164 protein-coding genes and 1 tRNA gene are annotated in these 177456 nt (G+C 55.1%); 84 read left to right on the plus strand and 81 right to left on the minus strand.

What is annotated here, in order from left to right:
• Positions 1-478: 478 nt before the first annotated feature.
• Positions 479-820 (minus strand): zinc ribbon domain-containing protein YjdM, encoded by a 342-nt coding sequence (locus C2U68_RS14825; RefSeq protein ID WP_140913253.1) that lies wholly within the window; start codon positions 818-820, stop codon positions 479-481.
• A gap of 165 nt (positions 821-985) precedes the next feature.
• Positions 986-2026, minus strand: coding sequence for a phosphoribosylformylglycinamidine cyclo-ligase (purM, locus tag C2U68_RS14830; protein ID WP_140913254.1), 1041 nt, complete (start codon positions 2024-2026; stop codon positions 986-988).
• A gap of 96 nt (positions 2027-2122) precedes the next feature.
• Between purM and C2U68_RS14835 the strand changes: the two genes are divergently transcribed.
• Positions 2123-2932, plus strand: a complete 810-nt coding sequence (locus C2U68_RS14835; protein ID WP_260839365.1) for a DUF2066 domain-containing protein — start codon at positions 2123-2125, stop codon at positions 2930-2932.
• Here the strand turns inward: C2U68_RS14835 and C2U68_RS14840 are convergent.
• The 7 genes from C2U68_RS14840 to C2U68_RS14870 form a co-directional block, all read right to left on the minus strand.
• Positions 2918-3418: a hypothetical protein gene (locus tag C2U68_RS14840; protein WP_140913256.1), complete on the minus strand. Its 501-nt coding sequence runs from the start codon at positions 3416-3418 to the stop codon at positions 2918-2920. The two genes, C2U68_RS14835 and C2U68_RS14840, sit on opposite strands and share 15 nt — an antisense overlap.
• Positions 3419-3444: 26 nt before the next feature.
• Positions 3445-4809 carry a hypothetical protein gene (locus C2U68_RS14845; protein ID WP_140913257.1) on the minus strand — a complete coding sequence of 455 codons (1365 nt, stop codon included), beginning with the start codon at positions 4807-4809 and terminating at the stop codon, positions 3445-3447.
• 147 nt (positions 4810-4956) lie between these two features.
• Entirely contained in the window at positions 4957-6378 is a 1422-nt protein-coding gene (gene ntrC / locus C2U68_RS14850) for a nitrogen regulation protein NR(I) (protein WP_140913258.1), read from the minus strand.
• The gene (gene glnL, locus C2U68_RS14855) at positions 6365-7420 is read right to left on the minus strand and encodes a nitrogen regulation protein NR(II) (RefSeq protein WP_140913259.1); all 1056 of its coding nucleotides are present in this window, start codon (positions 7418-7420) and stop codon (positions 6365-6367) included. Before glnL ends, ntrC begins: the two co-directional genes overlap by 14 nt.
• 280 nt (positions 7421-7700) lie before the next feature.
• A complete protein-coding gene (locus tag C2U68_RS14860) occupies positions 7701-8477 on the minus strand; it encodes an exodeoxyribonuclease III (RefSeq protein ID WP_140913260.1) in 777 nt (258 codons plus the stop codon).
• A 114-nt stretch (positions 8478-8591) separates the two neighbouring features.
• Positions 8592-10001, minus strand: coding sequence for a glutamate--ammonia ligase (gene glnA / locus C2U68_RS14865; protein ID WP_140913261.1), 1410 nt, complete (start codon positions 9999-10001; stop codon positions 8592-8594).
• Positions 10002-10162: 161 nt separating this feature from the next.
• Positions 10163-11518, minus strand: a complete 1356-nt coding sequence (locus C2U68_RS14870; protein ID WP_222101918.1) for a porin — start codon at positions 11516-11518, stop codon at positions 10163-10165.
• A gap of 396 nt (positions 11519-11914) precedes the next feature.
• On the opposite strand from C2U68_RS14870, the gene C2U68_RS14875 reads away from it, so the two are divergent.
• The 5 genes from C2U68_RS14875 to C2U68_RS14895 all read left to right on the plus strand — a co-directional run bounded on the left by C2U68_RS14875 (position 11915) and on the right by C2U68_RS14895 (position 16482).
• On the plus strand, positions 11915-12253 hold the full coding sequence (locus C2U68_RS14875) for a P-II family nitrogen regulator (RefSeq protein ID WP_064024325.1): 339 nt from the start codon (positions 11915-11917) through the stop codon (positions 12251-12253).
• Between the two features lie 22 nt (positions 12254-12275).
• The gene (locus C2U68_RS14880) at positions 12276-13679 is read left to right on the plus strand and encodes an ammonium transporter (protein WP_140913262.1); all 1404 of its coding nucleotides are present in this window, start codon (positions 12276-12278) and stop codon (positions 13677-13679) included.
• Positions 13680-13862: 183 nt separating this feature from the next.
• Positions 13863-14201: a P-II family nitrogen regulator gene (gene glnK / locus C2U68_RS14885; RefSeq protein WP_140913263.1), complete on the plus strand. Its 339-nt coding sequence runs from the start codon at positions 13863-13865 to the stop codon at positions 14199-14201.
• Between the two features lie 134 nt (positions 14202-14335).
• Positions 14336-15628: an ammonium transporter gene (locus C2U68_RS14890; protein WP_140913264.1), complete on the plus strand. Its 1293-nt coding sequence runs from the start codon at positions 14336-14338 to the stop codon at positions 15626-15628.
• An 89-nt stretch (positions 15629-15717) separates the two neighbouring features.
• Positions 15718-16482: an inositol monophosphatase family protein gene (locus C2U68_RS14895; RefSeq protein WP_140913265.1), complete on the plus strand. Its 765-nt coding sequence runs from the start codon at positions 15718-15720 to the stop codon at positions 16480-16482.
• Between the two features lie 33 nt (positions 16483-16515).
• Here the strand turns inward: C2U68_RS14895 and C2U68_RS14900 are convergent, their stop codons facing one another.
• The 5 genes from C2U68_RS14900 to C2U68_RS21255 form a co-directional block, all read right to left on the minus strand.
• A complete protein-coding gene (locus C2U68_RS14900) occupies positions 16516-17307 on the minus strand; it encodes an elongation factor-1 alpha (RefSeq protein ID WP_186289627.1) in 792 nt (263 codons plus the stop codon).
• 75 nt (positions 17308-17382) lie between these two features.
• Positions 17383-18030 (minus strand): c-type cytochrome, encoded by a 648-nt coding sequence (locus C2U68_RS14905; RefSeq protein ID WP_186289628.1) that lies wholly within the window; start codon positions 18028-18030, stop codon positions 17383-17385.
• Positions 18031-18032: 2 nt separating this feature from the next.
• Positions 18033-19652, minus strand: a complete 1620-nt coding sequence (locus tag C2U68_RS14910; protein ID WP_140913267.1) for a b(o/a)3-type cytochrome-c oxidase subunit 1 — start codon at positions 19650-19652, stop codon at positions 18033-18035.
• On the minus strand, positions 19645-20169 hold the full coding sequence (locus C2U68_RS14915; protein WP_140913268.1) for a cytochrome C oxidase subunit II: 525 nt from the start codon (positions 20167-20169) through the stop codon (positions 19645-19647). Before C2U68_RS14915 ends, C2U68_RS14910 begins: the two co-directional genes overlap by 8 nt.
• Before the next feature lie 9 nt (positions 20170-20178).
• On the minus strand, positions 20179-20331 hold the full coding sequence (locus C2U68_RS21255) for a hypothetical protein (RefSeq protein ID WP_054758538.1): 153 nt from the start codon (positions 20329-20331) through the stop codon (positions 20179-20181).
• A gap of 299 nt (positions 20332-20630) precedes the next feature.
• Here C2U68_RS21255 and C2U68_RS14920 point away from each other — a divergent pair, with 299 nt between their 5' ends.
• The 5 genes from C2U68_RS14920 to C2U68_RS14940 all read left to right on the plus strand — a co-directional run bounded on the left by C2U68_RS14920 (position 20631) and on the right by C2U68_RS14940 (position 24833).
• Positions 20631-21887, plus strand: coding sequence for a glutamate-5-semialdehyde dehydrogenase (locus C2U68_RS14920; RefSeq protein ID WP_140913269.1), 1257 nt, complete (start codon positions 20631-20633; stop codon positions 21885-21887).
• Complete coding sequence (gene nadD / locus C2U68_RS14925) at positions 21888-22523, plus strand: nicotinate-nucleotide adenylyltransferase (protein WP_140913270.1); 636 nt, start codon at positions 21888-21890, stop codon at positions 22521-22523.
• Positions 22524-22531: 8 nt separating this feature from the next.
• Positions 22532-22873 carry a ribosome silencing factor gene (gene rsfS / locus C2U68_RS14930; RefSeq protein ID WP_140913271.1) on the plus strand — a complete coding sequence of 114 codons (342 nt, stop codon included), beginning with the start codon at positions 22532-22534 and terminating at the stop codon, positions 22871-22873.
• A 108-nt stretch (positions 22874-22981) separates the two neighbouring features.
• The gene (locus tag C2U68_RS14935) at positions 22982-23665 is read left to right on the plus strand and encodes a hypothetical protein (RefSeq protein WP_140913272.1); all 684 of its coding nucleotides are present in this window, start codon (positions 22982-22984) and stop codon (positions 23663-23665) included.
• A 16-nt stretch (positions 23666-23681) separates the two neighbouring features.
• Positions 23682-24833 (plus strand): flagella assembly protein FlgT middle domain-containing protein, encoded by a 1152-nt coding sequence (locus C2U68_RS14940; RefSeq protein ID WP_260839366.1) that lies wholly within the window; start codon positions 23682-23684, stop codon positions 24831-24833.
• A gap of 3 nt (positions 24834-24836) precedes the next feature.
• On the opposite strand, the gene C2U68_RS14945 is transcribed toward C2U68_RS14940, so the two are convergent.
• Positions 24837-25325, minus strand: coding sequence for a glutathione peroxidase (locus tag C2U68_RS14945; RefSeq protein WP_140913273.1), 489 nt, complete (start codon positions 25323-25325; stop codon positions 24837-24839).
• 199 nt (positions 25326-25524) lie between these two features.
• Positions 25525-26109 (minus strand): hypothetical protein, encoded by a 585-nt coding sequence (locus C2U68_RS14950; protein ID WP_140913274.1) that lies wholly within the window; start codon positions 26107-26109, stop codon positions 25525-25527.
• A gap of 289 nt (positions 26110-26398) precedes the next feature.
• Here C2U68_RS14950 and C2U68_RS14955 point away from each other — a divergent pair, with 289 nt between their 5' ends.
• On the plus strand, positions 26399-27175 hold the full coding sequence (locus C2U68_RS14955) for an HAD family hydrolase (protein ID WP_140913275.1): 777 nt from the start codon (positions 26399-26401) through the stop codon (positions 27173-27175).
• A 7-nt stretch (positions 27176-27182) separates the two neighbouring features.
• Here the strand turns inward: C2U68_RS14955 and C2U68_RS14960 are convergent, their stop codons facing one another.
• A complete protein-coding gene (locus C2U68_RS14960; RefSeq protein WP_140913276.1) occupies positions 27183-28670 on the minus strand; it encodes an alginate export family protein in 1488 nt (495 codons plus the stop codon).
• A 644-nt stretch (positions 28671-29314) separates the two neighbouring features.
• On the opposite strand from C2U68_RS14960, the gene C2U68_RS14965 reads away from it, so the two are divergent.
• The 3 genes from C2U68_RS14965 to C2U68_RS14975 are packed head-to-tail and all read left to right on the plus strand — an operon-like array spanning position 29315 to position 30945.
• Positions 29315-29890 (plus strand): hypothetical protein, encoded by a 576-nt coding sequence (locus tag C2U68_RS14965; protein WP_140913277.1) that lies wholly within the window; start codon positions 29315-29317, stop codon positions 29888-29890.
• 28 nt (positions 29891-29918) lie between these two features.
• Positions 29919-30227: a rhodanese-like domain-containing protein gene (locus C2U68_RS14970; RefSeq protein ID WP_140913278.1), complete on the plus strand. Its 309-nt coding sequence runs from the start codon at positions 29919-29921 to the stop codon at positions 30225-30227.
• A 10-nt stretch (positions 30228-30237) separates the two neighbouring features.
• Positions 30238-30945, plus strand: a complete 708-nt coding sequence (locus C2U68_RS14975; RefSeq protein ID WP_140913279.1) for a dinitrogenase iron-molybdenum cofactor biosynthesis protein — start codon at positions 30238-30240, stop codon at positions 30943-30945.
• A gap of 25 nt (positions 30946-30970) precedes the next feature.
• On the opposite strand, the gene C2U68_RS14980 is transcribed toward C2U68_RS14975, so the two are convergent.
• From C2U68_RS14980 to C2U68_RS14990, 3 genes are all read right to left on the minus strand, one after another.
• On the minus strand, positions 30971-32296 hold the full coding sequence (locus C2U68_RS14980; RefSeq protein WP_140913280.1) for a sensor histidine kinase: 1326 nt from the start codon (positions 32294-32296) through the stop codon (positions 30971-30973).
• Positions 32297-32362: 66 nt separating this feature from the next.
• Positions 32363-33586: a SpoIIE family protein phosphatase gene (locus C2U68_RS14985; RefSeq protein ID WP_140913281.1), complete on the minus strand. Its 1224-nt coding sequence runs from the start codon at positions 33584-33586 to the stop codon at positions 32363-32365.
• A gap of 9 nt (positions 33587-33595) precedes the next feature.
• Complete coding sequence (locus C2U68_RS14990; RefSeq protein ID WP_140913282.1) at positions 33596-34822, minus strand: response regulator; 1227 nt, start codon at positions 34820-34822, stop codon at positions 33596-33598.
• A 324-nt stretch (positions 34823-35146) separates the two neighbouring features.
• On the opposite strand from C2U68_RS14990, the gene hrcA reads away from it, so the two are divergent.
• From hrcA to dapB, 5 genes are all read left to right on the plus strand, one after another.
• Positions 35147-36187, plus strand: coding sequence for a heat-inducible transcriptional repressor HrcA (gene hrcA, locus C2U68_RS14995; protein WP_140913408.1), 1041 nt, complete (start codon positions 35147-35149; stop codon positions 36185-36187).
• A 49-nt stretch (positions 36188-36236) separates the two neighbouring features.
• Complete coding sequence (gene grpE / locus C2U68_RS15000; protein ID WP_140913283.1) at positions 36237-36875, plus strand: nucleotide exchange factor GrpE; 639 nt, start codon at positions 36237-36239, stop codon at positions 36873-36875.
• 71 nt (positions 36876-36946) lie between these two features.
• Positions 36947-38884: a molecular chaperone DnaK gene (gene dnaK / locus C2U68_RS15005; protein WP_140913284.1), complete on the plus strand. Its 1938-nt coding sequence runs from the start codon at positions 36947-36949 to the stop codon at positions 38882-38884.
• A gap of 128 nt (positions 38885-39012) precedes the next feature.
• A complete protein-coding gene (gene dnaJ / locus C2U68_RS15010) occupies positions 39013-40149 on the plus strand; it encodes a molecular chaperone DnaJ (protein ID WP_140913285.1) in 1137 nt (378 codons plus the stop codon).
• Positions 40150-40152: 3 nt separating this feature from the next.
• On the plus strand, positions 40153-40959 hold the full coding sequence (dapB, locus tag C2U68_RS15015) for a 4-hydroxy-tetrahydrodipicolinate reductase (RefSeq protein WP_140913286.1): 807 nt from the start codon (positions 40153-40155) through the stop codon (positions 40957-40959).
• Between the two features lie 60 nt (positions 40960-41019).
• Here the strand turns inward: dapB and C2U68_RS15020 are convergent, their stop codons facing one another.
• Positions 41020-41457 carry an NUDIX domain-containing protein gene (locus tag C2U68_RS15020; protein ID WP_140913287.1) on the minus strand — a complete coding sequence of 146 codons (438 nt, stop codon included), beginning with the start codon at positions 41455-41457 and terminating at the stop codon, positions 41020-41022.
• Positions 41458-41658: 201 nt separating this feature from the next.
• Between C2U68_RS15020 and rapA the strand changes: the two genes are divergently transcribed.
• A complete protein-coding gene (gene rapA / locus C2U68_RS15025) occupies positions 41659-44424 on the plus strand; it encodes an RNA polymerase-associated protein RapA (RefSeq protein ID WP_140913288.1) in 2766 nt (921 codons plus the stop codon).
• Positions 44425-44427: 3 nt separating this feature from the next.
• On the opposite strand, the gene C2U68_RS15030 is transcribed toward rapA, so the two are convergent.
• Positions 44428-44784, minus strand: a complete 357-nt coding sequence (locus C2U68_RS15030; RefSeq protein WP_140913289.1) for a PilZ domain-containing protein — start codon at positions 44782-44784, stop codon at positions 44428-44430.
• Positions 44785-44933: 149 nt separating this feature from the next.
• Here C2U68_RS15030 and C2U68_RS15035 point away from each other — a divergent pair, with 149 nt between their 5' ends.
• Complete coding sequence (locus C2U68_RS15035) at positions 44934-46238, plus strand: DEAD/DEAH box helicase (protein ID WP_140913290.1); 1305 nt, start codon at positions 44934-44936, stop codon at positions 46236-46238.
• On the opposite strand, the gene C2U68_RS15040 is transcribed toward C2U68_RS15035, so the two are convergent.
• Entirely contained in the window at positions 46225-46527 is a 303-nt protein-coding gene (locus tag C2U68_RS15040; protein WP_260839367.1) for a cupin domain-containing protein, read from the minus strand. The genes C2U68_RS15035 and C2U68_RS15040 overlap by 14 nt on opposite strands.
• A gap of 83 nt (positions 46528-46610) precedes the next feature.
• On the opposite strand from C2U68_RS15040, the gene C2U68_RS15045 reads away from it, so the two are divergent.
• Positions 46611-47255, plus strand: coding sequence for a DoxX family protein (locus C2U68_RS15045; RefSeq protein ID WP_222101919.1), 645 nt, complete (start codon positions 46611-46613; stop codon positions 47253-47255).
• 57 nt (positions 47256-47312) lie between these two features.
• Here the strand turns inward: C2U68_RS15045 and C2U68_RS15050 are convergent, their stop codons facing one another.
• Positions 47313-47618 carry a DUF2288 domain-containing protein gene (locus C2U68_RS15050; protein ID WP_140913292.1) on the minus strand — a complete coding sequence of 102 codons (306 nt, stop codon included), beginning with the start codon at positions 47616-47618 and terminating at the stop codon, positions 47313-47315.
• Between the two features lie 86 nt (positions 47619-47704).
• Here C2U68_RS15050 and C2U68_RS15055 point away from each other — a divergent pair, with 86 nt between their 5' ends.
• A complete protein-coding gene (locus C2U68_RS15055) occupies positions 47705-48412 on the plus strand; it encodes a TPR end-of-group domain-containing protein (RefSeq protein WP_140913293.1) in 708 nt (235 codons plus the stop codon).
• An 83-nt stretch (positions 48413-48495) separates the two neighbouring features.
• Here the strand turns inward: C2U68_RS15055 and grxD are convergent, their stop codons facing one another.
• From grxD to C2U68_RS15075, 4 genes are all read right to left on the minus strand, one after another.
• Positions 48496-48810, minus strand: coding sequence for a Grx4 family monothiol glutaredoxin (gene grxD / locus C2U68_RS15060; RefSeq protein ID WP_140913294.1), 315 nt, complete (start codon positions 48808-48810; stop codon positions 48496-48498).
• Positions 48811-49080: 270 nt separating this feature from the next.
• A complete protein-coding gene (gene rpe, locus C2U68_RS15065) occupies positions 49081-49752 on the minus strand; it encodes a ribulose-phosphate 3-epimerase (RefSeq protein ID WP_140913295.1) in 672 nt (223 codons plus the stop codon).
• Between the two features lie 85 nt (positions 49753-49837).
• Positions 49838-52219 (minus strand): EAL domain-containing protein, encoded by a 2382-nt coding sequence (locus C2U68_RS15070; protein WP_140913296.1) that lies wholly within the window; start codon positions 52217-52219, stop codon positions 49838-49840.
• Between the two features lie 15 nt (positions 52220-52234).
• Positions 52235-52537: a hypothetical protein gene (locus C2U68_RS15075; protein WP_140913297.1), complete on the minus strand. Its 303-nt coding sequence runs from the start codon at positions 52535-52537 to the stop codon at positions 52235-52237.
• A 217-nt stretch (positions 52538-52754) separates the two neighbouring features.
• Between C2U68_RS15075 and C2U68_RS15080 the strand changes: the two genes are divergently transcribed.
• From C2U68_RS15080 to C2U68_RS15095, 4 genes are all read left to right on the plus strand, one after another.
• Entirely contained in the window at positions 52755-53321 is a 567-nt protein-coding gene (locus C2U68_RS15080) for a thioredoxin family protein (RefSeq protein WP_140913298.1), read from the plus strand.
• A 111-nt stretch (positions 53322-53432) separates the two neighbouring features.
• Complete coding sequence (locus C2U68_RS15085; protein WP_140913299.1) at positions 53433-54470, plus strand: YjgN family protein; 1038 nt, start codon at positions 53433-53435, stop codon at positions 54468-54470.
• Positions 54471-55472 (plus strand): M48 family metallopeptidase, encoded by a 1002-nt coding sequence (locus tag C2U68_RS15090; protein WP_140913300.1) that lies wholly within the window; start codon positions 54471-54473, stop codon positions 55470-55472.
• Positions 55473-55507: 35 nt separating this feature from the next.
• Entirely contained in the window at positions 55508-55936 is a 429-nt protein-coding gene (locus C2U68_RS15095) for a Dabb family protein (protein ID WP_140913301.1), read from the plus strand.
• 62 nt (positions 55937-55998) lie between these two features.
• Here the strand turns inward: C2U68_RS15095 and C2U68_RS15100 are convergent, their stop codons facing one another.
• From C2U68_RS15100 to amrB, 7 genes are all read right to left on the minus strand, one after another.
• Positions 55999-56628: a bifunctional 4-hydroxy-2-oxoglutarate aldolase/2-dehydro-3-deoxy-phosphogluconate aldolase gene (locus tag C2U68_RS15100; protein ID WP_140913302.1), complete on the minus strand. Its 630-nt coding sequence runs from the start codon at positions 56626-56628 to the stop codon at positions 55999-56001.
• Positions 56629-56737: 109 nt separating this feature from the next.
• A complete protein-coding gene (gene edd, locus C2U68_RS15105) occupies positions 56738-58558 on the minus strand; it encodes a phosphogluconate dehydratase (RefSeq protein WP_140913303.1) in 1821 nt (606 codons plus the stop codon).
• Positions 58559-58630: 72 nt separating this feature from the next.
• Positions 58631-59560 (minus strand): methyltransferase domain-containing protein, encoded by a 930-nt coding sequence (locus C2U68_RS15110; protein ID WP_186289629.1) that lies wholly within the window; start codon positions 59558-59560, stop codon positions 58631-58633.
• 45 nt (positions 59561-59605) lie between these two features.
• Positions 59606-60316, minus strand: coding sequence for a 6-phosphogluconolactonase (gene pgl, locus C2U68_RS15115; RefSeq protein WP_140913305.1), 711 nt, complete (start codon positions 60314-60316; stop codon positions 59606-59608).
• A gap of 30 nt (positions 60317-60346) precedes the next feature.
• Positions 60347-61813: a glucose-6-phosphate dehydrogenase gene (zwf, locus tag C2U68_RS15120; RefSeq protein ID WP_140913306.1), complete on the minus strand. Its 1467-nt coding sequence runs from the start codon at positions 61811-61813 to the stop codon at positions 60347-60349.
• 177 nt (positions 61814-61990) lie between these two features.
• A complete protein-coding gene (amrA, locus tag C2U68_RS15125) occupies positions 61991-62548 on the minus strand; it encodes an AmmeMemoRadiSam system protein A (protein WP_140913307.1) in 558 nt (185 codons plus the stop codon).
• Entirely contained in the window at positions 62535-63314 is a 780-nt protein-coding gene (amrB, locus tag C2U68_RS15130; RefSeq protein ID WP_140913308.1) for an AmmeMemoRadiSam system protein B, read from the minus strand. The genes amrA and amrB overlap by 14 nt, the downstream gene beginning before the upstream one ends.
• Before the next feature lie 154 nt (positions 63315-63468).
• Here amrB and amrS point away from each other — a divergent pair, with 154 nt between their 5' ends.
• The 5 genes from amrS to C2U68_RS15155 all read left to right on the plus strand — a co-directional run bounded on the left by amrS (position 63469) and on the right by C2U68_RS15155 (position 67026).
• Complete coding sequence (gene amrS, locus C2U68_RS15135) at positions 63469-64551, plus strand: AmmeMemoRadiSam system radical SAM enzyme (protein ID WP_140913309.1); 1083 nt, start codon at positions 63469-63471, stop codon at positions 64549-64551.
• 184 nt (positions 64552-64735) lie between these two features.
• Entirely contained in the window at positions 64736-65542 is an 807-nt protein-coding gene (locus C2U68_RS15140; protein ID WP_140913310.1) for an OmpA family protein, read from the plus strand.
• 22 nt (positions 65543-65564) lie between these two features.
• A complete protein-coding gene (locus tag C2U68_RS15145; RefSeq protein WP_082877652.1) occupies positions 65565-66113 on the plus strand; it encodes a V4R domain-containing protein in 549 nt (182 codons plus the stop codon).
• A gap of 35 nt (positions 66114-66148) precedes the next feature.
• Entirely contained in the window at positions 66149-66562 is a 414-nt protein-coding gene (locus tag C2U68_RS15150; protein WP_140913311.1) for a roadblock/LC7 domain-containing protein, read from the plus strand.
• Between the two features lie 20 nt (positions 66563-66582).
• The gene (locus C2U68_RS15155) at positions 66583-67026 is read left to right on the plus strand and encodes a roadblock/LC7 domain-containing protein (protein ID WP_140913312.1); all 444 of its coding nucleotides are present in this window, start codon (positions 66583-66585) and stop codon (positions 67024-67026) included.
• Positions 67027-67056: 30 nt separating this feature from the next.
• On the opposite strand, the gene rnt is transcribed toward C2U68_RS15155, so the two are convergent.
• Positions 67057-67746: a ribonuclease T gene (rnt, locus tag C2U68_RS15160; RefSeq protein WP_140913313.1), complete on the minus strand. Its 690-nt coding sequence runs from the start codon at positions 67744-67746 to the stop codon at positions 67057-67059.
• A gap of 92 nt (positions 67747-67838) precedes the next feature.
• Here rnt and C2U68_RS15165 point away from each other — a divergent pair, with 92 nt between their 5' ends.
• Positions 67839-68621 carry a VacJ family lipoprotein gene (locus C2U68_RS15165; RefSeq protein WP_140913314.1) on the plus strand — a complete coding sequence of 261 codons (783 nt, stop codon included), beginning with the start codon at positions 67839-67841 and terminating at the stop codon, positions 68619-68621.
• A 52-nt stretch (positions 68622-68673) separates the two neighbouring features.
• Here C2U68_RS15165 and mtaB read toward each other — a convergent pair whose 3' ends face one another.
• From mtaB to C2U68_RS15205, 8 genes are all read right to left on the minus strand, one after another.
• The gene (mtaB, locus tag C2U68_RS15170) at positions 68674-69963 is read right to left on the minus strand and encodes a tRNA (N(6)-L-threonylcarbamoyladenosine(37)-C(2))-methylthiotransferase MtaB (RefSeq protein ID WP_140913315.1); all 1290 of its coding nucleotides are present in this window, start codon (positions 69961-69963) and stop codon (positions 68674-68676) included.
• Positions 69964-70013: 50 nt separating this feature from the next.
• Entirely contained in the window at positions 70014-71243 is a 1230-nt protein-coding gene (locus C2U68_RS15175) for a nucleoside recognition domain-containing protein (protein WP_140913316.1), read from the minus strand.
• 110 nt (positions 71244-71353) lie between these two features.
• Positions 71354-73081: an NAD-dependent malic enzyme gene (locus tag C2U68_RS15180; RefSeq protein ID WP_140913317.1), complete on the minus strand. Its 1728-nt coding sequence runs from the start codon at positions 73079-73081 to the stop codon at positions 71354-71356.
• 418 nt (positions 73082-73499) lie between these two features.
• Positions 73500-74855 (minus strand): adenylosuccinate lyase, encoded by a 1356-nt coding sequence (purB, locus tag C2U68_RS15185; protein ID WP_140913318.1) that lies wholly within the window; start codon positions 74853-74855, stop codon positions 73500-73502.
• Positions 74856-74905: 50 nt separating this feature from the next.
• Positions 74906-75598 carry an HNH endonuclease gene (locus C2U68_RS15190; protein ID WP_140913319.1) on the minus strand — a complete coding sequence of 231 codons (693 nt, stop codon included), beginning with the start codon at positions 75596-75598 and terminating at the stop codon, positions 74906-74908.
• A gap of 2 nt (positions 75599-75600) precedes the next feature.
• On the minus strand, positions 75601-76899 hold the full coding sequence (locus C2U68_RS15195) for an AAA family ATPase (RefSeq protein ID WP_140913320.1): 1299 nt from the start codon (positions 76897-76899) through the stop codon (positions 75601-75603).
• On the minus strand, positions 76889-77986 hold the full coding sequence (gene mnmA, locus C2U68_RS15200; RefSeq protein WP_140913321.1) for a tRNA 2-thiouridine(34) synthase MnmA: 1098 nt from the start codon (positions 77984-77986) through the stop codon (positions 76889-76891). The genes C2U68_RS15195 and mnmA overlap by 11 nt, the downstream gene beginning before the upstream one ends.
• A complete protein-coding gene (locus C2U68_RS15205) occupies positions 77983-78438 on the minus strand; it encodes an NUDIX hydrolase (protein ID WP_140913322.1) in 456 nt (151 codons plus the stop codon). Before C2U68_RS15205 ends, mnmA begins: the two co-directional genes overlap by 4 nt.
• A gap of 126 nt (positions 78439-78564) precedes the next feature.
• Here C2U68_RS15205 and clpS point away from each other — a divergent pair, with 126 nt between their 5' ends.
• Both clpS and clpA read left to right on the plus strand, forming a co-directional pair.
• Positions 78565-78888, plus strand: a complete 324-nt coding sequence (gene clpS, locus C2U68_RS15210) for an ATP-dependent Clp protease adapter ClpS (RefSeq protein ID WP_054761148.1) — start codon at positions 78565-78567, stop codon at positions 78886-78888.
• A gap of 10 nt (positions 78889-78898) precedes the next feature.
• Complete coding sequence (gene clpA, locus C2U68_RS15215; RefSeq protein WP_140913323.1) at positions 78899-81175, plus strand: ATP-dependent Clp protease ATP-binding subunit ClpA; 2277 nt, start codon at positions 78899-78901, stop codon at positions 81173-81175.
• A 31-nt stretch (positions 81176-81206) separates the two neighbouring features.
• On the opposite strand, the gene infA is transcribed toward clpA, so the two are convergent.
• The 5 genes from infA to C2U68_RS15240 form a co-directional block, all read right to left on the minus strand.
• On the minus strand, positions 81207-81425 hold the full coding sequence (infA, locus tag C2U68_RS15220; protein ID WP_013819653.1) for a translation initiation factor IF-1: 219 nt from the start codon (positions 81423-81425) through the stop codon (positions 81207-81209).
• A gap of 91 nt (positions 81426-81516) precedes the next feature.
• Positions 81517-83631 (minus strand): RelA/SpoT family protein, encoded by a 2115-nt coding sequence (locus C2U68_RS15225; RefSeq protein ID WP_140913324.1) that lies wholly within the window; start codon positions 83629-83631, stop codon positions 81517-81519.
• Positions 83632-84037: 406 nt separating this feature from the next.
• On the minus strand, positions 84038-84499 hold the full coding sequence (locus tag C2U68_RS15230) for a hypothetical protein (protein ID WP_140913325.1): 462 nt from the start codon (positions 84497-84499) through the stop codon (positions 84038-84040).
• 110 nt (positions 84500-84609) lie between these two features.
• Positions 84610-86496, minus strand: coding sequence for a proton-conducting transporter membrane subunit (locus tag C2U68_RS15235; RefSeq protein WP_140913326.1), 1887 nt, complete (start codon positions 86494-86496; stop codon positions 84610-84612).
• The gene (locus C2U68_RS15240; RefSeq protein ID WP_140913327.1) at positions 86493-89102 is read right to left on the minus strand and encodes a YbcC family protein; all 2610 of its coding nucleotides are present in this window, start codon (positions 89100-89102) and stop codon (positions 86493-86495) included. The genes C2U68_RS15235 and C2U68_RS15240 overlap by 4 nt, the downstream gene beginning before the upstream one ends.
• 402 nt (positions 89103-89504) lie before the next feature.
• Between C2U68_RS15240 and C2U68_RS15245 the strand changes: the two genes are divergently transcribed.
• The 5 genes from C2U68_RS15245 (at position 89505) to C2U68_RS15265 (ending at position 95972) form a co-directional block, all read left to right on the plus strand.
• Positions 89505-90968, plus strand: a complete 1464-nt coding sequence (locus tag C2U68_RS15245) for a carbohydrate porin (RefSeq protein ID WP_260839368.1) — start codon at positions 89505-89507, stop codon at positions 90966-90968.
• Positions 90969-91176: 208 nt separating this feature from the next.
• Complete coding sequence (locus C2U68_RS15250; RefSeq protein WP_140913328.1) at positions 91177-92823, plus strand: SulP family inorganic anion transporter; 1647 nt, start codon at positions 91177-91179, stop codon at positions 92821-92823.
• Positions 92824-92990: 167 nt separating this feature from the next.
• Positions 92991-93710: a DUF2490 domain-containing protein gene (locus C2U68_RS15255; RefSeq protein ID WP_313901416.1), complete on the plus strand. Its 720-nt coding sequence runs from the start codon at positions 92991-92993 to the stop codon at positions 93708-93710.
• Positions 93711-93738: 28 nt separating this feature from the next.
• The gene (locus tag C2U68_RS15260) at positions 93739-95124 is read left to right on the plus strand and encodes a cytochrome C (protein WP_260839369.1); all 1386 of its coding nucleotides are present in this window, start codon (positions 93739-93741) and stop codon (positions 95122-95124) included.
• Positions 95125-95240: 116 nt separating this feature from the next.
• Positions 95241-95972 carry a hypothetical protein gene (locus C2U68_RS15265; RefSeq protein ID WP_140913329.1) on the plus strand — a complete coding sequence of 244 codons (732 nt, stop codon included), beginning with the start codon at positions 95241-95243 and terminating at the stop codon, positions 95970-95972.
• Between the two features lie 410 nt (positions 95973-96382).
• On the opposite strand, the gene C2U68_RS15270 is transcribed toward C2U68_RS15265, so the two are convergent.
• The 10 genes from C2U68_RS15270 to C2U68_RS15315 form a co-directional block, all read right to left on the minus strand.
• Entirely contained in the window at positions 96383-96952 is a 570-nt protein-coding gene (locus C2U68_RS15270; protein WP_140913330.1) for a hypothetical protein, read from the minus strand.
• 198 nt (positions 96953-97150) lie between these two features.
• Positions 97151-97603 carry a D-aminoacyl-tRNA deacylase gene (dtd, locus tag C2U68_RS15275; RefSeq protein WP_140913331.1) on the minus strand — a complete coding sequence of 151 codons (453 nt, stop codon included), beginning with the start codon at positions 97601-97603 and terminating at the stop codon, positions 97151-97153.
• Positions 97600-98013: a gamma-glutamylcyclotransferase gene (locus C2U68_RS15280; protein ID WP_186289630.1), complete on the minus strand. Its 414-nt coding sequence runs from the start codon at positions 98011-98013 to the stop codon at positions 97600-97602. Before C2U68_RS15280 ends, dtd begins: the two co-directional genes overlap by 4 nt.
• Before the next feature lie 19 nt (positions 98014-98032).
• Positions 98033-98671 (minus strand): sulfite oxidase heme-binding subunit YedZ, encoded by a 639-nt coding sequence (locus C2U68_RS15285; RefSeq protein ID WP_140913333.1) that lies wholly within the window; start codon positions 98669-98671, stop codon positions 98033-98035.
• A 3-nt stretch (positions 98672-98674) separates the two neighbouring features.
• Positions 98675-99607: a protein-methionine-sulfoxide reductase catalytic subunit MsrP gene (gene msrP / locus C2U68_RS15290; protein WP_140913334.1), complete on the minus strand. Its 933-nt coding sequence runs from the start codon at positions 99605-99607 to the stop codon at positions 98675-98677.
• Positions 99608-99685: 78 nt separating this feature from the next.
• Positions 99686-100096: an SDR family NAD(P)-dependent oxidoreductase gene (locus C2U68_RS15295; protein WP_140913335.1), complete on the minus strand. Its 411-nt coding sequence runs from the start codon at positions 100094-100096 to the stop codon at positions 99686-99688.
• 3 nt (positions 100097-100099) lie between these two features.
• Positions 100100-100576, minus strand: a complete 477-nt coding sequence (locus C2U68_RS15300) for a DoxX family protein (RefSeq protein WP_140913336.1) — start codon at positions 100574-100576, stop codon at positions 100100-100102.
• A gap of 14 nt (positions 100577-100590) precedes the next feature.
• A complete protein-coding gene (locus C2U68_RS15305) occupies positions 100591-101361 on the minus strand; it encodes a DNA-binding domain-containing protein (RefSeq protein WP_140913337.1) in 771 nt (256 codons plus the stop codon).
• On the minus strand, positions 101345-102226 hold the full coding sequence (locus tag C2U68_RS15310; RefSeq protein WP_140913338.1) for a DUF692 domain-containing protein: 882 nt from the start codon (positions 102224-102226) through the stop codon (positions 101345-101347). The genes C2U68_RS15305 and C2U68_RS15310 overlap by 17 nt, the downstream gene beginning before the upstream one ends.
• Before the next feature lie 12 nt (positions 102227-102238).
• Positions 102239-102514, minus strand: coding sequence for a DUF2282 domain-containing protein (locus C2U68_RS15315; protein ID WP_140913339.1), 276 nt, complete (start codon positions 102512-102514; stop codon positions 102239-102241).
• A 279-nt stretch (positions 102515-102793) separates the two neighbouring features.
• On the opposite strand from C2U68_RS15315, the gene C2U68_RS15320 reads away from it, so the two are divergent.
• The 5 genes from C2U68_RS15320 (at position 102794) to C2U68_RS15340 (ending at position 108081) form a co-directional block, all read left to right on the plus strand.
• On the plus strand, positions 102794-104659 hold the full coding sequence (locus tag C2U68_RS15320) for a sigma 54-interacting transcriptional regulator (protein ID WP_140913340.1): 1866 nt from the start codon (positions 102794-102796) through the stop codon (positions 104657-104659).
• Between the two features lie 112 nt (positions 104660-104771).
• Positions 104772-105314 (plus strand): D-alanyl-D-alanine carboxypeptidase family protein, encoded by a 543-nt coding sequence (locus C2U68_RS15325; protein ID WP_140913341.1) that lies wholly within the window; start codon positions 104772-104774, stop codon positions 105312-105314.
• Positions 105315-105489: 175 nt separating this feature from the next.
• Positions 105490-106863 carry an aminodeoxychorismate synthase component I gene (pabB, locus tag C2U68_RS15330; protein ID WP_140913342.1) on the plus strand — a complete coding sequence of 458 codons (1374 nt, stop codon included), beginning with the start codon at positions 105490-105492 and terminating at the stop codon, positions 106861-106863.
• Positions 106860-107423: a uridylate kinase gene (locus C2U68_RS15335; RefSeq protein ID WP_140913343.1), complete on the plus strand. Its 564-nt coding sequence runs from the start codon at positions 106860-106862 to the stop codon at positions 107421-107423. The genes pabB and C2U68_RS15335 overlap by 4 nt, the downstream gene beginning before the upstream one ends.
• Positions 107416-108081: a DUF2959 domain-containing protein gene (locus C2U68_RS15340; protein ID WP_140913344.1), complete on the plus strand. Its 666-nt coding sequence runs from the start codon at positions 107416-107418 to the stop codon at positions 108079-108081. Before C2U68_RS15335 ends, C2U68_RS15340 begins: the two co-directional genes overlap by 8 nt.
• Here the strand turns inward: C2U68_RS15340 and C2U68_RS15345 are convergent, their stop codons facing one another.
• Positions 108082-108516, minus strand: a complete 435-nt coding sequence (locus C2U68_RS15345; protein ID WP_140913345.1) for a DUF6694 family lipoprotein — start codon at positions 108514-108516, stop codon at positions 108082-108084.
• Positions 108517-108631: 115 nt separating this feature from the next.
• Between C2U68_RS15345 and C2U68_RS15350 the strand changes: the two genes are divergently transcribed.
• Both C2U68_RS15350 and C2U68_RS15355 read left to right on the plus strand, forming a co-directional pair.
• Positions 108632-110374: a GTPase gene (locus C2U68_RS15350; RefSeq protein ID WP_140913346.1), complete on the plus strand. Its 1743-nt coding sequence runs from the start codon at positions 108632-108634 to the stop codon at positions 110372-110374.
• A complete protein-coding gene (locus C2U68_RS15355) occupies positions 110355-111941 on the plus strand; it encodes a GTPase (RefSeq protein WP_140913347.1) in 1587 nt (528 codons plus the stop codon). Before C2U68_RS15350 ends, C2U68_RS15355 begins: the two co-directional genes overlap by 20 nt.
• 98 nt (positions 111942-112039) lie before the next feature.
• Here C2U68_RS15355 and C2U68_RS15360 read toward each other — a convergent pair whose 3' ends face one another.
• From C2U68_RS15360 to C2U68_RS15380, 5 genes are all read right to left on the minus strand, one after another.
• On the minus strand, positions 112040-113521 hold the full coding sequence (locus C2U68_RS15360) for an efflux transporter outer membrane subunit (protein WP_140913348.1): 1482 nt from the start codon (positions 113519-113521) through the stop codon (positions 112040-112042).
• 4 nt (positions 113522-113525) lie between these two features.
• Entirely contained in the window at positions 113526-116654 is a 3129-nt protein-coding gene (locus tag C2U68_RS15365) for an efflux RND transporter permease subunit (protein ID WP_140913349.1), read from the minus strand.
• Positions 116651-119782, minus strand: a complete 3132-nt coding sequence (locus C2U68_RS15370; RefSeq protein ID WP_140913350.1) for an MdtB/MuxB family multidrug efflux RND transporter permease subunit — start codon at positions 119780-119782, stop codon at positions 116651-116653. The genes C2U68_RS15365 and C2U68_RS15370 overlap by 4 nt, the downstream gene beginning before the upstream one ends.
• Positions 119783-119785: 3 nt before the next feature.
• The gene (locus tag C2U68_RS15375; protein WP_140913351.1) at positions 119786-121051 is read right to left on the minus strand and encodes an MdtA/MuxA family multidrug efflux RND transporter periplasmic adaptor subunit; all 1266 of its coding nucleotides are present in this window, start codon (positions 121049-121051) and stop codon (positions 119786-119788) included.
• Between the two features lie 392 nt (positions 121052-121443).
• Complete coding sequence (locus C2U68_RS15380) at positions 121444-122304, minus strand: PilZ domain-containing protein (RefSeq protein WP_140913352.1); 861 nt, start codon at positions 122302-122304, stop codon at positions 121444-121446.
• A gap of 166 nt (positions 122305-122470) precedes the next feature.
• On the opposite strand from C2U68_RS15380, the gene C2U68_RS15385 reads away from it, so the two are divergent.
• The 5 genes from C2U68_RS15385 to C2U68_RS15405 all read left to right on the plus strand — a co-directional run bounded on the left by C2U68_RS15385 (position 122471) and on the right by C2U68_RS15405 (position 128420).
• Positions 122471-123688, plus strand: a complete 1218-nt coding sequence (locus C2U68_RS15385; protein WP_140913353.1) for an MFS transporter — start codon at positions 122471-122473, stop codon at positions 123686-123688.
• A gap of 40 nt (positions 123689-123728) precedes the next feature.
• Positions 123729-124202 (plus strand): transcription elongation factor GreB, encoded by a 474-nt coding sequence (gene greB / locus C2U68_RS15390; protein ID WP_140913354.1) that lies wholly within the window; start codon positions 123729-123731, stop codon positions 124200-124202.
• Between the two features lie 59 nt (positions 124203-124261).
• Positions 124262-124738 carry a peptidylprolyl isomerase gene (locus C2U68_RS15395; RefSeq protein ID WP_140913355.1) on the plus strand — a complete coding sequence of 159 codons (477 nt, stop codon included), beginning with the start codon at positions 124262-124264 and terminating at the stop codon, positions 124736-124738.
• A 299-nt stretch (positions 124739-125037) separates the two neighbouring features.
• A complete protein-coding gene (locus C2U68_RS15400) occupies positions 125038-125247 on the plus strand; it encodes a hypothetical protein (protein WP_140913356.1) in 210 nt (69 codons plus the stop codon).
• Positions 125244-128420, plus strand: coding sequence for an EAL domain-containing protein (locus tag C2U68_RS15405; RefSeq protein ID WP_140913357.1), 3177 nt, complete (start codon positions 125244-125246; stop codon positions 128418-128420). Before C2U68_RS15400 ends, C2U68_RS15405 begins: the two co-directional genes overlap by 4 nt.
• Before the next feature lie 26 nt (positions 128421-128446).
• Here C2U68_RS15405 and mepA read toward each other — a convergent pair whose 3' ends face one another.
• Both mepA and C2U68_RS15415 read right to left on the minus strand, forming a co-directional pair.
• The gene (gene mepA / locus C2U68_RS15410) at positions 128447-129319 is read right to left on the minus strand and encodes a penicillin-insensitive murein endopeptidase (protein ID WP_140913358.1); all 873 of its coding nucleotides are present in this window, start codon (positions 129317-129319) and stop codon (positions 128447-128449) included.
• The gene (locus tag C2U68_RS15415; RefSeq protein ID WP_186289631.1) at positions 129316-130485 is read right to left on the minus strand and encodes an acyltransferase; all 1170 of its coding nucleotides are present in this window, start codon (positions 130483-130485) and stop codon (positions 129316-129318) included. Before C2U68_RS15415 ends, mepA begins: the two co-directional genes overlap by 4 nt.
• A 367-nt stretch (positions 130486-130852) precedes the next feature.
• Between C2U68_RS15415 and pgaB the strand changes: the two genes are divergently transcribed.
• The 20 genes from pgaB (at position 130853) to C2U68_RS15515 (ending at position 151670) form a co-directional block, all read left to right on the plus strand.
• A complete protein-coding gene (gene pgaB / locus C2U68_RS15420) occupies positions 130853-132775 on the plus strand; it encodes a poly-beta-1,6-N-acetyl-D-glucosamine N-deacetylase PgaB (RefSeq protein WP_140913360.1) in 1923 nt (640 codons plus the stop codon).
• Positions 132776-132782: 7 nt separating this feature from the next.
• On the plus strand, positions 132783-134129 hold the full coding sequence (gene pgaC, locus C2U68_RS15425; RefSeq protein WP_140913361.1) for a poly-beta-1,6-N-acetyl-D-glucosamine synthase: 1347 nt from the start codon (positions 132783-132785) through the stop codon (positions 134127-134129).
• Entirely contained in the window at positions 134126-134563 is a 438-nt protein-coding gene (gene pgaD / locus C2U68_RS15430; RefSeq protein ID WP_140913362.1) for a poly-beta-1,6-N-acetyl-D-glucosamine biosynthesis protein PgaD, read from the plus strand. The genes pgaC and pgaD overlap by 4 nt, the downstream gene beginning before the upstream one ends.
• A gap of 78 nt (positions 134564-134641) precedes the next feature.
• The gene (locus tag C2U68_RS15435) at positions 134642-135166 is read left to right on the plus strand and encodes a glycine cleavage system protein R (protein ID WP_140913363.1); all 525 of its coding nucleotides are present in this window, start codon (positions 134642-134644) and stop codon (positions 135164-135166) included.
• A 4-nt stretch (positions 135167-135170) separates the two neighbouring features.
• Complete coding sequence (locus C2U68_RS15440) at positions 135171-135638, plus strand: peroxiredoxin (protein ID WP_140913364.1); 468 nt, start codon at positions 135171-135173, stop codon at positions 135636-135638.
• Positions 135639-135845: 207 nt separating this feature from the next.
• On the plus strand, positions 135846-136085 hold the full coding sequence (locus C2U68_RS15445) for an OadG family protein (protein ID WP_140913365.1): 240 nt from the start codon (positions 135846-135848) through the stop codon (positions 136083-136085).
• A 55-nt stretch (positions 136086-136140) separates the two neighbouring features.
• The gene (gene oadA, locus C2U68_RS15450) at positions 136141-137937 is read left to right on the plus strand and encodes a sodium-extruding oxaloacetate decarboxylase subunit alpha (protein WP_140913366.1); all 1797 of its coding nucleotides are present in this window, start codon (positions 136141-136143) and stop codon (positions 137935-137937) included.
• Between the two features lie 116 nt (positions 137938-138053).
• Positions 138054-139181 carry a sodium ion-translocating decarboxylase subunit beta gene (locus tag C2U68_RS15455; protein ID WP_140913367.1) on the plus strand — a complete coding sequence of 376 codons (1128 nt, stop codon included), beginning with the start codon at positions 138054-138056 and terminating at the stop codon, positions 139179-139181.
• A 182-nt stretch (positions 139182-139363) separates the two neighbouring features.
• Positions 139364-140575, plus strand: a complete 1212-nt coding sequence (locus C2U68_RS15460) for a glycosyltransferase (RefSeq protein WP_140913368.1) — start codon at positions 139364-139366, stop codon at positions 140573-140575.
• Positions 140576-140598: 23 nt separating this feature from the next.
• Positions 140599-141672, plus strand: coding sequence for a glycosyltransferase (locus C2U68_RS15465; RefSeq protein ID WP_140913369.1), 1074 nt, complete (start codon positions 140599-140601; stop codon positions 141670-141672).
• Positions 141669-142538, plus strand: a complete 870-nt coding sequence (locus C2U68_RS15470; RefSeq protein WP_140913370.1) for a glycosyltransferase family 2 protein — start codon at positions 141669-141671, stop codon at positions 142536-142538. Before C2U68_RS15465 ends, C2U68_RS15470 begins: the two co-directional genes overlap by 4 nt.
• Before the next feature lie 59 nt (positions 142539-142597).
• Positions 142598-143878, plus strand: a complete 1281-nt coding sequence (locus tag C2U68_RS15475) for a lipopolysaccharide biosynthesis protein (RefSeq protein WP_140913371.1) — start codon at positions 142598-142600, stop codon at positions 143876-143878.
• The gene (locus C2U68_RS15480) at positions 143845-144597 is read left to right on the plus strand and encodes a hypothetical protein (protein ID WP_140913372.1); all 753 of its coding nucleotides are present in this window, start codon (positions 143845-143847) and stop codon (positions 144595-144597) included. The genes C2U68_RS15475 and C2U68_RS15480 overlap by 34 nt, the downstream gene beginning before the upstream one ends.
• 5 nt (positions 144598-144602) lie before the next feature.
• Positions 144603-145469: an FkbM family methyltransferase gene (locus C2U68_RS15485; protein ID WP_186289632.1), complete on the plus strand. Its 867-nt coding sequence runs from the start codon at positions 144603-144605 to the stop codon at positions 145467-145469.
• 61 nt (positions 145470-145530) lie between these two features.
• On the plus strand, positions 145531-146715 hold the full coding sequence (locus C2U68_RS15490) for a glycosyltransferase family 4 protein (RefSeq protein WP_140913374.1): 1185 nt from the start codon (positions 145531-145533) through the stop codon (positions 146713-146715).
• Positions 146716-146821: 106 nt separating this feature from the next.
• Positions 146822-147640: a methyltransferase, TIGR04325 family gene (locus C2U68_RS15495; RefSeq protein WP_186289633.1), complete on the plus strand. Its 819-nt coding sequence runs from the start codon at positions 146822-146824 to the stop codon at positions 147638-147640.
• Positions 147637-148599 carry a hypothetical protein gene (locus tag C2U68_RS15500; protein ID WP_140913376.1) on the plus strand — a complete coding sequence of 321 codons (963 nt, stop codon included), beginning with the start codon at positions 147637-147639 and terminating at the stop codon, positions 148597-148599. Before C2U68_RS15495 ends, C2U68_RS15500 begins: the two co-directional genes overlap by 4 nt.
• Positions 148592-149590 (plus strand): NAD-dependent epimerase/dehydratase family protein, encoded by a 999-nt coding sequence (locus tag C2U68_RS15505; protein ID WP_222101920.1) that lies wholly within the window; start codon positions 148592-148594, stop codon positions 149588-149590. The genes C2U68_RS15500 and C2U68_RS15505 overlap by 8 nt, the downstream gene beginning before the upstream one ends.
• Positions 149587-150690, plus strand: a complete 1104-nt coding sequence (locus C2U68_RS15510) for a DegT/DnrJ/EryC1/StrS family aminotransferase (RefSeq protein ID WP_140913378.1) — start codon at positions 149587-149589, stop codon at positions 150688-150690. Before C2U68_RS15505 ends, C2U68_RS15510 begins: the two co-directional genes overlap by 4 nt.
• Positions 150690-151670, plus strand: a complete 981-nt coding sequence (locus tag C2U68_RS15515; protein WP_186289634.1) for a glycosyl transferase — start codon at positions 150690-150692, stop codon at positions 151668-151670. Before C2U68_RS15510 ends, C2U68_RS15515 begins: the two co-directional genes overlap by 1 nt.
• A gap of 29 nt (positions 151671-151699) precedes the next feature.
• Here C2U68_RS15515 and C2U68_RS15520 read toward each other — a convergent pair whose 3' ends face one another.
• The 4 genes from C2U68_RS15520 to lexA are packed head-to-tail and all read right to left on the minus strand — an operon-like array spanning position 151700 to position 157523.
• Positions 151700-154825, minus strand: a complete 3126-nt coding sequence (locus C2U68_RS15520; RefSeq protein ID WP_140913379.1) for an error-prone DNA polymerase — start codon at positions 154823-154825, stop codon at positions 151700-151702.
• A complete protein-coding gene (locus C2U68_RS15525) occupies positions 154809-156299 on the minus strand; it encodes a Y-family DNA polymerase (protein ID WP_140913380.1) in 1491 nt (496 codons plus the stop codon). The genes C2U68_RS15520 and C2U68_RS15525 overlap by 17 nt, the downstream gene beginning before the upstream one ends.
• A 7-nt stretch (positions 156300-156306) precedes the next feature.
• Complete coding sequence (imuA, locus tag C2U68_RS15530) at positions 156307-156918, minus strand: translesion DNA synthesis-associated protein ImuA (RefSeq protein WP_140913381.1); 612 nt, start codon at positions 156916-156918, stop codon at positions 156307-156309.
• Positions 156915-157523, minus strand: a complete 609-nt coding sequence (lexA, locus tag C2U68_RS15535) for a transcriptional repressor LexA (protein ID WP_140913382.1) — start codon at positions 157521-157523, stop codon at positions 156915-156917. Before lexA ends, imuA begins: the two co-directional genes overlap by 4 nt.
• Before the next feature lie 240 nt (positions 157524-157763).
• On the opposite strand from lexA, the gene C2U68_RS15540 reads away from it, so the two are divergent.
• From C2U68_RS15540 to C2U68_RS15550, 3 genes are read left to right on the plus strand one after another with little or no spacing between them, the layout of a single operon-like run.
• Positions 157764-159314, plus strand: coding sequence for an MBOAT family O-acyltransferase (locus C2U68_RS15540; protein WP_140913383.1), 1551 nt, complete (start codon positions 157764-157766; stop codon positions 159312-159314).
• A gap of 3 nt (positions 159315-159317) precedes the next feature.
• Entirely contained in the window at positions 159318-160568 is a 1251-nt protein-coding gene (locus C2U68_RS15545) for a hypothetical protein (protein ID WP_140913384.1), read from the plus strand.
• A gap of 5 nt (positions 160569-160573) precedes the next feature.
• Positions 160574-161560, plus strand: a complete 987-nt coding sequence (locus C2U68_RS15550) for an alpha/beta hydrolase family protein (RefSeq protein ID WP_140913385.1) — start codon at positions 160574-160576, stop codon at positions 161558-161560.
• 55 nt (positions 161561-161615) lie between these two features.
• On the opposite strand, the gene C2U68_RS15555 is transcribed toward C2U68_RS15550, so the two are convergent.
• Positions 161616-162425, minus strand: coding sequence for a response regulator (locus C2U68_RS15555; protein WP_140913386.1), 810 nt, complete (start codon positions 162423-162425; stop codon positions 161616-161618).
• Between the two features lie 139 nt (positions 162426-162564).
• Between C2U68_RS15555 and C2U68_RS15560 the strand changes: the two genes are divergently transcribed.
• Positions 162565-163128 carry a DUF447 domain-containing protein gene (locus tag C2U68_RS15560; RefSeq protein WP_140913387.1) on the plus strand — a complete coding sequence of 188 codons (564 nt, stop codon included), beginning with the start codon at positions 162565-162567 and terminating at the stop codon, positions 163126-163128.
• Positions 163125-163823, plus strand: a complete 699-nt coding sequence (locus C2U68_RS15565) for a (5-formylfuran-3-yl)methyl phosphate synthase (RefSeq protein WP_140913388.1) — start codon at positions 163125-163127, stop codon at positions 163821-163823. Before C2U68_RS15560 ends, C2U68_RS15565 begins: the two co-directional genes overlap by 4 nt.
• Positions 163824-163826: 3 nt before the next feature.
• Here the strand turns inward: C2U68_RS15565 and C2U68_RS15570 are convergent, their stop codons facing one another.
• Entirely contained in the window at positions 163827-164099 is a 273-nt protein-coding gene (locus C2U68_RS15570) for a hypothetical protein (RefSeq protein WP_140913389.1), read from the minus strand.
• Positions 164100-164715: 616 nt separating this feature from the next.
• Here C2U68_RS15570 and C2U68_RS15575 point away from each other — a divergent pair.
• Positions 164716-165543, plus strand: coding sequence for a methyl-accepting chemotaxis protein (locus C2U68_RS15575; protein ID WP_409563860.1), 828 nt, complete (start codon positions 164716-164718; stop codon positions 165541-165543).
• A gap of 120 nt (positions 165544-165663) precedes the next feature.
• Here the strand turns inward: C2U68_RS15575 and C2U68_RS15580 are convergent, their stop codons facing one another.
• Both C2U68_RS15580 and C2U68_RS15585 read right to left on the minus strand, forming a co-directional pair.
• Positions 165664-166740, minus strand: a complete 1077-nt coding sequence (locus tag C2U68_RS15580) for a hydantoinase/oxoprolinase family protein (protein ID WP_140913391.1) — start codon at positions 166738-166740, stop codon at positions 165664-165666.
• Positions 166737-167729, minus strand: a complete 993-nt coding sequence (locus tag C2U68_RS15585) for an ATP-grasp domain-containing protein (protein ID WP_140913392.1) — start codon at positions 167727-167729, stop codon at positions 166737-166739. The genes C2U68_RS15580 and C2U68_RS15585 overlap by 4 nt, the downstream gene beginning before the upstream one ends.
• A gap of 11 nt (positions 167730-167740) precedes the next feature.
• Here C2U68_RS15585 and C2U68_RS15590 point away from each other — a divergent pair, with 11 nt between their 5' ends.
• Positions 167741-168421 (plus strand): HisA/HisF-related TIM barrel protein, encoded by a 681-nt coding sequence (locus tag C2U68_RS15590; protein ID WP_140913393.1) that lies wholly within the window; start codon positions 167741-167743, stop codon positions 168419-168421.
• A gap of 56 nt (positions 168422-168477) precedes the next feature.
• On the opposite strand, the gene fae is transcribed toward C2U68_RS15590, so the two are convergent.
• The 5 genes from fae to C2U68_RS15615 form a co-directional block, all read right to left on the minus strand.
• On the minus strand, positions 168478-168993 hold the full coding sequence (fae, locus tag C2U68_RS15595) for a formaldehyde-activating enzyme (RefSeq protein WP_140913394.1): 516 nt from the start codon (positions 168991-168993) through the stop codon (positions 168478-168480).
• A gap of 83 nt (positions 168994-169076) precedes the next feature.
• A complete protein-coding gene (locus C2U68_RS15600; RefSeq protein ID WP_140913395.1) occupies positions 169077-169946 on the minus strand; it encodes a triphosphoribosyl-dephospho-CoA synthase in 870 nt (289 codons plus the stop codon).
• A complete protein-coding gene (locus C2U68_RS15605; RefSeq protein ID WP_140913396.1) occupies positions 169940-170836 on the minus strand; it encodes a RimK family alpha-L-glutamate ligase in 897 nt (298 codons plus the stop codon). The genes C2U68_RS15600 and C2U68_RS15605 overlap by 7 nt, the downstream gene beginning before the upstream one ends.
• Positions 170837-170920: 84 nt before the next feature.
• Positions 170921-171904, minus strand: a complete 984-nt coding sequence (mch, locus tag C2U68_RS15610; RefSeq protein ID WP_140913398.1) for a methenyltetrahydromethanopterin cyclohydrolase — start codon at positions 171902-171904, stop codon at positions 170921-170923.
• A gap of 3 nt (positions 171905-171907) precedes the next feature.
• A complete protein-coding gene (locus C2U68_RS15615; protein ID WP_140913399.1) occupies positions 171908-173011 on the minus strand; it encodes an ATP-grasp domain-containing protein in 1104 nt (367 codons plus the stop codon).
• A gap of 75 nt (positions 173012-173086) precedes the next feature.
• Here C2U68_RS15615 and C2U68_RS15620 point away from each other — a divergent pair.
• A tRNA-Ser gene (locus C2U68_RS15620) sits at positions 173087-173177 on the plus strand.
• A gap of 115 nt (positions 173178-173292) precedes the next feature.
• On the opposite strand, the gene C2U68_RS15625 is transcribed toward C2U68_RS15620, so the two are convergent.
• Positions 173293-174069, minus strand: a complete 777-nt coding sequence (locus tag C2U68_RS15625) for a polysaccharide deacetylase family protein (RefSeq protein WP_140913400.1) — start codon at positions 174067-174069, stop codon at positions 173293-173295.
• A 212-nt stretch (positions 174070-174281) separates the two neighbouring features.
• Between C2U68_RS15625 and C2U68_RS15630 the strand changes: the two genes are divergently transcribed.
• The 3 genes from C2U68_RS15630 (at position 174282) to C2U68_RS15640 (ending at position 177155) form a co-directional block, all read left to right on the plus strand.
• The gene (locus tag C2U68_RS15630) at positions 174282-174731 is read left to right on the plus strand and encodes an SUF system Fe-S cluster assembly regulator (RefSeq protein WP_140913401.1); all 450 of its coding nucleotides are present in this window, start codon (positions 174282-174284) and stop codon (positions 174729-174731) included.
• Positions 174732-174745: 14 nt separating this feature from the next.
• Positions 174746-176194: a Fe-S cluster assembly protein SufB gene (gene sufB, locus C2U68_RS15635; RefSeq protein ID WP_140913402.1), complete on the plus strand. Its 1449-nt coding sequence runs from the start codon at positions 174746-174748 to the stop codon at positions 176192-176194.
• Positions 176195-176693: 499 nt separating this feature from the next.
• Positions 176694-177155 (plus strand): hypothetical protein, encoded by a 462-nt coding sequence (locus C2U68_RS15640; RefSeq protein WP_140913404.1) that lies wholly within the window; start codon positions 176694-176696, stop codon positions 177153-177155.
• Positions 177156-177456 lie beyond the last annotated feature (301 nt).

The following is a 177456-nucleotide window of genomic DNA, read 5'->3' on the forward strand; positions in this document are numbered from 1 at the left end:
ATGGAGCCACTTCTGGCTGGTAAAACTGGGCTAGGCCATCTCTGAGGCTCCAGGCGGATACAGCGCGTCTAAGGCCGAAGCGGCGAACACTCCGCCCTGTTCAGCAGTCAAGGGCAAGCGAAATTTATTGACTGTCGGAATAGCCTAATCGGAGAGCTGCCGAACATGTATTCGACCGAATGATGGCGGCTGATCGACGTCGGTTCGACAAGTTTGGCGATTCGGCTCACGGTGAAGCTTGTTTTTGGTGCAATTTTGCCCGGCATTGCGTGGTTTTGGTGCGTTTTCCGAGTTGGTTCATCGCGCAAAGGAGCAAAAAAGGCTTGGAGCGACGTGTTTTTGACTTGGCATTAACTTTGCTTTAACTAAAGCGTGTGTTGTTACTCCTACCTGTTCTCAAGTGTGGACATTACGCCCTAGTTGGAAATCCAAGCAGGGCGTTTTTTTTGCGCGTCACAACTCGATTTGACCGGCCGAATTAAGCTTTTTTAACGAATTCGGATTTCAACTTCATCGCGCCGATGCCGTCGATCTTGCAATCGATGTCGTGGTCGCCTTCCACCAAGCGGATGTTTTTGACACGGGTGCCGACTTTGACCACCAGCGACGAACCTTTGACTTTCAGGTCCTTGATTACGGTGACCGTGTCGCCGTCTTGCAGCGGGTTGCCGTTGGCGTCTTTGATGACCTTGAGGTCGTCACTATGGGCGTCGGCGGCGTCCTGAGTCCATTCGTGAGCGCATAACGAGCAGACGAAATTGTTACCGTCGTGATAGGTGTATTCGGACCCGCACTGCGGGCAATTGGGTAAATCGTTCATTGATTTCGGTCGTTCCGTTCTTGATAAAAGCTGAGCACAGCCGTATTGAGTTAGTCCTGTGCCTGTGCCTGTGGCAGATTGGCCTAGGCCGTTCTTCGGTATGGCCGGGGCAGGGGCGGGTGCCGCGCGCCAGCAGACATCACTGCCAGCGACGGCATCGATTGGTCAGCGGTATTTGACGTGTGGTTTGCCGTTGCCCACGCCAATCTCGCCGATGGTAAATGCGGTTTCGCCTTGCTGTTGCAATATTTGTAACGTGGCCGCTTCGTCGGCGGCGGCGATGCAAACGATCATGCCGATGCCGCAGTTGAATGTCACCAGCATGTCTTCCAAGGCAACGTTGCCTTGTTGCTGTAGCCACTGAAAGATTTCCGGCAATTGCCAACTGCTCAGGTCGATATTGGCTTGCAGGCCTTCAGGCAATACTCGCGGCAAGTTCTCGGTGATACCGCCGCCGGTGATATGGGCCATGGCATGGACCGGAATCGTTTTTAGCAACTCCAGCAGCGGTTTGACGTATATCCGGGTCGGGGTCAGCAAGGTCTCGCCGAGCGGTCTGCCGTTTACCTCGTCGGTCCAGGCGAGTCCGCTGCGTGCCACGATTTTACGGATTAGAGAGTAGCCGTTCGAGTGCGGACCGGAAGCGGCCAGGGCAATCAGTTTGTCGCCGGCTTGAACCAAGCTGCCGTCTATGATGCGGTCTTTTTCGACGATGCCGACGCAAAAGCCGGCCAAGTCGTAGTCGCCATCGGCGTACATGCCCGGCATTTCCGCGGTTTCGCCACCGACCAGAGCGGCGCCGGCCTGCTCGCAACCCAGGCCTATGCCTTCGATAACGCTGGCTGCGGTATCGACCGCCAATTTGCCGGTTGCGAAATAGTCCAGAAAGAACAGCGGTTCCGCGCCTTGCACGACGATGTCGTTGACGCACATTGCCACCAAGTCGATACCGACGCTGTTGTGGATATTTAAATCCAGGGCCAGTTTCAATTTGGTGCCGACGCCGTCGGTGCCGGAAACCAGTACCGGTTGTTTGTAGCGGTCCAGAGGCAATTCGAATAGCGAACCAAAGCCGCCAAGGCCGGCCATCACGCCTGCATTACGGGTTCTGGCAGCGATGGGTTTGATGCGTTCCACCAAAGCGTTGCCCGCTTCGATATCGACACCGGCACTCTTGTAATCCAGGCGGTCTTGTTGTTCGCTCAATGTTGGCCTCTTGTTAAAGTTCAGGTTGAATCGACCGATATTGTACTATATTCCGAATTAATGCTGAGTCAGGGTAGGCGAGTGAGCAAGGTTTTTATGAAACGTAAATCCGTGAGTTGGGGCTTGCTGGTATGGGGTTTGTTGGGCGGAGTCGTAACTGCCGATGCCGTTGAGGTCAAGGGACTTTATGAAATCGAACTGGTGGCCCGCAGCCAATCGGCCGAGGACAGGCTGCAAGCTATCAAACAGGCTATGTATGCGGTATTGAGCCGGGTGTTGGTAGCGGACGACATTTCCAAAATTCCGGCGGTGCAGCAAGCGTTGGCCAGTGCGCAAAACTATGTCAAACAATCGCAATTTTCGCTGATTGCGGCTGACGAGCAACCGGACAATGAGGCGCGCTTGATTCGGGTGCAATTCGACGAAGATCAATTGATGCAAGTCATGCGCGATAGCCATGTCGGGATCTGGAGTGAGATCCGGCCGGAAACCTTGGTCTGGCTGGTAGTCGACGAAGACGGCGTACGCCAGTTTTATAACGCCGACGCCATGCCGGAAGTGGAAAGCGCATTGGCCTTTGCCGCCAAAATCAAAGGTATTCCGATGATTTATCCGATGTTGGATCTGGAAGAGCAGCAAAAGATTTCGGTTAGCGAAGTCCTCAGTGCCGATTCGCGTAATTTACTGGCCGTTTCCGCACGTTACGAAGTGACCTCGGTCATGGCCGGGCGCATCGCCAAAAAAGGCGGTTGCTGGCAAGGCGAGTGGGCGTTTTATTTCGACGGTAAGATCAAGCAGTGGAATGGCGAATGCTTGCCTTTGAAAGCGGCCGCCGTTACCGGCGCCGAAGGCGCTTATCGAGTGCTGTCCAATTATTACGGCGTTAAGCCGTCAGCCAATCAATAAGCTGTAAAGGCCGTAGGCGCCGCCGTAGCTGATCAAAAAATAGAAAAGAGACATCACCAAGCCGGCCGTATTGTTGATGCGCAAAGCGTCTTTGAAAATCCTGCCGATAATGATCAAGTCCCACAGTAAAAACAAGCTTAGCGTCATGTAGCTGGGCGTATCTTCGGCAACGGTCACCCAAAACAGAATTGGCGCCAGGAACAGCGCCACTACGTTCTCGCAGAACAATATCGCCGACGACACTTTAATAAAATCGCCGAAAGTGCCGTTGGTTAGCAATACCAGCGCAATAAAGGCTAAAGTCAGCAAAGTCTCCAGCATCACCTCGAAAATCGAATCGATATCGTCAACCATGTTGAATTGGACGAAGAACACGATTGAGAAATAGAAAATCAGATTGTGCTTAAAGAAACGAGGTGAGGCCGGCAGATTGAGGACCGAGACATTGAGCCAGCACAGCAGAAAATACTGTCTGATGATGTCCATCGTCTCGGTGTCCTAACAGTTGTGGTTTATTCTTCCGTTTCGGAATACGGGTAGGCGTCGTAAGGGCCTCGGTAATCCTGTTGTTGTAAGTGGCTGAACTGGTCGTTCAGCGCTTGGATCAGATCCTTGCTCTGCTCAATCAGGCCGAGCAGGCGTTTCCGGTTCTTTTTGTTTCTGCCGACTGGATCGGTGATCGGCAGCAAAGTTCTCCAGAATCCCAGGCTCTTCTCGAATAAGCCGACAAGATCTTCGCTCAAGTTAAGTTGAGCCTGGCGCTTCAGCAGTTGTTTTATGACGAATTTGGCATTAACCCGGCTGACAATCATATGCAGTGGCGTCATGATCGCGAGCAAAGCCAGGACCATGATCGGGCCGATGATGGGGTCGAATACCAAGTCGAGTATGCCGACTGCGATTTCGGCAAACAGCAATAGCATGATAATGAAGCTCAACACGATCAAGCTCGAAGCATTGGAGCGCTCTTTCCAGGTATTCAGCGCTTCTTCCACTTCAGGCATTATCACTTGATCGATAGCGAGGATGCTGTTTTCCAGCGAATCCAAAATTCGGTAAGAGCGGTCATTGTTGATGTTAGCGAACCGATGATCGAACGGGGTGGTATCTCCGGATTGCGAGAGCACCACAAACTGGCCGGTGTGGATGCCAAGGTTTGCCAACCGGCGTTGCCAGGACGCGGCGATTTCCTGGCTTTTGGCTGGGTCGATACTGATCTCGGAATGATCGACGACAAACAGAAACTTATTGGAATCCTGATGGGCAACGATGGTACTGAGGGTGTCTTTGATCAATTCGGCGTCGGCTTCGAACAAATCCGTAAATACCAAAACCAGATCCGAAATACCAATTACGTAATTCCGTAACAAAGCCGAAATCTGGGATTCCTGATTGGGGTTCAGTACCGGAGCGTCTATGACTAATTTGTTTTTCAATTTGGCGCTATTGGCGGTGACTAGCTCCAAATAAGCGTTGACTTTACCGCCCTCTCCAGTCGCAGTTTGTTCGAGTACGCGGCTGATCTGGTAAAACGGCAGGCGGTGGTCGGCGTCCAGCGCGGTACCCGGTAAAGTGGCTGTGGTCGCTTGCGGCGTATATTGTAGTACTGTGAATTTGTGGCGAGAGGTATTCAGTTGCACGCCAAGATAGCGGTTGATGAATTCGGATTTGGCTGGTGAGTAGCCGCCCAGGGTGCTGACGATAGGCCACCAACTGGTTTTGCGCGCAGTGGTTTCGTCGTTGTCGATCAGGCCCAACTCGAACTCGATTTCATCCAAGTCCTGAAATATTTTTGCGGTTTTCTGCAATATCGGGTCGTTGGCGGCGAATTGCCGCTCGAGATTGATCAGGTGCTTGCTTACCGTTTTCTCCGCCATGATACATGAACCTTATTCTACTAGTTGTGGGGTGTTCATCAGACGGCGGGAGTATACACCGATGGCTTTAATCGGAGTAAAAAAACCTGCCGCCCCAGCAACGGCAGGTCCGGGAGGATGCGGGATGTACGAGTCGGGCGCGGTGGCTTATTCCTTGATATCCAGCTCTTTGATTTTGCGCGTCAGCGTATTACGGCCGTAACCCAGAAGTAAGGCCGCTTCGTGTTTGCGGCCGTGGGTATGGTTCAGCGCCGCCTCGATTAATAAGGTTTCCACCGACGGAATCGCATGTTTAGCGATATCGACTTTACCCGACGAGAGCTGTTGTTTGACCCAGGTTTTGAATTGGTTTTCCCAGTCGCCATTACCGGGCTCATTTACGCTGGTCTCGGCGTGGCTCTGGCTGAGCTCCGGCGGTAGATCCTCGATATGGATTTCCCGGCCCGATGCCATAACTGTGAGCCAGCGGCAAATGTTTTCCAATTGTCTGACGTTGCCCGGCCAACGCAAGGAACTCAGAAACGCTTCGGTATCCGGTCGCAATACTTTGATCTCGGTGTTCAGCTCTTTCGCACTTTGGTAGAGGTAATGCCGCATCAGCAAACCGATATCCTGCCGCCGCTCGCGCAACGGCGGAATATGGATGCGGATTACATTCAAACGGTGAAATAAGTCCTCCCTGAACCGGCCTTGGGCGACCAGTGCCTCCAGATCCTGGTGGGTGGCGGCAATGATGCGGACGTTGACCTTGACCGAGGTGTGGGCGCCGACCGGATAAAACTCGTTATCCGCCAACACTCGCAATAGCCGGGTTTGCAATTCGGCCGGCATGTCGCCGATTTCGTCCAGAAACAAGGTGCCGTTGTTGGCCTGTTCGAAGCGGCCGATGCGGCGGGCTTGGGCGCCGGTAAAGGCACCTTTTTCGTGGCCGAATAGTTCCGACTCCATCAAGTCCTTGGGAATCGCCGCCATGTTTAAGGCGATGAAAGGCTGGTCGGCACGCGGGCTGTGGCGGTGCAGCGCCTTCGCTACCAACTCTTTGCCGGTGCCGGATTCACCGTTGATCAGTACGGTGATATGGGAACGCGCCAAACGGCCTATGGCGCGAAAAACCTCTTGCATCGCCGGGGCTTCGCCGATGATTTCCGGCGTTTCCTGCACCCTTTCCTGTTCCTGAGTGTTGTCGCTATGACGTTGCCGGCTGTGGGCGCAGGCGCGCTGTACGGTTTCGACGACTTCGGTCACGTCGAAGGGTTTGGGCAGGTATTCGAAGGCGCCGCCGTGGAATGCCGATACCGCGCTTTCCAGATCCGAGTGCGCGGTCATCACGATCACCGGCAGCTCGGGGTAGCTGTTTTGAATGTTGCGCAGCAGCTCGAAACCGTCCATGCCGGGCATCCTGATGTCGGTGATCAACACGTGCGGCAAGCCGTGGGGCAGCGATTTCAACAAATCGCCGGCATTGGAGAAGCTCTGCGTGTTGGCTCCGGCTTTCTGCAAGGCTTTTTCGAGTACCCAGCGAATGGATTTGTCATCATCGACAATCCAGACCTTGTCAGGAATTTGCATGATTTTGCTCCAAGGGTAGGTAGATGGAAAACACGGTGTGGCCGGGTTCGCTTTCGCATTCGATCAGGCCGTTGTGTTGATTGATCAAGGATTGCGCGATCGATAGCCCCAGCCCGGTTCCTTCGGCGCGGCCGGTGATCATCGGGTAAAAAATTTGTCCCATCAGCTCGGGTTTGATGCCGGGGCCGTTGTCGATGATGTCTATTTTTACCGTCAGCCGGTAGCGTTTACGGCCGATCGTCATATGCCGTTGTACCCGGGTCTTGATGGTGATCTCGCCGTCGCTCTGTAACGCTTGCACCGCGTTGCGGACGATGTTCAGAATCGCCTGAATCAGCTGGTTTTTGTCGGCGAAAATCTCTGGAATGCTGGGGTCGTAGTTGGTTTCCAAGACGATGCCTTTGGTCGATTCCGCCGCAACCAGGTGGCGGACGCGTTCCAGGACTTCGTGGATGTTCAGCTGGCTCTTATTCGCCGGCTTGTTCGGGCCCAGCATTTTGTCCATCAGGTCTTGCAAGCGATCGGATTCGGCAATGATGATTTGGGTGTATTCCTTCAATTCCGGGTCTTGTAACTCCAAATCCAGCAATTGCGCCGCACCGCGCAGCCCGCCCAGCGGGTTCTTGATCTCATGAGCCAGACCGCGGACCAGCATCCGACTGGTGTTTTGCTGGGCCAGCAATTGCTCTTCCTTGGTAATGCGCAGATGGCGGTCCACTTGCTGTAGCTCAATTAATATCTCGCTGAGTTCGCCGTCTTCCAGTAACGGCGTCGCGCTGAGATTTACGGTAATCGACTGGTTAAGCCGTTCTAGGATCAGCTCTCTATCGACCAGGGGTTCCAGCATGTACAGACGCGGCAATAATTCATTAAACAAGCTGCTGTGTGCGGTTTTGAATAGTTTGTGCGCCGTGTGGCCAAGCAAATGCTTGGCGCTGTCTGCTAACAGCATTTCGCCTGCCGGGTTAATGTAGATTAATCGCAAATCCTTATCGAACAGCAGGATTGCTTCGTTTAAGTGATCGAGTATTTTTTTGTGCACTGGAAACGGATATCCTTAAAAGTCCTGTTTAGCTAAAGCAATATGTACGCCAATGTCCGGATTCTCAGGGCGGATGCACCTTGCCGGGCGAAGTTGCCTATGGTGCGCTTATTTTAGTGCATATGCTGGAGCAAAAGCACCAAAGTGGTGCGCTGTATTGCGGTCGCCGGTTTTCAGGGTGCCCGGCTTTTAAGGCTAACTGGACTTGGGAGGGGGTTACCGATCATCTCGGTGCGACTTAAATAACAAGGTTGATGCTGTTGAGTTGCCTTGTGGCCGATCAGAGTCGATAGTCAATGGTCAGCGGTGCGTGGTCGCTGAACCGCTGTTGTTTGTATATCTGCGCTGCGGCTGCCTTGTTGCCGATTCCTGGCGTGGCGATCTGGTAATCGATGCGCCATCCGACATTCTTAGCCCAAGCTTGGCCACGATTGCTCCACCACGTGTAACATTCGTCTGTGGTGTCGGGATATAAATAACGGTAGGTATCTACCCAACCGAGTTCTGCCAACACCTGTGTCATCCAGTTTCTTTCTTCCGGTAAAAATCCGGAATTTTTCTGATTGCCGCGCCAGTTTTTTAAATCGGCCGGGCGGTGGGCGATGTTCCAGTCGCCGCACACGACGACTTCGCGGCCGCTGCCGATCAAGTCGGCTAAATGGGGAAGAAATCGCTCCATGACACTGAACTTGACAGCCTGGCGCTCTGCGCTGCTGGAACCGGACGGCAGGTACAGCGAGACAATCGATAGATTGCCGACTCGAATTTCCAGATAACGGCCTTCGCTGTCGATATCAAGGTGGCCCAGGCCCTCGATGACCGTATCGGCCGGCACCTTGCTATAGATGCCGACACCGCTGTAACCCTTTTTCTCGGCGTAATGAAAGTAACCGTATAGCCCGGCGGGCCTTAACATCTCGGCGGTCAGGTTTTGGGCTTGGGCCTTGAGTTCTTGTAAGCAGACGAAATCGGCGTTTTGGTCTGCCAGCCAGTCGTAGAAACCTTTGTTGGCTGCGGAGCGAATGCCGTTCAAGTTGGCGGAAATAATGCGAAGCATGGGGATACTTTGGGATGGGTTCCGGTCGTAACGAGCGACATAAAAAACCCCGCTAAGCCTTGAAGCTTGCGGGGTTTTGAGCCGGTTTCGGCCTGCGCGAGACAGGCTTAACCTTTACAGGCTGTAGTACATATCCAGCTCAACCGGGTGAGTGCTCATGCGCAGGCGAGTTACATCTTGTTTTTTCAGTTCGATGTAGCCGTCGATCACGTCGTCGGTGAATACGCCGCCGCGGGTCAGGAACTCGCGGTCTTTGTCCAAAGCATCCAGCGCTTCGTCGAAAGAGAAGGCCACTTGCGGGATGGCTTTTTCTTCTTCTGGCGGCAAGTCGTACAGGTCTTTATCCATCGCTTCACCTGGGTGAATTTTGTTTTGGATACCGTCAAGACCGGCCATCAGCATGGCGGAGAACGCCAGGTATGGGTTAGCGGTGGAGTCAGGGAAGCGGACTTCGATACGGCGACCTTTTGGGTTGGTGACGTAAGGAATCCGGATGGACGCAGAGCGGTTACGTGCTGAGTAAGCCAGCATCACCGGTGCTTCGAAGCCTGGTACCAAGCGTTTGTAGCTGTTGGTTGACGCGTTAGTAATCGCGTTCAGGGCTTTAGCGTGTTTGATGATACCGCCGATGTAGTACAGAGCGGTTTCTGACAGGCCGCCATACAGGTTGCCGGTGAACAGGTTGACGCCGCCTTTGGCCAGAGATTGGTGGACGTGCATGCCGCTGCCGTTGTCGCCGACCAGTGGTTTCGGCATGAAAGTAGCGGTTTTGCCGTAAGCGTGAGCGATGTTGGCGATGACGTATTTCAATTCCAACACTTCGTCGGCTTTTTTAACCAGGGTGTTGAATTTGGAACCGATTTCGCATTGACCGGCAGTGGCCACTTCGTGGTGGTGCACTTCGATGGTTTGACCCATTTCTTCCAGCACCAAGCACATGGCGGAACGCATGTCTTGGAATGAATCGACTGGCGGAACCGGGAAATAACCGCCTTTTACGCCAGGACGGTGGCCGATGTTGCCGTTTTCGTAAACTTTTTCCGAGTTCCAGCCGGCTTCTTCGGAGTCGATTTGGTAAGAGCAGCCGCCCATGCCGGCGCTCCAGCGTACGTCGTCGAAAATGAAGAATTCGTTTTCAGGGCCGAACAATGCGGTGTCGGCGATGCCGGTAGATTGCATGTAAGCTTCTGCGCGTTTGGCGATGGAACGCGGGTCGCGGGCGTAACCTTGCATGTCTTTCGGTTCGATGATATCGCAACGCAAGATCAGCGTTTTGTCGTCGAAGAACGGATCGATTTTGGCGGTGCTGGGATCCGGCATCAGAATCATGTCGGATTCGTTAATGTGTTTCCAACCGGCGATGGAAGAGCCATCGAACATGTTGCCTTCTTCAAAGGTGTCTTCGTCGATGGTGTGCGCAGGGAAAGTGACGTGTTGTTCCTTGCCGCGGGTATCGCAGAAGCGGAAATCGACGAATTTAATGTCGTTTTCCTGAATCATTTTTAGTACGTTATCTACTGACATCGGCCAAAATCTCCTAGTGGATGGTTATTGTTTTAGGTTTAAAAAACCGGCGCTTACCATAGCATCAATTGCTAACAAGAGCCAGAAAAATCAAAGCTTCCAGCGTGCCTAAATCACCCTGGAAGCGTCTTGTGATTGCTTGTCGGCGAGCGGGGTAGAGCTTAGAAAGTCACGACCACATCGGCGGTAAACAGAAACTGGCTTTGCCGAGTGCCGTTATCGAACGCTCTGGCGTCGTCGGTAAAGTCATAACGCAAGTTTGGTCTCAGATTCAGCCATTTTGCCGGCTTGTAACTCATGCCGGCAGTTACGGCATAGTAGCTTGAGCCTTCTTGGGTATAGCTGGCAAGGTAGTTGCCGCCGCAGGCGAAGTTGTCGCCTTGGTTAGCGGATGCAGCATAGCAGCGGCCTGGGCCGTAAACTCTGATGCCGTTGTGGTCGCGGAACCATTCGGCTCTTAAACCGGCCGATACTTTGTCGTTGACGTCGTAAATCAAATATTGGTTGATGCCATACCATTCCGCGTCGCCGTTGCCGCTGGCATCAGCTGGTAGCCAAATGTTTTGGGCGAAGCCGTGGTCATGCTGAATGATGTAATGCAGCTTGTCGGTGAAATTGTGTTTGCCGACCACGCTATACATTGACCAGCTATCGTTAACATGCTCGGCACGTTTGCCTGCGGTAGACGTAATCGCTAGAGAGGTGCCTGCGTCGTCGCTTGTCCAGGTTACGCCTCCCAGCCAGGCCCAGTTACCCAAATCGCGGTCCCAGTTACCGTCCCAGCCGCCAGTGCTGCTACCGGTAACGGCGCCACCCATTACGGTCCAGTTTGGATTGAACGCATAGGTCGCTAATACCCCTGTATGGGTGAAAGGCTCGCCGTACTGCATCGTATAAGGTTTGGTGATGAAGAAATTGTCCGGCGCGGTTACGACTTCGTAACCAATGGGGGTGTAAAAGTGACCGAGTTTGACGTCGATACCGTTACCAAACGGCAGGTTGATTTCCGCATAGGCCTGGGGTAAGGCTAAGCCGTAAAAGCGCTCGCCGTTACCACTCAAGCCCAAATCCCAGCTGCCGCGTTCGCTGGCTTCAAGCGTTTTAGGATCAAATCCCGGGGAGCCGTATGCTTGAGTGAAAATCGCGTCGGTTCCGTACATGGCGTCGACTCGTCCGCCGATATCGAAAGCATCGCCGCCGACAGTAACGGCTTTTTGGAAATATAGGTAGAACTGGTTGACCTGGAATTCGCCACTGCGGTCGTTGAACGTGACCGGGCCGTTAAAACCATCGCCGTTGCTGCTCATGTTCGCGCCAATGCTGGCGTTAAACCATCCGCCCAACTTCAGATTGTGGTCCTGCATGAATTTGCTTTCGTTGGGATCGATGCCGGCTGCGCTGAGCAAACCGGGAGCTTGGCTCCAGGTTTCGGCAGTGGCGCTACCGCAGCACAGCGCGATGACGGCCGCCAACGAAGTGTTCGCAGTAAGTTTGAGTGATGGAAGGATTATTTTCATAGGTTTACCTCTTGGTGTGTGACTACTGCATTAAGAATAGCATTTTTGGGGCCAATTTCATTTTAATAAAAAATCAATAAGATACGTTTGTTTGTTCCGGTTTTTTTGAACCTAAACGGTGCAATTCCGATTTTGTGATTTATTTTGGTGCGGAGGAAGTTTGCTTAGACTAATCAATCAGATGAAGAGACTTATCGTCAATGTTTGAGTTTGTGCTTGAAGAGATGGGTCGTGGTGGTGCATGTCTGTGCCGGATGCACCATCTGAGTGCGAATCTATTTGGTTTCGGCGGGGGATTTGTAACAACCGCTTATAAATCACGGACATAAATAGTGGCATGCATCATGCTTCGTCGGTTTCGGGATTTTACTAACTGAAGCAACGAGGTGTTGAACTATGAAACTGATCACAGCGGTGGTTAAGCCGTTCAAGCTGGACGACGTGCGCGAAGCGCTGTCGGATATCGGCGTGTCGGGCGTAACGGTGACCGAGGTTAAGGGTTTCGGCAGGCAGAAGGGCCATACCGAACTGTATCGCGGCGCCGAATACGTCGTCGACTTTTTACCGAAGGCCAAGATCGAAGTTGCGGTGGCCGATGCGTTGCTCGATCAAGCAGTGGAAGCCATCGTCAAGGTCGCCAATACCGGCAAGATCGGCGACGGCAAGATTTTTGTCACTAATCTGGAACAGGTGGTTCGGATCAGAACCGGCGAATCCGGCGAAGAAGCTCTTTAACATCAAGATGGGGAAACAAACAATGAGATATTTAACAAGCATGGCGCTGTTAGCGCTGTTTGGGCTATCCGGCGCGGCGTTTGCGCAAGAAGCGGCCGCACCGGCGGTACAAGCCACGATTAACAAAGGCGACACCGCTTGGATGATAGTGGCCACAGTGTTGGTGGCGTTGATGGTAATTCCGGGGCTGGCTTTGTTCTACGGCGGTATGGTGCGAGCAAAAAACATGCTGTCGATTTTGATGCAGGTTTTCGTGATTTTCTCGTTGACGGCGATCTTGTGGGCCACCTACGGCTACAGTATCGCCTTCACCGAGGGCAATGCGTTCTTCGGTGGATTCAGCAAGGCCTTCCTGAGCGGTATCACGCCGGATTCGATGGCGGCGACCTTTAGCAAAGGCGTTTACGTGCCTGAGTATATTTACGTCGCGTTCCAGTTGACGTTTTCGGCAATTACCCCGGCTTTGATCGTCGGTGCTTTTGCCGAACGGGTTAAATTCTCTGCAGTGCTGTTGTTTACCGTATTGTGGTTTAGCTTCTGCTACCTGCCGATGGCGCATATGGTTTGGTACTGGGCCGGCCCGGATGCATACACCGATGCCGCAGCGGCGGAAACGGCAGGCGCTACAGCCGGGTTTCTGTTCCAAAAAGGTGCGCTGGATTTCGCCGGCGGTACCGTGGTGCACATTAACGCCGGTATTGCCGGCCTAGTCGGTTGTTTGATGATCGGCAAACGTATCGGCTATGGCAAAGAATTCATCGCGCCGCATAGCGTAACGATGAACATGATCGGTGCGTCGTTGCTGTGGATAGGCTGGTTCGGCTTCAACGCCGGTTCCAACCTGGAAGCCAACGGCTTGGCGGCGATGGTGTTCTTGAACACTCTGCTGGCTGCCGCCGCCGCGACCCTGGCCTGGATGGCCGCAGAATGGCTGGTACGCGGTAAACCCAGCATGTTGGGCGCCACCTCCGGCGCGGTAGCCGGCTTGGTTGCAATTACCCCGGCTTGCGGATGGGCTGGTCCAATGGGATCGATCGCGCTGGGTCTGGTGGTGGGCGCCGTGTGTTTCTGGTCTGTCACTTACCTTAAACACGCTTTGAGCTACGACGATTCGTTGGATGCCTTCGGCGTGCACGGTATCGGCGGCATCATCGGCGCGTTGGGTACTGCCGTTGTCGCCAGTCCGGCGTTGGGCGGTTCCGGAGTATGGGATTACGTTACCAATGCTACGGCACCGGACTACAGCATTCTGACCCAGCTCGGCAGCCAAGCCTGGGGTGTTGGTGTCGCCATTGTCTGGTCCGGCGTCGTATCGTTCATCGCGTTCAAAATTGCCGATGTGGCACTGGGTTTGCGAGTCAGCGAAGCCACCGAACGCGAGGGTCTGGACGTTACCGAGCACGGCGAGACCGCTTACCACAGTTAATTGCTACGCGTACCGAAATGCTTGAGGGAACGGGCGATCAATTACAGGTCGCCCGTTTCAGTTAGCTCGGGATGTCTTGTCAGTAACGCGGCTGGCTAAATTGTAGGTTGCGGCGGAATTCTTTATCATTGGCCGCAACTGTCACGAAACAGCACGTTAACCATTCGATTTTTTGGGGATAGCATGAAACTAATTACAGCAATCATTAAACCGTTCAAATTGGACGACGTTAGAGAGGCCTTGTCCGAAATCGGCGTGGCCGGTGTGACGGCGACCGAAGTCAAAGGCTTCGGCCGGCAAAAAGGCCACACCGAACTGTACCGCGGTGCCGAGTACGTGGTGGATTTTCTGCCGAAGGTGAAATTGGAGATTGCGGTGGCCGACCAGATTGTCGACCAGGCCGTGGAAACCATCGTCAAGGCTGCCAATACCGGCAAAATCGGCGACGGTAAAATCTTCGTTACCAATCTGGAGCAAATCATTCGCATCAGAACCGGCGAGACCGGGGAAGACGCGATTTGATGCACCGATAATAATCAGAAAGTCGGGCGTAAGATCGGCAAAAATCGCCCTGGTCTGCGGGTAAAACGTAGACCAGGGCGATTTTGTTGTTTATAGCCCGTCAAAAAACAACACAACAATATTCGTGATAGACCATGACAACAATTATAAGAGCGTTAACGCTCATCGCCTCCACCTGGGCATTACCCGTTTCGGCGTTCGCCGATGAATTAAACCAGGCCAACACCGCCTGGGTTCTCACCTCCACCGCGTTGGTCTTGTTCATGACCATACCGGGCTTGTCGCTGTTTTACGGCGGTCTGGTCAGAAGCAAAAACGTGCTGTCGGTGTTAATGCAGTGTTTTTCGATTACCTGTTTGGTTTCTTTGCTCTGGCTGGCCGGTGTTTACAGCTTTATCTTCGCCGACGGCGGCGATTGGCAGCCGTGGTTGGGTGGCGCCTCCAAGATCTTTCTGCCGGATATGGGCATCCGCAGTTTGACCGGCGACATCCCGGAAACCGTGTTTTTCATGTTCCAAATGACGTTCGCGATCATCACGCCGGCACTGATCGTCGGCGCCTTTGCCGAACGCATGAAATTTTCGGCGATGCTCTGGTTCAGCGGGTTGTGGCTGGTTTTCGTCTACATGCCGATTTGCCACTGGATTTGGGGTAACGGCTGGTTGGCGGCGCTGGGCGCTAAGGACTTCGCCGGCGGCATCGTGATTCATGTCAATGCCGGGGTTGCGTCGCTGGTTGCGGCATTGGTGTTGGGCCGGCGCAAAGGTTTTCCGACCGTGGCGATGCCGCCGCACAATATGACGATGGTGGTTACCGGCGCCGGCATGCTTTGGTTCGGTTGGTTCGGTTTCAACGGCGGTAGTGCGCTGAAGTCGGACGGGTCGGCCGGAATGGCGATTGTCGTGACCCATATCGCGGCGGCGGCCGGCGCCTTGACCTGGATGACGATCGAATGGCTGCGCTATAGTAAACCCAGCGTTTTGGGCATCGTTACCGGCATGGTGGCCGGGTTGGGCACCATTACGCCGGCCTCCGGCTTCGTTGGGCCTATCGGCGGCTTGATAATCGGCGTGGTCGCGGGCGGCGTCTGCTTCTATGCCACCCAATTCGTCAAGCGTCGCTTGAAAATCGATGATTCGTTGGACGTGTTTCCGGTACACGGCGTCGGCGGCTGCGTCGGCTCCGTTCTCACCGGCGTGTTTGCGGCCGAGAGTTTCGGTGGGCTGGGGCTGAACGGCGTCAGCATCGGTCACCAAGTGGCAATCCAGACCCTGGCGGTGCTGGTGACCGCCGCCTGGAGCGGTGTTTTCAGTTACGGCTTGTTGAAGATTTTGGATGTGCTGATCGGTCTGCGGGTCACAGACGATGAAGAGCAGCAAGGCCTGGATATCGTGCTGCACGAAGAGACCGGCTACCACAATCTGTAAACTGCGGCATTGCAGGTTAGAATAACCGGCTGACTCAACAGGCGGGGTGTGCCAACACCCCGCTACCGCTATTTTAAGCCGAGATTTCCATGCCAATCACACTCCAAGCTCTGGAACCCATCATTCGCGCCGCCGGCAGTGTGGCGATGAATTATTTCAACGATCTGCCCAATCTGGCCGTCAACAAAAAAAGCGCGCGCGATTTAGTGACCGACGCTGACGTTGCCGTCGAAAATTATCTGAAACAAGCGCTGACCGAACATTGCCCGGAATACGGTTTCTGGGGCGAGGAGAGCGGTCAGACCGCCAATCAAACCAGTCGCTGGATCGTCGATCCGATTGATGGCACCCATTCCTTTTCCAAGGGCCAATATTTCTGGGGCATCAGCGTTGCGTTGGAAATCGACGGCGAACTGATCATGGGCGTAGTCTACGGCCCTGCTTTAGACGACTATTACTGCGCCGAGAAAGGCAAGGGCGCCTGGAAAAACGGCAAACCGATCCGGGTCTCCGACGAAACCGATCTCGGCGCCAGCATGGTTTCGACCGGCTTTGCCTGCCTGCGCCAATATCTTACCGACAACAATCTGGCGCGCTTCGCCCGCATCGCCCAAGCTACCACCGGCCAACGCCGTCTGGGTTCGGCCGCATTGGATTTATGCACCGTCGCCGATGGCCAAGTCGATGCGTTTTGGGAGCAGGAATTGAATCTGTACGACGTCGCCGGCGGCGCCCTGGTCGTGATGGAAGCCGGCGGCACCGTCACCGATTTCGCCGGCAATCCCGGCGTGTTTCCCAAACAAATCCTGGCCACCAACGGCAAATTGCTCGATCAAATCTTGCCGTTGATGTAGCTAGCGGTGACGGTCAGGCTGGTTTGGTATCGGCTAATCCCGCAATACCGCATTGCGCCGGTCGGCTTGTTTCAGTACGCCGCCCAGGATCCACATCTGGTACATCGACACGGTCCACATGAAGGCGAAGGAGATGCCAAGCCCGGCGCCGGCGACGATGATCAGCCAGGCGAAGTGCGGGTTTAACTTGGTCAGCCACCAGGAGGCGATGTCGACCAGCAAAAACAAATAGGGCATGACGATGGCCGGATACTTGTATTTGCACGGTACGCCGGTGCTGAAGCTAAAGATCAGGCCGACGAACATGAAAATAAAACTGATGCCGAACAAATGAATGTGGGACAGCCGGGTCAACGAGGCAAAGGTGGCGCCTTCGTTGGATTCGGATACCTTTTTCAGGTTTTCGAATTTGGAAAAATCCGGTAACGAGCCCGCATTGGCGTTGTGACACATCACGCAGTTCTTTTCGACGATGGGTTTGATGTCGGCGTTATAAGACGCTTCGGCGGCCCCGTCGCGCACCCACTGGATAATCTTGAACCGATCCTGGTCCGGTGCGTTCATTTTCATCGAGCCGTTCAGTTTCGATTCCAGTACCGAACCCGAGCGATCGCCGTAGTAACTGTAGACGATGTCGTCCAGCGACAAGCCGAACTTGCCGTCGGCCATGCCGTGAGTGAACAAGATTTGGGTCAGCGCCATCAAGTAACCGGCGCCGATGGTGACCAGATAGCCGGTGAACAGCAACTTGATACATGTGCCGAAGCTGACTAGATTCGCGCCTTTGTAGGCATATTTAACGGGAATATTGGGTTCGGTCGACATAGGTTGTCCGGTCGCTGAGTTGACGGAGCAGGCGTGAATGGGCGGCCGCGATTTGCGGCCGCCCGGCCAGCCTGGTTACTTTTTGACGTTTTGGTAGAAAAAGCCTAGTTCATTGATCTCGTCTTCGCTGAGCGATTCGGCTAGCAAACGCATCCTGCTGTAGATGTCGTTACGGCGGCTACCGGTTTTAAAAGCCTTTAAGGTCGCGACCAAATATTCGGCATTTTGGCCGGCCAGGGCCGGGATATCCATTTCCTGGCCTTGACCGTTACCGCCGTGGCAAACTTCGCATGGCGGCAAAATCCGGTCGCTGCTGCCTGCCGAAACCAGCTTTTCCGCCAGTTCATAGACCATCGGGCTGCGCGATTTGAATGCCGGCGGCCGGGTAGAAAACCACGCCGCCAAGTCGGCCGCATCCTGCTTGCTTAGCGATTTGGCCAAGCCCGACATCATCGGATTGTCGCGGCTGCCGTCGGCGTAATCGCGCAACTGCTTGTACAGGTAGGTCGGTAGCTGGCCGGCCAGCGATGGCGTGCCGGGCATCGTGCTGATGCCGTTTTCGCCGTGGCAAGCCGCACAGGTTTTGGCCAGTTCCTGGCCTTTCTGCGGGTTGCCGGCTTTGGCAAAGTTCAGCTCCGCGGCGGTCCAGGCCACTTGCGACGACGGTTGCGCCGCCAATGCGCTCGGCAACAGCAAGACTGTAGTGAGTATCAGTTTTTTCATGATCAGACCCCCCATCTGCCTGAACCAAAGGTTTCCATCAAGAAAAATTGCAGAATCGGATAACCGAAGGCAATCAGCATGAATACGGCGATGATGGCGTTCCACAAGCCGAAGCTGTTCAGGTAGCCGGGTAATTCCTTGACGGCATGGATCGGTTCGGCGTATTCGACCTCGCCCTTATAGCTTTCCTGGCTGGTTTGGGTTTTATACAGGATATAGATCAGCAAACCGGCCGAGCCCAGTAGAATCAGGCCGCCGAATATCATCGTCACCTCGTACGGTTCCCAGGACAGCGTCAACAAGTTGTTGTAGTGCACGCTGTCGATCCGGCGCGGTTGGCCGAGCAGGCCCAAAATGTGCCAGGGCGTGGTCATGATGATCATGCCGATAAACCAGCTCCACAGTTGGGCGATCGCCAGCGACGGGCAATACAGCGGTTTGCCGCTCAACACCGGCCAGAAGTAATAGGCGATACCGAAGTACATGATGATGGTGGTGCCGCCGAAGATCAGATGGAAATGGCCGGAAATCCAGGCAGTGTTATGTACCATCGCGTTCATCGCGTAACTGGCGTTGATCAAGCCGCCGAAGCCGCCGAAGATCAGCATCAGTAGGCCCAGTATCAAGGCCAGAACCATCGGGTTGTTCCAGGGCAGCGCCGCGATCCAGCCGAACAGTCCTTTGCCGCCACGCAAACGGCCGGCGATTTCCAGCGAGGCAATCACGGTAAAGCCGGTAATGAAGGTCGGTAAGGTCACGACGAAGGTGCCGACCGCGTGCAGCAGTTTCCAGCCGTGGCCTTGTTCCGGGTCCATATACAGATGATGGAAGCCGATAGGCAAGCTGAATACCACCAACAGGATGAAGGCGGCGCGGGCCATTTCGTCGCTGAACAAAAAGCCGCCGGCTTGTTTCGGTACCAGACAGTAAAACGCGGTGTAGGTCGGAATCAGCCAGAAGTAGACGATAGGATGCAGGGTCCAGGCGAAAAGGGTGCGGGCCAAGCCGGCGTCGATGGTGTCGATCCAACCCAATGCCCACGGGATTAACTGGAACAACACTTCTGCAGCGACGCCGACGCTGGTCCACAACCACAGGATCGCATTGCCGGTGGTGGCGAACATCGCCAGCGGCACCGGTACGCCGGGGTTGGCCTTTTTCCATTGCATATACATGACGATCATCGACACGCACCAGAACCAGGAGCCGACCACCAACAAGGTGGCGCCGATATAGAACAACGGGTGCGCCTTCAACGGCGGATAAAAGGTAAACAGCACCGAAGCCTGGCCAAATAGCAAGGGCAGCGCCGCCATGACCACGCCGGCCAAGGCTACGCCGAAACCGGTCCAGGCGAAGGTTTTATTCCACACCGGCAATTTCAGCGTGCTGGTGGCGACGTAATAGCCGAAGCCCATGATGAAAAAGGTGGTCAACACAAAGCCCATCAGCACGCCGTGGGTACTGACCGAGGCGTAATAAACCTCGCGCGATTCCAGAAAGCTAAAGAAGCCGCTGCGTTCGATGACTTGATACAGGCCCATCACCGCGGCCAAGCCGAAGGCGCCGAAGGCGACCCAGAAATGGGTCAGCGCCAATTTTTTTTCTACGCTGTTATCCATGGTTTGCTCCCCCTTGTTTGTTGAGCGCTTCCCATTGCGCCTTGCTGACCACCTTGATGTTGCTCCACATATGGGCGTGGCCCATGCCGCAATATTCGTTGCACAGCAGCGGATAGTCGCCGGCATGATGCAGTTCGGTTTGGACTTGAGCGACATAACCCGGCACGATCATCGTGCTCATGTTCGTCATCGGGATGTGCACACCGTGGATCACGTCCAGACTGACCCAGCGAAAGGTGATTTTGGTTTCCGCCGGCAGGGTCAGGGTTTTCGGATAAAAGCCGTACCGTCCGGCCACCATCCGCACCGTGACGCTGCCGTCCGGGTTGATACTGGCGCCTAATTTGTCTTCGGCAAATTCTGCGGACAAATGCAGTTTTGCCGAATCGATGGTCTCCACGTTACTCGGGGCGTGGATACCGTGGACCAAGGCGGAACCCAGAATCACCGCAACAAAAAGGCCGGCGATGCCCAAGGCAATGCCGGCCCATCTTTTTTCCAGTCGGTCGATATGCATGGCAGCCTCCTAGCCGATATGGCCGCGGGGCAGAAATACCCCGTAATACATCAGCAGCCACGCAATCACCATGCCGCCGCCGACGATCAACATCAAAGCCCAGGTGCCGACCGGCGAGCTCTCCAGGATTTTTTTGCGTTCTTCTTCAGTGAGATTGTTCATATCCTTCCTTTCTTGTATGCGTTTGTGACAGGAGTTGAGTTGGCAACCAACGGCATGAACAGCACAGGCTCCGTCATTCTTGCTGATGACTTAACCAGCCGATTGCTGTGGTAATCATAACCTTAGCCCCCGTCGGATCGAAAGCGAAAATTCAATGTAATTAATTGGTTGTAATCCAAAGTTACTATCAATCTCAGTATTGGGTCCCGGTATTGGCTGCAGTATTTCGCGATGGTCGCGGTGCTTGGCTTCGGCTTGGTATAATGGCCGACTTTTTCCAAATGACTGGGTTTGTCAAGATGAACATCACTGACTATATGCAGCAGTTAGGGCGACAGGCCAGGCGCGCCGGCCGCGAGATCAGTAAGGCCGATAGCGGTCGTAAAAACAACGCGCTGCTGAATATCGCCGCCATGCTCGAGGCCGACAGCGGCACATTAGCCAGCGAAAACCGCAAGGATCTTGATGTCGGCCGGGCTAACGGCATGGATGCGGCCACGTTGGATAGGCTGGAACTGACGCCGGCCCGCATCGGAGCGATGGTCGAGGGTTTGAAGCAAGTCGCGGCGTTGCCGGACCCGGTAGGTGAAATTAGCAATCTCGGGTATCGGCCCAGCGGTATTCAGGTCGGCCAGATGCGAGTGCCCTTGGGCGTGATCGGCATCATCTACGAGTCGCGGCCCAACGTTACCGTCGATGCGGCGGCCTTGTGCTTGAAATCCGGCAATGCCTGTATTTTGCGCGGCGGCTCGGAATCGATTCACTCCAATCGGGCGATTGCCGCCTGCATCGCCAAGGGTTTGGCCGCGGCCGGCCTGCCGGAACAGGTGGTACAGGTAGTCGAAACCACCGATCGGGCCGCGGTTGGCGAATTGATCCGGCTGCAGCAATATGTTGACGTGATTGTACCGCGCGGCGGCAAGAGCCTGATCGAGCGGATCAGCGCCGAAGCGACGATCCCGGTGATCAAGCATTTGGATGGGATTTGCCACGTCTATATCGACGGTAAAGCCGACATCGACAAGGCCGTAGCGATTGCGATGAACGCCAAAACCCACCGCTATGGTGTCTGCAATGCGATGGAAACCCTGCTCGTCGCCGAGAGCATCGCTCCGGCGGTACTGCCGGTTTTGGCCGAAAAATACGCGGAGCAGGGCGTCGAATTGCGAGGTTGCCTGAAAACCTGTTCCTTAGTGAAACAGGCCGTCCGCGCCAGCGAAGCAGACTGGCATACCGAATATCTGGCGCCGATTTTGTCGATCAAGATCGTGGCCGATATCGACGAAGCGATAGACCACATCAATACCTATAGCTCGGCCCACACCGAAGCCATCGTCACAGAGGACTACACCTTGGCGCGGCGCTTTTTGCGCGAGGTGGATTCCAGCTCGGTGATGGTCAACGCCTCCACCCGCTTTGCCGACGGTTTCGAATACGGTTTGGGCGCCGAAATCGGCATCAGCACCGACAAACTGCACGCCCGCGGACCGGTAGGATTGCACGGCCTGACGTCATTGAAATACATCGTGCTTGGCGACGGCCATATTCGCCAGTAAATGATCGGCGTTTACGGCGGCACTTTCAATCCGGTCCATTTCGGCCATTTACGCACGGCGCTGGAAGTCAAGGAGCGGTTCAAACTGCAGCGCCTGCACCTGATTCCATGCCGGCTGCCGGCCCATCGCGGCCAACCCGAGGCCGACGCCGAGATTCGGATGCAGATGCTGGCCGCCGCGGTGGCGGATACGCCTGGGTTTTACGCCGACAGGCGCGAGCTGGAGCGCGACGGGCCTTCGTATATGGTCGATACTTTGGCGGCATTGCGGAGCGAGTTAGCGGGCGATACGCCATTAGTGCTGTTCATCGGTGCCGATGCCTTTGCCGGTTTGGAGCGCTGGTACCGATGGCAGCACCTGTTCGAGTTCGCCCACATCGTCGTGATGACCAGACCCGGTTTTCAACCCGGGCCGTTACCGGTTTTTTTGCAACAGCGGGTCGTCGACGATGCCGGTGTGTTGAGCGTCGAAGCGGCCGGACGGGTGTTCTTTCAACCGGTGACGGCCTTGGCGATTTCCGCAACTGAAATCCGTCGTTTAATCGCGGCTGGCCGCAGTCCGCAGTTTTTATTGCCTGATCGGGTTATTGCTTTGATCCGTCAGCATCAACTTTATCAAGCAACTACTGATCAATAGGAATTGGAATGCAATCAGAAGATTTAGTGAAACTGGTCGAAACCGAACTCGACCTCCGCAAAGGCCTGAATATCAAAACCATCGATGTGCGGGGTAAGACCAGTATCACCGATTTTATGGTGATCGCTACCGGTACCTCATCGCGGCATGCCAAATCGTTGTGCGATTACGTGCTCGAAAAGGTGAAAGAGAGCGGGCTGCAAGCTTTGGGTATGGAAGGCGACCAAAGTTCGGATTGGATCTTGCTGGATTTGGGCGACGTGATCGTACACGTGATGACGGGACAGGCGCGTGAACTTTATCAATTAGAGAAGTTGTGGTCGGTAGCCGGCGATGCGGCCAGGGCCTGACCTCGCCGGCGCGTAAGCAAATTGCTTGCCGGGTCGAGCTAAACTTTCAGGCTGATCCTAAAGAATAATTCTGCTCTGCCGATGACTCAGGCATAGAGTGGAGGGTTTATGAAAGCATTGCGAATAATCGGTTTAGCGGCATGTTTGGGATTAGCGGCGTGTACCAGCCTGAGCGGCAAGAATGCGGAGTCGGTGCAGCAGACTAAAACCTTGCGCGCCAGCGGTTTCAGCAGTTTCGACAACAGCGGTCGGCTTTCGGTCAACCAGCGTTGGTTGCAAGCGCAACAGGCGGCCAAGCTTGAGGCATTCCGCGGTTTGGCGGACCAGTTGTACCGGGAGCCGCTCGACAACGGCGATACGGTCGGCGCAAAAGTGATGCGCGATGAAACCTATCGTGTCTATCTCGATACCTATCTACGCGGCGCTGCCGCCTCGGATTACCGCACCGTAAAGGACAACTTGAAAGCAACATTGGAGTTGCAACTCAGTCCGCGGTTTTACCGGTGCATGAGTGGCGGTGCCGGTAACGTCAATCAATGTTTGCAGGAAGAAAATAAGGTTCCGTTTACCCGATTGGGTTATAAGGAAGCGACGGTCACATCCGCCAATCTGGCTTGCGGTGTGCGTGACTGTAATGATCTGTATTACGTCAGCGGTTTCTCTAAACAACCGAACCTGCTGGACGACGTTTTGTTGGATGCCGGCTTTTACGACGCGCAAGGTATCGTCAATACCGGTGCTCGCGGATTTCTGCAATACTTTCTATTCAATGGCTTCTTTAATACGCTTTAACAGTCTGATTGCACCGATGTTGGCGATCCTATTGGTCGCCTGCGACGGCTCGTTGATGCGTAAATACGGCGCCGGCGACGGGGCGGTTGACGCATCGGGCCGCCAAACCACAGTGCAAGGGGCTGCGCAAATCGGCGTCGGCGGTGTCGAGGAAGCCCGGCGTGCAGCGATCGACGACGCAGTGATGCGCGCTTCTTCGCATTTGAAACGCAGCAATGCCGGGTCGGTCATCAGTGACGTCAAGGTGGTTGACGAATGGCAAGACGGCGAGGTCTACCGGGTTCAGGCCTTGGCAGTATTGTCCGAGCGTCAGCATTGTGCTTCGCCTTACCGCAAAAAGATCGTTGCTACCGGTTTTCCGATCATGAACGCCGAACAGGTGAGTAGCAGCGAAAGCCAGGATTTGTTTAGCGGTATCCCGCGCGAAATCAATAATCGCTTAATGGAAACCGGCGATTTTATCGGCCGTAATCTGACCAACGCCGTATTGTATTCCCGCCCCGACATCGCGCCGGAAATCCTGTCGCCGACAGGCTCGGCCGAGTCGGTGATCGTTAACGTCGCCCGCCAATACAATGCCCAGTTCGTGTTGTCCGGCGTGATACGCGGGTTTCGCACCGAATCGACCGAATATGTGCGGGGTACGGGGGTGTTGGCGGAAATCAAATCCATGACCAGGGAATTTATCGGTCGACGCAGTATCGATTTCGACGTCTTCGTCCACGATGGTTTCAGCGGCGCGCTGTTATTCCAGCAGCGTTACAGTGCCTCTATCCTGGGCGACGTGTCGCTGCCGAACGGCTATAACGTCGGCAGCGAGCGTTTCAACGACACGCCGTCCGGGCATAAAATCGACGAATTGATTCAGCAGGCCAGTGCGGATTTGCATCGGCTATTCGGCTGTTACCCATTCACGACCCGCGTGCTGGAGTCGACCCATAACCGAATCGTGATCGCGGCCGGTGCTCAGGACAAAATCAAAGCGGGAGACAAGTTGATGATATTTTCCGCTGCCGGGATTGCGCCGGATGGACGCGGAATGAGCGAGTCGATCGGAATTTTGACCGTCTCGGAAGTTAGTGCCAACACGGCGGCCGGTAGTCTGGACTCGGGGGCGACTCGGGTGGTTCGACCGGGAGACTGGGTGAAAAGTTTTGCTTCGCCGTAAGGTCTAAGACCTAGCCAGAAGTCGCTCAATATCCTTACTTAGCGTGGACGGCGGTATAAAAGGTGCGTAACGGCGGTGGACGGTACCGTCGCGACCAATCAAAAATTTACAAAAATTCCATTTGATCGACTGGCTGCCCAAGAAACCGGGCGCCTTAGCTTTGAGGTATTGAAACAAGGGCTCAGCCGTGGCACCGTTAACATCAACTTTTGCAAATAGCGGAAAACTGACGCCGTAGTTTGCTTCACAAAAATCGGCTATCTCGCGGTTGGAACCCGGCTCCTGTTGGCCGAATTGATTGCACGGAAATCCCAGTATCTCGAGTCCGCGGCTTTTGTAGGTCTGGTATAACGCTTCCAAACCACGGTATTGCGGCGTAAAGCCGCAACGGCTGGCAGTATTGACCACTATCAGGACTTTGCCGCGAAATTGCTCCAGAGACACGCTTTCGCCGCGAATATTCAAGACGGAAAATTGGTAGATATCGCTCATAGGGGAAACTTCGCTGGTAGATGTCGGTGATTTAGTGGGCGGAGCCATGTTGGCATGATACCGGGTTTGGAAGTGTGCGGGTTTTCCGAAAATTTGCCGATGGCGGAAACGATATTTTCGTTAGTCGGTTGAGTGCGCCGCGGCGCTAACGGCGAAAGCTTACCGTTGGCCGCGGATTTGTCAAAACAAAACCTGTCGCTTAAACCGATTGCAACCGTGCCAGATATTGTTGCAGCTTGTGGGCGACCATGGCCTCGTAATGCCTTTTCAGGACAGAGTCAGCCGGTTTGGCAGGTAGTTCGCTTTCAATCTCGCGAGTGATGTGTGCCAAAAAATGCCTTCTCAGGACAGAATCCTGCGGTAAGGCAGATGCGGATGCCAATGCTGCGACCGCCGGTGTTGCTATGGCGGCGGTCTGGATGGGTGGAATATCCGAATGGGTTTCGGCCGCGGAGGCGAGCGAATGCATGGCGTCGTAATGACGGTGCAAAACCGAGTCTTCGGGCGGCTGCTCGACATATGCCGTGTCTGCTGGCTTAGCGGCGGCCGTGTTTGCCACTTCCGGCTCGGTTTTTGTAAATGTTGCCGGTTCTACGGCCGCGGTTGCTGGAGCCGTTTGCGCTTGTTGCGGCGCTGTATCAACGGTTGCCGACGTCGTCTGCGTCGCCGACGATATTAACCCCGCCGCGGCCGCATTGTTTTTTTTGCGACGGCGGAGCAAAGCCCAGGCCAGAATGCCCAATACCAGCAGCGAAATACCCAGAATCGATAAAGTTACCAACATGACGGTCCTCCTTTGAAAGAGTGTTGTTATTTTCCCAGCCGACCCGGCGTCCACTTTGGGCAGCTTTGATTTTTATAATGGCCGCCAAGCCTCCTTCAGCGACCGGATAACCTTCGGCGTCGCGACAAAACCCGCGGTGCTGTGACGGTTACCTGGTTCGACTTATAACATAATTCGTTGAAATTGTTGACTTTGGCCTGGTTTTTTCCGGCTTGGTGATGTGGTCGCGTTTATCGGCGGCTGGGTCCGGTACAATATGCGCCTCTTTTCTGTATTTCCTGATGTATTGATGACTGATTCAACGATCTATGCGCTGGATTTCGACGGCGTGATTTGCGATAGCGCGCTGGAAACCGCGCTGACTGGCTGGAAGGCTGCTGCCACAATTTGGAGCGGCATGACTGGCATTGCGCCGCCGGAAATCGTCAAACGTTTTCGCGCCGTGCGTCCCATCATAGAAACCGGCTACGAGGCGATTCTGGTGATTCGTTTGTTGTATGCGGGAGAGAGCATAGAGTCGATTTATGCTGGCTACAGCGAAAAAGCCAATCAAATAATGACGGCGGCCGGATTGACGGTCGAAGGTTTGAAGCAGTTGTTTGGAGACACTCGCGACCAATGGATCGCGCAGGATAAGGCCGGTTGGATTGCCGTAAATCCGTTGTTTTCAGGTATCGCCGACAAGTTGCGTCGGTTGGGTTCGAACCATGACTGGTATGTGGTTACGACCAAACAAGAACGTTTTGTGAAAAAAATCTTAAACGCGAATCACATCGAGCTCGCTGCCGAACGTATTTTTGGTCTGGACCGGAATATGAGCAAACCGGAAGTATTGAAAGGTCTGAAGCGTTCGTACCCCGGTCGGCCGATTTATTTTGTCGAAGACCGTCTGCCTTCATTGCAGAACGTTTTGCAGCATGCGGAACTTGCCGACTTGCGTCTCGGCTTTGCCTTGTGGGGCTACAACCTGCCGCAGGACAAAGTGCTGGCCGAGGCGGAAGGGTGTTTGCCGCTAGAGCTCGAATACTTTTTGGCAGACGACTTATCGCCGCTCGGCGCAGCCTGAGGCCGGCCTAAAATCTCAACAAGCTTTGCACGTAGAAATAATCCGTATCCGGTGTCCGTGGCGCGGATGGGGCAATTCTGGCGAATTCGCCTTTGAACAAGTGAGTCCAGCCGGTTTCGAAATTCAGGCTGCTGTTTAAATCCCAACGCGCCGTCATTTCCAACTGTTGGCCGACCGAATCGCCGCTGCGGCCGGTTTTGTCCTGCAAGCCGGTGCCGGCCCAACTGTCAGTCGGCGAGGCCAGCCAGAACAAGCGATGGGAAACCGATGCTTGCAGGTCGCTTCGCGGCGAAAAGGTGATGCGGGCGCCGGGCGAGTTGATGTTGGTGCGGGCAAACGCGCCGTAGATGCCGGTGGCGCCGAACTCGAAGCGGCGGGCGCCGTATAAGGTATCGAACCTCTGGTCTTTATTGTCGTGGGGATTGTCGTCGCCGCTAGCATAATCGTATTCCAGTGTCAGATGCGGGGACCAGGCTGTGTCAAAGCTATAACCGATGTCGGCATGTTGGTACCAAGCCGAGTGGTTCTGGTCAAGTCCGTCTCGACTGCCGCTGCTGGCTCTTACGGTGCCGAACTGGCCGATAGTTTCCAGTTGAAAGTCGAACTGCGACTTGGCCGGTTTGATAAACCAGCGGGCGCCGGGCGTAAAATAGCGCCGGTTGCGAGTCTGATTGCGGATGCTGTCGCCTTCGTCCAGATGGTACAAATAAACTTCGGCGCTGGTGCGCCAAGCTAAATTGTAAAGTTCAAAAAAGCCTCCGGAAAACCAAGTGTGGCTGTCTTCCTCGTCGAATTCATGAGTTTCCGCCAACAAATCGGTCGCTGCCGTCGGGTAGCGGTTGACCGGCATTGTCACAAATCCGGTGAATTGCCAGGTGTCGTAATCTAACAAGCGCAATTTGATGCCGGTAAAGCTGTTGATGGTATTGCGCATGGCGTTGCGAGCAATCAGGCGTCGGCTGCCCAAATTCAGCGTTTGCCGACCGGCGACCATTTCAAAGCCGAGTCCGCTGTAGAACATATTCTGCCTGGCCCAGGCCAGATAGCCTTGGAGAAAGTCTGCCTGGTCGGCGTGGGTATTGTTGACGCCGGAACCGCCGTCGGCAGCCAAGGCTCTGGCATCCAGAAATTCCGCGCCGAGGCGAAAGGCGTTGAAACTGGCTTGTAGCCAAAGATCGCTTTGCAGCGCAATTTGCTGGTCGCCGCCTTTGCCGTTGGCTTTGAAGGCATTGTCCAAGGTTTCGTAGCGTGTGCGCTGTTCCAAGCCGATTGCCAGCCATTTCGGTAATCCAAGGCTATCGTGCAAATTCCAAACCGGCTTTTCGTATTTATCGTTTCCCAGCAAGGCATCGGGCATTTGACTGGAAAACGGAGCGAATGGCGGCCGGCTGTAGGTTTTCTGTTCCGCAGCTCCGACTGCAGTTGCCGCGCTGGCCAAGTAAAGACTGCCGGCCGCCAATGTTGTCAGTGGGTTACAGATGGGTAGTGGTTTCATCTTTAAACCTTATTCATCGAAGTTGATCCGTTGCCCGATCAAACGTACGTCTAAGTCAATTTGTTTCGGGCGCCCTGTTTGTGGCTCTGGTTCGGTTAAGTACGGTATTAGCTTACTCATCGTTATATCTTTGCGTAAATAACGAAGAATGAGAATAGTATGTTTCCGGCTTGGTAATAATCACCGCCGGATCAAAGAAATCGGGCCCGAGGCCGGTTAGGCGAGATAGTCGTTGCGGCGGCCTCATCGGTCGTTTGGGAGGGGCTCTTTATTTTGATATTCCATGTTGGAACAGCTGCTGACCGGGCTAGATCCCGCAGGCAGGGCCCAAGAAGTTGCCGTCGCAGTGTCGGTAATCGAAGCCGAGTAAACGACATCAAGCTGGCCGGGCCCCGGCTGTTGCCACAGCGGTTTGATGCAAAACCTGGTCGCAAACCTTACATAAACTTCGGCAAAGGTTCTGGTGTGATGTCGTGTTTGCGACAATGTCGGTCATAGGCCGGCTGAATTGGCTTGTTTTTCCGCTGCAGAAATGCGGCTGTCTTTGAATAATCCTAAGAATGATAAGGATTTGGCAAGCTGGCAAGCCTCTTGCTTCGCAGCACAGTAATACGATTTCATTCATCCGACAGGAGATTTTCCCGATGTTACTCGAGAGCTACGACAGCCAAGGCCTTTTGACTATTACTTCCGTGCTCGGCAAAACCAGTACGGCCGGAGTATCCGCCTGGCGCGGCGATCTGGTGTTGGTAGAAGGCGCTATGCGCGAAGGCGCCACCAATCTTAACGATCGTAATCCGCCGAAGTTGTTGATTCATCAAGCGGCGATGCTGGCTGATAACGAGAAGATCTTGTTCGTCAACGGCGTGGTTTATAAGCTCGACTCACTGCAAGTGTTCGTAGAAAAGTACAAAGCGGGTTTGACTCCTGAAACCCTGGCTTTGGTGTACGTCGAAAATATTGGCAGCAATTTGGAAGTCGAAATCGGCGGTGTCAAATTCAAATTAGTGCCCTACAGCGAAGGCATGGTCTGGAACGAAACCATGGAATTGCTGTACATCGAAAAGGCCGACCTGAAAGGTCAATCTGCCGAAGACAAGGTGGTGACGGTATATGAAGCCGCCAAAGATTTTAAATTTAAGGCGGAAGCGGTGGACTACCAAACGGCTTTAAGCAAAACCATCGAAGTCAAGCGCGAAGCCAGCTACGGACCGGTGTAAACCGGCTTTATCCAGGTCGGGAGCGAGCATGAAAAACTTTAAAACGGTTTCGGTTGCCGAATCGGAACATTTGATAGCCGAACAGCAACCGATGATTTTAGATTGCCGCGATCTGAAGGATTACCGGGCCGGTCATATCGATAACGCCATGCATGTACACGAACAATTGCGCGATTCCCTGCTCAGAAAGGGCGATAAGACCAAGCCCTTGCTGATTTACTGCTATTACGGCCACGCCAGCGAACATTTGGCGGAAATGTTCGGCGATTTCGGCTTTCAAGCGGTTTACAGTCTGGCCGGTGGTTACGCCGACTGGAAAGAGCAGCACAAACTATAAAGGTAAGGCTATGGAACAATTATCACGAGATTTGGCGTTGCGGATTGCGTTGGCGTCGCGGGTGCTGCCTGGAGTCGATATCGCAACGCTAATCGGCATCTTGCACGAAAAGGCCGGCTCGCCGCTGTCGGACGAGAAATTGAAGACGATCACCGTCACCAATTTAAAGACCGGAATCGGCAGCCACGACGGCGAGGAGGACGGCGAGGACATTGATATCGGCTTGGCCAATATCAAACTGGCCGTGCGTTATCTTTGGGGCGAAGAAGATGGTGACGAGGGCTTGCCGGAAATTCAACCGTACAAAGACGGTGATTTGCCGGAGTCGATTCGGGTCGCGATTGCTTCCAACAGCGGCGCTTCATTGAACGGCCATTTCGGCTCCTGCATCCGCTTCCTGGTATACCAATTGTCGCGCGACGATATGCGTTTGGTCGATATCCGTTCCACCGTCGATGCCGACGCAGCCGAGGATAAAAACCTGTTTCGCGCCGAACTGATCAAGGATTGCCACGTGCTGTTCGTGCAATCGATCGGTGGTCCGGCAGCGGCTAAAGTGATCCGCGCCGACATTTACCCGATCAAGATTCCGGACGTGATCGAAGCGACCGATCAATTGCGCGAGTTTCAGAAAGTGTTCGACGCGCCGCCGCCTTGGATGGCTAAGGCATTGGGCAAAACTGCCGAAGAACGCAAACGCTTCGTATTGCAGGAATAATCAAGCAAACCGGCCGGCAATCAGCTTACTTGGGCAGTTGCCGGTTCAGTCGGATCAGGAAGGTGGTACCTTGGCCGGCTGCGCTGACGAAACTCAGCGAGCCGCCGTGCTGCTGATTTATGATGCGATGAGCGATATACAAACCTTGGCCGCTGCCTTTGCCGACATCTTTGGTCGTAAAAAACGGATCGAATATTCGGTCTTGAAGCGGCTCAGGAATGCCTGGCCCGTTATCCGCGATCCGGATTTCGACGCCATCGGTGACGCTTGCCGTGCTGACCCGAATCCGGCCATCGCCGCTGCCGCCATCCTCGATCGCTTGGGCTGCGTTAATAAGGACGTTTAAAAACACCTGGTTTAGTTCGCCGGGGAAGCATTCTATATTCGGCACCTCGGCAAAATCGGTTTCGATCTCGGCGATATATTTGTAGCTGTTGCGGGCGATCAGCAACGTATTCTCCAGCGCCAGATTGACGTTAATCCAGCCGGCATTACTTTGGCCGCTGTGAGAAAACCCTTTCATCGCTTGGACGATACGGACGATTTGCGATATTCCCTCCAATGATTGTTCGATGGCTAACGGTGCGTCTTCCAGAATAAACGCCAGATCTTCTTTCCGCTCCAGGGCATCGATCAGCGGCCTATGGTTTGCCTGGGCCGACAGTAGTTTGCGGTACTGTTCCAGTAGACGGGTGATGCTGCCGAAAAAATCGCCGATGGCTTTGATGTTGTCGCCGACGTATTGGGCCGGCGTGTTGATTTCATGGGCGATGCCGGCGGCAAGCTGGCCTACCGCCGCCAGTTTTTCGGCTTGCAGCAGGTTTTTGTTGGCTTGCTCGATCGCTTGGGTGCGCAGCTCGATTTGTTGGTCCATGTAGCGCATGATGTGTTGCGATTGCCGGTTCAATTGCCACTTGCGTAACACGGCGTGAACTATCTGGCGCAACTCCAGCGCACTGAACGGTTTTTCCAAGATCAATAACTGGTCGCTTTCGCCGAGTTTGGCGACCACTTGCTGCCAATTCAAGGTTGGTCCGCTACTACAGAGTACCGCGTGCAAATTGGGATCGATTAGCCACAGACGGCGGATTAACTCGATGCCTTCGCCATCCGGCAATTCGTTTTCGACAAAGATCAATTGGTAAGGCTTGTCCGATTCCAGGCCGAGACAAATATCCGCTTCAGCCGCGGTTCCGCAGGTACGGCCCTGAAAAATGTAGCTCAGGGTTTCGGTAGCGTTCTGCAGCGACGCGGCCGCGTCGCCATTGAACATCAAGTCGAGCCTGTCGCGTAAAGCAGGATCGGGGTCCACGATCAAAATTCTGGAATGGTCTTCGGTTTCGATAAACATACTTACAATCCGAATTGGCTTAGATTCAGTTTAATCCGCAACGCGGCCGGCAGGCGCTATCGGTCGTTAGCGGGTCAGTGCCCGTTGGATGCTTGGCAGATGGATGTCAACCATCGATATGTCATCGGTTTGCGACTGTTGCTGGCGATGTAGGCGCAAGCGTTCGGCTACATGGTCGATCCGGCGCATGCCGGGCGGGGTGTCGGTCAATGCCTGTTGCAGCCTGTCGGCACCGAACAAACTCAGATCGTTGCCGATTTGGTCGGTGACCCCGTCGCTGTAGGCAAAAATCGATTCGATTCCGCTGATATCGTATTCGGAGATGTTGTCGGTCAAGCCGCTGCCGGAGACAATGCCGAGCGGCAGATTGGCGGAATGCAAGTTTTCTATGAGCTTGCCGTAGCTGTCGAACAGGAAGATATCGGGCATGCCGCCATTCCATACCCGAAACCGGCCGGTTGCCAAATCCAGTTTAATCAGCGATGCCGCGCAGAATAAACCGGTCGGCAATTTGCGGCACATTTTCCGGTTAATGATGCCGACGAGTTCTTCCAATGGCGGATGATCCAAACATTGCTGGTCGAAAATCTCGGTGACCAGCAAACCGCCCAGGGCCGATTGCAGACCGTGGCCGGTCAAATCGCCCAGCATCAGGTAAAAAGCCTGGCCGTCCCGGCTGACGGCGTTCAAGATAAAATCGCCGCCGACCCCGTCTTTGGCCGATAGAAAAAACTCCAATCCGTCCGGTACTTGGTAGCCGTATTTACCGAACTTGCTGCAGACGATTTTGGCTGCTTCCAGTTCGTGTTCCAGCAGCGCCTGTTTTTCCGCCAATTCGGCATTTCGTTGCTGCAATTCCTGATTTTTCTGCTCGAGTTGAATGCTTAACTGGCGTCTGGAAATGACCAGATTGTATTGTGCAATTGCGTCGCCGATGACCTTTCTAGTCACTTCCAGCGGGCAGGGTTTCGGTAAGTAGCGAAAGACATGGGTGTCGTTAATCGCTTTGATCGCGATGTCGAGTTCGATATTACCGGTCAGTATGATTTGCACGCTGTCGGGCGACAATTCCCCGGCCTGCTTCAGAAAATCCAAACCGTTGATTCCGGGCATGGCGTAATCCGACATGATCACAGCGATATCGGATTCGCGGCGCAGTATCGCCAAAGCTTCTGTGGCCGAGCTGGCGGTATATAAGTCGAACTGGCGGCCCAAAGTGCGTTTAAACAATTGGAGCATGTTGTTTTCGTCGTCGACGCACAGAATTTTTTCCGGTGTATTGTCCGCCATTGCTCGCTCCTATTTTTTTTCGAAGAACGCGGTTACTTTTTCGGCCAGCGTCTGCCAATCGGCGAGGCGATGCAGTCGGCCGATTCGCTGCAGGTAGCTTTGGTCCAACTGCATCTCGAACAAGCGGTCGTTGCCCGGCCGTTCTGTCGGATTTGCCAGGCAAGCCGCGACATGCACTGCGGTTAACTCATTGACCGTCTGGTATTCGGATTCGCTTGGCGCGTTTTGCCACAGGATCGATTCCACGATCAGGGCAGGAATTTTCCATAAACTCAAGACGTAAGCTGCCGCAGCTGAGCGGGTAAAACCGAAAATCTCAGTTTCCAGTGCGGCCACGGGGGTGTTGCTGCGGGTTGTTTGCTCCCGGAGCATTTTGAATTTGTCCCCGCCGCGCGACATGAAAATAAGCAAACCCATGTTGTGCAATAACCCGCCGACATAGGCCTGATCCGGCTTGTCGCCGGTTTGCTGTTCCGATAGTGAGATCAGCCTTGCCAGTTCTGCAACCCGGCTGGCGTCTTGCCACAGGTATTCCATGTAGCGCTCCATTTCCGGGTCGCTGACGGGGAAGGCGGTCTTGATATGGACCGATAACACCAGGCTGTTGAGTTTTTTCAGGCCGATCAGATTAATTGCGTCGGTCAGATTCGAGACGGTGCGTTGCAGACCGAAATACGGCGAATTGACCAGATGCAGCAGCTTGGCGGAAAGCACCATGTCCTTGGCGAAGATTTCGGCGATTTGCAAGTTGGTGACGCGTTCGTCGGCAATAGCGGCGTTCAGGTCGTGGTAGATTTTCGGCAAACTCGGTAAATGGCTGGCTTCGCCGACTTCCGCCGCGATCCGCGGGTTATTGACGTAATCCTGGGTTTTGAAAACTTGGGTGATTGCTTCCCGCAATACTTCGGCACTACAGGGTTTGGTCAAGTACTGGTGGGCCACTTCCAGGCCGCGGCTCAAGGTTTCTTCGTCGGCGTAGCCGCTAAGGATCATACGCACCGTAGCAGGGTAGATGTCGGCCACCCGTTTCAACAACACGTCGCCGCGCATTTCCGGCATCATCATGTCGCTGACGATCAAATCGATGGGTTGATGCTGCATGATCTCCAAGGCTTGTTTGCCGCAGGTGGCGAAATACACGCTCCATTGTTCGCGGTAAGGTCGCAGTTGACGTTGAATGCCGCTAATCACATTTTCGTTGTCATCGACAAATAGGATGTGTTTTTTGGCGTCCACGCGTTTTCCTTAAGTCGGCCCAGTGGTTCCGCTCGCAGCCGGGTGTCGCGAACAGTGCAAGCGATAATCGGTTTGGCGTTTCGGAATGAAAGGCATCGGTCGGGGCGAGTCAGCAGTCAGGAGCGCTAAGTTTAGATAAGAGCGGCCACTTTGTCTGACGCCAATCGGCTGGAAATCGACGCTGCCGCCAAAAATGCCGTCCACCGCCGGTTCTGTCGGGTGTCGGCGAGGATTTAGCGACATTGACAAGGTTTTGGGCAACTGATAGCTTTGCTGCTGGCACTCGGCAATGTGGAGTGCTAACGAATTTTGAAGGTATCGAATGTGGCTGGCGGACAGGATTTAAACGAACGATCGCTTTATTTGCTAAAAACCCTGGTGGAGCGTTATATCCAAGACGGCCAACCGGTCGGCTCGCGCTTGCTCTCCAAGGACCCGAATTTGAAATTGAGTCCGGCCAGCATCCGCAACGTGATGGCGGATTTGGAGGAGATGGGCTTGATCCATTCGCCGCATACCTCCGCCGGGCGGGTGCCGACGGTCAGCGGCTACCGTCTGTTCGTCGACAGTCTGCTGACTGTCAGACCTTTGGCTTCCAACGAACTCGACCAGTTACAGGCCGGGTTGCATAGCGAGACCGAGACGGCCAGCGATCTATTGGGCAAGGCCTCCAAGCTGTTGTCCGACGTCACCAAAATGGCCGGGGTGGTCACTTTGCCGCGGCGCGACAGCGTTTCCTTGCGGCACATCGAATTTTTGCCGATGTCCAGCACCCGGATTCTGGTGATTTTTGTCACCGACACCGAAGAAGTTCATAACAAGATCATCCACACCGAAAAACAATTCTCTGCGGCCGAATTGCAGCAGGCTGCCAATTATTTGAACTCGGTTTTCTCCGGCCGCAGTCTGGCCAAGATTCGGGAATTGGTGGTGAAGGACCTGGAAAAAGATCGGCATTCGGTCAACCAGGGCATGATCGATGCGGTGAATATGGCGCAATTGGCCTTCGCGCAGCAGCCCGACGACGATTATGTGTTGAGCGGCGAAACCAATTTGATGGGTTTTTCCGAGCTGTCAGATATGGAGCGGCTCAAACAGTTATTCGAAGCCTTCAGCCAAAAACACGGCGTAATCCACTTGTTGGACCAATGTCTGCAGGCTGACGGCGTCCAAATTTTTATCGGCGAAGAGTCCGGCTACAGCGTGTTCGAGCGTTGCAGCCTGGTGACCGCGCCGTATTCGGTCAACGACGAAGTGGTCGGCGTGCTCGGCGTGATCGGCCCGACCCGGATGGCTTACGAAAAGGTGATTCCGTTCGTCGACGTAACCGCAAAATTATTGGGCGCGGCCTTGAATCCGAAATAAAAGCCCTTATCGTTAGCCCAACTCAAAAAATTAGAACCATGGAGAAACTATGAGTCACCAGCAATCGAGTCACGAACAGCAACCCGATAGCGAATTGATCGCCGAAGTATTGGAGCAAACCAAACCTGCCTTCGAAGAAGCGGCGGCAGAAGAAACGGCAGGCGAAGAGACGGTTGGCATCGAGTCCTTACGCCAGCAATTGGAACAAGCTCAGCAACAGGCGGCGGCTAATCTGGATAAAGCGTTGCGGACCCAAGCCGAAATGGAGAATTTGAAAAAACGGGTACAAAAGGATTTGGACGACGAACGTAAATACGGCTTGGCCAAATTCGCTAAAGAATTGCTCAGTGTGCTGGACAGTCTGGAATTGGGCATTCAGGCCGCCAGCGGCGACAGCCCGGAAGTGGTCAAGTTGCGCGAGGGCAGTTTGCTGACCGTCAAACAATTCGAATCGGTGTTTGCCAAGTTCAATATCGAAACCATCGATCCGTTAGGCCAGCCGTTCAATCCTGAATTCCATCAGGCCATGGTGATGCAGCCCAGCGAAACGGCCGAACCGAATTCGGTATTGAACGTATTTCAAAAAGGTTACGTTTTAAACGGCCGGTTGTTACGCCCGGCCATGGTGGTGGTGGCCAAGGCCGCCGACAAACCCGCCGATAGTGCAAAAATCGATGAGCAGGCTTGAAAATCCAACGATCAACCGCATATCGCTAACAACTTTTTAACTTACCTCTTATTCAAGTCTGGAGAATTTCAATGGGCAAAATGATCGGTATCGATTTAGGAACCACCAACTCCTGCGTCGCCGTACTGGAAAACGGCACCGCGCGGGTCATCGAAAATAGCGAGGGCGCCCGCACCACGCCTTCCATTATCGCCTTTACCAACGATAACGAAGTCTTGGTCGGCCAATCCGCCAAGCGTCAGGCGGTCACCAATCCGGAAAACACCTTGTTTGCGATCAAACGTTTGATCGGTCGTCGTTTCAAAGAAGACGCGGTGCAAAAAGACATCAAAATGGTGCCTTACAAAATCATGGAAGCCAACAATGGCGACGCCTGGGTGGAATGCCACGGTAAAAAAATGGCGCCGCCGGAAGTGTCTTCCCGGGTGTTGATGAAACTGAAAAAAGACGCCGAAGCCTTTTTGGGTGAAGAAGTCACCGAAGCGGTCATCACCGTACCGGCTTATTTCAACGATTCGCAACGTCAAGCGACTAAAGATGCCGGCCGTATCGCCGGTCTGGACGTCAAACGCATCATCAACGAACCTACTGCGGCAGCGTTGGCGTTCGGTATGGACAAACCGAAAGGCGACACCACCATCGCGGTCTATGACTTGGGCGGCGGTACTTTCGATATTTCCATCATCGAGATCGCCGAAATCGAAGGCGAGCACCAATTTGAAGTATTGGCGACCAACGGCGACACCTTCCTGGGCGGCGAAGACTTCGACTTGCGCATCATCGATTTCCTGGCCGGCGAGTTCAAAAAAGACACCGGCATCGATTTGCACAACGATCCTTTGGCTTTGCAACGGCTGAAAGAAGCAGCGGAAAAAGCCAAAATCGAATTGTCTTCGGCTGAACAAACCGACATCAATCTGCCGTACATCACCGCCGATGCCTCCGGTCCGAAACACTTGAACGTCAAGCTGACCCGCGCCAAACTGGAATCGCTGGTCGACGATCTGATCGAGCGCACCAAGGGCCCATGCCTGCAGGCGATTAAAGACGCCGGCATTTCCACAGCAAAAATCAACGACGTGATTCTGGTCGGCGGTCAAACCCGGATGCCGAAAGTGCAAGCTTTCGTTAAGGAATTGTTCGGCAAAGAACCGCGCAAAGACGTCAACCCTGACGAAGCCGTGGCGTTGGGTGCAGCGATTCAGGCCGGCGTACTGGGCGGCGACGTTAAAGACGTGTTGCTGCTGGACGTGACTCCGCTGTCGCTGGGTATTGAAACCCTGGGCGGCGTAATGACCAAGCTGATCGAGAAAAACACCACGATCCCGACCAATGCCTCGCAGACCTTCTCGACGGCGGACGACAATCAAACCGCGGTCACCGTGCATGTGTTGCAAGGCGAGCGGGAAATGGCGTCCGGCAACAAATCGCTGGGCCGGTTCGACTTGCAGGACATTCCGCCGGCACCGCGCGGCATTCCGCAAATCGAAGTGTCGTTCGACATCGACGCCAACGGTATCTTGAACGTCTCGGCCAAAGACAAAGCCACCGGCAAAAAACAATCCATCGTGATTAAAGCCTCCAGCGGTTTGTCGGACGACGAAGTCGAACGCATGATCAAGGACGCCGAAGCCCACGCCGACGAAGACCGTAAGCTGAAAGAACTGGTCTCGGCGCGCAACTCGGCGGAAGGCATGATTCACGCCACCGAAAAATCGCTGAAAGAATTGGGCGACCAAGTCAGCAGCGATGAAAAATCGGCGATCGAAGCGGCGATCAAAGACCTGCATGCGGTACTGAGAACCGATGACAAAGACGCCATCGAAGCCAAAACCAATGCCTTGACCGAGCTATCGGGTAAACTGGCCGAACGCGTCTACGCCCAAAAAGGCGGCGCCGAAGCGGCTGCAGCCGGTGGTCACGAACACGCGACCGGCGGCCAACAAGCCGAGCCCGACCACAATGTGGTCGATGCTGAGTTTGAGGAAGTTAAGGACGATAAGAAGTAAGGTTCGCTCGGTTTCTCTCGCCGCCTGAGAGAGGGTAGGACGGACGCGAACGTGGTTCAGGTCGCTTCGTCTTCTTTCAATTCAATATCTTAATTAACCGCCGGTTTCCGCCGGCGGTTTTCCTCGTTATGGCAAAAGAAGATTTTTACAAACTGCTGGAAGTGGATCGCAACGCCAGCGAAGCCGAAATTAAAAAAAGCTATCGCAAGATGGCGATGAAATACCATCCGGACCGCAACAAGGATAATCCGGACGAGGCCGAGAAAAAATTCAAGCTGATCAAGGAAGCTTACGAGGTTTTGTCGGACTCGAAAAAACGCGCGGCTTACGACCAATTCGGCCATGCCGGTGTCGATCCGTCAATGGGCGGCGGCCGTGGCGGTTTTACCGGGGCCGAGAGTTTCAGCGATATTTTCGGCGATGTGTTCGGCGATATTTTCGGCGGCGGCCGCCAGCAGCGCAGCAGCGTACAGCGCGGTGCCGACTTGCGTTATAACCTGGAATTGACGTTGGAAGAAGCAGTCGGCGGTACCGAAGCCACCGTTAAGGTACCGGTGCTGGTCGCGTGCGGCGAATGTAACGGTAGCGGCGCGAAGAAGGGCAGCAGTCCTGTCACTTGTACTACTTGCCACGGCCACGGCCAGGTGCGGATGCAGCAAGGCTTTTTCTCGGTGCAGCAAACCTGTCCGACCTGCCGCGGCACCGGCAAGCAAATCAAGGACCCGTGCCCGAAATGCTACGGCCAGGGTCGGGTCCAGGAAACCAAAACCCTCAATGTCAAGGTGCCGCCTGGCGTGGATACCGGCGACCGCATCCGTTTGGCGGGCGAGGGCGAGGCCGGCCTGAACGGCGGCCCATCCGGCGATTTGTACGTGCAAGTTCAGGTCAAGGACCATCCGATTTTCACCCGCGACGGCGCCAACTTGTATTGCGAAGTGCCGATCAGTTTCCCGATGGCCTGTCTGGGCGGCGATTTGGAAGTACCGACCCTGGACGGCAAGGTCATGCTGAAAATTCCGCCGGAAACTCAAACCGGCCGCATGTTCCGCTTGCGCGGCAAGGGGGTCAAGCCGGTCAGAGGCGGCGCAGTCGGCGATTTGCTGTGCAAAGTGCAACTGGAAACCCCGGTGCACTTGACCAAGGACCAGAAAGCCTTGATCGAGAAACTCGGCGAATCCTTGTCCGGCGGCGGCAAACACCATAGTCCGCAAGAGCATAGCTGGATGGACGGTGTGAAAAACTTCTTCGACAAACTGACGGGATAAGCCATGCAAAGAATCGCGGTTGCCGGCGCTTCCGGGCGCATGGGCTTATGTTTGATCAAAGCGGCACTGGCCGCCCAGCAGGCCGAATTGACCGTTGCGGTATCGCGGCCGGGCAGTCTGGCCGTCGGCCGGGATGCCGGCGAATTGGCCGGTCTGGCGCCGGCTGGGGTAAGCGTTACCGACGATTTGGCGGCGGTTGCCGACCGCTTCGACGTGTTGATCGATTTTACCCGGCCCGACGCGTCGATGAATTACATCGAAATTTGCCGTCAGGCCGGGAAAAAAGTGGTGATCGGCACCACGGGCTATTCCGACGCGCAGAAAGCGGCCATAGCGGCCGCGGCTGACGATGTGGCGATGGTGATTGCGCCTAACTTCAGTGTCGGCGTCAATCTCTCGCTCAAATTGTTGGAAATGACCGCGAAAGTGATGGGTGATTACACCGATATCGAGGTGATCGAAGCCCATCACCGCCATAAAGTCGATGCGCCGTCCGGTACCGCATTGCGGATGGGCGAAGTCGTCGCGGCCGCGTTGGGGCGCGATCTGAAAGACTGCGCGATCTACGGTCGGGAAGGTGAAACCGGCGCCCGCGACCGCAAAACCATCGGTTTTTCGACGATTCGTGCCGGCGATATCGTCGGCGAGCATACGGTAATGTTTGCCGACGAAGGCGAGCGGGTCGAAATTACCCACAAGGCCAGCAGCCGGATGACGTTTGCCAACGGTGCGGTGCGCGCGGCAATTTGGTTGGCGGACAAACCCAAAGGCCTGTTCGATATGCAGGACGTGCTGGGCTTGAAAACTTGAGCCTGGCACGGTAGCGGCCGGGTTCGAGCCCGGCCTCAACGTCTTAAAATCAGCAATATCTTATATTCGCAGCGGCGTTACTGCGCCGGCCAGTTTATAATGCCGGTAGTCGGCGATAACCTGGGCGTGATCGAAAGCCAGAACGGCCGGCAAACTGTCGAATGTAAACAATCCGCAATTTTTCGCATCGTCCGCTGCCAACGGTTCGCCGTGGGCCGTTGCCAAATATACGGCAGTGACGGTGTGGTTACGCGGATCCCGGGCCGGGTTGGAATAAAGCCCGAGCAATGTGGTCAGTTCGACGTCCAATCCGGTTTCCTCCTTCGCTTCCCGAATCGCCGCATGTTCGACGGTCTCGCCGACGTCGACGAAGCCGCCGGGTACCGCCCAACCATAGGGTGGATATTTGCGTTCGATCAATACGAACGGGCGTTGCGGATGGTCGATCAATTCGATCAGGATGTCGGCGGCAAGTAGCGGTGTAATCGGTTTCGGCATAGCGGTCACGAGGCTGAGTTAAACGTTAGAATATCGATTGGCGTTAGTTTATACCGGTTTTTACCGGTAGCCGAAATGTGCGTGGCTCAGCAAAACGGCGTTTTCGGTTTGGCATGTCTGCCGGCCGGACTATAGTGCTATCGGGGAACCGACCGATGACTCGAGTCTGTGCCGACTGGAAATTAAATAAAAAAGAAATACATGAACGAATTTATTCCCGGCCAACGCTGGATCAGTAACACCGAATCGGAACTGGGTTTGGGCATGGTCGTCGAGGCCGAAGCCAATCGCGTCACCGTCTTGTTTTTAGCCACCGGCGACCGGCGGGTCTATGCCAAGGACAATGCGCCGCTGACGCGGGTCCAGTTCAGCGCAGGCGACGTTATCGAATCGGTGGAATACGCCAAGATCACGGTGCAGCAGGTACAGCAACACGCCGGCCTGCTGACCTATATCGGCTTGGATGAAGACGGTCAGTTGCAGCAAGTCGACGAAATGGAATTGAACCACCATATTCAATTCAACAAGCCGCAAGATCGCTTGTTTACCGGCCAATTCGACCCGACCGCCTGGTTTTTGCTGCGTTACGAGACCTGGCGCCGGCAACAGCAACATCAACAATCCGCCGTCAAAGGCTTGCAGGGCGCCCGCGCTGCGCTGATTCCGCACCAGTTGTACATCGCGCACCAGGCCGCAAACCGCTCCGAGCCTCGCATCATGCTGGCCGACGAGGTCGGTTTGGGCAAGACCATAGAAGCCGGTTTGATCATTCAGCACCGCTTGATCAACGGACTGAGCCGGCGGGTCTTGATTCTGGTGCCGGAAAGCCTGATGTACCAATGGCTGGTGGAAATGCTGCGCCGCTTCAATTTGCGTTTCAGCCTGTTCGACGAGTCGCGCTGCATGTCGTTTGCCGACGAAGGCAATCCGTTTCTGCATGAGCAATTGATTCTGTGCAGCCAGCAGTTCTTCGCTGACTTTCCCGAGCGGCGCGAGCAGGCGCTGGATGCCGGCTGGGATTTGGTTGTGGTCGACGAGGCCCACCATCTGGAATGGAGCGCGGAGGCGCCGAGCGAAGAATATCTGTTCGTCGAGCAACTGGCCGCGGCGGCGCCGGGCTTGGTGTTATTGACCGCTACCCCGGAGCAATTGGGCAAGGAAAGTCATTTCGCCCGCCTGCGCCTGTTGGACCCGGACCGTTTTTACGATTTTCAGCAATTTCTGGCTGAGGAAAGCCAGTTCGAGCCGGTCGCCCGCCTGGCGAATCTGTTGATAGCCGGCGAAAGATTGGATGCCGAGCAGCAAGCGCTGTTGCAAAAGTTGCTGCAGCACGACAATGTCGACAACTGGTTGCAGCAAGTCAACGCAGAAGACGGTGGCGCGCGCGAAGAGTTAATCAAGCTATTGTTGGATCACCACGGTACCGGGCGGATTTTGTATCGCAATTCGCGGCATACCGTACAGGGCTTTCCCGACCGGCAACGCCACGCCTATCCGTTGCAGAGCGAGGATAGCGCCGATTTGGCCAACAGTCCGTACTTGCATTGGCTGGTTGCCAAATTAAAGGCGTTGGGCGACGAAAAAGCCTTGCTGATTTGCAAACGGGCCGACACTGCGATCCAATTGGAACAGTTGCTACGGCACCATGTCGGTCATACTGCGGCGGTATTTCACGAAGGCATGAGCATCGTCGAACGTGACCGCGCCGCCGCGTTTTTCGCCGACGAAGAGAGCAGGGCGCAGTTGTTGGTGTGTTCGGAAATCGGCAGCGAAGGCCGCAATTTCCAATTCGTGAGGCATTTGATTCTGTTCGACTTGCCGGAAAATCCGGATTTACTGCAACAACGCATCGGCCGCCTGGACCGGATCGGGCAGAAGCACGTGATTCAGATCCATATCCCTTATCTGGTCGGCAGCGCCCAGCACGTGCTCTACCGTTGGTACGAGGAAGGTTTGGATGCGTTCAGACATAATTGTTCCGGGGCCGCACAAGTGTTGAAATTGCTCGGCAGCGAATTGGACCAGGTATTGCACGGGCGCGAGCCGGCCGCAATCGAAGCGTTGCTTGCCAAAACCCGCGACTTGAACAGCCGGGTGGAAGAAGAATTGCACAAGGGCCGCGATTTATTGCTGGAGCTCAATTCCTGTCGGCCGCAGGAGGCGGCGCATTTGGTGGAAACGATCTATCAGAACGAGCGGGACGGCAGTTTGTGGCCTTATATGGAGGCGATGTTCGATTGTTACGGGGTCGATGTCGAGGACCATTCCCGGGATTGCTACATCTTATGGCCCAGCGAAAACTTGCGCATCGCCCATTTTCCGATGCTGCAGGACGACGGCCTGACCGTCACGGTCGACCGCGACATCGCCTTGGCCCGCGAGGACATGCAGTTTCTGACGGCCGAGCATCCGATGGTGTTGTCGGCGATGGATTTGGTATTGTCCAGCGAGACCGGTAACGCGGCGGTCAGCGTGGTCAAACATCCGCAGTTGAAAGCCGGCCAGTTTTTGTTGGAGCTATTGTTCGTGGCCGAATGCAGCGCACCGGCCGAATTGCAGCTCGGTCGGTTTTTGCCGCACACGCCGATCCGCATTCTGGTGGACCAAAACAAACAAGATCTGACGGCGGCCGTCGGCCACGATAGTCTGACCGAGACCGGTGACAGCTTCGATAAACTGCAGGTAGCCCAGTTTTTGCACAGCCAGCGCCAGCACATTCAGGACATGATCCTGGTGGCCGAGCGGCTGGCTGCGGCACAGATGCAAAGGTTGGTTACCGAGAGCGGCAATCGGATGATCGCGGCCTTGACCGGCGAGATCAAGCGGCTGGTGCGCTTGAAAAAGATCAATCCGGGTATCAAACCGCAAGAAATCGAACAACTGAAACAGAAAACCATGCTGTCTCACGAATGCATCCAGGATACCCAGTTACGGCTGGATGCGGTGCGGTTCGTGATTACCAGTTAGCGGTCAATGCGTCTTGATAAATACGGTGGAGTTATCCAGCTCGATGCATTCGAACATCACATCGTCAATAGAGCCGTCGATGTGATCCACGTAATGCACGCCGCATTCGGAGTCGTTTTGTTGGTGTTTCAGGATGCCGTGGACGCTGAAGCAGGTACCGGATTCGGGCAGCGTCATCGTAATTTTGATATGGCCGATGATTTCTGCCGCGATCGGTTGTTTCAGTCTGACGCGAATTCCGCTGCAACTGATGTCCAGAATATCGGCGTCCAGTGCGATTTCCTGTTCAGCGGAGTAAAAGCGCAGGCCGGCTTGCAGGCCTTTGGGTTGTAATCTTGGGTGATTACGTTTCTCGGTCATCGGGCGCCTCCTTAGAAAGATTAACTTGCCTGTTAGGGTAGTTATTTTAGATAAAAAAGTCGGGTTTTGCCGATTTTTGGTTGGCAAAGCGATGCTGGATATTTTGGATTCGCGTCCGGATTGGCGGGCGCCATGTTATAGGTTGATTCATGCTATTTTCAGAGTTGGGCTTATCCGAGCAACTGCTGCGAGCGGTTGCCGAGCAAGGCTATCAGACGCCAACGCCGATTCAGGCGCAGGCGATACCGGTTATTTTGCAGGGGCGCGACGTGTTGGCCGGGGCGCAGACCGGCACCGGCAAGACGGCTGGCTTCACGTTGCCGTTACTGCACATCCTGCAGCAACAGCCGATTCCGCAAAAGCCGCGGCCGGTCAGGGTGTTGGTGTTGACGCCGACCCGCGAATTGACCATGCAGGTCTACGAAAGCGTCAGAACGTACGGCAAGCATCTGCCCTTGTTTGCCGAAGCGATTTTCGGCGGCGTCAGTATCAATCCGCAGATTCAGAAAATCCGCCGCGGCACCGATATCGTTGTCGCGACGCCGGGGCGCTTGCTGGATTTGATTCAGCAGCAGCATTTGGATCTGTCCAGTGTCGAGCATTTCGTGTTGGACGAGGCCGACCGCATGCTGGATATGGGCTTCATCCGCGATATTCGCAAAATCATCGCGCTGTTGCCGGAAAAACGCCAAAACCTGTTGTTTTCGGCGACGTATGCCCCGGAGATCAGCGCACTTGCCGAGCAATTGCTGAACGACCCGGTCGAGATCGCCGTGGCCAAACGCAATGCGGCCGCAGATACCGTTTCGCAATTGGTTTACGGCATTCAGCGCGAGTACAAACGCGAACTGTTGTCGTATTTGATCGGTCACGGCCATTGGCAACAAGTGTTGGTTTTCGTCCGTACCAAACACGGTGCGGACCGCTTATGTAAGCAATTGATCAAAGACGGCATTCGCTGCGCGGCTTTGCACGGCGACAAGAGTCAGGGCGCCCGGGTTCGGGCTTTGGACGATTTCAAGAAAGGCACGATTACCGCGTTGATCGCGACCGACATTGCGGCGCGCGGCCTGGATATCGATCAATTGCCGCATGTGATCAACTTCGATTTGCCGCAGGTTGCCGAAGATTACGTCCATCGCATCGGCCGTACCGGCCGCGCCGGTGCCGAAGGGCAGGCTATTTCGTTGGTGGATCCGGAAGAGGCGCATCTGCTTGCGGCAATCGAAAAGTTATTGAAACGGCAGATTCCGCGCATCGCCGATACCGGTTATCCGCGAGTGTCGCTGGAGTCTGGCAACGCCAAGCCGCCGGCAAAGCCGGTGGCGGCGCGGTCCAAACCGCAGCAAACCGGGCGCCGCGCCCAATCCGGTACCGAAAAGCCCGAGCCGGGCAAACGCAGCCAGCCGCGCAAACCGCGCCGTGGCAACACTAACGCCGCTAAGCCTCGTTAGCGGCGGCAGCGCCAATATGGATAGCCAGCCAGACTGTATCCTGGTCCGGGCTGGTCCAATCGACCCGGTGCTGGCAATGTGCCGGGATCATCACATAGTCTCCGGAAGACATCTCTAGCGCTGGCGCCGTTTTAAAACTCAGCCGCGCAGCGCCTTGCAGTACCATGACCCATTCGTCCCAGGCCTGATCGTACCAGGCATCCGTTTCGGTGAAATGCCCGCGCGAGACGATGCGCTCGATGCGCAGATTGGGCGCGGCGAGCAAGGTTTGGCAAAATTCATTTGGCAACTGAACTGGAATGCCTGTAAAAATAGACGAACTGCTGATGCGCATAAGGCAGATAAAAATAAAAAATTTGGGGGAGGTTACGAATGAATACTACGCCGTTTAACACACTAATTCAGACTTTCATCGGCAATATACCCGACGCGATGCGGCTGTCCAGCCGCTTATGCGACAAAGCCAAAGCCTTGGATTTTCTGGCACCGCTGCTGATCCGCTTGTATTTGGCCCCGGTGTTCTGGATGGCCGGCACCAAGAAATTCGCTAGTTTTTCCGATACGGCCGAATGGTTCGGCAATGGCGATTGGGGCTTAGGTTTGCCCGCGCCTTACGTGCTGGTGTTTTTGGTGGCGCTGTTCGAACTGGTCGGAGCGTTATGTATGTTATTGGGTTTTGCGACCCGGCCGATTTGCCTACCGTTGATGGTGATCATGGCAGTTGCCGCCGTCACCGCGCATTTGCAAAACGGTTGGCTGGCGATCGCCACCGGCAGCGGAATTTTTGCCACCGACCGGACGGTCGGCGCGATCGAACGCCTGGAGCGGGCCAAGGAAATTTTGCAGGCGCAAGGCGACTACGAATGGATCACCGAACACGGTGCGTTGGTCGTTTTGAATAACGGTATCGAATTTGCCGCAACTTATTTGGTGATGCTGCTGGCTCTATTTTTCTTGGGCGGTGGCCGTTTTGTCAGCGCCGATTACTGGTTGCGCCGCCGGTACGGAATTGACTGATAGTATCGCCTCGCCGGCAAACTCTTGCTTGGGTGCAAGGTATCCATCGATAACGCTTCAGTTGCGATAATTCTGTACCAGCACCCAAGGTTTGACTACCACGGCCCAGACCGAGCTGTCGGCGGCGACCCAATCAGAAGCTTGGGCGTCGGAAACGTGGCCGACTTGTCCGGCATTCAGCCAAGCCTCGACCTGGCTTTTGTTATCCAACGCAAATTGGCTGGCGACCTCGATCAAATCCAATTCGTCGGCAACGGCTATTGCCAGGCCGGCTGCAAAAAAACGCTGCAATTCCGACCAGGGAATAGTCGACGTTTCCAGATTCATCTTGGCTTTTTCCAGATCGGCTAAGGTCTCGCTCATTTACATTTTCCGGTTGTGGCGGGATGTTGTAGTATGCTGCGCTATTTTATCGCAACCCGGTTTTAAAACAGAAATGAGGAATTTTCATGTCGTTGTTGAGTTCATTTAAGAAGCGTTCGACCTTGGATGCCGCCATCAAACAAGTCGCTCAAGCCCGCAAAAGCGAAGGCAGCAAGGCAGAGCAACTGTATAAAGGCGCCTACCAAGGCTTCGCCAGCGTTATCGCCGACCATTTGATTGTATCCGAAGCACTTTATCACTGGGGATTTGGGCTGTTACACGAAGCCAGAAGTCTGGACGCACAACAAGCGATTGAAATCTACGAAGACGCGATTTCCAAATTTTCGTTTTGCTTGCTGACCGCACCGCATTACCTGGGAGCGGCCATCGACGGCGGCGTCGCCTTCATGGAACTGGCTCGCATCAGTCCGGATTCGGCAAAGCCGGAGTTGTACAAATTCGCCGAGGACTTTTTCGAAAAGGCCGGAGCAATTCAAAAAGGCAGTGCGGCTTACAATTTGGCTTGCATTCACGCGTTACGCGGCGACCACGATGCTTGCCTTAAAGCGTTGCAAACCGCTCGCGAATTCGGCAGTTTGCCGGACGAGCAGAACATTTTGCAGGACGCCGACATGGTCGCGGTAATCGATAGTCAGTGGTTCAAGGATTTTCTAGAGGAGCTGCGCAAACAACCGGAGCCGGCAACGGCGGACGAGACCAAAGATCAGCCGGTAGACGTTGAGCCGCGTTTTAAATTGGAAAAGAAAGAAGATTTCGATTACTACTCGAAATAGTCTTTGCTAGTCGGCGGCAGTCGCCTGCCGGTGCGGTCAAACCCCGCGAGCGCACCGCCGGGCGGGGTTTGTTGAGTAAGGATTTATTGCTTGGCGCCAGCTAACATGGTCGCCAGTTCACCTTTGTTGTACAAATCGGTGACGATGTCGCAACCGCCTACCAATTGGCCGTCGATATACAGTTGCGGGTAAGTCGGCCAATTCGAATATTCCTTCAGCGCTTCCCTTAATTCCTGGTCTTCGAAAATATTGAAGTGGTTGTATTCGGCGTTACAGGCATCCAATATTTGCACCACCCGGCTGGAAAACCCGCATTGTGGAAATTCAGGCGTGCCTTTCATGTACAACAATACGCGGTTTTCGGATAACTGATTTTGAATTTTTTCAATAATACTCATGGTTGATCTCGGTTGCTAAACGTTATTCGGATTCTATCGATCGCCATTGCGGATTAGAAGTTCAACTTCAAAACCATGGCTGGAGACTACAAACATACCGGTAAAACCGAGCATGCGGTAATGACTCTGCCTAACTGAAGCAATATCGGTGCCAGCAATGCTTAAGTCGAACAGGTTCAGATTCAGCCCGCATCGGCGGCAGGCGAGGGTAGCGAAAAGCGTTCGCTAAAGCCGCTCCTATCAGATTTCGGAGCGGCCTGCCGATCAAGCTTATTTGGCTTTGGCCAATTCCGCGCGCATTTCGTCGATCACGGCTTTGTAGTCCGGTTTGCCGAAGATCGCGGAACCGGCAACGAAAGTATCGGCGCCGGCTTCTTTGATCTCGCGGATGTTGTCCACTTTTACGCCGCCGTCGATCTCCAGGCGAATATCGAAGCCGCTGTCGTCAATGATCTTTCTGACCTGGCGCAGCTTGTCCAGCGCCGACGGAATGAAGGATTGGCCGCCGAAGCCGGGGTTGACCGACATCAACAGGATCATGTCGCATTTATCCAGTACGTGGTCCAGAAAAGACAACGGTGTGGCCGGGTTGAACACCAGGCCGGATTTGCAGCCGTGGTCGCGGATCATTTGCAGGCTGCGGTCAATGTGGCGCGAGGCTTCCGGATGGAAGGTAATGTAACTGGCGCCGGCTTTGGCGAAATCCGGAATGATGCGGTCGACCGGTTCGACCATCAAATGGACGTCGATCGGCGCGGTGACGCCGTGCTTGCGCAGCGCTTCGCAGACCAATGGACCGATAGTCAAATTAGGCACAAAATGGTTGTCCATCACATCGAAATGCACGATATCCGCACCGGCATTTAAAACATTAACGACTTCTTCGCCCAAGCGCGCGAAGTCTGCGGAAAGAATGGAAGGTGCAATCAGATTGTCAGCCATCTTTTGATCCTTATAGGTCGGGTTAAAAAGCGGCATTATAACTTTTTTCCGCAGTTTGGCTAAAACCGGGATGGGCAGCGGCCGACTAAGATGCCGTTTCCAGCCGTTCCTGGCGGTATGTGGCTAAAAAAGCCGCAAATTCCGCCGCACTCAGTGGGGCGCTGGTCAAAAATCCTTGGTATAAATCGCATTGCCGGCTTTTTAAAAACGCCAGCTGCTCGGTAGTCTCGACGCCCTCGGCGATGACTCGCATGCGCAGGTTTTTGGCCATGGCGATGATTGTCGCGGTGATTTCCATGTCGTCGCTATGGTGCGGAATATCTTCGATAAAACTCCGGTCGATCTTCAACACGTCCAGCGGCAGTGATTTCAGATAGGCCAGGGACGAATAACCGGTGCCGAAATCGTCGATCGCCAGGTGTACGCCTAAGTCGTGTAAATTGTGCAGAATTTGGATCGCCTCCTTTTCGCGCTTCATCAACGCGCTTTCCGTCAATTCCAGTTCCAGCAGATGAGCCGGGAAGCCGGTTTCCTGTAAGGTTTTGGTGACCACGCTGCGGATATCGCTGTGCAGGAATTGTTGTGGCGACAGATTGACCGCCAGCCGCAACGGTGGCAAGCCGGCGTCCAACCATTCCCGCCCTTGGCGGCAAGTTTCCCGTAACACCCAATTGCCGATCGCTGTAATCAATCCGGATTCTTCGGCGATCGGAATGAAGTGGGCCGGCGAAATTAATTCTCCAGCTGAGGTCAGCCAACGCACCAGCGCTTCGGCGGCGAGAATCTCGCCGGATTCGACATCAATCTGCGGTTGGAAAAATACCCTCAATTCGCCGCGCTCTAGCGCTTGGCGCAGGCGAATCTCGATATCGATACGTTCGCGGGCAGCGCGGGTCAAGTCCTCGGAAAAATACTTGAACCGGTTGCGGCCTTCGTTCTTAGCTTGGTAGAGCGCGGTGTCGGCGTGCTGGATCAACTCGTCCGGGCAGGTACCGTGCTTCGGAAACAGCGAAATGCCGACGCTGACGCCGATGCGTACTTCGTTGCCACTCGGTAGGCACCAAGTCTGGCTCAAGGTCTTGATGATTTGGGTGGCGACTTGGGCCGCGGCTTCCGGATGGCCGATGTCTTCCAGTAAGATTACAAATTCGTCGCCACCCAGGCGGCATACGGTATCGGAACTGCGCAGGCGTGCAGTCAATTGCTGCGCGACCATTTGCAGCAAATTGTCGCCGGCCAAATGGCCGAAGCTGTCGTTGACATCCTTGAAACGGTCAAGGTCCAGCATTAGCACCGCCATTTGGGCCGATTGGCGCCGAGTTTTTTCGATCGTATGCTGTAGACGAGACAGAAACAGCATTCGGTTCGGCAGCTTGGTCAGCGGGTCGTGATGGGCCAGAAATTCCAGTTCCTTTTCCGAAGCCTTCAGTTTGGTGATGTCGGCAAACACGCCGACATAGTGGCTGACCGCGCCGTCTCCACTCCGCACGGTACTGATACTCAATAGCTCCGGATAAATGTCGCCGTGTTTCCGGCGATTCCAGATTTCGCCCTGCCAGTGGTCGGTCGCGGCGATGCTACTCCACATCTCCCGGTAAAACTCGCTATCGTGCCGGCCGGAACTGAGCAGGCGCGGACTGTTGCCGATCACTTCTTCCGCGCTGTATCCGGTAATGGTGGTGAACGCCTTATTCACCATCATGATGCGGCGGTCGGCGTCGGTGACCATGACGCCCTCGCGGGTACTTTCGAAAACCGCTGCGGCCTGACCGAGCGTTTCTTCGTTGGCTTTGATTTCGGAAATATCGGTAATCGTGCCGACGTAGCCCAGCAAATTGCCGGTCTCGTCCAATTCCGGCTCCGCCCGGCCTATCACCCAGCGGATTTGGCCGTCGAGGTGTTGAAACCGGTATTGCAGGGTAAAGGGCTTGGCCGCGGCTATGCAGGCGGCCCACTCGGCTTTGACGCGCTCCAGATCGTCGATGAAAATAGCGGCAGCCCAGCCGTCGCCGTGCGCCTGATGGTGGCTGAGGCCGGAAATTTCGCACCAGCGCTGGTTTACATAGTCGCAGCTTCCATCGCGATCGGTACGAAAAATACCGACCGGGGCGATCTTCGACAAGGTGTGGAACAACAGTTCGCTTTCCTGTAACGCGATTTCGGCTTGCTTGCGGGCGGTAATGTCGCGCAGAGCAATCACAAAAGCCGGGGCCGCATCCCACTCCAATGGGGTGGAACGCATTTCGGCCCAGGCGATGCCGCTGGGTCGGATCAGATTGATATCGTGGTGAACGGCTTGGTCGATGGTCACCGGGATTGCCAGTGTCTGGCCGGTCAGCGGACCGCGTTCCAGCAGTTGTTCGGCGGCTTGATTGGCGTAAAGAACGATGCCTTGCGGGTCGACCACCATCACGCCGTCGGTGATGGTGTTTAACATCAGCTTCAGTTGTTTGAGAGTCTGCGGCATCGGTTAGAGTCTGGATTAGCTTTTGGCTCTGACGGTCAGGACGCCGGTACCCTGCGTTTGGGGCGTGATTGCTGCGACTATTGGATACATCCTCGACAAGTTGCCGAGCAGTTTCTGATACAAGCCATTATCCAGAATAAAAGAGCTTGCGAAGGTTTTTATATCCGACGTTTTATCCGGCATGTCCTGTGTCGGGCGGGTTTGTTCTGGCAGGTGCCGGGAGTCAGGATGCGGCGATGCTTCAAAGCGCGTCAAGCACGAATTGAACGCGCTGGGTTCAGCCGGACTCTCGTTAACCAACAAGATGGTGTTTACCATGAGATAGTTCTTTGAACGTCGAGAATGAGGATCGTGGAAATTTTACCCGGATGTCGTAATCCGGACCGCGCTAGTCTCCAAAGTCGTAGTTCTGCAAAAACGCCAAAAATACCTCCTCAATTGCGCCAATTGCTCAAGGGGCGATGCCTGTGAAAGTTTCCTGGGCAAGCACTTGTTCTATAATCGCAAGCTTTTGTCTTTCCGCCAAGGAGAACTTATGGCCGCCACCGCTTCCGCGATGTTGCCGCTCGGTACCGTCGCTCCCGATTTCCGCTTGCCCGACACCGTGAGCGGTCGCGAATTCGCGTTGCAGGATTTACGCGGTGAGCGGGCGACGCTGATCATGTTCATCTGCAACCATTGCCCCTACGTTTTGCACGTCAAGCAACAGCTGATCGCGATCGCCCGCGATTATGCCGACGCCGGCGTCGCAACCATCGCCATCAGCGCTAACGATGTCGCCAATTTTCCGGAGGATGCGCCGGACAAAATGAAAGCGATGATGGCCGAGTGGGGCAATCCGTTTGCCGCCTACCTGTACGACGAAACCCAGGCGGTGGCCAAGGCTTATCAGGCTGCCTGCACGCCGGACATCTATCTGTTCGATGCCGATTTGGCCTGCGTTTATCGGGGCCGGCTGGATGCGGCGACGCCAAAGAATGCCGAGCCGGTGACCGGCGCCGATTTGCGCAACGCCTTGGACGATCTGCTTGCCGGCCGGCCGTTCAGTGCCGAACAGATTCCGAGCATAGGTTGCAATATCAAATGGAAGCCGGCGCAATAGGCCCGGTGAGTTACCCATAGGCCAGGAGCGCGCCGGCTTTTGCTGCCGATATTTTTGCCAGCTTGAGGACATGCACTATGCTTGATCCGATCATTTCACCGGGAGGCACCCATGGCAGAACAACAGGCTCAGCCGCTGCATTTCAGCGGTAGCGGCGGCGAGTATTTTCGACTTTGGATAGTCAACGTTTGTTTGAGTCTCGTGACATTCGGGGTTTATTCGGCCTGGGCCAAAGTGCGGCGCAACCAGTACTTCTACCGGCATACTCGTCTGGCCGGAGCCGGTTTTGATTATCACGGTGACCCCAAAGCTATCTTGAAGGGCCGCCTGATTGCCTTTGCCCTGTTCGCCGCGTACACGCTGACTAGCGGTTTCTCGCCCGCGGCCGCGACGATGATTCTGATTCTGATCATGGCCTTGGCGCCTTGGTTACTGGTGCGGTCGCTGCGTTTCAGATTGCACAATACCAGCTACCGCGGCTTGCGCTTTGGGTTTCGCGGCCAGACCGGGCCGGCTTATCTGGCGTTTTTGCTGTGGCCGCTACTGGCCGGTTTCAGCTTGGGTTTGTTATGGCCGTTCGCCCAGCAACGCATGGCTGCCTACACCCGCAACCACAGCGCGTACGGCAGTGCCGAGTTCCGTTTTTCGGCGACGGCCGCCGCGTATTACGGAATTTATCTGATGACGCTGATGTTGGGTGTGGTTCTGTTCGCCGGTTTGACGGTATTGACCAGTGTGCTGGGAAGCAACGGTTGGTTCGCCGTGGAAGAAGGCCAGTTGACGGCAATGAGCTTGTTGCTGGCGGCGTTCGGTACCTATCTGGGGCTGCTGTTATTTGCGTATCCCTACGTCACCGCGCGTTTGCAGAATCTGGTTTGGGCGACGACGACGCTGGGCGAACACCGTTTCGTAGCCAATGTCAGCGCTTACCAGTTGCTCGGTCTGATGTTGAGTAACGTCGTGTTGGTGATACTGACGCTGGGATTGTATAAGCCGTTTGCCGATATCAGGCTGGCGCGTTACCGGATCGAACATCTGCAAGTACTGGTGGCCGGCAGTATGGACGATTTCGTGGCCGGACTGCAGGCCAACGCTTCGGCTGCTGGCGACGAAATGGCCGAAATGTTCGATTTCGATATCGGCTTGTAAATGCGGGTAGCAGCGGTTTATTACGACGGCCGTAGCGCTAAGGCTCATCCGGTCACGTTATGCCTGGAGGGCGATAAACTGTTGTTGCAGGGTAAGGAAGTGGTTCGCCGCGAGGTGTTGACGGGCCTGGAGATTCAGCCGCCGCTCGCGAGCACGCCACGGGTGGTACTGTTTGCTGACGGTGCTCGTTGCGAGGTGGCGGATAGCCGCGGCTTTGCCGAGTTGTTTCCCGGCACCGACAGCCGGGTGGCTGCGTTGGAAAATAGTTGGCGCTGGTCGGGATTGGCATTGCTGCTGGTTCTGGTGGTGGCCGGCGCCGGGTACGTGTGGGGCTTGCCTTATGCCGCGCAACGGCTGGCGGAACGTATTCCGGTCGAGCTGGCCCAGAGCCTGGACCGGCAGGTTCTGGCCGATCTGGACCGGCATCTGTTGCAACCCAGCCGGTTAAGCCCTGAGCGCCAGGGGCAAATCAATGCCAAGCTCGGGAATTTGGTTTTAGCCGATGAGGCGGGGCGGCCGGCCGGATTGGAGTTCCGGGCCAGTGCGGAACTAGGTGCCAATGCCTTTACGTTGCCGGGCGGCAATGTGGTCGTGTTGGACGCTCTGATCGAATTGGCGGATGATGACGAACAGATCGTCGCGGTTTTGCTTCACGAGATGGGACACGTGGCCGGAAGGCATGCCTTGCGGCAGTTGTTGCAGGCGTCCGCGGTCGGTTTGGCGCTGGCGTGGTACGTCGGCGATTTCAGTCAAGTGCTGGCCGCGGCGCCGGCCTTATTGCTGGAAGCCCGCTATTCGCGCGAATTCGAACGCGATGCCGATCAATTTGCCGCCGATGCGCTAAAGGCCAACGCCATTCCGCCCGGCCGTCTGGCGGATATGCTGCAGAAATTGGAAGCGGCCCGGCAAGGCAACTACAACCGGAAGTTTGCCGACGGTTTGGATTATCTATCCAGTCACCCGAGTAGCGAAGAGCGCATCAACCGTCTGCGCAGTCAATGAGTCGCTGCCGATTTTTCAATATCAAGAGTGAGCAAATGATTAAATCCTGCTACGGCTTTGTGCTGGCGGCGTGGTTCGCGGCCGGTTGTGCCCAGCCGGTGCAACCGCAGGCCGCACCGGATACGGCTCGATTACACCATTTGGCGATCGTCTGGCTCAAACAGCCGGGCAATGACCAATTGCGTCGGCAATATATAGAGGCCAGCCGGCCGCTGGCCGGCTTGCCTGGAGTAGTGGCCTACGAAGCCGGCACCCCGGCCGCAGTTCAGCGCAGCCGGCCCAACGCGGCGCTGGACGAAAGTTATGATGTGGCGATTTACGGCGTGTTCGACAGTCGGCAAGCGTACGAACAGTTTCTGAAAAACCCGGAATATTTGCGCGTCGCCCAGCAAGTGTTGCGGCCGTTGGTGGATAAGTACAAGCTTTACGAGTTCGCGGAGCCGGACTGGCCGAAACTGCCTTAACCGTTATCGGTTAAGGTGATCGGAACGGTCTCCGCGATTAATCAGAGCGGGTGGTTGCGGTGTTATTGTTTTAAAGCCGAAGCCACTGCGGCGCGGCGAGTGATTTCGGCCCAATCGCCGGCGTCGACCAGATCGGCCGGCGCCATCCAAGAGCCGCCCACGCAGGCCACGTTATTCAGCGCCAAATACTCCGGCGCGTTTTTCGGATTGACGCCGCCGGTCGGGCAGAATGTGACTTGCGGTAGCGGGCCGCCGAGCGATTTCAGCATAGGAATGCCGCCGGCGGCTTCGGCCGGGAAGAATTTCATCGCGGTGATGCCTTTGTCCAGCAAACGCATCACTTCGCTTGGCGTAATGACGCCCGGCAGCAACGGCACGCTGGTTTCCAATGCCGCATCCAATAGGCTCTCGGTGACGCCGGGGCTGACGATGAACTGGGCGCCGGCGTCGAGAGCATGGTGCAGAGTCTGAACGTTGATGATGGTACCGGCGCCGACGATCGCGCCGGGCACCTCGGCTTTGATCTGGCGGATCGCGTCCAGGGCCACTGGCGTGCGCAAGGTTATTTCCAGCACTTTCAAGCCACCGTCGACCAGGGCTTTCGCCAGCGGGACGGCGTTTTCCAGATTATTGATCACCATGACCGGCATTACCGGCGAGGTGGTCATGACTTGTTTGATGGTTACGGTCATAGCTTATGTTTCTCTCTGTTGGCGGTGCTGCGCCCGCGGGCGGACGCGGTGGCCCGGCAGAGGGACTCGATCGAGTATTCCCCGTGCCGGGCTTGGGTTGTTGTTATTGTTAATCCACGTAAAACAAATTGGTGGCTCCGGTTTCCGCCGACGACGCGTGGGCGCGGAAGCCGCCGAACAATTCCCGGCCCATGCCGAAATGATGACCTTTGGCGCTATTGGCGGCCACGGTGCGGGCTTCGAATTCGGCCGAATCGACTTGGACGTTGACTTCGCCGGTCTGCGTGTTCAGCGCGATGATGTCGCCGTCGCGAACCTTGGCCAACGGGCCGCCGTCCAGACATTCCGGACACATGTGAATCGCCGACGGCACTTTGCCGGAGGCGCCGGACATGCGGCCGTCGGTAATCAATGCTACTTTGAATCCTCTATCCTGCAATACGCCTAGCGGTGGCGTCAGTTTGTGCAGTTCCGGCATGCCATTCGCTTTCGGGCCCTGAAAGCGGAGCACGACGATGCAGTCCTTTTCCAGCTCGCCGCGTTTGAAGGCGGCAACCACGTCGTCCTGATCGTCGAATACCACCGCCGGAGCAGTGACGACTTGGTGTTGCTCGGCGACCGCGGAAATTTTCGATACGCCGCGGCCCAGGTTGCCGTGCATCACGGTGAGGCCGCCGGTCGGTTGGAACGGTTTGCTTACCGAGCTGATCACCGTTTCGTCTTGGCTGGCGCCGGGGCCCTCGGCCCAATGCAGTCCGCCGTCGGTCAGTTTCGGCTCCCGGCTGTATTGTCCCATGCCGCGTTCGTCGCCGATGGTCAAAATGTTGCCGTGTAGCAGGCCGTTGCGTAGCAATTCGGCTATCAAGACGCCCATGCCGCCGGCCGCTTGGAAGTGGTTGACGTCGGCCGAACCGTTCGGGTAAATCTTGGCCAGTAGCGGTACGATTTTCGACAATTTGTCGAAGTCGTCCCAGTTGATGATGACGCCGGCGGCGCGGGCGATTGCGATCAGATGGATGGTGTGGTTGGTCGAGCCGCCGGTGGCCAGTAAGCCGATGATGGCGTTGATGATGGCTTTTTCGTCGATGGCGTGGCCGATAGGACGAAAATCGTCACCCAACGCGGTGAATTTCAAAATTTGCCGAGCGGCCGCTTTGGTCAGTTCGTCGCGTAGCGGCGTATAGGGGTTGACAAAGGAACTGCCGGGCAGATGCAGGCCCATGATTTCGACCATCATCTGGTTGCTGTTGGCCGTGCCGTAGAAAGTGCAGGTGCCTGGGCTGTGGTAAGACTGGGATTCCGACTCCAGCAACTCCTTGCGGCCGACCTTGCCTTCGGCGTACAACTGGCGTATGCGAACCTTTTCTTTGTTAGGCAGGCCGCTCGGCATCGGGCCGGCCGGGACGAATACTGCCGGTAAATGGCCGAAGCTCAAGGCGCCGATCAGCAGGCCAGGTACAATTTTGTCGCAGACGCCTAAATATAAGGCGGCGTCGAACATATTGTGGCTGAGGCCGATCGCAGTCGCCATCGCGATTACGTCGCGGCTGAACAGTGACAACTCCATACCGGGCTGGCCTTGAGTGACGCCGTCGCACATTGCCGGCACGCCGCCAGCGAATTGCGCCACGCCGCCGGCTTCGCGCACGGCTTGTTTGATCAGGGTCGGGAAGTCCTTGTAAGGTTCATGGGCCGACAACATGTCGTTGTAGGCGGAGATGATTGCAATATTGGCTTTTTGCGCGCCGGCCAGATCGTCTTTTTCGTCGCTGGCGCAAGCGGCAAAGCCGTGGGCCAGGTTACCGCAAGCCAGTTTGGCGCGGTGCGGGCCTTTTTCGACGGCGGCGTCGATGCGGGCAAGATAAGCCGCACGAGTTTCGCGGCTGCGTTTCACCACGTCTGCGGTGACTTTTTCTAAAGAGGGATGCATAAATTATCCTGATGCTTGACTTGGTGGCCTACATAGAAAACAAGGTTCCCCATGCTAGGGTGGTTCGTTTGGCTAATGCGTATTCGGCTTTTTTTCCAATATGATCCAAAAGCTCAACCAGCTCAATAAGTCGCGGCTCACAGACCTGAACTCCGACGCCAATTTGGGCATGATGCGATCTATCTGCTCGGCGCCGAGCTGGTCGATCGGCGCCAACTGCGTAATCTCCAGACCCGCTTTGCCCGCGGCTTCGACGTATTTGTTTGCGCGCCAACGGTTCGGAAAGCCTTTGTGGGAGTACATCAATCGGTACAGCGGCCGCGGCCAAGTTAAAAAGTCGAACGCTTGGTAACGGTCCAAGCCGTGGCTTTTCAGATCGACCTTGTGAATCGATTTTCCGTCCGGTTTTAACGCTGCGTCGATATCGGCAAACGTGGCATCGATATCGTCGACATGTTCCAGCACCGCCCGGGAAATAATTAAGTCGTAAGCCAGGCTTTCGCCGGACAATCCGTTTGGGGTGACCGCGTAGTTGACGGTGCCGGCGCTGAATCCGCTTTCCGGATCTCCGCTGCTGTTGAAGGCAGCCATCGCCCTGGATTTCTCGTCGCCGGTCAAGCCTTCGCAGAGGGCTTTATAGATCGCGGCGTTTTTGGCATTGATTTTATTCAGCGGAAATCGGTCGACGCAGCGAACCTGTGCCGCGCCGTAGGCGTATAACAGCAATGCGACCCCGAGCACGTCGCCAGGCCCGTATTCCAAAATAGTCTTGCCGGCCAGAAACGTTTTGAATTCCGCCGGTTCCAGACCCAATTGCCGGCGGTAATCTTCCACGCACTCGAAAAAATAGCCGGCAACGTCTGCAGAGCTGCCTTCATCGCCGCCGCGCCCGGTTTGGCCGGTAAGGCGGACATAAAGGCCAGGCGAGAATCGGGCGATTTGATTGGTGGCAACAGCCTTCGAAAAAAGGAGGATGTCTTTGCAAATGTTCTCGGTGTACAAAAGCGGCTCCTTTTCAGCGTTATTTATGATGTTGCCGGCCCGGGATCAGGGAGCCCAATACAACTCGACCGGCGCCTGCTCCTGATTCAACAGGGCCCGGATCGGCATGTCTTCGACCGGACCGGGCTGTTGGGCTTTACCGAATACGGCCAGTTTGTCCTCGCCGGTGAACAGGATCACGATGCGCTCCGATTTCAGCAGGCCTTTGCGGGTCAAGCTCAGGCGTTCGGTATTGGCGCCGGTGACCTCGCTCTGCACCGCATTGATCGCCGCGGTCAGTTGGGTGTTGTTTTCGCTCAGAGCCTCGGTCAGACCGGAGGCGTGCGGAAACAACGACGCGGTGTGGCCGTCGATGCCCATACCGACGATGCTCAATGTAAACGGTTGCGGTAAGGCCTGGTAACGGCCTTCGGTTTCGGCCTGGCCGGCAGCGGCGGTCGCGGCGGCGGTTTTCATGCCGACGAACTCGACGTTTCTGGCGTTGTTGATCAACAGGCTGCGGCGGATCAGGGCTTCGTTGCTGGCACTGTGCTCAGCGTCCACCCAGCGTTCGTCGACCAGCGCGACCTTGATTTTTTTCCAGTTCAGATCGGATTTGGAAAGTGCTTCATACAGAGGCGCCGGTGTGGTGCCGCCGGAAACCAGTAGCACGGCATGGCCGTGCTTGCTGATCGCTTCCGACAACACGTCGTGGCATTCCGCTACCAATGCGGTGAACAAGTGGTTTCGCTGTTCGAAAAAAAATTCTCTAACCATAATCGTTGTACTCGTGATGGATTTAGATGGTTACTCTTCCCACGCGCGGCCGTCGCGGGCCAAAAGCGCTACCGAGGCGATCGGGCCCCAGCTGCCGGCCGGATAGGATTTGGGCGCGCTGTGGCTGTGTGCCCAGGCGTCCTGGATCGAATCGACCCAAGTCCAGGCCTGTTCGATTTCCTCGCGGCTCAAAAACAGCGTCGGATTGCCGCGCAGGGCTTCCAGGATCAGTTTTTCGTAGCCGCCGAAGATGCTGTTTTTCTTGAAGGTTTCCGAGAAACTCAAGTCGAGCTTGGTTTGCTGCAGTTTGATGTTGCCGTCGATGCCGGGCACTTTGTTCAGCATCACCACCTCGACGCCCTCGTTGGGTTGCAGGTGGATCACCAGTTTGTTGGCGGGCAGGTCGCGGAAACTGTCTTTAAAGATGTTGTGCGGCAACTGTTTGAAATTGACCACGATCTCGGTGCGCTTGTTCGGCATGCGTTTGCCGGTGCGCATATAAAACGGCACGCCGGCCCAACGCCAGTTGTCGATGTCGACCCGGATCGCGACAAAACTTTCGGTGGTGCTTTCCTTATTGGCGCCTTCCTCTTCCAGATAGCCCGGCACAGCCTGGCCTTTGATGAAGCCGGCGGTGTACTGGCCGCGCACGGTTTTCTCTTCGACGTTGCGCGCCGTGATCGGCCGCAGCGCTTTCAGAACCTTGATTTTCTCCATGTGGATGCTTTCCGCTTCCAGGTCGGCCGGCGGTTCCATTGCGACGAAGGTCAGAATTTGCAAAAGGTGGTTTTGCAACATGTCGCGTAACTGGCCGGTCTTGTCGAAATAGTCCCAGCGGCCTTCGATGCCGATGTCTTCGCCAACCGTGATCTGGATGTGGTCTATCGTATTGTGGTTCCAGTTGGTGGTGAAAATCGAATTGGCGAAGCGCAAGGCCAACAGGTTCAACACGGTTTCCTTGCCCAGGTAATGGTCGATCCGGTAGACCTGGTCTTCGTGAAAGGCATCGGCGACGGCGTCGTTGATTTCTTTCGACGACTTCAAATCGTGGCCGATCGGTTTTTCCATCACCATCCGCGATTCCGGTGTCAACACGCCGCAGCTTTGCAGGCCCTGGCAAATGCTTTTGAACAAAAACGGCGCGACGGCGAAATAATTCACCATGACCCGTTTATCCGGCTCCACAGCGGCATTCAGCTCCAGGTATTGCTCAGGCTGAGTCAGGTCTATTTTCAAATAAGACAGGCGCTTGGAAAAACGTTGCCAGATTTCTTCGTTGATGGTGTTGTTCAAAAACGCCTCGAGACTGGCGCGGGCGATTTTGACGAAACCTTCGCTGGTCTCGTCGAGCCGGTCGACGCCGACGATGCGGGTGTCGGGTTCGAGTAATTCGGACTTTTCCAAGCGATATAACGAAATCAACAGTTTGCGCTTGGACAAATCACCCAGCGCGCCGTAAATCACCAAGTCGCAGGGTTTGTAAGTGTGGTTTTTCATTCAATGGTACCCAAATACGCTGAAATCCGTTCGGTGCCGGCGGCGGTTCCGGACGGTGGCAAAATCCGGCGGGCCGAAATTAGCCGAAAATGCCGCCATTATACCGTTCCAAGAGCTTTTCGAACAAGAAAAAAGCCTGGAGGCCTTGATTTTACTGGGTTGTGCAGGAGGAATGGCTCAGCCGAAGCTTTCCGTGGTGTAGCGGAAAAATCGTAGGCTGTCCGACCAATAAGCGGCCGGCAGGCCGGCTTTTTGTTTCAGGTGGTTCAGGAAACGGGCCGGTTCGGGCAGGTCGTCCCAAACCGCGGGTAGAAATGTCGCCCGCCGGCCGCCTTCTTCCAGAATCAAGCCATCCACGCCGGGGCGAAGCTGCTGCAGCAAGTCGGCTTCCGACTTGACCGGCAGCGGTTCCGCCGGCGTCAGCACCGAGATATGCAGATCGAGTCCGGCCAGCTCGCTGTCCCGCAGCGGCGGGAAGCGCGGATCGCGGAAGGCGGCGGCGAAGGCGTTTTCGGCCACGTCTTCGGCCAAAGGCCGCCGCGCTTCGAGCATGCCGATACAACCCCGCAACTGGCCGGCGCGTTCGAGCGTGACGAAGGTGGCGCGGCGGGCGGATAATTCGCCGGCATACTGCGCCGGATCGACGCTTGACGGCCGGCCGGTTTCCAGGCCATGGCTTATCGAATGCCGGGCCAGCGCCAACAGGCGTTGGCGTTGGTCGTCAGTCAACGACATAGGCACCGTAGCCCACCACTTGCTGCTTGTCGCCGGCGGTGTCTCCGGAGTTGCGCAGGTCTATGGTTTTGATCGACAGGCCTTTTTCTTCGAGTAATTTTAATAGGCCGTTCACCGCCACCTTGCCGCAGGCGTCCTCGCCGCCGATGTCCTGGTAGCGCAATTGTTCGATCAGTTGGCTGGTATTGCGGTCCATGCGTTGCGCGGTGGCGTAAGGGTGGTAGTGGCTCAGGTCGGAGCTGACCACCAGCAAGGTTTCCGGGCCGTCCCACAGCAGATCCAGCACTTGGCTGACTTGGTCCGGGCTGGCGTCTCCGGCCACGATCGGCACCAGGCTGAAGTCCCGCAAGACTTCCTGCAGAAACGGCACATGGACTTCCAGGCTGTGTTCCAGGGTATGAGCTTGCTCGATATATTCGACAAACGGTAGTTGCAATAAAGTTTCCACCGCGGCCCGGTCGACCAGGACGTCGCCGAGCGGCGTGGTGTAGGCGTGGGTTCTGCTGACCGCCAGACCGCGGAACGCCACCCGGTGCGAAGGTCCGATCAATACCACGCGTTTGATCGAGCCGGCTGCCGGCTTCAAGCGTACATAAGCGCTGGCCGCGATCGGCCCCGAATAGAGGTAGCCGGCGTGCGGGGCAATAATGGCTTTGGGAACTTGGTCCGCCGGTTCGGCCTGCTGCAGAAAGCCGACGATTTCGGCGTGGAGTTGTTGGGGTTGCGCCGGGTAGAAGCGGCCGGCGACCGCTGGTTTTCTGTTCATGCGCTGATCCTTATTAGAGTTGTAATCGATCAGTAAGCCTGGGCCGGCTGCGGCTGTCGAAATAACTACAGTTCGCGCCTGCTCCGGCGTTATTCTACTGCTAACTGCATCGGTAACGACCGGATTTTTTCGGCGAGGTTCAAGGAGCAACACCATGGCTACATTACTCAGTTCCGACACTGCTGCCACCCGCTATTGGCACGTCCTGGCCGACGGCAAAGTGCAATGCGATTTGTGCCCGCGCTTTTGCAAACTTCACGCAGGCCAGCGTGGCTTGTGTTTTGTCCGGCAGAATCTGGGACAGCAAATCGTCATGACCAGCTACGGCCGTTCCAGCGGCTTTGCGGTCGACCCGATCGAAAAGAAACCGCTGAACCATTTTTTGCCCGGTACGCCTATCCTGTCGTTCGGCACCGCCGGTTGCAATCTGGCCTGCAAGTTTTGCCAGAACTGGGATATCAGCAAATCGCGGGAAATGGATACTTTGATGAGTCGCGCCAGCCCGGAAGCGATCGCCAAGGCGGCATTGGAGCAGGGCTGCAGCAGCGTGGCTTATACCTACAACGATCCGGTGGTGTTTCACGAGTATGCTATCGATACTGCCCAGGCCTGCCGCGAACTCGGGTTGAAGTCGGTGGCGGTGACCGCCGGTTACGTTTGCGCCGAACCGCGCGCCGAGTTTTACCGTTACATGGATGCGGCGAACGTCGATTTGAAAGCGTTTTCCGAGGATTTTTACCACAAAATCACCGGCGGCCATTTGCAGCCGGTGTTGGAAACGTTGGTATATCTGAAGCAGGAAACTCAGGTTTGGTTTGAGCTGACCACCTTGCTGATTCCGGGCGAAAACGATTCCGAAGCCGAATTGCAGGCGATGACGCAGTGGGTGGTCGAAAATTTGGGGCCGGAGGTGCCGATGCATTTCACCGCCTTCCATCCGGACTGGAAAATGACGGATAAACCGCATACGCCGGCCGCGTCGCTACTGATGGCGCGCAAAATTGCGCTGGAAAACGGTGTGCTTTACGCCTACGTCGGCAATGTGCACGACAAGGCAGCGGAGAGTACTTACTGCCACCACTGTGGCGAACTATTGATCGGCAGAGACTGGTACGTGTTATCGGACTGGAACCTGGATGCTGCAGGCAATTGCCGCTTTTGCGGTACGCGTTGCGCCGGCCTGTTTCAAGCCCAACCCGGCGCTTGGGGAGCAAAGCGGCGGGCGGTAAGTTTTTGAAAATTCGGACTATGCTTGATTTTGCGAAGAGGTTCTCAATATTTTGCGGATTGTGAAAAATTAAATATGATGTGGCTTTAACGGAAGCGACCTACTTTAGCCGTGGTTTGCCGATATTTGCGACGGTTCGCCCCGTCGTCTGCACCAATAGATACCGAGTTGTTTTAACAGTCCGGGAGCACGAATGAAAAAAAAGCGCAATCTCGACCGCGACGGGTTGGACGGTATACTGCCTGATTTAAGGAAGGGCGTGGCCGCACCAGCCTCTGCCTCGTCGCGAGAGGCGACAGCGGCCAAACCGCACCGGGCGAAGGTGATACCGCTGTTTACTGCACTGGGCGCGTTGGTGGCGGCGGCGTTGTGGTTGGATCGCTATGTGCCGAGCCCGCCTGTGGCAGGAACCGATTCTTTGGCTTCGGCGGCAGGCGGCGGAGCCGGAACCGACTCGAAACAATCAGCGATTTTGGCCCCATCGCCAGCGATAGCCGATGGCGGGAAAGCGGAGCCAGTTGCTGCCGCCAGTCCGAATCAAGCCGAGCAGACGATTGACGCCCATCCCCCTGCGGAGGACATTTTGGCGCAATTGCCGACCGAACCCACTGCAGCCGGTATTCCCAAAACAACCGCGGGAAGCGGGACGGATGTCAATGCGCCGGCCGGCCCACGTTTTACCGTTTATTTTAAATTCGACTCCAGCCAGCTGACGTCGCAATCGAGTGCCGCTGTGGGCGAATTGCTGGCGGCGGCGCAAAGCTGTTCCGGGAAAGTCCGCTTGCTCGGACATACTTGCAATTTAGGCACCGACGCCGGCAACCGCTGGCTCGGGCAGATCAGGGCGAATACCGTCAAAAAGATGCTGGTTGCCCGCGGTGTTCCACCGCAAAACATCGTTACCGCCTCGGATGGCATGGCGCAGCCGGCGGCGCCCAACGACACCAAAGCCGGCCAGGCGTTGAACCGCAGGGTGGAACTGCATTGCCTGGACCAATAACCGAACGAGGAGAGTAGAGGCCATGTTACAAAATACTAAATCAGATTATCAGATCGCCCAGCAGCAAATTCTCGACGGCATTATTTCCGGCCAGTTCGAAATCGAAAACCGCAACGATTTGGGGCCGTTGATCCCGATTCGCCTGTTTCAAGCCTTGCGGATGGTGGCGCTGGGGTCGAATGTCGAGGACATCCTGGGCCAGGGCGCGCCTTCTTTGGTTTACCACTCAGGCCAGAGCTTGGGCTTAGCTATGGGCCAGATCGCCGTGGCCAACATCGATAAAGACCTGGAGACTTACGTCGGCAAGATCAAAATGCTGTGTCGGCAATTGAGCATCGGCCTGGTGGTGCCGGATAAAGTCGATTTGTCGGCCGGGGTGCTGGAGTTGCGCGTCGACGAGTGCGTGTCCTGCGCCGGCATTCACAACGTCTCGGCGCCGATCTGCCATTTCGAGGCCGGGATGGTGGGCGGTATCGTCAAGACTTTTTTCAAGCGCAACGTCAAGGCAACCGAGACCAAGTGCAACGCGTTGGGCGACAAGACCTGTCTGATCCGCGTCGATTTGCTGTAGGCAGGCCTATATAAAACGATAATCAGGAGTACGGCATGAGTAGTAACGTCCAATTTCTCGATCCGCGGAAATCTCAAAACAACGAGATCGATTCGATTTTGCGCAACCTGATGAGTATCCAGGGAGTATCGGCAGCGGCGATTGTCGATAGCGACGGTTTTGTCACCCATATTCATCGCGATTTCGAAATCAACACCGACGCCATCGGCGCTTCGGTGCAGGTGGTGTTCGGTGCGGCCGCCAAAGCGGCGCAGCATGTCGGCCACCATTCCACCAACATGGTGATTTGCGAAAATTCCGAGGGCTATATTTTGTCGACGCCGATCGAGGCCGGTTTCATGCTGGCTTTGGTGACGCAACGCGAGGCGCTGCTGGGCCGGGTGCGCTTTGAGTTGAAAGAAACCATTCCGGTGTTGAAACGGCTGTTCAGCAGTTATCTGGCTAATTAAGACGCATTGAAGTGACAGATATGCATTGGTTTGAATCCCAGTTGGCCGAATTGGATCGGCTCGCTGCAGATTATCTCGCCGCGCAACGCCAATCGGGCGGCGATATCGTCAACGTCAGCGAATCGGCCAGGACCAAGCGCGCGGCTTTTATCGATGCTGTACAGGCGCTGGTGGATAAGGTAGTCAAAATCAAAGGGATAGCCGCTTGCGCGGCTTACCACGACGGCCTGATTCTGGCGCAATCGGCCGAGGTGCCGCATATCGACGCTTTCGGCGCGGTGATTCAGGAAACCATTCGTGCCGCTCAGCACGGTCAGGTCTCGTTGAGTCTTGGAGCTATCGAACAGATCGTTATCGTCGGCGTCGACCATAAACTGGCCATGCTCAGCGTCGGCCCTATCATTTTGTGCATTTACAGCCCGAAACAGGTCAATCTGGCTTCGGTGTTGAGCCGGCAGGCTTAAGTTATTGCTTTCGCCGCCGCCGGTGCGGCGTCACAGCTCGGCGAGGTTGTCGGCAGGAGCGTTATTGTGCGCCAAGTCGCTAATCGGCGAGTTTTGTAGCGCTTCCAACTCGCTTAATTTCTTCCAGCGGTTAATAATCAGGCAAAACAATTGCGCGGTCTGCTCGGCATCGTACAACGCCGAATGGGCACGGGAGTTATCCCAGTCCAGTCCGGCCGCTTGCGCAATTTTGGCCAGTACGGTCTGGCCGTAGACCAGGCCGCCCAGGGTAGCGGTATCGAAGCTGCTGAAGGGGTGAAACGGGCTGCGCTTATGGTTGGTGCGGTCGATTGCGGCGTTCAGGAAATTGATATCGAATGCCGGGTTGTGGCCGACTAAGATCGCCCGTTTGCAATGGTTGCGTTTAACGGCGGCCTTGATTGGCGTAAACAACTTGTTCAATGCCTCTTTTTCTTCGATTGCCATGCGAAACGGGTGGTAGGGATCGATGCCGTTGAACTTCAAGGCGGCTTCGTCGAGTTCGGAGTTTTTGAACGGGATGATATTGCAATGGTGTTTTTCGGTAACCCGCAGCAGGCCGTCCGCATCGGGTTCGACGATTACCGCGGCGATTTCCAGCAACGGGTTTTTTTTGGCATTGAAACCGGCGGTTTCGATATCGACAATGACTGGCAAATAGCCTCTGAAACGATCGCCTAACGGGTTGAAAGTGCTTTGCATCGAGCTGCGGGTTGGTAAAAAAAATGGGTTGTATGCTATGTTACGTGAGTTTTGGATAGGTATAAACAATATTCAATTTGATGAGGTTTGTTATGCAAAATAGAAATACCACTTGGCTGGTCGCAGGGTTGTTGGCTTTGGCCAATGGTTGTGCGACGGTACACACCGTCGATCCTAAGGATCCCTGGCAGAGTTGGAACCGAAGCGTACAGTCGTTCAACGACGGCGTCGACGACTACGTGATGAAGCCGGTGGCCAAAGGCTACCGCTGGGTGACGCCGGATGTCGTCGACCAGGGCGTGACCAATTTTTTCAGTAACATCGACGATATCGGCGTTTGTGCCAACGACGCGCTGCAAGGCAAATTCGCCCAGTCCGGAGCCGACGGTGCCCGGTTTCTGGTCAATACCACGGCCGGTGTGGCCGGTTTGATCGATGTCGGTAGCATGATAGGCTTGGCCAAACACAATGAAGATTTCGACCAAACTCTGGGTTACTGGGGGATTCCGACCGGCCCGTATTTGGTGTTGCCGTTCTTCGGACCCAGCTCGCCGCGCGGCGTATTCGGGTTGGTCGGCGACGCGGCGATGAATCCGTTTACTTATGCCGGCATCTACTTGAACCCGGGTTGGGTAGGCGCCGCCGCCTCGATCGGGCCGGGTGCGTTGAAAGTGATCGATGCCCGTGCCGATTTGTTGGGTCTGGAAAAAGTCGCGACCGAAGCGGCGTTGGATCGGTACGAATTTTTCAAGAACGCCTATCTGTCCAGACGCAACTACCTGATCCACGACGGCAACGTGCCGGAAGACGACGTGCTGAAATTCGACGAAATGAAAGACCAGGGTTACGGGCCGTGGGATCCTAACCCGTATTAAGTTTTTTCCGATACTAAACCAAGGCCGCTGGGCATAAGCCTCGCGGCCTTTTTTATTCGGCGAGGCTGGTGTTGACGAAGTCTGCCGTCACCGACTCCAGCCGGGCCGGCACAATCAGGTTTTCCAAGGATCGCCCGGCCGGGACGTCGCAGGCCACCCGCAAATAATTCGGGGTATAGCCGAAATAGCGCAGATCGCCGTTTGCCAACGTTTCGGTCTGGCCTTCCCACAGCACCGGCACCACGCATCCGATGTTGCTTTCGGTAAATGCCTGTTTCATCGTTTCGGCCAGCGCGTGCAATTCCCGGCTGCGTTGCCGTTTCAGGTCCGGCGAGATTTGATCGGGTAGCCCGGTGGCTTTGGTGCCCTCGCGCGGCGAATAGCTGAAGATGTGGATATGGCCGAAGCCGACGCGCTGGATGTATTCGACGCTTTCCCGCCATTCTTGCTCGGTTTCGCCGGGGAAGCCGACGATGATGTCGGTGGTGACGTTGAAATGCGGAATCGTGCTGCGGGCTTGGTTCACCAATTCGGCGAACTCGGCGGTTTTGCAGCGCCGCGCCATGCGCCGCAACACGCTGTCGCTGCCGCTCTGTAACGGTAGATGCAGATGCGGCATCAGCCGCGGGTTTTTGAATAGCTCGAAGAAACCGTCCGGCAACTCCCAAGGTTCCAAAGAGCCCATGCGCAGACGCGGAATCTCGGTCCGCGCCAAAATGGCTTGCACCAGTTCGGCCAGATTGCTGCCGATATCGCTGCCGTACCCGCCCAGGTGCACGCCGGTAATGATGGCTTCGTTGATGCCTTGCCCATGCAGCGTGTTGATTTCGGCGACGACCTCGTCGACGCTGCGGCTGCGTTCCTCGCCACGGGCGACGGTGACGATGCAAAACGTGCAGCGGTAACGGCAACCGTCTTGAACTTTGACGAAGGCGCGTTGGCGACCGCGGCTAAACAACGACACCTCACCGGGTTCGGTCGACATTGCCGGCATGCTGTCCATGTTCAGTTCGCTCAGCGTGCGCTCGACCAACTGGTTTTTGTCGTTATTGCCGACAATCAGATCGACGCCCATCAATTGTGCCGCTTCGCTTTCGTTCAAGGTGGCATAACACCCGCTGACTACCAGTTTGGCTTGCGGATTGTCGCGGTGCACGCGCCGAATCAATTGTTTGGATTTTTTCACTGCATCCTGCGTCACCGCGCAGGAGTTGATCACGACCAATTGCGCGTCGTTGACGTTGCGGGTGATGGCATGGCCTTTGGCTTGAAAGGCCTGGGCCCAGGTTTCCAGTTCCGCCTCGTTCAGACGGCAACCGAGGGTTTTTAAATGTATCTGCATTTGTGCTTCGTTTCCAAATTTTGCGGCGAATCGAGCCGCCGGTTCGGCGATTAGCCAAAAAACCAATAAGTCACCAAAATCGCGGCAACGATGCCGCCGATGTCGGCAATGATGCCGCAGGCCGCGGCATGGCGGATGCGTTTGATGTTAACCGCGCCGAAATACACCGCCAGCACGTAGAACGTGGTTTCGGTGCTGCCTTGCACCACCGAAGCCAGTCGGCCGGCAAACGAATCGGCGCCGTGGGCCTGCATTGTATCTATCATCATCGCCCGCGCGCCGCTGCCGCTGAACGGCTTCATCAATGCAGTCGGCAGACCGTCGATAAAGCGGTTGTCGATACCGCAATAATCCACAAGCCAGCGCACGCCGTCGGTGATAAAACTCAACGCGCCGCTGGCCCGGAATACACCGAACGCCACCAGCATCGCCACCAAATACGGAATGATGCCGATCGCGGTTTGAAAGCCTTGCTTGGCGCCGTCAATGAACAATTCGTAGGCGTTGAGGCCTTTGCTTACGGCGGCGGCGATGAACGCGACCACCAACCCGAGCAAAATAACGTGGCTGACCAGCGACGATTGCGCCAGCATCTGCGCTTGGCCCAAGCCGGAGAAATAGTTCAATATTCCGGCCAGCAATGCGCTGATGCCGCCCAAATAGGCCAGTACCACTTTGTCTAACAGGTTGATTTTTTGCACCCAGGCCACCGCTAGTAAGCCGGTTAAGGTCGACACATAGGTTGCGATCAAAATCGGCAGGAACACGTCGGTCGGATTGGCGGCGCCGAGCTGGGCCCGGTAGGCGAAAATCGTCACCGGAAACAGCGTCACCGACGAAGTGTTGAGCACCAAAAACAGAATTTGTGCGTCGCTGGCTTGCTCCGGCCGCGGGTTCAGCGTTTGCATTTCCTGCATGGCTTTGATGCCCATCGGTGTAGCGGCGTTGTCCAGGCCCAACATATTGGCGGCGATGTTCATCGTGATCGCTCCCAGCGCCGGGTGGCCCTGCGGAATTTCCGGCATCAACCGGCTAAACAGCGGGTTCAGCGCGCGGGTCAGTAATTCGATGAAACCGCTGTGTTCGCCGATTTTCATGATGCCCATCCACAACGCCAAGATGCCGCCCAGACCCAACGAAATTTCGAACGCGGCTTTCGCCAGACTGAACATCGCCGCGACCATTTCCGAAAATAATCGAGTGTCGCCCAGCAGCAAGAGCTTGAAACTGGCGACGGCGAACGCCGACAGGAAGAAAAAGACCCAGATCAGGTTGAGCACAAGGAAAGGCGATTTGGATTGGCAACGGCAAAATTAGCGCTATTTTAGCAATTTAGCTTCGTCGGCGGCGCGGAAAATAGTAATTCGTGCAAGCGCTCTGGCGCTGCGGGTCAGCCCACGTAACGAAACGGCAAATAGTGTGGATGCCATTGGTTGGCAGCAATAAAGTCGGCCAAATTTGCCGGATCCAGATCGGTTCGGCTAGCCGAGCCGTCGGCGATGGCTTTGGCTAGCACCCGTTCCGCGACGTAGCTGCTGATTTTCTGCAAATCGGCAATAGGCGGGTAGATCGCGCCGGCGTCGGGTTCGAATTCGGCGATGTAGTCGGCCAGGGCATAAGCCGATTCCAGCACCATCGCGTCGCTGATACGGCGACACTCGCCGAGCATAGCCGCCAAGCCCAGGCCGGGAAAGATGAAGGCGTTGTTACCTTGGCCGATTTTATGGCGGGTGCCGCGGTATTCGATATCGGCGAACGGACTGCCGGTGGCGACGATGGCGCGGCCCTCGCTCCAGGCGATGATGTCCGCCGGCGTCGCCTCGCAATTGGCGGTTGGATTGGACAGCGGCATCACGATCGGGTTGAGGCAGTTGCCGGCCATGGTACGGATCAGCTCTTCGCCGAACAAGCCGGCGGCGCCGGTTAGTCCGATCAAGACGCTAGGTTTGGCGTGGCTGACTACTTCGAATAACGAGGGCTGGCTATGCTCAGGAATACCCCAGGCTTGGCCGATTGTTGCCGGTTGGGCGATGCCGTGTTTGTAGTGCTCCAGCTCCCGGTCTGCGACGACCAGGCCGGATATATCGACCACGTACAGGCGTTGCCGGGCTTGGGCCTCGCTCAATCCGGCATCCATCAGGCCGGCCTTGATCACGCTGGCGACGCCAATGCCGGCGGCGCCGGCTCCGGCAATGACAATGGTCTGTTCGGTCAGCGTTTGGCCAAGCCGGCGGCAGGCGGCCAATATTCCGGCCAGCGCCATTGCGCCGGTACCCTGGATGTCGTCGTTGAAGCAGGGCACTTTGTCCCGGTAGCGGGCCAGCACGTCGAAGGCTACGTCCTTGGTAAAGTCCTCCCACTGAATGATGGCTTTGGGCCAGATCCGATGAGCGGCGGCGACGAATTTATCCACCATCGCAAAATAGGCCTCCCGGCCCAGGCGCTTGGCGCGCACGCCCAAATAGTGCGGGTCGTCCAGCAATTCGTCGCGATTGGTGCCGACGTCGAGATTGATCGGTAAGGTTTGGAACGGGCAGACGCCGCCGCCGACCGTATAGAGTGCCAGTTTGCCGATGCAGATCGACAGGCCGCCCATGCCCTGGTCGCCGATGCCCAGAATCGCGGAAGCGTCGGTGACCACGATCATACGGATGTCGTGCCAGGGGTAGTTTTTTAAAATCGCATCGGCGCGGTCGATGTTGTTCGGTGACAGGGTCAAGCCGCGGGCGGTGCGGTAGAGCGAGCTGAACTTCTGCACCGCGAGGCCAATGGTCGGCGTATAGACGATGGGGACCATCTCTTCCAGATGCCGCTCCAGTATCGCGTAAAACAAGATTTCGGAGCGGTCCTGGATCGCTCGCAGAAATTGGTATTTGGAAATATCGTCGGCCTGCTGCCGGTAACTGAAATACAAGCGCTCGATTTGTTGCTCCAGCGTCGTCACTTGCGGCGGCAATAAGCCGTCCAAACCCAGATCGATGCGCTCCTGCTCGGTGAAAGCGGTGCCTTTATTGCTGGCCGGCAACTTCAGCAGGGTCATGCCGCGGATAGACACCGCCAGGTAAGGCTTGCCGTCCTGGTCTTGGCGGTATTCGAAGTAGTCGCTGAGTCTGGTCATCGGGTGTATGTAGTTATTCCCAAACAGCCGTGCAGTCTATCCGAGCTGGCAGGCGTTTGCTGGTTTGATTATTGGTATCAGCTACAAGCAAATGCGGTGCCAGGGCCAGCGCGATGGCACGACTTGGCCGGCGGATCGGCTTAACTCGGCTGCGATTTCGGTTGGACTTTGGATTTGAGGCGCGATTATGCGGGTATCTGGCCTGTTTTGGAGTTGCCGCTGGCAGAATAATACGGAATGGGGTGCGGTAAAGATTGTTTGGCCCGATTCGCGAGTGATGCAATCTCGATATCGCGACCCGCGACGAGGAATGGTCGCACCAATAACGGACTCAACCGATCCCGGCGCACTGAAATAGTTCGGTGGTGCCGGTGCTCCTTGGCGAAGCGGCCGGCCGCTTCGCCCAGGAGCAGGGCTATCAGATTTTCTTCGCCAACGCGGTGGCGTAGCCGGTGTAGCTGTGCGGGGTCAAGGCCAACAGTTCGGCTTTGGCGTCGGTCGGAATCTCCAGTTTTTCGACGAAAGCGCGCATGCCGTCGCCCGTGACGCGCTGGCCGCGGGTCAGTTCCTTCAATTTTTCGTAAGGCTTTTCGATACCGTAACGGCGCATCACGGTCTGGATCGGTTCGGCCAACACTTCCCAGTTCATATCCAAATCTTGATCCAGCGCCGCCGGATTCAGTTCCAGCTTGGATATGCCTTTCAAGGTCGATTGGATGGCGATGCTGGTGTGGGCGATGCCGACGCCGATGTTGCGCAGCACGGTCGAATCGGTCAGGTCGCGCTGCCAGCGTGACACCGGTAGTTTGTCGGCCAGAAAGCCGAAAATCGCGTTCGCCAAACCCAGGTTGCCTTCCGAATTCTCGAAGTCGATAGGATTGACTTTGTGCGGCATCGTCGACGAGCCGACTTCGCCGGCCACGGTTTTTTGCTTGAAATACCCCAGCGAGATATAGCCCCAGACGTCGCGGTCGAAGTCCAGCAGGATGGTGTTGAAGCGCGACAGGGCGTGGAAAAATTCGGCCATGTAGTCGTGCGGTTCGATCTGGATCGTGTAAGGGTTGAATGTCAGCCCCAGCGACTCGACGAAGTTTTGTGCAAACTGCGGCCAATCCACTTCCGGATAGGCGACGCTGTGGGCGTTGTAATTGCCGACCGCGCCGTTGATTTTGCCGAGCAGTTCGACCTTGGCCAGTTGCTCGCGTTGGCGTTGCATGCGGGCGACGACGTTCGCCATTTCCTTGCCGACCGTGGTGGGCGTGGCCGACTGGCCGTGGGTGCGCGATAGCATCGGTTGCTCGGCACTGGCCAGGGCCAATTGCTTGATCGCTGCTATCGTGGCGTCGATCTCGGCCAGGACCAGACCGCGGCCTTCTTTCAACATCAAGGCATACGACAGGTTGTTGATGTCTTCCGAGGTGCAGGCGAAATGGAAGAACTCGTTGATTGCGTGCAGCTCGGCGTTGCCTTTGACTTTTTCCTTCAAAAAGTACTCGACGGCTTTGACGTCGTGGTTGGTCGTCTTCTCGATGTCCTTGACGGCTTGGGCATCGGCTTGGGAAAAATTGCTGACAATGTTATCCAGCACGCGGTTCGCTTCAGCGGACAAGGCGGGTACTTCGGATATCTTAGCTTCGGCGGCCAGGGCTTGCAGCCAGCGCACTTCGACTTCGACCCGATAACGGATCAAGCCGTATTCGCTGAAAATGGGGCGCAAGGCGTCGACTTTACTGGCGTAGCGGCCGTCGATGGGGGAGATGGCGGTGAGGGTCATGTTATGTGTTTCCTAAAATTTCTAAAACGTAAACGGTTTACTTGCGGCGATTAAATTTGTCCGCCGGGACGTTGGATTGGTTGGGTACTTTCGTCGAAGCAAGTCTTGGCGGTGCCGGGGAAGGCTTCGATCAAGCGGCGGCGCATGTCGGCGTCGTCTTGGAATACCGTCATCCAGACGGACCAGAAGCCTCGTTGTATTGCCATTTCCACAATTCCGGCTCTGCGTTCTTCGTTATCGAAGGCGGCGAGCTGCGATTTTCGCTTTGAGGCATTTTGCCAAGCTTGTTGTCGATGCAGCCAACGTTTGTCTTTACTTGACGGAGTTTGTTGGCCGGCGATCTGGAGATCGGGATGTTTGTTCAGTCCTAATGCCAACCAGGTGGCTTCAATTTTTCGGTTGAGGGGTTCGGCATGAGTCTTATTCGGTAATACTCTGCCTTGTCCATCGTAGTTAAAGGCTAACAAGGTATTGTCGCTGTCGGGCCAAACATAATCGTCAAGGTTTAATTGGCCATGGCCTTTGCCGGAATTGCAATTGCCGCAGGCAAGCAAAAAATTGCTCCATTGAAATTCAGTTTCCGGGTATTCGCTTTTCGGTTTTTTGTGTTCGACATGAATGCCACTGGCGACCCAGCGCTCGCAATACGAACAATATTCTCCTAAGCGTTCGATCAACGGCTGTTGCGCGTCCCCATAAGGTTTTATTTCGCCTAGGTCGTAACCTTTATCAATCGGACGCATACTTATTTATTTTTAGCAGCCAGTACTGAGTCGCGTTCGAATTTTAACTGTGCGGCAAATGCCGGGTCGTCGCTAAAGGGAATACTCAATTCATCCAACCGGCTACGTAACTGCAGCAATTCTTGATCGGATTCGTCGTTAACTTGGTGGAGTCGTCGATAATAGGCTTCCGCCGCAGCCATCATATCCAAGTAACGTTTACTTTTTTGCGGCATATCGACGTGCTGTTGATCTTCGGCAATATCTTCAATGCTTTCGCTTTCAATATTGATGGGACAGGCTTTTTCCAAATCCCACAATAAACAATCATCACGTCCATACAACGACTGAATTATGAACGGTGAGTGGCTACTGGCAACGAATTGAACTTTAGGAAAAGTATTTAACAAACGTCCGACTACTTCCCGTTGCCATTTTGGATGCAAATGCAAGTCGATTTCGTCGATCAACACGATACCTTCGGTTTGTTTGATGACGTCGGCTTCCAGTTGCGGGTTCAGCGTTGCCATGCGGTAGGCGATGTCCGCGACCATGCCGATCATGTTCCGGTAGCCGTCGCTGAGCAGGTGGAAGGGGATGGGTTGAGTCATACCCTGAACTTCTGTTTCAATCAGAATTTCGTCCCAATCGAAATCCCATTTAGCACCCTTGGCTTCAGGGATCATTTCGATTATGGCATTACGAACGGCTTCCAATACATGGCGTGTTTCATTTTTTTGTAGTGCTGCCAATTCCTGAGTTTTAAACCAGCGGAATAACTGTTCAATATTGGAAGCGGGATTTAAACAGTCGCGATAGCCAACTAAACGAGAATCTGGGCTTAGCGTTTGGATTTCCGAGTCGTCTAATTCTTTCCAAAGGCGGCCAGTCCCATAGTAGGCAAGTATCGGTAGCAAGGTTTGGAGCTCAGTTACTTTTTCAGAGATTCTTGTTGCAAGTTCGGTAATAGTTCTGGAATAACGCGGTCCATAACGGTCAAATAAAACGCAAGTGAATGTTTCTTGATTAATTTCAACCTGAGGCTTTAATGATAAAAAATGGTGGCGTTCTCGGAGTGGGGTTTGCCCGAATGCTAAGAAGTCAAAGTGACAGTCATCGTCATAAAATTTACGTAAATCCTTTGAGCTGATGACTCTGGGAAAACCTTCTATAAATTCACTCAATATAATGGCTAACGCATCTAAAATGGCAGTTTTTCCTTTGCCATTGTTGCCAATTAGCAATGTAAATCGGTCTGACAGTTCAAGTTGATATTCTTTAAAGCAACGAAAATAAAGAAGCTCCAGCTTGTTAATTTTCATTGTACTTAGCCTCAATTATCCCGCCACCCAAACAAACCTCCCCCTGATAAAACACCACCGACTGCCCCGGCGTGATCGCTCGTTGCGGCTGGTCGAAGCTGACTTTGACGCGGCTGCCGCCATCAATCGGCTCGACGATGCAATCTTGGTCCGGTTGGCGGTAGCGGGTTTTGGCAGCGCAGCGGATGGTTTCGGTCAGGGGTTGGCTGGCGCACCAATCCAGTTGGCCGGCTTCCAGGGAATTGTGCAGCATCAGCGGATGGTCGTGGCCCTGGCCGACGATCAGCACGTTGTTATCCAGGTCTTTGTCCAGCACGAACCACGGCTCGTCCGGTGCGTCTTTGACGCCGCCGATACCCAGGCCCTGGCGTTGGCCCAGGGTGTAATACATCAAGCCGTGGTGTTTGCCGATATACTTGCCTTCCGGGGTGCGCATTTCGCCGGGTTGGTGGGGCAGATAGCGTTCCAGGAATTCCCTGAACTTACGTTCGCCGATGAAGCAGATCCCGGTGCTGTCTTTCTTGCGGCTGTTGGCGAAGCCGGCTTTATCGGCCAGCGCCCGAATTTCGGTTTTGCGCAAATGGCCGATCGGGAACAGCGTTTTCGACAGCGCTTTCTGGCCCATTGCGTAGAGAAAGTAGCTTTGTTCCTTGGCCGGGTCCAGGCCTTTCAAAAGTTCGAATTCGCCGTTCCGTTCCCGGACGCGGGCGTAGTGGCCGGTGGCGATGAATTCGGCGCCGAGGTCTTCGATGGCGTAGTTCAGAAACGCGTTGAATTTGACGTGTTTGTTACACAAAATGTCGGGATTGGGGGTGCGGCCGGCCTTGAATTCCGACAAAAACACTTCGAATACTTCGTCCCAGTATTCGGCGGCGAAGTTGACGGTCTTTAATTCGATACCCAATTTGTCGGCGACTTGTTGGGCGTCGGCCAAATCCTGCATCGCGGTGCAGTATTCGGTGCCGTCGTCTTCTTCCCAGTTTTTCATGAACAAACCGGTAACTTTGTGGCCTTGTTCTTGCAGCGCTAATGCGGTGACGGAAGAATCGACGCCGCCGGACATGCCGACGATGATGTGTTTGCTCATGCGTGGTCTAAAAAAGTTTGTAACAGGCTGAGCGGGTAACGCTGGCCTTTCAGGTATTCGTCGATGGTAGTCAGCACCAACGGGCTGCGCAATTGGTCGCGGCGGGCGCAAATCTCGTTGCGGCTGAGCCAATGAGTGCCGATAATGCCGTCGTCGAGCGCTTGCGCCGGATTGTGATTGTCGACGGTGCCGGCGAAGCAGAAGCGCAAAAAACTGGGCATTTCCGGGTTTCTCCGCCATAGTTGGGTTGCGATCAGGGCTTCGGGCTGAAACTCCCAGGCGGTTTCTTCCCGCACTTCCCGGATGACGGCGGCGATTAAGTCCTCGCCTTCTTCCAAATGTCCGGCCGGTTGATTGAACGCAATGCCATGTGCCGTTGTCTCTTCGACCACTAGAAAACGCCCGTTTTTTTCGATTACAGCGGCGACGGTAACGTGGGGTTTCCAGACCATATTGTCGACATAAAACGTTAAAAGGCGCGCATTTTACTAGAAATGTTTTTTATATGGGTAAAGATTGAAATTTAATGTCTAAGGCGCTATTTTTAAGAACACAGCGATTTTGCACCACAGAAGTTTATGTCCGATTTTGAACCCTTTAAAGACGTTGACGGCACCACTGCGCTGCAAGAAGCCAAGCCGCAATTGAAACGGCCACCGTTGTATAAAGTCATTTTGCTCAACGACGATTTCACACCAATGGATTTTGTCGTGGAGATCTTGACCGACTTTTTCAACATGAGCCAAGAGCGGGCTACGCAGGTGATGTTGCAAGTGCATACCCAGGGTGTTGGGGTATGCGGCACCTACACCAAGGACGTTGCCGAAACCAAAGTACACATCGTTAACGAATACTCCCGTGAACATCATCACCCGCTGATGTGCACGATGGAAGAGGCGTGAGAGGTAAGCCATGCTAAGTAAAGAACTGGAAGTGACACTGAACGCCGCTTTTACCGGGGCTCATGCCAAGCGCCACGAGTTCATCACCGTCGAGCATTTGCTGTTGGCTTTGCTGGATAACGTGACGACGATCCCGATCCTGATCGCCTGCGGCTGCAACGTCAATGCGTTGCGCGCCGAACTCACCCGCTTCATCGACGAGACCATTTCGCTGATCCCGGAAGGCATCCAGCGCGAAACCCAACCGACTTTGGGCTTTCAGCGCGTGTTGCAGCGGGCGGTATTTCACGTCCAGGCGTCCGACAAAAAAGAAGTGACTGGTGCCAACCTGTTTGTCGCGCTGTTCAGTGAGCAGGATTCGCATGCGGTTTATCTGTTGAACAAACAAGACATCACGCGGTTGGATGTGGTGAATTATCTGGCGCACGGAGTTTCCAAAATCGAACAGTTCAGAAAAGAGAGCAGCGAGGAACCGGAAGGCGAGCGCGGCAACAACGAGAATTTGACCAGCCCGCTGGAAAAATATGCCACCAACCTGAATGAAGAGGCTCTAAAAGGTAATATCGATCCGTTGATCGGCCGCGAATTGGAAGTGGAACGCACCATCCAGGTGTTGTGTCGGCGGCGTAAAAACAACCCGCTGCTGGTTGGCGAAGCCGGGGTCGGCAAAACGGCAATCGCCGAGGGTCTGGCGAAGCGGATTGTCGAAGAACAGGTACCCGATATTTTGATGAACAGCACAATTTATTCGTTAGATATGGGGGCCTTGGTTGCGGGTACCAAATACCGCGGCGATTTCGAAAAACGTTTAAAAGCCTTGATCAATCAATTGAAAAAAGAGCCGGATTCGATTCTGTTCATCGACGAAATTCATACCATCATCGGCGCCGGTTCGGCGTCCGGTGGGGTAATGGACGCGTCCAATTTGATCAAACCGGTGTTGGCCTCCGGCCAATTGCGCTGCATCGGTTCGACGACTTATCAGGAGTACCGCGGCATCTTCGAAAAAGACCACGCTTTGGCGCGGCGCTTCCAAAAAATCGACGTGGTCGAACCGTCCATCGAAGATACGGTATTGATTCTGAAAGGTTTGAAATCCCGCTTTGAGGAGCATCATGGCCTGAAATACACCCAGGAAGCTTTGCGGATGGCGGTGGAATTATCGGCGCGCTATATCACCGATCGGCATTTGCCGGACAAGGCTATTGATGTGATCGACGAAGCCGGCGCCAGACAGCGCTTGTTCACGGCCGGGGAGCGTAAAGAGACCATCGACACCGCCGAGATTGAGGAGATCGTGGCCAAGATCGCCCGGGTGCCGGCGCAATCGGTGTCGTCCAACGATATCGACAAGCTTTCCAACCTGGAAAAGAACCTGAAAATGCTGGTGTTCGGTCAGGATGAAGCGATTTCTGAACTGGCTGCCGCGATCAAATTATCGCGGGCCGGGCTGCGTGACACTACCAAAACCATCGGTTCCTTCTTGTTCGCCGGCCCGACCGGCGTCGGCAAAACCGAAGTGACCCGCCAGTTGGCCAAGGTGCTGGGCATCGAATTGATCCGCTTCGACATGTCCGAATATATGGAACGGCATACCGTCTCGCGTCTGATCGGCGCTCCTCCGGGTTACGTCGGTTTCGATCAGGGAGGTCTATTGACCGAAGCAGTGACCAAACATCCGCATGCGGTGTTATTGCTCGACGAGTTGGAGAAAGCCCATCCGGATGTGTTCAATTTGTTGCTGCAGGTCATGGACCACGGCACCTTGACCGACAACAACGGCCGCAAAGCCGATTTCAGAAACATCATTCTGATCATGACCACCAATGCCGGTGCCGAGGAAAGCAGTCGGGCCTCGATCGGTTTTACCTTGCAAAATCATGCGTCGGACAGTATGAAAGTGATCGAACGCGGCTTCTCGCCCGAATTCAGAAACCGTCTGGATGCGATTGTTCAGTTCAAGCCGCTGGATTTGGCGGTGGTTGGCAGCGTCGTCGACAAGTTTATCTTCGAGTTGGAAGCGGTATTGGCCGACAAGAATGTGACGTTGACCTTGGAGCCTGACGCACGGGCATGGCTGGCCGAGCACGGCTGCGATCCGAAAATGGGGGCAAGGCCGATGGCGCGTTTGATCCAGGAAAAAATCAAGAAGCCGTTAGCCGAAGACTTGTTGTTCGGGCGCTTGGCGAATGGCGGTCATGTAAGGATACATGTCGAGAACGATGAATTGGCATTTGCCATTGAAGGCAAACAGCTAGTCGTTTCCGAATTGAATCAAGTGATGTAGAGCGGAGAGGGAAGCGCTAGCCCGGAGCGGGTTAGCGGTTCCGGAACGTGATGCGGCCTTTGGTCAGGTCGTAAGGTGTCATTTCTACGCGAACTTTGTCTCCGGTCAGGATGCGGATGTAATGTTTGCGCATTTTGCCGGAGATATGCGCGGTCACGATGTGGCCGTTTTCCAATTCGACGCGAAACATCGTGTTCGGTAGGGTGTCGATGACCTTGCCGTCCATTTCAATTTGATCTTCTTTTGCCATAGTAAAAGCCCATAAAGTTAAAACGGCTATGTTAGCATGAATCCTCCGCCGGGCTTCTAAAAATGTCGGCAACAACCGTGCGCCGACGCCGTTAAACTTTCCGCTTCACTTCGATGATATTGGGCAAGTGACTGATCCGGGTCAACACCGCGCTCAGTTGCGCCGTATTCTCGATCTGTATCGTCATGTGCAAAATCGCCGACAAATCCTCGTGCGTTTTTAGCGACGCATTGCTGATATGAATTTTCGCGGTCGCCAAAACTTGCGATACATCGTTCAACAGGTTTTGGGCATTGAACGCATGGATCACGATCGGTACGCTATGGTGTACCGACTTTTGGCCGCTCCATTCTGCTTTGACTAACTGCAATTGCTTTTCCGCCGACAAATGGCGAATGTTCTCGCAATCCTTGCGGTGTATCGTGATACCCCGTTTATGCGAGATAAAGCCGATGATATCGTCGCCCTTCACCGGCGAGCAGCAATGCGCCAGCGTGGTGACGACATTGTCGATATCGTCGATGGTCACCACCGATTGCGCCGTGGATTGGCTTGGCACCAACTTGACCGGGGTCGGTTCCAATTCCGGAATTTTCAGCGCATTCGCCAATTGCCGATTATTGATGCCGCCGTGCCCCAAAGCTTCGTATAGATGCTCGGCGTCCGCTATTTTGAAGTATTTCAACAACTCGGCGATATCGACGTTTTTCAAACCCAGGCGTTTGCTTTCCTTGTCCAGAATTTGCTTGCCTGCAGCAATGTTTTCGGCTTGCTGCTGCTGTTTGAACCAGCTTTTGACCTTGCTGATCGCCCGCGGCGTTTTCAGATAACCCAGGTTCGGATTCAGCCAATTGTGATTCGGGTGGCCATTTTTGACGGTAATAATTTCGACTTGTTCGCCGGAGCTGAGTTTGTAAGTCAGCGGCTTGATCTGACCGTTGACCTTGGCGCCGCGGCAACTGTGGCCGATTTCGGTATGAATCGCATAGGCAAAGTCCAATGGTGTGGCGCCTTTGACCAAATCGATTAGTTTACCGGCAGGTGTCAACACGAATACCCGGTCGGAAAACAATTCGGTATGAAAATTTTCCAATAGATTGTCGCTAGTGTCCTTGTCTTCCAACAATTGGCGGAGCGAGGCGATATTTTTCTCGGTCGCAGCATTGAATTTGCTGCCTTCCTTGTAACGCCAATGCGCGGCGACACCCAGTTCGGCGAATTCGTGCATGGCTTTGGTGCGGATCTGGATTTCGATCCGGTTGCCGAGAGGGTCCAGCACGACGGTGTGTAGCGATTGATACCCGTTTTCCTTCGGATTGGCGATGTAATCGTCGAATTCGCGCGGAATATGCTGCCATTGGGCGTGCGCCAAACCCAGCACCATGTAACAGCTGGGAAGCGATTCGACCACCACTCGCACCGCCAGTAGATCGTAAAGATCGGAAAGCGCCAATTGTTTTCTGCGCATCTTGTTCCAGATGCTGTAAATATGTTTGGGCCGGCCGTAAACCTTAGCCGCCACGCCGTGTTCTGCCAGCAGCGCTTTCAGCTCTTGCAGGAACCGGTCGATACTGGCTTGGCGCTGTTCGCGGTTTTCCGCCAGCGAGGCGCTGATGAAACGGTAATTGTCCGGATCCAGATAGCGGAATGCCAAATCCTCCAATTCCCATTTGAACTGGCTGATCCCGAGCCGATTGGCTAACGGCGCATAGATATCCAGCGTTTCGCGGGCGATGAAATGACGGATTTGCTCCTGTTCCAGATGCAAGCCGCGCAAACGCTGTATTCTCAGCGCCAGTTTGATCAGCACCGCCCGCACGTCGTGGGTCATTGCCAATAGCATGCGGCGCAGGATCTCGGCCTGATTGGGTTGGTTGGCCATTTCCGGCGTGTAAATACTGACCTTGTTCAGCCAGTCGACGTCTTTAAACAAATCGGCCACCGTCGCGCCGAATCGCTCGCGCACCTGGTTTTCGTCGATCCGATCGGCGATGCGGGAATCGCTCAGCAAAGTCGCCAGAATGGTTTCCAGATCGATATGCACACCCATCAGGATGGCCGCAACATCGATCCCCTTCGGCCGCTGCGATTCGATGCGGTTGGCGCCCAATTCGTCGATCCAGGCCAGGGCTGCGTCGATTGTGGCGCGATCGGTTGCCGAGAAACTGGGAAATAGCGCGCTGGCGCGGGACTCGTGATTTGTCATGCGGATATTCTAAACGCGGTTCTGTACGGCAAAATAAAAAACACGTCGAAAAAGTTGGCAAGCAGCCCAGTGCAGAAAAAAATGTAAATTGATCTGGGCGTACTGTGGATGGGGGGCGGGGCCCGGTTAGAAGACGGTAGGAGCCGTTTTTCAGCTGAAAAACGCACTACCGTACTAGTTTCGGATTTGACCGGCAGGCATTGACTAACCATCGGCCAAGCTGGTGGTATTCAGATGGTAATGCTGTCTCGATAGCTGGCGCCAACTCGGATTGGGCTACCCCAATTGCCGGCTGGATCGCTGAGCCACAGCGGCTGTCCGGCAATTGCAGAGTAGTGTTAACCTGGATTCATCACGGCTTGGCTGCAAGCGTCTTCATCTGAACCCGAACCTGGCGAAAATCCGACTAATGGCGTTCTTTGGACGTGATCGCGCCTTTGTCGTTGACCGCTACCCGCCATTTGCCGCTAGGGGCGCTAACGATCAATTCATACTCTTCACCGACACCGTTCGGGTTTACCACCAACTCGGCTTTTTCGATGCGGGCGTCCGGAAAATTGGCTTTAACGGCATCGGTCACCATCGGCGGCACTTGCTGCGGATTTTCCAATACCAGCTCACCGGTAAACAGCGCGCCGTTGGCACGGAACAATTCGTGCAGAACTTGGCCTTCAGCATCCTTGAAACTGACTTCCAGCAACTGTTGGCCGAAGTGGGTTTCCATGGTGCCAACCATATCGGTTGCCTGCGGATGACGTTTCAAAACGCTGGTTCTGACTTTGTCCGAAACGGGGGCTTCTTCGGCGAAAGCCTGACCCAAGGCGGCGCTTAAGGCAACTGTCAGCATTACAATTGGAAATTTACGCATGTATCCTCCTGTCGAATTATTATTGTGCGGGCCAAAAACGGCCAATATTTCCGAGCGCGAAAAAGTCGCGCCTAGCTCAACATTAATGCCATGATTGACGGATAAAGTCACTAGGCGGATTCGTGAGTTTGGCTGCAAACCTCGCTGGGACGGCCCATGCACAATCTGACGAAGACGCGGGCGGCGGCGATGCCGTTGACGACAAAGGCCAGCGTAATGGGCAGGGCAAACCAGGGATGCAGCCCGGTGGCGTCGGCCAATAGCAGGTCTTCGCCCAGAAATGCCGGCGTGATCGGGAATCCTACCAAACCCAGAAAGCTCAGAAACAACAGCAGCGAGGCTCGCGGCCGGGTTTCGGCCATGGCCCGGTAGCGGAACGGCTCGTCGGCGAAGTTTTCCTGCGCCAGCATTCGGCGTAGCACGCCTATACCCAATAGCCAGGAGGGCAGCACGCCGCTCAAAAACAGCAGCACGTCCGCATAAGCCGCGGGATCCATCATCCATACCGCAATGCCGGCCAAACCGCAACTGGTTGCGATCGCGTTCCAGACTTTGAACGGACTGTGTTTTTGGCTGAACGCGCTCAGCGAGGCAACTACCATTGCCACGGAGATCGGGATCGACAAATAACCGCGATCGAACCAGGTTTCGTTTTCGCCGAGGATGATCAGACCCATCAGACCGACGCTGCTGAAATACCTGATCGCAGGCCTGACCTGGTTCATGCGGGCGCCGATTTGCTTCAGCGGGTCCCACAAGGTCGAATGTACCAAGCGTTCCAAATTACCTTCCTGCAACGCGAACACGTATAGCGTGTTTTGCAGTACTGCCGGCAAGGTATCGCGGATGGAATTGGGCAGAAACTCGCGCATCGCGCTGGGTTTGATGACGAAGTCGGTATCGACCGAGCCTTCTACCCGCAGCAAATGGGCGACGATAGACGGCGAGACCAGCAACTGGTAGCAACGCAGGAAGGCGTTGCCGAGGAAATGTACCAAGACCAGCGTCTCCAGACCCAGCGACAATTCCATAAACATGAAGCCAACCTGGGTGATCGAGGCATAAGCGATCTGGCCCTTGATATTGGACTGGGTTTTTTCCGACAGATTGGCGATGACGACGGTCAGCAAGCCGATCACCAACACCATGGTGCGCGGCAAGTAATGGTAGGTCCAGATCGGCATGGTGCGTAACAACAGAAACACGCCCAGATGGATCGATAACGCACCGTAAAAAATGGCGCTGGAAGGCGTCGGCCCCTCCATCGCCCGCGGCAACCAGAAGCAGAACGGGAATTGCGCCGATTTGCCGGAGGCGGCGATGACGATCAGCCAGGACAATATCAGCAGCGACGCATAACCGGCCGGCGGCATTGCCGCGTGCTGGAACAAATTGGCCAGTTGGCTGAAATGCTGGCTGTCGTGAAACAGCAAATGGCTCATCCAGGCCCCGAGCAGTAGGCCGACGTCGCAGAAGCGGTAGATGCTGTAGGCGCGCAAGGCGTTGCGAATCGGCTGCGGCCGGTGCCGGTAAAAGGCGATCAACAAAAACGACGAGACGCCCACTATTTCCCAGCCGGCGAATAGCATATCGATCGAACCGGACAGAATCACCAGATTCAAACCGAACGCAAAGCCGAAGATCGTCAGGAAGAAACGCCGGTAGCCGGCCTCGCGGTGCAGATAGACCCGGCAATAACGCACGATAATCGAGAAAATCACCCAGGCGCAGAATAAATAGACCGCGCTGATCCGGTCCAAATAAAACAGAATTGGAAAGCGGTATTCGCCTTGTGCGTAAAGATCGAACCAAGCGAATTCGTGAGCCGGAAAACCGGCAACAGCCCAGATCGCCAACAAGCCCAATACGCTGGCGCCTTTCAATCGGCTGATCCATAGACTAATGTGCGATATGCGCTGCTCGCTGCTGCCGAACAGCAGTATCGATAACATGCCGAGCAGCGGAAATGCCAAACAGGCCAACATCAAGCCGTTCATGCCTGTCTCCCTGATAACTGATGTACCGGTATCGTTGCGGTCTTGCCGAGGATGATTTTTTCCGAGTGGGGTGCGGCCGGGGTCTGCACGGTATCCGGCAGTTCGATGTTTTCCCAGCCGTGTTTGGCGTAAAGCTGCAAGTCGTGGCTGCCGGGATCGCAGCTGACCAATCTGATCCATTCGCCGTCCAGCCATTCCTGCAAACCGCCGATGCCGGCCAAGGCTTTATCCATAATAGCGGTGGTTTGTTCCACCACCATCAGCAGTCGGGCCGGTTCGTGGACTTCGATCATTTGCGACGGCAAACCGGTACGCAGATCGCCTTCGACGCCGTTGGCGACGCCCAGCAAGCCGATCACGTTGTGCGGTAGTTTGGTGCCGGCGCCGTAAACCGAGTTGTCGATCCGAGAGAACAAATATTCCAGGTTGATACCGCCGCAGACCGGAATGATCGCAGACAGAATCTTGGCCATGATCTCGCCGTTGGCGTCGCTGGCCGGATCGTAGGAATGCAGAAACGAGCGCCGGTCCAGAAATAATTGCCGGCTCAATTCGCGGCGGCCGACCAGGCAATACAAGTTGTTGGAATGGTTGTATTCCGGGCGCGGTTCGAAAATCGACGAGGCGCGGGCGACGACGTGTTGATGCGCTGCTTTATTGGAATGCGATTGCGGGCCCAATTCGAACCAGCGGCAACGTTCGCGCGCGTTGCGTAACAGGGCGTGGTGCATGTCGTGCTTGAAGGCGTGCAGCACTTTATGGTCGCGGTGCAAATAGGAATTCGGATCGAAATAAGTGATTTCGTCGCGGCTGGTGTTATGCAGCGCCGGTACGAAATAAGTGGCGGCCGGAATGTCGATACCGCGTTCACCCAGGATTTCCCGTACCGCGTCCTGATTCGCCATCCAGGCGAAGGCGCGGGCATTCGGCGCGCCGGGTTTGCCGGCGCAGGCGCCGCAGTCGTAGGCGGCAAAATGCGGATTGTTCACGCTGCTGGAGCCGTGGGCGACAATGACTACCAAAGGTGCGAAATCCTGGGTCAAGCCGATATTGCGCAACAAGCCGCCGACGCGGTCGGCCATTTCCGGAAAGGAAAAGCCCAGTAAATAGCCTTCCGGCGTGGGTTCGTCGGTTTCGCGCAGCAGGTGCAAGTGGCTGTGAGCCTTGACCTCGCTGAGCTGTTCGATATTAAGCAGGCCGGCGCCGGGGCGGAATACGTTCCAGGCCAGGCGCGCCGCGTAACCCAAGCCCAAAGTTTGGGTAAACAGCCAACCGCGCAGCATCGAATGCGCCGTGAAGTGCAGGCTGGACAACTTACCGGTTTTTTGTTTTGTTTCGGCTTGGTCTTCCGCCGCTTCGACGATCAAATGTTTAGGCTCAATCGCGGTCGGGCATTGCGCCACCGGATAGACGTCGTCCAGGCCCTGGTACAGGAAATCGATGCCGAAGAAACCGGCGGCGCCGAAGGTTTGGATTGCCGGATTGATTTCTTCCAAATGCCGGCGTAACGAGCATTCCCGGTCGTCGATGCAAAACAGTGCCTGCGCTTGCACCGCCGGCTTGGCGGTTGGCGACCGGCCCGGAACCGGCTGGTTTTTCAAAGCCTGCAACAATTCGCTATGCAGGGACCATTCCATGGCTTCGTGCCAGACTTTCAGCCTTAACGGAACCTGAGTTTGCATCGCGCCGCCGTTGAAGCGCGGCACCGAATCCAGCTGTTTCAAGGCGGCAATATTGCCGAAATTGGCACCGCGTTTTTTCTGCAGCAAGGCTAGTTCACAGGCCAGTTCGAATGCGATCAATTGCTGCAACGAAATATCGCGGCGGGCCAGCAAGGTTTGCGGATTCAGTTCGATCAGTCTGACCATGCCGGACCAGCCCGGATGGCCGAGCAGCATTTCCAGAATGTACTGTTCGTACCAGGTTTCGAGGCCGACCATGCGTTGCAAACAATGCAGAATGACTTGATCCGGGCCGAGGTTGAGCAGGTCGCGTACGCTTTTTTCTTGAAACGGATATAGCGGTATGAGGCTGTTTTGGGTTAAGCGCAACACGCAATCCCAAAAACTCTCGTTTGCCTTCGGTAAGCTCCAGCGGCTGATACCCTGATCCAGAAAGTTGGCCAGTAGACGGAATAACACCGGATGCGCCAGCGCATTCAAATCCACTTCCAATTCGTTTAGCCAACGGGTACGTATGCCGTGATTGGCTAGGGAAGTCGGCGGGTAATGGCTTTGCTTGTCTGTGCTGAACAGGCTGTCGCGCAGCGCTTGGCGCTGGTTGCCATTCAAGTCGGCACGTTGTAAAGCCCAGTCGATGGCGTGGTCGCTGATCCGGCCCTCGCGGTAGCGGTTTTGGTAATCGGATAGCGGCAAATAGCTGCGCGCGCCGAATATTTTTGCCGCCAGCGCGACGCCTTCGTGAAACGGCAAGTGCTGTACCGCATGTAAGGTATTGTGGTGGATGAAGTCTTTTAGCGGGCCTTGCGTCGGCAACCAGTGCGAGACGTTGTCGATGGCGCGATTCAGGTCGAAACCGCTATCTCGGCGGTCGGAGTGGCTGTCATTCGGTTCAGCCGAATGATAAGTATGGCTAACCAGTTCCATGTACTAAACCTCGTTGGTCAAAAGAGCTCTCTTCGAATACCGGATGCTTTGCGGGCGTTGGCGGCGTCCAAAGAAACGTTGAAACCGGACGGATTGAAAGGCGTCGCGAGCCTTAAGTGTTCAAGTTACAGGCCTTAGGGCTGTAACCCACGTAATCCGGGCGGAGAAATTCAACACATTTACAGCATAAGTCGTGCCGTTTTTTAACTAATTGTTTTTATAGGTATTTGTTTTTGTTGTGCTTGGCTGATGGTGCGGAATTTGGTGGGGGGTGGTTGATTTAAACCGTTTGCCGGGGAGTGGTGGTTAGCGTTCGCTTGATTTCGGTTTGGTTGAATTGGACGCTATGCTATATAGCGGTGGCGAAACGCTATTACTGAAACCCTTGTTGGAGGATTGCGCTTGTTAAATTTTTCATCGGCGTCCCGACGCAGCTTCTGCCAGCGTTTTGCGGTAGTGGCGTGGCTGGCGTGCGTTAGCGAGACGGCTGCGCACGCCGCTGGCGGCGACCGGGTTTCGTTGATGGAGTTGCTGGACCGGCAAGGCTGGCACGATACTCGGGATGAGTATTGGAACGCTTATGGGCAAGCCACTTATATTTCCAGTTGGAAGCCGGCATTTCCGGCGGCTTACACCAACTTGAACGGTACGCCGCATTCGCTGTCTCCGCAGGCCGAGCGTAGTTTTACCGGTACGGTAACGGCCTATTTTGGTTTGAAGGCCTGGCGCGGCGGCGAAGTCTATTTGGCGCCGGAAATGATCTCGGAATTGCCGCTATCCGATCTGAAGGGCTTGGGCGGCGCGATTCAAAACTTTGAGTTGCAGAAGACAGGTTCGGTCAGCGCTACCTGGTACAAGTCGCGGTTTTATCTGAAGCAAACCTTCAATTTCGGAGGTTCCGAACAAGCCGTCGAGTCGGGACCGTTGCAATTGGCGGGCAATTTAGACAGCCACCGATTGGTGGTGACGCTCGGCAATCTGAGCGTCTTGGATATTTTCGATAAAAACGCATACGCCGCCGACTTGCGTCAACAGTTTCTGAATATGGCGTTTTTAACTCATGCGGCTTACGATTTTGCCGCCGATGCGCGCGGTTACTCGGTCGGTGCGGCGCTGGAGTATTACTACGCCGATTGGGCCGTGCGTTTGGGGCGGTTTGCGACGCCGCAAAATCCCAACGACTTGCCTTTGGATTTTCGGGTCTTCAAGTATTACGGCGATCAATTCGAGTTGGAACATCGGCATCAAATCGGCGCGCGGCCCGGTGCGGCTAAATTGTTGATGTACCGCAATTACGAGAACATGGGACGTTGGGACGATGCGGTCGCCGCCTATCAAGCCAATCCGGCGCAAAACGCTTCTGCATGTTCCGGCTACCATTACGACTCGGCTAACGGCGCCGCACCGGATCTGTGCTGGGTGCGCCGAGGAAATGCCAAAATGGGGGTAGGCCTCAATCTGGAGCAGCAGCTTGCCGAAGGTGTCGGCGTTTTCTTCCGCGGTATGTATAGCGACGGCAGGACCGAGGTGTATTCCTATACTTCGTCGGACCGTTCGCTATCGTTCGGCAGCGTCGTCAACGGTGGCTTCTGGACCCGGCAGTACGACGCGTTGGGTATGGGCTATGCCGCCAGTTGGTTGTCTTCCGCACACGTCAATTACCTGAACCGCGGCGGTGTGGACGGCTTTATCGGCGATGGCAGTATCCGCTATCGGCCCGAACAGGTATTCGATATCTACTACAAAGCCAACCTAGTGCCATCGGTTTGGTTGACCTTGGATTACCAGCGGATTTTCAATCCTGCCTATAACGCCGACCGCGGCCCGGTGGACATCTACGGTATTCGGGCGCATTTCGAATTTTGAATTCCGCCTATCCTTAAGTTGGCCATGGGCGAAAAGGTGGATTTCAACCAAAATACAGGTTTTTATAAACCATAGGTCTTTGGCGCTGAAGCCTGACGCGGCGCCGACTGGAACGATTTAGCTTTGAAATGCCGGCTTTGCCGGCGTTTTATAAAATTGGCATATTTCTCGCTTTACAATGGTTTTAATTTGTAAACGAGCGCTATTTATGTCCCAAGGATCTCAGCTAGTGTTGCCGAAAACCGGTATTCCCGGCCTGTTCGAAAACTGGCGCGGCGATTTGCTCTCCGGTTTTCTGGTGTTTTTGATTGCATTGCCGCTATGTCTCGGTATCGCGATGGCATCCGGCTTTCCGCCGATGTCGGGCATCATCACCGCCATCATCGGCGGCGTGGTCGTCTCCCGCATCAGCGGCTCGTATGTGACGATCAACGGCCCGGCGGCCGGTCTGATTGTGGTCATCGTCGATGCGGTGCAGTCGCTGGGCCATGGCGATGCGATGGCCGGTTATCGCTATACCTTGGCGGCTATCGTCGTTGCCAGTGTGTTGCAGATATTGCTCGGCGTGTTTAAAGCCGGCAAGCTGAGTGCCTTTTTTCCCAGTTCGGTGGTGCACGGTATGTTGGCGGCGATCGGCATCATCATCATGGCCAAGCAGGTTCATACCCTGCTAGGGGTAAAACCCGAAGCCAAAACCCTGCTCGGCACCATTGCCGAGATTCCGCATTCGATCATCGAAATGAATCCGGAAGTGTCATTGATCGGTTTGTGCGGATTGGCTTTGCTGATTGTTTGGTCCCTGATCAAGCAACCGACCCTGAAAATGATCCCGGCGCCGTTGCTGGTGGTCATGCTCGGCTTGGCTTTGGGCCAATACTTCGATCTCGACCATATCCACCAATACCTGTTTTTACCAGAAGCCGAAATTTTGCCGTACCACCAATACACCGTGGGGCCTACCTTCCTGGTGGCGGTGCCGGAGAATTTTATGTCCGGCTTTTACTTTCCGGATTTTTCCAAAATCGCCACCGCCGAATTTTGGGTGGCAGTCGTGACGATTTGGTTGGTCGGCAGCCTGGAAAGTCTATTGAGCGCGTCGGCGGTGGACAAACTCGATCCCTACAAGCGCAACTCCAATTTGAATCGGGACCTGGCTGCGGTCGGCGTCGGCAACTTGGTCGCCGGTATGGTCGGCGGTCTGCCGATGATTGCCGAGATCGTCCGTAGCTCGGCCAATATCAACAACGGCGCCAAAACCGGCTGGGCGAATTTCTTCCACGGTTTGCTGTTATTAATTTTCGTAGCGCTGTTTCCGCGCCTGATTCACGAAATTCCGCTGTCTTCGTTGGCGGCATTGCTGGTCTTCACCGGCTTCAGGCTGGCCTCGCCGAAGGAGTTCGCCAAAACCTTGTCGGTCGGTTTGGATAATTTCGTCGTGTTCGTGATCACCATTATCGGTGTCATCGCCACCGATTTGCTGGTCGGCGTCGCGATCGGCATCGTCGCCGAGTTGCTGATCCACATGACCCGCGGCTTAAAACCGGGCAACGTGTTTTCGCTGGCCTACCACGTCAAGAAGACCGATCCGCGCACCTACCATATTGCCGTCAGCGGTGCGGCGGTGTTCTCCAACTTCATCAGCTTGAAAAGTTTGTTGGCGGATTTTCCGCAAGGCGAGAACGTGTTCTTCGACCTGACCGACGTCGAGTTGATCGATCACACCGTGATGGAGTTTATCCACCACTATGCGGAAGAGTATCGCCACGCCGGGGGCAAATGCGAAATCGTCGGCCTCGACGAACATCACAGCTACTCCGACCACCATCTGGCTGCGCGCCGCAAGCTCAGCGTTTGACGAGCTAACAGGCCGGCGCCGTCCGTGTTTCGGGCGGTGCCGGAGCATCATCGGCCCACCGGGCCAAACCTCAATCACCGCAGACAATACTCCAATGCTGACCCCGGAGCGGCCGGCTACGCCCGAGTTTTGCCTGCAATCACTGGAATTCGATCTGGAGCAAAGCGATGGCCGAACACTCTTATCCTCGCAATTGGTTGAAAATTATCTTGTTTATGTTCACATCAGCCGGTGCGGCTTTGGCGCATGCCGGCGAATTGGCGGAAGACACCGGCGCTTGGCTGCAAATCGTCGGCGAGGGCAGTCTGCAAGCGGTCGATCCGTCGTTGGAGAAAGGCCGCATCTGGCTGGAAGGGCAGTCGCGTTTCGACGGCAACTGGGGCCATTGGTACCAGGGCATGGTCCGTTCCGCGGTCGGGTACTCGTTGAGCGACCGGGCGACGATCTGGGCCGGTTATACCTGGCTGCCGACGCAGAACATCGGCAAGCCTTATATCGCCCAACAGGATATTTGGCCGGCGTTTCGCTACATCCTGCCCACCGACATCGGCACCTTCACCTTCCGCACCATGTGGGAAACCAATTTCCTGCGCGGCGACCAAGTCCGCGAGCGGCCGCGGCAAATGATCAAATTCATGCATCCGTTCGATTTCGAACCGCGGCTGAGCTTCATCGCCTGGGACGAAGCGTTTTACCGGGTTAACACCACCGCCTGGGGCGGCAAATCCGGCTTCGACCAGAATCGGGCTTTTAGCGGTTTTGGCTGGAATTTCAACAAAAACGTTCGGGCCGAACTGGGTTACTTGAACCAGTACCTCGACGACGCCAACCACCGCGATGCCAAGATGCACCATTTGGGCATGGCGTCTTTATTCGTAAATTTCTAAAAAATAACAAGACTTACGGGAGGGGAAGATGAGTAAACACACCGCTTGGAGGTATTTGGCCGGTTACTTGGCCGTTATTTTGTTTGGTTTGGTTTACGCCAGCGGAGCCCAGGCAGTGCCGAGCTTTGCTCGGCAAACCGGCATGGCGTGTACCGCCTGCCATACGCAGGCCTTCGGTCCGAATCTCAATTCCTATGGCCGCCAATTCAAATTGAACGGCTATGTCTGGGGTGGCAACGGTTCCGCGTTCAGCCGCTTCGGCGGAATGGCGATGGGTTCTTTTACAAATACCAAGAAAAACGTCGACAATCTGGCAGCGGACAACGGCTGGGAGAGTCGCCGTTTCAATGCCAATAACAATTTGGCTTTCGACCAGGCGTCTTTGTTTTACGGCGGTAAGGTCTTTCAGCAACTTGGCGCTTTCGTGCAATTTACCTACGACGGCGTGGAAAGCCGGTTTGCATTGGATAATACCGATATCCGCTGGGCCGACGAGGCTGATTGGCTGGGACGGAATTTCGTCTACGGCGTTTCGTTCAATAACAATCCGACGGTGCAGGATTTATGGAACACCACGCCAGCCTGGGGTTTTCCGTATGTTTCTTCGCCGATAGCGCCGGTTCCGGGCGGCAATTTTCTTTACGGTAGCGCTCCTGCGGTGGCGAGCTTAGGCGGCCAGGTCGGCGGCGCTTCGTTGTATAGCATGATTGACGACACGGTGTATCTGGAAGCCGGCGCTTACAGCAGTTTTGCCCGCTACGCGCAAAAAGGCATGGGGCAGTGGGATGGCGGCGCCGTGAAAATCAACGGCGGAGCACCGTATTGGCGCATCGGTCTGCAAAAAGAATGGCAGGGCCATTACGTCTCGTTGGGGCATTTCGGTTTCCGCGCCGATATCCAGCCCGATCCGACCTTAACGGCGACCGACCGTTTCACCAACTTGGGAGTGGATTTCAATTACCAGTATCTGGCCAATGCCAAACATATCTACGAATTCAAGGGCAGCTATATCCGCGAGCAGCAACAATTGGCCGCCACGTTTAATCAGGACGAGCCTGGGTCGGCGCAATTGAACCAGCAATTGGGATTTCTGGGCTTGAACGGTTCCTATACTTACGACCAGACCTACGGCTTGACCTTGGGCTTTAACCGGATTTACGGCAATCGCGATACGGTGTTGTATGCCGCGTCGCCGACATTGAAACCCAATTCCGAATATTTCACGTTCGAGCTTGACTACATTCCGTTCGGTAAAAAAGCCTCGACTGCGGATTCTTACTTGAATTTGCGCTTTGCGGCCCAATACGTCGCCTATACCCGGTTCGACGGTGCCGATAAAAATTACAGCAGCGACCCGTTGCGCAGCGCCAGCGATAACAACACGTTGTATTTCAATACTTGGCTGGCGTTTTAAACCGGAGTTAATACCCATCTGCGATAGAACCTCGTGGCTCCTGCTTGGCCGGTGCATTAGCTGCACCGGCTTTTTTTGTGGAGCTGGTCACTTAACCCTAGTGGACCGTTACCTTCATGCCAAAACATTACGCCCGTTTCAAAGATATTTCCGTCAGCGAAAGAATTTTAAACACCGTATTTTTGTTGACCATCGGTTTGGCCTATATCATGGCGCTGATCAATATGTACTACACCCACCAGGGCCGCGACGGCAAGCCGGGTTTGTCGATCGAAGACATTGTCATTATGTACCACGGCTCCAATAACCAGACCCGGCTCGGCTCGGCCATCAACGGCATCATGGAGCCGAATCTGAAGTACCAAAGCGACAAGGAAGTCATCATGAAATGGATACACGACGGCGCCGAACAAAACGGTTACGAAAAGGACGTCGCCCCGATTCTGAACCGCGATTGCGTGCATTGCCACAATCCGGCGGTGAATCCGTCCTTACCCAATTTGACTAACTTTGCCGGTGTCTTGGAAGTGGCGCATTCCGGCGGCGCTTCGGTGCCGGTATTGGTCAGGGTGTCGCATATCCATTTGTTTGGTATTGCCTTCATCCTGTTTTTTATCGGCAAGATCTTTTTGCTGTGCGACATCAACATTTACGTCAAACGGGTAGCGGTGGTGATTCCGTTTGCGGCGATGTTGCTGGACGTGCTGTCGTGGTTCATCACCAAATCGATCTCCAGTTTCGCCTACGTGGTCGTGTTGAGCGGCGCGCTGATGGGGCTGTCGATGGGGGTGCAAATTTTACTGAGCATCTACCAGATGTGGTTTTTCCGTAAAGACGTGGCTGCTTGAGACCGAGCGCCGGACTAAGATTGCGCCGCTTTGCTGTGCGGCGGGCTTCGATACCAACTTGAAAAAATTTTATAAATATTCAAAGCTATTGAACTTTATCGATCGAGCCCCATCTTAAACAGCGATCGGGTTATCGCGTTGGCTTGCGTCGATTCGATCTGTTTCTTCCTTAGAACCTCGTGGCTCCTGCCTGGATCGGTACCCAATGGGCTACCGGTCCTTTTTTTTGTCTGACGTACTATTGCTGCGACCGGGCACCGTGGTGATAAAGCGCTTGTCCGCTGGCGCCGTGGGTCCGGGCCGGATCAGGATTGCGGTACTTGCGCCGAGCCGCTGTGAACCGAATTGAGTTGTGGGAAGAGCGGCCGGGGGAAAGCGCCGCTTAGCGCTTTCTCCGGCCGAGGAATGGATTACTTATCGCATTTATGGCCACTGCCGCAGCAGTCTGCCATGTTACCGCCGTGTTTTTGGCAATGTTCGGCACCGCATTCATGGGCGGCTGCGCCTTTGTGGTGGGCGCAATGGCCGGCGTCGCAATGTTTGGCCGCGTCGGCTTCGTGGTGCGCACAGTGCTCGCTGCCGCATTCGTGAGGTTTGGCGTTGGCATCGCCCGCGCAATGTTTGGCGCAGACCGCGTCTTTGGCGTGCGGATGGTCGGCGCAATGTTTTGCGCAATCGTGGTCGGCCAAGGCTTTGTCGGCGCAGTGTTTCAGACAGGCTTTATCTTTTTTGCCTTTACTTTTTTTGCAATGCGCTTCGCAGTCGTGCGACGCATCGGCTTTGTGTTTGGCGCAATGGTCGGGATTTACTGCCGGCACCGGCGCGGCGGCAGGAACCGGAGCAGGCGTCGGCGCTACTGCGGCAGGGGCCACTTCGGCGGGCTGGGCATTGGTCTCGTCGACCGGTTTCGCCGATTCGCAGCCGCTGAGGGCAAACAACGCAGGCAGTATGATGGCCAGCAATAAATGACGATTCTTCATGAGTATCTCTCTATGGTGGGTTAAGGTGACAGGATTTTAGTAGTAAGCAGGCTGTGCGGCAAATTAAATTGCGTTATTTAACATAGTTTATTTTTTGCAGCATAAATCGCCCCGCGTTTGCAGTCATTCGAATAGCGGCGAAGTTTATTGACCCACGTAAACTTGGGTCGCTGGAAATTCCGCCTGGATTCCCGGGGTTTAGCGGGCTTTATCCTGGCAACGCAGGGTAAAAGTCACCGGGCCGTCGTTGACCAACGAGACTTTCATGTCGGCGCCGAAGCGGCCGAATTGGCAACCGGGGTAGATCGCCGCGGCGCGTTGCCGGGCGTATTCGAACAATTCCCGGCCCATCTCCGGCGGCGCGGCCGTCGCAAAGCTGGGGCGGTTGCCGCTGTCGGTGTCGGCGGCCAGCGTGAATTGCGGCACCAACAGCAGGCCGCCGTTGATATCGCGCAAGCTCAGATTCATCTTGTCGTCGGCATCGGCGAATATCCGGTAATTCAGAATCCGCTCCAGCAGGCGATCGGCCTGCTTAGGGGTGTCGGCTTTTTCCACAGCTAACAACGCCATGATGCCGTGGCCGATAACCCCGATATCGATGCCGTCGACCGTGACTTTGGCTTGGGTGACGCGTTGGATGACGCTGATCATGCCGGTTCCTGAGGTTGGAGAAAATAATCGCCGCCGGTGATGGCGCGCAAGCCGGCAGTCGGCCGATTGTATAGGTAAACCCAGGCCGACAAAACCCGCCGGCCGGCCAAACGCACCGGACGCCGGACCCGGCGGTATTCGTGCGGCGGCGGAAAATGCCGAGTGCATTCTTCGTAGCGGTCCAGTTCTGCCAGCGTGCGCCGGCCGTTGCGCAGACGGTAGACTTCGCCTTGGACCCGGCCGCGGCCGGCGTCGACTACGCCCGGATAGCCGTCCAAACGATAAAGCCGGCCAGCCAGCGTCGCCCGGCCGACCCATTCGCAGCCGGCCAGCAGCGGGTGGTTGCTGCAAGCTCCCGGTTTTCGGCGCAGGCTGCCGTAGACGAACAGGTAATCGCGAATCGGGTTCAAGGGGGCGTTGGTTAGAAAATCAGGTTGATCGGGCCGGCTTCGGCCGCCGAAAAAGCGGTCCGCCGAGCCGGTAGGCGACCCGGATGCCAAGCAGTATCGCCAAAACCGAGGCGAAGGCAAGCGGATTGCTCAAGTCTTTTTTCACCAGCCACCAATAATGAACGACACCGCCGATTGCGCAAGGGTAGACCAGACTATGCAAGCGCAGCCAATTTTTGCCGCCTAGCCGGCGCAGCATTTGATCGGTGGACGTCACCGCCAACGGAACCATCAACAGAAACGCCGGAAAACCCACCGTGATATAAGGCCGCTTGGCGATGTCCTGGACGATGGCGTCCCAATCGAAGAACTGGTCCAGTACCAAATAAGCCAGCAGATGCAGGCTACCGTAGCTGAACGCGAACAAGCCGAGCATGCGCCGCAGCCGGATCGGCCAGTTCCAGCCCGACAGCCGGCGCAGCGGCGTCGCCGCCAAGGTCACCATCAGCAAAGTCAGGGTCCAGAAGCCGGTGACGTGGGTGATTTTTTCGATCGGATTGGCGCCCAAATTGTCCAGATAGGCGTTGACGCCCAATTTTCCCAAGGGCAGCAAGGCCAGGCAAAACGCCGCGGTTTTAATACGGGCCAGGGCTTTGCCGTCTAGCGATACGTTAGCCATAGGTCAGAAGTAGCGGGCCAGGTCCATGCCGGCGTATAGCGGGGCGACCTGTTCGGCGTAGCCGTTGAACATCAGGGTTTTGCGCTTCAGGAATTCGCCGATGCGGCGTTCCTTGGCCTGGCTCCAGCGCGGATGGTCCACCTCCGGATTGACGTTGGCGTAAAATCCGTATTCCCTGGGGCCGGCCTGCATCCAACTGGTGGTGGGCTGTTGTTCCAGGAAGCGGATCGCGACTATCGATTTGGCGCTTTTGAAACCGTACTTCCACGGCACCACGATCCGCACCGGTGCGCCGTTTTGCGGCGGCAGCACCTCGCCGTACAAACCGACAGTCAATAGGGTTAGCGGATGCATGGCTTCGTCCAGACGCAGGCCTTCGCGGTAAGGCCATTCCAATACCGCCGATTTCTGGCCGGGCATCTGCTGCGGATCGTGCAGACTGACGAATTCCACGTACTTGGCCTTGCCGGTCGGCTCCGCACGTTTGATCAGTTCGGCCAGCGGAAAACCGACCCACGGTATCACCATCGACCAGGCTTCGACGCAACGCAGGCGGTAAATCCGTTCCTCCAGCGGCGCCATTTTCAAGATTTGGTCGATATCGAAGGTGACAGGTTTCTTGACTTCGCCTTCGATGCTGACAGTCCAGGGCCGGGTTTTTAAACTGCCGGCGCGGGCGGCCGGATCGTCCTTGCCGGTGCCGAATTCGTAAAAATTGTTATAGCTGGTGACCGACTGCAACGGCGTCAAAGATTCGTCGGCATTGAATTCCGACTTTTTGATCTCGCCGAAGCCGCCCGCCGCCCATAGCGGTTGCGGTAACAGCGCCGCCAACGCCGCGCCGCCCGCCGTTTGCAGGAATTTGCGGCGGGTTTGAAATAAGTGTTTTGGCGTGATTGCGGCCGCCGGGATTTTGGGATAGTAGTAGATTTTCATGGATGCCTTCTGGTCCGGAAATTAAATTGCAAACGGCTTGCGTTGTTCAGTGATAAGGATTTTGCCGCCAAGTTCCGATTAGGTTTGGCTGGCGCCGCCCGCCGCGGCCAAAAACGCCGCAACGGCGTCATAACTCAGGGCTAGTACCGGCGGATCGGTTGGGCCTAAAGCCGCCGATAGCGCTACGGCGTGCGAACCGGCGCCGATTAAAAGATTCGGTTGGCCCCAATAGGCCAGCAGCACATCGCACAGGCTGCGTAGCTCGCCCGGAAGCGCAATATCGGCCCGAAACGCCATGGCCTGGCCGCCGCGGTTGCGGATGCGTTCCGCCAGCCGTTCCGCGGCGTCGCGCCGATCCGGGTAATTCAACATGACTCTGGCGCCGGCTAGAGCCAGCGCTTCAGCGGCGGCCGCGCCTGCGGCGCAAGTCGCGTCGATCACCAGCACAGTTTTGCCGTGCAGAGGCAAATGGGCGTTTGAAGTCGACATGCATCAATCCGGCCGGCGGCGCAACTGCGCCAGCCAGGCATCCACCGACCAACGGCCGGGACCGTGCGCCATCAGCACCAGCAACAGCAAACCCCAAGTCCGGTGTTGTTCCAGGCCGGCCGCGCCCAGTTGCGGATAAGACACCACCGCGACGATATTGAAACCGAACAGTAACGCCGCCGCCGTGCGGGCGTACAGGCCCAGAAACAAACATAGCGGCCCCAGCATTTCGATGGTCGTGGCCAGCACGGCTGCCGCCGGGCTCGGTAACAGCGGCACCGCATATTCGAATTGGAACAGATATAAGGTGCTGTCCCAACTGTTCAACTTGAGCCAACCGGAAATCCAGAACGCGTAGCCGACCCAAGCGCGCAGCACCAAGTCGGCGAGCGGCGTCAGCTGGTGGCGCAATCTTAGGAAAAATGTGTTTACGGCTTTGCCCGGCACGGCCGGAGCAGGATTCGCGATACGCGTATTCATGGAGTTAACCTCGGTTACAGTAAAACGATATCGGCCAGCAGACCGCTGCGCAGTCCGGCCAGCAGCCAGGGTTCTACAGCGAAATCCGGATCGCATGCCAAAGCGGCGCCGACGGCAGCGGTTAAACCCGCGCCGCCGGCCAAGGCCGCCAAACAATGGTATTCCGCTAATGCCAACCGCCGAATCTCGACTTCCCACTGCGGCCGAAACACCAGCAGCCGGCAACCGCCCGCATCCAGATTGACGTGCGGATCGCCGAGATAATCGGTTTGGTTGCTGAGCCAGATCGGCAGCAGCGGATAGTCGGATTCGAGCAAACCGACGCTGGGATGCAATTTTGCCGTCAACTCGCCGCAATCGACCTGGTTGAAATCGCGCAACGTCGTCAACGCCGGAACTGGGGATTCGGCGGCATGGTAGGCCCGGTGGTAAAGCCATTCCAGACTAGCCACGTCGGCCAGATAGGGCAGGCTGGCGGCAGCGGCAAAGCCGGCAATCAGCTCGGAGAAGTTGGCGCCGAATTCAATCAGACAAGCCGCGGCTGGCGGATATTCGGCGATATACGCTCGCGCCAGCCGGTCGAAGAAGCCGGCACCGACCAGGCGGTTTACTACCGGGTAGGTGTCGCGTAAGGCCTGGCTCAAACCGGTTTGGGTGTTGTTGCGGTAAACGGCCATCCGCCGTTCCGGGGCGATGCCGTTGGCGACAATACCGGCCGGAATCCGGGCGGAGTCGCCAAACACGAAACCGGTAAAATCGCGTTGCAGCTCATGCAGCCTGGACATAATTTTGCTCCATATAGCGATCGGCGCGTGCGGCCTGACCGATCAGGGTGTGCCAATCGGGTAAATCCGCATCCCATTCGATCAAGGTTGGCCGGTTGCCGAACAGCTGTAAAACCATGCGGAACAACTGCCATACCGGCTCGGCGACCGGGCCGTCGTGGCTGTCGATCAGGATTACGTCAGCGCCGATTTGGTTGCGGCGGTGGCCGGCCAAATGGAATTCGGCCACGCGGTCGGCATCGAGTGCGAGCAGGTAATCCAGCTCGTCCCAGCCGTGGTTACGGCAAGAGACGTAAAGATTGTTGACGTCCAGCAGCAGGCCGCAGCCGCTGCGGCGGGCCAATTGGCTCAGGAATTCGGCTTCGCTGTAGTCGGCATAGTCGAACTGCAGATAACTGGACGGGTTTTCCAGCAAGATTGGCCGGCCGAGGAAGTCCTGCACCTGCGCCACCCGTTGTACCCAAGCGGCGAGGGCCGATTCGGTATAGGCAATCGGCGCCAGATCGTTTAAATAGCGGCCGCCGAACGCGCTCCAAGACAAATGCTCGGACACCAGAGCCGGCTCGATGCGTGCGATCAACTGCTGTAACTGGCGTAAATGGCGCCCGTCCGGTGCGTCTACCGAGCCGAGCGACATGCCGACGCCGTGCAGGCTGAGCGGATAGTCCCGCCGCAGGCTTTCCAGCATCCGTAGCGCCGGGCCGCCGGTAGCGAAATAGTTTTCGCTGTGCACTTCGAGCCAGGCCGGTTTGGGCTGGCCGTGCAAGGCCTCGCGGTAGTGCGGCGAACGCAGCCCGATTCCGGCCGCAGCCGGAATCGAAGCGTTAACGGCGCCGAAGGATAGGGTATTGCGTGACTGCGCCATGACCGATCCGGATTACATGCCGGCCGGAGCTTGCAGGCTGCCGCCGCTGATGCGCTCGCAGGTGCCGGCCGGCAACGCGATGAAGGCATCTTTCTGGTTATCGCTGATTGCGTGGCCGGCGCACGCGTTGGACAAGGTTTTGCAATCGTTCTTGCCGGCTTTGGCGACGCCGTAGCATTTCTCCATATCGTTTTTGTCGGCGGCCGCGGCTGTGGCTGGCAATCCCATCGCGCTCATGGCCAGGATGGAAGCCAAAGCGGTGCTGACGACGGTAGTTGGGTTTTTCATGGATAGTCTCCGTTAAGTTAGATTAGTGAAGTGTCGGCAGCCTGTGCCGTCCGACACAGCTAATATAGCAAGCGCCGTACCAGGTCCTGTCTTGTAGAATTAGTTAAATTTAATCAATGGCTTGTAAAAATTTGGCGCTATCGCTGGTCAAGTTTGCACTGAAGAGTGCCGCGATATTTCGCGGCGGCCGCCAAATATGGTGGCCTTGGCTTGGTGGTCGCGGCTAGAATGTGGTGGCGTTCTGCGGTGTCAATTTTTTCGTCCACTCTTTTCAAAAACATGGACCCAAGCGATTCCTGCGATTTTTCGATTCTGAAGGCGGTGGTCGAAGGCACTGCCCAAGCCACCGGCGGCGACTTCATGCGCTCGTTGGTGCGCAACTTATGCCTGGCGACCGGCGTGGCGAACGGTTTCGTCGCCGAGTTCGCCGAGGCCAAGACTCGCGTGCGCACCTTGGCGTTCTGGACCGACGGCGAATTTCTGGACCATCAGGAATGGGATTTGCCCGGTACGCCGTGCGAAGATGTGTTGCGCGGCAATTTCTGCCATTACCCTTCCGGCGTGTCGCAGATGTTTCCGCACGAGCAGGGAGTGGAAAGTTATTTGGGCGTGCCGCTACGCGACGGCGAAGGCGAGATACTCGGCCACTTGGCGTTGTTCGATAGGCAAGCGATGCCGGAGCGGGACAATCTGTTCTATGTCTTCAAAATCTTCGCCGCCCGCGCCGCGGCGGAATTGAACCGGTTGCGCATCGAGCAGCAACTGCGGCTCAGCGAACAGCGCTTTCGCGAATTGTTCGACGAAGCGCCGATCGCCTATGTGCACGAGGATGTGCAAACCCGGTTTCTGCAAGCCAACCAGGCGGCATTGCGGATTCTGGGTTTGACTCCGGAGCAGGTAAGCACCACGCGCGGCATTTCCCTGGTGCCGGAGACGCCGGAAGCCCAGGCCCGGTTGCAACAGGCGTTCGCATCGGTCGAAAAAGGCACGGATAGCGCCGGCGTGGTGCTGGAATTGCGGCGCAAGGACGACGGCCGGCCGGTCTGGATTCGCTGGTGGTCGAAAACCGATCCCAGCGGCCGCTTCATGCGCACGATGTTCATAGACATTACCGCCCAAGTCTTGATGGAACAGGAGCAGGCCAAGTTGGAAGCGCAAAACCGCTACCTGCAGGAAGAAATCAAGGCAGAGCACAATTTTGAGGAAATCGTCGGCCGCAGCCCGGCGCTACGCTCGTTGCTGCACCAGGTGCAGCGTGTGGCGCAGACCGACGCTTCGGTACTGATTCAAGGCGAATCCGGCACCGGCAAGGAACTCGTGGCGCGCGCCATCCACTCCGCCAGCAAACGCAAACAGCGGCCGTTGATCAAAGTCAATTGTGCGGCGTTGCCGTCCAGCCTGATCGAAAGCGAATTGTTCGGCCACGAAAAAGGCGCTTTTACCGGTGCGATCAGCAAACGTATCGGCCGTTTCGAACTGGCCGAAGGCGGCACCCTGTTCCTGGACGAAGTCGGCGAAATTCCGCTGGACGTGCAGGTCAAATTATTGCGGGTGATCCAAGAACGCGAATTCGAACGCGTCGGCGGCCAGACCCCGATCAAAATGGATGTACGGGTCATCACCGCCACCAACCGCGATTTGTTGCAGGAGGTGGCGAACAAAAGTTTCCGCGAGGATTTGTTCTACCGGCTGAACGTGTTTCCGCTGACCACGCCGCCGCTGCGGGAGCGGCTGGAAGACATTCCGCTGTTGGCCGCTTTTCTGATCGGCAAATTCGCGCCGAAAATCGGCAAAAAAATCAACGGCGTCGGCGCCGAATCGATGCGACGTTTGCAGAACTACCGCTGGCCCGGCAACATCCGCGAACTGGAAAACATCATCGAGCGCGCCATCATCCTGGCCGACGGGCCGTGGCTGGAGATCGGCGCCGAGCAATTGCCGGGCAGTGCGACGGATATTTCAACCGCGCCGCCGCAGATCGGCGACGCCAGCCTGGATGCGGTCGCCCGCGAACATATCCTGCAGGTGTTGGAGCGAAGCCGATGGGTGATAGAGGGCCCGCAAGGCGCGGCGCAGCGCTTGCGGGTCAAGCCCAGCACGTTGCGCTATCGGATGCGGAAACTGAATATTCGTAAGCCGCAATGAAAGCCCGCATCGAATTCATTGATTGCATTGCGAAACCGGCGGCGCCGGATTACGTCAGGCCGGCGGTCGACAACAGTCCAAGCGGCGAATGGTTCGGCCAACCGGAGCTGAGATGAGCAATCATCCCGAAACCGTAAGCTACGATCCGCGCGCGGTCTGCGCCGCGCTGGGAATTGCCGTCGAAGCGGTCGAAGCCCGCGGCCTGCGCCTGTATCCCGCGGCGGAACGCTTGGCCGTCGCCGACCTCGACCATAAAGGCAGGGCGTTTCTAATGACCCCCGCCGCCGGCCGCGCCTGGCAGGCGATGAAGGCCGCCGCAGCGGCCGACGGCATCGAGATTTACCTGATCTCGGCCTACCGCAGCGTGGAACGCCAGGCCGAGATCATCCGCGCCAAGCTCGACGCCGGCGCGGCAATTGCCGAGATCCTGACCGTGCTGGCGCCGCCCGGCTACAGCGAACACCACACCGGCCGCGCCGTGGATTTGACCTGCCCGGATGCGCCGGCGGTGCAACAGGGCTTCGAACTGACCGCTGCTTTCGCCTGGTTGCAGGTCAACGCCAATCGCTTCGGTTTCGTCATGTCCTATCCGCCGGACAACGCCTCGGGTTATCGCTACGAGCCTTGGCATTGGTGTTATCAAGATATTTCTTAAGATTTGCGGCCGGCGCTATCGCTAAGGTCGCATTTTTTAAATCCGGCCGTTGCCGGCTAAGGGCCTTTCCGGGCGAGTCGGGTCGGCGGGTTTGGTTAAAGCCGGCGGCTGGTATAAAATCTTGCGGTGTTCAATCACGTCCTTGCCGGTCAAGCCGGCCCTGCATCCGCGTTTAATGCTTCTAGCCAAACCCACTAAACATCCGCTGCCGTATTTTTCGGACAGCGCGCAATTATTCGCCCCTATTGCCCATCTGCCGTGGGCGGTGTTCCTGGATAGCGCGCAACCTCACAGTCGTCAGGACCGTTACGATATTCTGGCTTATGCGCCCGTAACCACTCTGCAAACCTACGGCAACCTGACCAGGATCGAACGCGACGGGCAGGTCGTCGAAAGCGCTGCGGACCCGTTCGAATTGTTGAAGCAGCAACTGGGACAGGTATTGCCGGCAATCGACGGTTTGCCGTTCTGCGGCGGGGCGATCGGTTACTTTGCCTACGACTTGGCCCGGCGTATCGAAAAATTACCTGCCATCGCCGCGGACGCCGAGGGCATTGCCGACATGGCGGTCGGCATTTACCGTTGGGCGGTGGTCGTCGATCATCAGCAACAGCAAAGCTGGCTGGTCGGTTACGGTTTGACCGATGAACTGCTACAACGCTTAATCGCCGAGTTCAGCCAACGATCGCCACAGGGTCCGACTGCAGCTTTCCGGGTGTTGCAGGCGCCTGCCGCCAACATGGACAAGCGCCAATATGCGGCGGCCTTCAACAAAATCAAAGATTATTTGAAAGAAGGCGATTGCTACCAGATCAATCTGACCCAGCGTTTCAGCAGCGCCTGCGTCGGCGAGCCGTGGCAGGCCTTCGAGGTGCTGCGGCGGATCAATGCCGCGCCGTTCAGCGCCTATTTGAATCTGCCGGACGTCCAGGTATTGAGTTCGTCGCCCGAGCGTTTTTTGAAAGTGACCGACGGCGCGGTCGAAACCAAGCCGATCAAGGGTACCCGCCCGCGCCGTGCGGACCCGGAACAGGATCAAGCCCAGATCGAAGACTTGGTGGCTAGCGCCAAGGACAGGGCGGAAAACGTGATGATCGTCGATTTGCTGCGTAACGACTTGGGCAAGTGTTGCCGGAAAGGTTCGGTCTGGGTGCCGAATTTGTTCGCAGTGGAAAGCTACGCCACCGTGCATCACTTGGTCAGTACCGTCACCGGCCAGTTGGCGCCCGGCCAGCATGCGCTGGATTTGTTGCGCAGTTGTTTTCCGGGCGGCTCAATCACCGGCGCGCCGAAAATCCGGGCCATGGAAATCATCGAGGAATTGGAACCGCATCGGCGCGGAGTTTATTGCGGTGCGATCGGCTACGTCGGCTTCGACGGCAATATGGACACCAATATCGCGATCCGGACCCTGGTGCACAACCGCGGCACGATTCGCTTCTGGGCCGGCGGCGGCATCGTCAATGATTCGGTACTGGACGCAGAATATCAGGAATGCTTCGATAAAGCGGCGGCACTGTTGCAGGTGTTGGCGCAATTTAGCGAATGATTTGCGTCGTCAAACTAGGCGGCAGCTTGTTGGAAACGGCGGCATTGCCGGCTTGTTTGGCGGCGGTGGCGCGGCGGCCGGGACTTAAAGTCATCGTTCCGGGCGGCGGCCGGTTTGCCGACCAGGTTCGCGCCGCGCAACGCGATTATCGGTTCGACGAAGTCGCGGCGCACCGGATGGCCTTACTGGCGATGCAGCAGATGGCCGAATTGATGCGCGGGCTGCTGCCCGAGCTGGAAATCCTGGTAGCTACCGACTCGCTTGCAGCCGGGGCGGCGGCCAAAACCTGGGTCTGGGCGCCGCAAGTCGCCGAATTGGATGCGGCCGGAGTTCCGGCTAGTTGGGACGTCACCTCGGACAGTCTGGCCGCCTGGCTGGCCGGGCGGATTGCGGCCGACGAATTGGTGGTGGTCAAGTCGGCGCCGGTCGCGGCCGGGACCGACTGGCCGGAATTGCAGCGGCAAGGCATCCTTGATCCGGCTTTTGCCCGTTTCGCTGACGCCGCTTCCTGTAAAATCAGCGTGGTCAATAAAGACGACTTCGTGTTCCATCATGATTAATTTCCTGAAAGCCCTTCTGAACCGGCGCTTGCGCAAAGCGTATTACCAGAGCCGGGAGTCCCTGCTCGGCCACCATAAACGCGACATCGTCGTGATGCAGGTCGACCAGGCCTGTCATAGCCTGAAAGATAGCCGCGACCAATTCGTCGAGGCGCTGGATAAATTCAAAACCCTGGTGCATTTGCCGGAGAGTTCGTTGGAACAACGCTACCAGCAATTGAAGCGGCGCTACGATGTCTGCCGCAGCAAGGCCGACACCGTCAGCCAAAAGATACAGGCGGTGGAGGAGGTCAGCGAGGCCTTGTTTGCCGAATGGGAAGCGGAGCTGGATTTGTACAGCAATCGGGCTTTGCGTGCCCGCAGCCAGCAGCAATTGAAAAAATCCCGCCAGCAATATGCGCGTTTACTCAAGGCGCTGCAAACTGCGGAAAATCGGATGGTGCCGGTATTGGCGGCGTTTCAGGACCAGGTGCTGTTTTTGAAGCACAACCTCAATGCCCATGCCATTGCAGCGTTGCGGCACGAGTTCGTCGAGATTGGCGTGGATATTTCGAAGTTGATCGAGGTGATGGAGAAAACCATTACCGAGGCCAGCCTGTTCGTTGCCGTCCTTGCGGATCAGAAGCAACTGCCGGCCCCGGTGGCCGTACGCAAGTAATTACATCGCGTGCATTTTGTAATCGACCCGTGCCGGCGGGTTTTTATCGCGGGCGTCAGGCGTTTTCTTGCGGTTTTGGTCGATGCGCTCTTGCGAATACTGGGTAATCATTTGGTCCCAGGATTCGTATTGAGCGTACTCTTTGTTGCCGGACGACTTGCGTTTGGCGAACAATTCCTTGCCGGTTTCTATCAACTGTTCGGGGGTTTTGCCGTCAATTGCGTCCAGGAACTCCTGGTTGCTGCGGATCTCGTCGCGCAGAGTCCAGAACGACACTTCGAATTCGATGCGTTGGTCCAGCGGCAATTTTTCCTTGATATGGCTGATCGACCTGTTGACGGTTTTCATGCTGCTGCCGTTGATCTGGTTGCTTTTATTGCAACCGACCATCACCGAACAGAGCAGTAAAACCAATACCGTTGACGCTTTTTTCATAGTGCAGCCCCCCAGTGGCTAAATAAACAAACCCGATTTTTGTATTTATAATGGTTGTAATGCGGGTCACCCAACAAACCAAATTACTCGGTAATTAAAAACACAAGCTTACCACATGCTGGATTTTATCCAACTTCTCAAACAGCGTTACGAAATTGTGCTACAGCAGTTGGATCGAAAACATTCCCGCTTCGGGGAATACCAGCAACGCATAGAACAGTTACTCCACGCCGAAGCCTTCATCCGCAAAGGCCAGCTGCTGGAAAACCAGCCGGGCTTGCCTTTGCAGATTGCCGTGATCGGCCCGACCCAGGCCGGGAAAAGTTCGGTCGTCAATTTGTTGTTGAATAGCGATAGCGCGGGCGTCAGCCCTTTGGCCGGCTATACGGTCCATGCCCAGGGCTTCTGTCATCGAGTGGCAGCGGAGGCTTGCGACGGCCTGCAGCATTATTTCGGCCGTTTCCAGCAGCTGGGGCGCGACGCGTTACGGCCGGGGCGTTACGATTGTTATTCGCTGAGTCCCTGCGGCAACGTTTCCGCCTTGCTACCCGACTGTGTACTGTGGGATACCCCGGATTTCGACTCGATCGACTCCGCCGATTACCGGGAGGGCGTGGTCCGCACCATCGCCTTGGCCGACGCGGTGATTTTGGTGGTCAGCAAGGAAAAATACGCCGACCAATCGGTTTGGGAGTTGATGAAATTCATCGAGGCTTACCAACAGCCGACCCTGATTTGCGTCAATAAGCTGATGGAAGGCAGCGAGGCGGTCATTTTGGAATCGTTGCGCGACAAATGGCGGCAAACCCGGGCCGATCCGCCGCCGCCGATGCTGGGGATCTTGTTCCAGAAAGCCCCGGCCCAGCCGCAATGGCCGGCCCGCGCGGGTAGCGCGGTCGCCGAGCTGACGCAGAAAGTCATCAGGAACAAGCATTCGGTCAAGCAGCAACAGCTTGTCAGCCGCTATTGGCTGCCTTGGCTAGAGCCGGTATTCAGCGAGCACCACGCCCAACGCCATTGGCAGACCCTGGTGGACCAATGTCTGGCCGACGCGTTGCAAGACTACCGGCGCGATTATTTAAATCACCCCCATCACTACCAGACCTTCCAGAATGCATTGTTGAATCTGCTGACGCTGTTGGAGATTCCCGGCTTGGCGCGGGTATTGGGCAAGACCCGACGGGCCATGACTTGGCCGTTTCGCAAATTGCTGGATTGGGGCAATGCCAAATCGGCGGCCAATCCCAGTCACGAACTGGCGGTGTTGCAGCAATTGGGCGAGCATTTGCTGATCCGGCTGGCCGACCGGGTGCTGGAAAAGACCGAAACCGAGCCGGCCGACAGCTATTGGTGGCGGGAAAACGCGATGGCTTTGCGCCAACGCCGCGGCGAAATTCTGCTGGCCTACCAACGCGCGGTCGATAGTTACCACCAAGATTTCCAGCAGGACGTCGAAGCCGCCGCGCAACGCCTGTACCGCAAATTGCAGGATCAGCCGCTGATTCTGAACAGTCTGCGCGCGACCCGAGCCACCACCGACGCCGGCGCGATGCTGCTGGCGATTCAGGCCGGCGGCATCGGCGTGCAAGATTTGGTGATTACGCCGTTGATCTTGACCATCACCTCGCTGCTGGCGGAAAGCGCCATCGGCAGTTACATGCATCGGGTCGAAGCCGAATTGAAACAGCACCAATTCACTACCGTGAAAAATACCTTATTCGACGACTGTCTGGGGCAGCGTTTGTACCAACTGCCGCTTGCCGTGCATAGCCAGACCCGGTTCAACATCTCCGAACAACAATGCCATGCCGCAGAGCTGGCGCTGAAAGAGAAGAAACATGGCTTGCGCATACTCTGAATTGGTGGCCGATGCCCAACGCTGGGCGACAAACGCCGCTGCCCACGGCCGGATAAGCGCGGAACAGGCCGGACTGTTCGACAACCTGGATCAAGCCGGCTCGGGGCCATTGTTTAAGCCCGACAGCGGTCAAACCGACATGCCGCTGATCGTCGCCTTCATGGGCGGGACCGGCGTCGGCAAGAGCAGCCTGTTAAACCGCCTGGCCGGCCAGGCCATCGCCAGGGCCGGCATCGAACGGCCGACCTCGCGGGAAGTGACGCTCTACCATCACCAGAGCCTGAGCATCGATAAACTGCCGGAGGGTTTGCCGCTGGACAGCATCAAAATCAGCCGTCACCACGATGAGAGCAATAGCCATATCGTCTGGATCGACATGCCGGATTTCGATAGCGTCGAACTCGGCAACAAACGCTTGGTGCTGGAATGGCTGCCGCATATCGACGTATTACTGTACGTGGTCAGTCCGGAACGTTATCGCGACAATAAGGCTTGGCAATTGCTGCTGGCGGAGGGCGCCAAACACGCCTGGTTGTTCGTCATGAACCAATGGGACCGCGGCCTGGCCGTGCAATACGACGACTTCAAACAGCAGCTGGCCAAGGCCGGCTTCGCCGACCCCTTGCTGTTCCGTACCAGTTGCAGCGAACCGGATGGCGACGAATTCGGTCTGTTGCTGGAGCAATTGCGACAGTTGTCCGGCCGGCATAACGTTGCCCGCTTGGAACGCCGCAATCAGCAACTGCGGCTTAGACGCCTGCAGCAAACCTTGCAACAGCTGGCCGCCGAGATCGACGGCCGCGATTTTGGCGCCTTACAGACTAATCTCGACGCGCTATGGCCGCAAACGGAAGCGAATTTGCATCAGGGGTTGGCCTGGGCCATGCAGCAGCTTGCCAAGTGTTGGGCGGACAAGCTTGGCCAGAACGCCGAGATTTCGTTATGGGACGAATGGGCGCAAAACCGGCTGAACGATATGCTCGACGAACTGATTCTGCAGGCGGCGCAAGCCAATTTGCCGACCAAACCGCTGAAGTCCGCGCTGCAGACTATCCGCGAGAACGCCGGTAAGACCCTGGCCGCCCAAACCGAACTGGCCGGGCGCCAAGCGATGTTGAATCCCGGCAACGGCGCCCAGCGTCTGCTGATGAAGGCCGCGGCTGTCGGCGAAACCTTACTGCCGCTGGCGGCAATGGGAGTGGTCGGCTATCAGGTTTTTTCCGGCTACTACCACAGTGCCGCCGAAAACAGCGCCTACCTCGGTACCGACTTTGCCGTGCACAGCGTGCTGCTGATCGGTTTGAGTTGGCTGATTCCGTTTTTCTTGCACAAGAAAATTCAGCCTTCGTTGTATAACGCGGCATTAAAGGGCTTGCACAAGGGGTTGCAATCGGCCTTGGCGGCGGTGTCGGCCGATATCCGCCAAATACTGGCTTCGGAACAACAGGGTAACCAAGCGCTGCGTGCAGAGTTGCAGGGGCTGATCGCGCGTTGCGCCGTGGCGCCGGAGGCGGCGATCGAAACCCAGAGTCTATTGGGCCGGGTATTGTTGGCCGATGGCGGTTAACCGATTTCGCAACGGGTGCCGTTCATATTCCCTGCCTGCCACAATCACTGGAACCGGCCGAATGCCGCCTTGCCGCCAAACCGGCTTGCTTGGCCGGTTTACTCCACCAGCGGCAGAATCAAATAGTCGGTCCATTTCCGCTCGCCGTCGGCCTGGTCTGCGGTCGGCAGCAGGGTTTCGTTCCAGCCGCCGCCGAGGGCTTTGACCAGTTGTATCGCCGCCGACAGGCGCTGCCCCAATAACTGCACGGCGGTTTGTTGATTGGCCAGCGCGGCGGTTTGCGCGGTCATCACGTTCAAATAACTGACCGTGCCGGCTTGGTATTGGTTGTTGGTCAAAGCCAGGGCTTGTTTGGCGTTGGCGACCGCCTTGTCCTGGACTTCGGTTTCCTGTTCCAGAATCCGTAACGCGGCCAAATTGTCCTCCACTTCCTGAAACCCGGTCAGCACGGTCTGCCGGTAAGCGGCGACGCTGGCGTCGTAGGCGGCGATGGCCTGTTTGTATTGGGCGTTCGTCACGCCGCCGTCGAATAGGGTCAGGGCCAGCCCGGCCGGACCCAATGACCAGTAGCGCCGGGCCATCGTAAACAGATTGCCGGGGTCGCCGGATTGGAAGCCGTTGGTGCCGGCCAGATTCAACGTCGGGTAATAGGCGGCCTTGGCGACGCCGATTTGGGCGTTGGCGGCGGCGATCTGGCGTTCTGCAGCGGCGATGTCCGGCCGGCGCTCCAGCAACTCCGACGGCAGGCTGACCGGAATACCGGGCGGTTGCGCGTTCAGCGGCGCCGGGGCCAAAGCCAATTCGGCCGGTGTTTTACCGATCAATACTGCGATTGCATGCTCCAGTTTAGCGCGTTGCACCCCCAGGTCGATGGCTTGGGCGCGCACCGTTTCCAACTGGGTTTCGGCCTGGACCACGTCGGCTTTGGCGGCAACGCCAACCGCATAGCGGTTTTTGGTGATTTCCAGGGTTTTGGCGAACGCGGCGATGGTTTCATCGAGCAGTGCCTTCTGCGCGTCCAATGTCTTCAATTGAAAGTAATTGTCGGCTAACGTGGCTTGGCTGGACAGAATCAAGCCGTGCAAGGTGGCGGCGCTGGCTTGGGCGCTGTCGGTATTGGCTTCCAATTGGCGGCGGACCCGGCCCCATAAGTCCGGCTCCCAGGCGATCCCCACCGCCTGGCCGAATAGATTGCGTACGCCGGCAACGGCGACATTTTGGCCGGTCGCGGCTTTGAAACGATTGAAGCTGCCGGTCAATGTAGCCACCGGCAACAGCGACGATTGCGCCGATTGCACCAGATGCTGGGCTTGGCGGTATTGGGCCTCAGCTTGAATCACGGACTGGTTGGCGCCGGCGACCTGTTCTTCCAGGCTGTTTAACAGCGGGTCGCCGAAAATTTCCCACCATTTGCCCGGCAATCCGCTGTCGCGCGGCTGGGCCGGCTTCCAGCCTTTGGCTTCCTTGAATTCGTCGCTGATCGTAGCTTGCGGGCGGACGTAATCGGGACCGACCGTGCAGGCGGCCAATGGCAAGGTCAGCAAGCAACAGACTGCGGCAGTTTTTTGTCGTGGACGCATGAAATTACAGTGGCTGGGAATTCGCCGCCGGACGGGCGGTCGGGTTGCTGAAACGGCCGTTGAGCCAGAGCCGGAAACGGTCCAGGTAAAGATACACCACCGGCGTGGTATACAAGGTCAGCAGTTGGCTGAAAACCAGACCGCCGATAATCGCTATGCCCAACGGCTGCCGCAATTCCGCGCCGTAACCGCTGCCCAAGGCCAGAGGCAGCGCGCCGAATAACGCGGCCAAGGTCGTCATCAGAATCGGCCGGAACCGTAGCAGGCAGGCTTCGAAAATGGCGTCGTGCGAGCTCAGGCCGTGTTCGCGTTCGGCCTGCAAAGCAAAATCGATCATCATGATGGCGTTTTTCTTGACGATGCCGATCAGCAAAATCACCCCGATCAGCGCAATGATGCTGAATTCTTTGCCGCAGGCTATCAACGCGAGAAGGGCACCGACGCCGGCTGATGGCAGGGTCGAAAGAATGGTGAACGGATGCGTCAGGCTCTCGTAGAGGATGCCGAGCACGATGTAAATGCTGAGCAGCGCCGCCAGAATCAGCCAGGGTTGGTTGCGGAGCGCCTCCTGAAAGGCCTTGCCCGAGCCTTGAAAGCCGGCAGTGATGTTGGCCGGCAGGCCGATGTCGCGCAATGTCTGCTCGATCGCGGCGCTGGCGGTCGACATGGATACGCCGGGTTTCAGGTTGAACGACAATTCGCCGACGGCAAACTGGCCCTGATGGCGCACCGTTAACGGCGTATTGCTCGGCGCAAAACTGGCCAGCGCGGACAACGGAATTTGCTTGGCTTGGTTGGGTCCGCCGCTGCCGGCTTGGCCGGGCGCACTGATATAGAGTTGTTTCAAGGTCTCGGTCGACTGCCAGTATTGCGGCGCTACTTCCATGATCACCCGATACTGGTTTAACGGGTTGTAGATCACCGACACCTGACGCTGGCCGAAGGCGCTGTTCAGGCTGCTATCGATCAAGGCCTGGCTGACACCGTAGCGCGCGGCCAGATCGCGGTTGACCGTCAGCCCGATCTGTTCGCCTTTATCCTGCTGGCTGGTGCTGACGTCGCTCAATTCCGCCAATTTGGCAAAGGCGGCCTGTACCTTGGGCGTCCATTCCCGGAGCAGTTGCAGATCGTCGGCTTGCAGCGCGTAATCGATCAGGCCGAACGACGGCCGGCCGCCGATGCGCAATTCTTGCGACGGCGATATGTGGAGATTGGCGCCGGGTATCCGCCCGGCCGCCTTGCGTAGTCGCTCCATGACGATGTCGATCCCGTCGCGCTGTTGGTGCGGTTTCAAGGTGATGAATATCCGGGCACTGTTCGCGCTTTGCGAGCTGCCGGCGAAGCCGGCGACGTTGGCCACCGCCGGGTCTTTCAGCAAGATGTCCGAGATCTGGCCGAACTGCTTTTGCAAGGTTTGGAACGAGGTGTTCTGATCGGTTTGAATTTCGCCCAGCAGTCGGCCGCCGTCCTGGGTCGGAAAAAAGCCTTTGTCGATATGGATATAAAGATAAACGTTCAGGCCTATCGTCGCCAGCAGCAACACCAGTATGAACCGGCCGTGGCGCAAAGTCCAAGCCAGGCTGGTGCGGTACAGATGTTGCAGCCGGTCGAAGCCGGCGCCGATTGCATAATAGAGGCGGCCGTGTTGCCCGCCGTCGCGACCCAGCCAGCGCGCGCACAGCATCGGCGTGGTCGTCAATGAAACCAGCAGCGATACCAATACCGCTGCCGACAGGGTTACGCCGAATTCGCGGAACAAACGGCCCGGCACGCCGCCCATCAGCAGGATGGGCAGGAATACCGCCACCAACGATACGCTCATCGACAATACGGTGAAACCGACTTCGTTGGCCGCCAGCAGCGCGGCCCGGAACGGCGGCACCCCTTGTTCGATATGGCGGTTGCTGTTCTCGACGACCACGATGGCATCGTCGACCACGAAGCCGGTGGCAACGGTCAGCGCCATCAGGGTCAGATTGTTCAGGCTGAAACCGCACAAATACATCACGCCGCAGGCGCCGAGCAGGGAGGCGGGTACGGCGACGATCGGCACCAGCGCCGAGCGCGGGTTACGCAGAAACACGAGCACCACCAGGATCACCAACGCTACCGCAACGAACAGGCCGTGTTCGACTTCCCGGATCGAGGCCCGGATCGACAGCGAGCGGTCCACCACCACCGACAATTCGATGTTGCCCGGCAATGCCGCTTTCAGTTGCGGCATCACTGCCAACACCTGGTCTACAGTTTGGATCACATTGGCCAGCGCCTGCTTGCGGATGATCAGCAATACCGAGGGCTTGCCGTTATGCAGGCCGGTGTTGCGCAGGTCTTCGACCGAATCGACCGCCTGACCCAGGTCGGCGATCCGCACCGGCGCACCGTTGCGGTAAGCCACAATCAAGGGCAGATACTCTGCGGCCTTGCGCGCCTGGTCGTTGGCCTGAATCTGCCAACGGGTATCGGCGTTTTCCAACACGCCTTTCGGCCGGGTGACGTTGGTCTGGGCGATGGTGGTGCGGACGTCGTCCAAGCCTATGCCGTAATGGCTGAGGGCGTTGGGATTCAATTCCACCCGCACCGCCGGCAAGGCCGCGCCGCCGATCTGCACTTGGCCGATACCGGGAATTTGCGAAATTTTTTGCAACAACAGCGTCGAGGCGGCATCGTACATCTGGCCGCGAGGAATGCTGTCCGAGGTCAACGCCAGAATCAGGATCGGCGAGTCGGACGGATTGTCGCGCCGGTAGCTGGGCCGGTTGGGCATGTTGCTGGGCAGCATGCCGGCGGCGGCGTTGATCGCGGCTTGCACGTCGCGGCAGGCGCCGTCGATATCGCGGTTTAAATCGAATTGCAGGGTGATCGAGGTGGAGCCTTGCGAACTGTTGGAAGTCATCTCGGTGACGCCGGCGATGCGGCCCAACGCCCGCTCCAGCGGTGTGGCGACGGTAGTGGCCATGGTTTCGGCGTCGGCGCCGGGCAGTTGCGCCTGCACCGAAACGGTGGGGAAATCCACCTGCGGCAGCGACGAGACCGGCAAACTCAAAAACGCTAGTATCCCGCACAGCGAAATCGCCACGGTCAGCAGCGTGGTGGCGACCGGGCGGCGGATGAACAATGCCGACAGATTCATCGCGACTCGCCGTTGGCTTCGGCCGAATCGTCGCCGTCCAATCCGAATGCCGTTTTCACCCGCCGCGCCAGATGATCCATCGCCAGATAGATCACCGGTGTGGTGTAAAGGGTCAATAACTGGCTGAGCAACAAGCCGCCGACCATGGTGATACCCAACGGATGACGCAGTTCCGCACCAACGCCGTTGCCCAGCATTAACGGCAGGGCGCCGAGCAGCGCGGCCAGCGTGGTCATCACAATCGGCCGGAACCGCAGCAGACAGGCCTGAAAAATAGCCTGTTCCGGCGGCAGGCCTTGCTGGCGTTCGGCGTCCAGTGCAAAGTCGATCATCATGATCGCGTTCTTCTTGACGATGCCGATCAGCAAAATAATGCCGATGATGCCGATGATGCCCAGATCGTTATTCGATAGTTGTAAGGCCAGCAGCGCGCCGACGCCGGCCGAAGGCAGGGTGGACAGGATCGTCAGCGGGTGGATATAGCTTTCGTAGAGTACACCGAGGACGATATAGACCGTCACAATTGCCGCCAGAATCAGCCATAGGGTATGGGTTAACGAGGCGGTGAAGGCTTGGGCCGCGCCCTGGTATTGGCTGCGGATCGACAACGGCAATTCGATATGCTGCTTGGCCGCTTCGATCGCGGCAATTGCATCGCCCAGCGCGTAGCCGGGAGCCAGATTGAAGGAGACGGTGCTGACCGGATATTGGTCGAGATGGTTGATCGCCAAGGTGGTCGGCTGCTCGGACAGCTGGGCAATCGCCGATAGCGGCACCTGGCTGCCATTGCTGGAGGGCACCCGCAATTCGTTCAGCGCCGTCGGACTGGTTTGCTCGGCCGGATCGACCTCCAACACCACCCGGTACTGATTGGCCTGGGTAAAGATGGTCGAGACCAGACGCTGGCCGTAGGCGTTGTACAAGGCATTGTCGATCGCCGCCGTACTGACGCCGAGCCGGCTGGCCGTGGCCCGGTCTATTTCGACGAACACTTGCCGGCCTTGATCCAGCACGTCGCTGACCGCGTCGCTGAATTCGGGCTTCGCGCTCAGCTCATCCACTAATCTGCCGGTCCAGCGGTTCAGTTCGTCCCGATCGGCGCCTTCCAGGGTAAATTGATACTGGGTGCGGGTGACGCGGTTTTCCATCGTCAAATCCTGCACCGGTTGCAGATACAACTCGATTCCCGCCAATCCCGCCACTTGTTGCTGCAACGATGCGATGACTGTGGATGCCGGCGGCCGCTGCCCGTGCGGTTTTAAGTTGATCAAGAAGCGGCCGCTGTTCGGCGTCGGGTTGATACCATCGACGCCGATGAAGGAAGACAGGCTTGCCACCGCCGGGTTGGCCAGGATGACAGCTGCCAACTTTTGCTGCTGCTCGGCCAGCGCCTGAAACGACACGGTCTGCGGCGCTTCGGAAAAGCCTTGAATGATGCCGGTATCCTGGCTGGGGAAAAAGCCTTTCGGAATCCACAGGTACATCGCCACCGTCAATGCCACGGTCGCAAAGAATACCAACAGCGTGGCGGTTTGCCGGCGCATCACCCATTCCAGGGTGCGGCCGTAAACCGCGATTAATCGGCCGAACCAGCCGGTTTCAGGCTCGGCCCCGGCCTGGCTGCTGCGCAATAATTTAGCGCACATCATCGGCGTCAGCGTCAGCGAGACCACTGCGGAAATCAAAATCGCCACCGCCAAGGTAATCGCGAATTCCCGAAACAAGCGGCCGACCACGTCGGACATGAACAGCAGCGGAATCAACACCGCGACCAGCGAAAACGTCAGCGAAATAATGGTAAAGCCGATTTGCTCGGAGCCTTTCAACGCGGCTTGCAGCGGCGATTCGCCGCGCTCGATGTAGCGGGAGATGTTTTCGATGACCACAATCGCATCGTCCACCACAAAGCCGGTGGCGATGGTCAGCGCCATCAAGGTCAGGTTGTTGATGCTGAATTCGGCCAGATACATCGCCGCGAAAGTGCCGACCAAGGACAGCGGCACCGCGACACCGGGGATGATCGTCGCCGGAATATTGCGCAAAAACAGGAAGATCACCATCACCACCAGCGCCACCGCCAGCAGCAGTTCGAATTGGACGTCGTGGACCGAGGCGCGGATGGTGACGGTGCGGTCGGTCAAGGCCGAGACTTCGATACCGCCGGGCAGCGAGGCCTGCAATTTGGGGAGTAATTCTTTGATGCGGTCGACGACTTCGATCACGTTGGCGCCGGGTTGGCGCTGAATGTTGACGATGACCGCCGCGGTGTCGTTAGCCCAAGCGGCCAAGCGGACGTTTTCGGCAGCGTCGACCACGTTGGCGACGTTGGCTAACTTGACCGGCGCGCCGTTTTTGTAGGTCACGACCAACTCGCGGTATTCGGCGGCCGAGCGTAATTGGTCGTTGCTGTCTATCGCCGCCGCCCGAGCCGGGCCGTTGATCGAGCCCTTGGGCTGAGCCACGTTGGCGGCGGCAATCGCGGCGCGGACGTCTTCCAGGCTGATGCCGTAAGCCGCCAAGGCTTTGTGGTTGGCCTGTATCCGTACCGCCGGCCGCTGGCCGCCGCTGATGCTGACCATGCCCACGCCGGGCAACTGGGCGATTTTCTGGGCGATGCGGGTATCGACCAAGTCTTCGACTTTGAACAGTGGCAGCGTCTTCGAGCTGACCGCCAAGGTCATGATCGGCGTGTCGGCCGGATTGACCTTGCTGTAAATCGGCGCCTGCGGCAAGTCGTTGGGCAGGAAATTGGCGGCGGCGTTGATCGCAGCCTGCACGGTTTGTTCGGCAACGTCCAAATCCAGGTTTAGGTTGAACTGCAAAGTGATGACCGACGCCCCGCCGGAGCTGGTCGAAGTCATTTGGGTCAGGCCCGGCATTTGCCCGAATTGGCGTTCCAACGGCGCGGTGACGATGGCGGTCATCACTTCCGGGCTGGCGCCGGGGTAGAGCGTGGTGACCTGGATGGTCGGATAATCGACCTGCGGCAGCGCCGATACCGGCAACAAGCGGTAGGCCAGCACGCCGACCAGCAATAGCGCGAACATCAGCAGCGAGGTTGCTACCGGCCGCAGGATGAATAGCTTGGACGGATTGAAACCGGCCTTGCCCGGTTCGCTGAAACTCATGCATTATCCCCGTCGCCGACGTTTGCCTGCTTCGCCTTCCGGCGGGTTTGGGTTGGCCGGGGCGGCAACGGCCTGGCCGTCCCTTTCGGCAACATCGACTTTGCTGCCGTCCTTGACCCGGTCGCTGCCGTTGACGATCAGAGCCTCTCCGGCCGCCAGTGCTGCCGGCACCGCGATCTTTTCGTCGTTGCTCGGGCCCGGTTCGATCCGGCGCAGATGAGCGACGTTTTCGCCGTCGACGATAAAGACGAAGGGGCCTTGGGCGTCGTGTTGCAGTGCCGCGGCCGGAATTTGGGTCACCCCGCGCAGCGTGTCCAGGTGCATTTTGACGTTAACGAACTGGTTGGCGAACAGGGTTTGTTCGCGGTTGTCGAATTGGGCTTTGAGTTTGATGGTGCCGGTAGTCGGGTCGATCTGGTTGTCCAGCGCCATCAGTTTGCCGTCGGCGAGCTTGGTTTTGCCGCTGCGGTCATAGGCTTCGACGCCAATGTCTTTGCCTGACCGGTAGTGTTTCGCCACCTCCGGCAATTGGTCTTCCGCCAAGGTGAACACGATGTTGATCGGCTGGGTTTGGGTGATTACGACCAAGCCGGCGGCGTCGCTGGCGCGGACGATATTGCCCTGGTCGATTTGCCGTAAGCCGACTCGGCCGGCAATCGGCGCGGTCACTTTGGCGTAACTTAGTTGTAATTTGGCGTTGTCGACCTGGGCCTTATCCATTTCCACGCTGCCGCGGTATTGTTTAACCAAGGATTCTTGAGTCACGGTTTGCTGGGCGGCGATCGAGTCCTGTTCCAGCAGGGTTTGGTAGCGGGCTTGGTCCAGCTCGGCGTTTTTCAACAGCGCTTCGTCGCGTTGCAATTGGCCTTGAGCCTGTTGTAACTGTACTTGAAACGGCCGCGGGTCGATTTCGGCCAGCAGGTCGCCGGCCTTGACCGGCTGGCCTTCGCTGAAATAAACCTTGACCAGTTCGCCGTCCACCCGCGGTTTGACTGTGACGGTGCGGACCGCGGTGACGGTGCCGAGCGCGTTCAGGTATACCGGGAAATCGCCGTTGCGCGCGGTCGCGACCGATACCACCGCCGGTGCGTCGTCGTCCTGGCCAAAGCGTTTGCTTTTAGCGCCGCGCTCGGCTTTTTTGTCCGGAGCGGTTGTCCCTTGAAGGAAATAGATGCCGGTGCCGGCTGCACTGAGCGTCAGCAGGATTGCCAGCCAGAGCCGGATTCGGCTTTGGCCGCGTGTCGGCGGAGTCGTTGCTTGATTTGTCATACGGTTGTGCAATTTAACTGTACTCAGTGAGCGGGAGGCGGCTGGCGGCGGTTGGTTGCCGGACCGGCTTGCGGGCGGATTCGGTATTGGGCGTTGTCATGCGCGCTGCTGTTGGGCCGTTAACAAACTGGGCATTTGAAATGGCCGATTGGTTTTGAAATAAACATTTAGCATTTTGCAGTGTGATTGGCTGCTGCCAGCGGATTCAAATCGTATGGCTTTGCTGAATCATATCGGAGTGTTTGCATTGCCGCGCTATTTTTAGGTCGGCTGCCGTGTGCCGAGCGAGCGGATATTGTGACGTAATTGCGGCCGACGCGTTCCGGCGGGAATTGTAAAATCCGGTAAAATCCGGCGCCGTAGCGGTTGGCAGGGCGAAACCGGCGGGACGTTTAGAACGCCAAGTACAGGTATGCGGTGATTGCGGTGGCGCTAATGCCGACGATTTTCAGTTTGTCCAGACCGCTTTGCTGCTCCCAGAAATAGCCGTAACTGGATTTTTTCCGCAACGCGAATAGTAGCAGCTTGTTCAGCCAACGTTTGCCGGCTGCCGGAATCCTGCGGCCGACGAAATATGCTACCACGGAAGCGAGCGTGACAATCGTATAGAACACGATGACCTGGGTTTCGTGAGTACCGGTATGCAGTAAATGTTCGACTACGTGGTCCAGGCCCATTTCCAGGTATTCGAACAGCAGATGGGCGACATGCAGCGCGATTTCCCACAGATGGTGCAGTAATCCGAGCAGCAGCGCCCAGGCCAGATCCGGCATCGCCAGCGCCGTCAGCAACAACGCGGCGGTTAGGGCTTTGATCGTCATTTCTTGTTTGTTGCGGCGGTCGACATGGCGTCGCAGCAATGCGCCGTCGGCTTCGCTCAAGTTGACGAAGCGGATTCCTACCGTATGCGGATAGCGGTTGTCTTCGTAGGGGTTGCTGGGTTTGCAATACACCACCTGGCCGCAAGTACTGATCGTGGTCATGCTCGACAACAACAGAATTCTGAGGAGTAAATAGTCGCCGGTTAGCATGCGCTCTTTCGAGGTGAAGGACATACCGTTGGCGCTGATATTGGCTTGCAAGGTATCGTTTTCGACACTGCTCGACGGCGGCAGGACTCGTCCGGCCCTGCCTGTGGTGTGGGCGGACAATTCGCCGTCGGGTATCGCTTGGTAGAAAAGGTTGACCTGTTCGTAGATGCGTAGCGCCAACCTGCGGTTGTGGTGTTGGGTCTGGGTTGCGGTCAAGCTCATCGAAGCCCTCGTTACTCAAGCGGATTACTGTCTGATAATAGCCAATACCGCCGATTTCTCAATCTGCCGGTCCACTAGTCCGTTTGCGGCAAGCGCCGGCCGAAACGCGGTACACTACGCGGCGCGCGGCCCACGCCGCATTTTGACCCTTTCGCCGCGACTCGACATGCATCTGCCCGCTTATTTCAATACCGCCTTCATCAAATTACTCAGTTTCCGCTTGTTGATCGTGTTGGCCTACCAGATGATGGCTATCGTCGTCGGTTGGCATATCTACGAATTAACCCACGACGCGTTGGCATTGGGGCTAATCGGTCTGGCCGAGGTGATTCCGTATTTCTGTTGCGCGTTGTTCGCCGGTTACGCGGTGGACCACTATTCCCGGCGCTGGTTCGGTGTCGGCGCCAGCCTGCTGGTGGCCTTGAACGGCCTGATGTTGGTCGCGGTATCCGAAGCCTGGATCGCCAACCGGCCGCTGGTATGGATTTACGCGGCGATTGCCTTGACCGGTATTGCCAGAGCTTTCATCGGCCCCAGCTACAGCGCGCTGTTCGCTTTGGTCCTGCCGCGTGAACAATACGCCCGTGCCGCGGGCATCGGCAGTTCGGCATTCCAATTCGGACTGGTGGCCGGACCGGCCATCGGTGGTTTGATTGTCGCTTGGGCCGGTAAGACCGCGGCTTACGAAACCGCGACCGGGTTGTGCGTGCTCGCCACGCTGGCATTGTTGTCGTTACGGGTGGCGGAGCCGCAGCCGGCGGAAAGCGCGCCGATTTTTACCAGTATCGGCGAAGGCCTGCGTTTCGTGTTCGGCAATCAAATCGTGCTGGGCGCGCAGTCGCTGGACATGTTTGCGGTATTGTTCGGCGGGGCCGTGGCGATGTTGCCGGCTTTTATCCACGAAATTTACCATTACGGGCCGGAAGGTTTGGGCATTCTGCGCGCGGCGCCGGCGGTCGGGGCGGTGATGATGGGTTTATTTCTGGCCCGGTTTCCGATCGATCGCCACGCCGGGCGCTGGCTGTTGGCGGCCGTCGCCGGCTTTGGCGTCTGTATGATCGGCTTCGCCCTGGCGCGAAATTTCTGGTTGGGCGGCGCGTTTTTGTTGTTGTCCGGTCTGTTCGACGGCGTCTCGGTGGTGATGCGCACCACGATTTTGCAATTGGCGACGCCGGATCCGATGCGCGGCCGGGTGTCGGCCATCAACGGCATCTTTATCGGCTCCTCCAACGAATTGGGCGCATTCGAGTCCGGGGTCGCGGCGCGATTGATGGGTTTGGTGCCGTCGGTCGTGTTCGGCGGCGTGATGACCTTACTGGTCGTGGCCGGCACCGCAAAACTGGCGCCGCAATTGCGCCGGTTGCAATTGCGGCAATTGCATTGATCGGCATTCTCAGGCTTCCCGAAACGAGGCGGGCAAAACCATGGCGACACCGTTGATTACCCGGCAGGGTTACGAAAAATTGCAACAGGAATTGGATCATCTTTGGCGGGTGGAACGGCCGGAGGTGACCAAACTGGTGACCTGGGCCGCCAGTTTGGGCGACCGCAGCGAAAACGCCGACTACCAATACAACAAGAAGCGCTTGCGCGAGATCGACCGCCGGGTGCGATATCTGCAAAAGCGGCTGGATAGCTTGAAGGTGGTCGATTATCACCCGGAGCAGGAGGGCAGGGTGTTTTTCGGCGCCTGGGTCGAGATCGAGAACGACGAGGGCGAAAAAAAGCGGTTTCGGATTGCCGGCTACGACGAGATTTTCGATCGTAAGGATTACATTTCGGTCGATTCGCCGATGGCGCGGGCCTTGTTGAAAAAGCAGGTGGATGACGATGCCGTGGTCAAAACCGATGCCGGCGTGTTTACCTGGTATATCAACTCGATCGAGTACCAGAAATAGGCGCGCCGGGCGGCAAAAGGGCTTATCATGTCGGCTTTTTTCACCGGTAAAGACGCCTTATGCAAATTTCAGACAAAACCGCCGTTTCCATCCATTACACCTTGACCAACGGCAGCGGCGAGCAGTTGGATAGTTCCAGAGGCGAAGCTCCGCTGGTTTACCTGCACGGTGCCGGCAATATCATCGCCGGCTTGGAAGCGGCTTTGACCGGCAAGCAGGCCGGAGACAAGTTCAACGTGACGATTCCGGCCGACCAAGCCTATGGCGAAGTGTCGGAAGAGATGATTCAGGTTGTTTCCAGAAATATGTTCGATGGGATGGATATCGAAGTCGGCATGCAATTTCACGCCGAAGTCAGCTACGGCCCCGGCATTATTACCATCACCCAAATCGATGGCGACGACATTACGATAGACGGCAATCACCCGTTGGCCGGGGAAGATTTGACCTTCGACGTCGAAGTGGTCGAAGTCCGCCCAGCCAGCGCCGACGAGATTGCCCACGGCCACATCCACGGTGCCGGCTGCCATCATTGATCTTGCTGTGACACCGGCCAGGGAGGGCCGGCTTCGGCAAGGGCTTTTGCCAAACCTCCATCTTCCAAGCCATCGATTTGAAATCCCGCCCGCCGCAGCTAATCTTTGTAGTTAAACGGTGACGGGAAGTCTTTTGAATTTGCCGTTTCCAGGAAAGGCGTAAAGCCGCGGCGCCCACTTTTTTCCGGCTGCAATGCTTGTGAGACCGGAGTTCCGGATCGGCGCAAGCCTTGTAATTCTATCCTTAACAAACCGCCGGATGGCTTTGCCTTACGGATTGAATGCTTGGATATCAATGAATGGCTACTGCTAACCGCTCCGTGTCGACGTTATCGCCGCATATTCTGGCGTTGGTCGAGTTCGCCGCCGCGCTATATCGACCGGGAGAGTTCTCCGTGAACCGGGAGGCAGGCGTTTTGTTGCGCAACCCGGCCTGGTCAAAATCGCGCATCAGACGCCGCCGCAACAATTGCTGCCTGCCGCCGGGCTGCGTCTCGGGGCGGCCGTGAAACGGACATTCGCCTTGCGTCTGAGTACAAGCTTGCCGGCGTTGGTGATCGCGTATTGCGGTTTGCAGCTGTGGTATCAGCACGATGGGCTATCGAGCGCTAGCGAAACCGGCGAGCTGCAGCAGATCCGTCATGTGGCGGCTGATGCCGCGCAGGATATCGAAGCCTTGTTCCGGCGCGGCCAGCCGGAATTGATTGCCGGACGCATGGCCGCTTTGGTCGCGGACGTTAATCGCGATAGCGCCGCGCTGTTCGACGACAACGGCATGGTGTTGCAGGCGACGCGTTCGGAATGGTTGGGCAAAAGTGCTGCCGAATTGTTACCTGAGCTGAGCGCCGCGGAGTTTGCCCGCCTGCGTGCGGCGCGGCAAGCGTTAATCCGTTTCCTCCCCGACCGGCAGCAGGCGACGGTCTATCAAGCGGTGGCAATGGTTTCCGGTGCGGACCGGCTGGGGCCCGATCCGGTCGGATTGTTGGTGTTGCAATACGGTCTGTCGCACGCCAGAGCGACCAACGGGACGGCGTTCGGCCATGCAATTGCCCCGGCCTGGGTTTTCGCTGTTTCGTTACCGGTTATGATCGTTTTAGCGGTTTCGCTGGGGCTGATGCGGCCGCTACGGCATCTGCTCGATGTGCTGCGGCGTTTTGCCGGCGGCGACTACCGGGTGCGGGCGCAATTGACCGGCGGCGGAGAGATGGCGTTGTTGGGCGAGGCTTTTAACCGAATGGCGGCTAACGTCGCCGAACTGGCGGAGAGCAAAGATCATTTGACGGCGATGCTGTCGGCGATCGGCGATGCCCTTATCGCTACCGATGCCCAAGGCCGGATCCGTTTCATGAACTGCAGTGCGCACCAATTGACCGGTTGGCAAGCGGCTGACGTTGCCGGCCAGCCGCTGGAGCGGGTGTTCCGTAGTCTCGATCCCGATAGCCCTCCGGTCCTTGAAGCGCTGGCGGCCGGCAGCCTTACTGCACTGGCCGACTGGCTGGTTCTGCTGGCTAAAGACGGCACGGAATACCCTGTCGCCGGCTGCGCAGCGCCGATCTTCAGCCCGGACGGAGCCAGGATCGGCTGGCTATTGAGGTTTCGCGATGCTGGTGCGCTGCACGCTGCGCAAGATTCGCTTGAGCAGGAACAGTCTCTATTGCGCAGTCTGATTGACGCAGTGCCGGACCAGATGTTTTTGAAAGACCGCGATGGGGTTTATCGCGGATGCAATAAGGCATTCGAGAGCTATGCCGGCATCGGCGCAGCGGAATTGGTCGGCAAGTCGGATTTCGATATTTTCGACGGCGAAACCGCTGACTGTTTTCGCGAACACGACATGCGGGTTTTGCAGACTGGCCGATCCGTCCGTTTCGAACGCCGGCTCGCGCTCCCGGCTGGCGGGCAGGTTTGCTTGGAAACGGTCGAAACCCCGGTGTTCGATCCGAACGGCGAGCCAACGGCTTTGGTCGGAATCAGCCGCGACGTGACCGAGCGGATCGAAGCCGAAGACCGTTTGGAATTGTCGGCGCGGGTATTTCAGGACGCGCACGAAGCCATCATGATTACCGATGTCGGCGGCACCATCGTCGACGTCAACCCGAGTTTCTGTAAAATCACGGGCTACTCGCGGGACCAGGCGATAGGCCAAAATCCGCGGATGCTCAATTCCGGCCGGCATCCGCCGGAGTTTTTCGCCGATATGTGGCAAGCCGTTCGCGAGCAGGGTTATTGGCGGGGCGAGATCTGGAACCGGAAACGCAATGGCGAAATGCACGCCGGGTTGCTGAGTATCTCGACCTTGTCGGCGAGCGGCGGGGAAGTCAGGCACTATATCGGACTGTTTTCGGATATCACCGAGAAAAAGTTGTCGGAAGAGCAGATTTGGCGCCAGGCCAATTTCGATAGCTTGACCGCGTTGCCCAACCGGCGCATGTTTCTCGATCGTTTGGCGCGCGAGATCAAAAAAGCTCACCGCCACGGCAGCGTCGTGGCGCTGTTGTTTCTGGATCTGGACCGGTTCAAGGAAATCAACGACATTTTGGGTCATATCCAGGGCGACAGCCTGTTGCAGATTGCCGCCGAACGGCTGGTCGGCTGCGTCCGCGATACCGATACCGTCTCGCGCCTGGGGGGCGACGAATTCACCATTATTCTGCCCGACTTGGAAAACGGCGAAAGCGCCGAACGCGTGGCCCAGAATATTCTGCGTACCATGGCGGAGCCGTTTCCGCTCAACGGTAAACTGAATTACCTCACTGTCAGCATCGGTATCACGCTATATCCGCACGATTCCTTGGATCAGGAACAGTTGATCAAAAACGCCGACCAGGCGATGTACGCCGCCAAGGAAAGAGGGCGCAATGGTTACAGTTTTTTCACGGCGTCGATGCAGCAAACCGCTCAGTTCCGTTTGGGTATGGTCACCGATTTGCGTAGCGCCTTGGCCAACCGCGAATTCGAGGTGTATTACCAGCCGATTGTCGAATTGCCGGGCGAAGCGGTGACCAAGGCCGAAGCCTTACTGCGTTGGCGGCATCCGCACCGCGGTATGGTCAGTCCGGCCCAATTCATACCCTTGGCGGAAGAAAGCGGTTTGATCCACGAGATCGGTGATTGGGTGTTTCGGCAAGCCGCGTTGCAAGCCAAGTGTCTGCGCGAACGCTATCGAACCGATTTCCAGATCAGCGTGAATAAATCGCCGGTGCAGTTCCGCCAGCGTTCGGGCGCCGAATTTGCCTGGCTCGATTACCTGAAGAGTTTGGAACTGGACGGCAAGGCAGTCGTGGTGGAGATTACCGAGGGCTTGTTGTTGGATGCCCAAACCGTGACTAAAGCCAGGTTGCTGGATTTTCGCGACGCCGGAGTGCAAGTCGCCATCGACGATTTCGGAACCGGCTACTCGTCGTTGTCCTACATCAAAAAATTCGACATCGATTACATCAAAATCGACCGCACGTTTATCAACAACTTGAGCCCGGGGTCGCAGGACGAAGCTTTGTGCGAAGCGATTATCGTCATGGCGCACAAATTGGGTTTAAAAGTGGTCGCCGAAGGCGTGGCGACCTTACCACAGCGCGATTGGCTGATCGCAGCCGGTTGCGACTATGCGCAGGGCTACCTGTTCGCCGAACCGTTAGCCGGGCCGACACTGCTGGAGCTGTTGGTTGGCGGGGTTCAGAACTGAGCGCCGCCAGCCTAATGTTTGCCGAATCAGGGTTGGCGCAGGAGTTGTTCGCACTGCGGCGGCAGGGGCGGCGGCGGTTGCGGTGCACTTTTGCCGGGCGCTTTGGCTTCGTCGGAAAACCACCAGGCCAGGCTGGCGTCGCAGCCGTCGCCGGCGGGGAGCGGCTCTTGCGCTTGGCACAACACGTTATGCGGCGGGCATTTCAGGCGGACATGGAAATGGTCGTCGTGCTTCCACCAAGGCCTGATTTTACGCAGCCATTCGGTCGAGCCCGGCGATTTGCGGCTGCACAGCTCTTGTTTAATGCTGGGATTGACGAAGATACGATCCACTTCCGGCTGCCGGGCGGCGGCTTCCAGGACGCGGGCGTGTGCCGCGTTCCAGGATCGGCGATCGACGGCATCGGCACGGCTATCGACTACGGAAATCGCGTTCTTGGTTTCGCGTTCCGCCTCGCTCAAGATGCGCGGCTCGGCCGGATTCAATAGCAAAAACCAGATGTCGACGTCCAGCCCGGTTTGGTGGCTGCGGTGTCCACTCGGCGTCGGGCCCCCGCGCGCTTGGCCGAGGTCGCCGATCAACAGCGTCCCGAGATTGTCCCGCGCCGATATCAGGCCCAGTTGTTGGATGAAGTTGATCAATGACGGGTGGCCGAAATAGCGTTTGCGCGACAGGCGCATCACCTGGTAACCGGGGCCGTCCAGCGGTAGCGCCCCCGCGCCGGCAATGCAGCCTCCGTTATAGGTACCTATGCTTTGTCCGGCATCGCTGCTGGGGCTGCTAACCGCCGCCCAGTCGGCAGCGGTGGTGTCGGCGCCGGCGGATTGAACGTAGGCGAGGAGGCTGATGCAAAACCAGAGCAAGCCAAAGCGGGATTGGGGTGCAATTAGGGATTTCATGAGTTAGGCGGCAATACGGAAGATATGGGTGGCGGCGTCAAACTGCGGTGCGGGCGCAGGGCTTCGGCAAGCCGTCTGCCCAGCACCATGCTCGGTATTTCCAAGACATGATAAAACACCAGGGACAATCCTTGCACGGTAATGATGGTTCCCAACCAGCCGCCGAACCATAGCAGCAATCTGTTGTGGCTGACATGTTCCAGAGCGATCAGTAGATGCGGTGTCAGGTTTATCAACACTGCCATGTGCGTCAGATATGCACTGTACGACACTCTACCGATTTGGCGCAAAGCGGCGACCGACAACAGGTTTTGCCAGCGCGGCGATGCGGCGAACACCGCCAAAATCAGGCCGGCGCCCAGACCGGTGCCGAGCCACAGCGTGTTTTCGCCGACCGACTTTGCGGTAAACAGTGTATCCGAGGTGTATAACAGCAGGCCGCATAGCAGTAACAGATAGCGCAAAGGGCGCCTGCCGCGCAAACGGGTTTCCAGCGCCTGGTGGTATCTCGCCAAGGTCAGGCCAAGCACGAAATGCCACAGGAAGAGCGACACACCCAGCAGGCCGGTGGCGAGGGTGCTGAAAAACAACAGCCAGGCCGTACCTCGCTGGCTCAACAGCAAGCCCAGCGGTAGCAATAGGGACAGCACCAACTCAATGCTGAGCGTCCAGGCTTGCGGTAACAATACAATCAGTTCCGGCAGTTTTGGCAAAAAAGCTTCGCGCAGCATTGCCGGGAAGTCCAAGGGATAACGGTGCCACATGTCAACGATCCATGCGCTTGGCGCCAAGCGGGTAGACAATGACGGGCGGTCGAAGTGTAGTGCGAACAAGCCGGCGCTTATGGCTAGCACAAGTAAGTAAGGCAGCCAGATTCGACATACGCGGCCGATCAGAAAACGATCCAGTTCGAAACGGCCGATATCGGGCGATTGACCGGCCGGAAAGTATTTGAGCGACAACACGAAGCCGCTCAGTACGAAAAACATCGAGACTGCGGCGGTGCCGTCCCACCAGATATGTGCCGGCGAAAAGTCCAGGATGCGCTCGCAGAGCGCCGACTGGCAGGGTAGGCCGTAAGCGATGACGAAGTGTTCGCTGATCACGGCGAGTGCAGCCAGGCCGCGGATGGTGTCCAAATAACTGATGTGGGTTGTCGTTGCCAAGCTGAGTGCTTCCAAACAGGATTGAGGTTTTTTACCCAGCTAGATATAGCAGGGCTTGCTGATTTAGCCATTCGTGGTTAGGTTTAATTCCGCGGGCCGGCTATATTTTTCGAGCGGTCGGATGGGCAAGGCTAGGGCCGGTGTCGGGTAAATTTCCCGGCGAGGGAAGCGGCCGCAGGTCCGGGAACTACTTCTCCAGGGTGTGTCTCGCCGACGCCGAGCCGATGTACAACCGGTTCCGGCTAAGGCACTGATAAATAAAAGCGAGTAAAAAAAGGCCGTTCGGGTAAAATGCTGCCTCCAATTTAGGCCCGCGCCTGTTGTGCGCCGGCCCTATCCAACCTCCATTTCCGTTGAAACGTTTCTAATGAGCATGCACCTAATTGCCGGAATATTTTTTGTAATCGCCTGCTGGATGGCCGGGCCATTGCAGGCCGCCGATTCCGCCAATTCCAGTTTCATTGTGTTGAATTACCACGATATTCTGGAGGAAGAAGAAAGAGTCCCGCCGTTCGACCGGATGGCGGTGAATAAGGATCACTTGAACGACCACTTCGCCTGGTTGAAAAATAACGGCTATCGGGTGATCGGCATCCAGGATTTGCTGGATAGCATGCAAGGCAAAAAACCGTTGCCGAACAAGGCCGTGTTATTGACCTTCGACGACGGCTACCAAAGCTTCTACAGCCGGGCGATGCCGCTGCTGAAAAAATACAAATACCCGGCCACACTGGCGGTGGTCGGCAGTTGGCTGGAACAGCACAATCATGCCGGCACCAACAAACCGTTGATGACGCCGGCCCAAATTCGCGAAGTGGCGAACAGTGGTCTGGTCGAAATTGCCTCCCACAGCTTCAACGCCCATCATGGTATCGTTGCCAATCCGCAGGGCAATGAACAAAGTACGATCACGACCCGGCTCTACAGCAGCGAATACGAGGAATACGAAAAAGACGAGGATTACCGGAAGCGGATTTTTCAGGAGCTGGAGAAAAGTTCGGAACAATTGCTGCAGACTTTGGGCCAGCGGCCGCGGGTCATGGTCTGGCCTTACGGCGAATATAACGCGATCGCGTTGGAAGCGGCGAAAAACGCCGGCATGCCGCTGACCATGGGCCTGAACGACGGCGCAAATACGTTGGCGGACGCGGCGGTGATGAAGCGGATGATCATGACCGACGACCCGAACGCGGAGCGTTTTGCCACCATCGTCACCAAGTTGCGTACCGGCCGGGAATTGCGAGTGGCGCACGTTGATATGGATTACATTTACGATGAGGACGAGGAGCAGACCGAGAAAAATCTGGCCGCCGTCGTCGAGCGGATCAAAGCCAGCGGCGCCAATACCGTCTATCTGCAAGCCTTTTCCGACCCGGATGGCGATGGTAATGCCGATAAATTGTATTTCCCGAATCGGCACTTGCCGATGCGGCGGGATTTGTTCAATTATGTTTCCCTAAGGCTGAGAAAGGGTGCCGATGTCAAAGTCTACGCCTGGATGCCGATGATGGCGTATAAGGCCGACGTACCATTGAAATGGTATGTCAAGGAATGGCGCGACGGCGAACCGCAGTTGTCGCGCCACATTTATACCCGCCTGTCGCCGTTCAATCCGGAGGCTCGCCAGTTCGTCGGCGAGATTTATGAAGATCTGGCCAAATACTGCGACTTCAACGGCATTCTGTTCCACGACGACGGTATCTTGTCGGATTATGAGGACGTATCGCCGCTGGCGATGGAATTCACCAATAAGGTCTGGGGCTTGCCGGCCGAGTTCGATACCATTCATTCGTCCAGCGAGTTGCGCCTGCGCTGGGCTCAGCACAAGAATGAGTTGATGGGTCAATTCACCGATTATCTGACCAATAAGGTGCGTTTTTATCGGCCATACATCAAAACCGCGCGCAACTTTTACTCGTTGCCGTTGTTGAAGCCCTATAGCGAAGAATGGTACGCCCAATCGCTGGCCACTTTTATGAAGCATTACGATTACGTGGCGATCGAGGCGATGCCGTTTATGGAGGACGCCGAGAATCCTAAGCAGTGGCTGGCGGAATTAGTCGAGAAGACCAATCAATACCCCGGCGCGTTGGATAAAATGGTGTTCGAGTTGCAGGCGGTAAACTGGAAAACGCAACAGGACATCCCGATGTCGGTATTCACCGAACAGTTTCAGCTGTTGAAAAAATTGGGCGCCAAGCATATCGGTTATTACCCGGATAACGTCTTTCACGACCAGCCCAAACTGGCAGAGTTGAAAAAATATTTTCCTGTAGAGATCAAGGATTGAGTCGGCCGTGGACCAACTTTTAGCGCAATCTTGGGTACAACATCTGATCGATCTGTGGCTGATCGGGCGCGAACGGCTGGAAGAGGTGCCCTGGTGGCAATTCAACGAATGGCTTTCGCGCTTCGTGTTTTATTACCCGTTGTTGATGGCTTACGTCTGGATGCTGGGAGGCATCGTCTATTACATTCGCTGGGAACGTAACCGCGGCAACGTGTTGTCGGACTTGCCGGTGTTGGCGGAATATCCGCCGGTGTCGATTCTGATCCCGTGTTACAACGAGGGCGATAACGTTCGCGAAACCATCGAATATCTATTGCACCAACAATATCCCAATTACGAAATCATCGCCGTCAACGACGGCAGCAAGGACAATACCCTGGAAATCCTGCACGAACTGGCCGACCGGCATGCGCAAATTCGTGTCGTCAATCTGGCCAGCAACCAGGGTAAGGCGGTCGGTCTGCGCACTGCGGCGCTACTGGCCAACAGCGAAATTCTGATCGGTATCGACGGCGACGCCTTGTTGGCGCCGAACGCGACGGCGTGGATCGTCAAACATTTTCTGGAAGATCCGCACGTCGGCGCCGTGACGGGCAATCCGCGTATCCGCAACCGGTCGACCTTGTTGGGTAAGATTCAGGTCGGCGAGTTTTCGGCCATCGTCGGTATGATCAAACGTGCCCAACGGTCTTATGGACATGTGTTCACGATATCAGGAGTCATCGCCGGGTTCCGTAAGACTGCCTTGCACGATGTCGGCTACTGGAGTCCGGACATGGTGACCGAGGATATCGATATCAGTTGGAAAATGCAGTTGGCCGGCTGGGCGATCCGCTTCGAGCCCAACGCGCTGTGCTGGGTGTTGATGCCGGAAACTCTGAAAGGTTTGTGGAAACAGCGCAGTCGCTGGGCGCAAGGCGGTGTCGAGGTGTTGCTGCGCTATTTCCGGCCGTTGCTGCGTTGGCGTTCGCGCGGCATGTGGCCTTTGTATTTGGAATGTTGCATCAGTTTGAGTTGGGCATTTTTGGTAGTTGCGATGCTGGCCTTGGTGCCGTTGGACTGGTTCAGCAGCGAACCTCAGGAAGCCTTGGAAGACTTATCCCCGCACTGGACCAGCATGCTGCTGTGCGTGACCTGTCTGATCCAGTTTGCAGTCAGTTTGACGATAGACTCGGTCTACGAAAAGAAAAGCGGCGGCTCGGCTCAGCATTACTATTGGATGATCTGGTACCCGATCGTGTACTGGTTGATCAACGTCGGCACCACAATCAACGGCTGCATCAAGGCGTTACGGAAAAAGCGCGGCCAGCGCGCGGTTTGGGTGACTTTGGATCGAGGGTTGCGGCAAAAATGAAAGAGATCATCATCAACCAGCCGCATTTGCAAAGTTTTCAGCAAAAATGCGCGTCGGTCTTCATGGCTTTCATGAGTTGGGCGTTGTGGCTGTATTTTTTGTGGCCACTGTTCACTTTGGCGGCTTGGCTGATGGGCTTGAAAAGCTTGTCGGACGAGATCCGCTGGTTCGGCGGATACAAAACCTTGCTGGAACTGCTCGAGCTCTACGGCGAGATCGTGCTGGCGATAGCGCTGTTCTGGCTGTGTTGGACTGTGTTGCTGTCCTGGCGGCATTCGGTGGTGGCGCCGAAACGCACCGCACCCGTTACCGATCAGCAATTGGCGGTTGCGTTTAAAGTCGATTTGGCCGGACTGGGTAAAGCTCGGACGGGTAACAAATTGACGGTACATTTCGACGAACATGCCGGAATAACCGCGATTCACCACGACTGACGCGGTTACCATTTCGTCACTGCGTTTTTCTAGCGGTTGGTGTTAAACTGCATGGAGCGTATTTATGGACTTGGGATTATGCAACTGGCAATTACCGTATTGGGAGAAAAGTCGAACGGTTTTCTTGGGGAAATATTGTCGGCGCTGAGTGCTTGCCAATGCAGCGTGCTGGAGCTGCGCACCTCCAATCTGACCGAGCTTACCGCCGCCTATCTGTTGATCGACGGCAATTGGAACCATATCGCCAAGCTGGAAGGCATGCTGGATGCGATCAAAACCCGTCTGGAAATCCAGATGAACTTCCTGCGGCCGAGCCAGGAGCCGCAAGCGATCGAAGGCGTACCGTACACGCTGGAAACCATCTCCGTCGACAAAAGCGACATCCTGTTTGCCGTGACCTCCTTCCTGTTGGATCGCGGTATCTGTATCGAGGAAATCTCGGCTAGCCGGCACAACGCGGCTTTTTTCAATACCGCGGTATTTTCGACCAAATTCATCCTGTTGGTACCGCCGTCGGTGCGGATTCTATCCTTGCGCGAAGAATTTCTGGATTTTTGCGACAGCTTGAACATCGATGCCATTCTCGAACCCGTTAAAAGGTGATTTCATGACCGCCATAGCTATCGGCACTGCCGTCCCCGATTTCGAAGTAGCCGCCACCGGCGACAAATCCGTCAAACTCAGCGATTATCGCGGTAAAAAAATCGTGCTGTATTTTTACCCGAAAGACAACACGCCGGGCTGCACCCAGGAGGGCCAGGCCTTTCGGGACAATATCGGCCAATTCGAAGCGCTGAATACGGTGGTGTTGGGCGTATCGCGCGATAGCGTCAAGGTCCACGAAGGCTTTAAATGCAAACAAGCGTTTCCGTTCGATTTGTTGTCCGACCAGGACGAAAGCCTGTGCGGTTTGTTCGACGTGATTAAAATCAAGAATATGTACGGCAAGCAAGTGCAAGGTATTGAGCGCAGCACGTTTCTGATCGACGAGAACGGCGTGCTGGTCAAAGAATGGCGTAAGGTGCAGGTCAAAGTCCACGTAGCCGAGGTGCTGGATTTTCTCCAATCGCTTTGACCTCAATGGTGGCTCTTTGCAAGCCGTGCGTTGCCATTTTTTCTGCTACCGGTGTCAGTCTAGGTCGTCTTTTTTGTCTAACGCACGCGCTATCGGTTTTTTGTTTTTCGAAGCCATGGCCTTAAACCCTTCAATCCGCTCAGGATTGTGAACTCCGGCTTATTTGGGCGATAATGCCCAAGCTAATTAATCATTTGGACCACGTTTATGAACGAAATGCTGTCTTCGGGTATTGAGTTGATGCTAATCGGCATGGGGATGGTTTATGCCTTTTTGGCGATGCTGGTGGTTGCGATCAATACCATGAGTAATCTGGTCCGGCGCTATTTTCCGGAGGTTCCGTCCAAATTTCCCGAACAGCCGGTTGTCGCCGGTAACGATAAAGCGGTGGTTGCCGCGATCACCGCCGCAGTTCTGCAGTACCGCGAAAAGCATAAAAACGGATAGTTACCCACAAGGTAAGATCTGTTACGACCCAAAAAAGTCATTAGGAGAGTAAAGAGTGGAAAAGGTAAACAAGCCCCTGGGAATTACTGAGGTGGTATTACGCGACGCCCATCAGTCAATTCTGGCGACCAGGCTGCGTATCGAAGACATGCTACCGATTTGCGAGCAGCTCGATCAGATCGGTTATTGGTCGATCGAATCCTGGGGTGGCGCGACCTTCGACGCTTGCATTCGCTACTTGGGCGAGGATCCTTGGGAACGGTTGCGTTTACTGAAGCAAGCCATGCCCAATACGCCGCAGCAAATGCTGTTTCGCGGCCAAAATATCCTGGGGTACCGCCATTACGCCGACGATGTGGTCGATAAATTCGTCGAGCGTTGCGTGGTCAACGGTATTGACGTATTCCGGATTTTCGATGCGATGAACGATATGCGCAACATCGAGAGAGCCATCAAGGCGGTGCTGAATACCGATGCCCATGCCCAAGGTACGATTTCCTACACCACCAGCCCGGTGCATACCATCAAAAAGTGGGTAGAGCAGGGCAAGCTGATCGAGGATATGGGGGCGCATTCGATCTGCATTAAAGACATGGCCGGTTTGCTGACCCCATACGACGCCTACGACCTGATCGGCAAATTGAAGAAGGCTGTGGCGATCCCGGTACATCTGCATTGCCACGCCACCACCGGATTGAGCGTTGCGACCTGTATCAAGGCTGTGGAAGCCGGCGTCGATAATGTCGACACCGCAATCTCTTCGCTGAGTATGACTTACGGCCATACGCCGACCGAAACCATCGTCGCGGCATTGGCCGGACAGAAACGCGACACCGGTCTGGATTTGGCCAGGCTGGAAAAAGTCGCGGCTTATTTCCGCGAAGTGCGGAAAAAATATGCGCAGTTCGAAGGCAGCCTGAAAGGGGTCGATAGCCGTATTTTGGTATCGCAAGTACCGGGCGGCATGCTGACCAATATGGAAAGCCAGTTGAAGGAGCAGGGCGCGGCCGACCGTTTCGATGCGGTACTGCAGGAAATCCCGTTGGTACGCAAAGATTTGGGTTACATCCCGCTGGTGACGCCGACTTCGCAAATCGTCGGCACCCAGGCCGTATTGAATGTTCTGGCCGGCGAGCGTTACAAAACCATCAGCAAAGAGACGGCCGGCGTGTTACGCGGCGAGTATGGCGCGACTCCGGCACCAGTGGATAAAGAGTTGCAGGCACGAGTGTTGAACGGTGCCGAACCGATCGATTGCCGGCCGGCGGATTTGTTGGAGCCGGAAATGGCTAAGCTGGTAGCGGAAGTCAAGGCGAAAGCACAGGCCGAAGGCGTCAAGTTGGCCGACAATGTCGAAGAAGATGCCCTGATCGATGGCCTGTTCGCGCAAGTGGGCTGGAAATTCATCCAGAATCGGGGCAATCCGACCGCATTCGAGCCGGCACCTGGAGCGGAGCCGGCCTCTGTTACCGTGCCGGCTGCCGCAAAATCGGCGGGCGAAGCCGAAACTTACACTGTGAATGTGGATGGCAAAAATTACCATGTCGCAATCGCACCGGGCAACGGCGAAATTGTGGTGAAGCCGTCCTCGGCATTGGAAAACGGTCCGATGTTGGCCTCGACCGCGCCGATCGTCAGCGGCAGCGGCGTCGTCGAGTCGCCCTTGGCTGGTGTGGTATTGAAAGTGAATGTCAACGTCGGCTCCCATCTGTCCGAAGGCGACGTCGTGTTAATCATGGAAGCCATGAAAATGGAAACCGAAATTCGCGCCAAAGTCGCCGGTATCGTTAGCGCCGTCAACGTGCGCCAAGGTGACTCGGTAGCGGTGGGCGACGTCCTGGTCACGTTATAAACGCCTAAGATTTAACTTGCTCCGGCCGTCCGCAGTGCGGGCGGCTAAAGCCCAATTTAAACTCGACGGCATGTCGCAATGGTGTCGTCAGCCAACCAAATCGAATAAATCAAGCCATGGAAAATCTCCGACTCTTGTGGGAAAGCACCGGTATTTACAACATTACCCAACCGCAGATCATCATGATGGCGGTGGGATTCCTGTTGTTATACCTGGCGATTAAAAAAGGCTTCGAACCGCTATTGTTGTTACCGATCGGTTTCGGCGCGGTACTGAGCAATATTCCGGTGGCGGGCATGGTCGACGAGGGCGGTATTCTTTATTACATGTATGGAGGTATCAAGGCCGGTGTATTTCCGCTGTTGATATTCATGGGCGTCGGGGCGATGACCGATTTCGGGCCGATGCTGGCGAATCCGAAAACGCTGTTTCTGGGTGCGGCGGCCCAGTTCGGTATTTTTGCCACGTTGTTCGGCGCGCTGGCTTTGAATGCGGTGCCGGGTATGGCGTTCAGTTTGAAGGAAGCGGCAGCGATTGCGATCATCGGCGGTGCCGACGGCCCGACTGCAATCTATGTTGCCTCCAAACTGGCACCCGAATTATTGGGTGCGATTGCGGTTGCCGCATACTCCTATATGGCGTTGGTACCGTTGATCCAGCCGCCGATCATGCGGGCATTGACTAGCGAGGAGGAACGCCGCATTGAGATGCAACAACTCCGCACTGTCGGAAAGGCCGAGAAAGTCGTGTTTCCGTTGATGCTGCTGATTTTAACGGCGCTGTTGCTGCCGTCTGCAGCGCCGTTGGTCGGCATGTTTTGCTTGGGTAACCTGATGAACGCGACCGGCGTGGTCGATCGACTCAGCAAAACCGCGCAGAATGAATTGATCAACATTGTTACGATTTTCCTGGGCTTGTCGGTCGGTTCCAAGCTTAGCGCCGAGGCGTTTTTGAAAGTACAAACCTTGGGCATCCTGGGCTTGGGCGCCGTCGCCTTTGCGATCGGTACCGCCAGCGGCGTCATCATGGCTAAAATCATGAATCGTTTCAGCAGCACGCCGATCAATCCCTTAATCGGCGCGGCAGGCGTTTCCGCGGTGCCGATGGCAGCCCGCGTCGCCAACAAAATCGGTCTGGAAAGCAATCCGCACAACTTCCTGCTGATGCATGCTATGGGGCCCAACGTAGCCGGCGTGATCGGTTCCGCAGTGGCGGCCGGGGTTTTGTTGAGTTTGGTGCGTTAGCTCTGTCAGGCGGGATCGAATTCAGGGAATCTCCAAAATTCATTCGTTTTTTTAACGAGAGCTGGGCGGGGAAGTAGGCTGCCGATTTAATTCACAATCATTCCTTTGCCTGTATGTGCTTCCGGTATTTTGTGCCGGGGTTTGGGGGATGAAGCTTTTAATGGTTTTAGAGATTCCCTAGAATGAGCGACCAGCTTAAGGACGCTAAGCGTACCAAAGTACTCTGGCTCACTTCGAGCTACCCCCGCAACGAAGACGATAGCGCTTCGATATTCCTGCGCTACTTGGCGGAAGCGCTGGCAAACCGAGAACTGGATTTATTGGTTCTCGCTCCCGATCATCCCGAAGTACGCCCGTTTCCCCAACCATCCGGGTTGGTTTGTCGCCATTTCCGTTATTTTTTTCCGCGCCGTCTACAATTGTTAGCGTATGGCTCCGGAATCCTGCCAAACCTGCGCGCAGCACCCTGGCTGTATTTGCAGGTGCCTTTTTTTATATTGTCGATGTTCATTGCCGCAGCATGGACGCTACTTAAGCAGCGTCCAGCATTGATTCACGCGCATTGGATATTTCCGCAAGGTACTGTGGCAGTGTTGTTGGGGAAGTTGTTTCGGATACCGGTGATAGTGACTGCTCATGGTAGTGATGCATTTCTACTAAAAGGAAGAGTTATCGGTTTATTGAAACGCTGGACGGTAAAACAATGCCCTATTTGGACGAGCAACTCACGGGCGACCTCCGGTGCCGTCGAATTCGACGAATTGTCTGAACCGCATATTATTCCAATGGGCGTTGACTATCAGCGTTTTGTGTTAGGTGATCGTAAGTCAATTACAAAGCAACATAAATTAATTTTGTTGTTTGTTGGGCGCTTGGTTGAAACTAAGGGAGTAGCTAATTTATTAAAAGCTTACGCCCTATTGTCCGAGGATTTGCGAGTTAGAACCGAATTATGGATTATAGGCGATGGAGAGGAGATCGAACGATTAAAATCGTTAGCGATTAACTATAGAATAAACGATAAGGTCGTTTTCTTGGGAAGGTTGCCGAATGACAAATTGCCTGATTATTATGCGGCAGCGGATATTTTTGTTTCCCCGTCTATGATTGAAGGACAAGGGGTGACATTTTTGGAGGCGCTAGCCAGTGGCGTACCAATTATCTGCTCTAATGTTGGAGGTATTGGGGAAATTATAAAACATGGAGAAACAGGTTTACTTGTAAGCCCCAATGATGTTCACGAGCTTTCGGAAGCGATTAATAGATTGATAACCGATAGAGATTTGAGAATTAATTTGAGCAAAACCGGTAAAAAAACTGCTGAAGCCTATGATTGGCAATCTATTGCGGAACAATTCATCTCGTTGTATAGCAGTATCTTGGACTCCCCCTAATTTAGGTCGTAGTGGTTTAGTGGATGAAAATATATTTTTTATGCAAACGCTACTATACAAATAAAGACCTCATCAATGATCGTTTCGGTCGGCTCTATCACTTACCTAAACAGTTGTCTGAGCACGGCCATAGTGTTGTAGTCAACGCCTTCGATTATCGGAATCGGACTGATTTATTTGTCGCAGATAACGGGGTTTCATTTCAAACCATTCCTCTAAGGCCCGCTAACTTAATTTGCGAAATTTTGCGGATTTATTCGCTTGTTAGGAATATAAATCCGGACGTGATTATCGCCAGTGGTGATATCTATATCGGATTGATTGGGCTTCTGCTGGCCCGTAGATTGAGGATAAAGTTTGTATACGATGTGTACGACTATTATCCGGCTTTTCGAATCAACAGATTGCCAGGATTGAAAGCGGTATTTAATTATGTTGTAAGAAAATCCAGTCTGGTTACTTGCGCTAGCCAATCGTTACAGCGCTGGGTCAAAAGTGGGGTTAATCAACGTACATTATTGATTGAGAATGGTGTTGATCGAAATGTATTTTCAGTTGGCGATCGCGTTGAAGCTAGGCTTAAACTAAATTTCCCCTTAAACAAAGAGGTGATCGGCTATTTTGGCTCGATAAATTCGGCGAGAGGTCCACTTTTGATTGAAGCTTGCAGACTCTTAAGAAAAACTAAACCCAACTTACATCTTATATTTGCTGGACGCGTAGATGGAGTCGATTTCAGCGAGAACTGGATTAAATACTACGGAGAATTACCTCAATCATCCGTACCAAATTTAATTCATGCTTGCGATGTTGTTGTCGTGCCATACGCAAGTGATCAGTTCAATTCTATGTCAGGTGCTTGCAAAATCGCCGAATACCTTGCATGCGGTAAACCGGTAGTTGCTACAAGGGTCTCTGATCATGCAGAAGTATTCAAAGACGCGCCAACATCCCTATGCGAGCCTATTGCAGACGACATGGCTCGCGCAATTTCATCGCAACTAGAACACCCGGAAATTGTGGCGTATCCCGTGGTTTTGGATTGGCAGTCGATCGGACAGAAACTTAATCAAGAATTGGCTAAGCTTGCGCCATGAACCGGCTTTTCATTGTCATCACAGACTTCAACGGATTTGCCCAGACACGTCGTTGCCTGGATGCCTTATATAAAAGCACATACAAAGACTTCACCGTGTTGGTGGTGGACCACGGCACAACAGAAGAGACGCGGACTGGATTGCAGAATGATTATCCTTGCGTGATTCGTTTACCGGGACCCTCAAGTCTTTGGTGGGCGGGAGCGAATAATTTAGGTATACGGTTCGCCATGGATAAGGGTGCAGATTTAATTATGCTGCTGAATAACGATTGTTATGTGACGCCTGAAACGATTCAACAATTAGTTGATAATTTGAGAAACAAATCCGGTGCAATTATTGCTCCGATACAGCGAGACTGGCCTACTGGTGGTATTATCAGTATTAATCCTAGGCATAATTTCCTATTAGGATTTCCTACAATTGGAGGGCTAAAAAGTCCGGTTGGAGCGGGGCTAGGTGAAGTTATATCGGTAGACCTGATTATAGGTGGCCGCGGTGTCATCATTCCTAAGCATATATTTTCGAAAATTGGTTTGTTCAACGAAACTCAATTGCCACATTATGGGGCCGATCATGATTTTTATATTCGAGTGAAGAAAAAATTTGCTTTATATGTGTCGTTAAATGCCTATGTTGATGTGGATCCCGCTCAAACCAGTTTGGCTGCTAATATATGTGAGATTGGCTTTGAAACTTTTATTCGAACTTTGATAGATCGAAGATCTCATAGAAATATATACGATATTTCTGTTTTGTTTAAACTCCATTATCCCCTGCCTCGTTTTTATTTAACTGGGGTTGTGTTTTATTATATTAGATATTTTTGTGTTTATTTTGTTAATAGATATATATTGGTTAGATAAGGATTTTTGTTTGTTTGATTCGGGAGCGGTCTCTCAAGTCTACTTGCTAGGTATAGGCGATGCCAAGCATTTTTAGGGAGCTCAAAAACGATGTTATCCTAAATCGATTTGCCAGGATTATTGGTGTCGATGGTTTTGTGAAGGTGTCAGGTTTTATTTTATTACCAATTTACCTAAAACTAATGACGCAAGAAGAATACGCCGAATTTAGTTACGTAATGTCCGTGGTAAGTACGTTTGGTTTAATATTTAACTTTGGGCTTTATGTGCCTCAGGTGAAATTATATCAAGATGCGGATGAAAAAGAAAAGGGAAGTGTGCTTTTTACTATTAACATTACCCTATTGGTTATGTTGGTCTTGGTTCTCGGGGCTTTCTATATATTTAATCTGGACAATTCTGTAATAAATCTATTGTTTTCGTCTTCAGAGACTTATTTGAGACATAGGTTTCTAATATTAATCGGCTTGGTTATCTCCGTTTTTTCGTGCATGCTAATTTATTTCTATATCGCGAATGAATTTATTTCAAAGGTGCAGGCTTATAATGTATTAAGACTTTTAGTGGGAGTGTCTGTGGCGTTGTTTGCGCTATATTGTGTGTCGGGCAACAAAGCCGATGTACGAATGAAATCTTATTTGTTTTCAGAAATACTTGTAATACTTTTGTTTTTACGTTGTTATGTTAAGGAAATGAGATTTAAATTTGATATAGATATAGCTATGAAGTCATTGCAGTTAGGGGGGCCGATAATGACGTCAGCTATTCTAGGGATATTTGTTAATTTTAGCGATAAATTTTTTATCGAGAAATATTGCTCGTTAACAGATATGTCGGTTTATTATGTCTCTCTCACGTATGGCGGCATTATTACAGCTGTTTTTGCCGCATTTCAAAATGCCTGGCTGCCATTGTTTTTGAAAGAACGAGACGTAATGACTAATTTTTATGAAACAAAAAAAATGCTAAAAACTTTGTTTATTTCATTTATTTTTCTTTCCGTGGTCTTGTGGGTAATGCAGTATGTTTTTATATTGTGCAGAATAATTGATGAAAAATATTATCGAGTTCTTATGATTTCCCCATTTCAGATGATATCAAGTATGTTTTTAAGTCTTAGTGGTTTGCTAAGTAATTATACGATATATTGGAACATGACGTATATTACTACTGTTTTCGGAATTATCGTGTCTTTTATAGGGGTTCCTTTATACTTTTATGGTGCAAAACTTTATGGTATACAAGGAGTTTCAGTGGCAGGTGTTATTGCTGGTTTTTTATATTTTTCTTTTTATCTGTTATTTGTGTGTTCAAAAATAAATATTTTAGCTCGTCGTTAATTTATGTACTTAAATATATTAAATACGCATTACTGGCTTTTTTGTGTGATTATAAATTAAGTGTGGTTTGGTATTCCCTACGATATGCATTCCCCGTTTTAAGGTTTTATCAAAATGAAAAGCGTGATCCCATTATTGATGAAAAGCCCTGGATGTCTTTTCCAGTTATTGAGCTTCTTGATGAAATATTGAAAAAAGACCAAATGGTTTTTGAGTATGGCTCTGGCGGAAGTACTCTCTTTTTTTCTAGGAGAGTGAAACTCGTAGTTTCTGTAGAGCATAATCGAGAATGGTATGAATTAGTTGAATCAGAGATAAAGGCAAGAAAATTAAGAAATGTAAAATACGAAATTATCCCTCCAACCAGTTACGCGGATTATTCTAGGGATTTGGCTTCGGTGGCAAGTTCATATGTTTCTGATGACAAAGCATCAGAGGGATTACGTTTTAAAGACTATGCAGCGGCGATAGATTGCTATCCAGATAGCTATTTCGATCTTGTGGTGGTTGATGGTAGAGTCAGGCCATCCTGTATTCACCATGCACAAAATAAAGTAAAAAGGGGCGGAATTTTGTTGTTGGATCAATCGGAGCGTAAACATTATTCTAAAATTATTGGAGATTTAATGGAAACTGGTAACTGGAAAAAAAAATCTATTACGGGCCCGCTGGCCTATGGTTTACATTTTACTGAGGCTACTTTTTTTTATAGAAAATAATTATTGTGAAAAAAATCGCAAAAAAGATTCTTTCCCTCGCTTTTAACAGATTTCATCGTCCCGACTCTGATGGTTTTATAGAGGTATATGATGATATTTCGTGTAGAAGTATTTATCTCTATTGGCGAAGTGATAGTTATATAGAGACAGAGATATATAGGCATGGTCTTTATGGCGGCTGGGAAAGGCAATCTTTAGCGTTATGGGCTTATTTGTCAAAGATATCGAGATGCGTATTAGATGTTGGTGCAAATACCGGAATATATAGTCTTATTTCCGAAAGTAATAGTCCTTTTGCTAAAATTATCGCTATAGAGCCAGTTGATGTTAATTTTGAGGTGCTGCATAAGAATATAATTAAGAATAATTTTTCGATAATTACTGAGAAAGTCGCATTGTCAAATTATCAAGGTAGTGCGACGATGTTTGCTTTGAAGAATAAAATAAATTATATGACGCAGATTGATAAGAATAGGTATGAGCTTCATCCTGAAATTGCTAAAAATCATGAAATTGCGAAAATAGAAATCGAAGTAAAATCTTTTGATTATTTAGCTAGCAAATACGACATTGAAGATATAGACTTGATTAAGGTAGATGTTGAGGGTAGTGAGTTTTCGGTGCTGGAAAGTATTTTTCCAGTATTGTCAATTGGTTTGCCTTCAATTATTGTGGAAATAATAAGTGATGAGGGCGCGGACCGGATAAATCGACTATTTGGTGGTCTTGATTATCATTATTTCTCAATTGATGAGATTGGCCGAAGAATAATAAAGGTTGATAGATTGTGGAACAATGATCATCAGAATTTTCTTATTTGCAAAGCTGAGATAGCAGAGTATTTGAAGGGCTTCGATGTTGTCATAGTTTAATTGTTAAATGATTCTGAGTAAGTCGTTGAAAATCTGAGTTATTCAGAGGTTTCTTAAGTTTATGAAAATAATGATCGTTTCTGATTGGTATTCCGAGAATATGGGGTATGCCGAAAATTTTCTGCCGAAAGCGTTTGGCAAGCTAGGCCACGAAGTTCATTTGGTCACTTCCGATTTGCAAGTGTATGCAACGTCGCCTCATTATAATGAATTGTATAGATCTAAACTTGGGGACGCTAGAGTGGGTGTTGGGGTTTTTAAAAAGAATGATTTCACTTTACATAGAAACAAGTCTTTTTTTAGTCGCTTCGGTATAGAAATATCGGGATTGGAGGACAAGGTTAGGGAAGTGAAGCCGGACTTGGTTTATTGTTTTGAAATATTACAAAGGACAACGTTGCTTTTAGCAAAGTTAAAAATTAAATATAGATACCTTCTTTTTTGCGAAAGCCGATTACATAGCTCTATTTTTAAGCCTCCAATTAGCTTGTTTTTTCAAGTTAAATTTTGGATAAATATAAAGCTAATGGGGTTGTCTGTGATTATTGATAATGTAGATAAGTTTTTTCCGATAGCTAATGATGTTTTTTATAATATTACGAAATACTACAAAATACCTCGTGGCATGTGCGAGATCTCGAGTCTGGCGGTCGAAACCGATCTCTTTAACTCTATATTTGATGACTTCAAGGTTAATCAACTAAGGCGTAACCTAGGGTTTTGTGAAGGTGACATCGTTTGTGTTTACACGGGTAGATTTACGGAGGAAAAGGCTCCGTTGATATTGGCCCTCGCGATACAATATTTGCAGGAACGAGGCTATCAACGCTTTAAAGGCTTGTTCGTAGGTCGAGGTTCTCTTGAGTATAGCAGTGAGATTTCGCGTTGCACTGGATGTGTTGTTACTCCGTTTGTTTCTCCTGAGTTTTTGCCCACCGTTTATCATGCATCGGATATTGGAGTTTGGCCTTTGCAGGAATCCAATAGCCAGTTGGATGCAATGGCCTGCGGCTTGCCGATTATTGTTAATGATTCCGCATGGGATCGTGAAAAATTCGCCGGTTGTGGGTTGAAATTTAAAAAAGGCGATGTTAAGGATTTGGCTGAGAAGATACTATCTCTATCTGTAAAGGAATTGAGGATTAGTATGGGGTGTGTTGGGTCTAGTAAAGTAATTAAGCACTATTCCTGGGATGCCTTGGCCAAAAAAAAATTGAATAGTTTTTCGTCTTTGGCGAGCTATTGATTAAATCTAGGAAATCATATTAGTGGTTTTTGGAAAAATATTTTCAATTAACAAATAGCCTGTTAATATAAAGTTCGAATTTGATATTCTGATTATTATTATATTCGTGAAAATTTCTTCATCATTTCGACAATGGTTTCCACCGTTTCTTATCGATACAGTTAACAATATTTTTGGTAATACAATTAAATTTAGTAGTCAAGTTAGTAGTTGGGATTTTGCGGTTCGAGACTGCGTTGGTTATGATGCAGCAAGCATATTAAATAATGTCTTGGATTCCACTCTTAAGGTAAAACAAGGTATAGCCTCATATGAACGGGACTCTGTGCTGTTTTATAAATGCGAATACGATTGGTCAATTTTATCGGGTTTAATGTTCGCATCCGCCAGAAATTCCGGACGGTTAAATGTTTTGGATTTTGGTGGCGCTCTAGGCAGCAGCTATTTTCAGCATAGAGGTTTTCTAAATGAGTTATCTGAAGTTCGTTGGAATATAGTTGAGCAAGTCCATTTTGTGCAGGCTGGCAGGGATTATATTCAGGACAAAATTTTGCGATTTTATTCATCTATACCCGACTGTTTAAGCGAGAACAACCCTAATGTTATTTTTTTGTCAAGCGTATTGCAATACTTATCTGATCCGTTCGATATCTTAAAATCGCTGATGATCTCCAATGCAGACGTATTGATTATAGACAAAACTATAGTTAACGATTCGCGATCGGACAGGTTATATATCCAACATGTACCGGATTCGATCTATAAGGCATCTTATCCTTGCTGGTCTCTGTCGGAATCTAAGTTGATAGATGCTGTATCCAGTCATTATTTATTAAAAGCTGATTTTCCTAGCTTGAGTTTCCCTGTGCTTAAGCTTATTAAATCTGAATTCAAAGGTTACATTTTTCAACGGATAGTGCCGTGAAAGCGATTGCAAAAAGAATACTGGAGCAGCCTTCGTTCGTTGATAATCCTCCGGTTTTAGTTGATTTGGGTGCGTCGGGCCACCTTCCTAAGCAATGGGAGCTTATCGCTACATATTCTATTGGCGTCGGTTTTGATGCTGACACTAGGGAGTTTTCGGTATCGGAAACTGAAAATAAGGAATGGAAAAAATTATTTTTGATAAACCGTCTGGTAGCGGACAGGGAAAGCGAAGAAATCAATTTTTATCTCACTAAATCTCCATATTGTTCAAGTTCATTGCGTCCCAATAATTTGGCTCTTCAACCCTGGTCATTTAGTTCGCTTTTTGAAATAGAGCAAGTTGATAAGCTTTCCTCGGTAGTTTTGGCGGAATCCCTCAGCAAAGTTGGTATTGAACATATCGATTGGTATAAATCCGATACACAGGGAACGGATTTGCGTATTTTCGATTCTTTACCTAAATCTATTAAGGAAAAAATTCTTTTAGCCGAATTTGAGCCCGGAATTATTGATGCTTATTTCGGTGAAGATAAACTGCATCAACTAATGGCTTATATGGAAGCGATGCCGTTCTGGATTTCTGATATGGATATCAAGGGATCGCAGCGCATTGATTCATTAGATTTACGGAATCTCGGTTTTTTGTCGCAGCGCAGCATAGGCTCGTTTTTAAAGTCTGCACCTGGTTGGTGCGAGATTGCTTATATCAATACCATGGAAAGTCAAGATTTAACAAGGCGAGAGTGGTTGCTTGCTTGGTTATTTGCGTCCATCAAACAAGAACATGGTTTCGCATTATATGTGGCAAGGCTAGGTGCCAATAAATTTGATGACGAGTTTTTTAATGAGCTTTATGCTATATCCAGTCGTTATCTTTCACCCGGCTATGTAAAATATGCCGCCGGAATGATCTGTAAAATTTCTAAGCGTATTCGGCGGAGTATTGCAGGTGCTTGATGGCTATTCAAACAAGCAAGTATTAATTACGGGGGGGCTGGGTTTCATCGGCTCCAGTCTGGCGCGGAAACTTGTCGCTCTTGGCGCCAAAGTTACGCTGGTAGATAGCCTTATTCCGCAGTACGGCGGCAATCCTTTCAATATAAACGATATTCTCGATCAAGTTCTGGTGAATGTCTGCGATGTGCGGGACCCGTTCGCCATTGCGTATTTGCTCAGGGACAAGGACTATTTATTCAACTTGGCAGGGCAAACAAGCCATTTGGACTCCATGGCCGATCCGCAGACCGATCTGGATATTAACGCCCAAGCCCAACTGTCATTATTGGAAGCTTGCCGTAAGGTTAATACAGACTTGAAAATTGTATTTGCCAGTACTCGGCAAATCTATGGTAAGCCGGATTATTTGCCTGTCGATGAGAAACATCCGATTCGGCCAGTTGACGTAAACGGTATCAACAAACTGGCGGGGGAATGGTATCACCTGCTCTATAACAATGTGTACGGCATTCGCGCGTGCGCATTGCGCCTGACTAATACCTATGGCCCGGGCATGAGAGTAAAAGATGCACGGCAAACTTTCCTCGGGATTTGGGTGCGGCTGCTAATCGAGGGAAAGCCAATCAAGGTTTTTGGCGATGGGATGCAGTTGCGGGATTTCAATTATGTCGATGACTGTGTGGACGCTCTGTTACTTGCCGGCGTCAGCGACGATTCGAACGGTAAGGTCTATAACCTGGGTAGCAACGAAGTGATTAGCTTGAAAGAACTGGCTGGACTAATGGTTAGTCTGGAATCTGGCGGCGCTTTTGAATTGATTCCTTTCCCACCGGAGCGTAAGGCGATCGATATAGGCGATTATTACAGCGATTTTTCGTTAATTAATCGCGAACTCGGCTGGCAACCCCGGATCGGTTTGGGGGATGGTTTGACTCGAACATTGGCCTACTATCGTGCCTATCATCGTCAATATTGGGACGAAACGTCATGATTTTGATGAACGATTTCAAAGTGGAACCGCCGGAGTTGCATCAGGCTATGCTTGGTGCGGCAAGTCGCGTACTGGAATCGGGTTGGTATGTGCTTGGCCGTGAAGTAGAGGTATTCGAAAGGCAATGGGCGACGGAATGCGGTGTCGCATATGGGATAGGCGTAGGTAACGGCATGGACGCCATAGAGATCGCCCTGCGGTCATTAGGAATAGGGCCTGGTGACGAGGTCATCACCACACCTATGACGGCCTTTGCTACAGTACTGGCCATTGTCAGAGCGGGCGCAACTCCGGTGCTGGCGGATATCGACCGGCAAACCGCGTTGATGTCGATCGACAGTGCGCGACGCTGCATTACACTGCGAACCAAAGCAATCGTTTTGGTGCACCTCTACGGGCAAATTCGGGCTATGGATGCCTGGACAGAACTCTGTGCCGCTCGCGGTATCTTGCTGGTCGAAGATTGCGCTCAGGCCCATTTGGCGTCGCTCAACGGCAACATGGCAGGCAGTTTTGGCGCGGCCGGGGCGTTTAGCTTTTATCCCACGAAAAATCTTGGGGCTGTAGGCGATGCCGGCATGTTGGTGAGCGATGACGAGGCCCTGGCGCGGAAGGCCGGCAAGTTGCGCAATTATGGTCAAAGCGTACGTTATTACCATCCTGAGATGGGCTTAAATAGCCGGCTGGATGAAATGCAAGCCGCCATATTGGGCGAGCGGTTAAAGTGGCTCCCCGAATTTACGACTCGACGGCGGGAGATTGCCGACGCTTATTTATCCGGCATCGATAATCCTCTTGTCAAATGCATGGCTGTGCCGGAATCGCCGCAAGCCCATGTTTACCATCTGTTTGTCGTGAACTGCGTTCAGCGGGATAAATTGCAAGCCCATTTACGGACGCATCAGGTGCAAACCCATATCCACTATCCGATTCCTATCCACCAACAGGAGTCCTGCCTAAATATCGCCCGCGATCCGTTAGGTTTGGCAATCAGCGAGCACCATGCGGCAACATGCCTTTCCATCCCGTGCCATCCGCAGATGGCGGATGCGGAAGTCGATGCCGTCATCGCAGCTTTGAATTCCTTTTCAGGCGAGTAATGGAACACTATGTAACGTTGTTTGACAGTCTGTTTTTACCTCAGGGATTGGCTCTGCATCGTTCCATGCAACGCCATGCCGGCTCGTACACCCTGTGGATTTTGTGCATGGACGATGACGTTTTTGGGATGTTAGGGGTATTAAACCTGCCAAACGTGCGACTTCTACCACTGAGCAAGCTCGAAACCGATGAATTAATTCGAGTCAAAGCCAATCGCTCCAAGGGTGAGTATTGTTGGACATTGACTCCGTTTTCGCCGCGCTTTGTATTTGAGGCGGACCCATCTGCGCGACGGGTGACTTATTTGGACGCGGATTTATGGTTTCGTAAAAATCCAAGTCCGATATTCCGCGAGTTCGAAGCCTCCGGCAAACAGGTATTGATTACCGATCATGCTTACGCACCCGAATACGACCGCTCTGAGACTTCCGGCCAGTATTGCGTGCAATTTGTAGTATTTAACCGAGAGGGTGGAGAGCCAGTCAGAGCGTGGTGGGAGGCCCGCTGCGTCGAGTGGTGCTATGCGCGAACGGAAGAAGGAAAGTTCGGCGATCAGAAGTATCTGGACGACTGGCCGGAGCGATTTGCACAATACGTGCATGTTTTGGCCGACAAAGAACTACTGCTAGCGCCCTGGAATGCCACTCGATTTCCATACGGCCGTGGGATTTGCTGGCACTTTCACGAGCTAAGAATTGTGCGTGGTTGGCTGGCTGGTCGATACGCCGTCGACTGTGGCTCTTATCCTCTGCCTAAGCCGGTCAAGCGTTTTATTTATCAGGAATATTTCAAGGATTTGCGCGTGGCGCTGGACACAATGCGCGGCTACGGTTGGCACATAAGACCGCAGCGAACGCGGAACTTGACCGATGTATTCGTCGAATTATTTGCAGGTTATTGGCGGCAAAGTTGGAGGGTCCGCATACATTGGCATCAAACGTTTACAATAAGTCCATTTGTCGGGAGGCGACGCGAGTGATGACTAGCGTCAGGAAGAGCTTATTGATTTCAATGAAAATCCCTCGACTTGGTTGCTAATTCTCCTATCAAGGCACTCCAATCTTCCAGCTTGCCTGCCACCAAATGCAACACCCCGTCTTCCTGCTGGATCGTGCCGGTCACCGACAGCAGGCGGGCTTTGAGTAAGGGTTTGCGCTGGGCCATTGCCGTGGCCGGCCAAACCACCAGATTGACTTGGCCGGTCTCGTCTTCCAGGGTCACGAAAGTCACACCGGACGCGGTCATCGGCCGTTGCCGGCAGATCACCAGGCCGGCGACCTGGGCGATGCTGCCGTTGCGGCGTTGCCATAGCGATGCCGCCGTCGTCACGCCCCGGCGGCGCAAGCGGGCCCGCAACAAGGCCAGCGGATGGCTGCGTAATGTCAGCCGGGTGCTGGCGTAATCGGCCGTGACGTCCTGGCCGAGGCTGGGCGGTTTCAATAGTGGCGTGGCTTCGGCAATGGCCGGTACGCCAAATACCGAGGTTGGCGGTTCGATGCCGCCGGCCGCCCAAAAGGCTTGGTGGCGGTTCCCGGCCAGGGCCTGCAAGGCATCGGCGGCAGCCAGAAATTCCAAATCCTGCCGCTTGAGGCCGGCGCGCGCCGCGAGATCGGCGACGTTGGCAAACCGGCCGTTCAGCCGGGCCTGGACGATGGCACTTGCTGCATCTGGCGCCAGGCCTTTGACCTGGTTAAAGCCCAGCCGCAAGGCCGGCGCCACATCGGGTATGAATTCCAAGCTACATTCAAACACACTGGTCTGCACGTCCACCGGCCGTACCTCGACGCCGTGGCGCCGGGCGTCCTGCACCAGTTGCGACGGGCCGTAAAAGCCCATCGGCTGGCTGTTCAGCAGTGCGCAACAAAACGCCGCCGGATGGTGGCATTTCAACCAGGCCGAGACATAAGCCAGCAAGGCAAAGCTGGCGGAATGCGATTCCGGGAAGCCGTAGTCGCCGAAACCTTTGATTTGCTGGAATATGCGCTGGGCAAATTCGGCGCTGTAGCCGCGTGTGCGCATGCCTTCCAACAGTTTGCGCTCAAACGGCTCCAAACCGCCCTTGCGTTTCCAGGCCGCCATCGCCCGCCGCAACTGGTCGGCTTCGTCGGCGCTAAAGCCGGCTGCCACCATGGATAGTTGCATCACTTGTTCCTGAAAAATCGGGATACCCAGGGTACGTTCCAGCACCGCTTTCACTTCCGGACTGGGATAAACGACCGGTTCCAGTCCCTGGCGGCGGGCCAGATAGGGATGCACCATTTCGCCCTGAATCGGCCCGGGCCGGACGATGGCGATTTCGATGACCAGATCGTAAAAATTCGCCGGTTGCAAACGCGGCAGCATCGTCATCTGTGCGCGCGACTCGACTTGGAATACGCCAATGCTGTCGGCTTGTTGCAGCATGCGGTAAACCGCCGGGTCTTCGGCCGGGATGTCGGCCAAGGTCCAGGCTGCGCCGGTTTGAGAACCGGGCGGACGAATATAATGGTCCAGATAACTCAGGGCGCGGCGGATTGCGCTGAGCATGCCCAGCGCCAGAATGTCGACTTTCAGCAGCCCCATCGCTTCCAGGTCGTCCTTTTCCCACTGAATCACGGTGCGGTCGGCCATGCTGGCGTTTTCCACCGGCACCAGCCGCGACAGGTCGTCGCGGGCGATGACGAAGCCGCCGACGTGTTGCGACAAATGCCGCGGAAAGCCTTTGATTTGTTCGACCAGGGCAACCAAACGTTGCACGGTCAGGCTGGTGGGATCGAAGCCGCATTCTTGCAACGCTTCCGGCATCAATTTATAGCCGTCCCAGCGGTCCACCGTGCCGGCCAGGCGTTCGATCTGCGCCGCATTCAAACCCAGAGCCTTACCGACGTCACGCACTGCGCTGCGAGAGCGGTAAGTAATCACCGTCGCTGCCAGCGCCGCGCGGTGGCGGCCGTATTTTTGGTAGATGTATTGAATGACTTGCTCGCGGCGCTCGTGTTCGAAATCGACGTCGATATCCGGCGGCTCGTTGCGCTCCCGCGACAGAAAGCGCTCGAATAACAGATTCATCCGGCTAGGGTCGACCTCGGTAATCCCCAGGCAAAAACACACGGCCGAATTGGCGGCCGAACCGCGGCCCTGACAGAGGATGCCTTGCTCGCGGGCGAAGCGGACGATGTCGTGCACGGTCAAAAAATAAGGTTCGTAAGCCAGATCGGCGATCAACGCCAATTCGTGTTCGATTTGCTGGCGGACTTTGCTGGGTTCGCCAGTCGGCCAACGTTTGCGAATCCCTGTCTCGGTCAAATGTCGCAGCCAGGTTGCGGGCGTATAACCGTTCGGTACCAGTTCGCGCGGATATTCGTAGCGCAATTCGCTCAGCGAGAACTTACAACGTGCAGCGATTGCCAGCGATTGTTGCAGCCATTCCTCCGGATAAAGTTGGGCCAGCCGGGGCAGGGAGCGCAGATGCCGCTCGCCATTGGCGAACAAGGCGTAACCCAAGTCCGGCAGTGAACGGCCGAGGCGGATCGCGGTCAAGGTGTCCTGCAACGCTTGCCGCGAGCGGCGATGCATATGTACGTCGTTGCAGGCCACGACAGGAATGCCGACGTTGTCGGCCAATTGCCGGCATTCAGCCAGCCAGACCTCATCGTTGCCGGTCAGGAAACGGCCGGCGCCCAGCCATAGGTCGCTGCCGAACAACTGCTGCAGCCAATCGCCGTCCGCCCTCAACGATTCGGTGACGGGCAGCCAGATCGCCAGACAACCATGCGGTAAATGAGCAGCGAGATCGGCCCGGCTCAAGCGATAGCCGCCTTTATCGGCCTGGCGCCGGGCCAGCGTAATTAATGCCGACAGGTTGCCGTAACTATCGCGGTCGGTGGCGAGCAACAATAGCTTCAAACCGTCGTCCAGACTGAATTCGCTGCCGACGATCAACTGGATGTTGTGTTGGAGCGCGGCCAGATGGGCGCGCACCACGCCGGCCAGCGAGCATTCGTCGGTCAGTGCCAATGCTTGGTAGCCCAGCGCGGCGGCGGTTGCGACCAGTTCTTCCGGATGCGAGGCGCCACGCAGAAAACTGAAATTGGATAAACAATGCAGTTCGGCGAAGCCGATGGTCGCCGCGTTGCCGTCAGCCGAACAAGCCATGCAGATACCAGCCCCGGTTGCCGGAGAGTTCGCGGAACAGCCATAGTTTGCGGCCCAGACGGTCCTGGCCGATAAAGTAGTCGCGGCGTAGCGCCTGATTGTCCCACCAGCCGGATTCGATGCGTTCGGCCGCCGACAGTAGCGTGAAACTGTCGGCGGATAACGGTTCGGGCGCGTCAAGCAGCCAAAGCGGGCGGGGCGAGGCCACGGTCTGCATTGCCGCTTGGGTTGTATCGTGATGGTGCGCGCGTTCCGGCCGGTGGTCGGCGGCGACGGCGAAGCGTTGTAAGGCATGGTGGCCGAGCCGGTTCTGCACTTGGTCCAGCATCGCTTGCCAGTCGCTGTTGGCTTCCGTGGCCGGCTCTTCAGCGAACAGCGAAGTGATGGCTGGCTGACATGGGGTGATTTCGCTACAGAGTAGCTCGACCCCGAGGACCGGCGCCGGTAGCGGGCTGCGTTCCATTTTTTCCCGCAGCAAGGCCAGACAATGGCCGGCATCGCGGTTGCCGTGGCGAAAACGTAATTCCAGCCGGGTCGACGGCCGGCGGTGGTGGTGCAGGTCTAGCGCTACCGCCAGCGCCACCGCGTCGCACTGTCTCAGGAAGTCCGCCCAGGATTCGACCAATTGTGCGATGGCCGGGAAAAAATGGTCCAGCCGGGTCAAATCGATCGGCAATTCCCGGCGAGCGGCAAAGGCCGGAGGTTTGTGAAAGGCGTTGAGAACCGTGGGTTGCAGACCGAGCAAGCTATCCAGGCGTTGCAATAAACCGTTGCCGTAACGCCGGGCCAGGCCGTCGCGCGGTAAGCGCCACAGGTCGACCAAGCGGCGGATGCCGGCATTGCCCAGGCGGGTCAAGGTTTTGCCCTCCAATCCCAAGGCTGCGATCGGCAACGGACCCAAGGCAGAACGCAGTTGGGCGAGCTCCGTAATTTGCATTTCCAAACCCAGGCCGGCCAACAATTCCGCAGCGGCGGCGGTTGGCGCAATCGCTATGGCTGGGGTGTGGCCGGCAGCCAGACAAGCGTCGCGTAGTTGTTGCCTGAAACGGTCGCCGCCGCCGAACAAAGTTAGACAACTGCCGATTTCGAGTAGCACGCAATCGGGCCGGTCCAGGCTGGCCCAGGGGCTGAAATGTAAGCCGATGTCAGCCAGTCGTTTGAGTGCCGCCTTTTCGGCCGCGGGGTCACGCGGCAGTAAAGTCAGTGTCGGGCATAAGGCTTGGGCGGCGTTTTGGCTCATGCCTGGTTCGACGCCGGCCTGGCGCGCTACCGCCGAAACGGCGTAAAGGCCAGGCCGGCCGTTGAGGGTGGCAATGGCGGCGACCGCTTGCGTGGTATCGATTTTCAGTGCCTCCAAGGCCAATGCCGGAAAGTGCGCGCATAGCCAGAGCTTGGCTGGCGTAGCCGGGGCTTTGGCAATAGTTGTCGAACGCGGTAGCGATTGCGGCGAGCGGGCAAGGGCGGTGGCAGCCATCGGCGGTTCAAAACCTTATGGTCAGCCTGCTGCGGCGCAAACTGCCGCGGGCCTTGATGATGTTTAAGGCCAGACCGGCTGCGCTTGGGCATACACCGATGCGCAAGGCAGCGCCGGGGTAGCTTTGGCCGGGTAGCACGAACAGGACGGCCAAGGCCGAGCCGGTTTCGGCGGCCAATTGCAGCCGGCGGATTTGCCGGTTGTCGAGTCGGCGCGGCCACAGTAAGGCCATGCCGCAGCCGCCGCTGCGTAGCAGTTTTTCCCCACTCCATGGTATATCGTCCGCGGTATCGACGTTGACGGCCAGCAGTTGCGGCAAGGCCAAGCCAGCCTGGAGTAGCCCTGGTGCATAAGGTTGATAGGGCGGCGCAATCCAGACGATGTGGCGCCCGGCCCGGCTCAAGCTGGCCATCGCCGGCAACAGCAGGCGCAATTCGCCGCAGCCCACGGCAGGGATGGCGATTTCCGCTAGCGTACCCAGCGGCCAACCGCCGCCGGGTAATACCGTATCCAGTTCCGGAAAACCGCTGCCGACCACGGGCCAGGCGGCGTGGTCGCTGTGCAGGCCGCGCCAGATCCCGGCCCGGCTACGCAGCAAATCTTCCAAGGCCTGATTCATAAAGGTTCCCGGCGAATCACGCCAACCACGATGCCTTCGATGGCTAATGCCTCCTGGCGTAAATCGATGCGGAGGGTTTTGAAATCCGGATTGGCCGGTTCCAGATACGCGATATCGCCGTCCAGCCGCAGCCGTTTCACGGTAGCTTCGTCGCCGATCCGCGCCACCACCAGCTGTCCGCTGCGCGCATCGGGCCGGCGTTGCACGGCCAACAAATCGCCGTCCAGGATGCCGGCATCGCGCATGCTCAGGCCGTGCACTCTGAGTAAATAATCGGCCCGCTGCTGGAATAATTCGGGGCCGAGCTGGCAATAGCCTTCGATATGTTGTTCAGCCAGGATCGGCTGGCCGGCCGCGACCCGGCCGATCAGCGGTAAGCCTGGATCGGTGCCGGGTTTTAGCAGGCGAATGCCGCGCGAGGCGCCCGGCGTCAGTTGAATCGCGCCTTTCTTGGCCAGTGCCTGCAAGTGGCCGCGAATAGCGTTGCCGGACCCCATGCCGAAAGCCGCGGTGATTTCGGCGATGGTCGGCGGAAAGCCGTCCCGCACCAGGGTTTGCTCGATGAAGTCCAGAATTTGCTGCTGGCGGTGGGTGAGGGGTTTCATGCTGCTTTTATAAATACTGTTTTTATGAGCAGTATATTTCGATTGGGGGAAGGATTCAAGGAAAACCCAAGCCAGCATGGCGCGGCCGCCAAGTAGGTTTATTAGAGTGGATGGCCTTCTAAATCAATCGCTTATAAATATGGCGCCGGTTGGGTGCTTGTATAGTTTGGCATTTAGTGTAGTTTTTAGGCGTCGATCATTTTATAAACCCGCGCTAACCCAGGACAAAAGCCCGAATTTATGCTTTTCAACTCCTACACCTTCATCCTGGCTTTTTTGCCGATAACATTAGGCCTGTTTTTTTTCTTGGGCCGTTATGCCGGCCGGAGAGTGGCGATTAGCTGGCTGGTTGCCGCCTCGCTGTTTTTTTATGGCTGGTGGAATCCGGCTTACCTTGGCCTGATTATCGCGTCGATCTTTTTCAATTATGCCATCGGCACGCTGCTGGGCGACGAGCGCCGCGCGCTGTCTACCCGGCAGCGAATCTTTGCCCTGGCCGTCTCGGCCAATCTGGCGGTACTGGGTTATTACAAATACGCCAATTTTTTTCTGGAAAACCTCAATGCGGCCCTGGGTACCGGCTACGCGCACGCCGAAATCATTTTGCCGCTGGGTATTTCATTTTTTACCTTCACGCAGATTGCCTTTTTGGTCGACGCCTACCGCGGTGAGGTGAGGGAATACAATTTTCTGCACTATGCGCTGTTCGTGACCTACTTCCCGCACCTGATTGCCGGCCCGGTCTTGCATCACCGGGAAATGATGCCCCAGTTTGGCAGACCCAGCATATTTCGCTTCGACTCGCTGAATTTTGCCGCCGGCCTGAGTTATTTTGTCCTGGGCTTATTCAAAAAGGTGGTGATCGCCGACAGTCTCGCCGGTCTGGGCGCGCCGATATTTGCCGCTGCCGCCAAAGGCCAGCAATTGATGCATTTAGATGCCTGGGGCGGGGCTTTGTCTTATACCTTTCAACTCTATTTCGATTTTTCCGGCTATTCGGATATGGCCATCGGCTTGGCGTTGATGATGGGGGTGCGGCTGCCGTTGAATTTCAATTCACCGTATAAAGCCGTCAATATCATCGAATTCTGGCGGTGTTGGCATATGACGCTGTCGCGCTTTTTACGCGACTATCTGTACATTGCGCTCGGCGGAAACAAAAAGGGTCCGCTTCGCCGCTACGCCAACCTGTTGATTACCATGTTACTTGGCGGACTGTGGCATGGCGCCGGCTGGACTTTTATCATCTGGGGGGCTCTGCACGGCTGCTACCTGATCGTCAATCATGGTTGGCACGCCGTGCGCCGTTCTCTGGGGCACGATCTGGCATCGTCAAGCCGATTGGGTCGGGTATCGGGCAATTTGCTGACATTCCTGGCTGTGGTCGTCGGCTGGGTGTATTTCCGCGCCAACGATGTCGATACTGCGCATCGGATTTTAGCCAGCATGCTAGCGTTGCCGCAGCTTCAGCTGTCGCCGTTTTACTCGGCCGTGGTGCAACAGTCGGCGTTGGGAGCCTGGGTGGCTGTTACCGGTGTTAGCGTCAGTGCGGAAGCCATTTTGCTGGCGGTATTATCGGTTGCGGTGAGCATTACTTTTCTCGCACCGAATACCCAGCAAATCATGGGGCGCTTTTATTTGGCGCCGCGCGGAGCGGATGAGTCGGCTGTTTTAATCGATAACGGGATCTGGTCGCCAAACCTGCGCTGGGCCGGTCTGATCGGTTTGGCCGCGGTTTGGGCCTTACTGGGCCTGACCCAAATCAGCGAATTTTTGTATTTCCAGTTTTAACCGATGACTATCACGAAACAAGCGAACAAGTATCTGTTGTGCTGGGCGAGTTGCGTCTTGGGAGCCTTGGCGCTGATTGCCTGGTTGAATTGGTTTATTAATCCCTTCAGCATTTTCGACGCGCCCGCCGTCGCCGGCATTAACGCCAATAAACCCAACTATGTGGCCCACCTGCGGTTGACGCACCCCTACCGGATCGAGAACCTGCAGCCGGAATGTACTATTTTCGGTACTTCGCGGGCCGGACGCGGCTTGGCGCCCGATCAGCCGGCGTTGGCCGGTTTGGGCTGTTACAACGTGGCCGTGCCGTCGGTAAGCATGTACGAGATCAGACGTTACTTTCAACATGTACAAGCGATCAAGCCGCAGAAATTGGTGATTTTGTCTCTCGATTTAAGGGTGTTCCATCCTGAACCGGATACCAGTGGCGCTTTTTCCGAATCACGTTTAGCGGTAACCGCTGATGGTCAAAACCAATTCAATTTATTTTCGGCCAAACTACCGGATTTAGCCTCATCGCTGCTTTCGGTATCCGGGTTACAAGCCAGTTTGAGTACGGTTCGCAAGCAGTCCTGGGGCAAAGACACCTTGGCTGCCAACGGTTTCTGGCAGCCCTTGACCGACGATTTTGACCATATCAAAACTTTTCGGTTTTACACGCGTAGCTATGTGCAGCAGTTTAAGGAAATGCAGCAAAACATCGACGGTTTTCGCAAAAGCCTGGACGATTTTCGCCAACTACTCAGGCAAGCGTATGTCGAAGGCGTTGAGGTCAAGTTGATTATCCACCCGGCTCACGCTTGGTATTGGCAAACGTTATGGTTGTCGGATTTGTGGCCGCGTTTCGAGGCGATGCAACAGGAAATTGTGAACATCAATGCCGAAGAGGCGCTACGTGCCGGTCACCAGCCGAATCAGATCTGGGATTTCAGCGGCAGTTACGGTCCGGCCTTGGAAGCAGTGCCTGCCCAGCCAAGTCAACTGATGCATTGGTTTTGGGAGCCGGCGCATTACAAGAAAACCTTGGGGTACTTGGTAATGGACAGAGTGATGGGCGTCCGGTCTGGTAATGCCGAATTCGCCGATTTCGGCGCCCGTCTGGACAGCGGTGGTCTGCCAGAGTATCAGGCTAAATTACGCGGCTTGCAGGAGTCTTACGCGACAAACTATCCCGCAGACGCTGCGGCGATTGGAACAATCGTGAAGCAAGCGGCTACGGAAATGGACCGTACTGCGGCTAAAGTCGATCCTTGAGTGCCATGAAGCTGCGATTGATTCTAACCCTGGCTTTGGTTGCCGCTTGCTCGTATGTGGCGGGGGCAAAGACCTATGCCACGGTCTACCAGTGGCTGCATGGAACTGGCGCCGACAAACCCTTTAAATGGCCGGAAGGCTTCGGCATTCGGGATATTCCAAGCAGCGTCGACGGCAAGTTGCAAAAAGCTTATTTTTACTCCGCCCCGACTAGCTCGAAGCGGCCTTTGCTGATCAGTTTGCATTATTGGGCGGGCAACTACGCCACGCCCGATGCCTTGGCGGCCTTAGCCAAACTGAACGATTGGAACTACATCCATCCCGACTTTCGCGGACCGGCGGTCGCTACCGAGAACTGTCTAAGCGATCAGGTTATTGCCGATTTGGAAGATGCGGTGAGCTTTGCCTTAACTAACGCAAATGTCGACTTGCAAAATATTTATGTCGTCGGTTTTTCCGGCGGGGCCTATACCGCATTGGGCTGGTACGCCAGAACCCGACATCCGGTCAAGGCTTGGCTGGCCTGGGCGCCGATTAGCGATTTGGCCGAATGGCAGTTACAAACCAAACATAGCGGCAGAGCCGATTTAAGCGATTATGTGCTGGCTTGCACCGGCAGCGGCACGGCAATCGATGCCGGCGCGGCGCGGGCACGCTCTCCCTTGTATTGGCCCTTACCAACGAGTCCCCGGGGGCGGGTCGAACTGTATGCCGGGATTAAGGATGGTCACAAGGGAACCGTGCCGATTGCGCATTCGCTTGCTTACTTCAATCGTCTGGTCGATTTATATGCCAAACCCGAGGCTGCCGTCGAGCCCGGTCTGGCGATGCGCTTGTTAACGCAAGGGGAAGCTGCGGGCTCAACGCGTATCGGCGACAGAGTCGTTTTTTTGCAGCGGGACGTCGGGTTTGCGTCTCTGATGGTCTACGATGGCGGTCACGAGTTGCTGGCCGATTACTGTTTCGACCGGCTGTTGCAGCTGGCGAGATGATTCGAGTATTGCGGCCTTAAGCTTGGTTTAGTTTGAAAACGACGATATCGGGCGCTTAATCTTCCGGTTCCAATACCCGGTACAACATTTCCTTGACCGTCTGTGGATTGAACGGTTTGTCGCAGATGCCGGAGACTCCGGCCTTATGCACGTTGGCCAGCCGGGTTTCGTTATCTTCGCTGGTGACCATCAGAATGGGGATGATCGAGTTGCCCAGATCCTGGCGGATCGCGCGGATCAATTGCTGACCATCCATGATCGGCATGTTGTAGTCGGTCACGATCAAGTCGAAGGCGTTTTGATTTAAGCTGAACAGATCCAGCCCCGCCTTGCCGTCATGCGCTTCGGTGATTTTCTCGATCCCCATGTTGTTCAGTACCCGGCTGATATGTTTCCGGGCCAGTTTACTGTCGTCCACCACCAAAACTCTCACGTTCTCGATATCGTAATGTTCCAGACTGATCTCTTGCGGGTCAATGAATTCGATGGTGGAACGGAGCGCGTGTTTTAAATCTTCGTGGGCGAAGGGCTTGGGCAATATCGCCACGACGCCGGCCTGACGGATGTTATCCAGTACGTCGAAGCTGGATTCGCTGGAAATCAGCATGAACGGGATATGGTTCAGCACTTCGTCTTCCCTGAGTTGCTCGATCAACTCCGTTGCCATCATGTCCGGCAAATACAGGCTGCTGATAATCAAATCCGGTTGATGGCTATGCAAACTTTCCATCGCCGCCGCGCCGCTGGAGACGCCTTCTACCTTGGCGATACCTTCGCCGCGTAAGTGCTGCAGAATGACTTTAAGTTGCGTCGGCGACGGTTCTATCAACAAAATCGACAGGTCGGCAATATGGATAGCATGCATAGGACGTTACTCTGTTTTCTATCGGAAACGGTGGTTGCGGGCAAAAAAAACACCTGATCGCTGCCGGCAAGATTAAAATTATCGATTGTTCCGCCGCTTGTCCGGCGAAATTTACGACTCAGGATAGACCTAAACCCACATGATTCAAGAAACCTTGGTAACCACCGTCAATCCGCAAGGCGAGGTTCATATTGCCCCAATGGGTGTGCATGTCGATGGCGATTGGCGGATTATTCTGCCGTTTCGGCCATCCGCAACGCTGGAAAACCTCTTGCTGAGCAAAACGGCAGTCATCAATTTTTGCGACGACGTCCGAATTTTTGCCGGTTGTCTGAGCGGGCGCCGGGATTGGCCTTTATTGCCGGCCGAGCGCGTGGCCGGTTTTTATCTGGCCGATAGCTTGGCGCACGCCGAGCTGCAGCTGGTGCGGGTCGAAGACGATGAACTGCGACCTAAATTGTTTTGTAAGGTAACTCATACCGTTAACCACCGGCCGTTTCAAGGTTTTAACCGGGCGCAATACGCGGTACTGGAAGCCGCCATTCTGGTCAGCCGGCTCCATATGTTGCCGCCGGCAAAAATCCAGGCCGAGTTGGATTATTTACGGATCGGATTGGAAAAAACGGCTGGCGAAAAAGAACGCGAAGCCTGGGCCTGGTTAATGGACGTTATCGCACAACATCAATCCGGAGCGCAGGCATGACCGGCATGTTAGCCAGCGTGAATAGCCTGGAGGAAGCCCGGTTGGTGCAGCAGGCGGCTGTCGATATCATTGATTTAAAACAACCGGAACAGGGCGCTTTGGGCGCGTTGCCGGTGGCAGTGGTGACAGAAATCGTCAATGCGCTTCCGCAGGCCCGGATCAGTGCGACGATAGGCGACTTGCCGATGCGACCCGAACAGATCCTGCCGGCGGTTCGGAATATGGCGGCGACGGGTGTCGATTACGTCAAAATCGGGTTTTTCCCGGATGGCGATTGGCTCGCCTGTGTCGATGCCTTGCAAGCGGTCGCCGCGCAGGATATTGCGTTGATTGCGGTGCTGTTTGCCGACATTCACCCGGATTTCGGCATCATTGCCGAATTGCGCCGCGCCGGTTTTCGCGGCGTCATGCTGGATACGATGGACAAGCGCTGCGGCTCGCTGACCCAATTGCTGAGCGGCGCCGAATTGGACGCGTTCGTCGCTGCGGCGCGCGCGCAAGGAATGTTGACCGGGCTGGCCGGTTCTTTGCGTCTGGAAGACGTACCCGATCTGCTGGAGTTGGCGCCGGATTATCTGGGTTTTAGAGGGGCCTTATGCCAGGAACATCGCCGAACCGCGCAGCTGGATTTGGCGCGCATTCGCCGCATCCGCGCATCGTGGCCGGCCGAGGTTAACCGAGCGGTTCATGTCTGAGTTTTATTCCGGCGCATAAATCGCTGGTGGATGAATTGGGGGAGCTGCCGCGCTACGGCGCTCGCAAGGGGTGTGGTCGGTTCCGGCGGCACGGTTGCAATCGTCCAAGCGGTAGCGGTAACAAATTGCGCACCGGTTCAGCCGGCGCTGGTAGCGGGCGTAGGCCAGGATCAGCAGGCGGTCCAAGCGCTCGTGACCTTGGTTCTGGGTATGGCGTTTGATTAGTAGCAGGGCGTAGAGCCGACGCGCCTGATCGATGAGAGTATCGTTGTCCATGCCAGCCGCCTGCAGGGTCTGCGGGGAAAAATATCCATGCCCGGTTAAGCGTAGCTCGGAACAGTGCGCTGCGATGCTCAGCCGGCTTGATCTCATTGTCCTAGGTCTCACGTTTGAACGCAATCGCCGGTGGCGAATTTACGGACGGCATTCTCGAAACTGTAGTTGAGTTGAAGGCCGCTTAAATCTCTCTGCTATCCTAGCCGTATGTCCTAAATTCGTTGGCAATACCATGGCAAATTCATTCGGTCCTACGCTCAAATCAATCGATTCCGGCTTTGTTTACGGTTTGACGGTGGGCCTGGGATTGGCTGGCGGTTTATTGGCCGCCGTACTGGCGGACTTCAGTATGATTAGCGTGCTGGGCGGAATGGCGTTACTGTTGGCCGGCGCCTTGGCGGGCTCGGCGTTGGTCAACAGGCAGCAAGCGGTTTTGCATGAACTGAACCGGACTTGGCGCGGCGATGAAGAAGCAAAGCTAAAAGATTTGGAAACCTACGTAGTCGAATTGGAGCGTATGTTCCTGCAGGTAGTCCCGATCCTAGTGCGGCAAGTACAAACCTCGCGTACCCACACTGAGCAGGAAATCACGGTGTTGACAGATCGCTTTGCGGCGATGGTCAACCAATTGGAGCGATTGATCGCCGGCGGTCGCCAAAGTCGCCAAGATCGCGGCGTCGACGTATTGTTCGCCGAGACCCGCGAAGCCCTGACCACGGTGTTAAAAGTGTTGAGCCAAATTCAGGACGTTGAGCACGCGGTGGTCGACGAGGTCAGAAAGCTATCGACTCACACCAAGCAACTGGATTCGATGGCTCAGGAGGTGCGCAAGGTGGCGGAACAGATCAATTTGTTGGCTTTGAATGCCGCGATAGAAGCGGCCCGTGCTGGAGAAAACGGCCGAGGCTTTGCTGTCGTGGCCGACGAAGTGCGGAAATTGGCCGGTTTCTCGTCGGCTACGGGCGAAAAGATCAGTCGGGCGATCGAAGGTATCAATTTGGCAATGTCCTCCACCTTGAAAATGTCCGAGGCATCCGGGACTTCCGACGACAAAGCCATTCGCGACGCCGAGCTGGCGATTGGCAGAGCGCTTGACGATCTGCACAAAGCCTTGGAAATGTTCAAAGGCGACGCCGACAATTTGCGCAGTAACAGTGCGCAAATTCGCGACGAGATCTATAGCGTACTGACGGCATTTCAATTTCAGGACCGCGTCAGCCAGATGCTGACTCATGTCGAGCACAATCTGGCCAGTTTGCAGAGCGCTGTCGGCGGGATTCGGAACGTCGGGGTCCGCCATGCCGATAGCCTGAATGTCGGCGAGACTCTATCCCGGATGGAGCTTAGCTACACCATGCCTGAGGAATTGCTTAACCACACCGCTGCCTCGGCCGTCGGCCACCAGAGTTCTTCGAGTAGTAGCGATGAAATAACCTTTTTCTAGAGTCTTGCGGCGCGGTCTGGCCAAATGCGTCATGGCGGTTGCTATTCCTTTAGCGATGCGGCTTACCGTGTGTGAAATTGCGGCCTGAAGCTGCTTTGACAAATGACCGCTTGATGTCCATCACAACGGATTCGGATTCGGATTCATTACCTGGCGCAGATGCGCCACCGCGGCGGCCGGTGCGCAATCGCCGGCATCGATTTCTGCGTCGTCGACCGCACTCGGCAATAACTCGTTAAAATCCCGGTAAACCAAACCCCAGTCGGCGGCAAGCTGTTTTATCAGGAAACGGCCGACGCCGGCGCCCAACAATACGCAACCTTGTGGTTGCTTAGCCGAATTCAGTATTTTGCGGCAGGCTTCGCCGAGTTTTTGTTGCTGGCTGTGTTTCAGATAGGCGGCAAATGCCAGCCAAAGCGGCCAGTCGGCGGCGTCGAATTCGTAACCGGTTAAACGCGACAGGCGCCGGGCGCTGGCCAATGCGGTTTTTTCGGCGCCGTCGGCGGTCTCAGACTGATCGTGGACAGCATTCAAGTCGCCGGTCAGCCGGTAGACATCGGCCATTGTGGCGAATAGTTCGGCCATCAGCCCCATTTGCCGGCCATTGAACTCGGCCTGCTGGGCAACCGCCATCACCGGTGTTCTGACCACGCCGGTATAGACTAACTCTCCCGATACCAAGCGCTGGTAATCGGTAAAGCCTTGTATCCGGGGCTGCGATCGTTCGATCAGCACAATATCGGTGGTCGTGCTGCCGATGTCGACAAACAGCGCATCCGGTACCTGTTTGGCGGCCAGCATAACGCTTGCCAGCCAATTGGCGGACGCGATGTCCATGCAATCTGCCGAGCTTACCCGGCCAGCCGGCACAAAACCGCGCAAACCGGCAAAGACGTCGATATTTTCCGCGCCGTAATGGCGACACATCGCGGCGACAATTGCTGCGACGCCCTGTTCTCGGCCGCTAAAGCAGTCCACCAGTTCGCCGGTCATCGTCAGCGCGTGGCGGCAGCCGCGCAAATCCCGGTCGGCAGTCAATTCGGCGACCGCGTCATGCAAGTAATCAAGACCTTTCCACAGCGGGCAAGCGGCTTGGCCGACTCCGACGATTTCACCGGCAGCGTTCAGCAAAGCCAATTTCAGGTGGGCGCCGCCGACATCCCAACCGGCTATCCGAGAGGCTGGTGCTGATCTCATATCGCAACCTCTACGCATTGTTGTCGGGTTGGGACCAAGGACGGTGTATCGTCCCGTAGCCTTAACACTTGTGCCGCCACGTTAATGCCTGTGGCCCGACCTATGCCGACATAAGAGCTGGTCAGGCGCGGATTGATTTCGAGTAACTGGGCCCCGGATTCGGCGGTTTCGATCAAATCGATACCCGCATACCCCCATAAGCCGGGTAAGGCTGCCGCGATCCGGTCGACCAAGTTGCGATAATGCTGGCTGCATTCGTTGTCGATATTGACCAAACAGCCGCGTAAATGGAATCGCTGTTGTTCCAAGACGATTTGTTGTTGGTTGCAGGTCAAAAAATAGCCCTTGCCGTTGTTGAATAAGGCCGACAGGCTGATGGCTCGGCCTTCGACGAGGGGTTGTACGACATAGCGTTGCGGTGCGTTTAAAGCTGCAAGTGCCGCTGGCAACGCTGTGGCGTCGGCAACCAATGTGTCCTGGCAACCGGCGCCGTCAGCGACTTTTATCACGACGCGTCCGGCGAAGTCCGGATGGTGGTGGGCAGGGTAGGTCGCGACTGCCGGTATCGAGTGCGCTGCAAGATGACGGTATGTCGCTAATTTGTCGGCGCACAGCGTCAATGTCGCGGCGTCGGACAATAGGGTTTCGATACCGTTATTGCGGGCCAAATCGGCCAGGCTCTGCAGGATGCCGCCGGTTTCCGGGGCGATCGGCCAAAACAGGTCGGCTTGCTGCAGTAACTCAGGGAGCTGGGTCATGATGTCCTGGCCGGCACCAATTCGGACCCATTCGGTTGTCTCCGAATCCATTTCCAACTCGCAGCGTTCGTCTAATGGAACCTTTATCCGTATTTGTGGAATACGCTTCAGTTCGTGCAACAAAGCCTGTAACATCATGCGGCCTTCCGCAAGCAAAGATGTCGGTAGAGCCTCGCCGGCCAGGCCGCCGCCGCTAATGTATTCGAATACCAGAATCGTCAGTTGTTTCACTCAGTCACTCCATGCAAATTATTCCAGTCATTGATTTAAAAGACGGCTTGGTGGTACACGCCAGTGGCGGGGACCGCAGCCAGTACCGGCCGGTGCATCTGAATTCGCAGCTCGTTACCGGCAGTTCGATAGCTGAAGTGGTTTCCGGCTTCTTGAGTTTGTATGCGTTTCCGGTGTTTTACATCGCCGATCTGAATGCCATTGCCGATAACGGCAATCATCGCCAAATTCTCGAGCCGTTAATCCGGCGTTATCCGAATATCGAGTTTTGGGTCGATAGCGGCCTACCGCAACCGGGCTTGGGCTCCGCACAACCGCATAACCTTAAACCTGTGATCTGCACCGAAACTCGGTTGTCGCCATACGATTTAAGCAACTCTGCGGCGGTTTTGTCGCTGGACTTCAAACACGACTTAGCTCTGGGCGATGCGCGTTGGTTGGAATTGCCGCAGTATTGGCCGCAGACGGTAATTGCAATGACGCTGGATAAAGTCGGCGCCGATTCGGGGCCGGATTTTGCCAGACTCGATAGTCTGAGGCACAGGCACCCCGATACCCGTTTGATAGCCGCCGGTGGAGTGCGCGGTGCCGATGATCTGCGCCGGCTGGAAGCGGTCGGAATGTCCGGGGTACTGATTGCCAGTGCGTTGCACAACCGCCGTATCGGCGTGGCTGAAATTAGCAAATTTTAGACAAAAAAATACCCCGGCGAGCCGGGGTATTTTGTACAACCTTCGATACTAAAAAATTAAACGTTGTTAGCAGCGAACGGGTGTTTGGCGTCTTTTCTGGCAGCCAATACTTCTTTAGCAGTCGGAGTGCCGGCTACAGCACGAGCGATCGCTTCTTTGGTTGCTTTGTAGTTGAATTCTTCGATTTTCGCGTCGTCGTCAGCCAACCAGTGGATGAATACGCCAACGGAAACGAACAAATCGTCAGCTTCGTCAGCAGGAATGGTACCGTCTTCAACAGAGTCAGCAACCGCTTGAGCAACGGCGCGTTGTGCAGGTCCGAACATTTGAACGGCTTGTTTTGAACCTTTGATGGTTACTTTGTTGAACAGGATGGTAGCTGGTTTAACCAACAGGTTAGGCGCAACTACAGCCAACAGGGTAGAGAAACCGTCTTTGTTGTTGGTCAAAGCATTTGCAAACGCGGTTTCTGCCGCTGAGCCACGTGGGCCCAAGATCAGGTCGATATGGGCAATTTCGTTGCCGTCACCAACCAAAGACTCGCCAACGCGCATGTTTGTAATTTTTGCCATTTTAAATTTATCCCCTAAAGATAAGATTGAACCAAAAAATAGACACAATAATGTCCCAAAATATAGTTTCTGCGAAGTTCCCTCTATAACTTACCAACCATTTCCTGGCCGATAAGCTGTTCCAGAAGCACCACCAGTACTGTCGCTACAGTCATGTCAGCTGTCGTACCCGGATTGATTCTTTGTGCCTTAAAAGCTTTGTCCAGTCCGTAAAGCACCGGAAAAAGCTCTTCAGGCTCAATGGCGAGCTGCATCGCCTGATCGAGCGATTCCATCTCTACCTTGATCCACTCTGAATACCGCTTTCCATACTTCCGCTCGATATGGCTATCGGGAAAGTGCGCCAACATTGCGGCGAAAACCGCTAGCGCAGCCCAACCAGAATCGCCAGACAAAACGAAAGCACGATTATATCGTAAAACTGAGAAATCAAAAATGTCTTTAAAATTGGTGGCGTATTGTAAGGCGATTCGATCTTTGTCTGCGGCAAAGCGCATCGCTTCCATTAAAGTGACAGCGGCTTTTTCCTGAACGTCGTGTTGCTCGGATTCACCGAGTCCGGCCGGTGCGGCTAACACAATGGCCTCGAATACCCAGTCGGCATCTGCTTGGGTAGTGGCTTGCAATACACACTCGAGCGCCTGTCGCCAGGATTGCCCCCGCTTCAAGCTCGCTGCCGCCTGAATTAACGGTGCGCAGAGTAAAACGATACCCAGATTGGTGTTGCAGGCCACGGCTTCTCGAGTGGCTTTGATGGCGTAATAAATTTTTTCGCCCAGGCTAAGTTTCGGGTCGGTAAGCGGCCCGCTACTGACTTGCGCACTGAGCCGAAAATCGTCGACCGTCATATCGTGTGCCGGACTGTAAATACTGACGTTGCCCGGCTTGAACGCCTGCAATTCGATTTCACACGCTTGGCGATAGGCATCGATCAGTTGTTGCCGGTTCAGCATGGCTCGCTCAAGTAACGGCTCAGTAAGTCGGCGACCAAAATTTGGGCGATATTCGACTCGCAAACGCCTTGCAAACCCCGCCAGGCCGGAACGCTGTTAACCTCAATGATTCGGTAAATGCCGTCCCGGTCTTTGATCAAATCGACGCCGGCGTAATCCATTCGTAAGGTTTCGACTGCTGCTTCAGCCAAATTGGCTAACTCGGGCTCCATGCCGATGGTCTCGCAACTGGCGCCGCGGGCAACGTTATTCAGCCAGGAAATGCCGCGCCGCCGCATGGCGGCTACTGCTTTGCCGTTCACTACGAATACCCGAACGTCGGAGTAACCGTCGCCGTCACATTCGACGAAGCGCTGCAGATAATAAATACCGCGGCTGCCGGTCAGCCATAACAAATCGGTGGATTTTTCGATGCGGCGAATTCCTTCGCCTTGTGAGCCGAACAACGGTTTGCTGATCAAAAAATTGCCGAGTTGCAACTCGCGTTCGGCGATTATCAGGGCTTGTTCGCGGTCGCGCACGACCCAGGTGGCTGCCGTTGGCAGCCCGGCCCGATGCAATAGAAAGCTGGTCATGCCTTTATCGACGCTGCGTTCTATGGCGCCGGCGTCGTTATAAACCGGAACGCCGAGCAGTTTCAAAGCGTGAAGTATATCCAGATAAAAAACCACCTCTTCCAACGATCCGCCCGGTACTCCACGGACGAAAATCGCAGCGGGCAGGCGGTCCGCGAAGCCGGGGATGACTATCGGCAGATCGTTATCGTAAATCTGTATCCGGCAGTCGGTCAGGGAAGCGTATGCGGCGTCAAAGCCACGATCGGCAAAAGCCTGACACAACTGTTTGCCGTGCCAGCCGGGATCGTCGGTAAAAATTGCAATTCGGCGCAATGGAAAAGATGCGGTAAAAGTTAGTCGCAGGGCGGCGGATCTGACTGGGCAAATTCCGCCGCCGGGAGGGAAGGTCGGCGAGAGTTACGCGCCGAACGACTGGTTTAACAGTGCATTGTCCAATTTGCCGGCACGGAAGCTTTTGCCGGATTCGACGGCGGTGACGATCACCACGGCCGGGCTGAACAACATTGCGTCTATTTTGAAGAAGTCGTATTCGTAGGCTTTAAAAATCTCGGCGAACGGTTTTCCGTAATCTTTGGAAGTCGAGCTCGGCAATTCTTTGGCCAATTTCTCGGCGGCCGCGTCGTCGCCTTTAACGAACAAATGCACCTGTCCGGCGAACAAAATCGCGTCGTTAGTCCGGCCCATGGCCTTGACGAAATTAGGGTGTGGCGGGCAGATCGGCGCGCTACCGGAACCGTCGATGATGTTTTCCAACGGAAAGTGCAGGGCATGTGCCTTGTGCATCGCTACCTCCAGTACCCGGCCGACGACTTGTACGCCGCCGGCAAGACTGCTGGTCGGGGTTACGATGATCGTCAGTTTTTCCGGAGCTACGCCGCAGGCGGCCGCGACTTTTTCGACAATTTCTAGCGGCGGCACGGCATCGTTTTCGATCACCAGTACGGTCTGTTCCGCGCTGTCGCGGTATTCCAGTTCTTTATAAAGCTCCTCAACCGGCTCTACCGATCCATCCTTGACCTTGGTAGCCATCGCTCGGGCCGGGCCGGAACCCAGCGCATAATATTTGCCGTGCGACAAGCTCCAGCCGGCATATTGGCTACCGAGGCAGGACAATACCGGATTGGTGGCATGCACATTGATGGTCAGCGGCCAGCTCTCGGTGTAAGCGCTTTGCGAAATGGTCGCCGTGCCCATGCCACCCATGCAGATTTCGGTAATGATACGGCCTGCTTCCAATCCGCCGGGCACCTTAATACCTGCATCGATGATGGTGCAACCGTTTTCGAGTTTCTCAATGCCCAATCTTAATTTGTCAGCGTTATCCAGCAGCTCCTGCACTAAGGGCTGTGAAAGTTGATTGACGCTCGCCTGATATTGCATGAATTAATAACCTGATTCTAAGAGAGTTTGAAGGATGGCCTGCCGTTGCTCCAATTGCTCGGCAACCTGCCGCGAATTTTTTCCGCCGGCAATAATACTGCATATCGGCTGGCCCACGCCAACAATCGAGCCTGCGACCGGCCGATCTACGGCCCAATCCGGCCAAATCACATGCGATTCGATCTTTTGTGGTTTAGTGGCGTAAATGGTTTGGTAAGCACGCGGTTCGGTGCTGATCTTGCCGGCGCAGATATCCGCAGACTCAAATATGGTCGCCAAGTGCCTCAGCAGTAACTCCTTGCCATAAAGCTGGGCGCTGGCGGAGATGCGCGGATTGATCTCCAATAGATGAATGCCTTTGGCGTCGAGCATGAAATCCAAAGTGTTGAGTCCACGTAATCGGTATGCGGCTGCAAGTTTATTTGCTGCTTCAGTCACTTGATGACGGGTAGTGGCGGGCAGTTCTGCTTGACTGCTGATGCCGCCAAAAACGAAACCATGTCCGGGGCTTGGCTCGACACACCATTGGCGATTGAATCCGATCACTTCAATGTGTTGGGCATGGGCTGCAAATAGCACCGACATTGCCTGGCCGTCGATAAAACGTTGCCAATAGCCGTCCACACCGGCTGAAGCTTGGTTGCGGCTTATTCCAATCCCGCCGTGGCTGTGCCAGGGTTTAAAAATCCAGCCGTCGCCGGGGGATTTTGCTGCAAAGTCGACTGCCGGGTATGAGATGCCCAGTTTGTCCAACATTTCAAAGAAATAAGGTTTGTTTTGCGTGTTTTGGAACACCTCTGCGGAATTGCCAAATACGCACTTATGTCCTTGCAGATGCGTTAACGTTTCCGGATGGGCTTCAAAGCCGCTACCGTAAATCACCCCGTCTATGGCATGTTCTCTGAGTGCAGCGTGTACCGCTTCGCTAACGTGATTCCAAGCCAGGGAGGTGGTCTGGTATACCTGTCTTGCCATATCCAGTGTGTCTGCGTCGGCGTAACAATCTATGGCTACGACTTCGCAGCCGATGTCGGTGCACATCCTGGTCAGCATTCGCGCGGATTTTGCAATTGCCAACAAACACTTAGGGAAAATAGAGCGGGGCATGGTATCGGCTTGTTCGAGTCTGTCGTAAAAAATACTAGATTCCGCCGAAACTTTCTGAAATAATGCAGGGCTATTGGAGAGCTGGCTGAGCGGTCGAAAGCGGCGGTCTTGAAAACCGTTGACGGCTTATACCCGTCCTGGGGTTCGAATCCCTAGCTCTCCGCCATTATTGAAAGGCCTTTGAATTTCAAAGGCCTTTTTCGTTTATAGCGCTATTGAATGGCGTTTTCTAAGTCCGTCTTGATTTGGCTGCGTTCGATATTTGGCGCGGTTCGGCTTGTTTAAACCATATCAAATTGGTGATTCAGTCGGCTCAAGATGCGTTTCATGTAATACCTGCCGATTTTCTGCCAAGAGACGTCGTTATCCACAAAGTTTAATTTGCGGGCCAGCAGGCTCGGGCTGTCGCCGGAATAAACGGTGATGCGTTTGATTAGAAGCGGGTTGCTATCGGGTTCTCGCCATCCGGGTTGTGTAGTGCAGGCCAGCTTGTATCCCGCAAGCTCGGCTGCTGCTAACGAATCAGCGTTGAAGCGGCCGAAAGGGTAGGCCAGGCTGGTCACAGGCGCGGTCAAAAGTTGCTCCAGCAAGGTTTTGGCTTGGTCGAATTCTGCAAGTTGCTGGTCATGGTTAAGTAACGAAAGATCCGGGTGTGAGTGGGTGTGCGACGCGATTTCCATTCCCGCAGAATGCATTTCCAGCAATTGGCCTGGGTCGAGCATCCGGGTTTGCTGGGACTGTCTGCCCAGCCAATGCGCGTGGCCGCCGATACAGTCGGTAGTAATGAACCAAGATGCTTTCATGTCTCGTTCCACTAGGGGTAAAAAAGCCCCCTCGTAGTTGTCTTTATAACCGTCATCGAAGGTCAGAACTACGCTTTTCTCCGGCAGTAAATGCGGCTTATCCAGGTCTCTGAACAGAACGGTATTCCAACCGTTTTGCTTCAAGTATTTCAAGTGCTTGGCGAACAGACTCGCCTCAATCGAATATACCGACTCCGGTTTTTCGCTCGGGGTGCCGTGGTACATCAACACGATGGGGCTGCGAATGTGGCGCATGGTTGAGGCTGTAAGAGGTCCAGGTTTTGCGGGATGGATAAACGTGTCTTGCAAGCCTGCAAGTATAACAGGGAAGGCCGACTTGGAAGTTTGCCGGCGCCGTCACCGCGGGCGGGTTTCGATCCTTGTGGGGGCAAATTGCGTGCAAATAACCAAGTGCTTTACTTGGTTATTAAATAAGACTAAAATGGTCCCCATTGTGGAGGGTGCGGATGTTGCGATTAAGCAAACTGACTGATTATGCAACGGTAATCCTGAGTCATATGGCTCGGGAATCGGGTCGTTTGCACGGAACGTTCGAATTGGCCGAGGTTACCGGCATCGCTCAGCCGACCGTCAGTAAGATATTGAAAACACTAATGAAGGCTCAAGTCGTGGTTTCGGTACGCGGAGCTAAAGGCGGATACGCCTTGGCGCGAGAGCCGGACAGAATTACCGTTGCTGCCATTATCGGCGCACTCGAGGGGCCGATAGCGTTGACCGAGTGCAGTGCTTCACACAAGGGCTGCGACCAAGCCAGCGGTTGCCGGATACAAGGCAACTGGCATTTGATAAATCAAAAAATCGCCAATGCGTTGGAATCGATTACGCTGGCAGACATGGTGTTGCCGTTTAAACCGCCGGAAGAAGTGTATATTCCGGTCAATCAACTGTTTCGATAAAAGTACTAAAGCCTATGTCCACCTCCGCTCAAGAAATCGAAAACCTGATCAGCCAGGAATACAAACAAGGCTTCGTCACCGAGTTGGAAGCCGATACCTTTCCGCCGGGATTGGACGAAGACGTTATCCGTCGTCTGTCCAAAGTTAAAAACGAACCGGAATTCATGCTCGAATACCGGCTCAAGGCGTTTCGCCATTGGCAAACCATGAGCGAACCGGACTGGGCACAACTGAAAATCGATCCGATCGACTACCAAGCCATCAGCTATTACTCGGCGCCTAAGTCCAAAAAAGATAAGCCCAAAAGTCTGGACGAAGTCGATCCGGAATTGCTGGAAACTTACAAAAAACTCGGGATACCGCTGGATGAACAAGAGCGGCTGGCCGGAATCGCGGTCGATGCGGTGTTCGACAGCGTATCGGTCGCCACCACTTTTAAAGGCAAGCTCAAAGAGGCCGGGGTGATTTTTTGCCCGATTTCCGAAGCGCTACAGGAGCACCCTGAACTGGTCAAACAATACCTCGGTAGCGTCGTACCGGTTGGCGATAACTTTTTCGCCGCGTTGAACTCGGCAGTGTTTACCGACGGTTCCTTCGTTTACATCCCCAAAGGTGTGCGTTGTCCGATGGAATTATCGACCTACTTTAGAATCAACGCTGCCAACACCGGCCAGTTCGAACGCACCTTAATCATTGCCGACGAAGGCTCGCACGTGTCCTATCTGGAAGGCTGCACCGCGCCGATGCGCGATGAAAACCAGTTGCATGCTGCCGTGGTGGAATTGGTCGCGTTGGACAACGCCCAGATCAAATATTCCACTGTACAAAACTGGTATCCCGGCGACAAAGACGGCGTCGGCGGTATCTACAACTTCGTCACCAAGCGCGCCGAATGTCGGGGTCGTAACTCCAAGGTATCGTGGACCCAGGTGGAAACCGGCTCGGCGATCACCTGGAAATACCCGAGTTGCGTGCTATTGGGCGACGATTCGGTCGGAGAGTTTTATTCGGTGGCGCTCACGAATAATCTGCAACAAGCCGACACCGGCACCAAGATGATCCACATCGGCAAAAACACCCGCAGCACCATCGTGTCCAAGGGCATTTCCGCCGGCAAAGCGCAGAACACTTATCGCGGCTTGGTCAAAGTGGCCAAATCGGCCGAGAACGCCCGCAACCACACCCAGTGCGATTCGCTGCTGGTTGGCGACCGCTGCGGAGCGCATACCTTTCCGTATGTCGAAGTCAAACAACCGTCGGCGCAGATCGAACACGAAGCGACGACTTCGAAAATCAGCGAAGACCAATTGTTCTTTTGTCAGCAGCGCGGCTTGTCGGCGGAAGACGCGGTGTCGATGATCGTGAATGGGTTTTGTAAGGAAGTGTTTAAAGAATTGCCGATGGAGTTTGCGGTTGAGGCGCAGGCGTTGTTGGGGATTAGTTTGGAAGGGGCTGTTGGTTAAAAAGGTTTTTTTTTCTGGTTCCCAAGCTCCAGCTTGGGAACGCGGTCTTGAAAGCTCTGGCTTTCATTGTCGTTTAAGGTGTCGCTAGCGCGACGGGTTTTATTGAAGTCGGGTCTCGGCCCGACAGCCGAGATACTTTCTTTTGCTTGGCCAAAAGAAAGTATCCAAAGAAAAGGCCACCCGGAATTCCGCCTTTATCCTGCGCGTCTCGCTTTTGGCGAGGGTTTTCGGAAGGGACATCCCTGGCCCTCCGAAAACGAGCGGCATCCATGCCGCTCCCCTGCGGGCCGATCTCGCCAAAAGCTGCGATGCTCGGGGCGGAATAACGGGAAAAACCCCGTCGCGGGAATGATATTGGTTAGATTATTTTGTTTGTGTTGGATGCGGGATGGAGTTTTAGGGTACTGGCGACGATAGGAGTCGCATCATTCGCGACAGATGCGTTTCACTCCGTTTAGCTCATCCCATGACCTAAAAACTAAATTTATTGTTTCGATAAATGAATCAGTTATCAGAATTTAAGGTATCAATTAAAGGCCGTATTGGATATTTTTTGCTTAGTTGTTGTGGTTTTTTGGGGGCAATTGTGTTTTTGGTTTTTTCAAAGACATATGTTGGTTTTATAGAAAACTTAATAATGGCCATTATTGCTGCGCTGAATGTTTTTCTATTTTTGTATTCCATATCGCAATTGATCAGAAGGCGGGCGCGTTTCCTAGTATCAAAGTCTTCTTTAGTATTTGATGAATACTTTGGTAAAAAAGAAATTCGGTGGAAAACAATAATATCCTACAGGGAGATCAAGTCTTGGCGCTTTGGCATAACTGGGCTTTTAATAAAGTATTACGATGAGAGTACTAAAGCTAATAAGGTAGCGTGCTTTGATACTAGCGGAATGACTCCAGACCATTGCAGGTTATGCGATGAAATTTATTTTCATTTAAAAAAGCGTAGTGTTTAGCCGGGTAGGGTGGTCGCGATTTATTGCCCACGTAGGAGGAAGCCGATTGTGGGCAAAATTGCCCACCCTACACGGGATGGGTTTTCTTCCCGTATGCCGCGCCGAGCGCCGTAGCTTTTGAACGGAATAGCCCGAAGGGGCGATGCATGGATGCGTCGCGTTGCATGCAGGGGCTGGGAGCCCCTTCAGGCAACCCCGTTCAAAAGCGAGGAGCCCAGGATAAAAGCGGCATCCGGGTCGCCTTTTCTTTGGATACTTTCTTTTGGCGATGCAAAAGAAAGTATCTCGGCTGTCGGGCCGA

It is taken from the genome of Methylomonas koyamae, from assembly GCF_006483455.1.
Taxonomy (GTDB): Bacteria; Pseudomonadota; Gammaproteobacteria; order Methylococcales; family Methylomonadaceae; genus Methylomonas; species Methylomonas koyamae_B.

Coding starts and splice junctions, on each gene's coding strand:
- C2U68_RS15230 (WP_140913325.1), bottom strand. CDS start 84,499: ATGCGTAAATTTCCAATTGTAATGCTGACAGTTGCCTTAAGCGCCGCC.
- C2U68_RS15070 (WP_140913296.1), bottom strand. CDS start 52,219: ATGCCGCAGACTCTCAAACAACTGAAGCTGATGTTAAACACCATCACC.
- mch (WP_140913398.1), bottom strand. CDS start 171,904: ATGCAATATCAGGCGAGCGTCAATCAACTTTCACAGCCCTTAGTGCAG.
- C2U68_RS15095 (WP_140913301.1), top strand. CDS start 55,508: ATGATTAAATCCTGCTACGGCTTTGTGCTGGCGGCGTGGTTCGCGGCC.
- C2U68_RS14970 (WP_140913278.1), top strand. CDS start 29,919: ATGAAAAACTTTAAAACGGTTTCGGTTGCCGAATCGGAACATTTGATA.
- glnK (WP_140913263.1), top strand. CDS start 13,863: ATGAAACTAATTACAGCAATCATTAAACCGTTCAAATTGGACGACGTT.
- amrB (WP_140913308.1), bottom strand. CDS start 63,314: ATGAACAGAAAACCAGCGGTCGCCGGCCGCTTCTACCCGGCGCAACCC.
- C2U68_RS15225 (WP_140913324.1), bottom strand. CDS start 83,631: ATGACAAATCACGAGTCCCGCGCCAGCGCGCTATTTCCCAGTTTCTCG.
- C2U68_RS14980 (WP_140913280.1), bottom strand. CDS start 32,296: ATGTTTATCGAAACCGAAGACCATTCCAGAATTTTGATCGTGGACCCC.
- fae (WP_140913394.1), bottom strand. CDS start 168,993: ATGGCAAAAATTACAAACATGCGCGTTGGCGAGTCTTTGGTTGGTGAC.
- C2U68_RS15455 (WP_140913367.1), top strand. CDS start 138,054: ATGGAAAATCTCCGACTCTTGTGGGAAAGCACCGGTATTTACAACATT.
- dapB (WP_140913286.1), top strand. CDS start 40,153: ATGCAAAGAATCGCGGTTGCCGGCGCTTCCGGGCGCATGGGCTTATGT.
- C2U68_RS14965 (WP_140913277.1), top strand. CDS start 29,315: ATGTTACTCGAGAGCTACGACAGCCAAGGCCTTTTGACTATTACTTCC.
- C2U68_RS14900 (WP_186289627.1), bottom strand. CDS start 17,307: ATGTCGACCGAACCCAATATTCCCGTTAAATATGCCTACAAAGGCGCG.
- C2U68_RS15100 (WP_140913302.1), bottom strand. CDS start 56,628: ATGACCGTAACCATCAAACAAGTCATGACCACCTCGCCGGTAATGCCG.
- pgaB (WP_140913360.1), top strand. CDS start 130,853: ATGAGCATGCACCTAATTGCCGGAATATTTTTTGTAATCGCCTGCTGG.
- C2U68_RS14875 (WP_064024325.1), top strand. CDS start 11,915: ATGAAACTGATCACAGCGGTGGTTAAGCCGTTCAAGCTGGACGACGTG.
- C2U68_RS21255 (WP_054758538.1), bottom strand. CDS start 20,331: ATGAACAATCTCACTGAAGAAGAACGCAAAAAAATCCTGGAGAGCTCG.
- C2U68_RS15295 (WP_140913335.1), bottom strand. CDS start 100,096: ATGTCGACTTCAAACGCCCATTTGCCTCTGCACGGCAAAACTGTGCTG.
- msrP (WP_140913334.1), bottom strand. CDS start 99,607: ATGAAAATCTACTACTATCCCAAAATCCCGGCGGCCGCAATCACGCCA.
- C2U68_RS15045 (WP_222101919.1), top strand. CDS start 46,611: ATGAATACTACGCCGTTTAACACACTAATTCAGACTTTCATCGGCAAT.
- mepA (WP_140913358.1), bottom strand. CDS start 129,319: ATGAAATCCCTAATTGCACCCCAATCCCGCTTTGGCTTGCTCTGGTTT.
- C2U68_RS15560 (WP_140913387.1), top strand. CDS start 162,565: ATGATTCAAGAAACCTTGGTAACCACCGTCAATCCGCAAGGCGAGGTT.
- C2U68_RS15165 (WP_140913314.1), top strand. CDS start 67,839: ATGCAAAATAGAAATACCACTTGGCTGGTCGCAGGGTTGTTGGCTTTG.
- C2U68_RS15435 (WP_140913363.1), top strand. CDS start 134,642: ATGCAACTGGCAATTACCGTATTGGGAGAAAAGTCGAACGGTTTTCTT.
- C2U68_RS14985 (WP_140913281.1), bottom strand. CDS start 33,586: ATGGCGGACAATACACCGGAAAAAATTCTGTGCGTCGACGACGAAAAC.
- C2U68_RS15265 (WP_140913329.1), top strand. CDS start 95,241: ATGCCAAAACATTACGCCCGTTTCAAAGATATTTCCGTCAGCGAAAGA.
- C2U68_RS15575 (WP_409563860.1), top strand. CDS start 164,716: ATGGTCAACCAATTGGAGCGATTGATCGCCGGCGGTCGCCAAAGTCGC.
- C2U68_RS14825 (WP_140913253.1), bottom strand. CDS start 820: ATGAACGATTTACCCAATTGCCCGCAGTGCGGGTCCGAATACACCTAT.
- lexA (WP_140913382.1), bottom strand. CDS start 157,523: ATGAAACCCCTCACCCACCGCCAGCAGCAAATTCTGGACTTCATCGAG.
- C2U68_RS15370 (WP_140913350.1), bottom strand. CDS start 119,782: ATGAGTTTCAGCGAACCGGGCAAGGCCGGTTTCAATCCGTCCAAGCTA.
- C2U68_RS15020 (WP_140913287.1), bottom strand. CDS start 41,457: ATGCCGAAACCGATTACACCGCTACTTGCCGCCGACATCCTGATCGAA.
- C2U68_RS15350 (WP_140913346.1), top strand. CDS start 108,632: ATGCTGGATTTTATCCAACTTCTCAAACAGCGTTACGAAATTGTGCTA.
- C2U68_RS15300 (WP_140913336.1), bottom strand. CDS start 100,576: ATGAATACGCGTATCGCGAATCCTGCTCCGGCCGTGCCGGGCAAAGCC.
- imuA (WP_140913381.1), bottom strand. CDS start 156,918: ATGAATCAGGCCTTGGAAGATTTGCTGCGTAGCCGGGCCGGGATCTGG.
- C2U68_RS15625 (WP_140913400.1), bottom strand. CDS start 174,069: ATGCGCCACATTCGCAGCCCCATCGTGTTGATGTACCACGGCACCCCG.
- C2U68_RS15360 (WP_140913348.1), bottom strand. CDS start 113,521: ATGCGTCCACGACAAAAAACTGCCGCAGTCTGTTGCTTGCTGACCTTG.
- C2U68_RS15285 (WP_140913333.1), bottom strand. CDS start 98,671: ATGGCTAACGTATCGCTAGACGGCAAAGCCCTGGCCCGTATTAAAACC.
- C2U68_RS15345 (WP_140913345.1), bottom strand. CDS start 108,516: ATGAAAAAAGCGTCAACGGTATTGGTTTTACTGCTCTGTTCGGTGATG.
- mtaB (WP_140913315.1), bottom strand. CDS start 69,963: ATGCAGATACATTTAAAAACCCTCGGTTGCCGTCTGAACGAGGCGGAA.
- C2U68_RS15035 (WP_140913290.1), top strand. CDS start 44,934: ATGCTATTTTCAGAGTTGGGCTTATCCGAGCAACTGCTGCGAGCGGTT.
- zwf (WP_140913306.1), bottom strand. CDS start 61,813: ATGAAAAACCACACTTACAAACCCTGCGACTTGGTGATTTACGGCGCG.
- C2U68_RS15580 (WP_140913391.1), bottom strand. CDS start 166,740: ATGAGATCAGCACCAGCCTCTCGGATAGCCGGTTGGGATGTCGGCGGC.
- dnaK (WP_140913284.1), top strand. CDS start 36,947: ATGGGCAAAATGATCGGTATCGATTTAGGAACCACCAACTCCTGCGTC.
- C2U68_RS15235 (WP_140913326.1), bottom strand. CDS start 86,496: ATGAACGGCTTGATGTTGGCCTGTTTGGCATTTCCGCTGCTCGGCATG.
- C2U68_RS15615 (WP_140913399.1), bottom strand. CDS start 173,011: ATGCCCCGCTCTATTTTCCCTAAGTGTTTGTTGGCAATTGCAAAATCC.
- amrA (WP_140913307.1), bottom strand. CDS start 62,548: ATGTCGTTGACTGACGACCAACGCCAACGCCTGTTGGCGCTGGCCCGG.
- ntrC (WP_140913258.1), bottom strand. CDS start 6,378: ATGCAAATTCCTGACAAGGTCTGGATTGTCGATGATGACAAATCCATT.
- C2U68_RS14935 (WP_140913272.1), top strand. CDS start 22,982: ATGAAAGCATTGCGAATAATCGGTTTAGCGGCATGTTTGGGATTAGCG.
- C2U68_RS15260 (WP_260839369.1), top strand. CDS start 93,739: ATGAGTAAACACACCGCTTGGAGGTATTTGGCCGGTTACTTGGCCGTT.
- C2U68_RS15055 (WP_140913293.1), top strand. CDS start 47,705: ATGTCGTTGTTGAGTTCATTTAAGAAGCGTTCGACCTTGGATGCCGCC.
- C2U68_RS14920 (WP_140913269.1), top strand. CDS start 20,631: ATGAACATCACTGACTATATGCAGCAGTTAGGGCGACAGGCCAGGCGC.
- rnt (WP_140913313.1), bottom strand. CDS start 67,746: ATGCAAAGCACTTTCAACCCGTTAGGCGATCGTTTCAGAGGCTATTTG.
- C2U68_RS15540 (WP_140913383.1), top strand. CDS start 157,764: ATGCTTTTCAACTCCTACACCTTCATCCTGGCTTTTTTGCCGATAACA.
- C2U68_RS15270 (WP_140913330.1), bottom strand. CDS start 96,952: ATGAAGAATCGTCATTTATTGCTGGCCATCATACTGCCTGCGTTGTTT.
- C2U68_RS15400 (WP_140913356.1), top strand. CDS start 125,038: ATGGCTACTGCTAACCGCTCCGTGTCGACGTTATCGCCGCATATTCTG.
- C2U68_RS15195 (WP_140913320.1), bottom strand. CDS start 76,899: ATGAAAATTAACAAGCTGGAGCTTCTTTATTTTCGTTGCTTTAAAGAA.
- C2U68_RS14960 (WP_140913276.1), bottom strand. CDS start 28,670: ATGAAACCACTACCCATCTGTAACCCACTGACAACATTGGCGGCCGGC.
- dtd (WP_140913331.1), bottom strand. CDS start 97,603: ATGATCAGCGTCATCCAACGCGTCACCCAAGCCAAAGTCACGGTCGAC.
- clpA (WP_140913323.1), top strand. CDS start 78,899: ATGCTAAGTAAAGAACTGGAAGTGACACTGAACGCCGCTTTTACCGGG.
- C2U68_RS15565 (WP_140913388.1), top strand. CDS start 163,125: ATGACCGGCATGTTAGCCAGCGTGAATAGCCTGGAGGAAGCCCGGTTG.
- glnA (WP_140913261.1), bottom strand. CDS start 10,001: ATGTCAGTAGATAACGTACTAAAAATGATTCAGGAAAACGACATTAAA.
- C2U68_RS15600 (WP_140913395.1), bottom strand. CDS start 169,946: ATGCTGAACCGGCAACAACTGATCGATGCCTATCGCCAAGCGTGTGAA.
- nadD (WP_140913270.1), top strand. CDS start 21,888: ATGATCGGCGTTTACGGCGGCACTTTCAATCCGGTCCATTTCGGCCAT.
- C2U68_RS15550 (WP_140913385.1), top strand. CDS start 160,574: ATGAAGCTGCGATTGATTCTAACCCTGGCTTTGGTTGCCGCTTGCTCG.
- C2U68_RS15470 (WP_140913370.1), top strand. CDS start 141,669: ATGAACCGGCTTTTCATTGTCATCACAGACTTCAACGGATTTGCCCAG.
- C2U68_RS15515 (WP_186289634.1), top strand. CDS start 150,690: ATGGAACACTATGTAACGTTGTTTGACAGTCTGTTTTTACCTCAGGGA.
- C2U68_RS15520 (WP_140913379.1), bottom strand. CDS start 154,825: ATGGCTTGTTCGGCTGACGGCAACGCGGCGACCATCGGCTTCGCCGAA.
- pabB (WP_140913342.1), top strand. CDS start 105,490: ATGCTTCTAGCCAAACCCACTAAACATCCGCTGCCGTATTTTTCGGAC.
- edd (WP_140913303.1), bottom strand. CDS start 58,558: ATGCATCCCTCTTTAGAAAAAGTCACCGCAGACGTGGTGAAACGCAGC.
- C2U68_RS15445 (WP_140913365.1), top strand. CDS start 135,846: ATGAACGAAATGCTGTCTTCGGGTATTGAGTTGATGCTAATCGGCATG.
- C2U68_RS15075 (WP_140913297.1), bottom strand. CDS start 52,537: ATGGTAAACACCATCTTGTTGGTTAACGAGAGTCCGGCTGAACCCAGC.
- pgaD (WP_140913362.1), top strand. CDS start 134,126: ATGAAAGAGATCATCATCAACCAGCCGCATTTGCAAAGTTTTCAGCAA.
- C2U68_RS15140 (WP_140913310.1), top strand. CDS start 64,736: ATGAAAAAAAAGCGCAATCTCGACCGCGACGGGTTGGACGGTATACTG.
- C2U68_RS15315 (WP_140913339.1), bottom strand. CDS start 102,514: ATGAAAAACCCAACTACCGTCGTCAGCACCGCTTTGGCTTCCATCCTG.
- C2U68_RS15255 (WP_313901416.1), top strand. CDS start 92,991: ATGGCCGAACACTCTTATCCTCGCAATTGGTTGAAAATTATCTTGTTT.
- C2U68_RS14870 (WP_222101918.1), bottom strand. CDS start 11,518: ATGAAAATAATCCTTCCATCACTCAAACTTACTGCGAACACTTCGTTG.
- grpE (WP_140913283.1), top strand. CDS start 36,237: ATGAGTCACCAGCAATCGAGTCACGAACAGCAACCCGATAGCGAATTG.
- C2U68_RS15320 (WP_140913340.1), top strand. CDS start 102,794: ATGGACCCAAGCGATTCCTGCGATTTTTCGATTCTGAAGGCGGTGGTC.
- greB (WP_140913354.1), top strand. CDS start 123,729: ATGGCGACACCGTTGATTACCCGGCAGGGTTACGAAAAATTGCAACAG.
- C2U68_RS15475 (WP_140913371.1), top strand. CDS start 142,598: ATGCCAAGCATTTTTAGGGAGCTCAAAAACGATGTTATCCTAAATCGA.
- infA (WP_013819653.1), bottom strand. CDS start 81,425: ATGGCAAAAGAAGATCAAATTGAAATGGACGGCAAGGTCATCGACACC.
- sufB (WP_140913402.1), top strand. CDS start 174,746: ATGTCCACCTCCGCTCAAGAAATCGAAAACCTGATCAGCCAGGAATAC.
- C2U68_RS15305 (WP_140913337.1), bottom strand. CDS start 101,361: ATGTCCAGGCTGCATGAGCTGCAACGCGATTTTACCGGTTTCGTGTTT.
- C2U68_RS14905 (WP_186289628.1), bottom strand. CDS start 18,030: ATGAAAAAACTGATACTCACTACAGTCTTGCTGTTGCCGAGCGCATTG.
- C2U68_RS15240 (WP_140913327.1), bottom strand. CDS start 89,102: ATGGAACTGGTTAGCCATACTTATCATTCGGCTGAACCGAATGACAGC.
- C2U68_RS14840 (WP_140913256.1), bottom strand. CDS start 3,418: ATGGACATCATCAGACAGTATTTTCTGCTGTGCTGGCTCAATGTCTCG.
- C2U68_RS15365 (WP_140913349.1), bottom strand. CDS start 116,654: ATGAATCTGTCGGCATTGTTCATCCGCCGCCCGGTCGCCACCACGCTG.
- C2U68_RS14890 (WP_140913264.1), top strand. CDS start 14,336: ATGACAACAATTATAAGAGCGTTAACGCTCATCGCCTCCACCTGGGCA.
- grxD (WP_140913294.1), bottom strand. CDS start 48,810: ATGAGTATTATTGAAAAAATTCAAAATCAGTTATCCGAAAACCGCGTA.
- C2U68_RS15460 (WP_140913368.1), top strand. CDS start 139,364: ATGAGCGACCAGCTTAAGGACGCTAAGCGTACCAAAGTACTCTGGCTC.
- pgl (WP_140913305.1), bottom strand. CDS start 60,316: ATGGTTAGAGAATTTTTTTTCGAACAGCGAAACCACTTGTTCACCGCA.
- C2U68_RS14895 (WP_140913265.1), top strand. CDS start 15,718: ATGCCAATCACACTCCAAGCTCTGGAACCCATCATTCGCGCCGCCGGC.
- C2U68_RS15640 (WP_140913404.1), top strand. CDS start 176,694: ATGAATCAGTTATCAGAATTTAAGGTATCAATTAAAGGCCGTATTGGA.
- C2U68_RS15590 (WP_140913393.1), top strand. CDS start 167,741: ATGCAAATTATTCCAGTCATTGATTTAAAAGACGGCTTGGTGGTACAC.
- C2U68_RS14975 (WP_140913279.1), top strand. CDS start 30,238: ATGGAACAATTATCACGAGATTTGGCGTTGCGGATTGCGTTGGCGTCG.
- C2U68_RS15090 (WP_140913300.1), top strand. CDS start 54,471: ATGCGGGTAGCAGCGGTTTATTACGACGGCCGTAGCGCTAAGGCTCAT.
- C2U68_RS15510 (WP_140913378.1), top strand. CDS start 149,587: ATGATTTTGATGAACGATTTCAAAGTGGAACCGCCGGAGTTGCATCAG.
- amrS (WP_140913309.1), top strand. CDS start 63,469: ATGGCTACATTACTCAGTTCCGACACTGCTGCCACCCGCTATTGGCAC.
- C2U68_RS15440 (WP_140913364.1), top strand. CDS start 135,171: ATGACCGCCATAGCTATCGGCACTGCCGTCCCCGATTTCGAAGTAGCC.
- C2U68_RS15205 (WP_140913322.1), bottom strand. CDS start 78,438: ATGGTCTGGAAACCCCACGTTACCGTCGCCGCTGTAATCGAAAAAAAC.
- C2U68_RS15525 (WP_140913380.1), bottom strand. CDS start 156,299: ATGGCTGCCACCGCCCTTGCCCGCTCGCCGCAATCGCTACCGCGTTCG.
- C2U68_RS15250 (WP_140913328.1), top strand. CDS start 91,177: ATGTCCCAAGGATCTCAGCTAGTGTTGCCGAAAACCGGTATTCCCGGC.
- C2U68_RS15570 (WP_140913389.1), bottom strand. CDS start 164,099: ATGGACAACGATACTCTCATCGATCAGGCGCGTCGGCTCTACGCCCTG.
- C2U68_RS15380 (WP_140913352.1), bottom strand. CDS start 122,304: ATGAGCTTGACCGCAACCCAGACCCAACACCACAACCGCAGGTTGGCG.
- C2U68_RS15030 (WP_140913289.1), bottom strand. CDS start 44,784: ATGACCGAGAAACGTAATCACCCAAGATTACAACCCAAAGGCCTGCAA.
- C2U68_RS15490 (WP_140913374.1), top strand. CDS start 145,531: ATGAAAATAATGATCGTTTCTGATTGGTATTCCGAGAATATGGGGTAT.
- C2U68_RS14845 (WP_140913257.1), bottom strand. CDS start 4,809: ATGGCGGAGAAAACGGTAAGCAAGCACCTGATCAATCTCGAGCGGCAA.
- C2U68_RS14880 (WP_140913262.1), top strand. CDS start 12,276: ATGAGATATTTAACAAGCATGGCGCTGTTAGCGCTGTTTGGGCTATCC.
- C2U68_RS15190 (WP_140913319.1), bottom strand. CDS start 75,598: ATGCGTCCGATTGATAAAGGTTACGACCTAGGCGAAATAAAACCTTAT.
- C2U68_RS15630 (WP_140913401.1), top strand. CDS start 174,282: ATGTTGCGATTAAGCAAACTGACTGATTATGCAACGGTAATCCTGAGT.
- C2U68_RS14915 (WP_140913268.1), bottom strand. CDS start 20,169: ATGCATATCGACCGACTGGAAAAAAGATGGGCCGGCATTGCCTTGGGC.
- rpe (WP_140913295.1), bottom strand. CDS start 49,752: ATGGCTGACAATCTGATTGCACCTTCCATTCTTTCCGCAGACTTCGCG.
- C2U68_RS15050 (WP_140913292.1), bottom strand. CDS start 47,618: ATGAGCGAGACCTTAGCCGATCTGGAAAAAGCCAAGATGAATCTGGAA.
- C2U68_RS15080 (WP_140913298.1), top strand. CDS start 52,755: ATGGCCGCCACCGCTTCCGCGATGTTGCCGCTCGGTACCGTCGCTCCC.
- C2U68_RS14940 (WP_260839366.1), top strand. CDS start 23,682: ATGTTGGCGATCCTATTGGTCGCCTGCGACGGCTCGTTGATGCGTAAA.
- C2U68_RS15545 (WP_140913384.1), top strand. CDS start 159,318: ATGACTATCACGAAACAAGCGAACAAGTATCTGTTGTGCTGGGCGAGT.
- purB (WP_140913318.1), bottom strand. CDS start 74,855: ATGACCCTCACCGCCATCTCCCCCATCGACGGCCGCTACGCCAGTAAA.
- C2U68_RS15325 (WP_140913341.1), top strand. CDS start 104,772: ATGAGCAATCATCCCGAAACCGTAAGCTACGATCCGCGCGCGGTCTGC.
- C2U68_RS14945 (WP_140913273.1), bottom strand. CDS start 25,325: ATGAGCGATATCTACCAATTTTCCGTCTTGAATATTCGCGGCGAAAGC.
- C2U68_RS14860 (WP_140913260.1), bottom strand. CDS start 8,477: ATGCTTCGCATTATTTCCGCCAACTTGAACGGCATTCGCTCCGCAGCC.
- C2U68_RS15395 (WP_140913355.1), top strand. CDS start 124,262: ATGCAAATTTCAGACAAAACCGCCGTTTCCATCCATTACACCTTGACC.
- C2U68_RS15355 (WP_140913347.1), top strand. CDS start 110,355: ATGGCTTGCGCATACTCTGAATTGGTGGCCGATGCCCAACGCTGGGCG.
- C2U68_RS14835 (WP_260839365.1), top strand. CDS start 2,123: ATGAAACGTAAATCCGTGAGTTGGGGCTTGCTGGTATGGGGTTTGTTG.
- clpS (WP_054761148.1), top strand. CDS start 78,565: ATGTCCGATTTTGAACCCTTTAAAGACGTTGACGGCACCACTGCGCTG.
- C2U68_RS15155 (WP_140913312.1), top strand. CDS start 66,583: ATGCATTGGTTTGAATCCCAGTTGGCCGAATTGGATCGGCTCGCTGCA.
- rapA (WP_140913288.1), top strand. CDS start 41,659: ATGAACGAATTTATTCCCGGCCAACGCTGGATCAGTAACACCGAATCG.
- C2U68_RS15335 (WP_140913343.1), top strand. CDS start 106,860: ATGATTTGCGTCGTCAAACTAGGCGGCAGCTTGTTGGAAACGGCGGCA.
- C2U68_RS15555 (WP_140913386.1), bottom strand. CDS start 162,425: ATGCATGCTATCCATATTGCCGACCTGTCGATTTTGTTGATAGAACCG.
- C2U68_RS14910 (WP_140913267.1), bottom strand. CDS start 19,652: ATGGATAACAGCGTAGAAAAAAAATTGGCGCTGACCCATTTCTGGGTC.
- C2U68_RS15310 (WP_140913338.1), bottom strand. CDS start 102,226: ATGGCGCAGTCACGCAATACCCTATCCTTCGGCGCCGTTAACGCTTCG.
- C2U68_RS15085 (WP_140913299.1), top strand. CDS start 53,433: ATGGCAGAACAACAGGCTCAGCCGCTGCATTTCAGCGGTAGCGGCGGC.
- C2U68_RS14955 (WP_140913275.1), top strand. CDS start 26,399: ATGACTGATTCAACGATCTATGCGCTGGATTTCGACGGCGTGATTTGC.
- C2U68_RS15375 (WP_140913351.1), bottom strand. CDS start 121,051: ATGACAAATCAAGCAACGACTCCGCCGACACGCGGCCAAAGCCGAATC.
- C2U68_RS14950 (WP_140913274.1), bottom strand. CDS start 26,109: ATGTTGGTAACTTTATCGATTCTGGGTATTTCGCTGCTGGTATTGGGC.
- C2U68_RS15145 (WP_082877652.1), top strand. CDS start 65,565: ATGTTACAAAATACTAAATCAGATTATCAGATCGCCCAGCAGCAAATT.
- C2U68_RS15385 (WP_140913353.1), top strand. CDS start 122,471: ATGCATCTGCCCGCTTATTTCAATACCGCCTTCATCAAATTACTCAGT.
- dnaJ (WP_140913285.1), top strand. CDS start 39,013: ATGGCAAAAGAAGATTTTTACAAACTGCTGGAAGTGGATCGCAACGCC.
- rsfS (WP_140913271.1), top strand. CDS start 22,532: ATGCAATCAGAAGATTTAGTGAAACTGGTCGAAACCGAACTCGACCTC.
- C2U68_RS15180 (WP_140913317.1), bottom strand. CDS start 73,081: ATGACCAGACTCAGCGACTACTTCGAATACCGCCAAGACCAGGACGGC.
- C2U68_RS15340 (WP_140913344.1), top strand. CDS start 107,416: ATGATTAATTTCCTGAAAGCCCTTCTGAACCGGCGCTTGCGCAAAGCG.
- C2U68_RS15465 (WP_140913369.1), top strand. CDS start 140,599: ATGAAAATATATTTTTTATGCAAACGCTACTATACAAATAAAGACCTC.
- C2U68_RS15150 (WP_140913311.1), top strand. CDS start 66,149: ATGAGTAGTAACGTCCAATTTCTCGATCCGCGGAAATCTCAAAACAAC.
- mnmA (WP_140913321.1), bottom strand. CDS start 77,986: ATGAGCAAACACATCATCGTCGGCATGTCCGGCGGCGTCGATTCTTCC.